Origin of the sequence: Nonomuraea sp. NPDC001636 (assembly GCF_040298265.1) — a bacterium.
Classification (GTDB): Bacteria; Actinomycetota; Actinomycetes; order Streptosporangiales; family Streptosporangiaceae; genus Nonomuraea.
On the sequence record NZ_JBEOZT010000007.1, the window covers coordinates 111981 to 329661 of the forward strand.

At 73.2% G+C, this 217681-nt stretch carries 212 protein-coding genes (1 of these 212 running past the window's edge); 114 read left to right on the plus strand and 98 right to left on the minus strand.

Translation table 11 applies throughout. From position 1 onward, the window contains the following. The 3 genes in view from ABT158_RS16270 to ABT158_RS16280 are tightly spaced (each overlapping or abutting the next) and all read left to right on the plus strand, a layout consistent with a single transcriptional unit that may run on beyond the window. A protein-coding gene (locus tag ABT158_RS16270; RefSeq protein WP_352353875.1) for an ABC transporter substrate-binding protein crosses the window boundary here: on the plus strand, positions 1-139 show its 3' portion. Its footprint begins 1724 nt before the window's first position; 139 of the gene's 1863 nt are visible here — the last part of the coding sequence; its start codon lies off the left edge, out of view; it ends in the stop codon at positions 137-139. After that, complete coding sequence (locus tag ABT158_RS16275) at positions 136-1359, plus strand: erythromycin esterase family protein (RefSeq protein ID WP_352353877.1); 1224 nt, start codon at positions 136-138, stop codon at positions 1357-1359. Before ABT158_RS16270 ends, ABT158_RS16275 begins: the two co-directional genes overlap by 4 nt. Further along, entirely contained in the window at positions 1356-3431 is a 2076-nt protein-coding gene (locus ABT158_RS16280) for a prolyl oligopeptidase family serine peptidase (RefSeq protein ID WP_352353879.1), read from the plus strand. Before ABT158_RS16275 ends, ABT158_RS16280 begins: the two co-directional genes overlap by 4 nt. Here the strand turns inward: ABT158_RS16280 and ABT158_RS16285 are convergent. The 6 genes from ABT158_RS16285 to ABT158_RS16310 all read right to left on the minus strand — a co-directional run bounded on the left by ABT158_RS16285 (position 3409) and on the right by ABT158_RS16310 (position 10522). After that, positions 3409-5070 (minus strand): helix-turn-helix domain-containing protein, encoded by a 1662-nt coding sequence (locus tag ABT158_RS16285; protein WP_352353881.1) that lies wholly within the window; start codon positions 5068-5070, stop codon positions 3409-3411. The genes ABT158_RS16280 and ABT158_RS16285 overlap by 23 nt on opposite strands. Before the next feature lie 89 nt (positions 5071-5159). Then, positions 5160-6269: an o-succinylbenzoate synthase gene (gene menC, locus ABT158_RS16290; protein ID WP_352353883.1), complete on the minus strand. Its 1110-nt coding sequence runs from the start codon at positions 6267-6269 to the stop codon at positions 5160-5162. Then, a complete protein-coding gene (locus ABT158_RS16295) occupies positions 6266-7153 on the minus strand; it encodes a GNAT family N-acetyltransferase (RefSeq protein ID WP_352353885.1) in 888 nt (295 codons plus the stop codon). Before ABT158_RS16295 ends, menC begins: the two co-directional genes overlap by 4 nt. A gap of 113 nt (positions 7154-7266) precedes the next feature. Then, on the minus strand, positions 7267-8394 hold the full coding sequence (locus tag ABT158_RS16300; protein WP_352353887.1) for a M20 family metallopeptidase: 1128 nt from the start codon (positions 8392-8394) through the stop codon (positions 7267-7269). Positions 8395-8508: 114 nt separating this feature from the next. Then, positions 8509-9171, minus strand: coding sequence for a potassium channel family protein (locus tag ABT158_RS16305; RefSeq protein ID WP_352326306.1), 663 nt, complete (start codon positions 9169-9171; stop codon positions 8509-8511). Next, a complete protein-coding gene (locus ABT158_RS16310; RefSeq protein WP_352353889.1) occupies positions 9164-10522 on the minus strand; it encodes a TrkH family potassium uptake protein in 1359 nt (452 codons plus the stop codon). The genes ABT158_RS16305 and ABT158_RS16310 overlap by 8 nt, the downstream gene beginning before the upstream one ends. Positions 10523-10759: 237 nt before the next feature. On the opposite strand from ABT158_RS16310, the gene ABT158_RS16315 reads away from it, so the two are divergent. Both ABT158_RS16315 and ABT158_RS16320 read left to right on the plus strand, forming a co-directional pair. Next, positions 10760-12355: a PP2C family protein-serine/threonine phosphatase gene (locus tag ABT158_RS16315; protein ID WP_352353891.1), complete on the plus strand. Its 1596-nt coding sequence runs from the start codon at positions 10760-10762 to the stop codon at positions 12353-12355. Further along, complete coding sequence (locus ABT158_RS16320) at positions 12352-13413, plus strand: cobalamin B12-binding domain-containing protein (RefSeq protein WP_352353893.1); 1062 nt, start codon at positions 12352-12354, stop codon at positions 13411-13413. Before ABT158_RS16315 ends, ABT158_RS16320 begins: the two co-directional genes overlap by 4 nt. Before the next feature lie 13 nt (positions 13414-13426). Here the strand turns inward: ABT158_RS16320 and ABT158_RS16325 are convergent, their stop codons facing one another. Next, a complete protein-coding gene (locus tag ABT158_RS16325) occupies positions 13427-14044 on the minus strand; it encodes a 4a-hydroxytetrahydrobiopterin dehydratase (RefSeq protein WP_352354268.1) in 618 nt (205 codons plus the stop codon). A 137-nt stretch (positions 14045-14181) separates the two neighbouring features. On the opposite strand from ABT158_RS16325, the gene ABT158_RS16330 reads away from it, so the two are divergent. Next, positions 14182-14328 (plus strand): hypothetical protein, encoded by a 147-nt coding sequence (locus tag ABT158_RS16330; protein ID WP_352353895.1) that lies wholly within the window; start codon positions 14182-14184, stop codon positions 14326-14328. Continuing rightward, positions 14325-14624, plus strand: a complete 300-nt coding sequence (locus ABT158_RS16335; protein WP_352353897.1) for a hypothetical protein — start codon at positions 14325-14327, stop codon at positions 14622-14624. Before ABT158_RS16330 ends, ABT158_RS16335 begins: the two co-directional genes overlap by 4 nt. A gap of 25 nt (positions 14625-14649) precedes the next feature. Here the strand turns inward: ABT158_RS16335 and ABT158_RS16340 are convergent, their stop codons facing one another. Both ABT158_RS16340 and ABT158_RS16345 read right to left on the minus strand, forming a co-directional pair. Further along, positions 14650-15111 carry a VOC family protein gene (locus ABT158_RS16340; RefSeq protein WP_352353899.1) on the minus strand — a complete coding sequence of 154 codons (462 nt, stop codon included), beginning with the start codon at positions 15109-15111 and terminating at the stop codon, positions 14650-14652. Positions 15112-15185: 74 nt separating this feature from the next. Further along, complete coding sequence (locus ABT158_RS16345; RefSeq protein WP_352353901.1) at positions 15186-16091, minus strand: LysR family transcriptional regulator; 906 nt, start codon at positions 16089-16091, stop codon at positions 15186-15188. A 72-nt stretch (positions 16092-16163) separates the two neighbouring features. Between ABT158_RS16345 and ABT158_RS16350 the strand changes: the two genes are divergently transcribed. The 4 genes from ABT158_RS16350 (at position 16164) to ABT158_RS16365 (ending at position 19904) form a co-directional block, all read left to right on the plus strand. Then, positions 16164-17111 (plus strand): NAD-dependent epimerase/dehydratase family protein, encoded by a 948-nt coding sequence (locus ABT158_RS16350; RefSeq protein WP_352353903.1) that lies wholly within the window; start codon positions 16164-16166, stop codon positions 17109-17111. A 6-nt stretch (positions 17112-17117) separates the two neighbouring features. Continuing rightward, the gene (locus ABT158_RS16355) at positions 17118-17990 is read left to right on the plus strand and encodes an aldo/keto reductase (protein WP_352353905.1); all 873 of its coding nucleotides are present in this window, start codon (positions 17118-17120) and stop codon (positions 17988-17990) included. Between the two features lie 60 nt (positions 17991-18050). After that, positions 18051-19094 carry a helix-turn-helix transcriptional regulator gene (locus tag ABT158_RS16360; protein ID WP_352353907.1) on the plus strand — a complete coding sequence of 348 codons (1044 nt, stop codon included), beginning with the start codon at positions 18051-18053 and terminating at the stop codon, positions 19092-19094. Positions 19095-19181: 87 nt separating this feature from the next. After that, positions 19182-19904, plus strand: coding sequence for a beta/gamma crystallin family protein (locus ABT158_RS16365; protein WP_352353909.1), 723 nt, complete (start codon positions 19182-19184; stop codon positions 19902-19904). Positions 19905-19975: 71 nt separating this feature from the next. On the opposite strand, the gene ABT158_RS16370 is transcribed toward ABT158_RS16365, so the two are convergent. Further along, positions 19976-21325 carry a S8 family peptidase gene (locus ABT158_RS16370; protein WP_352353911.1) on the minus strand — a complete coding sequence of 450 codons (1350 nt, stop codon included), beginning with the start codon at positions 21323-21325 and terminating at the stop codon, positions 19976-19978. Positions 21326-21529: 204 nt separating this feature from the next. Next, on the minus strand, positions 21530-22384 hold the full coding sequence (locus ABT158_RS16375; protein ID WP_352353913.1) for an EamA family transporter: 855 nt from the start codon (positions 22382-22384) through the stop codon (positions 21530-21532). Positions 22385-22616: 232 nt separating this feature from the next. On the opposite strand from ABT158_RS16375, the gene ABT158_RS16380 reads away from it, so the two are divergent. Together ABT158_RS16380 and lexA are read left to right on the plus strand one after the other, a co-directional pair. Next, positions 22617-23438 carry a CPBP family intramembrane glutamic endopeptidase gene (locus tag ABT158_RS16380; RefSeq protein ID WP_352353915.1) on the plus strand — a complete coding sequence of 274 codons (822 nt, stop codon included), beginning with the start codon at positions 22617-22619 and terminating at the stop codon, positions 23436-23438. Next, positions 23435-24094, plus strand: a complete 660-nt coding sequence (gene lexA / locus ABT158_RS16385; protein WP_352353917.1) for a transcriptional repressor LexA — start codon at positions 23435-23437, stop codon at positions 24092-24094. Before ABT158_RS16380 ends, lexA begins: the two co-directional genes overlap by 4 nt. Positions 24095-24133: 39 nt before the next feature. Here lexA and ABT158_RS16390 read toward each other — a convergent pair whose 3' ends face one another. Next, on the minus strand, positions 24134-24748 hold the full coding sequence (locus tag ABT158_RS16390) for a peptide deformylase (protein WP_352353919.1): 615 nt from the start codon (positions 24746-24748) through the stop codon (positions 24134-24136). Between the two features lie 164 nt (positions 24749-24912). On the opposite strand from ABT158_RS16390, the gene ABT158_RS16395 reads away from it, so the two are divergent. From ABT158_RS16395 to ABT158_RS16410, 4 genes are all read left to right on the plus strand, one after another. Further along, positions 24913-25869, plus strand: a complete 957-nt coding sequence (locus ABT158_RS16395) for a hypothetical protein (RefSeq protein ID WP_352353921.1) — start codon at positions 24913-24915, stop codon at positions 25867-25869. A gap of 155 nt (positions 25870-26024) precedes the next feature. After that, positions 26025-27071 (plus strand): methyltransferase, encoded by a 1047-nt coding sequence (locus ABT158_RS16400; protein ID WP_352353923.1) that lies wholly within the window; start codon positions 26025-26027, stop codon positions 27069-27071. Between the two features lie 68 nt (positions 27072-27139). Further along, complete coding sequence (locus tag ABT158_RS16405) at positions 27140-27979, plus strand: GNAT family N-acetyltransferase (protein ID WP_352353925.1); 840 nt, start codon at positions 27140-27142, stop codon at positions 27977-27979. A gap of 141 nt (positions 27980-28120) precedes the next feature. After that, entirely contained in the window at positions 28121-28597 is a 477-nt protein-coding gene (locus ABT158_RS16410) for a PepSY domain-containing protein (RefSeq protein WP_352353927.1), read from the plus strand. Positions 28598-28708: 111 nt separating this feature from the next. On the opposite strand, the gene ABT158_RS16415 is transcribed toward ABT158_RS16410, so the two are convergent. The 3 genes from ABT158_RS16415 to ABT158_RS16425 are packed head-to-tail and all read right to left on the minus strand — an operon-like array spanning position 28709 to position 31307. Then, positions 28709-29320 (minus strand): class I SAM-dependent methyltransferase, encoded by a 612-nt coding sequence (locus ABT158_RS16415; RefSeq protein WP_352353929.1) that lies wholly within the window; start codon positions 29318-29320, stop codon positions 28709-28711. Then, complete coding sequence (locus tag ABT158_RS16420; RefSeq protein ID WP_352353931.1) at positions 29317-29931, minus strand: TIGR04282 family arsenosugar biosynthesis glycosyltransferase; 615 nt, start codon at positions 29929-29931, stop codon at positions 29317-29319. The genes ABT158_RS16415 and ABT158_RS16420 overlap by 4 nt, the downstream gene beginning before the upstream one ends. A 41-nt stretch (positions 29932-29972) precedes the next feature. Next, positions 29973-31307, minus strand: coding sequence for a glycosyltransferase 87 family protein (locus ABT158_RS16425; RefSeq protein ID WP_352353933.1), 1335 nt, complete (start codon positions 31305-31307; stop codon positions 29973-29975). A gap of 137 nt (positions 31308-31444) precedes the next feature. Here ABT158_RS16425 and ABT158_RS16430 point away from each other — a divergent pair, with 137 nt between their 5' ends. Further along, complete coding sequence (locus ABT158_RS16430; protein ID WP_502911539.1) at positions 31445-32416, plus strand: NAD-dependent epimerase/dehydratase family protein; 972 nt, start codon at positions 31445-31447, stop codon at positions 32414-32416. Continuing rightward, positions 32413-33102 carry a glycosyltransferase family 2 protein gene (locus tag ABT158_RS16435; RefSeq protein WP_352353937.1) on the plus strand — a complete coding sequence of 230 codons (690 nt, stop codon included), beginning with the start codon at positions 32413-32415 and terminating at the stop codon, positions 33100-33102. Before ABT158_RS16430 ends, ABT158_RS16435 begins: the two co-directional genes overlap by 4 nt. Here ABT158_RS16435 and ABT158_RS16440 read toward each other — a convergent pair. Continuing rightward, complete coding sequence (locus ABT158_RS16440; protein ID WP_352353939.1) at positions 33080-33412, minus strand: YnfA family protein; 333 nt, start codon at positions 33410-33412, stop codon at positions 33080-33082. The two genes, ABT158_RS16435 and ABT158_RS16440, sit on opposite strands and share 23 nt — an antisense overlap. 5 nt (positions 33413-33417) lie before the next feature. Beyond that, positions 33418-33546: a hypothetical protein gene (locus ABT158_RS16445; RefSeq protein ID WP_352353941.1), complete on the minus strand. Its 129-nt coding sequence runs from the start codon at positions 33544-33546 to the stop codon at positions 33418-33420. A 97-nt stretch (positions 33547-33643) separates the two neighbouring features. Between ABT158_RS16445 and ABT158_RS16450 the strand changes: the two genes are divergently transcribed. Then, positions 33644-33790, plus strand: a complete 147-nt coding sequence (locus tag ABT158_RS16450) for a hypothetical protein (RefSeq protein WP_352353943.1) — start codon at positions 33644-33646, stop codon at positions 33788-33790. A gap of 104 nt (positions 33791-33894) precedes the next feature. Beyond that, entirely contained in the window at positions 33895-35112 is a 1218-nt protein-coding gene (gene nhaA, locus ABT158_RS16455; protein WP_352353945.1) for a Na+/H+ antiporter NhaA, read from the plus strand. On the opposite strand, the gene ABT158_RS16460 is transcribed toward nhaA, so the two are convergent. Continuing rightward, complete coding sequence (locus ABT158_RS16460) at positions 35109-36065, minus strand: helix-turn-helix transcriptional regulator (protein ID WP_352353947.1); 957 nt, start codon at positions 36063-36065, stop codon at positions 35109-35111. The genes nhaA and ABT158_RS16460 overlap by 4 nt on opposite strands. A gap of 72 nt (positions 36066-36137) precedes the next feature. Between ABT158_RS16460 and ABT158_RS16465 the strand changes: the two genes are divergently transcribed. The 5 genes from ABT158_RS16465 to ABT158_RS16485 all read left to right on the plus strand — a co-directional run bounded on the left by ABT158_RS16465 (position 36138) and on the right by ABT158_RS16485 (position 41093). Next, a complete protein-coding gene (locus ABT158_RS16465) occupies positions 36138-36896 on the plus strand; it encodes a DinB family protein (protein ID WP_352353949.1) in 759 nt (252 codons plus the stop codon). 1 nt (position 36897) lies between these two features. Then, positions 36898-37605: an alpha/beta fold hydrolase gene (locus ABT158_RS16470; protein WP_352353951.1), complete on the plus strand. Its 708-nt coding sequence runs from the start codon at positions 36898-36900 to the stop codon at positions 37603-37605. A 68-nt stretch (positions 37606-37673) separates the two neighbouring features. Beyond that, entirely contained in the window at positions 37674-38750 is a 1077-nt protein-coding gene (gene pstS, locus ABT158_RS16475; RefSeq protein ID WP_352353953.1) for a phosphate ABC transporter substrate-binding protein PstS, read from the plus strand. A gap of 103 nt (positions 38751-38853) precedes the next feature. Further along, positions 38854-39813 (plus strand): polyphosphate kinase 2, encoded by a 960-nt coding sequence (ppk2, locus tag ABT158_RS16480; RefSeq protein WP_352353955.1) that lies wholly within the window; start codon positions 38854-38856, stop codon positions 39811-39813. 173 nt (positions 39814-39986) lie between these two features. Further along, the gene (locus tag ABT158_RS16485) at positions 39987-41093 is read left to right on the plus strand and encodes a mandelate racemase/muconate lactonizing enzyme family protein (protein WP_352353957.1); all 1107 of its coding nucleotides are present in this window, start codon (positions 39987-39989) and stop codon (positions 41091-41093) included. Between the two features lie 50 nt (positions 41094-41143). On the opposite strand, the gene ABT158_RS16490 is transcribed toward ABT158_RS16485, so the two are convergent. The 10 genes from ABT158_RS16490 to ABT158_RS16535 all read right to left on the minus strand — a co-directional run bounded on the left by ABT158_RS16490 (position 41144) and on the right by ABT158_RS16535 (position 52936). Next, positions 41144-42151, minus strand: a complete 1008-nt coding sequence (locus tag ABT158_RS16490) for a dihydrodipicolinate synthase family protein (RefSeq protein WP_352353959.1) — start codon at positions 42149-42151, stop codon at positions 41144-41146. Between the two features lies 1 nt (position 42152). Continuing rightward, positions 42153-43178: an NAD-dependent epimerase/dehydratase family protein gene (locus ABT158_RS16495; RefSeq protein WP_352353961.1), complete on the minus strand. Its 1026-nt coding sequence runs from the start codon at positions 43176-43178 to the stop codon at positions 42153-42155. Next, positions 43165-44604 carry a beta-N-acetylhexosaminidase gene (locus ABT158_RS16500; RefSeq protein WP_352353963.1) on the minus strand — a complete coding sequence of 480 codons (1440 nt, stop codon included), beginning with the start codon at positions 44602-44604 and terminating at the stop codon, positions 43165-43167. The genes ABT158_RS16495 and ABT158_RS16500 overlap by 14 nt, the downstream gene beginning before the upstream one ends. Then, positions 44601-45371: a sugar phosphate isomerase/epimerase family protein gene (locus ABT158_RS16505; RefSeq protein ID WP_352353965.1), complete on the minus strand. Its 771-nt coding sequence runs from the start codon at positions 45369-45371 to the stop codon at positions 44601-44603. The genes ABT158_RS16500 and ABT158_RS16505 overlap by 4 nt, the downstream gene beginning before the upstream one ends. Beyond that, the gene (locus ABT158_RS16510) at positions 45368-46375 is read right to left on the minus strand and encodes a Gfo/Idh/MocA family protein (RefSeq protein ID WP_352353967.1); all 1008 of its coding nucleotides are present in this window, start codon (positions 46373-46375) and stop codon (positions 45368-45370) included. Before ABT158_RS16510 ends, ABT158_RS16505 begins: the two co-directional genes overlap by 4 nt. Positions 46376-46407: 32 nt before the next feature. Further along, on the minus strand, positions 46408-47220 hold the full coding sequence (locus tag ABT158_RS16515; protein ID WP_352353968.1) for a carbohydrate ABC transporter permease: 813 nt from the start codon (positions 47218-47220) through the stop codon (positions 46408-46410). Then, positions 47213-48145 (minus strand): carbohydrate ABC transporter permease, encoded by a 933-nt coding sequence (locus tag ABT158_RS16520; protein WP_352353970.1) that lies wholly within the window; start codon positions 48143-48145, stop codon positions 47213-47215. The genes ABT158_RS16515 and ABT158_RS16520 overlap by 8 nt, the downstream gene beginning before the upstream one ends. After that, complete coding sequence (locus ABT158_RS16525) at positions 48142-49434, minus strand: extracellular solute-binding protein (RefSeq protein ID WP_352353972.1); 1293 nt, start codon at positions 49432-49434, stop codon at positions 48142-48144. The genes ABT158_RS16520 and ABT158_RS16525 overlap by 4 nt, the downstream gene beginning before the upstream one ends. A 54-nt stretch (positions 49435-49488) precedes the next feature. Further along, a complete protein-coding gene (locus tag ABT158_RS16530) occupies positions 49489-50604 on the minus strand; it encodes a GntR family transcriptional regulator (protein ID WP_352353974.1) in 1116 nt (371 codons plus the stop codon). Positions 50605-50716: 112 nt separating this feature from the next. Continuing rightward, on the minus strand, positions 50717-52936 hold the full coding sequence (locus ABT158_RS16535; protein ID WP_352353976.1) for a hypothetical protein: 2220 nt from the start codon (positions 52934-52936) through the stop codon (positions 50717-50719). A 234-nt stretch (positions 52937-53170) separates the two neighbouring features. On the opposite strand from ABT158_RS16535, the gene ABT158_RS16540 reads away from it, so the two are divergent. Further along, positions 53171-53650 carry a hypothetical protein gene (locus ABT158_RS16540; protein WP_352353978.1) on the plus strand — a complete coding sequence of 160 codons (480 nt, stop codon included), beginning with the start codon at positions 53171-53173 and terminating at the stop codon, positions 53648-53650. Here the strand turns inward: ABT158_RS16540 and ABT158_RS16545 are convergent. The 4 genes from ABT158_RS16545 to ABT158_RS16560 all read right to left on the minus strand — a co-directional run bounded on the left by ABT158_RS16545 (position 53639) and on the right by ABT158_RS16560 (position 58489). Then, positions 53639-54262 (minus strand): cysteine hydrolase family protein, encoded by a 624-nt coding sequence (locus ABT158_RS16545; protein ID WP_352353980.1) that lies wholly within the window; start codon positions 54260-54262, stop codon positions 53639-53641. The genes ABT158_RS16540 and ABT158_RS16545 overlap by 12 nt on opposite strands. 11 nt (positions 54263-54273) lie before the next feature. Further along, positions 54274-55302: an alcohol dehydrogenase catalytic domain-containing protein gene (locus ABT158_RS16550; protein ID WP_352353982.1), complete on the minus strand. Its 1029-nt coding sequence runs from the start codon at positions 55300-55302 to the stop codon at positions 54274-54276. 147 nt (positions 55303-55449) lie between these two features. Then, complete coding sequence (locus ABT158_RS16555; RefSeq protein ID WP_352353984.1) at positions 55450-57126, minus strand: RICIN domain-containing protein; 1677 nt, start codon at positions 57124-57126, stop codon at positions 55450-55452. Between the two features lie 208 nt (positions 57127-57334). Beyond that, positions 57335-58489 (minus strand): ROK family transcriptional regulator, encoded by a 1155-nt coding sequence (locus ABT158_RS16560; protein WP_352353986.1) that lies wholly within the window; start codon positions 58487-58489, stop codon positions 57335-57337. Positions 58490-58650: 161 nt separating this feature from the next. Between ABT158_RS16560 and ABT158_RS16565 the strand changes: the two genes are divergently transcribed. Genes ABT158_RS16565 through ABT158_RS16600 form a run of 8 tightly spaced genes read left to right on the plus strand, consistent with a single transcriptional unit; the run spans position 58651 to position 68878 of the window. Beyond that, a complete protein-coding gene (locus ABT158_RS16565) occupies positions 58651-59952 on the plus strand; it encodes a glycoside hydrolase family 36 protein (protein ID WP_352353988.1) in 1302 nt (433 codons plus the stop codon). After that, positions 59949-60878 (plus strand): carbohydrate ABC transporter permease, encoded by a 930-nt coding sequence (locus ABT158_RS16570; protein ID WP_352353990.1) that lies wholly within the window; start codon positions 59949-59951, stop codon positions 60876-60878. The genes ABT158_RS16565 and ABT158_RS16570 overlap by 4 nt, the downstream gene beginning before the upstream one ends. A gap of 7 nt (positions 60879-60885) precedes the next feature. Then, positions 60886-61695, plus strand: coding sequence for a carbohydrate ABC transporter permease (locus ABT158_RS16575; RefSeq protein ID WP_352353992.1), 810 nt, complete (start codon positions 60886-60888; stop codon positions 61693-61695). A 22-nt stretch (positions 61696-61717) separates the two neighbouring features. After that, the gene (locus tag ABT158_RS16580) at positions 61718-63019 is read left to right on the plus strand and encodes an ABC transporter substrate-binding protein (RefSeq protein ID WP_352353994.1); all 1302 of its coding nucleotides are present in this window, start codon (positions 61718-61720) and stop codon (positions 63017-63019) included. Between the two features lie 8 nt (positions 63020-63027). Continuing rightward, positions 63028-64572 carry an alkaline phosphatase D family protein gene (locus ABT158_RS16585; protein ID WP_352353995.1) on the plus strand — a complete coding sequence of 515 codons (1545 nt, stop codon included), beginning with the start codon at positions 63028-63030 and terminating at the stop codon, positions 64570-64572. 10 nt (positions 64573-64582) lie between these two features. Next, complete coding sequence (locus ABT158_RS16590; protein ID WP_352353997.1) at positions 64583-66532, plus strand: NPCBM/NEW2 domain-containing protein; 1950 nt, start codon at positions 64583-64585, stop codon at positions 66530-66532. Positions 66533-66536: 4 nt separating this feature from the next. Continuing rightward, positions 66537-68159: a beta-N-acetylhexosaminidase gene (locus tag ABT158_RS16595; protein ID WP_502911536.1), complete on the plus strand. Its 1623-nt coding sequence runs from the start codon at positions 66537-66539 to the stop codon at positions 68157-68159. Next, complete coding sequence (locus ABT158_RS16600) at positions 68156-68878, plus strand: tyrosine-protein phosphatase (protein ID WP_352353999.1); 723 nt, start codon at positions 68156-68158, stop codon at positions 68876-68878. Before ABT158_RS16595 ends, ABT158_RS16600 begins: the two co-directional genes overlap by 4 nt. Positions 68879-68894: 16 nt before the next feature. Here ABT158_RS16600 and ABT158_RS16605 read toward each other — a convergent pair whose 3' ends face one another. Next, the gene (locus ABT158_RS16605) at positions 68895-69737 is read right to left on the minus strand and encodes a PHP domain-containing protein (RefSeq protein ID WP_352354001.1); all 843 of its coding nucleotides are present in this window, start codon (positions 69735-69737) and stop codon (positions 68895-68897) included. A gap of 122 nt (positions 69738-69859) precedes the next feature. On the opposite strand from ABT158_RS16605, the gene ABT158_RS16610 reads away from it, so the two are divergent. Continuing rightward, the gene (locus ABT158_RS16610; RefSeq protein ID WP_352354003.1) at positions 69860-70501 is read left to right on the plus strand and encodes a TetR/AcrR family transcriptional regulator; all 642 of its coding nucleotides are present in this window, start codon (positions 69860-69862) and stop codon (positions 70499-70501) included. Here the strand turns inward: ABT158_RS16610 and ABT158_RS16615 are convergent. From ABT158_RS16615 to paaA, 7 genes are read right to left on the minus strand one after another with little or no spacing between them, the layout of a single operon-like run. Continuing rightward, on the minus strand, positions 70489-71367 hold the full coding sequence (locus ABT158_RS16615; RefSeq protein WP_352354005.1) for a 3-hydroxyacyl-CoA dehydrogenase family protein: 879 nt from the start codon (positions 71365-71367) through the stop codon (positions 70489-70491). The two genes, ABT158_RS16610 and ABT158_RS16615, sit on opposite strands and share 13 nt — an antisense overlap. After that, positions 71364-72104 carry an enoyl-CoA hydratase/isomerase family protein gene (locus ABT158_RS16620; protein ID WP_352354007.1) on the minus strand — a complete coding sequence of 247 codons (741 nt, stop codon included), beginning with the start codon at positions 72102-72104 and terminating at the stop codon, positions 71364-71366. Before ABT158_RS16620 ends, ABT158_RS16615 begins: the two co-directional genes overlap by 4 nt. Positions 72105-72161: 57 nt before the next feature. Further along, positions 72162-73247 carry a 1,2-phenylacetyl-CoA epoxidase subunit PaaE gene (paaE, locus tag ABT158_RS16625; RefSeq protein WP_352354009.1) on the minus strand — a complete coding sequence of 362 codons (1086 nt, stop codon included), beginning with the start codon at positions 73245-73247 and terminating at the stop codon, positions 72162-72164. A 1-nt stretch (position 73248) separates the two neighbouring features. Then, positions 73249-73791, minus strand: coding sequence for a 1,2-phenylacetyl-CoA epoxidase subunit PaaD (gene paaD / locus ABT158_RS16630; RefSeq protein WP_502911540.1), 543 nt, complete (start codon positions 73789-73791; stop codon positions 73249-73251). Continuing rightward, complete coding sequence (gene paaC, locus ABT158_RS16635) at positions 73785-74705, minus strand: 1,2-phenylacetyl-CoA epoxidase subunit PaaC (protein ID WP_352354013.1); 921 nt, start codon at positions 74703-74705, stop codon at positions 73785-73787. Before paaC ends, paaD begins: the two co-directional genes overlap by 7 nt. A gap of 13 nt (positions 74706-74718) precedes the next feature. Further along, on the minus strand, positions 74719-75012 hold the full coding sequence (gene paaB / locus ABT158_RS16640) for a 1,2-phenylacetyl-CoA epoxidase subunit PaaB (protein WP_352324188.1): 294 nt from the start codon (positions 75010-75012) through the stop codon (positions 74719-74721). After that, positions 75009-75974: a 1,2-phenylacetyl-CoA epoxidase subunit PaaA gene (gene paaA / locus ABT158_RS16645; RefSeq protein WP_352354015.1), complete on the minus strand. Its 966-nt coding sequence runs from the start codon at positions 75972-75974 to the stop codon at positions 75009-75011. Before paaA ends, paaB begins: the two co-directional genes overlap by 4 nt. A gap of 91 nt (positions 75975-76065) precedes the next feature. On the opposite strand from paaA, the gene paaZ reads away from it, so the two are divergent. After that, a complete protein-coding gene (gene paaZ / locus ABT158_RS16650; RefSeq protein WP_352354017.1) occupies positions 76066-78105 on the plus strand; it encodes a phenylacetic acid degradation bifunctional protein PaaZ in 2040 nt (679 codons plus the stop codon). Between the two features lies 1 nt (position 78106). After that, entirely contained in the window at positions 78107-78898 is a 792-nt protein-coding gene (locus ABT158_RS16655) for an enoyl-CoA hydratase/isomerase family protein (protein ID WP_352354019.1), read from the plus strand. A gap of 17 nt (positions 78899-78915) precedes the next feature. Here ABT158_RS16655 and ABT158_RS16660 read toward each other — a convergent pair whose 3' ends face one another. Further along, on the minus strand, positions 78916-79425 hold the full coding sequence (locus ABT158_RS16660; protein WP_352354020.1) for an Lrp/AsnC family transcriptional regulator: 510 nt from the start codon (positions 79423-79425) through the stop codon (positions 78916-78918). 126 nt (positions 79426-79551) lie between these two features. Between ABT158_RS16660 and pdhA the strand changes: the two genes are divergently transcribed. From pdhA to ABT158_RS16680, 4 genes are all read left to right on the plus strand, one after another. Then, entirely contained in the window at positions 79552-80652 is a 1101-nt protein-coding gene (gene pdhA / locus ABT158_RS16665; RefSeq protein ID WP_352354021.1) for a pyruvate dehydrogenase (acetyl-transferring) E1 component subunit alpha, read from the plus strand. Position 80653: 1 nt separating this feature from the next. Beyond that, complete coding sequence (locus tag ABT158_RS16670; RefSeq protein ID WP_352354023.1) at positions 80654-81673, plus strand: alpha-ketoacid dehydrogenase subunit beta; 1020 nt, start codon at positions 80654-80656, stop codon at positions 81671-81673. Continuing rightward, a complete protein-coding gene (locus ABT158_RS16675) occupies positions 81670-83016 on the plus strand; it encodes a dihydrolipoamide acetyltransferase family protein (protein ID WP_352354025.1) in 1347 nt (448 codons plus the stop codon). Before ABT158_RS16670 ends, ABT158_RS16675 begins: the two co-directional genes overlap by 4 nt. 204 nt (positions 83017-83220) lie before the next feature. Next, complete coding sequence (locus ABT158_RS16680; RefSeq protein ID WP_352354027.1) at positions 83221-83562, plus strand: MazG-like family protein; 342 nt, start codon at positions 83221-83223, stop codon at positions 83560-83562. Between the two features lie 222 nt (positions 83563-83784). Here the strand turns inward: ABT158_RS16680 and ABT158_RS16685 are convergent, their stop codons facing one another. From ABT158_RS16685 to ABT158_RS16695, 3 genes are all read right to left on the minus strand, one after another. Beyond that, positions 83785-84105 (minus strand): GYD domain-containing protein, encoded by a 321-nt coding sequence (locus tag ABT158_RS16685; protein WP_352354029.1) that lies wholly within the window; start codon positions 84103-84105, stop codon positions 83785-83787. A gap of 147 nt (positions 84106-84252) precedes the next feature. Continuing rightward, positions 84253-84846, minus strand: a complete 594-nt coding sequence (locus ABT158_RS16690; protein ID WP_352354031.1) for a hypothetical protein — start codon at positions 84844-84846, stop codon at positions 84253-84255. A 145-nt stretch (positions 84847-84991) separates the two neighbouring features. Next, positions 84992-85519: a P-loop NTPase family protein gene (locus ABT158_RS16695; protein WP_352354033.1), complete on the minus strand. Its 528-nt coding sequence runs from the start codon at positions 85517-85519 to the stop codon at positions 84992-84994. A 398-nt stretch (positions 85520-85917) separates the two neighbouring features. Between ABT158_RS16695 and ABT158_RS16700 the strand changes: the two genes are divergently transcribed. Further along, positions 85918-87384, plus strand: a complete 1467-nt coding sequence (locus ABT158_RS16700; RefSeq protein WP_352354035.1) for an alpha/beta fold hydrolase — start codon at positions 85918-85920, stop codon at positions 87382-87384. Positions 87385-87543: 159 nt separating this feature from the next. On the opposite strand, the gene ABT158_RS16705 is transcribed toward ABT158_RS16700, so the two are convergent. Then, positions 87544-88110 (minus strand): histidine phosphatase family protein, encoded by a 567-nt coding sequence (locus tag ABT158_RS16705; protein ID WP_352354037.1) that lies wholly within the window; start codon positions 88108-88110, stop codon positions 87544-87546. A gap of 415 nt (positions 88111-88525) precedes the next feature. On the opposite strand from ABT158_RS16705, the gene ABT158_RS16710 reads away from it, so the two are divergent. Together ABT158_RS16710 and ABT158_RS16715 are read left to right on the plus strand one after the other, a co-directional pair. After that, a complete protein-coding gene (locus ABT158_RS16710) occupies positions 88526-89278 on the plus strand; it encodes a peptidylprolyl isomerase (RefSeq protein ID WP_352354039.1) in 753 nt (250 codons plus the stop codon). A 145-nt stretch (positions 89279-89423) separates the two neighbouring features. Then, positions 89424-90179, plus strand: a complete 756-nt coding sequence (locus ABT158_RS16715) for a fascin domain-containing protein (protein ID WP_352354041.1) — start codon at positions 89424-89426, stop codon at positions 90177-90179. 157 nt (positions 90180-90336) lie between these two features. Here ABT158_RS16715 and ABT158_RS16720 read toward each other — a convergent pair whose 3' ends face one another. Together ABT158_RS16720 and ABT158_RS16725 are read right to left on the minus strand one after the other, a co-directional pair. Continuing rightward, a complete protein-coding gene (locus ABT158_RS16720) occupies positions 90337-90699 on the minus strand; it encodes a DUF1622 domain-containing protein (protein WP_352354043.1) in 363 nt (120 codons plus the stop codon). An 838-nt stretch (positions 90700-91537) separates the two neighbouring features. Next, positions 91538-92146, minus strand: a complete 609-nt coding sequence (locus ABT158_RS16725; RefSeq protein WP_352354045.1) for a TetR/AcrR family transcriptional regulator — start codon at positions 92144-92146, stop codon at positions 91538-91540. Between the two features lie 292 nt (positions 92147-92438). Here ABT158_RS16725 and ABT158_RS16730 point away from each other — a divergent pair, with 292 nt between their 5' ends. Continuing rightward, on the plus strand, positions 92439-92801 hold the full coding sequence (locus tag ABT158_RS16730; RefSeq protein WP_352354047.1) for an STAS domain-containing protein: 363 nt from the start codon (positions 92439-92441) through the stop codon (positions 92799-92801). 516 nt (positions 92802-93317) lie between these two features. On the opposite strand, the gene ABT158_RS16735 is transcribed toward ABT158_RS16730, so the two are convergent. Beyond that, positions 93318-93698, minus strand: a complete 381-nt coding sequence (locus ABT158_RS16735) for an STAS domain-containing protein (protein ID WP_352354049.1) — start codon at positions 93696-93698, stop codon at positions 93318-93320. A 342-nt stretch (positions 93699-94040) separates the two neighbouring features. Here ABT158_RS16735 and ABT158_RS16740 point away from each other — a divergent pair, with 342 nt between their 5' ends. The 3 genes from ABT158_RS16740 (at position 94041) to ABT158_RS16750 (ending at position 97768) form a co-directional block, all read left to right on the plus strand. Beyond that, positions 94041-94487: an ATP-binding protein gene (locus ABT158_RS16740; RefSeq protein WP_352354051.1), complete on the plus strand. Its 447-nt coding sequence runs from the start codon at positions 94041-94043 to the stop codon at positions 94485-94487. A 156-nt stretch (positions 94488-94643) separates the two neighbouring features. After that, positions 94644-95498 carry an SDR family NAD(P)-dependent oxidoreductase gene (locus ABT158_RS16745; RefSeq protein ID WP_352354053.1) on the plus strand — a complete coding sequence of 285 codons (855 nt, stop codon included), beginning with the start codon at positions 94644-94646 and terminating at the stop codon, positions 95496-95498. A 77-nt stretch (positions 95499-95575) separates the two neighbouring features. Next, on the plus strand, positions 95576-97768 hold the full coding sequence (locus ABT158_RS16750; protein ID WP_352354055.1) for a SpoIIE family protein phosphatase: 2193 nt from the start codon (positions 95576-95578) through the stop codon (positions 97766-97768). Positions 97769-97784: 16 nt separating this feature from the next. Here ABT158_RS16750 and ABT158_RS16755 read toward each other — a convergent pair whose 3' ends face one another. Then, complete coding sequence (locus tag ABT158_RS16755) at positions 97785-98492, minus strand: NADPH-dependent F420 reductase (RefSeq protein WP_352354057.1); 708 nt, start codon at positions 98490-98492, stop codon at positions 97785-97787. A 320-nt stretch (positions 98493-98812) separates the two neighbouring features. Here ABT158_RS16755 and ABT158_RS16760 point away from each other — a divergent pair, with 320 nt between their 5' ends. After that, positions 98813-99328: a carboxymuconolactone decarboxylase family protein gene (locus ABT158_RS16760; RefSeq protein ID WP_352354059.1), complete on the plus strand. Its 516-nt coding sequence runs from the start codon at positions 98813-98815 to the stop codon at positions 99326-99328. A gap of 34 nt (positions 99329-99362) precedes the next feature. On the opposite strand, the gene ABT158_RS16765 is transcribed toward ABT158_RS16760, so the two are convergent. After that, on the minus strand, positions 99363-99755 hold the full coding sequence (locus ABT158_RS16765) for a nuclear transport factor 2 family protein (protein ID WP_352354061.1): 393 nt from the start codon (positions 99753-99755) through the stop codon (positions 99363-99365). A 139-nt stretch (positions 99756-99894) separates the two neighbouring features. Here ABT158_RS16765 and ABT158_RS16770 point away from each other — a divergent pair, with 139 nt between their 5' ends. Both ABT158_RS16770 and ABT158_RS16775 read left to right on the plus strand, forming a co-directional pair. Beyond that, complete coding sequence (locus ABT158_RS16770; protein WP_352354063.1) at positions 99895-100467, plus strand: carboxymuconolactone decarboxylase family protein; 573 nt, start codon at positions 99895-99897, stop codon at positions 100465-100467. After that, positions 100467-102002: an NAD(P)-binding domain-containing protein gene (locus ABT158_RS16775; protein WP_352354065.1), complete on the plus strand. Its 1536-nt coding sequence runs from the start codon at positions 100467-100469 to the stop codon at positions 102000-102002. The genes ABT158_RS16770 and ABT158_RS16775 overlap by 1 nt, the downstream gene beginning before the upstream one ends. 36 nt (positions 102003-102038) lie before the next feature. Here ABT158_RS16775 and ABT158_RS16780 read toward each other — a convergent pair whose 3' ends face one another. Then, positions 102039-103181 (minus strand): carboxylate-amine ligase, encoded by a 1143-nt coding sequence (locus tag ABT158_RS16780; protein ID WP_352354067.1) that lies wholly within the window; start codon positions 103179-103181, stop codon positions 102039-102041. A 186-nt stretch (positions 103182-103367) separates the two neighbouring features. Here ABT158_RS16780 and ABT158_RS16785 point away from each other — a divergent pair, with 186 nt between their 5' ends. Continuing rightward, positions 103368-104624: a cytochrome P450 gene (locus ABT158_RS16785; protein ID WP_352354069.1), complete on the plus strand. Its 1257-nt coding sequence runs from the start codon at positions 103368-103370 to the stop codon at positions 104622-104624. A gap of 24 nt (positions 104625-104648) precedes the next feature. Here ABT158_RS16785 and ABT158_RS16790 read toward each other — a convergent pair whose 3' ends face one another. Continuing rightward, positions 104649-105500: a DUF72 domain-containing protein gene (locus ABT158_RS16790; RefSeq protein ID WP_352354071.1), complete on the minus strand. Its 852-nt coding sequence runs from the start codon at positions 105498-105500 to the stop codon at positions 104649-104651. Between the two features lie 78 nt (positions 105501-105578). Here ABT158_RS16790 and ABT158_RS16795 point away from each other — a divergent pair, with 78 nt between their 5' ends. Continuing rightward, positions 105579-106436, plus strand: coding sequence for an NAD(+)/NADH kinase (locus ABT158_RS16795; RefSeq protein ID WP_352354073.1), 858 nt, complete (start codon positions 105579-105581; stop codon positions 106434-106436). A 6-nt stretch (positions 106437-106442) separates the two neighbouring features. Here the strand turns inward: ABT158_RS16795 and ABT158_RS16800 are convergent, their stop codons facing one another. Further along, positions 106443-107756, minus strand: coding sequence for a YibE/F family protein (locus tag ABT158_RS16800; protein WP_352354075.1), 1314 nt, complete (start codon positions 107754-107756; stop codon positions 106443-106445). 70 nt (positions 107757-107826) lie between these two features. Between ABT158_RS16800 and ABT158_RS16805 the strand changes: the two genes are divergently transcribed. Both ABT158_RS16805 and ABT158_RS16810 read left to right on the plus strand, forming a co-directional pair. Then, complete coding sequence (locus ABT158_RS16805; RefSeq protein WP_352354077.1) at positions 107827-108540, plus strand: DUF72 domain-containing protein; 714 nt, start codon at positions 107827-107829, stop codon at positions 108538-108540. Then, on the plus strand, positions 108540-109511 hold the full coding sequence (locus tag ABT158_RS16810) for a magnesium transporter CorA family protein (protein WP_352354079.1): 972 nt from the start codon (positions 108540-108542) through the stop codon (positions 109509-109511). The genes ABT158_RS16805 and ABT158_RS16810 overlap by 1 nt, the downstream gene beginning before the upstream one ends. A 16-nt stretch (positions 109512-109527) precedes the next feature. On the opposite strand, the gene thrS is transcribed toward ABT158_RS16810, so the two are convergent. Beyond that, a complete protein-coding gene (thrS, locus tag ABT158_RS16815; protein ID WP_352354081.1) occupies positions 109528-110703 on the minus strand; it encodes a threonine--tRNA ligase in 1176 nt (391 codons plus the stop codon). 196 nt (positions 110704-110899) lie between these two features. Between thrS and ABT158_RS16820 the strand changes: the two genes are divergently transcribed. Further along, a complete protein-coding gene (locus ABT158_RS16820) occupies positions 110900-111874 on the plus strand; it encodes a helix-turn-helix transcriptional regulator (RefSeq protein WP_352328875.1) in 975 nt (324 codons plus the stop codon). Here the strand turns inward: ABT158_RS16820 and ABT158_RS16825 are convergent. Continuing rightward, positions 111828-112328, minus strand: a complete 501-nt coding sequence (locus tag ABT158_RS16825; RefSeq protein ID WP_352354083.1) for an ATP-binding protein — start codon at positions 112326-112328, stop codon at positions 111828-111830. The genes ABT158_RS16820 and ABT158_RS16825 overlap by 47 nt on opposite strands. 206 nt (positions 112329-112534) lie before the next feature. Between ABT158_RS16825 and ABT158_RS16830 the strand changes: the two genes are divergently transcribed. The 3 genes from ABT158_RS16830 to ABT158_RS16840 all read left to right on the plus strand — a co-directional run bounded on the left by ABT158_RS16830 (position 112535) and on the right by ABT158_RS16840 (position 114444). Beyond that, positions 112535-113002, plus strand: coding sequence for an adenylyltransferase/cytidyltransferase family protein (locus tag ABT158_RS16830; protein WP_352354085.1), 468 nt, complete (start codon positions 112535-112537; stop codon positions 113000-113002). Between the two features lie 70 nt (positions 113003-113072). Beyond that, the gene (locus ABT158_RS16835) at positions 113073-113657 is read left to right on the plus strand and encodes a hypothetical protein (protein WP_352354087.1); all 585 of its coding nucleotides are present in this window, start codon (positions 113073-113075) and stop codon (positions 113655-113657) included. 40 nt (positions 113658-113697) lie between these two features. Next, positions 113698-114444 (plus strand): DUF427 domain-containing protein, encoded by a 747-nt coding sequence (locus tag ABT158_RS16840; protein WP_352354089.1) that lies wholly within the window; start codon positions 113698-113700, stop codon positions 114442-114444. A gap of 24 nt (positions 114445-114468) precedes the next feature. On the opposite strand, the gene ABT158_RS16845 is transcribed toward ABT158_RS16840, so the two are convergent. Both ABT158_RS16845 and ABT158_RS16850 read right to left on the minus strand, forming a co-directional pair. Then, positions 114469-115068, minus strand: coding sequence for a TIGR03086 family metal-binding protein (locus ABT158_RS16845; RefSeq protein WP_352354091.1), 600 nt, complete (start codon positions 115066-115068; stop codon positions 114469-114471). Positions 115069-115121: 53 nt separating this feature from the next. Continuing rightward, complete coding sequence (locus ABT158_RS16850; RefSeq protein WP_352354093.1) at positions 115122-115775, minus strand: TetR/AcrR family transcriptional regulator; 654 nt, start codon at positions 115773-115775, stop codon at positions 115122-115124. Between the two features lie 84 nt (positions 115776-115859). Between ABT158_RS16850 and ABT158_RS16855 the strand changes: the two genes are divergently transcribed. After that, positions 115860-117410, plus strand: coding sequence for an FAD-dependent monooxygenase (locus tag ABT158_RS16855; protein ID WP_352354095.1), 1551 nt, complete (start codon positions 115860-115862; stop codon positions 117408-117410). A gap of 22 nt (positions 117411-117432) precedes the next feature. Here the strand turns inward: ABT158_RS16855 and ABT158_RS16860 are convergent, their stop codons facing one another. From ABT158_RS16860 to ABT158_RS16880, 5 genes are all read right to left on the minus strand, one after another. Beyond that, a complete protein-coding gene (locus ABT158_RS16860) occupies positions 117433-118695 on the minus strand; it encodes a M20/M25/M40 family metallo-hydrolase (RefSeq protein ID WP_352354097.1) in 1263 nt (420 codons plus the stop codon). Next, positions 118692-120563, minus strand: coding sequence for a S9 family peptidase (locus tag ABT158_RS16865; protein ID WP_352354099.1), 1872 nt, complete (start codon positions 120561-120563; stop codon positions 118692-118694). The genes ABT158_RS16860 and ABT158_RS16865 overlap by 4 nt, the downstream gene beginning before the upstream one ends. A 6-nt stretch (positions 120564-120569) precedes the next feature. Continuing rightward, a complete protein-coding gene (locus tag ABT158_RS16870) occupies positions 120570-121604 on the minus strand; it encodes a C39 family peptidase (protein WP_352354101.1) in 1035 nt (344 codons plus the stop codon). A 120-nt stretch (positions 121605-121724) separates the two neighbouring features. Beyond that, complete coding sequence (locus ABT158_RS16875; RefSeq protein WP_352354103.1) at positions 121725-122837, minus strand: DUF5925 domain-containing protein; 1113 nt, start codon at positions 122835-122837, stop codon at positions 121725-121727. 56 nt (positions 122838-122893) lie between these two features. Then, on the minus strand, positions 122894-124378 hold the full coding sequence (locus tag ABT158_RS16880) for a serine/threonine-protein kinase (RefSeq protein WP_352354105.1): 1485 nt from the start codon (positions 124376-124378) through the stop codon (positions 122894-122896). Positions 124379-124473: 95 nt separating this feature from the next. On the opposite strand from ABT158_RS16880, the gene ABT158_RS16885 reads away from it, so the two are divergent. From ABT158_RS16885 to scpA, 5 genes are all read left to right on the plus strand, one after another. Then, a complete protein-coding gene (locus tag ABT158_RS16885; RefSeq protein WP_352354107.1) occupies positions 124474-126339 on the plus strand; it encodes a CASTOR/POLLUX-related putative ion channel in 1866 nt (621 codons plus the stop codon). A gap of 40 nt (positions 126340-126379) precedes the next feature. Continuing rightward, positions 126380-127318, plus strand: coding sequence for an S-methyl-5-thioribose-1-phosphate isomerase (gene mtnA / locus ABT158_RS16890; RefSeq protein WP_352354109.1), 939 nt, complete (start codon positions 126380-126382; stop codon positions 127316-127318). A gap of 78 nt (positions 127319-127396) precedes the next feature. Further along, positions 127397-129259: a peptidoglycan-binding protein gene (locus ABT158_RS16895; RefSeq protein WP_352354111.1), complete on the plus strand. Its 1863-nt coding sequence runs from the start codon at positions 127397-127399 to the stop codon at positions 129257-129259. Between the two features lie 45 nt (positions 129260-129304). Continuing rightward, entirely contained in the window at positions 129305-131020 is a 1716-nt protein-coding gene (locus ABT158_RS16900) for a methylmalonyl-CoA mutase family protein (protein WP_352354113.1), read from the plus strand. After that, complete coding sequence (gene scpA / locus ABT158_RS16905; RefSeq protein ID WP_352354115.1) at positions 131017-133161, plus strand: methylmalonyl-CoA mutase; 2145 nt, start codon at positions 131017-131019, stop codon at positions 133159-133161. Before ABT158_RS16900 ends, scpA begins: the two co-directional genes overlap by 4 nt. Before the next feature lie 48 nt (positions 133162-133209). Here the strand turns inward: scpA and ABT158_RS16910 are convergent, their stop codons facing one another. Beyond that, positions 133210-134814 (minus strand): serine/threonine-protein kinase, encoded by a 1605-nt coding sequence (locus tag ABT158_RS16910; protein WP_352354117.1) that lies wholly within the window; start codon positions 134812-134814, stop codon positions 133210-133212. A 101-nt stretch (positions 134815-134915) separates the two neighbouring features. On the opposite strand from ABT158_RS16910, the gene meaB reads away from it, so the two are divergent. The 5 genes from meaB to ABT158_RS16935 all read left to right on the plus strand — a co-directional run bounded on the left by meaB (position 134916) and on the right by ABT158_RS16935 (position 140920). Next, positions 134916-135884: a methylmalonyl Co-A mutase-associated GTPase MeaB gene (gene meaB / locus ABT158_RS16915; RefSeq protein WP_352354119.1), complete on the plus strand. Its 969-nt coding sequence runs from the start codon at positions 134916-134918 to the stop codon at positions 135882-135884. A 215-nt stretch (positions 135885-136099) separates the two neighbouring features. Continuing rightward, positions 136100-138184 (plus strand): CehA/McbA family metallohydrolase, encoded by a 2085-nt coding sequence (locus ABT158_RS16920; protein WP_352354121.1) that lies wholly within the window; start codon positions 136100-136102, stop codon positions 138182-138184. 64 nt (positions 138185-138248) lie between these two features. After that, entirely contained in the window at positions 138249-138869 is a 621-nt protein-coding gene (locus tag ABT158_RS16925; RefSeq protein WP_352354123.1) for a TetR/AcrR family transcriptional regulator, read from the plus strand. Beyond that, complete coding sequence (locus tag ABT158_RS16930) at positions 138866-139927, plus strand: acyltransferase family protein (RefSeq protein ID WP_352354125.1); 1062 nt, start codon at positions 138866-138868, stop codon at positions 139925-139927. The genes ABT158_RS16925 and ABT158_RS16930 overlap by 4 nt, the downstream gene beginning before the upstream one ends. 105 nt (positions 139928-140032) lie before the next feature. Continuing rightward, positions 140033-140920, plus strand: a complete 888-nt coding sequence (locus tag ABT158_RS16935; protein ID WP_352354127.1) for a glycoside hydrolase family 19 protein — start codon at positions 140033-140035, stop codon at positions 140918-140920. Between the two features lie 19 nt (positions 140921-140939). Here ABT158_RS16935 and ABT158_RS16940 read toward each other — a convergent pair whose 3' ends face one another. Beyond that, positions 140940-141341, minus strand: coding sequence for a MerR family transcriptional regulator (locus ABT158_RS16940; RefSeq protein ID WP_352354129.1), 402 nt, complete (start codon positions 141339-141341; stop codon positions 140940-140942). 86 nt (positions 141342-141427) lie between these two features. Between ABT158_RS16940 and ABT158_RS16945 the strand changes: the two genes are divergently transcribed. Next, positions 141428-142318, plus strand: coding sequence for an NAD(P)-dependent oxidoreductase (locus ABT158_RS16945; RefSeq protein WP_352354131.1), 891 nt, complete (start codon positions 141428-141430; stop codon positions 142316-142318). A gap of 74 nt (positions 142319-142392) precedes the next feature. Here the strand turns inward: ABT158_RS16945 and ABT158_RS16950 are convergent, their stop codons facing one another. After that, on the minus strand, positions 142393-144162 hold the full coding sequence (locus ABT158_RS16950; protein ID WP_352354133.1) for an AMP-dependent synthetase/ligase: 1770 nt from the start codon (positions 144160-144162) through the stop codon (positions 142393-142395). 50 nt (positions 144163-144212) lie between these two features. Further along, entirely contained in the window at positions 144213-144395 is a 183-nt protein-coding gene (locus ABT158_RS16955; RefSeq protein ID WP_352354135.1) for a hypothetical protein, read from the minus strand. Positions 144396-144420: 25 nt separating this feature from the next. Between ABT158_RS16955 and ABT158_RS16960 the strand changes: the two genes are divergently transcribed. The 3 genes from ABT158_RS16960 (at position 144421) to ABT158_RS16970 (ending at position 147842) form a co-directional block, all read left to right on the plus strand. Further along, positions 144421-144948, plus strand: a complete 528-nt coding sequence (locus ABT158_RS16960) for a CGNR zinc finger domain-containing protein (protein ID WP_352354137.1) — start codon at positions 144421-144423, stop codon at positions 144946-144948. Between the two features lie 232 nt (positions 144949-145180). Continuing rightward, positions 145181-146803: an ABC-F family ATP-binding cassette domain-containing protein gene (locus ABT158_RS16965; RefSeq protein ID WP_352354139.1), complete on the plus strand. Its 1623-nt coding sequence runs from the start codon at positions 145181-145183 to the stop codon at positions 146801-146803. A gap of 37 nt (positions 146804-146840) precedes the next feature. Then, a complete protein-coding gene (locus tag ABT158_RS16970; RefSeq protein WP_352354141.1) occupies positions 146841-147842 on the plus strand; it encodes a hypothetical protein in 1002 nt (333 codons plus the stop codon). Between the two features lie 72 nt (positions 147843-147914). On the opposite strand, the gene ABT158_RS16975 is transcribed toward ABT158_RS16970, so the two are convergent. Then, positions 147915-148172, minus strand: coding sequence for a TFIIB-type zinc ribbon-containing protein (locus tag ABT158_RS16975; RefSeq protein WP_352331027.1), 258 nt, complete (start codon positions 148170-148172; stop codon positions 147915-147917). A 59-nt stretch (positions 148173-148231) separates the two neighbouring features. Then, positions 148232-149086 carry a phosphotransferase gene (locus ABT158_RS16980; RefSeq protein ID WP_352354143.1) on the minus strand — a complete coding sequence of 285 codons (855 nt, stop codon included), beginning with the start codon at positions 149084-149086 and terminating at the stop codon, positions 148232-148234. A 40-nt stretch (positions 149087-149126) separates the two neighbouring features. Between ABT158_RS16980 and ABT158_RS16985 the strand changes: the two genes are divergently transcribed. Beyond that, positions 149127-149441, plus strand: a complete 315-nt coding sequence (locus tag ABT158_RS16985; protein WP_352354145.1) for a hypothetical protein — start codon at positions 149127-149129, stop codon at positions 149439-149441. Between the two features lie 63 nt (positions 149442-149504). On the opposite strand, the gene ABT158_RS16990 is transcribed toward ABT158_RS16985, so the two are convergent. Then, on the minus strand, positions 149505-149744 hold the full coding sequence (locus ABT158_RS16990) for a hypothetical protein (protein ID WP_352354147.1): 240 nt from the start codon (positions 149742-149744) through the stop codon (positions 149505-149507). 148 nt (positions 149745-149892) lie between these two features. On the opposite strand from ABT158_RS16990, the gene ABT158_RS16995 reads away from it, so the two are divergent. Then, on the plus strand, positions 149893-150789 hold the full coding sequence (locus ABT158_RS16995; protein WP_352354149.1) for a TIGR03619 family F420-dependent LLM class oxidoreductase: 897 nt from the start codon (positions 149893-149895) through the stop codon (positions 150787-150789). Here the strand turns inward: ABT158_RS16995 and ABT158_RS17000 are convergent. From ABT158_RS17000 to murQ, 3 genes are read right to left on the minus strand one after another with little or no spacing between them, the layout of a single operon-like run. Then, positions 150786-151163, minus strand: a complete 378-nt coding sequence (locus ABT158_RS17000; protein ID WP_352354151.1) for a VOC family protein — start codon at positions 151161-151163, stop codon at positions 150786-150788. The genes ABT158_RS16995 and ABT158_RS17000 overlap by 4 nt on opposite strands. A 4-nt stretch (positions 151164-151167) precedes the next feature. Further along, the gene (locus ABT158_RS17005) at positions 151168-152262 is read right to left on the minus strand and encodes a serine hydrolase domain-containing protein (protein WP_352354153.1); all 1095 of its coding nucleotides are present in this window, start codon (positions 152260-152262) and stop codon (positions 151168-151170) included. Positions 152263-152318: 56 nt separating this feature from the next. Beyond that, positions 152319-153218 (minus strand): N-acetylmuramic acid 6-phosphate etherase, encoded by a 900-nt coding sequence (gene murQ, locus ABT158_RS17010; protein ID WP_352354155.1) that lies wholly within the window; start codon positions 153216-153218, stop codon positions 152319-152321. A 57-nt stretch (positions 153219-153275) separates the two neighbouring features. Here murQ and ABT158_RS17015 point away from each other — a divergent pair, with 57 nt between their 5' ends. Beyond that, complete coding sequence (locus ABT158_RS17015) at positions 153276-154388, plus strand: exo-beta-N-acetylmuramidase NamZ family protein (protein WP_352354157.1); 1113 nt, start codon at positions 153276-153278, stop codon at positions 154386-154388. A 2-nt stretch (positions 154389-154390) separates the two neighbouring features. Here the strand turns inward: ABT158_RS17015 and ABT158_RS17020 are convergent, their stop codons facing one another. From ABT158_RS17020 to ABT158_RS17055, 8 genes are all read right to left on the minus strand, one after another. Beyond that, complete coding sequence (locus tag ABT158_RS17020; protein WP_352354159.1) at positions 154391-155245, minus strand: GNAT family N-acetyltransferase; 855 nt, start codon at positions 155243-155245, stop codon at positions 154391-154393. Further along, positions 155245-156255: an ABC transporter ATP-binding protein gene (locus tag ABT158_RS17025; RefSeq protein WP_352354161.1), complete on the minus strand. Its 1011-nt coding sequence runs from the start codon at positions 156253-156255 to the stop codon at positions 155245-155247. Before ABT158_RS17025 ends, ABT158_RS17020 begins: the two co-directional genes overlap by 1 nt. Further along, complete coding sequence (locus ABT158_RS17030; RefSeq protein WP_352354163.1) at positions 156252-157238, minus strand: ABC transporter ATP-binding protein; 987 nt, start codon at positions 157236-157238, stop codon at positions 156252-156254. Before ABT158_RS17030 ends, ABT158_RS17025 begins: the two co-directional genes overlap by 4 nt. A gap of 3 nt (positions 157239-157241) precedes the next feature. Then, positions 157242-158147 carry an ABC transporter permease gene (locus tag ABT158_RS17035; RefSeq protein ID WP_352354165.1) on the minus strand — a complete coding sequence of 302 codons (906 nt, stop codon included), beginning with the start codon at positions 158145-158147 and terminating at the stop codon, positions 157242-157244. Continuing rightward, positions 158144-159151, minus strand: coding sequence for an ABC transporter permease (locus ABT158_RS17040; protein WP_352354167.1), 1008 nt, complete (start codon positions 159149-159151; stop codon positions 158144-158146). Before ABT158_RS17040 ends, ABT158_RS17035 begins: the two co-directional genes overlap by 4 nt. Before the next feature lie 3 nt (positions 159152-159154). Beyond that, the gene (locus tag ABT158_RS17045; RefSeq protein WP_352354169.1) at positions 159155-160987 is read right to left on the minus strand and encodes an ABC transporter substrate-binding protein; all 1833 of its coding nucleotides are present in this window, start codon (positions 160985-160987) and stop codon (positions 159155-159157) included. Positions 160988-161157: 170 nt separating this feature from the next. Then, a complete protein-coding gene (locus ABT158_RS17050) occupies positions 161158-162123 on the minus strand; it encodes a zinc-dependent alcohol dehydrogenase family protein (RefSeq protein WP_352354171.1) in 966 nt (321 codons plus the stop codon). Next, complete coding sequence (locus ABT158_RS17055) at positions 162123-163316, minus strand: M20 metallopeptidase family protein (RefSeq protein WP_352354173.1); 1194 nt, start codon at positions 163314-163316, stop codon at positions 162123-162125. Before ABT158_RS17055 ends, ABT158_RS17050 begins: the two co-directional genes overlap by 1 nt. Positions 163317-163416: 100 nt before the next feature. On the opposite strand from ABT158_RS17055, the gene ABT158_RS17060 reads away from it, so the two are divergent. From ABT158_RS17060 to ABT158_RS17080, 5 genes are all read left to right on the plus strand, one after another. Beyond that, on the plus strand, positions 163417-164157 hold the full coding sequence (locus ABT158_RS17060) for an HAD-IIA family hydrolase (RefSeq protein WP_352354271.1): 741 nt from the start codon (positions 163417-163419) through the stop codon (positions 164155-164157). A gap of 163 nt (positions 164158-164320) precedes the next feature. Continuing rightward, positions 164321-164503 carry a hypothetical protein gene (locus ABT158_RS17065; RefSeq protein ID WP_352354175.1) on the plus strand — a complete coding sequence of 61 codons (183 nt, stop codon included), beginning with the start codon at positions 164321-164323 and terminating at the stop codon, positions 164501-164503. Positions 164504-164588: 85 nt separating this feature from the next. After that, positions 164589-165512 (plus strand): acyl-ACP desaturase, encoded by a 924-nt coding sequence (locus ABT158_RS17070; RefSeq protein WP_352354177.1) that lies wholly within the window; start codon positions 164589-164591, stop codon positions 165510-165512. A 75-nt stretch (positions 165513-165587) separates the two neighbouring features. After that, entirely contained in the window at positions 165588-167555 is a 1968-nt protein-coding gene (locus tag ABT158_RS17075) for an ABC1 kinase family protein (RefSeq protein ID WP_352354179.1), read from the plus strand. A 96-nt stretch (positions 167556-167651) separates the two neighbouring features. After that, the gene (locus tag ABT158_RS17080) at positions 167652-168185 is read left to right on the plus strand and encodes an NADPH-dependent FMN reductase (RefSeq protein WP_352327446.1); all 534 of its coding nucleotides are present in this window, start codon (positions 167652-167654) and stop codon (positions 168183-168185) included. Positions 168186-168197: 12 nt separating this feature from the next. On the opposite strand, the gene arfB is transcribed toward ABT158_RS17080, so the two are convergent. After that, entirely contained in the window at positions 168198-168608 is a 411-nt protein-coding gene (arfB, locus tag ABT158_RS17085; RefSeq protein WP_352354181.1) for an alternative ribosome rescue aminoacyl-tRNA hydrolase ArfB, read from the minus strand. 145 nt (positions 168609-168753) lie between these two features. Here arfB and ABT158_RS17090 point away from each other — a divergent pair, with 145 nt between their 5' ends. Beyond that, positions 168754-169533, plus strand: a complete 780-nt coding sequence (locus tag ABT158_RS17090) for a hypothetical protein (protein ID WP_352354183.1) — start codon at positions 168754-168756, stop codon at positions 169531-169533. A 22-nt stretch (positions 169534-169555) separates the two neighbouring features. Here ABT158_RS17090 and ABT158_RS17095 read toward each other — a convergent pair whose 3' ends face one another. Next, positions 169556-169822 (minus strand): helix-turn-helix domain-containing protein, encoded by a 267-nt coding sequence (locus ABT158_RS17095; protein ID WP_352354185.1) that lies wholly within the window; start codon positions 169820-169822, stop codon positions 169556-169558. 155 nt (positions 169823-169977) lie between these two features. On the opposite strand from ABT158_RS17095, the gene ABT158_RS17100 reads away from it, so the two are divergent. The 3 genes from ABT158_RS17100 (at position 169978) to ABT158_RS17110 (ending at position 173070) form a co-directional block, all read left to right on the plus strand. Then, the gene (locus tag ABT158_RS17100; protein ID WP_352354187.1) at positions 169978-170799 is read left to right on the plus strand and encodes a hypothetical protein; all 822 of its coding nucleotides are present in this window, start codon (positions 169978-169980) and stop codon (positions 170797-170799) included. Beyond that, positions 170796-171386, plus strand: a complete 591-nt coding sequence (locus tag ABT158_RS17105) for an HAD family hydrolase (protein WP_352354189.1) — start codon at positions 170796-170798, stop codon at positions 171384-171386. Before ABT158_RS17100 ends, ABT158_RS17105 begins: the two co-directional genes overlap by 4 nt. 139 nt (positions 171387-171525) lie before the next feature. Beyond that, positions 171526-173070, plus strand: coding sequence for an alkaline phosphatase D family protein (locus tag ABT158_RS17110; protein WP_352354191.1), 1545 nt, complete (start codon positions 171526-171528; stop codon positions 173068-173070). 69 nt (positions 173071-173139) lie between these two features. Here the strand turns inward: ABT158_RS17110 and ABT158_RS17115 are convergent, their stop codons facing one another. Next, on the minus strand, positions 173140-174885 hold the full coding sequence (locus ABT158_RS17115) for an efflux RND transporter periplasmic adaptor subunit (RefSeq protein WP_352354193.1): 1746 nt from the start codon (positions 174883-174885) through the stop codon (positions 173140-173142). 176 nt (positions 174886-175061) lie between these two features. On the opposite strand from ABT158_RS17115, the gene ABT158_RS17120 reads away from it, so the two are divergent. Genes ABT158_RS17120 through ABT158_RS17145 form a run of 6 tightly spaced genes read left to right on the plus strand, consistent with a single transcriptional unit; the run spans position 175062 to position 180872 of the window. Further along, on the plus strand, positions 175062-176156 hold the full coding sequence (locus tag ABT158_RS17120; protein ID WP_352354195.1) for an efflux RND transporter periplasmic adaptor subunit: 1095 nt from the start codon (positions 175062-175064) through the stop codon (positions 176154-176156). Continuing rightward, positions 176153-176908, plus strand: a complete 756-nt coding sequence (locus ABT158_RS17125) for an ABC transporter ATP-binding protein (RefSeq protein WP_352354197.1) — start codon at positions 176153-176155, stop codon at positions 176906-176908. Before ABT158_RS17120 ends, ABT158_RS17125 begins: the two co-directional genes overlap by 4 nt. Continuing rightward, a complete protein-coding gene (locus tag ABT158_RS17130) occupies positions 176895-178154 on the plus strand; it encodes an ABC transporter permease (RefSeq protein WP_352354199.1) in 1260 nt (419 codons plus the stop codon). The genes ABT158_RS17125 and ABT158_RS17130 overlap by 14 nt, the downstream gene beginning before the upstream one ends. Before the next feature lie 5 nt (positions 178155-178159). Next, positions 178160-178708 (plus strand): DUF5666 domain-containing protein, encoded by a 549-nt coding sequence (locus ABT158_RS17135; protein ID WP_352354201.1) that lies wholly within the window; start codon positions 178160-178162, stop codon positions 178706-178708. Then, positions 178705-179397, plus strand: a complete 693-nt coding sequence (locus ABT158_RS17140; protein ID WP_352354203.1) for a response regulator transcription factor — start codon at positions 178705-178707, stop codon at positions 179395-179397. The genes ABT158_RS17135 and ABT158_RS17140 overlap by 4 nt, the downstream gene beginning before the upstream one ends. Then, positions 179394-180872 carry a sensor histidine kinase gene (locus tag ABT158_RS17145; protein ID WP_352354205.1) on the plus strand — a complete coding sequence of 493 codons (1479 nt, stop codon included), beginning with the start codon at positions 179394-179396 and terminating at the stop codon, positions 180870-180872. Before ABT158_RS17140 ends, ABT158_RS17145 begins: the two co-directional genes overlap by 4 nt. Here the strand turns inward: ABT158_RS17145 and ABT158_RS17150 are convergent. Further along, the gene (locus ABT158_RS17150; protein WP_352354207.1) at positions 180857-182236 is read right to left on the minus strand and encodes an FG-GAP and VCBS repeat-containing protein; all 1380 of its coding nucleotides are present in this window, start codon (positions 182234-182236) and stop codon (positions 180857-180859) included. The two genes, ABT158_RS17145 and ABT158_RS17150, sit on opposite strands and share 16 nt — an antisense overlap. Positions 182237-182372: 136 nt before the next feature. Here ABT158_RS17150 and ABT158_RS17155 point away from each other — a divergent pair, with 136 nt between their 5' ends. Further along, positions 182373-183602 carry a cytochrome P450 gene (locus ABT158_RS17155; protein WP_352354209.1) on the plus strand — a complete coding sequence of 410 codons (1230 nt, stop codon included), beginning with the start codon at positions 182373-182375 and terminating at the stop codon, positions 183600-183602. Here the strand turns inward: ABT158_RS17155 and ABT158_RS17160 are convergent. The 9 genes from ABT158_RS17160 to ABT158_RS17200 form a co-directional block, all read right to left on the minus strand. After that, entirely contained in the window at positions 183592-184998 is a 1407-nt protein-coding gene (locus ABT158_RS17160; RefSeq protein ID WP_352354211.1) for an MFS transporter, read from the minus strand. The genes ABT158_RS17155 and ABT158_RS17160 overlap by 11 nt on opposite strands. 57 nt (positions 184999-185055) lie before the next feature. After that, the gene (locus ABT158_RS17165) at positions 185056-185655 is read right to left on the minus strand and encodes a TetR/AcrR family transcriptional regulator (protein WP_352330623.1); all 600 of its coding nucleotides are present in this window, start codon (positions 185653-185655) and stop codon (positions 185056-185058) included. Positions 185656-185742: 87 nt separating this feature from the next. Next, a complete protein-coding gene (locus ABT158_RS17170; RefSeq protein ID WP_352354213.1) occupies positions 185743-186684 on the minus strand; it encodes an urease accessory protein UreD in 942 nt (313 codons plus the stop codon). Next, positions 186666-187349 (minus strand): urease accessory protein UreG, encoded by a 684-nt coding sequence (gene ureG, locus ABT158_RS17175; RefSeq protein ID WP_352354215.1) that lies wholly within the window; start codon positions 187347-187349, stop codon positions 186666-186668. The genes ABT158_RS17170 and ureG overlap by 19 nt, the downstream gene beginning before the upstream one ends. A gap of 53 nt (positions 187350-187402) precedes the next feature. Beyond that, positions 187403-188074, minus strand: a complete 672-nt coding sequence (locus ABT158_RS17180; protein WP_352354217.1) for an urease accessory protein UreF — start codon at positions 188072-188074, stop codon at positions 187403-187405. Next, on the minus strand, positions 188071-189795 hold the full coding sequence (gene ureC, locus ABT158_RS17185) for an urease subunit alpha (RefSeq protein ID WP_352354219.1): 1725 nt from the start codon (positions 189793-189795) through the stop codon (positions 188071-188073). The genes ABT158_RS17180 and ureC overlap by 4 nt, the downstream gene beginning before the upstream one ends. A 4-nt stretch (positions 189796-189799) precedes the next feature. Then, entirely contained in the window at positions 189800-190354 is a 555-nt protein-coding gene (locus tag ABT158_RS51290) for an urease subunit beta (RefSeq protein WP_502911537.1), read from the minus strand. A gap of 31 nt (positions 190355-190385) precedes the next feature. Then, the gene (locus ABT158_RS17195; protein ID WP_352330244.1) at positions 190386-190691 is read right to left on the minus strand and encodes an urease subunit gamma; all 306 of its coding nucleotides are present in this window, start codon (positions 190689-190691) and stop codon (positions 190386-190388) included. Positions 190692-190700: 9 nt separating this feature from the next. Continuing rightward, complete coding sequence (locus ABT158_RS17200; protein WP_352354221.1) at positions 190701-191633, minus strand: urea transporter; 933 nt, start codon at positions 191631-191633, stop codon at positions 190701-190703. A gap of 225 nt (positions 191634-191858) precedes the next feature. Between ABT158_RS17200 and ABT158_RS17205 the strand changes: the two genes are divergently transcribed. The 4 genes from ABT158_RS17205 to ABT158_RS17220 are packed head-to-tail and all read left to right on the plus strand — an operon-like array spanning position 191859 to position 195874. After that, positions 191859-193076: an ammonium transporter gene (locus tag ABT158_RS17205; RefSeq protein WP_352354223.1), complete on the plus strand. Its 1218-nt coding sequence runs from the start codon at positions 191859-191861 to the stop codon at positions 193074-193076. Then, complete coding sequence (locus tag ABT158_RS17210) at positions 193076-193468, plus strand: fluoride efflux transporter FluC (RefSeq protein ID WP_352354225.1); 393 nt, start codon at positions 193076-193078, stop codon at positions 193466-193468. Before ABT158_RS17205 ends, ABT158_RS17210 begins: the two co-directional genes overlap by 1 nt. Then, a complete protein-coding gene (gene crcB, locus ABT158_RS17215; RefSeq protein ID WP_352354227.1) occupies positions 193465-193842 on the plus strand; it encodes a fluoride efflux transporter CrcB in 378 nt (125 codons plus the stop codon). Before ABT158_RS17210 ends, crcB begins: the two co-directional genes overlap by 4 nt. 22 nt (positions 193843-193864) lie before the next feature. Continuing rightward, positions 193865-195874 (plus strand): APC family permease, encoded by a 2010-nt coding sequence (locus ABT158_RS17220; protein WP_352354229.1) that lies wholly within the window; start codon positions 193865-193867, stop codon positions 195872-195874. Here the strand turns inward: ABT158_RS17220 and ABT158_RS17225 are convergent. Continuing rightward, positions 195858-196508: a biliverdin-producing heme oxygenase gene (locus tag ABT158_RS17225; protein ID WP_352354231.1), complete on the minus strand. Its 651-nt coding sequence runs from the start codon at positions 196506-196508 to the stop codon at positions 195858-195860. The two genes, ABT158_RS17220 and ABT158_RS17225, sit on opposite strands and share 17 nt — an antisense overlap. A gap of 255 nt (positions 196509-196763) precedes the next feature. On the opposite strand from ABT158_RS17225, the gene ABT158_RS17230 reads away from it, so the two are divergent. Genes ABT158_RS17230 through ABT158_RS17255 form a run of 6 tightly spaced genes read left to right on the plus strand, consistent with a single transcriptional unit; the run spans position 196764 to position 202597 of the window. Then, positions 196764-197600, plus strand: coding sequence for an STAS domain-containing protein (locus ABT158_RS17230; protein ID WP_352354233.1), 837 nt, complete (start codon positions 196764-196766; stop codon positions 197598-197600). Beyond that, positions 197600-197965 (plus strand): STAS domain-containing protein, encoded by a 366-nt coding sequence (locus ABT158_RS17235; RefSeq protein ID WP_221762408.1) that lies wholly within the window; start codon positions 197600-197602, stop codon positions 197963-197965. Before ABT158_RS17230 ends, ABT158_RS17235 begins: the two co-directional genes overlap by 1 nt. An 8-nt stretch (positions 197966-197973) precedes the next feature. Beyond that, a complete protein-coding gene (locus ABT158_RS17240) occupies positions 197974-198357 on the plus strand; it encodes an anti-sigma regulatory factor (RefSeq protein ID WP_352354272.1) in 384 nt (127 codons plus the stop codon). After that, positions 198345-199346, plus strand: coding sequence for an ATP-binding protein (locus ABT158_RS17245; protein ID WP_352354235.1), 1002 nt, complete (start codon positions 198345-198347; stop codon positions 199344-199346). Before ABT158_RS17240 ends, ABT158_RS17245 begins: the two co-directional genes overlap by 13 nt. Then, positions 199333-201015 (plus strand): ATP-binding response regulator, encoded by a 1683-nt coding sequence (locus ABT158_RS17250; protein WP_352354237.1) that lies wholly within the window; start codon positions 199333-199335, stop codon positions 201013-201015. The genes ABT158_RS17245 and ABT158_RS17250 overlap by 14 nt, the downstream gene beginning before the upstream one ends. Beyond that, a complete protein-coding gene (locus ABT158_RS17255) occupies positions 201008-202597 on the plus strand; it encodes a SpoIIE family protein phosphatase (RefSeq protein WP_352354239.1) in 1590 nt (529 codons plus the stop codon). Before ABT158_RS17250 ends, ABT158_RS17255 begins: the two co-directional genes overlap by 8 nt. A 17-nt stretch (positions 202598-202614) precedes the next feature. Here ABT158_RS17255 and ABT158_RS17260 read toward each other — a convergent pair whose 3' ends face one another. The 3 genes from ABT158_RS17260 to ABT158_RS17270 form a co-directional block, all read right to left on the minus strand. After that, complete coding sequence (locus ABT158_RS17260; RefSeq protein WP_352354241.1) at positions 202615-203976, minus strand: phenylacetate--CoA ligase family protein; 1362 nt, start codon at positions 203974-203976, stop codon at positions 202615-202617. 1009 nt (positions 203977-204985) lie between these two features. After that, the gene (locus tag ABT158_RS17265; RefSeq protein ID WP_352354243.1) at positions 204986-205642 is read right to left on the minus strand and encodes a response regulator; all 657 of its coding nucleotides are present in this window, start codon (positions 205640-205642) and stop codon (positions 204986-204988) included. Continuing rightward, positions 205639-207099, minus strand: a complete 1461-nt coding sequence (locus tag ABT158_RS17270) for a sensor histidine kinase (protein ID WP_352354245.1) — start codon at positions 207097-207099, stop codon at positions 205639-205641. The genes ABT158_RS17265 and ABT158_RS17270 overlap by 4 nt, the downstream gene beginning before the upstream one ends. A 176-nt stretch (positions 207100-207275) precedes the next feature. Here ABT158_RS17270 and lon point away from each other — a divergent pair, with 176 nt between their 5' ends. Continuing rightward, positions 207276-209636 (plus strand): endopeptidase La, encoded by a 2361-nt coding sequence (gene lon, locus ABT158_RS17275; RefSeq protein ID WP_352354247.1) that lies wholly within the window; start codon positions 207276-207278, stop codon positions 209634-209636. A 176-nt stretch (positions 209637-209812) separates the two neighbouring features. Here lon and ABT158_RS17280 read toward each other — a convergent pair whose 3' ends face one another. Then, the gene (locus ABT158_RS17280; protein WP_352354249.1) at positions 209813-210232 is read right to left on the minus strand and encodes a MarR family winged helix-turn-helix transcriptional regulator; all 420 of its coding nucleotides are present in this window, start codon (positions 210230-210232) and stop codon (positions 209813-209815) included. Between the two features lie 39 nt (positions 210233-210271). On the opposite strand from ABT158_RS17280, the gene ABT158_RS17285 reads away from it, so the two are divergent. The 9 genes from ABT158_RS17285 to ABT158_RS17325 all read left to right on the plus strand — a co-directional run bounded on the left by ABT158_RS17285 (position 210272) and on the right by ABT158_RS17325 (position 217328). Then, complete coding sequence (locus ABT158_RS17285; RefSeq protein WP_352354251.1) at positions 210272-211084, plus strand: SAM-dependent methyltransferase; 813 nt, start codon at positions 210272-210274, stop codon at positions 211082-211084. 297 nt (positions 211085-211381) lie between these two features. Beyond that, positions 211382-212344 (plus strand): methionine ABC transporter ATP-binding protein, encoded by a 963-nt coding sequence (locus tag ABT158_RS17290; RefSeq protein ID WP_352354253.1) that lies wholly within the window; start codon positions 211382-211384, stop codon positions 212342-212344. Next, positions 212341-212997 (plus strand): methionine ABC transporter permease, encoded by a 657-nt coding sequence (locus tag ABT158_RS17295; RefSeq protein ID WP_352329100.1) that lies wholly within the window; start codon positions 212341-212343, stop codon positions 212995-212997. The genes ABT158_RS17290 and ABT158_RS17295 overlap by 4 nt, the downstream gene beginning before the upstream one ends. 10 nt (positions 212998-213007) lie before the next feature. Next, complete coding sequence (locus tag ABT158_RS17300) at positions 213008-213835, plus strand: MetQ/NlpA family ABC transporter substrate-binding protein (RefSeq protein ID WP_352354255.1); 828 nt, start codon at positions 213008-213010, stop codon at positions 213833-213835. 101 nt (positions 213836-213936) lie between these two features. Continuing rightward, positions 213937-215472 (plus strand): AMP-binding protein, encoded by a 1536-nt coding sequence (locus tag ABT158_RS17305; RefSeq protein ID WP_352354257.1) that lies wholly within the window; start codon positions 213937-213939, stop codon positions 215470-215472. 83 nt (positions 215473-215555) lie between these two features. Continuing rightward, the gene (locus tag ABT158_RS17310) at positions 215556-216044 is read left to right on the plus strand and encodes a DUF5946 family protein (protein WP_352354259.1); all 489 of its coding nucleotides are present in this window, start codon (positions 215556-215558) and stop codon (positions 216042-216044) included. 93 nt (positions 216045-216137) lie between these two features. Then, the gene (locus ABT158_RS17315; RefSeq protein WP_352354261.1) at positions 216138-216404 is read left to right on the plus strand and encodes a hypothetical protein; all 267 of its coding nucleotides are present in this window, start codon (positions 216138-216140) and stop codon (positions 216402-216404) included. Positions 216405-216452: 48 nt separating this feature from the next. After that, on the plus strand, positions 216453-216671 hold the full coding sequence (locus ABT158_RS17320; protein ID WP_352354263.1) for a hypothetical protein: 219 nt from the start codon (positions 216453-216455) through the stop codon (positions 216669-216671). Positions 216672-217070: 399 nt separating this feature from the next. Continuing rightward, entirely contained in the window at positions 217071-217328 is a 258-nt protein-coding gene (locus ABT158_RS17325) for a hypothetical protein (protein WP_352354265.1), read from the plus strand. Positions 217329-217681 lie beyond the last annotated feature (353 nt).

The following is a 217681-nucleotide window of genomic DNA, read 5'->3' on the forward strand; positions in this document are numbered from 1 at the left end:
CCAGGAGCTGCCCGTGCTGTTCCTCCCGACCCCGCACACCCTGGTCGTGTGGAAGGACACGCTGTCCGGCCCGCAGTCGTCGTTCCGGGCCCTGCTCAGCTACCTGTACACGCCCGAGCTCTGGTACTTCCACGCATGACGCGCGACGCCTTCGCCCGGCCGCTGCGCCACCTCGACCCGGCCGCCGCCGCCGTCGCGGACGCCCGCACGCTGCGCGAACTGGTCGGCGACGCCCGCGTGGTGGCCGTCGGCGAGGGGGCGCACAACGTCACCGAGTTCTACCGGCTCAAGGACCGGCTGTTCCGCCTCCTCGTCCGCGAGCTGGGGTTCACGGCGTTCGTGATGGAGTCCGGCTTCGCCGAGGGGCTGGCCGTGGACGCCTGGGTCCACGGCGGGCCCGGCGCGGCCGCGACGGTCGCCCGCGACGGCATCACCTACCGGTTCGGCGAGTGCGAGCCGATGCGGCGGCAGCTGCGCTGGATGCGCCGCCGCAACACGGCGGGCCCGGCGCGGGTCTCCTTCTACGGCATGGACCTGCCCGGCTCGTCCACCTCGCCAGGCCCGGCGGTGCGCGCGTGCCTGGACCGCATGCCGGCCGGGCCGGGCGACGAGGAGCTGCTGATCCTGAGCGACCTGGGCGGCCGTACCGAGGCGGCGGTCCGGTACGCGGCCATGCCCGCGGCCGGCCGGGCCCGCCTGCTCGCCGGGCTGCGCGAGCTGGCCGGGCGCGCGCTCCGGTCGCAGGACCCGGTGCTGCGCCGGTGCGCGGCCTCCCTCCAGGCGTTCGCCGACGAGGCCGAGGCGGGGGAGGCCGGGCCGGCCGGCGTGCCCTACCCCCGGGACCGGTTCATGGCCGAGACCGTGGAATGGGTGCTCGAACGGGAGGAGCGGATCGTCGTCAGCGCCCACAACTCCCACGTCCGGCGCTCGCCCTTCCACGGCCGGCCGACGCTGGGCGGCCTGCTCGCCGCGTCCCTGGGAGACGGCCTGGTCGTCGTCGGCACGACCTACGGGTCAGGCCCGGAGGTGCGCTTCACGCAGCGCTCCCCGCGCCCGTTCGACTGCGACGTCTCGCTGGAGGCGCGCACCCTGCCGCCGAACTGCGTGGAGGCGCCGCTCGACCGGCTCGGCCCGCCCGTGACCGTCGTCGACCTGCGCCGCGCGCCGGGCGAGCTGTTCGACGGGATCGACGGCACGCTCGCCAGCGGCGGTCTCGACCCCGTGGACGACTTCCCGGCCGCCTACGACGCCCTGATCCACGTCCGCCGGGTCAGCCGGGTCCCCGGCGCGTTCGAACGGCTCCAGGCCGAGTTCGCCGCCGCCCGTCCTGCCCGTCCTGAATCGCCGGAGTTGTCGTGACCCTTTCCTATCCGCCCGCGCGCACCGTCGAGGTCGTCCAGGACGTCGCGGGCGTCCGCGTGCCCGATCCGTACCGGTGGCTGGAGGAGGAGACGCCCGAGGTGCGGCGGTGGCAGCGGCGGCAGGCCGAGCTGGCCGCCGCCGTCGCCTACGACGGGCAGGACCCGGCGGCCGTCCGGGACCTGGTCCTGGCCTTCGACACCGGATCCCGCCCGGCCCTGCCCAGGTACGCGGCCGGCCGCTGGTTCCGCCCGGTCACCCCGCCCGGCCGGACGGCGTCCACCGTGGTCGTCGCCGACGAGCCCTACGGCCCCGGCCGGACGGTGGCCGACCTGGCGCGGTTCGGCGGCACGCACGACGCGGTGCTGTCCTGGCTGGCGCCCTCCCCGGACGGCCGCGTCCTGGCCCTCGGCGTGTGCACCGACGGCAGCGAGCACAACACCATCCGGCTCGTCGAGGTGGACACCGGCCGCACGCTTGACGCGCCCGGCCAGGTCCTGCACAGCGCGTGGGCCGGCGGCGTCTCCTGGACGCCCGACAGCGGCGGCTTCTCCTTCCTCGCGCTCACCGGCCCGCCGGAGGAGTTCCGGCAGGCCGTGTTCAGCCACCGCCTCGGGACGCCGGGGGAGACCGTCCTGGAGCCGATCCCGGTCCCGGCGGGCTCGCGGGAGTACACGCTCGTCCAGTTCTCCCCGGACGGTCGCTGGGCGGTGGCCGCGCACCGGGTGGGCAGCCCGATCCCGTGCGCCGTCCGCGACCTGTCCGTGCCCGGGTCCGCGTGGCGGCCCTTCGTCACCAGCTGCGCCGGCACGGTCGCCGGGCACGTCGTCGGCGACCGCTACGTGGCGGTGACCGACGTCGGCGCGCCGCGCGGCCGGGTGGTCGCCATCCCGCTCGACGCCGCCGACCCGGACGACCCGTCGGGATGGGCCGAGCTGGTCCCGGAGGGCGAGACCGTGCTGCGCTCGCTCACGCCCGTCGGCGAGCACCTGTACCTCAGCGAGTTCGACCGGACGTTCGCCCGGGTGCGGATCCTCGACCGCGCGGGCGCCGTCGCCGGCGAGGTGCCGCTGCCCGGCCGGGGCGCGCTCGCCGCCCCCTTCTTCGCCCTGACCGGCCTGGCCACCGGCGTGCCCGCGGCCGACTTCGTCTTCGCCTTCTCCACGCTGACCAGCTCCTGGGGCGTCTACCGGCACCGGCCCGGCCAGGGCGCGCCGCACACCCTGTCGGCCCCGGCGGTCACGCTCGACGCCGAGGTGGAAGAGGGGCAGGCGGTGGCGGCCGACGGGGTCGCGGTGCCCTACCACGTGGTGCGCCCGGCCGGTCTCGGCCCGGACCGGCCGGCGCCGGTGCTCGTCTCGGCCTACGGGGCGGCCAACGTGCCCCTGCTTCCCCAGTACCAGCCGGACCTGGCCGCCTTCGTCGCCGCCGGGGGCGTGCTGGTGCAGGCGTACCTGCGCGGTGGCGGCGAGTTCGGCGGGGACTGGTACCGGGCCGCGCACCGGGAGCGGCGGCACGTCCGCGACTCCGACCTGGTGGCCGTCGCCGAGCACCTGATCGCCGAGGGCGTGACGGCCGCCGACCGGCTGGCGCTGACCGGCGGCTCCGACGGCGGGCTCATGTGCGGGATCGCCGTCACCACCCGGCCCGAGCTGTGGCGGGCCGTCCTGCCGCGGGCGCCGCTGCTGGACCTGATCGGCGGCATCCGCGACCCGTACCTCGACTTCGTCATCCGCAAGGCGTGGGCGGACCCGGACGACCCCGAGGAGGTCCGGCGGCTGCTCCGGATGTCGCCGTACGAGCGGGTGCGCCCCGGCGTCTTCCCCGCGGTCTACCTCCAGGCCGGGGCGACGGACCCGCGCTGCCGTCCCTGGCACGCGCGCAAGTTCGCCGCCCGCCTCCAGGCGGCCCAGCAGGGGGACGAGCCCGTCCTGCTGCACGTCTTCGACGACGCCGGGCACGGCGCGGCCACCCCCCATGACGTGGCGGTCGCCCAGGACGCCGAATGGCTGGCCTTCCTCATCGGCACGCTCGGCCTGCGCGGCCCGGTCAGTCGTCCGGCGCGGACCTGATCGACATCAGGCGCAGCTGCAGCATGGCCGACAGGCGCGCGTCCGGGGAGCCGAGGTCGATCCGGCCCACCTCGGCCGCGCGGCGCAGCCGGTAGCGGAACGTGTTGGGATGCACGAACATCGCGGCGGCGGCCACCGAGACGTCGCCGAAGGCGTCGAGCCAGGCGTCCAGCGTCTCGACCAGGCTCGTCTGGTGCTCCTTGTCGTAGGCGACGACCCGGGCGATCGGCCCGCTGGGGACGTCGCCGCGCGGCACGAGGTCGGCCAGCTCCAGCAGCAGCGCGTCCACGTGCACGTCGTCCAGGCGGGCCACCTGCCGTCCGGCGGGACCCGAGCGCAGCACGCGCAGCGCCCGGTCGGCGCCCGAACGCGAGCGGGCCAGGGCCGAGTTGTCCCCGGCCGGCCGGCCCACCCCGACCAGCGGGCGCAGCCGGGAGCCGACCCGGGCCAGGAACTCGGTGGCCACCAGGACCGCGCGCTCGTCGGCATCCTGCCGGTTCTGCGGCAGCGGCAGGATGCCGTAGGCGACGTCGCCGACCAGCGCGGCGGCGGCCCGCGGGTGCACGGCCGACAGGTGCATGGCGAAGGCGTCGGCGAGCCGCTTGCGCTCGGCGGCGAGCTGGGCGGGCAGCGGGCTCTCGCCCGGCGGGCCGACGACGGTGAGGGCGAGCACGACCGCGGGCTCGTCCTTCAGCCCCAGGCGGCGGGCGGCCTCCAGGGAGCCGGGCCCGCTCTCCAGCGCGGTGCCCAGCAGCTCGGCCCGCAGCCGCCGTTCCATGTCGGCGTCGGCGCGCTGCCACACCATGTGCATCGCGACCAGCTTGGACGCCTCGTAGAGCGCCTGGCTGCGCTCCTCGCCCAGCGGCTCGGGGACGACGACCCAGATCGTGCCGAGGATCTCGTCGCCGGCGCGCACCGCGATCGCCACCCGGGGCAGCGCGGGCGGCTGCCGGCCCTCGGGGTCGGGCAGGGGCGCCACGAAGACGGGCCGGTCGCTGCGGTAGATCGCCTGGAAGACGCCGCGTTCCTCCAGGATGCGGGTGTACTGCTCGGGGACCTGGCGGCCCAGGATCGTGCGCACGCGGGAGGTGTCGGTGTCCTCCTGGCGGCTGGAGAAGGCCAGCAGCCGCGAGTGGCGGTCCTCGATGGTGACGGGCGCGTCGAGCAGCGCGGCGATGGCGTTGGCCACGGCGAACAGGTCGCCGGACCCGATCCGGCCCGAGGCGTGGGCGTCGGGTCCGAGCCGGCCGCCGTCGGAGGTCAGCTCGCGCAGCATGCCGGCCAGGTGCGTCCAGGACGCGCCGCGGGCGAAGGCCAGCACCGCCACCCCCGCCCGGCCCGCCGCCGCGACCAGCCGTTCATCGGCGACGACGGGCGCGCGGACGACCAGCGCGGCGGCGCCGTGCCGCCCGAGCCGGGTCACGACCTGGGCGATCTCGGCCGGGTCGTGCAGGCCGACGCCGAGGACGAGCGCGTCGGCGGGCAGCTCGGGCTCGTCGAGCGGGTCGTGGATGACGACGCCGCCGATGTCGCGGGCGAGCCCGGCGTCGCCGCAGACGACCTGGAGCAGGGTGGTACCGAGTTCCTCCAGGACGCGGCCCAGGCTGGCACGCGGGAGGCCGGTCACGGGGACAAGCATGCTCCCGAAGCTAGCGCCGCCCCGGTGGCACGTCGTTCATCCTGGACGACGAAATGCCCCCGGCCGATCTGTCGGAACGGACCAACAGATCAGGACGGCAGCGGCACCCACGTCGTCGCGACGGTGACCTCCTCCAGCACCTCCGGGATCGGGGCGACGCCGATCCCCGGGCCGGTCGGCACGGCGAGGTGGCCGTCCTCCAGGCGGAACGGCGGCGTCAGGTCGGTCCGGTAGTAGCGGTCGGAGGCCGAGGTGTCGCCGGGCAGCAGGAACCCGGGCAGCGCGGCGAGCGCCACGTTGGCGGCCCGGCCCACGCCGGTCTCCAGCATGCCGCCGCACCACACCGGGACGTCGTGCGCGGCGCACACGTCGTGGATGCGCCGGGCCTCCAGATGGCCGCCGACCCGGCCCGGCTTGATGTTGACCACCTGGCAGGCCCCGAGCGCGATCGCGTCGGCGGCGGCGCGGGCCGACACGATCGACTCGTCCAGGCAGATCGGCGTCGTGATCCGCGCGGCCAGGCGGGCGTGCCCCAGCAGGTCGTCCTGCGCGAACGGCTGCTCGATCAGCAGCAGGCCGAAGGGGTCCAGCCCGGCCAGGTACCGGGCGTCGCCGCGCCCGTACGCGGTGTTGGCGTCCACCTGGAGCGGGACGTCGCCGAACCGCTCGCGCACGGCCCGGACCGGCTCGACGTCCCAGCCGGGCTCGATCTTCAGCTTGATCCGCAGGTAGCCCGCGTCCAGGTACTCGGCGACGGCGTCCAGCAGCGCCGGGATCGACCCGGTGATGCCCACCGACACCCCGCACGGCACGCTGGCGCGCACCGCCCCGAGCGCGTGGGCCAGCGGGACGCCGCGGGCGCGCAGGTCCGCGTCCAGGACGGCCGTCTCCAGCGCGGCCTTGGCCATCCGGTGCCCCTTGAACGCCGCCAGCGCCGGGGCGACCTTGTGCGCGTCCAGGTCCGCCACGCCGGCCAGCGCCGGGACCAGGAACCGGGTCAGCACGTCGGCGGCGGCGTCGGTGTACTCCGAGGAGTACAGGGGCGCCGTGCCCGCGCCGCACTCGCCCCAGCCCTCGGCCTCGCCGGTGACGACCCGCACCAGCACCGCCCGCCGTACCGTCTCGGTGCCGAACGACGTGCGGAACGGCGTCACGAGCGGCATCTCGACCGTGCGGACCTCCACACCGGTGATCTTCACTCCGTCTCCTGTCTGTCCACGATGTACCAGCCTGTCCGGTCGAAGCCGCGTACCCGGCCGCCCTGTTCGAGCAGCTCGCCCAGCACGTCCCGCAGCGCCCTGCGCCAGTCGGCGGCGCGGGCCGGGTCGCTCTCGCGCATCGCCTCGACGTCGCCCGGCACGCCGACCAGGACGGTGGCCGCGCCGGCGTACCGGACCAGCGGCCCGCCCGCCGCCGACGCCTCCAGCGCCACGGCCGCGCCCGCCGCCCTGGCCGCCGCCGCGTCCGCCACGGCCGGACGGCCCGCGCAGGCCGCCTCGACGGCGGGCGTCTCCAGCCGCCAGCGGACCAGGACGCGGTCGGTGGCGTCGGCGCGGTTGATGTCGTCGTCCATGGGGCCGTAGAAGTCCGGCAGGTACTCGGCCGGGTCGGCGCCCAGCTTGGCCAGGTTGAAGTAGGCGTTGCGGCGTACCAGCGGGTCGTAGGTCCAGCAGATCTCGCCGACGCCGCGCAGCATCGCCCAGGCCCGCTGGTGCAGCTTCATGGCGAACCCGACGTTGCGGCCCTGCATGCCGGCCAGCACGCCGGCGATGTGACTGTGCAGGGCGGCGCGCGCCGGCGGGGAGAAGAAGCCGAAGCAGGCGCCCACCATCCGGTCGCCGTCGAAGGCGCCGCTCACGTAACTGCCCGCCTTCGACAACGCGCGCAACATGTCGGCCGTCACCGGGGGGTTGTTCTCGCCGGTGCGCCAGATGTGCTCGTACAGGCGGCGGACGGCTTCCAGCTCGCCGACGCTGTCCAGCGGGCGGATGTCGACGCCCGCGCCGTCGGCGGCGGCCTGCGCCGCGGCGCACGCGGCCTCGACGGGCCGGGAGTCGCGACGGTCACGGATGAGATCGGTCACGCCGGTCATGGTCGCAGCCGCCTCCGTCCCGTAGCTGGTCGGCGAGCACCGGGCGGCGGCTTCCGGTTCGTCCGCCCGGACAACAGCGTCCGGGGGCCTCTTGTGCGGGGCGGTCATCGCGCTGTGGTCAGCAGGTCGGCGACCAGGGCCGTCAGCAGCCGGGTGCGGCCCGGCAGCTCCGCGACCAGCACGTGCTCGTCGTCGGCGTGCGCGCCGCCGCCGACCGCGCCCAGGCCGTCCAGGGTGGGGGTGCCCGTCCCGGCGGTGAAGTTGCCGTCCGAGGCCCCGCCCACGGCGACCGAGGTCAGCGGGCCGATACCGAGGGTGCCGGCGAGCCGGCACGCCCGCTCGAACAGCTCCTTCGACGCCGACGCCGGGAGCGGCGGCCGGTTCGGCCCGCCGCCGACCGTGACGCCCGCGCCGGGCAGCACCGGCCGCAGCCCGCGCATCGCCGCGTCCACCCGGTCCTGCTCGCGGGCGTCCCTGACCCGTACGTCCACCTCGAAGCGGGCCCGCGCGGGCACCGTGTTGACCGTGGTGCCCGACTCCAGGCGGGTCGGGGTGACGGTCGTGCCCAGCGCGGGATCGGCCAGCGCCGCCACGGCCGCGACCTGGTGGGTCACCTCGACCGTCGCGTTCACGCCGCGTTCCGGCTCCAGCCCGGCGTGCGCGGCCCGGCCCCGCACCAGCACCTCGTACCGGGAGACGCCCTTCCGCTCGGTCTTGAGCGCCCCGCCGGGACCGGCGGCCTCCAGGACCAGCGCCGCCGCGCAGCCGCGCGCCTCGTCCTCGACCAGCCGCCGCGAGGTGGGGGACCCGGGCTCCTCGTCGCCGGTGACCAGGACGGTCACGCCGTCCAGGTCGTCCAGCGCCGCCAGCGCGTGGAAGGCCATCACCAGCCCGGCCTTCATGTCGAAGCAGCCCGGCCCGCGCAGCACCCCGTCGCGCACCTCGAACGGGTGCCGCTCCAGCGAGCCGACCGGCCACACCGTGTCGTGGTGGCCGAGCAGCAGCACCCGGGGCTCGCCGCCGAACCGCCACCGCACGTGGGTGCGCCCGTCGATGACGACGCGCTCCGCCTCGGCCCCCAGGTGGGCGGCGCCCAGCTCGGCCACGGCCGTGCCGCTGCGGGCGACCGCGGCCAGGTCGCCGGACGGCGACTCGCAGCGTACGAGCCGCTCGATGTCGGCGATCATCGCGGCCTCGCGGGCCCGGTCGGACGGGGTACGGCGTGGTGTCATGGTGGCTGCCTCCGGTCGGACGGACCGCCCATCATCGTCAACCACGACCCGGACGGGCCTGTCGCCCCGGCCAACATCGGCCCGCCCCGTTGGGCCCCGCCGACGACCGCCGGACTACGTGAGGTCGGCGAAGCGTTCGACGTCCTCGGTGCGGCCGGAGACGATGATCACGTCGCCGTACCCCAGCTCGGTGTCGGAACCGGCGTAGGTGAACTCCTCCTCCGCGCTCTTGACCGCCACCACGGTGACGCCGTGCTTGCGGCGCAGGTTGGACCGGCCGAGCGGGACCCCGATGTACTCCTTGGGCGGCCGGGTCTTGGCCATCGCGAAGTTCTCGTCCACCTGCATGAAGTCCAGCATCCGGCCGGTCACCATGTGGGCCACCCGCTCGCCCATGTCGTGCTCGGGGAAGACGACGTGATGGGCGCCGATGCGCCCGAGGATCCGGCCGTGCTGGCGGCTGACGGCCTTGGCCCAGATGTCGTCGATCTCCAGCTCGATCAGCAGCGACGTGGTCAGGATGCTGGCCTCCAGGTCGCCGCCGATGGCCACCACCGCCCGGTAGAAGTCGGGCACGCCGAGCTGGCGCAGCGTCTCCAGGTCGGTGGAGTCGGCGGTGGCGATGTGGGTGATCTGCCCGGCCAGGCTCTGGGCGACCTTCGGCCGGTTGTCGATGGCCAGGACCTCGGTGCCGCGCCGGGTGAGCTCCAGGGCGAGCGAGGTGCCGAAGCGGCCCAGGCCGATGACCACGACGGGGTCTGTCTTCTTGTCAGCCAACGATGACACGTTCCTCGGGTAGTTCGTAGCGACGGGTGCGCTCCTTCAGGGCGAGCGCGGAACCCAGCGTGAGCGGGCCGATGCGGCCGATGAACATCAGCGCCGCCAGCAGCAGGTGCCCGGCGGGCGTGGCGTCGGCGGTGATGCCGGTGGACAGCCCGTTCGTGCCGAACGCCGAGACCACCTCGAACAGCACCTGGTCCAGGCTGTGGGGCGTGATGGCGAGCAGCAGGTAGGTGGAGACGGCGACCAGCACGACGCCGATCATGGTGATCGAGATGACCTGGCGCTGCGCGGACTCGGCCAGGCGCCGGTGTCCGATGTTCACCCGGGGCTCGCCCCGCAGCTCGGCCCAGATGATGAACGCCAGCAGCCCGAACGTGGTGACCTTGATGCCGCCCGCCGTGCCGGCGCTGCCGCCGCCGATGAACATCAGCAGGTCGGTGGCGAGCAGGCTGCTCGGGTAGAGCTGGCCGATGTCGAGGCTGTTGAACCCGCCCGAGCGCGGCATGACCCCGGTGAAGAACGCGGCCAGCAGCTTGCCGGAGTCGTCGAGCCCGCCGAGCGTCCTGGGGTTGCGCCACTCGGTCACCAGGAAGACCAGCGTCCCCACCGCGAGCAGGACGAGCGTCACCCCGACGGTGACCCGGGTGAGCACCGACCAGCGGCTGGGCCGGCGCCAGGCGCGGGCCAGCTCGAACACCACCGGGAAGCCCAGCCCGCCCACGATCACCGCGAACGCGATCGGCAGGCAGATCCACGCGTCGGTGACGAACCGCATCAGATTGTCCGGCCACAGCGCGAACCCGGCGTTGTTGAACGCCGACACCGCGTGGAACCAGCCCAGGTACATCGCCCGGCCCAGCGGCTCGCCGTAGCCCGTGACGAAGCGCGCGGTGAGGACGGCGCCGACGATCAGCTCGGAGACGAGGCTGAAGACGACCACGTTGCGCACCACGCGCCGGACGTCGGACATGCTCAGCGTCTTGGTCTCGGCCTGGGCGAACATGCGGGCGCGCAGCCCCAGCCGGCCCGCGACCAGGACGGTGAACAGCGTCGCCATCGTCATGATGCCCAGCCCGCCCACCTGGGCCAGCATGGCGATCACCACCTCCCCGGCCACCGACCAGTGGGTGGCGGTGTCCACCACGACCAGGCCGGTCACGCAGGCCGCGGACGTCGCGGTGAACAGCGCGGTCAGCCAGCCGGCCGACTCGCCCGTGGTCGTGGCCAAGGGCGAGGTCAGCAGGGCCGTGCCGGTCAGGATGAGGGCCGCGAACCCGGTCGCGATGACCTGCGCCGGATGGTGGAACCGGGACAGGAAGGCGCCCGTCAGCCGCAGGCTTCTCATGGCGCGCCCCCGCCGTGCGCGGCCGGGCGGGGGACATGGTGTGAGGCGAGCACGATCAGACGGTAGACCACCCGGCCACCGCTCGGGCACACGCGTCCGGAGACGGGGGCCGGGAGGGTGCGCCGAAGGTCACGCGGCTAAAAATGCGACAAAGACGATTCGGCGTCGGGAAAGCCGTGCAGGTCACGTCAGTAGAGTGAAAATCTCGTAGGTGTTCACGAACGGGGCGCGATCGGCATGCTGGGGGAGGACACGCCGTACCCGATGCTGGTCGCCGACGCGTCGGGCGCCGTCGAGCGGGCCAACGCCGCCGCCCGGTCCCTGCTGGGCGACGCGACGCGGATCGCGCCGGACTGGCTGGCCCGCGCCCACCATGACCTGTGCGCCCGCCTGGCCGCGTCGCCCGACGCCGGGAGCCTGCCCGAGCCCGCGCGGGGGCCGGTCGGGGAGCGGATGTTCGAGGCCCATCCCGTGCGCGCCGGGCGCGACCGCGTCACCTGGTGGCTGGTCGACGTCACCGCGCGGGAGCAGGCCATGGAGGCGCTGCGGGCCGAGCGGGACTCGGCCGCGTCCATGGTGGCGGCGGCCACCGAGCTGCTGTCCTCGCTCAACCTCGACCGCTGCCTGGAGGCGGTCGCCCGCCTGGCCGTGCGGCACCTCGCCCACGCCGCCCGGGCCGTCGTGCCGCTGGGCCCGCGCCGGTACGAGGTCGCCTACCACGAGGCCGGCGGCGAGGCCGTGCGCCGGAACCTGGACATCGACCCGCGCTCCATGCCGGGGCTGGCCGAGGCGCTGCGGGCCTTCCCGCCGGTGCCCGCCCGCTGGGTGGACCCCGGGCAGGCGCCCGACTGGGTGCTGGCCGAGGGGCGGGACGACACGCGTTCCGTGGTGGTGATCTCGCTCCCCGGCTACGGCCTGCCCGCCGGCGCGCTGATCCTGCTGCGCTCCTCGGCCGGCTTCACCGCGGCCGAGGAGGTGTTCGCCCGGCTGTTCGTGGCGCGGGCCGGCACCGCGATCTCCATCGCCCGCGTGTACGCCGAGCAGGGGGCCATCGCCGAGACGCTGATGGCCGACCTGCTGCCGCCGATGACGCCGTACCTCGACGTCGCCGACGTCGCGGCCCGCTACCGGGCGGCGGGCCACGGCGCGCTGGTCGGCGGCGACTTCTACGACGTGCACCCGGTCGCCGGATCGGGCGGCGCGGCGCTGGTGGTGCTCGGCGACGTCTCCGGCAAGGGGCTGGAGGCCGCCGTGCTGACCGGCAAGATCCGCAACACGCTGCGCGCCCTGCTGCCGCTGGCCGACGACCACCAGCGCGTGCTGGAACGGCTCAACGAGGTGCTGCTCGCCGAGTCCAGCCCGCGTTACGTCACGCTGGTGCTGGCCGGGGTCGAGCGCCGCGGCCCCCGGCTGGAGCTGCGGCTGACCAGCGCCGGCCATCCGCCGCCGATGATCGTCCGCAACGACGGCCGGGTGGAGGACGCCCGCACCCGCGGCACCCTGATCGGCCTGCTCGACCAGATCACCAGCGTCACCCAGACGGTGCTCCTGGACCCCGGCGAGACGTGCCTGCTCTACAGCGACGGCGTCATCGAGGCCAGGGGCGGCCCGCTGGGCGACGAGATGTTCGGCGACGACCGGCTGCGCGAGGAGCTGCGGCAGTGCGCCGGCATGCCGGCCGCCGCGCTGGCCGAACGCGTCCAGATGCTCGCCTCCCAGTGGGCGGGCGAGCGGGAGCGCGACGACATCGCCATCGTCGCCATCGGCGCGCCGCGCGACACCCCCGACACCCCCGACGCCCCCGACGTCCCGGACGGAGGTCTTCCGGCGTGAGCGCCTCCGGCCCGCGGGACGAGATCGAGCGCTGCGTCGAGGCGCTGCGGACGGCGGCGACGTCCGGCGACGAGTACGCCGCGATCGACGCCGCGCGGGCCGGTCTCGACGCCGGCGTGCCCCTGGAGACCATGCTCCTGGACGTCGTCGCCGTCGCGCAGGCCCGCGTGGGCCTGGACTGGGCGGCCAACCGGCTCACCGTCGCCCAGGAGCACACGGCGACCGCCGTCCACGAGCGGGTGCTGGCCGTGCTGGCCCACGAGCCAGGGGCGCGCGGCCACCGTACCGGCCCGGCCAGGGGGCGGGTGAGCGTGGCGTGCGTGGACGGCGAGTGGCACACCTTCCCGGCCCGGCTGCTGGCCGAGGTGCTCCGGCTGCGCGGCTGGCAGGTGGACTACCTGGGCGCGCACGTACCGACCGCGCACCTGGTCGTGCACGTGCACAGGACCGCCCCGGCCGCGGTCGCGCTGTCCGGGTCGATCGCCACCCGGCTGCCCGCCGCGCACGCGGCCATCAGCGCCTGCCAGGCGGCGGGCGCGCCCGTGCTCGTCGGCGGCGCCGCCTTCGGGCCCGACGGCCGCTACGCCCGTCTGCTCGGGGCCGACGCCTGGGCGCCCGACGCGCGGGCCGCCGCCGACCTGCTCGACGCCGGGCCGCCGCCGCGCCGGGCCGCGACCGGGCTGAGCCCCGGACGGCCGCCGCACCTGGCCGGCCCCGAGTACACGGCGCTCACCGACCGGGCCGCCGAGCTGGTCAGGGGCGTCATGCAGGAGCTGGACGAGCACGTGCCCGTCACCGCGGGCCAGGAGCCCACCGGCCACACCGCCGAGGACGTCGCCTACGTCGTCGACTACCTCAAGGCCGCCGCCTACGTCGACGACCCCGGCCTGTTCACGTCCTTCGTCACCTGGATGGCGTACGTGCTGGCGGCGCGCGGCGTGCCGGCCCGGGTGCTGACCGTCACGCTGGACGCCCTGGCCACCCGCCTGGCCGGCCTGCCGCGCACCCGCGAGCTGCTCGCCAGGGCACGGGCCGGCCTGCCCGACGGGCCCCGCTGACCGCCGCCGCAGCTCAGTCGCGCTCCTGCCAGGTGCACAGGCAGACGTGGTTGCCCTCGGGGTCGGCCAGCACCCAGAACCGCGGCGCCCCGTCGGTGTGCACCAGCCGCCCGCCCGCCGCGAGCGCCGCGTCGATCCGGGGCTGGACCTGCGCGGGCTCCACCCACACGTCGAGGTGCCAGCGCTGGCGGGGCTCCTCGTCGCCGGACGGCTGGAACCACACGCCGGGCAGCGCGCCGGCCGGATCCTGCAACTCGCCCCGGTCGTCGGCGGGCACCGCCAGCACCGCCGCCCAGAACGGCCGGACCGTGTCCCGCGCGGGCGTGTCGAGGCCGAGTTCGAGCACCGAGACGGACGCCGGGTCGAGGCGCACCCCGGCGTCGGCGGCGAGCGTCGTCACCGCGCGCGCCAGCCGCAGGTCGCGCCCGGTGACGCCGCCCGTGTCGTGACTGGACAGCCGGACGTCGACATGGGTGTAGCGCAGGTCGAGGTCGGGATGGTGGTCCATCTCCTCGGCCACCGCGCCGATCGCGTCGACGAGTGCGAGCCCGGCCGCGAACGTGCCGGTGTGGAGGCGGGTGTGCAGGCTGCCGAGCAGGTACGCCCACCCCGCCGGCCCCTCGTGTGCGATCTACGCTCCGGTCAGCTTGGCCATGCGGCCATTCTCGCAGCACTCACCTTCCGCCTTCCCCACGCGTGACTGAGGTGAGCGCAACCAGATCCGTCAGGCGACAGACAGCCTGCGCATGCTCGGCTACCGTCCGCAGTATGGCGTACGACGACGAGCAGGAAGAGCGTCCCGTGTGCGGTGTCTGCATGGGGGCCGGCGGGGAGTGGATCGACCAGAACGGCGACTCGAAGAAGCAGTCCACATGGATGTCGTGCAAGTCCTGCAGCGGGACCGGCCGTAAGTGACGGACCCGATCACCTGCCCCGAATGCCAGGGCCGCCGCGGCGTGCAGCTCGGCGAGCTGTTCCTTTCCTGCACGTTCTGCGGCGGCCTCGGCCAGGTGGGCGGCGAGAACGAGCCCGCCGAGCGCGGCACGGAACCGCCCACGGACGGGCCGCCGCCGGCCTGGCAGCACAACGTATGGTCTGACCCGTGGATCGCCGAGACGCTGAAATGCCGCTTCTGCCTCGGCTCGAAGAAGGTGACCCACATCGAAGCGGGCACGCTGGTCATCGTGCCGTGCAGGTGTGCCGACGACTGATTCCTCGGCCGGACGTCCTGGGTGGTCAGTCGAGGCAGAACTCGTTGCCCTCGGGGTCGGTCATCACGATGTGGCCGGCGGCGAACGGCGGCTCGGGCTCGTGTCGCCGCACCCGCGTCGCGCCCAGCCCGGCCAGCCGCTCGCACTCGGCCTCCAGCGCCGCCATGCGCTCCGCGCCGTGCAGCCCAGGAGCCGCCCGGACGTCGAGGTGCACGCGGTTCTTGGCGGCCTTGCCCTCCGGCACCCGCTGGAAGAACACCCGGGGGCCCCGGCCGTCGGGGTCCTCGATGGCCGACCGCGTGTCGCGCTCCTCCTCGGGGACGCCCATCCCGGCCAGGAAGTCGTCCCAGGCGGCCAGCGGGTCGGCGCCCTGCGGCAGCTCGACCCCGGGCGGGCCGGGGTGGACGTAGCCCAGCGCGTCACGCCAGAACGTCGACAGCGCCTTCGGGTCGTGGGCGTCGAAGGTGATCTGGACATGGCGGCTCATACGAATCACTCCGTTCGGTGCGGGAAGAGGTTCCCGGGGACACTGTGACATCACCGGCGGACAGGATCGGTCCGCTACCGTCCCAGTGCCGCGGCCTCCTCGCGCAGCCAGTCGACCAGCGTCGGCACCAGCGGGTGGTCGCGCCGCAGAGCGGTGGCGATCCCGAGGTAGCGGGCCGGGCGCGGCGGGTTCAGCGGCACGACGGCCAGGCCGGGCGTGTCGCGCGCCAGGCAGATGGACGGCACCAGGCTGACGCCCAGCCCGGCCGCCGTCAGCGCCTGCGCCAGGTGGTAGTCGGTGGTGGAGCCGCTGACCCGCAGCTCGAACCCGGCCGCGGCGGCGTACCCGCGCAGGAACGCCTCGGTCTTGGAGCAGCCGATCACCCACGGCTGCTCGGCCAGCTCGCTCAGGTCCAGCGACGCCCGGCCGGCCAGCGGATGGGCGGCCGGCAGCGCCACCGACAGCGGGTCCTCGGCCAGCGGCGTCCAGGCCAGCCCCGTGCGGTCGCCGGGCAGCACCGGCAGCGGCCCGTCGAAGTGGTAGGCGATCGCCAGGTCCGCCTCGCCGCGCCGGACCAGCGGCAGGCTGTCCTCCGGCTCCCGCTCGACCACGTTCGTCGCGACGTCGGGATGGGCGGCGACGAACCGCGCCAGCACGCCGGGCAGCAGCGCGCGGCCGCCGCTGGTGAAGGTGGCCACGGTCAGCCGCCGGCGCCCCGAGGCCAGCTCGTCGATCCGCTCCCGGGCGTGCCGCAGCTCGGCCGCGATCGTCTCGGCCGTCTCCACCAGCAGCCGGCCCGGCTCGGTGAGGACCACGCCGCGGGTGCTGCGGGTGACGACCGGGGTGCCGAGCTGCCGTTCCAGCGCGGCGATCTGCTGCGAGACGGCGGACGGCGTGAGCAGCATCGCGGCCGCCGCCCGGTTGAAGCTGCCGTGCGCGGCCACCTCCCGCAGCACCCTGAGCCGGTGGGCGTCGATCAACAGTTCTCCTTAACACGAGGCCAGCAAGTCACCACTACCACTGCTGACCTCGTCCGGGCCAGTCTTGGCCGCATGCGACACTTCTGCGTCATCGGCGGCAACCGCTACTTCGGCCGCCGCCTGATCCGCCTGCTGCTGGCCGGCGGCGACCGCGTGACCGTGGTCAACCGGGGCTCGGCCGCGCCGCCGCCCGGGGCCGAGCACGTCGTCGCCGACCGGGCGGACGCGACGGCGCTCGCCCGCGCACTGGACGGCCGGGCCTTCGACGCCGTCGTGGACCAGGTCTGCTACACGCCCGCGCACGCCGACGTCGCCCGCCGGGTCTTCGCCGGCCGCACCGCCCGCTACGTGATGACCTCCACCATGGAGGTCTACGACCCGGCCACCTCGCCGTCGCTGCTGCCCCCGGCCACGGCCCCGGTCCGCGAGGAGACGGTCGAGGCCGCGTCCTGGCCGGTGGACCGCGGGCTGCCGTGGGGATCGCCGGACGCCGTGTCCCGGCTGCTCGGCGAGGCGGCCGCGTACGCGGAGGGCAAACGCCAGGCCGAGGCCGTGTTCGCCCGGGACCCGGCCTTCCCGTTCCTCGCCGTGCGCAGCGCCCACGTGCTCGGCGGCGGGGACGCCGACTTCACCGGACGGCTGCGCCACTACGTGGACCGCGTACGCGCCGGGCTGCCGGTCGCCGTGCACCGCGACCCGGCCCCCACGTCGTTCGTCCACCACGCGGAGATCGCCGCGTTCCTGCACTGGGCGGCGACGGGCACCGACGTCACCGGCGCGCTCAACGCCGCCTCCCGCGACACGCTGACCGTCACCGGCTTGTGCGCGGCCGTCGCCGCCGCGACCGGCTCGCCGGCGCCCGTCCACCGCGTGGTGACCGGCGGCGAGCCCGCCTCGCCGTTCTCCTTCGACCGCTCCTACGCCATCGACGCGGGCCGGGCCGCCGCGCTCGGCTTCACGTTCACCGATGTCGCGGCCTGGCTGCCGCGGGCCGTCGCCGACCTCCTCCCGGAAGGCTGACCGACCATGATCACCCGTCGCATCGGAACCGCCGAGGTCGGCGCCGTCGGCCTGGGCGCCATGCCGCTGTCCGTCGAGGGCCGTCCGGACCGCGCCCGCGCGATCGCCACCGTGCACGCCGCCCTCGACGCGGGCCTCACCCTGATCGACACGGCCGACTCCTACCACTGGCACGCCGGCGAGCGCGGCCACAACGAGGAGCTCGTCGCCGAGGCCCTGGCCACCTGGTCCGGCGACGCCTCCGGCGTGCTGGTCGCCACGAAGGGCGGGCGCGGCCGTCCCGGCGACGGCTCCTGGACGGTCGACGGCCGTCCCGACCGCCTCAGGGCCGCCTGCGAGGGCTCCCTGCGCCGCCTGCGCGTCGAGGCGATCGGCCTCTACCAGCTGCACAAGCCCGACCCGGACGTCCCGTGGGCGGAGTCGGTGGGCGCGCTGCGCGACCTCCTCGACGCGGGCCTCATCCGCGCGGCCGGCGTCTCCAACGTGACCTGCGAGCAGATCCACCAGGCCAGGGCCGTCCTCGGCGACTCCCTGGTCTCGGTGCAGAACCGCTACAGCCCTCAGCACCGGGAGAGCCTGCCCGAGCTGCGGCTGTGCGACCGCCTCGGCATCGCCTTCCTGCCGTGGAGCCCGCTCGGCGGCATCGCCCGCAGCGCCCTGGACGGTCCCGGCGCCGCCCCGCCCCGCACCCCCTTCCACGAGGTGGCCGAGGAACGCGGCCGCACCCCGCAGCAGGTCTGCCTGGCCTGGCACCTGGCCCACTCCGAGCACGTCGTCCCCATCCCGGGCGCCACCCGGCCGGAGTCGGTGCGGGCGTCGGCGGAGGCGACGGCCCTGACGCTGACCGAGGACGAGCTGCGGCGGCTGAATGTGACCTGACGTAGCCGAACGACTACCCCGTGCTTGCCGAGTGGGGATGCGGCGTGCTGACCTGGCCGCGTGAGCTCATGCCAGGACCGCGTGGTCCACGAGGTGCGCACCCTGATGGACCGGGGCGTCGCGGCCGAGCACGTCGGCGCCGCCATGTCCGCCGCCATCGCCCCGCTGCTGCCGCACGACGCGCTGAGGCTGGTCGGCACCAGCCCGGCGACCGGGCTCGGGCAGGGCTCGTTCAGCTTCTGGCACCGCTACGAACGCGAACTGGCCCTCTCCCTGCTCGCCCACCGCCGCGCCCACGGCGACCCGTGCCGGCCCGCGTCACTGGCCCGGCTGCGGGTGCCGGTCGCGGTGGCCGGCGCCGAGGAGGGGGCGCGGCGGGCGTTCGCGGCCTGCGGCGCCTCCTGCGAGCTGCGGCTGCTGCTGCGTGACGGGCGCGGCGGCGTGTGGGGCCTGCTCGGGCTGGTCCGCGCCTGCGACGCCGCGCCGTTCACCGAGGACGACCGGCGCCGGGCCGCGCTGCTCGCCCCCGCCCTGATGACCGCGCTGCGCAGGTACGTCACCGCCGCCCCGCTCGCCCCCACCGTGCCCGCCCTGCCCGCCGGGGTGATCGTCGTCGGCCCCGACCGCGGCGTCCGCGCCGTGACGCCGCAGGCCCGGGCGTGGCTCGACCGGCTGCGCCGCCCCGACCGGCACGACGCGCACGCCTGGCTGGCCGACACGTTCGTCACGGCCCTGGCCGCCGACGCCGCCGAGCACGCGCGCGGCACGGACGCCGGCCGGCCGATCATCTGCGCCCCGGCGGCCCGGTACGGCCGCTGGCTCGCCGTCGAGGGCCAGACCATGGACGGGGACGGCACGGGCGAGGTGGCCGTGGTGATCCAGGCGGCGACCGGCGGCCTGCTGCTGCCCTCGTTCTGCGACTGGTACGCCCTCACCCCGCGCGAACGCGGCGTCCTGGACCTGCTGTGCGCCGGAGCCGCGCCGAAGCAGATCGCCCGGCTGCTCGACCTGTCCGGACACACCGTGCACGACCACCTCAAAGCGATCTTCCGCAAGACCGGCGCGAGCGGCCGGGACGAGCTCATGGCAGCCTTCACCGCCTGACCGCCATCCCCAACACCGGGGGGCTGCCCGCGCCGCCGCCCCACCCGACCATGAGGGAGTACGCAGCGCTACCAAGGGGAGGCACCCGTGACCCAGATCTCAACCCCCGCCCGTCGCCAGGTCGAGCGCTTCCTGGACTTCTCCGACCACGTCGGGGGCCTGGAGGAGGCCGACGTGCTGGCCCTCCTGCGCGACCACGACATCACCACGCTGGAGCAGCTCGTCGCCAAGGCGGTCAGGGCGCCGCGCTCGGCGGGGCCCGTGCCGGCGGACCCCGCCAGGGCACTGGCCCGGCCCCGGGCCGCCGCCGCGCTCGCCGCCGCGCCCCTCACCCACCCCGCGCCCGCCATGGCGGTGGTCGTGGACGGCGTCGAGCACGACCCGGCGGACCTGACCCGGTTCGACGGCCGCCCGCTGACCTACCTCTACCACCCCGAGCGCCTGACGGCGGTCACCGACGACACCGCGGTCAACGGCGCGCTGTGGGCCGCGGCGCTGCTGCGCGACCCGCGCCCGGCCACGCGGGGCGAGGTGCAGATGTTCGAGCACGTCGAGTACGCCGGCGACTGGTTCTGGTGCCCGGCCCGCCAGGCGTACAACGACCTGACCGACGTCCACCACGGCCCGCTGCACCTGCACGACTGGAACGACGTCATCAGCTCCATGGGCGGCACGAACTGCACGGTCCGCTACTACGAGCACATCAACTTCGGCGGCAGCTCACTCATCGTGCCGCCCTTCTCCGACATCCCGAACCTCGTCCCCAGCGGGTGGAACGACCGGATCTCCTCGGTCTGGAACCACGGCTGACCCTTCGTCCACCGGCCCTCCCCGGCGGACGGCGGCGCCGCGTACCCGCGGGTGCGCGGCGCCGTCGCGGTTCAGGCGGCCCGGGTGCGGTGCGAGCGGAGCGCGGCCAGGACGCCTGCGGGATTGACGATGCCGTAGCCGTAGTCGTGGTCGAAGCCGACCGTGCTGCGGTCCTCGGCGGTGCGGTTGAGCAGCGTGCGAAGCTGCGCGGGCGACAACTTGGTGGACGGGTGGCGGGTGCGCAGGGCGGCGATGACGCCGGCCACCACGGGGCAGGAGGTGGAGGTGCCGGTGTCGGGCGTGCCGGGGCCGCTGGCCTCGGAGCCGGCGTAGTGGGTGTAGGCGGCCAGGTCGGGCTTGTGGTCGCCCAGCCGGGCAGGCCCCTGCGAGGAGTAGCCGACGCGCTCGCCGCGGGTGTCGACCCCGGCCACCGTGACCACCTTCGGATGGCCGTTGCCGCCCACGATGTCGGTGAACCCGCAGCTCGCCGCCGGGCAGTCGCGCCCGCAGTTGCCCGCCGCGAACACGATGTCGGCCCCGGCGTGCTCCAGGCTGGAGATCATGACGTTGAACGGGTGCATCGGGTTGTCGGAGTAGTTGCCGGGGTGGCCGGGCGGGAAGTCCTGCTGCGGGTTGTACAGGCCCCAGCTGTTGCTGACGACCAGCGAGCGGGACTCGGCCGGCATGGCCTCCAGGAGCCCGCGCAGGTGGGTGTAGGCGGCCACGGCGTCGGACAGCATGCCCTCGACCGTGCCCTTCCTGCTCTGCAGGACGGCGATGTCGAGCAGCGTCGAGCGCGGGGCGGCGAGCTGGGTGTTGAAGGCGCACAGGCTGCCGTGCTCCACCGGGTAGCGCCCCGGCGTGGGCGTGACGCCGGGCGGGGCCCAGCTGTGCCCGGCGTCGAGGGTGACCTGGCGGCCGAGCTTGGTGCTCACGTGGTCGGCGTTGACGCCGCCGTCCACGACCGCCAGGTTGACGCCGTGCCCGTCGTAGCCGGCCGCGCGCAGGTCGGAGGCGTGCAGCAGCCGTTCGACGTCGTGCCAGTCGCCGACCGGGCCGGTGTCGGCGCAGGTCAGGTTGGGATGGATGGACGGGTCGGCGAACACGCCGACGACCTCGCGTACGGACGACGACAACAACGCCAGCCTGGCCGGCAGGTCGTCGTCGGGCAGCTCGCCGCGCACGAGCACGCTGGCGTGCTCGGCCGACAGGGAGAAGCCCAGCGGCCGGTTGAGCGACGACAGCAGGCCGCCTGATGGCGAGGCGGGCAGCGCGCGCGGCAGGGCCAGCGGGGCGAACGCCTGGTCCAGGACGATTCCCGGCAGGTCTCCTGCCACGTCGGCGACCGTGGCGGTCACGCCGGGGTCGAGGACGGCTTCGACGGTTTCACGGGCGGGGCGGAGCTGGATCAGGACACGCAAAGCTCCACCTCCTTCCTCGGGACGGGGATGGGACAGTCGTTGCTTCCCCTTGTAAATACCCGTTGTAGTGAATTAACTACTTACAGTAGTGTCAGCACTTCATTGCTCCCGAGGTCACCTCTTTGTCGCCGTCCGGCCCCGTCGTTGGGGATGGTCGTGTGCGGCGGGTCGCGGTCTGGGCGAGGAGCGCGCCGGACAGCACGATCACGCCGCCCGCGATCTGGAGCCCGCCCAGGCCCTCGCTGAGCACCCCCAGGCCGCCAGCGCCCCGCCGATGACCTCCAGCGACGCCACCGTGGCGCCCACGGCCGCCGACAACCGCCGCACCGCGTTCACCCCGAGGATGTAGGCCACCACGCTGGCGACCACCACCATCCACGCGAAGGCCACCGGAACGGGCAGCGTCAGGGCGCCGGGCGCGGGAGTGGCGGACGCCGTGAACGCCTCCCACCGCAGCGCCCACGGGCGGGCGACCGGGACCAGCGCCACGGCCGCGCCCGCCATGCCCCAGGCGACCAGCCCGAGCGGGTCGACGTCGTCCCCGAAGCTGTCGTTCATCAGGAAGTATCCGGCGGAGCAGGCCGCGGCCAGCAGGCCGAGGGCCAGGCCGAGCGCGTCCAGCCGCAGGTCGTGCCAGACCTCGGCGACGATCCCGAGGCCGGCCAGGGCGACGAGCGCCCCCGCGTAGGCCGCCCGGGGCAGCCGGACCTTCCGCACCAGCCGCACCCAGGCCGCCACCATGACCGGGGCCATGTAGACCAGCAGCAGGGCGACCCCCACGGGCAGGCGGGTGATCGCCGCGAAGTACAGCGACTGCACCCCGGCCACCGCCACGACCGCGTACAGCGCGAAGAACGGCCACCTGGCCCGCGGGATGCGCAGCGCCGCGGGCCGGACCACGGCCAGCACGCCCAGCAGCAGGAGCCCGGCCGCCGCCATCCGCGCCCACACGGCCTCGATCGGCGTCAGCCCGGCCGCGACGAGGTACTTGGCCATCGGCCCCGAGAACGCGAAACACGACGAGGACCCGAACGCGAGCGCGAGCCCCGCATACCTCATACCGCACCACCAGCGCCGTTGCAGTTGTCAGGAAAGCCATGACCCTGACACGCGCCCCGGCGCGGGCGCAACGCGATTACCGGCACTCAGCCGGTGGTCGTAGTCCCCGGGTGGCAGAGGCGGGGCGGGGATTCGGATCTTCGGCCGATGGGCGGCGGGAGCAGGCTCCTGAACACTCGGCGGGGCCCGCCGAACACTTGGCGGGGCCCGCCCCCCGGAGGAAGGTCCGTCCGTGTTCCGACAGCTCGACGACCGCGTCACGTCGATCGCCTACATCGTCCTCGTGCTCGCCGTCTCGGCGGCCACCGCGCGCGTCGCGGAGGGGCTCGTCCTGGCCCTGTCGCCGCTGCTCACCGTGCTGGTGCTGCTGTTCGTCGTCACCCGGGAGGGATACTCCAGGGACGGGCTGCGCCGCCTCGGCCTGGGCCGGGCCGGGCTGCGCGCCTGGCCGGCCGCCGTCGCCGCCACCGCCGGGGTGTGCCTGCTGGCCACGGCGGGCGCGGTCGTCCTGGGGTTCGGACGGTTCGCCGCGCCGCGGGGCGACTGGGCGCAGTCGGTGGCGGCCGTGCTCGTCACGGGGCCGATCCTGGCCTTCGCCGAGGAGATCGGCTGGCGGGGCTACCTGCAGCCCCGGCTCGCCTGGCTGGGGGAGCGCACATCCATGCTCGTCACCGGGGTGGTGTGGATCGCCTGGCATCTGCCGTACATCCTGTTCACGCCGTACTACCACGCCGAGGGGGCGCGGGCCGTCGTGCTGCCGCTGTTCGGCGGGTCGGTGATCGCGTTCTCGTTCCTCTTCGGGTACCTGCGGGTCATGTCCGGCAGCGTGTGGCCGGCCGTGCTGGCGCACTTCGCGCACAACGCGACGTTCGCCCTGCTGCTGGAGCACGCCGTCGTCACCGACCGGCCCGTGTGGGTGGCCGAGTACCTGGCCGGCGACACCGGGCTGCTCGTCCTGGCGGGCACGGCGGCCTGCGCCCTCGCGGCCGGGATCGCCCGTAACGCCGGAGGCCGCCACCGCTCCGGCCGGGCGGCCTCTAGCATTCCTCTGTGACCACCTACGACGACCATGACACGTTCGAGCACCTGAACGTCTCGGCCCTGCCGCAACGACAGCAGCGGATCCTGGCCACGATCCGCGACTGGGTGGTCAGACACGGATACCCGCCGAGCACCCGCGAGCTGGCCCAGGCGGTCGGGCTGCGCTCGTCCTCGTCGGTCTCGAAACACCTGAGGAGCCTGGAGGAGCAGGGCTTCCTCAGCCGCGGCGCGACGATGACCCGCCCGATCGACGTGCGCCTGTTCCTGCGGCCGCCGTCGGCCGAGCCGCCCGCCGAGCTGGTCAGCGTCCCCGTGGTCGGCGACATCGCCGCGGGCACGCCCATCCTCGCCGACGAGCACCTCGACGACACCCTGACCCTGCCCCGCGACCTCACCGGCCGCGGCACCGTGTTCGGCCTGCGGGTGCGCGGCGACTCCATGGTCGACGCGGCCATCTGCGACGGCGACATCGTGGTGGTGCGGCAGCAGCCCGAGGCGCACTCGGGGCAGATCGTCGCCGCCATGATCGACGGCGAGGCCACCGTGAAGGTCTACCGGCGGCGCGACGGGCACGTCCTGCTCGAACCGCGCAACAGCCGCTACGACGTCATCGACGGCGACCGGGCCGTGGTGCTCGGGATCGTGGTCTCGGTGATCCGCAGCGTGTGACCGGCAGCGTCTCACCCGGCGGCGTGTGACCCGGCGGCGTCAGGGGCGGGGGGTCAGGAGACGTTCGTGGTTGGCGGTGGTCGACAACGAGCGGAGGTCGGCGCGGTCGAGGTAGATCGTGCCGTTCAGGTGGTCGGTCTCGTGCTGGGCGATGCGGGCCGGCCAGCCGGACAGCTCCTTCTCGTACGGGCGGCCGTCCCCGTCGAGGGCCGACAGCCGTACCCGCGCGTGCCTGGGCACGACGGCGGTCAGCCCCTCCACGCTGAGACACCCCTCGTAGAAGGCCCGGAAGCCGGGGCCGAGGGGCGTCACGACGGGGTTGACCAGCTCCAGCGGCGGCTGCGGAACGCGTTCGCGCTCGGCGGCCAGGTCGGGCGGCAGCTCGGCCGGGTCCTCGATGACCGCCAGCGCCAGCGGGATGCCGACCTGCGGCGCGGCCAGGCCCACCCCCACGCCCGGCAGGTGCCGGAACATCGCGTCGAGCAGCTCGCGCAGGAGGGCGTCGGAGAGCTGGCCGTCGTACGGCTCGGCGGTCCGGCGCAGCACGGGGTCGCCGATCTGGGTGACCGACCAGGGCCTGGGGGAGGCGAGCAGGGCGTGCACCCGCTCGGTCAGCTCCTCGGCGCTCGGGCCGGTGCCGTTCAGGGGGCTCATGGGGGTCCTTCCGCTCGACGTCGCTCGCTCAGCAGACGGTAGAGCATGCGCGGTGACCCGGTTTCGGCGGGTAAAGAGGGCTAGAAACATTCATAGAGTAGTTGATCCACTGCAATGGGTAATGATCGCTGCGGATGATCACGTAACGTCGCAGGGAGACACCCATGTGCAAGAGAACGATCGCCGTCCTCGGCCTGGCCGCAACGGGGCTGCTGACGGCGGCGGGCCCGGCGGCGGGTCCGGCGGCGGCCGAGGACGGCAGCAGGGCCGCCGCTCCGTGCGCCGCCGCCCGGCTGGAGATCACCGGCGGGCCCTCGGTCACGGCGGGCGCGCTGCTCGACACCTCGGCCGTGCGGACGTTCCTGCAGGGGCTCGTCCGCCCGGCGGACCGGCCCGGGGCGCTCCCGCGTTCGGCGGACGCGTCGTTCGCCGAGGCCGCCGAGTTCCCCGGCGTGCTCGACGCCTTCCTGCTCGACGTCGAGCGGGAGATCGGGGTGAGCAGGCCGGACAGCGGCACGGAGGAGGCCCGGCTGACCGCGGCGGACGGCGACACACTGGCCCGGCGGATCCTGGAACCGCTCGTCGCCGCCGCCCTGGACTGCGCCCCGTCCACCACCTCCTCGGCCGCCGACACGCCGGACACTGACACGTCGGCCACCGGCACGTCGGACATCGGCGCGTCTTCCACCGATACGTCTTCCACCGACACGTCTTCCACCGGCACGTCGGACGTCGGTGCGTCGGACACCGGCTGGGCGGAGACCGGGCTGCCGGACGCCGGCTCGTCGGCCGAGGCGGAGCCGGCGTCCCTGCTGGACGCCGCAGGCGCCACGGCGGTGCTCGAAGCGCTGGTCAACCGGCCCGAGACGTGCGTCACCGACGGCACCTCGACCGTCCGCGCCGGCGACGACGGCATGTCGGTCACGAGCTCGTCGTCCCGGGTGTCGCTGCTCGACGCGCTCGGCGTCAGAAGGACGCTGGACATGCTGACCGGCCGGCCCTCGGCGGCCTGCCCCGCTGCCGACGCGCCCCTGTCGGCGGCGACCACCGAGCAGGACCGGCCGAGGTCGCTCCTGGGCGGCCTCGGTCTCGGAGCCCTGTTCTCCAGGCTCCTGGGCTGACGCCCCGGAGGCGCCCCCGCGCCGGGGTGCGCGCGGGACGGGCCGGGGTTTGCGCGCGGGACCTACTGGGCTTTTCGTGCGGGACCGGACGGGGCCGGGATCGCGTGGTAGGTTGCGGGCGAGCCTTGATCCTTTGGGAGAAGGGGGTTGCGTCCGTGACAGGCACCGGCGACGAGACCGTCCAACCGACGGCGTGGCAGGCGGCGTGGGAGGTGCTGGCCCCCGTCACGGACCTGGTCACCCCGATGGCCGTGCGCGTCGCGGCCACCCTGCGCCTGACCGATCTGATGGGCGGCGACGAGCTGCCCGTCGAGGAGCTGGCCCGCCGGTCGGGCGCCGACGCCGACGCCCTGGGCCGGCTGCTGCGCCACCTCTCCTGCCACGGCGTCTACGCCGAACGGGAGCCCGGCGTGTTCGCGGTCAACGAGCCCGCCGCGCTGCTGGCCTCCGGCCACCCCTCCATGATGCGCGACCGGCTCGACCTCGACGGCTTCGGCGGGCAGATGGACGTCGCGTTCACCGGCCTGCTGCACACCGTCCGCACGGGGCGGCCCGCGTGGGAGAGCATCCACGGCGCCCCGATCTGGCACCATCTCGCCGCCCATCAGCAGGTCGGCGAGTCGTTCGACGCACTGATGGCCGCCGGCGCCGACGACCTCACCGACGCGGCCGAGGGGTACGACTGGTCCGGCGTACGGCACGTGGTCGACGTCGGCGGCGGCACCGGCGCGCTGATCGCCGAGATGCTGAGCGCCCACCCGGGGCTGCGGGCCACGCTCGTCGACCTGCCGGACACGCTGGAGCGGGGCCGCCGGTACCTGACCGGGCTCGGGCTGGACGGGCGGTGCGCGTTCGCCGGCCAGAGCTTCTTCGAACCGCTGCCTCCGGGCGGCGACGTCTACGTGCTCAGACGCGTGATCCACGACTGGGACGACGCCGACGCCGAGCGCGTCCTGCGGCGCTGCGCCGACGCGGCCGGGCCGCACGGCCGGGTCGTGGTGATCGAGTCGCGGGGCGGCGCCGACGACGACCCGGCCATGTTCGCCGAGATGGACCTGCGCATGCTCGTGATCAGCGGCGGCCGCGAGCGCACCGTCGCCGACTACGCCGCGCTCGCCGACGCGTCCGGGCTCGACGTGGCCGGGGTACGTCACACGCCGCTCGGCAACGTCGTCCTCGACTGCGTCCCCCGAAGCGGCTGACCGGGCTCTCCTCCGGCGCGGCCCCGCGTGGTGACATACTCGATCACCCGCACGCGAAGGAGACCACGGTGACCGTCGAATGGGCCGCGCTGTCCGCCACGGACCTGCCGGCGATCGCCGGGCTGGCCGCCAGGTGCGCGGCGCGCGACGGCGGGCTCCCGGCCACCGCGTCGCCCTCCTTCCTGGAACGCCGGTACGTCACGGGCACCGCGGTGGGCGCGTTCACGGAGGGGCTGCTGGTGGCCTGCGGGGCCGTGCGGCCGATGGGCGAGACGTCGGCGGCGACCGGCCTGGTCGACCCCGGCCATCGCGGACGGGGGCTGGGGTCGGGCCTGCTCGACCGGCTGGCCGCCGAGCCCGGGAAGGTGCGGCTGGAGACCGAGTCGCTGACCCCGCAGGCGCACGAGCTCTTCCTGGCGCGCGGCTTCCGCCAGGCGTTCGCCGAGGACGTCTTCCGGCGCGACCTGACCCGGCCGCTGCCGGACGTCCCGCTGCCGGCGCAAGTGACGGTCGAGGAGTGGTCGCCCCTCACCGAAGGGGCCTTCCACCAGGCGTACTCCGCATCCTTCGCGGACCGTCCGGGGTTTCCCGGGTGGACGCGGGAGCAGTGGGTGGACTGGCTGGTCGATGACGAGTTCCTGCCGGGGTGCTCGCTGGTGGCGTTCGAAGGAGACGTCGCCGTCGGCTTCGTGACGTGCGCGGAGGAGTTCCTGATCCAGGTCGGGGCCGTGCCCGGGTGGCGGCGGCGCGGGCTCGCGCGGGCGCTCGCCGTCGCGGCGCTCGGCCGGATGCGCGAGAGCGGCGCCGGCCAGGTCTTCCTGGACGTCAACGTCAACAACCCGGCCTCGGCCGCGCTCTTCGGCGGTCTCGGGTTCGAGAAGATCGCCCGTCGCGCCCGTTACGAGTAGGTCCGTCGGGGTTGCAGGGGCCGTTCGGCGTCTTAACCGGACGTTAGGGTTCCCGCAGTTCGTCGCTATCGTCCCGGCGGCCACTCTGGGAGGCGTCAGGACGACGACCGAACGACGGAGTGATTCCGCATGCGCAAGCCTATGATCATTGCTGGACTGGCCACGGCCGGCGTGCTCGCCGCCGGCGTCGGCACCGCCTTCGCCACCACCTCCACCCCCACCGCTGCCGCCACGTCCGCCCCGGCTCCGGCGGTCTCGCAGGAGCAGGCCGAGAAGACGGCGCTGGAGAAGGTGCCGGGCGGCAAGGTCACCTCGGCCGAGCTGGAGAACGAGGACGCCGGCCAGGTCTGGGAGATCGACATCGACGCCGCCGACGGCACCGAGCGCGAGATCACCGTGGACGCCGCCAAGGGCACCGTCCTCGCCGACGAGACCGACGACGAGACCGACGACGAGGCGGACGACCACGGTGACGACCAGGCCGACGACCGCTCGGGCGACGGCACGGCCGCCCAGAAGCCCGACCAGAAGACCGACCAGACCGCCAAGTCCGACGACGACGCCGACGACCACGGCAAAGCCGGCAGCGACGACGACGCCGACGCCGACGACGACTGACCGACGCCGTCCGGCCAGCCCGACCGGACGCCGATCCATGCGTGCCGTGGGCGCGGCCCGGCGCGGGATGTCGTTGCTGGCGGGCCGTGGGCGGCGGCGGCTGGCTGGAGGTTAGTGCAGGTGGGCCAGCCAGCGGCCGTGTGTCGGCCGGCAGTGGGCGGTGGTGAATCCCGCGTTCGCGGCCAGGCGTTCGATGTCGGCCGCCGAGACGGTCGCCCAGCCGAACCAGTCCCCGGCGCGCGCGCCCACGCGCAGCCGTACCCGGTCGACCCGGCTGCGCGTCCAGGGCGGCGCGAGCTCGGCCAGGACGGTGCCGCCCGGCCGTACGAGCTGCCGGACCCGCCGTAGCAGCGCCGCGGGGTCGCCGCCGATGCCGATGTTGCCGTCGGCGAGCAGCGCCGTCGCCCACTGGCCGGTGCCGGGGACGTCGTCGAAGACGTCCCGCAGGAGGGCGAACCCGCCCGCCCGGCGGGTCAGGGCGACGGCGTGCGGCGTGACGTCGATGCCGAGCGAGGCGACGCCGCGCCGGGTCAGCGCCGCCGTGAGCCGGCCGGGGCCGGAGCCGATGTCCAGCGTGGGGCTGCGGCAGCGGCTCAGGATCTCCTCGTCGCCGTCGATCGGCGCCGACCAGCGCGCGGCCGCCAGCTCGGCGCGGGTGCCGTCCAGGTACTCGATCTCGGCGCGCGCACCCGCGAGCGCGGCCGCATAGATCTCCCCGATCACCGGTGCAGCGTTCTGAGGGTGGTGGCGAAGCAGGAGGTGGGGGACTGGTGGGCCACTTCGGTCGCGGCTGCGGCGGTGTCGACGTCGATCAGTTCGGGCAGGTGGTGGACGGTCAGCCCGGCGCGGACGAGCCGGTCGAGCTGGACCTTGCCCGTCTCCGGGTGCGACATGGGCACCCCGAGGAGCAGTGCCGGGTCCGGCCGCCGCAGCCCCAGCAGCCAGAAGCCGCCGTCGGCCGCCGGGCCGTACACCGCGTCGTGGTCCGCCAGCGCCTCCCCGGCCGCGCGCAGCAGCTCGGGCGTGACCTGCGGGGTGTCCATGCCGATGAGCACGACGGGCCCGGGCCGCAGCCGGTGGGCGTCGGCGAAGGCCGCCGCGAGGCGCTCGTCCAGGCCGTTGCCGCGTTGCGGGATGACCACGAAGCCGGGGGGCAGCCAGCGGCCCGGCAGGCCGTCCAGAGCGAGGACGCGCTGGGCGGCGGGGGTCGCGGCGACGGCGCGCAGGCTGTCGCGGAGCGCGGCCTCGGCCAGCGCGGCGGCCTCGGCCGGACTGTACGGGGGCGTCAGCCGGGTCTTGACGCGCCCGGCCACGGGCTCCTTGGCGATGAGCACGATCTGCGGCAGGTGCCCGAACGTGGGACGGCTCAGCTTCCTCAGTCCTTCCGTGCCGATGACAGCAGGTGATCGCCGCGGGACCGCCGTACGGCCCAGCCGGCCAGCACGGCGAGGGCGGCCACGGCGTACGCGGGGGTGCCGGGTGTGCCCGGGGCCGCCGGGCCGGCGGTGTAGGCGACCGCGCCGGCCAGGGCGACGCCCAGCCACTCCCACCGCCCGTCCAGCGCGGCCAGGGCGACGACGAGCAGCGCGTACCAGGAGTAGCCGGGGGTGAACAGCAGCAGGAGGGAGCCGCTGACCAGCAGCGCGCCACGCCAGGGCCGGTCGGCGTCGCCGTACCGCAGGACGGCCAGGACGACCAGGCCGAGCAGCGCGACCGCGGCCCAGGGCGCCCACCCGTCCGGCACGAGCAGCCGCAGGACGGCGTAACGGTTCCCGCCGCCGGGCCCGTCGTAGCGCTCCTCCTCGAGGTAACCGGGCAGGTAGCCCGCCACCGAGGCGCCCGAGACCAGCACGTACGGCAGGTAGGACAGCGCGATCACCAGCCCGGCGGGGACGACGACGCCGAGCACCCGCCGCCAGGGGACACCTCCACCCGGGCCCCCGGACAGCACCCCGGACAGCGCGCCGGGCAGCGCGGTCACGGGCAGCAGCTTGGCCGCCACGGCCGCGCCGAGCAGCGCGCCGCGCCCCCGCACGGCGGCGAAGGCCAGCACCACCAGCAGCACGCCCAGCACGTCGACGTGCGCGTTGTTCACCGCCTCCACCGGTACGGCCGGGCACCACGCCCAGTACGCCGCCCGCCGAACCCCCGCCGCCCGGCACAGGATCGCCAGCACGGCCACGGCCGCCGCGAAGCCGCCGAGCTGGAGCGCCTTGTGCCGCACCCCGTCCGGCGACAGCCAGTGGACCAGCAGGAAGTAGCCCTGCGCGACCGGCGGATAGATCGTCGGCTCGGTGGGGCGGTTGATCCGGGTGCAGCCGCCGCCGGGCAGGGGCCACAGGGCCGGGGCGTCGCAGTCGGCCGGGAAGAGCCAGTCGTCGCGCAGCCGGACGAGCGCCGGGTCGGCCGGCGGGTGGTCGTAGGGCGAGATGCCGGCGGCCTGCACCCGGCCGTCCCAGGCGTACCGGAAGGAGTCGGTGCTGCTGCTCGGCGGGGCGGCCAGGCCGGTCGCGGCGAGCGCGATCCCGCCGGCCAGGACCAGGACGGCCGTCCGCCGCTCCGGCAGCCGGGCGGCCTGCCACAGCGCGGCCGCGAACAGCGCCCAGGCCGCCAGGTACCAACCCAAATGGGGCGGGCCCGTCACCAGCCGCAGCACCACGGCCGCCAGGGCGGCGAACGTCCCGGCGGCCGCCGTCGTGTTCCGGTTCACGGCGGCAGCCTCGCATCCGGAGGCCGGTCCGGGGCCGTCGCGGCGGTGCACGTTCGCCGTTCGTAAGAACCCTTACGAACCGCGAACGCGGCTTCGGCCCGCCCGGCCCGGCGGCTACCGTCGGCGGCGTGAGAGTGATGGTCACCGGCTCGGCCGGCTTCATCGGCGGCCACGTCGCCGAGGCCCTGGAGGCGGCGGGTCACGACGTCGTCGGCCTCGACACGCGGACCGGCGCGGACGTGCGCGACGCCGCGGCCCTGGACGCGCTGCTGCCCGGCGTCGAGGCCGTCGCGCACCAGGCCGCCAAGGTGGGCCTGGGCGTGGACGTCTCCGACCTGCCCGCCTACGCCTGCGTCAACGTCTTCGGCACCGCCGTGCTGCTGGCCGCCATGGCCAGGCACGGGATCACCCGGCTGGTGCTGGCCTCCTCGATGGTCGTCTACGGCGAGGGACGTTACGCCTGCGCCGCCCACGGCGACGTCCGTCCCGGCCCGCGGACCGCGGACGACCTGGACGGCGGCCGGTTCGAGCCGCCCTGCCCGCGCTGCGGCGAACCCCTGAGCTGGGCGCCGATCGACGAGGACGCCCCGCCCGATCCGCGCAACGCCTACGCCACCAGCAAACTCGCCCAGGAACACCTGGCCGCCAACTGGGCGAGGGAGACCGGCGGGACCGTCGCGGCCCTGCGCTACCACAACGTCTACGGGCCCCGCATGCCGCGCGACACCCCGTACGCCGGGGTCGCCGCGATCTTCCGCTCGGCGCTGCGGGCCGGCCGGGCGCCTGCGGTGTTCGAGGACGGCCGCCAGCTCCGCGACTTCGTCCACGTGCGCGACGTGGCCAGGGCGAACCTCGCGGCACTGACCGCGTCCTTGCCGCCCGGCGGGCTGCGGGCCTGGAACATCGCCTCCGGCGCGCCGCGCACCGTGGGGGAGATGGCCCGCGTGCTCGCCGCCGGGTGCGGCGGCCCCGGTCCGCGGGTGACCGGCGGCTACCGGCTGGGCGACGTCCGCCACATCGTCGCCTCGCCCCGGCGGGCGGAGGCCGAGCTCGGCTTCCGCGCCGCGATCGGGTTCGAGTCCGGGATGGCGGAGTTCGCCCGGTCATGACGATCGACGTGATCCTGCCCTGCCTGAACGAGGAGGCCGCGCTCGCCTGGGTGCTCGGCCGCATGCCCGCCGGCTACCGCCCGATCGTCGTCGACAACGGCTCCACCGACGGCTCGGCGCGGGTCGCCCGCGAGCTCGGGGCGCGGGTGGTCGCCGAGCCCGCGCGCGGATTCGGGGCCGCCTGCCACGCCGGGCTGCTGGCCTCCTCCACCGACCTGGTCTGCTTCATGGACGCCGACGCCTCGCTCGATCCCGCCCAGCTGCCCCGGGTGGCCGGGCCCGTCCTCGACGGGGAGCTCGACCTCGTGCTCGGACGCCGGCGGCCGCGCGGCGCCGGCGTCTGGCCCGCGCACGCCCGGCTGGGCAACGCCGTCCTGGCCCGGGGCCTGCGCCGGCGCGCCGGGGTGACGCTGCGCGACCTGGGGCCGATGCGGGCGGCCGCCCGCGTGCCGCTGCTGTCGCTCGGGACGGCCGACCGCCGCTTCGGCTACCCGCTGGAGACGGTGCTGCGCGCCGCGGCGGCCGGTTGGCGGATCGGCGAGACGGACGTGGACTACCTGCCCCGCGCGGGCCGCTCGAAGGTGACCGGCACCCTGCGCGGGACGCTGCGGGCCGTCGCCGACATGCGCCGCGTCATGGCGGACGCACGCCCCGGGGCCGGGGTCAGGCGCGGGGGGCGTACATGATGACCAGGACGCCGACGAGGCAGATCAGGGCGCCGATGACGTCCCAGCGGTCGGGGCGGAACCCGTCGGCGACCATGCCCCACACCAGGGACCCGGCGACGAAGACGCCGCCGTAGGCGGCCAGGATGCGGCCGAAGTTGGCGTCCGGCTGGAGGGTGGCGACGAAGCCGTACAGGCCGAGGGCGACGACGCCGCCGCCGATCCACAGCAGTCCGCGCTGCTCGCGCACGCCCTGCCAGATCAGCCACGCGCCGCCGATCTCGGCGAGCGCGGCCAGGGCGAACAGCAGCAGTGAGCGGATCATCGTCATGACGGTCAGTACATCGCATCCGCGCGGGCGGCGGCGGGCAGGGGGCAGCCCGGGCCGGTGCAGCCGGTCAGGCTGGTGGGCAGCGTGCAGGCGGACGGCGTCCAGCCGGGGGAGAGTGGCAGGTCTGCGGTCATGTCCCGACGGTAACCCCGTACCCGGGTACCGGATTCAAGGGGCGGCGGGAACTTGTAGGGTAGGAGGGGGACACGATCGGACAAAAGGGGGGGCAAGTTGCGCGAGTTCCGCTCCTTCCTCCACCTCGCGCGCGAGCGGCACGCCCGCCCGCTGCGCCCGCTGGAGTTCCGTCCGGTCGGCACGAACGGCTACGTCAGCACGTGGGGCGTGATCGCGGGCATCCGCCCGCCGCAGGGCCGCTGAGCGCCCGCACCCGGACCTGATCCGGGTGCTCGGGTTGCCTTGAGCCGCGGGCCGCGCATCGGGCGGCCCGATCGTCACCCGTACCGTCCTGGAGTTCTCCCTTCATGTCTGCCTCCTCGCGGATCATCACTGCCCTGCGCTCCGACGCGGTCGGCGGCGTCCTGCTCATCGTCGCCGCCCTGACCGCGCTGGCCTGGGCCAACTCGTCCTTCGCCGGCTCCTACGAGGCCCTGCGCACGTGGTCCTTCGGCCCGGAGTGGCTGGGCCTGCGCCTGAGCGCGCAGGCGTGGGCCGCCGACGGGCTGCTGGCGGTGTTCTTCTTCATCGTCGGCAACGAGCTCAAGCAGGAGCTCGTGCACGGCGAGCTGCGCGACCCGCGCCGCGCCGCGCTGCCCGTGGTGGCCGCGCTCGGCGGCGTGGTGGTCCCGGCGCTGCTGTTCCTGGCGGTGAACGCCGCCGCGCCGGGCGAGGCGGCCCGCGGCTGGGGCGTGCCGATGGCCACCGACATCGCCTTCGCGCTCGCCGTCCTGGCCGTCGTGGGCCGCGGCCTGCCCGCCCCGCTGCGCACGTTCCTGCTGACGCTGGCGACCGTGGACGACGTGTGCGCGGTCGTCGTGATCGCCGTCGGCCACACCTCGGGGCTGAACCTCGCCGCCCTGGCCGGGGCCGCCGCCGCGCTGTGCGTGTGGGCGTACCTGCAGCACGGGCGGGGCCGCGCGGTCACCGTCGTGCGCCGCGCGCTGCCCGCGTGGCTGCTGTACGGGCCGCTCGCCGTGCTGATCTGGGCGCTGGTGCACGCCTGCGGGCTGCACGCGACCATCGCCGGCGTCGCGATGGGCCTGCTGATGCGCACCAGCCCGCGCGCCGGCGAGCAGGAGCCGCCCGCGCAGCGCGCCGAGCACGCGTTGCGGCCGTTCTGCGCCGGGGTGGTGCTCCCGGTGTTCGCGCTGCTGTCGGCCGGGATCTCCCTGTCGGGGGCGGGCGGCTTCTGGACGGGGACCGTGACCTGGGGCGTGCTGGCCGGGCTGCTGGCCGGCAAGCCGCTCGGCATCGTCGGCGCCGCCTGGCTCACCGCGCGCCTCACCAGCGCCCATCTCAACCCGCGGCTGGGCTGGAGCGACATCGCGGGAGTGGGCGTGCTGGGCGGCATCGGCTTCACCGTCTCGCTGCTGATCGCCGAGCTGTCCTACCCCGGGCCGGTCCACCTGACGCAGGCCAAGGGCGCGATCCTGCTGGCCTCGGCGGCGGCGTCCGTGCTGGCCGCCCTGATCCTCGGCGCGCGCGTCCGGCGGCACCGTACGGTCGCGCGGGCGGCGGCCTAGCCGGGCAGCGCGGCGGCCAGGCGGGCGGCCAGGCTCGCGACCGCCGCGCGCAGTTCAGGGCCGCCTTCGACGCGGAAGGCGAACGGCACGGCCGGCAGCCACTCCTGGGCGTACATGGCCGGGTTGCCCGTGCTGCCGACCAGCACGCAGCCCTCGCCGTGCGGTTCGAGCCGACCCATGGGCGGGCGCACCCAGGGCGCCACCTCGGCCAGGGGCGCGTCGAAGACCACGCGGGCCGCGTACGCCCATCCGGCGCCCAGGTTCTCCTCCAACGCCGCCACCGGGTCCAGCCCGTCGGGCGGCCGGAAACCGTGGACGGTCTCGTGCACGGCCCGGACGCGGTCGACCCGGTAGGTGCGGATCGCGCCGGCGCGGTGGGAGTGGCACAGCAGGTACCAGCGCCCGTACCGGACGACGACCGCCCAGGGGTCGACCTCGGCCTCCCACTCCGTGCCCGACCCGCTCCGGTAGGCGATGCGGACGCGCCGCCGGGCCGCGGACGCGGCGACCAGCGCGCTGGTCACGGCCACGCCGGGGCGGGCCGCGTACCGGTCGGGCGCGGCGGAGGCGTGCTCGCGCAGCGCGGCGGCCTGCCGTCCGACGCCTTCCGGCAGGGCCCGGATGACCTTGGACAGGGCGGTGCCCACCAGGTCGTCGGCGTCGGTGGCGGCCGGCTGGCCGTCGAGCACCGCCATGACCAGGGCCAGCGCCTCCGGCTCGGTGAAGGCGACCGGCGGCAGCCTGGTGCCGCGGCCGAGCCGGTAGCCGCCGTAGGGGCCTCTGGCCGACTCGACGGGGATGCCCGCCTCGCGCAGGATCCCGACGTACCGGCGGGCGGCGCGCTCGGTCACGCCCAGGGCCGCGGCCAGCTCCCCGGCCGTCACGCCGGGACGCTGCCGGAGGACCTCCATGGCGCGCAGGGCCCGCGCGGTGGGGCTGAGTTCGGTCGGCATCCGAGCAGATTAGAGCGGTCATGGCAGGATCCGGAAGTAGAACGTCCGGAATACGTCCTACCGTGTGGCGTCATGACCGACTCCCGGGAAGACCCGCACGTCGAGGACGTGAGCGTGCGGCGGGCCACGTTCACCCGGCTGCGCGTGCGCGACGTCCGCGTGCGCGCGGCCGACCTGTCCGGCGTGCGGGTGCGCGGCGCCGAGCTCGCAGACGTCGAGATCAGCGGCGAGCTGCGGAACGTCGTGGTGAACGGCGTGGACATCGCCCCCCTCGTCGAGGCCGAGCTGAACCGCCGCATGCCCGAGCGCGCCCGGATGCGCCCCGACGACCCCGAAGGCTTCCGCGAGGCATGGGCGATCCTGGACCGGCTGTGGGCGGGCACCCTCGCCCGCGCCGCGACGTTCCCCGAGGCCGCGCTGCACCGGGGCGTCGACGGCGAATGGTCCTTCGTCCAGACGCTGCGGCACCTCAACTTCGCCTCGGCCGCCTGGGTCGGCCGGATGATCGTGGGCGACCCCTCGCCGTGGCACCCGCTCGACCTGCCATGGGACGAGGCGCCCGGCTGGGACGGCGTCCCGTGGGACCGGGCGGCCCGGCCGCCGCTGGCGGAGGTGCTCGCCGTCCGCCGCGACCGCCGGGCGATGGTCGGCCGGGTCGTCGCCTCGCTCACGCCCGAGCTGCTCGCCTCACACGTCACCCGCGACGAGCCCGGCTGGCCGCGGCTGGCCGGCTTCCCCCTCAAGGAGTGCCTGCACATCGTCCTGCACGAGGAATGGGAACACCGGCTCTACGCGGAACGCGACCTGAACGCACTGGAGAAAGAAGACTGACATGGACATCCTGCTCATCGGCGGCCTCTGGCTCGACGCGTCCGCCTGGGACGAGGTGACGCCCGCGATCGAGGCGCTCGGCCACCGTCCCGTGCCGGTCGCCCTCCCCGGCCAGGGGGACGGGAACGCCACCGCCACGCTCGCCGACCAGGTGGCGGCGGTGCTCGCCGCCGTGGCCGCGGCCGACGGCAGGCCCCTGGTGGCCGGCCATTCCGCGGCCTGCACGCTGGCCTGGCTGGCCGCCGACGCGCGGCCGGACAAGGTGGGCAAGGTCGCCTTCATCGGCGGTTTCCCCGCCGCCGACGGCGCCGCCTACGCCGACTTCTTCGAGGCCGCGGACGGCGTCGTGCCGTTCCCCGGATGGGAGCCGTTCGAGGGGCCGGACGCGGCCGACCTCGACGAGGAGGCCAGGCGGAGGTTCGCCGCCGCCGCGGTCCCCGTCCCCGAGGGAGTGGCCAAGGGCGTGGTGCGGCTGACGGACGAGCGGCGCTTCGAGGTGCCGGCCGTCGTCGTGTGCCCCGAGTTCAGCCCCGCGCAGGCACGGGAGTGGATCGACGGCGGGGAGTCCCCTGAGCTGGCCCGGGTCAAGCACCTCGACCTCGTCGACCTCGACTCGGGCCACTGGCCCATGTTCACCCGGCCGGTCGAGCTGGCCCGCCTCCTGGCCGCCGCGGCCGACGGGACGCCGGACGGCTTGGCGACAAGGTAACCCTTCGTGTCCGAGGGCTTGACCCCGGGATGACGGGTCCGGACGCGTCCTGTTCATAGCCTTGTGCAATGGCAAGGCTGACATGGACGGCCAAGTCGGTCCTGGTCACCGTGCTCGTTCTGGCCGGCGGGGCCGCCGCCGCGGCCGGGGCCGTGTTCCTGAGCATGAGCAGCGAGGACGGCGCCGCTCCCGAGCCGGTGGTCGCGTGGCTGCACGGCTCGGGCTCGACCGCGCAGAAGGGGGCCATGGACGCCTGGACCGCCGAGTTCCAGCGCGTCCACCCCGAACTGCGCGTCGTCTACGAGGCCAACGGATCCGACCGCGGCATCGAGGACTTCATCGCGGGACGCAGCGCGTTCGCCGGCTCGGACGTGCCGATGACCCCGGAGGAGCAGGCGCGGGCCGACCGGCACTGCGGCGGCCGGGCCGAGCACCTGCCGATGGTGGTCGCCCCGGTCGCGGTGGCCTACAACCTGCCCTCGGTGCCCGGCCTGCGGCTCTCCCCGGCGACCCTGACCGGCATCTTCACCGGGCGCCTCACCAGGTGGAACGCCCGCGAGATCGCCGCCGACAACCCCGGCCGACGCCTTCCGGGCACCCGCATCCACGTCTTCCACCGCTCCGGCCAGTCCGGCACCACCCACAACCTCACCGAGTTCCTGCGGGCGACCGGCGGCTGGCCGCACCAGCCGTCCAGGACGTGGACCGGCGCCGGCCAGGGCGTCACCAGCTCCAGCGGCATGACCCAGGTCCTCCAGCACACCGGGGACTCCATCGGCTACGTCGAGTACGGCTTCGCCGGCAGCGCCCGCCTGAGCACCGCGGCCGTGCGCAACGCCGCCGGGGAGTTCGTCGCGCTGTCGCCGGAGACCGCCAGCAAGGCCCTGCAGGGCGCCACGGTCGAGAGCGGCGAGCGCGGGCTGGTGCTGACGTTCGACCACAGGCGGCCGGTTCCCGGCGCCTACCCGATCGTGCAGGTCACGTACGAGATCATCTGCGCGGGCCGGGCGGACCCGCTGGCGCGCGCCTTCCTCGGCTACGCCGCCGGCGACGCCGGCCAGTCCTACCTGGCCCTGTACGGCTACGCCCCCCTGCCGCACGACCTGCTCGCCCAGGTACGCGGCCGGCTGGGAGCGACGAGCTGAACGACCCGCGGGAATTCCCGGAATGGGGCCCGCCGGCACGATTAGCCGGCCGCATCCGGTGAAGAGAGGACGCCATGAACGCGAACATCCGGTCGCGGGCCGCATGACCGGTCCAGGCGACGAGCAGCCCGTGGTCCTCGCCCCCCTGGCGGCCGCGGAGCACAGCGAACTGCTCGACACCACTCCCGGGTTGTGGGTGGACGACGGCGACGACGACGATCCGGTGCTGATGCGCGCCGACGGGCAGCCGGTGGACACCTGGCGGCAGCACTACCCCTACGACGAGCGCCTGTCCAGGGAGATCTACGAGCGGGACAAGCGGCTGCTGCAGATCGAGCTGCTCAAGCTGCAGTACTGGATCAAGGCCACCGGCAGACGGCTGGTGGTGCTGTTCGAGGGGCGCGACGCGGCCGGCAAGGGCGGCACGATCAAGCGCTTCATGGAGCACCTCAACCCGCGCGGCGCCACGGTGGTCGCGCTGGAGAAGCCGAGCGAACGCGAGCGCGGCCAGTGGTACTTCCAGCGCTACATCGCCCACCTGCCGGCCAACGGGGAGATCGTGCTGTTCGACCGCTCCTGGTACAACCGGGCGGGCGTCGAGCGGGTCATGGGCTTCTGCGACGTGCACGAGTACCTGGAGTTCATGGAGCAGGTGCCCCGCCTGGAGGACCTGCTGGTGGACTCGGGGCTGCACCTGGTCAAGCTCTGGTTCTCGGTGTCGCGGGCCGAGCAGCGCACCCGGTTCATCATCCGTCAGGTGGACCCGGTGCGGCAGTGGAAGTTGTCGCCGATGGACCTGGCCTCCCTCCGCAGATGGGACGACTACACCCAGGCCAAGGAGGACATGTTCCTGCACACCGACACCGAGTCGGCGCCCTGGACCGTCATCAAGAGCAACGACAAGAAACGCGCCCGGCTGGAGGCCATGCGCCACGTGCTCAGCCTCTTCGACTACGACGACAAGGACGACGAGGTCGTCGGCGTGCCCGACCCGCGGATCGTGATCTCGGCGGGGGACATCTTCGACGAGGACCACGTCGCCTCCCAGGGCACCGACCCGTGACCGTCCGGAGCCAGGAGGCCCCGGCGAAAGGGCCGGATGAATTCCTGCCGTTGATTCTGAAATCAATTCCGGCGTGCTAGATTCGGGAGGCTTAAATGCTCGGGTAAGCATGAATTCCTGCTCATTGGAGAATGATGAAATCGCTGGTCGTCGAGCGTATTGAGATATTCGTCGTGGAATTGCCGTCCATCCGTTCGTTCAGCATTTCAGGGGGAAACGTCACCACCGAGGGGAAGCCCGCCGAGCGGGTTCTCGTCAAGGTGACGGCCGGCGGGGTGACCGGCTGGGGCGAGGCCACGCCGACGCCCGCCTGGACGTACGAGACCGTGGAGTCGATCTCGACGACGATCGCCGGCTACCTGGCCCCCGCCCTCCTCGGCCGCCCCGCCTGGGACCTGGACGGCGCCTGCGCGGCGTACGAGAAGGTGATCAACCGCGGGCTGACGATCGGGTCGCCCATCGCCAAGTCCGCGCTCGACATCGCCCTGCACGACCTGCTCGGCCGGGCCCTCGGCGTGCCCGTCGGCGTGCTGTGGGGCCAGCGCCGCCGCGACCGGATCACGCTCGGCTGGATCGTGGCCGGCCAGACGCCCGGCGAGGTACGGCAGGCGGTCGAGGAAGGACGGGCGGAGGGCTACCGCGCGTTCAAGGTCAAGGTCGGCCTGCACGACGAGGCGACGGACCTGTCCGTCGTGGCCGCCGTCAGGGAGGCGGCCCCCGACGCCCCGCTGTGGGTGGACGCCAACCAGGCCTACACCGTGGACGGCGCGCTGCGCATGGCCCGCCGGCTGGCCGACCTGGACGTCACGGCGTTCGAGCAGCCGCTGCCCGCCAACGACGTCACCGGGCTGCGCCGCCTGCGCGACCACAGCCCGCTCCCGGTCGCGCTCGACGAGAGCCTGCGCCACCCCTCCGACCTGGCCACGTTCGTCAAGCTCGACGCCGTGGACATCGCCATCGCCAAGGTGCAGCGGTCGGGCGGGCTGACGTTGTCGCGCCGGCTGTGCCAGCTGGCCGAGGACGCCGGGCTGCGCATCATGGGCTCGGGGCTGACGGACACCGACCTGGGGTTCGCCGCCTCGCTGCACCTGTTCGCGGCCTTCGGCGTGGACACCCCGGTCGACCTCAACGGCCGCCAGTTCGTGCACTCGGCGTACGTCGGCGGCCCGACGGTGGAGGTCTCGGACGGGGCGGCCCTGGTGCCCACCGGCCCCGGCCTCGGCGTCGAGGTGGACGAGAACGCCGTCCGCGCCCTGTCCACGGCCCACTGGGCCGTCTGACGAACGAAGAAGCCGGGGCCGGGACGCGCGTCCCGGCCCCGGCTCCCGGCTCAGCGCAGCCAGTCGTCCAGGTGCGCGGCGACGAAGTCGTCGTCCACCAGCCACGGGTAGGCCGCGCTCACCCGCGCGATCTCCTCGGCCTGCCCCGGTGACAGGCCCTCGTCCGGGTCCAGGCACCACGTCCCGGCCAGCAGGCCCTGGCGGCGCAGCACCTCGTGCACCCCGGCGATGCAGCCGCGGAACCCGCCCGCCACGTCGAACACCGCGCCGTTGGCGTCGGTGAGGTCGCCGGCGCGGGCCAGCAGGGAACGCAGCACCTCGTCGTCCCCCGCCCACGCCCGGCGCACCTCGTCGAACACGAGCACCGCCGCCCGCGTCCACACCGCCCACTGGCCGAGCAGCCCGCCGACGATCCGGCGGCCCGCGACGGGGGCGAGCAGGTCGGCCAGGATGTTGTCGTCGTTGCCGGTGTAGAGCGCGATGTCGTCGCCGCGCCCGGACGCCGCCACCGCCCTGACCACGTCGAGCGTGCGATACCGGTCGAAGGGCGCCATCTTGATCGCCACCACCGACTCCTGCTCGCTCAGCGACCGCCAGAACGACGGGCCGAGCCGGCGCCCGCCCACCGCCTCCTGGAGGTAGAAGCCGATCACCGGCAGCACCTCGCCCACCGCCCTGGCCCGCGCCAGCAGCTCCGGCTCGCCCGCGCCGGGCACCTGGGGCGACAGCAGCACGGCGTGGTAGCCCAGCGCGGCGGCGAGCTCGGCCTCCGCCACGGCCTGGGCGGTCTCGCCGCACGCGCCCGCGACCATGACGAACGGCCGCTCCGCCTCCTTCGCCACGACCTCGGCGGCCAGCTCCAGCACCGGCCGCAGCAGCCCGGCCCGGCGGATCTCGAACTGCGTCGTGTGCACCGCCACGGCCGCGCCGCCCGCCCCCGAGGCCAGGTAGTAGCGGGTGAGCGCGCGCTGGCGGCGCTCGTCCAGGGTGCGCCCGCCGGTCAGCGCCAATGGGTGGGCGGGGATGACCGTCCCCTCCCGCAGCAGGCCGATCGACATGTCAGAACCTCCCGTCGCGTACCGCGAACTTGGTCGGCTTGCCCGACAGGGGCAGCCCGCGCGACAGCCAGCCGGCCTGCCAGGCGATCAGGGTGTCCAGCGGCACGTCCGGGTAGCCGAACAGGCCGTGGCAGCGCGAGGCGTCGCTGAGCAGCGCGGTGCCGCTCTCGCCGCCGGTGAAGGACGCCCTCGTCCCCATCGCGGCGGCCAGCCGGGCCGCCGTGCGCCGCACCGAGGCGGTCTCCGGGCCGGTCAGGTTCAGGGTGAACGCCTCCGGGGCGCGCGCGTGGCGCAACGACCGCAGCGCCACCTCGTTCGCGTACCCCTGCCAGACGACGTTGACGTGCCCGGTGGTGAGGTCCACCGGCTGGCCCGCCGCCACGGTGGCCGCGAGGTCGGCCAGCACGCCGTAGCGCAGGTCCACCGCGTAGTTCAGGCGCAGGATCGCGACCCTGGTGCCGTAGGCCGCGGCGGCGTGCTCGAAGACGCGTTCCCGGCCCAGGCAGCTCATCGCGTACTCGCCCACCGGGTCCGGACGGTCCTCCTCGGCGCTGCCGCCGCCGGCCACGTCCACCAGCGGGTACACGTTGCCGGTGGAGAACACCGCGATCGCGGAGTCGCGGTAGCGCCTGGCCACGGCGGCCGGCAGCGCCGCGTTGACCGCCCACGCCTGGTACGGCGCCGCCGACGTGCCGAACTTGGCGCCCGCCATGAACACGACGTTGGCCGCGTCGGGCAGCCCGGCCAGGTCGCCGCCGGACATCAGGTCGGCGGCGACCACCTCGACGCCCTCGTCGGCCAGCGCCCGCGCCGCCCGGCCGTCCGACCAGCGGGACACGGCGTACACGCGGGCCGAGCCGCGGCCCGCCGCCTCCAGGGCCCGCCGGGCCAGCCGGACCAGGCTCGGCCCCATCTTGCCGCCCGCGCCGAGCACGACGAGATCGCCGTCGAGCCCGGCGACGTCGGCGGCCAGCGCGGCCGACGGGGTGGCCAGCCGGTCCTCCAGCTCCCGCTCAGAGGTGAACATGCGCGGCTCCTTCGGGTCGCCGGTAGGCCACGCCCATCCGGTCCAGCAGGGGAAGGTGATCGGCCAGCCGCCGGGTGAAGCCGCCCAGGTCGCGGCCCGCCGACCAGGCGGCCTCGGCCACGGCGCACAGGCGCGGGAAGGCGTTGTAGTCGAAGCGTTCCCTGGTGGGCAGGTACTCACCCCACAGCTGGGCCTGCAGGCCGAGCACGGAGTCGCCGGCGTCGTACCCGTAGACCGTCTCCAGGGGGAGCGGCCCGGAGATGCTGACCGGCTCGCCCGGCGCGTCGGACTCGGCGTAGTCGAGGTAGGTGTGCGTGTGCGGCGCGGCGACCACGTCGTGCCCGGCGCGCAGGGCCGCCTCGATCCGGTCCACGCCCCGCCAGGCCATGATCACCATGTCCTCGGGCGGGTCGTGGTCGAGCATGTCGTCCCAGGCCACCGCGCGGCGGCCGAGTCCGCGCAGGTGCCCGGCCAGCAGCCGGCCCCACCAGCCGAGCAGGGCCCGCGGCCCGTCGAGCCCGGCCTCGGCGACCCGCCGCGCGGCCTCGGGGTCGGCCGCCCACTCGCCGGCGCGCACCTCGTCCCCGCCGATGTGCACGTACCGGGACGGGAACACCTCGCACAGCTCGTCCAGCACGTCGCGGGCGAACCCGGCGGCCCGCTCGCCCACGTTGAGCACGTGGGAGGAGATGCCCCACGACGTCCGCACCCGGACGGGCGTCCCGGAGGGGTGGCCCAGCCACGGGCAGGCGGCGATGGCGGCCTGCGAGTGGCCGGGGAACTCGATCTCGGGGACCACGCTCACGCCGCGCGCCGCCGCGTAGGCGACCAGGTCGCGCAGCTCCCGCTGGGTGTAGAAGCCGCCGTGCGGGACGCCGTCGAACCGGCCCTCGCGGGCGTGCCCGGCCGGCGACTCGGCGCGGCGGGCCCCGGCCTCGGTCAGCCGCGGGTGCGCGCGCACCTCGAACCGCCAGCCCTGGTCGTCGGTCAGGTGCAGGTGCAGCACGTTGAACTTGTGCAACGCCAGCAGGTCGACGTACGAGCGCAGGAAGGACATCGGACGCCACCAGCGGGCGACGTCGATCATCACGCCGCGCCAGGCGTACCTGGGCACGTCGCGCACCGTCCCGCAGGGCACGCCGCCGGGGCCGTCGAGCTGGCGCAACGTCTGCACGCCCCAGCGCAGCCCGGCGACGTCCGCCGCGGCGATCACCGCCCGCTCCGGGGTGACGTCGAGGGTGTAGCCCTCCGCGCCGAGCGACGGGTCCGGCACCAGGCGCAGCTCGATCTCGCCGGGGGCGTCGCCGCCGGTGGCCGGTCCGAGCAGCTCCCTGGCCAGGGCGGCGTGCGGCCCGCGCACCGGCGCGCGCACGCCGGGCTGGAACGTTCCCTCGCCCCGACGTGCCGAGGCGGCCAGGGGGATCATCGTCCCAGCACCGTTCGGAAGGCGGCCAGGGCCTCGCCGACGGGTGCGGCGTCGGGGTACCAGGCGCGTTCCCACTCCAGCGCCAGGAAGCCGGCGTAGCCGATCCGGTCCAGCTCGGCCAGCACGCCCGGCACGCCCACCGCGCCCTTGCCCGGCAGCACCGGCGCGAGGTCGGCGGGCGAGGCCGCGTCCTTGATCTGCACGTGCCGCAGGTACGGGCCCAGTGCGTCCGCGGTGGCCGCGGCGCTCTCGCCGGCCCGCCACGGGTTGACCACGTCCCACAGCGCGCCGACGCGCGGCGAGCCGACCCCGGCCAGCACATCGGCGACCGCCTGGCCGGTCAGGAACACGTCGTGCGTCTCCAGCAGCACGTCCACGCCGTTGTCCGGCAGCCGACCGGCCACGTCCGCGAGCCTCCGAGTCGCGGCGGCGGCCGGGTCGTCCTGCCCTTCGACCCCGCCGAAGACCCGCACGTACGGCGAGCCGAGCGCTTCGGCGATCTCGACGTGGCGCAGCACCTCGGCCACCGGGTCGCCGTCCGGCCGGGCCACGCGGGTGTAGGAGCACACGGCGACGATCCCGATCCCGGCGGCGGCGAACGTCCGGGCGATCGAGCGCAGCTCGGCGTCGGGGGTGTCCGGCGCGACGATCTCACCTTCGGCGCAGCGCAGCTCGACGGCGGCGCAGCCGTACCGGGCGGCGGTGGCGACGACCTCCTCGGCCGGTGCGCCCGGCATGCCGAGCGTGCTGAACGCGAGCGGGTTCATGACTGTCCCTTCACTGTGACGGTGGAGCCCAGGCGGGCGGACTCGTAGACGGCCAGGGCGACGTCGAGGACCGACAGGGCGTACTCGGCGGTGACCTCGGGGGCGGTCCGGCTCGCGCAGGCCCGCGCGAAGTCGGCGAGCTGCGCGGCGAACGCGGTGGCCATCTCGCCGATGCCGGGCGCGGCGACCTGCGTGGCGACGCCGCCCCGGAAGGACCAGACGCCCTCGCCGCGGCTGATGCGCAGCGCGCCCTCGCCGCACACGATCTCCGCCTCGTCGGTGAACGGCAGGCCGGTGCCGGTGACCGAGATCGTCGAACGGGTGCCGTCGGCGTGCCGGGCCAGGGCGACCGCCTCGGTCTCCACCGACCCGCCGGCCGGCCCGGCGACGTGCGCGGTGACCTCCGCGATCGGCGAGCCGACCAGCATCTGGAGCTTGTCGATGCTGTGCGTGCCGACGTTGAGCACGATGCCGCCGCCGGCCATGTCGGCGTCGAGGAACCAGCGGGGGCGCGTCGGGTCGGCGTAGTCGGCGGTGCGCCGCTCGGCGGCCACCACGACCTGGCCGAGCTCGCCCGAGGCGAGGAACCCGGCCGCCGCGCGCAGCATCGGGACGAAGCGCAGCACGTGCCCGACGGCGAACACGACGCCGGCCGCCCGGCACGCCTCGATCATGCGGACGGCGTCCTCGCGGGTGGTGGCGATCGGCTTCTCCACGAGCACGTGCAGCCCGGCCGCGGCGGCGTCGAGGGTGATCGGGGCGTGCAGCGCGTGCGGCACGGTGATCACGACCGCGTCGAGGCCGCCGGCGTCGAGCATCGCCCGGTGGTCGGTGAAGACGCGGGCGCCGGCCTCGGCGGCCAGCTTCTCGGCCGCCTCGGCCCGGACGTCGCACACCGCGGCGACCTTCACCTGCCCGGCGCTCTGGCGGGCGGCGGCCACGTGGAACTCCGCGATGGTGCCCGCGCCGATGACGCCCAGGCGCAGCCCGGATGTTGTGGTCACGATTTCCTTTCCGGATCGGGAATGGGCTCTGGTCAGCCCTTGAGACCCGCGGACATGGTTCCGCGGACGAAGTAACGCTGGGCCAGCACGAACACCACCAGCATCGGCAGCAGGCTCATCATCGCCGCGGCCGTCACCAGCTGGTCGTTGCCGACGAACTGCCCCTTCAGGCTCAGCACGCCGACCGGCAGCGTGTAGTTCTCCGGCGAGGTGAGGTAGATCGTGGGCTCCAGCACGGCCTTCCACGACGTGGTGAAGGTGAAGACCGCGAGCGTGGCCAGGGCGGGCTTGGCCAGCGGCAGGTGGATGCGCCAGAACACCTGCCAGGGGTTGGCGCCGTCGAGGCCGGCCGCCTCCTCGAAGTCCTTGGGGATGCCGAGGAACGTCTGCCGCATCAGGAAGATCCCGATCGGCGTGGCCAGCCAGTACGGCACGATGAGCGGCAGCATCGAGTCCAGCCAGCCCAGCGAGCGGAACAACAGGAAGTTCGGGACGATCGTGATGACGGTCGGCAACATCATCGTGCCCAGGGCCATCGTCAGCAGCGCCTGCTTGCCCGGCAGCCGCATCCTGGCCAGCGCGTGCCCGACCATGGCGCTGGTCAGCACGTTCCCGGCCACCGCGAGCACCGCGATCACGACACTGTTGACCAGGTAGAGCCCGAACGGGGTGCGCCGCCACACCTCGGCGTAGTTGTCCCAATGGACGGGGTCGGGGATCCACTCGGGCGGGACCTGGAAGTACTGGGTGAAGCTCTTGAGCGAGTTCCCCAGCGCGGCGACGAAGGGCAGCAGCATGACCGCGGCGCCCGCGAGGACCAGGACGTATGAGACGGTCTTACGCATAGTGCACCCACCTGCGCTGGAGCCGGAACTGCACCAGGGTGAGCGCGAGCACCAGCACGAACAGCACCCACGCGATGGCCGAGGCGTAGCCCATCTGGAAGAACTCGAAACCCTGGCGGTAGAGGTAGAGCACGGTCAGCTCGCTCGCGCCGTGCGGCCCGCCCTCGGTCATCACGAAGACCTGCTCGAACGACTGCAGCGTCTCGATGGAGGTGAGCACCAGCACCAGGAACGTGGTGCCGGAGATGCCCGGCAGGGTGATGTAGCGGAACCGGTTCCAGGCCGACGCGCCGTCGATCTTGGCGGCCTCGTAGCGCTCCTCGGGGATGGCCTGCAGGCCCGCCAGGAAGAGCACCGTCATGTAGCCGACGCCCTTCCACACCGCGACCGCCGCCAGCGTGGGGATCACCAGCGCCGGATCCTGCAACCAGTTCTCGGCCGGCAGCCCGAGGAAGCCGAGCACCTGGTTGGCGATGCCGGTCTGCGGGTTGAAGACCGCGTCGGCGACGTAGGCGACGACCACCCACGAGGAGACGACCGGCACGAAGTAGGCCGCGCGGAACAGGGCCATGCCGCGCAGCCGCTGGTTGAGCGCGACCGCCAGGGCCAGCGCCAGGGCCGTCTGGGTGGGCACGAACAGCACCGCGAAGTACGCCGTGTTGCCGAGCGTGCGCCAGAACGTCGGGTCCTCGAAGAGGCGGGTGAAGTTGCCGAACCCGACGAACCTCGGCGGCGACATCAGGTCGTACTCGGTCATGCTGAAGAACAGCGAGGCCAGCAGCGGCCAGGCGGCCAGCGCGACCAGGTGCAGCAGGTAGGGCGAGGCGAACGCGAAGGCCCAGATCCGCTCCCCCGCGTGCCGCTTCCGGGCGGGCGGCCGCCGCTCGGCGGACGCCCTCTCGGTACGCCTGGTGAGCACCGTCACTGCGTCTTCCCGGCGTAGAAGCGGTCGATGACCTCCTGGGCCTCCTTCTGCCCGGCCTGCAGCGCGGTGGCGACCGGCGTGGCGCCCGACAGCGCCTCGTTCATGCGCTTGGCCAGGGCCTCGGTGTACTCCGACCAGACGGCGTTGGTGCCGAGGTCGGTGGCCGCCTCCAGTGACTCCAGGAAGACCGGGCCGCGGTCGGCGGGCAGGGCGGTGGTGGCGACCTTCTTGTTGATCGGGATCGCCTCGCCGAGCTTGGCCCACTTGCGCTGCGGGCCCTCGCCGGCGAAGAAGGTGATCCACTTCCACGCGGCGTCGGCCTGCGCGGGGGAGGCGCCCTTGCCGACCACCCACGAGTTGACGATCGCGACGTTGCCGCGGCCGGCCGGCCCCTTCGGCAGCGGCGCCACGCCGAAGTCGACGCCCGCGGTCGTGGCGGGCAGCGTGCGGGCGTAGATGCCGTACGACATGGCGACCCGGCTGGTGGCGAACAGCGTGTGCACGACGCCCTTGCCCATGGCCTCGGTGGTGACGTAGTCGGGGGCGAAGCCGTCCTTGCCCATGGCGCGCAGCATCCAGTCGAGGCCGGCCGTGGACTGCGGGCTGTCGATGACGACCTTGCGGCCCCCGTCGGTGACGACGTCGCCGCCGAACGCCTTGACGATGGGCCACCAGCTCTCGGTGAAGCCCGGCGAGTACGCGCGGAAGCCGTAGACGTCGGGCTTGCCGTCGCCGTTGGTGTCCTTGGTGAGCTTCTTGGCCGCCGCGGCCAGGTCGTCGTAGGTCCAGTCGGCGGTGGGCTCGGCGACCTTGGCCTCGGCGAACATCTTCTTGTTGTAGTAGAGCACCGGGGTCTGGGCGCCCTGCGGGAAGCCGAAGAGCTTGCCCTGGGCGTCGCGGTTCAGCTCGATGCCGGAGTAGTCGGCGGCGTTGACGGTCTTGACCCGGTCGCTCAGGTCGGCGAGCGCGCCGCGGGCGGCGAACTCCTGCACGAGCACGCCGTCCGACAGCCACACCTGGGGCGCCTGGTTGCCGGCGATCTGGGTGCGGAGCCGTTCGAAGAACTTGACGTACGGCGCGACCTCCAGCTGCACCTTGATCGACGGGTTGGCGGCCGTGAACTCCTTGACCAGCTCCCGCATGGTCGTGTCGGCCGAATCGCCCGCGGCGGCGTAGAAGCCGAGCTTCAGGGTGACCGCCCCGGAGTCGTCGGCCGGGCCGCCGCACGACGCCGTGCCGGCCACGGTGAGGACGGCCGCCGCGGCAGCGGCGAGCACGCGCACTCTCATTGGGTCCTCCAACAGGAACGAAGAGGGGGGAAGGGGGGTGGGGGGACGCCGCCGTCACGTCGGGACGCGGACCTCGACCAGGCTGCCGGAGGCGGCTCCGCAGGAGGCGCGGACGGCCAGGCGGGGCTGCAGCACGACCCGGCAGACCGGGGCGGCGGGGCCGAGTTCGATCCGGCGCAGCAGCAGTTCGGTCGCCATCCGGCCGACCTCGGCCTTGGGCGGCGAGACCGCGGTGAGCGGCACCTCCGACAGGTCGGCGACCTCGTCGTCGTAGGCGACGACGGCGATGTCGTCGGGCACGGTCAGGCCGACCCGGCGCAGGTAGGGCAGCAGGGCGGTGGCCTCGCGGTCGCCGAGGCACACCACCGCGCGCACCTTCTCGGCGACCAGCGTGTTGGCGTAGGCCAGCATGTCGGGGCCGGTCCAGACGGGCTGCCTGGCCACGGCCTCCGGGATCTCCGGAAGCCCGAGGTCGGCGACGGCCTGACGGTATCCCGCGAAGACCTGCTCGGAGCTGGCGGTGCCGATGCGGCCGAGGTAGCCGATCCGGCTCCGGCCGAGCCCGCTCAGGTGCTGCACCGCCGCGTAGCCGCCGCCGTGCACGTCGGTGCAGACGTAGGAGGTCGGGTCGGCCGGGCGGGGGGCGGCCGGGCGGCGTTCCACCAGGACGTACGGCACGGGCAGCCCGCGCAGGCGGGCCAGGTGGGCGTCGGGGTCGGCGGCGAGGTGCAGGTTGGGCACCAGCAGCAGCCCGGCCACGCCGACGTCGACGAGCTGCTGGATCTGCCCGGCCTCGACGTCGGGGTCGTAGTTGGAGCAGGCCAGCACGAGCTGCACGCCGGCGGCGGTGGCCGCCCGCTCGATGCCCTGCACGACCTGCGGGAAGTAGTAGGTGTTCGACGGGACGAGCGCGCCGATGAGACGCGGCCTGGCCCCCGGGGTGACGGAGCTGGTCACGAAGGTGCCCGACCCCTGCCGGCGCCGGACGAGCCCCTCCTCGACCAGGAGGTCGACCGCGCGGCGCACGGTGTTGACCCCGACCGAGTAGGTCTGCGCCAGCTCGGACTCGGTCGGCAGCCGGCCGCCGACCGGCCAGCGGCCCTGCACGATCTCCTGCCGCAGGCGCGCCGCGAGGGTGCGGAATCGCCTTCCCCTGGGGAGGGAATTCATTCCTTCAGGTGGCTCCATAACGGGATTCTTCTCGCCATTCCGAAGTAATGTCAACCCTAAATTCACTCCGTTATTTGCCGTATATTAGGAATGAATTCCCTCCCTTTGGAGGTCACCAGCGGGCCGTGACGTCCTTGTCGCGGTCGTAGGCGCCGGCCCAGTAGTGGCCCGCGGCGGTCAGGCGGTGACCGGCGAAGCCCACCTCGCCGGTCGGCTGCTTCAGCGCCTCCGACGTCGCGGTGGCCCAGCCGTCGGCGCCCGCGGTCACCGTCACGTAGCGGCCGGCGGAGAAGGTGAACCGCCCGCGCACCGTGGCGGCCACCGGCTGCCCGCTCTCCAGGTCCACCACGCGCAGCCGGACGCGGGCCGCGCCGCCCTCCACCGTCACCGCCATCGACTGCACGACCATGGGCCGCAGGCCGCTCGCGCCGGTCGTCACGGTGACCGGGGCGGAGGGCGGGCCGTGGTGACCGGCCACGTCCACCGGCACGACCCGGTAGTGGTAGGTGGTGGCGGGCAGCAGGCCGGTGTCGGTGTGGGTGAGGCCGCGGGCCTTGCCGGCGAGCGTGCCGGGGCCGGGGGTGAAGCCCGCCTCGGTCGAGCGGTGCACCTCGTAGTGGGCGACCTCGGTGTCGTCGCGCGCCCGCCCGTACGTCAGGTCCACCGTGGCGTGGCCGAACGCCACGGCCCGCGGCGGCGAGGCCACGCCCGTGGGCGGCCCGGAGTCGGCGGGCGGCTCGGGCCACCTGGCCGAGGGCCCCCAGACCGTGGGCAGCTCCCGGTAGGAGTCGTAGTGGTGCAGCGCGATCCCGGCGAAGGCCGGGCTGCCCGCGAACGCCTGGGAGACCTTGGCCAGCTCGGCCTCCAGCACGTCCCTGCCCTCCTCGCGGAAGGTGATGCTGGAGGGGTCGCCGCTGGTCGCGATGTCCAGCGTCTCCACGCCGACCACCACCGACAGCGGCTTGCCGATCCGCTCGGCGTAGGCCAGCTCGCCGGCCGCCTGCGCGATGATGCCGGCGCCGCCGTCCGCCTGGTCGCGGTAGTCCATGATCGCGATGTAGTCGCTGAGGTCCTGGACGTGCTCGGCCAGGGTGCGGGTGGTCCCGCCGTAGGTGATGCCGGTGCAGCAGGCGGAGGTGTCCAGCCAGCGCGGCACGGCCGGGCCGAACAGCAGCGGCTGCCCGGAGGCGTCCCGGCGGGCGATCATCGCGCGCAGCGTGTCCAGCCACTGGATCTGCACGTCGGGCTTGCCGCTGGTGAACCAGGGCAGGCTGTACGGCTCGATGTCGACGTTGATCCCGTCGAACCGCTCCGCCGGCTTGGCGGACAGGTTGTAGTCGAGCACCCGTTCCATCTCCCCGACGGCCCGCTCGCGGTAGCGGGACAGCGCCCCCAGGTACGGCGGCCGCGTCCCGCCGGCGACGGTGGCGTGCACCTTCATGCCCCGGCCGTGCGCCCAGGCCACCAGGTCACGCAGCCCGGGACGGACGTCCTCGATCATGTCGCGCCCGGCGTAGGTGTCCACGCCCAGGTAGAGCGTCGATCCGGCGGGCAGGACGGTCTCCAGCAGGCGGCGTGACCCCGGGTTGAGCACCAGGTTGTAGGACGCCTTCTCCCAGATCCACATCGCCCGGTCCTGCCGGTGCGGCACCGGGGCCTGCCCGCGCGCCGCGCCGAGCGCCACGTACGTGGTGGACGACCTGGACACGTGGCCGCGCGCGTCCACCGCCTCGGCCTCCAGGCTCGCCATCACGTCGCCGTACCTGGCGGGGTTCAGCAGCGCGACGTAGCGTCCTCGCGCGCCGGCGGCGGGCTGCCAGGGGCCGCCGTTGACGCGGACCCGCACCGTGCGCACGTCCGCGCCGGCCACGTCCACCCGGACCGGCGTGGGACGGGTGAGCCGGGCCCCGTCGGCGGGCTCGGCGATCGTCACGCGCGGGGCCCTGGCCTGCGGGTTGTCCACGTGCAGGGTCAGCGGCGGTGACCAGGCGCCGTAGCGGGTGTCGGCGGCCGTGGCCTTGGCGTAGACCTCGATCTCGCCGTCCAGGGCGCGGGTGTCGAGGTCGTAGGACCAGGTTCCGCTGTCGTCGGCGTCGGGGTCGGTGACCTCGGCGCGGTCCACGCGCTCGCCGTCCACCACGACGGACACGTCGTAGGCGGTGGTGAAACGGCCGGTCAGCCGGATGAGGCCGGGGGCGGGCTCGGCGGAGTCGATCACCACCGACGGCGGGTCCGCCGCGCTCGCCATGGCCGGTGCGGCCACGGTGAGCGGGACGGTGAGCGGGACGGTGAGCGCGAGCGCGCCCGCGATTCTCCACAGCCTTGCGGGCATGAAGCCACCTCCATAGGAATGAATTAACGCCGGAAACGGATATGTCCGGACATTGAATCCATGAGTTGGCGAAACGATAGCCCCGAATTTCCGGAAGAAGAATGGCATGAATTCCGGCCACCGAATTGCGGACCCCTCGCCGACGCAGAAGGCGGGCAGGATCCCTCTGACGGGGGAGGAGGTTCGCGCGCAGTGGGGAGGGACGGGCGCCGGGCGGTCCCTAACGTTGCGGGCATGGTCGACTCTCATCGCCCGCGGCGCTGGCCGGCGTACGGGCTGGCGGCGCTGATGCTCGGGTACGCGGCGGGCAAGGCCGCCTTCGCCGTCCAGGGCAGGCTCGGATTCCCCAGTGGGCCGCCCGTGCCTGCGGCCGAGGCCGCGGGCTACTTCCTGGACCCGTCACTCGCGCAGGGGATCGCGGCGGCCTCCGGGGTGCTGGGGGCCTGTGTCGCCGTGGCCACCGTCACCGCCGCGGGCCGCCGGGTGCCGCGGGCCGCGATGCTCGCCGTGCTGGCGGTGATGCTGGCGGCGCTCGGCGGGGGCGCGGGCATCATGATCCTCGACGGGTTCGTCGGCCTCGGCGTCGGCTGGCGCTGGTACCACGGGATCATCGGGCTCGTCGTGGCCGGCCTGGCCGCCGGGATGGCCCGGTCCTACTGGACGGCCACCCGCCCCGCCCGCCCGAGCCCCGGCCCGGCCCGGTCAGCCCCGTGAGAAGGCCGCGAGAAGTTTCTCCGTGGTCAGGATGGCGTGGGCGAAGGTGGGGCCGTTGAGCTCGTGCGCGGCGTGCAACATCTCCGGCAGGTACGCGGCGGTCGCGTCGCGCACCAGCGTCACGTGGTAGCCCAGCTCCATGGCGAACCGCCCGGTGGACTCGACGCACGTGTTGGCCAGCACGCCCACGGCCACCACGTGCGTCACGCCGCGCTGCCGCAGCTGGAGGTCCAGGTCGGTGTTGGCGAACCCGCTCTGCGCCCAGTGCTCGGCGGCGACGACGTCGCCCTCCTCCGGCTGGAGGTCGCGATGGAACTCCCCGCCCCACGAGCCGCGGGCGAAGGTGTGCCGCTCCTGGATGCCGTGCTGGGTCGGGTTCGGATGGGCCCAGCTCTCGTAGTCGCCCGGCTCCCAGCGGCGGTGCGGGACGAACACCACCCGCACGCCGGCCGCGCGGGCCGCGGCGATCACCGCCCGCAGGTTGTCCAGCAGGCCGATCGCCTGCGCCACCGGCCCGAGCCGCGGCCACACCTTGCCGCCCTCGGAGATGAAGTCGTTGTACGGATCGACCAGCAGCACCGCCGTGCGGCGCGGGTCGTAGGACTCGGTCATGGCCGCCCCCCTCAGTTGCCGGTGGTCAGGACCATGCGGAAGCGGGCCTGCCCGGACATCATCCGCTGGTACGCCGTCGCGGCCTCCTCCAGCGGCACCTCCTCCGTCCAGGCCCGCACGCCGCTCCGCGCGGCGAACCTCATGGTGTCCTGGGTGTCCACGGCGATGCCGGAGGCGTGCCCGTAGACCCGGCGGGCGCCGCCGACGAGCTGCAGCGGCGTGACGGTGAGCGGGTCGGTGTCGATGCCGACGGTGACGAGCTCGCCGCGCCGGCCCAGCCCGTCGATCGTGCCGGACATCGCCGCCGCGCTGGTCACCGTCGCCAGCACCACCTTGGCGCCGCCCAGCGCCAGCAGCGCGTCGGCGGCCCGCCTGGCGGCGCCGTCGATGTAGTGGGCCGCGCCGAGCTCGCGGGCCAGCGGCTCCTTGTCGCTCCCGCGCGCGATCGCGACCGTGTCGAACCCCATCCGCGCGGCGAACTGCACGCCCAGGTGGCCGAGGCCGCCCAGCCCGAGGATCGCGACGGTGTCGCCCGGCCGCGCCGAGCTGCGCCGCAGCGCGTTGAACACGGTCACGCCCGCGCAGGCCAGAGGCGCCGCCTGCACCGCGGTCAGCTCGTCGGGGATCGCGGCCAGGGCGACGGCCGGCGCCACGACCGAGTCGGCGAACCCGCCCGGGTAGGCGGCGCCCGGCACCTGGAGCCCGGGGCAGAGCACGCCGTCGCCCTCCCGGCAGGCGTCGCAGTGGCCGCAGCTCCCGCCGTACCAGCCGACCGCCACCCGGTCGCCCACGGACCAGCCCGCGACGCCGTCGCCGAGCGCGTCGACACGTCCGGCGATCTCGTGCCCCGGCGTGACGGGGAAGGCGGTGCCCGGGAGCGCGCCGGCGATGATCAGCGCGTCGGAGTGGCACACCCCGCACGCCTCGACGGTGATGCGCACCTGGCCGGGGCCCGGTTCGCGGGTCCGCGCCGGGGCCTGGGCCATGGCGCCGCCGGGCTCGGCGACCTGGATGGAACGGTGCAGGGCAGAAGACGGCATGGCGTCTGCTCTTTCTTCGTACGGGACGCAGCGGCCTCACCGGGAGGCCCTCACAAGGCCACCTTTTCCACTTCCGCCTCGTTTACCCCACCGGCGCGGCGAAGGCCCGGGACCCCGGCGCGGGTCCCGGGCCTCAGCGGTCGCCGGTCAGCCCGCCGGGACGACCGGGACGCCGCCGAAGGTCACCACCAGGCGGCCGTCCGCGGCGAAGGACCAGTTCAGGGCGCCGCCGTAGGCCGAGCAGCGGGAGCCGTTCGAGCCGGACCAGAACTGGTTGGACGCGTCCGCGGAGCCGACGATCTTGTCGTTGGCGCCGCTGCCGGAGCGGCACGAGGTGTTGTCGCGGAACACCGAGGTGCCGCCGTCGAAGGAGAAGTTGCGCTCGGCGTTGTCGATGGAGACGTTCCCGCTGATCGACATCGAGCCGAGGTTGCGGTTGTAGGTGAAGCCGTGCTTGCCGTTGCGGTAGGCGATGTTGCGCCGCACGACGTGGTCGACCTTGATGTCCTCGCCGCCCAGCTTGTAGCCGTTGCGGTCGCCGTTGCCGGCCTGGCTGCCGTCGCTGAGCGTGCCGTTGCCGTAGGCCAGGGAGTCCTCGACGGTGACCGGGCCGATCGGGCCGGTCTCGGTCTTGGTGTACAGGTCCCAGCCGTCGTCGATGTTGTTGCGGGACACCGCGTACCGGAAGACGTTGCCGGGGCCGACGGTCAGCTTGGCGGCGAAGCCGTCGGCGTCCTCGCCGTCGGAGTCGGCGTTGTCGTGCGAGACCGTGCTCAGGACGAGGTTGCCGGACGGCCACCGGCTCTGCGGCGTGTCGGAGGCGATCCGGGAGAGCTGCAGCCCGGTGTCGCGGTTGTACCGGGTCACCGACCGTTCGATGATGTTGCCGCTGCCGCCGACGAAGATGCCGTTGTCGCCGGCGCGCTCGACGGTGATGCCGTACAGGTGCCAGTACGAGCCGTTGACGGCGAGCCCGCGGTTGGCCGGGTCCTCGCTCTGGGCCGCGAAGTTCAGCACCGGCGTCTCGCCGGGGTAGGCCGACAACTTCTTGCGGGCCGCGGCGGTGCCGTCGTTGCCGGGGGCGATGGTGACCGTCTGGCTGAAGGCGTACGTGCCGCCGCGCAGGTAGATCGTGCCGCCCGGGGCGACGCGGGTGATGGCGGAGGTGAGCGTCGTCGGGTCGGACTGGGTGCCGGTCGCGCCGTCCCTGCCGGTCGGGGAGACGTACAGCGCGCCGGTGGGCGGCGGGACGGTTGGCGTGACAGTGGGCGTGACGGTGGGCGTCGGGGTGGGACTGGTGGTCGGTCCGCCGCCGACCGGCTTCAGGGTCCACTGCTTGGTGGCGGCCGAGTCGCAGGAGTTCTGCTGCAGCAGCGCGCCCGGCGCGGTGGAGTCGTCCTTGACGTTGAGGCACTTGCCGCCGCCCGCGTTGACGATCCGGTACGCGTCGCCGGCGGCGGTGAGCTGCCAGGTCTGGGAGGCGGCGCCCGTACAGGTCTCCTGCTGCACGGGCTTGCCCGCGCTGGTGGAGGCGTCGCGGACGCCGGCGCACTTCCCGCTGTGGGCGGCCTTGACCTGGAAGCCGCTCCCGGCGGCGGTGAGGGTGAAGACCTGCCCGGCGGCCTCGGCGCAGGCGTTCTGCGCGAGTTGCACGCCGTCGCCGGTGCTCTGCCCCGGCACGGTGGCGCACAGGCCGCTGCCGCCGTTGACCAGCGTGTAGTTCCCGCCGGCCGGGGCCGCCGACGCGGGCGTGTTCAGCACGGCGACCAGGCCGCCGGCGGTGAGCAGGCCGGTGGTCAGCACGACCGCCAGTCTCGTCGCCAAGGGTTGGTTCTTACGCACGTCCAGCTCCGTTTCGATGGAGGAGTGGAAGGGGGTGCCGCGCGAGCCTTGCCAACCGGTTGCAGTAACAGTGGCTTCGTGCCGAAGAAAGGTCAATACGTCCAGGTAAAACTGCAAACGATTCGAGCGTTGTGCCTGGTTGCGTGGTTATTTCTGCAACAACCGATTGCAGAAAACCTGCGAACAGCGGTCAGCGGGTGAGGGGCAGCGGCCCGCTCTCGGGGGTGAAGAGCTGCTCGTCGAGGTGGTCGACGGCGTAGTCGATCGCGCCCGCCACCACGCACTCGTCGCCCAGCGTGGACGCCCGCACCTCCGGCATGCGCATGCACCGCCGCTCCAGCCGTTCGCGCAGCGGCCCGAGCAGCACGTCCGCCGACCTGGAGAACCCGCCGCCCAGCACCACGACCTGCGGATCGAGGACCAGCACCATGGCGGCCGCGCCCACGGCCAGGTCGTCGAGAAAGCGCCCGACCGCCTCCAGCGCCACCGGGTCGCCGTTCCTGGCGGCGGCCAGCGTGTAGCCCGCCGCGTCCTCCGGCGGCGTGCCCCCGGGGACGGCCGCGCACGAGTTGAGGTGCTCGGGCGCGTCGAACCAGCGGGCCTCGGGCAGCATGGAGATCTCCCCGGCCGCCGCCCCGAACCCCCGGTGGACCCGGCCGCCGATGATCAGCCCGGCGCCCATGCGCCTGCCGACGTGCAGGAACACCACGTCCTTGGCGCCCTGGGCGACGCCGCGCCGGGTCTCGGCCATGGCGGCCAGGCGGCTGTCGTTCTCGATCAGCACCTGGCAGGGGAACATCTCGCGCAGCCGGCCCGCCAGGTCGAGGTCGCGCCAGGACGGGACGGCGGCCGAGTAGATGACCCGCCCCTCGATGTCGATGATGCCGATGGTGCCGACGGCGATCGTCCACAGGTCGGACACCGCGACGCGGCCGAGCGACAGGCAGCCGGAGACGGCCCGCTCGATCGCGGCCAGGCGCTCCTCCAGCGGCGCGTCCGGCAGCACCGGCTGGCGGGTCTCGGCCAGGATCTCGCCGTCGAGGTCGGACAGGGCGGCGCGGATGTTGTGGCCGCCCACGTCGACGCCGACCAGGTAGCCGCTGTCGGCGCGGAAGCGGTAGCGGCGGGCCGGCCGGCCCATCGAGCCGGGGCTCGGCGGCACCTCCTCCACCCAGCCCAGGTCCATCAGCTCGCCGGCGACCTCCTTCATGGACGGCCGCGACAACCCGGTGCGCTCGGCCAGCGCCGACAGGGTGAGCGGGCCGGCCCGGCGCAACGCCCGGATGGCGGTCAGCGAGTTGAGCTGTCGCAGCCGTGACAGGTCGCCGCCGCGTAGATCCGCCATCGCCGTCCTTAACGTAGGTCTCCTCTGTAAGCAGAGATTATGCCAGCGCCCGGCTCGACGGCGCACCACCCACGAACCCCTTCAAATTGGGCGTTGACCCTCCGAAACTGACGGTGCTACTAATGAAGCGCTCCTTCGTAAGTTGAGAGAGATGAGGTCTGATGTCATTCGTTGACGTCGGCGAGATCAGGTGCGACCAGGCCCGGACCCGGGTGTTCGAGCACGGCTGGCAGTCGTGGAGCCCCACCGGCGCCTACGGCCTCGGGGACCTTCCCCCCAGACCCGCCGACGAGACGATCCAGATCCTCTGCTACCGCCCCGGGACACCCGTCCCCGACGGCGTCTTCCAGGGGGAGGGGCTGCTGGCCGTCGAGACCGGCGACGGCGCGGTCGAGCTGTGGAGCGCGCCCGGACCGCTCCAGGTGCCCTCCGTCCGGGCCCGCCGGGAGGGCGACCGCCTGGTGATCTCCGCCGACGGCCCGGTACGCCACCACCGCGCCGAGGGCGACCTCGGCCGGGCCCTGCGCGGCTGGGCGGACGGCATGGCAGAACCCAGGGCGTTCCCCGCCGTCCCGCCCATGTGGTGCACCTGGTACGGCTACTGGGACAAGGTCACCGACGCCGACGTCCTGGAGAACCTGGCGCTGGCCGACCGGCACGGCCTGACCGCCGACATGTTCCTCGTCGACGACGGCTACGAGGCCGGCATCGGCGACTGGCTGGACCCCAGGCCCGGCTTCGGCTCCCTCGCCCGCGCCCTGGACGCCGTCACCGGCTCCGGCCGCCGCGCCGGCATCTGGACCGCCCCCTTCCTCGTCGGCCACGACAGCCGCCTGTTCCACGAGCACCCCGACTGGCTGGTGGACGGCGCGTACGCGGGCCGCATGTGGAACCAGGACCTCGCCGTCCTCGACGTCACCCATCCCGGCGCGGCCGAGCACCTGGTCCACGTGTTCGCCGCCTTCGCCGCCATGGGCGTCACCCACTTCAAGCTCGACTACCTCTACGCCGGCGCCCTGGCCGGCCGCCGCCACGAGGACCTCGACCCGATCGCGGCCTACCGGCGCGGGCTGGAGCTCGTGCGGCGCGGCGCGGGCCCCGAGGCCACCCTGCACGGCTGCGGCGCGCCCATGCTGCCCAGCATCGGGCTGGTCGACATCATGCGGGTCAGCCCCGACATCGCGCCCACCCTGCACCCCCGGTCGGGCGACATCAGCCAGCCCTCCCAGCTCGGCGCCCGGCTGACCGGCGCGGCCCGCGAGTTCCTGCACGCCCGCTGGTGGGTCAACGACCCCGACTGCCTCATCGTGCGGCCCGAGGTGGAGGCCCGGCAGGAGTGGGCGGCGCACATCGAGGGCACCGGCGGCCTGCGCGGCTCCAGCGACCCGATCGCCGCCCTCGACGACTGGGGGCTGGAGACCACCCGCCGCCTGCTGGTCCCCACCGCCACGGACCCGTCGTGATCGCCGAGACCGTCCGGGCGGCCGCCGAGCGGGCCCCGCGGCGGCCGCCGCGCAGGCGCACCCGCGACTGGCACGCCTACCTGTTCGTCGGGCCCAGCCTGTTCGGGGTGGTGGCGTTCCTGCTGCTGCCGGTTGTCATCGTCCTGGTGCTCAGCTTCTTCGACTGGGAGCTGCTGTCGGAGCCCACGTTCGCCGGGCTGGACAACTACCGCCGGCTGGCCGCCGACGGCGAGACCTGGCACGCCCTGGGCGTCACCCTCCTGTACGTCGTCCTGTGCATCCCGTTGCAGACCGTGCTGGCCCTGGTGCTGGCGCTGCTGCTGGACCGCAAGGTCAAGGGCCTGCGGCTGTACCGCTCGTTGTACCTGATCCCGTGGATGGCCACCCCGATCGTCCTCGGCCTGGTCTGGAACTGGATCTTCGACCCGCGCGACGGCGCGCTCAACAGCCTGCTCGGCCTGGCCGGCCTCACCGGCCCCGACTGGCTGTCCGACCCCGCCTGGGCGCTGCCCGCGATCGCGCTGGTCAACGTCTGGCAGCACACCGGCTACACCATGCTGTTCTTCCTGGCCGGCCTCCAGGGCATCCCCAAGGAGCTGTACGACGCCGCCGCCACCGACGGCGCCACCCCCGCCCAGCGGTTCTGGCGCATCACGCTGCCGCTGCTCAACCCCACGATGTTCTTCGTCATGGTGACCAACCTGATCGGCGCCTTCCAGGTGTTCGACACCGTCTACGTCATGACGAACGGGGGCCCCAGCCAGAGCACCGAAGTGCTCAACTTCCGCATCTACGAGACGGCGTTCAAGCAGTTCGACTTCGGCTACGCCTCGACCCTGTCGATGGTGCTGTTCGGGGTCATCCTGCTGGTGACGCTGGCGCAGGTCAGGTTCTTCGGCAAGCGCACCACCTACGACCTGAGCTGAGGCCCCCATGATCAAGCGCACCCTGCTCCACGTCGTGCTCGCGGCCGGCGCGTTCGTCTCCGTCTTCCCGTACCTGCTGGTCGTGCTGACCGCGTTCAAGACGCAGTCGCAGCTCAGCTCCACCGAGCCGTGGCTGCCCGGCCTGCCGCCGACCACCGCCAACCTGACCCGGCTGCTGAGCGGCGACTTCCCCCGGTACGTGCTCAACACCCTGCTGATGACGGTCGTGCTCACCCTCGGGCAGCTCGTCTTCACCACCTTCGCCGCCTACGCCTTCGCGCGGCTGCGCTTCCGCGGCAGGGAGGCCCTGTTCTGGCTGTACGTCGCCACCATGATGGTGCCGGGCGCGGTCACGATGATCCCCCTGTTCCTCATCATGCGCGAGCTCGGCCTGGTCAACACCTGGTACGGCCTGCTCATCCCGTACGTCCTGGGCACCCCGTACGGCATCTTCCTGATGCGCCAGTTCTTCAAGTCCCTGCCCGCCGGGCTGGAGGAGGCCGCCCGGATCGACGGGGCCGGGGCGATGACCGTCCTGCTGCGCATCCTGCTGCCGCTGTGCCGCCCGGCGCTCGGCACCCTGACGATCATCACCGTGATCTCGTCGTGGAACAGCTTCATCTGGCCGCTGATCATCACCAGCGGCGACGAGACCAGGGTGATGACGGTGGCGCTCGCCACCCTCAAGGTCGGCATCGGCGTCGACTACAACCTGATGATGGCCGGCGGGCTGATCGCGCTCGTGCCGATGGTGGCCGTCTTCGTCTTCTTCCAAAGGCACATCGTCCGGTCGGTGGTCCTCACCGGCCTCAAGTAGCACACGAACAAGAGGTCAGCGAATGTTGCAATCCCCCCCGATTCGCTGGGCCGGGGCGCTGCTCTGCGCCGCCACGCTCATCCTGTCCGGCTGCGGGTCGGGCTCCGGAGACTCCGGCAAGGTCACGCTCACCTACCGGCTCTGGGACGACCAGCAGAAGGTCGGCTACGAGAAGGTGATGGCCGCCTTCGAGAAGGCCAACCCGGGCATCGACGTCAAGATAGAACTGCTGCCCTACGACCAGTACTGGACCAAGCTCACCGCCGACGCCGTCGCCGGCACCGCGCCGGACGTCTTCTGGATGAGCCCCACCCAGTTCCCCGAGTTCGTCACCAAGGGCGTGCTGGCGCCCGTCCAGGTGGACGGCTCCAAGTACCACCAGACCGTGGTCGGCTCGTTCACCTACCAGGGCAAGCTGTACGGCGTGCCGAAGGACTGGGGGATCGTCGGCCTGCTCTACAACAAGGACCTGTTCGCCAAGGCCGGCGTGACCATGCCGGACAAGCTCACCTGGGCGGCCGACGGCTCCGGCACCCTGCTCGACACGGCCCGCAAGCTCACCGTGGACGAGGCCGGCAAGCACCCCGGCGAGCCCGGCTTCGACCCCGCCAAGGTCACCACGTACGGCTTCGCCTCCTGGAACCACTACCAGACGCAGTGGATGAACTGGGTCAGCTCCAACGGCGGCAAGCTGCTGGACAAGCCCTTCGGCACCTACACCTTCAACGACGCCGCCTCCGTCCAGGGGCTGCAGTTCGGCGTGGACCTGGTCAACAAGCACCACGTCTCGCCGCCGGCCACCCAGACCAACCCGCCCACCGGCAAGGTCACCGACATGTTCAAGGCCGGGAAGGTCGCCATGTTCCCGGCGAACAACGCGCTGCTGCCGTTCGTCGCGCCGGAGGCCAACTTCGAGATCGGCGTCGCCGCCATGCCCGAGGGCCCGCAGGGCCGTTCGGTGAACCTCAACGGCCTGTCCGAGGCCGTCTCCGCCAAGAGCGCCCACCCGGCCGAGGCGATGAAGCTGGCCACCTGGCTCGGCACCGAGGAGCCGCAGAAGATGATGGCCGACGGCGGCTACGTCTTCCCCGCGCTCAACGGCCTGTCGCAGGGCTACGTCGACTACTGGAAGTCCAAGAAGCTCGACGTCTCGCCGTTCCAGGAGGAGTCGGAGGGCCAGACCTTCCCGCTGCCGGTCACCACCGGCTTCACCGGCTTCGAGAACAAGCTCAACCAGATCCTCAACGAGATGTACCTCGGCAAGCTCACCCCCCAGCAGGCCGCCGACCAGGCCGTGGCCGCCGGCAACGCCTCCGTCGAGTAGGAGCTCCATTGATCACCCGGCGATCGTTGTTCGCCGGGGGCGCGAGCCTGGGCCTCGCCGCCGCACTGGGTGCCTCACCCGTGCGCGCGGCGGCCCGGCGTGCCCCCCTGTCCGACCCGTTCCAGCTCGGCGTCGCCTCCGGCGAGCCCACGCCGGACGGCGTCGTCCTCTGGACCCGGCTCGCCATGGACCCGGTCGCGCTCGACGGGCTCGGCGGCATGCCGGACCGCGTCGTGCCGGTGCACTGGCAGCTCGCCTTCGACGAGAACTTCCGCCACGTCGTGCGCCAGGGCGTCGAGCAGGCCCGCCGCGAGTCGGCCCACAGCGTGCACGTCGAGCTGGACGGCCTGCGCCCGGGCGCCGAGTACTTCTACCGCTTCCGCGCCGAGGGCGAGATCAGCGAGGTCGGCCGCACCCTGACCGCCCCCGCCCCCGGCACCCGCTCCCGCCCCCTGAACCTGTCCTTCACCTCCTGCGCCGACTACCAGACCGGCTGGTTCACCCCCTACCGCCGGATGGCCGAGGACCACCCCGACCTCATCGCCTTCCTCGGCGACTACATCTACGAGTACGGCGACTACAAGTACCCCGTCCGCGACCAGGCCGGCGGCGAATGCCTCGACCTGGCCGGATACCGGCTGCGGCACGCCCAGCACAAGGCCGACCCCGAGTCCCGGCTGGCCCACGCGATCGCCCCCTGGGTGGTCGTGTGGGACGACCACGACATCGAGAACGCCTGGGCCGGCGACGTGCCCGAGCAGCCTGACCCGCCCTTCCTCGCCCGCCGGGCGGCGGCCTTCCAGGCGTACTACGAGAACATGCCGCTGCGCCGCGCCCAGCGCCCCGACGGCCCCGCCCTGCGGCTCTACCGCACGATCCGCTGGGGCGCGGTCGCCAACCTGCACATGCTCGACACCCGCCAGTACCGCGACCTGTACGCCTGCACCGGCAAGAGCGGCACGGTCGGCGCCGACTGCGCCGAGCGGCTGGCCCCCAACCGCACGATGCTCGGCGCCGCGCAGGAGTCCTGGCTCGACGGGCAGCTCAAGGACTCCCAGGCCACCTGGGACCTGCTCGGCCAGCAGGTCTTCCTCATGGAGATGGACTGGACCAACGGCGAGGGCAAGGGCTACTCCAACGAGGGCTGGGACGGCTACGTCGCCTCCCGCAACCGGCTGACCGCCGCCATCGACGACCACCGGCGCAACGCGGTCGTCCTCACCGGCGACGTGCACTCCCACTGGGCCGGGGAGGTCAAGCGCGACTACCAGGACCCCGAGTCGAAGTCCGTCGCGGTCGAGCTGGTCACCACGTCGGTCACCAGCGCCGGCAACGGCCTCGACGAGTACCCCAACACCCAGACCCTGCTCGCCGAGAACCCGCACGTGAAGTTCTTCAACGGCCGCCGCGGCTACGTCCGCGCCAAGCTCACCCAGCAGGAGATGAAGGTCGACTTCCGCTCGCTGTCCCGGGTGACCGAGCCGTACGCGCCCGCCTACACCTCCGGCTCGTTCGTCGTCGAGCCGGGCGACCCGAGCCTCCACCCAGCCTGACGGGATCCCCATGCGCACGATCACGGCCGCCGCCGCGGCGGCCCTCCTCACCCTGCCCTTCGCGCCCTTACCCGGTTCCACGGCGTCCGCGGCGGCCGTCGCGGCGCCCCCGATGGGCTGGAGCAGCCGCTCCCTGGGCTGCTCGGTCTCCGAGGCGGCCGTCCGCCAGGCCGCCGGCGCCCTCGCCCCGCTCGCGCCGCTCGGCTACCGGTACGTCGTCCTCGACGACTGCTGGCTGGCCGCCCAGCGCAGCGGCGGCGCCCTGGCCCCCGACCCGGCCCGCTTCCCGGGCGGCGTCAAGGCGCTGGCCGACGAGCTGCACGCCAAGGGGCTCAAGCTCGGCCTGAGCCTGTCGGCCGGCGCCAAGGCGTGCTCCGGCGGCGGCCCCGGCTCCTACAAGCAGGAGGCCGCCGACGCCGCCCAGCTCAGGGGCTGGGGCGCCGACTACGTCAAGTACGACTGGTGCAACGTCCCCACGGCCGACTTCCCCGGCCAGAACGTGCAGCAGATCGCCCAGACCCTCTACCCGCGCATGCGCCAGGCCCTCGGCGACGACGTGGTGTTCGCCATGAACAACGAGGACGGCAGCACCGTGCCCTGGTTGTGGGGCAAGGACGCCGGCGCCGCCACCTGGCGGACGAACGTCTACAACAAGCCCATCCCCGACAGCTACCCCAGCATGGTCGACATCTGGGAGACCAACCAGCTCAGAGCCGAGTACGCCGGGCCGGGCAGCTGGGCCGACCCCGACCTGATCCAGGCCGGGCGCGGCGGGATGACCGAGACCGAGTACCGCGCCCAGTTCACGCTGTGGGCCATGGGGGCCGCGCCGCTCGTCCTGCAGGTCGATCCGGCCAAGGCGCCGGCGGCCGTCGTCGCCAACCCCAAGGTGATCGCGGTGGACCAGGACCGGCTGGGCGCGCACGGCCGGCTCGTCGCCTCCGACGGCTGGTACCACGTCCTGGCCAAGCCCCTGGACGGCGGCGACCGGGCGATCGCGCTGTTCAACGAGAGCGACCGGGCGGCGGTGATCTCCACCCGGCTCGGCGCGGGCTCCCGCCACCGGGTCGAGGAGCTGTGGTCCGGCGCGGTCAGCTCGGCGAAGGACGTGCTGTCGGCCCAGGTCCCGGCGCACGCGGCGGTGCTCTACCGGGTCTCGGAGAGCCGGGAGCAGGCGCCGCCGCTGGTGACCTTCGAGGCCGACCCGCCGCGCTTCCTCGGCGAGGACCGGCCCTCGGTGCTGGAGCCCGGCGTGCCCGGCGAGCTGGTCACCCGCGTCACCAACACCGGGGCCACCGCCCCGCTGCGGGACGTCGAGGTCAAGGCGTCCGCGCCGGACGGCTGGCGCGCCGAGGCCCGCACGCCGGCCAGGACCGCCCGGCTCGGCGCGGCCGGGACGTTCACCGTGACCTGGACGGTCACCCCGCCCGCGGACGCCGCGCCCGGCACCTACGAGGTCGCCTTCACCCAGGGCGACCGGCGCGCCGTCGCCGTCGTCATCGTGGCCAGGGCGCCCGGCACGGGCCGCACCTACCTGAGCGACCTGGCCTGGACCAGGGCCACGAACTACTTCGGCCCGGTCGAGAAGGACACCAGCAACGGCGAGCGGGCCGCCGGCGACGGCCGTCCGATCACCGTCGAGGGCGTCCGGTACGCCAAGGGCCTGGGCACGCACGCCCCCGCCGACATCGAGTTCCACACCGCCGGCCGGTGCACGACGGTCGAGTTCCAGGCCGGCATCGACGACGAGGTCGGCCAGGCCGGATCGGCCGACTTCGAGGTGTGGGCCGACGGCGGCCGGGTCGCGCACTCCGGCGTGCTGACCGGCGCCATGCCCGCCAGGAAGGTCACGGCGTCCGTCGCGGGCGCCCGGTTCGTCCGGCTGGTCGCGACCAACGGCGGCGACAACGCCACCTCCGACCACGCCGACTTCGCCGACGCCACCGTCACCTGTCAGTGAGGAGATGCACTTGAAGATCGTTCCCAGGCCCGTCAGCCACGGGACCAGGCGCGGGAGGTTCGTCCTCGACGGGCGTACGGCGCTCACCGCCGACCCGGCGCTCGCCGGGGTGGCCGCCTGGCTGCGCGCCGAGCTCAGCCAGGTCACCGGAGGTGAGCTGCTGCCCGGCACGCCGGGCCCGGGGACGATCACCCTGGGGCTGGGCGACGGCCTCGGCCCGGAGGCGTACCGGCTGAGCGTGGGCGACGACGGCGTCGCCATCGACGCGGGCGGGCCCGCCGGGGCCTTCTACGGCGCGCAGACCTTCCGCCAGCTCCTGCCCGCCGCCGCCTACCGCCGGTCGCCGGCCGCCGAGCCCCTGGTCGCGCCGGGCGTGCACATCGAGGACGAGCCGCGCTTCGGCTGGCGCGGCTGCCTCCTCGACGTCGCCCGGCATTTCATGACCAAACACGACCTGCTGCGGTTCATCGACCTGATGGCCCTGCACAAGCTCAACGTCCTGCACCTGCATCTCACCGACGACCAGGGCTGGCGCGTCGAGATCAGGCGGTACCCGCGCCTGACCGAGGTCGGCGCGTGGCGGCGGGAGAGCCAGACCGGCTGGAACGGCGCCATGGACGGCCGCCCCCACGGCGGCTACTACACCCAGGACGACATCAGGGAGATCGTCGCCTACGCCGCCGCCCGGCACGTCTCCGTCGTGCCGGAGATCGACCTGCCCGGCCACACCCAGGCCGCCATCGCCGCCCACCCCGAGCTGGGCAACCTCGGCACGCCGCTGGAGGTCCGCACGACCTGGGGCATCGGCCGGAACGTGCTCAACGCCGAGGACGCCACCATCGCCTTCTTCAAGAACGTGCTCGACGAGGTGCTGGAGCTGTTCCCCAGCCCGTACGTGTGCGTGGGCGGCGACGAGTGCCGCAAGGAGCAGTGGCGGGAGAGCCCGTCCGCCCAGCGCCGGATCAGGGAGCTGGGCCTGCGCGACGAGGAGGAGCTGCAGAGCTGGTTCATCCACCAGTTCGACGACTTCCTGGCCGCCCGGGGACGCCGCCTGGTCGGCTGGGACGAGATCCTGGAGGGCGGGCTGGCGCCCGGGGCGGTGGTGGCGTCCTGGCGTGGCGACCTCGGGGCGGTGGCCGCCGCCCGGCGCGGGCACGACGTCATCAACTGCTCCAACACCCAGGTCTACTTCGATTACCGCCAGGGGCCGGGCGAGGACGAGCCGGTGCCGTTCGGGACCGTGCTCGCCCTGGAGGACGTCTACGCCTTCGAGCCCGTGCCCGCGCAGCTGCGCGACGACCCGGCGGCGGAACGGGTGCTCGGCGCGCAGTGCCAGGTCTGGACGGAGCTGATCGACTCCAACCGGCGGGTGGACTACATGGTCTTCCCCCGGCTGGCGGCCTTCGCCGAGACCGTCTGGGGGCCGCCCGGTCGCGACCTGGCGGACTTCCGCGCGCGGCTGGCGGGCCATCTGCCGCGGCTGGCGGCGATCGGGGTGGAGTACCGGCCGGAGTCGGGGCCGCTGCCCTGGCAGACCAGGCCCGGCGTGCCCGGACGGCCGGAGGACCCGAAGGAGTGGCAGGCCACCATCGACGCCTGGACCAGCAACCTGCGAGATCTCGCGTGACGCCCGCGGAGCCGCCGTCGGGCGGCCGGGTGCTGAGCTGGCCGGGCTGCGCGAACGTGCGCGACCTCGGCGGCCTGCCGACCGAGGACGGCGGGCGCATCCGGTGGGGCGCGCTGGTGCGGGGCGACCGTCCGAGGAGCACGGCCGTCCCGGCGCTGCGGGCGCACGGGATCCGGCTCGTCGCCGACCTCCGGCTGGCCGCCGAGTGCCGGGCCGACCCCGGTCCCGACGTGCCGGGCCGCCGCCACCTGCCCGTGCTGCGGGACGAGGACACCGTCCTGGAGGCGCTGGACGACACCCTGCCCGGCATCTACCGGGTGATCCTCGACCGGGGCGCCGCCCGGTTCGCCGCCGTCCTGTCGGCCGTCGCGCACGCGCCGGACGGAGGCGTCCTGCTGCACTGCCACTCCGGCAAGGACAGAACCGGGCTGGCGGTCGCGCTGGCCCTCTCGCTGGCCGGCGTCTCCCGGCGGGAGATCGCCGCCGACTACGCCATGACGGCCGTCTGCCTGCGCCTCGACGAGCACCTGGCCGCCCTGGACGGCGACTCTGGGCGAGCCAGGGCGCTGCGCCTGTTCGCCGAGGTCACCGCGGACACCATGCTGGCCGCCCTGGCCCACCTGGACGACCGGCACGGCGGCGCGCAGGCGTACCTGCTGGCCGGCGGCCTGCCACCGGACGACCTGGCCCTGCTCCGCGCCCGCCTGGTGGACCGCTAGGAGGCCCGGGCGGCGGTCAGCCCGTACGGCCCCAGAAGTCGTACGGGTCCCGGCCCGGGCGGAAGCCGTGCGCCCGGGCCAGCTCCGCCGCCTCCCGGAACCGGCGCGCGACGACGAACGGCTCGTGGGCGTCGCTGCCGAACGTCACGGCCTGCCCGCCCTCCTCCCGCCACCACCCGAGCAGCGTCGCGTGCAGCGGCAGGACCGTGTTGATCTCCAGCGCCTGGCCCGACCCGGCGGTCGCCCGCAGCGCGTGCCGGAACTCCTCCTCGAAGCCGGCCGGGTCGAACGGCCCGGCCGCCCGCGGCCAGTAGCGCACCGGGTAGTCGACGTGAGCCAGCACGGAGAACACGTCGCTGCCCGCGACCAGCTCGGGGATCTCGGCCAGGTAGTCCCGGACCACCTGGGCGGCGGCGCCGCGGGCGTACAGGCCGGGCGGCTCGCAGAACCCGTCGCCGGCGGGCAGGCTGTGCAGGGAGCCGAGCACCCGGTCGAACCGGCCGGCGGCGAGCACGCGGGCGACCTCCCCGGCGTGCCGGTGCGGCTCGCCCAGCTCCAGGCCGCTCAGGACGCGCAGCTCCGGGAAACGCTCGCGGCACCGCTCGACCGCCTCCAGGTAGCCGGCGGCGTCGAAGGCCGGGGGAGTGAGGCGCCCGTCCGGCGTCGTCAGCGCGAGCAGGTGGTCGTGGCCGTCGAGGGCGCCGGGATCGACCGTCCAGACCGTGTGGTCGACGTGCTCGGTGAAGGCGATGGCGGGCAGGCCGAGCTCCACCGCCCGCGCGCAGGAACGCTCCATGTCGCCCTTCGGGGCGTCCCAGGACCATTCGCTGTGCACATGGCTGTCGGCGGGCAACGTCATGGGGCTCACTCCTCGGGGGGTCGGAGAAGATCGTCACGACTGTACCCCGGGAGCGCCCCGGCGTCCCAGGGGTGTGGCCGCCTCGGGGAAGAGGTCTGATCTGCCGTGAGATGCTGGCTTCCGTGACGACCGAGCCCGCCGGGCCCGCCCCGCGCCGCGGGCGCGGCCGACCCGGCTACGACCAGGCCGCGATCCTGCGCGCCGCGGTGGAGCTGTTCAACCGCAGGGGATACGACGCCACCAGCATGGGAGACCTGGCCAAGGAGCTCGGCCTGACCAAGCCGGCCATCTACCACCACGTCACGGGCAAGGAGCAACTGCTCGGCCAGGCCCTCGACGACGCCCTCGACGAGCTCACCGCCGCCGTCACCGCCGCCACCCGCGACGCCGCCGGCCGCACGGCCTACGAACGGCTGCGCGAGGTCGTGCGGCGCAGCGTCGAGGTGCTGGTCGCCCACCAGCCGAGCGTCACGCTCCTGCTGCGGGTGCGCGGCAACAGCCCGGTCGAGCTGGCCGCGCTCGAACGCCGCCGCTGGCTCGACGACCGCCTCGCCGAGCTGGTCGCCGACGCCGTCGCCGAGGGCGCGCTGCGCGACGACGTGCCGCCCGCGCTGGTCAGCCGGCTGCTGTTCGGCATGGTCAACTCGCTGGTGGAGTGGTACCGCCCCGACGGCGCCTACGACCGGGCGATGGTCGCCGACGCCGTCACCGCGATCGCCTTCGACGGCCTGGCCGGGCCCGCGCCCGGGGCTCACCAGGCGTAGAACCCCTGGCCCGTCTTGCGGCCGAGATGCCCGGCGGCCACCAGGTCGCGCAGGATCCGCGGCGGCTCGAACCGCGGGCCGAGCTCGCGGGCCAGGTGCTCGGCGATCGCGAGCCGCACGTCCAGGCCCACCACGTCGGTGGTGCGCAGCGGGCCCATGGGGTGGCGGTAGCCGAGGGTCATGGCCGTGTCGATGTCGGCCGCGCTCGCCACGCCCTCCTCCAGCATCCGCATCGCCTCCAGGGCCAGGCAGACGCCGAGCCGGCTGCTGGCGAAGCCCGGCGTGTCGGCCACCGTGACCGGCGTCCTGCCGAGCGCCCGCGTCCACTCCTGGGCCCGTTCGACCAGCTCGGGGGCCGTCCGCGGGCCGACGACGACCTCGATGAGGTCGCTGACCGGGACGGGGTTGAAGAAGTGCAGCCCGATGAAGCGCTCCGGCGCGGCCAGGCCGGCCGCGAGCCCGCCGATCGACAGGCTGCTGGTGTTCGTGGCCAGCACCGCGCCCGGCGCCTGCCGCTCGACCAGGGCGAACACCTGGGCCTTGAGCGCCGCGTCCTCCGGCACCGCCTCCACGACCAGCTCGCACGGGGCCAGCTCGGCCGGGTCGGCCGTCGTGCGCAGCCGGGACAGGACGTCCTGGAGCGGGCCGCCCAGCCTGCCCTTCTCCGCGGCCTTGGCCAGGCTGCCGGTCACCCGTTCCAGGGCCTGGGCGGCGGCCCGCGAATCGCTCTCCACGACGACGACCCGGCTGCCGGCGGCCAGGAAGGCGTGCGCGATGCCCGATCCCATCCGCCCGCCGCCGAAGACGCCGACGACGTGCGGCAGTGTCGCTGGGGACGTCGCTGGGGACGTCGACGGGGACGTCATGAGCGCCGCTCCTTCCGCCGGTCGAGGAACGCCGTCATGCGCGCGTGCTTCTCCTCGGTCTCGAACAGGACCGCCTGGGCCAGGTCGTCCACGAACGGGTGCGCGGCGCGCGGGGCGTGGAAGACGGCCTTGGTCAGCCGGGTGGCCAGCGGCGCCCGCGCCGCGATGCGGTCGGCGAGCCGGTGACCGGCGGCGAGCAGGTCCTCCGGGTCCACGACGTCGTTGAGCAGGTGCACCGCCCGCGCCTCCTCGGCCGTCAGCACCCGGCCGGCGAGCAGGATCTCCTTGGCCAGCGGCTCCCCGACCAGCTCGGCCAGCCGCCAGGCGGCCCCGGCGGCGGCCAGGATGCCGAGGTCGGTCTCCGGGTTGCCGATCCGGGTGCGCGGCGTGCCGATCCGGAAGTCGCAGGCGTAGGCCAGCTCGGCCCCACCGCCCAGGGCGTAACCGTCCACGAGGGCAATGGTCGGCATGGGCAGCCGGTGGATCCGGTCGAAGATCCTGGAGTTGATGCCCCGCAGCGCGTCGTCCCGGTCCCTGTCGCGGAGCTGGGCGATGTCCGCCCCGGCGGCGAAGGTCGTGCCCTCGCCGGTGAGCAGCACGACGCGCGGCTCGTCCTCGACGGCGGCGCACGCCTCGTGCAGCGCGGCGACCAGCTCCCGGTCGATCGCGTTGCGCACCTGCGGCCGGTTGAGCCGCCACACCACCCGGTCGGCGCCCTCCTCGACGATGAGGGTCATGGGCGCTCCGCCTGGGGAGCGCGGGCTTTCGTCACGGATAACTCCTCTGCGTCGGGGTCAGGCGTCGTAGTCCACGGTGACACGGTCGCCGGCCGGGAACGTCTGGCAGGTGAGCACGAAACCGGCGTCCACCTCGGCCGGTTCGAGCGCGTAGTTGCGGCGCATGTCCGCCGCGCCCTCGCGGACCACCGCCCGGCAGGTGCCGCAGACCCCGCCCCGGCAGGCGAACGGCAGGTCCGAGCGGGTCTGCTGGGCGCCGTCGAGCAGGGTGGACTCGCGCGAGACGGTGGCGGTCGTGCGCCTTCCGTCGAGCACCGTCGTCAGCACGGTCGTCGCGCCGGCCGGCACGCCCTCGGGCCGTCTTGGCTGAGGCGGGGGAGCGTCGACGTAGAAGAGCTCGACGTGCACCTTCGCCGCCGCGACGCCGAGCTCGGCGAGCACCCGGCGGGCGTCCTCCACCATGGCGAGCGGCCCGCACAGCCAGACGTGGTCGAACGTCTCGATCGGCACCAGCTCGGTGAACAGCCGCCGCAGCCGGTCGCCGTCCAGCCGGCCGGAGAACAGCTCGACGTCGCGCGGCTCCCGGGAGAGCACGTGGACGAGCTGGAAGCGGGGGCCGTACCGGTTCTTCAGGTCGCCGAGCTCCTCGGCGAACATCACGGTGCGGCTGCTGCGGTTGCCGTACAGCAGCGACACCCGCGCGCCGGGATGGGTGAGCACCGTCGAGGCGACCGACATCATCGGGGTGATGCCCGACCCGGCCGCCACGCACAGGTGCCGCTCGCCCGCGCCTGGGTCGGCCTGCCAGGAGCCGGTGGGGGTCTGCACCTCGATCCGCGTGCCCGGCCGCACCTCGCGGACGAGCCAGGAGGAGAAGAGCCCGTCCGGGATCTCCCGGACGCCGATGCGCGGCGCGTCCCCGGCCGGGGCGCAGATCGAGTACGACCGCCGCTCCTCCCGCCCGTCCACGAAGCGGCGCAGGGTGAGCGACTGGCCCGCGCGGAAGGCGTACGCCTCGCGCAGCTCGCCGGGCACGGCGAAGGTGATCGCGGCGGCGTCCTCGCACAGGTGGTCGACCGCCGCCACGGTCAGCTCGTGGAAGGCGGCGTGCGCCCGGGCCGGCGCGGGCGCGAGCGTGGTCATCTCATATCTCCTTGACATGCTCGAACGGTTCCAGGCAGTCGGCGCAGGCGTAGAGGGCCTTGCAGGCGGTGGCGCCGAACTCGGAGGTCAGCCGGGTGGCCCGGGAGCCGCAGCGCGGGCAGGCCGGGGCGGTCCTGGCCGGGCCGAGCGTCAGCGGCACCGGCCCGGACGTCCGGCGGGCCGGTCCGGGCGCCGACAGCCCGGCGGCCCGCAGGGCGGCCCGGCCGCGCTCGGAGATCCAGTCGCTCGACCACGGCGGGTCGAGCACGACCCGTACCTCGACCCGCGGGAAACCCGCCGCCCGCAGCCCGTGGACGAGGTCGTCGCGCATGGTCGCCATGGCCGGGCAGCCGGTGTACGTCGGGGTGATCGAGGCGACCACGACCTCGCCGTCCGGGCCGGGCCGCAGCTCGACGTCGCGCAGCACGCCGAGGTCGGCCAGGGTGAGCATCGGCATCTCCGGGTCCCGCACCCGCTCCGCGACCCGGGCGGCGCGCTCGCGGGCCTCCCCGGAGGCGGGGCCGGCGTGCTCGGCGGTCACCAGCGGCCTGCCGGGTGGGCGCGGGCGACCGACTGCATGTCGGCCAGCAGGTCGGCCAGGGCCGGGGTGTGGACGCCGTCCCGGCCGCCGCCCGGCCTGTCTTCGTCCGGCCTGTCTTCGGAGGCCGGGCGGGGGACGCCGCTCACCGTGAACACCTGGCCGAGCACGGCGTCCACGTCGGCGCGCAGCGCGGCGGCCGCCACGGCGACGCCCGAACGGGCGAGCGCGAGCTCGACGGGATGCGGGGTGACCAGCTCGGCCAGCAGCGGCCACAGCTCGCCGAGCGCGGCGTCGAGCCGGCGGCGCGACTCCTCGGTGCCCTGGGCCAGGGTGAGGAACCAGCGGCCCGCCCAGTCCCGGTGGTAGGCGACCTCCTTGACGCCCTTGGCGGCGACGGCGGCCAGCACCGTGTCCGCGCTCGCCGACAGCCGCTCCAGCAGCGCCAGCCGGGCCGTCGAGAACAGCAGCAGGCGCACGACGACGTGCGCGAAGTCGCCGTTCTCGACCTCGGCCAGCCACACGTTCCTGAACTGCCCGGCGTCGCGGAAGAACGCCAGCGCGTCCTCCGGGGGCACCGGCGAGCCCTCGGGCAGCGCGGGCACCACGCCGGGGTCGGCCGCGGCCGCCCGCGCCAGCAGCAGGCGCGCCTGCCCGAGCAGGTCGAGCGCCACGTTGGCGAGCGCGATGTCCTCCTCCAGGTCGGGGGCGCGGCTGCACCACTCCGTGAGCCGCTGCGACATGACCAGCGCGTCGTCGCCGAGCATGAGGCAGTACGCGGCCAGCTCGGCGGAGCCGACCCCGTCGGGCACGGTGGTGTCCACGCCCGCCAGCGGGTCCTCGAAGTCCGTGCCGAACGCCCACTGCGCGGAGTCCCCGCCGGTCAGGCCGTCGAAGATGCTCTCGTGGTCATCGCTCACGCTGGACCCCCTCTCACATGTGCGGGACGTCGCCCGGGATGTCGTAGAACGTCGGGTGCCGGTAGACCTTGTCGCCGCTCGGCGCGAACAGCGGGTCCTTCTCGTCCGGGCTGGAGGCCGTGATGGCGTCGGAGCGCACGACCCAGATGCTCACGCCCTCGTTGCGCCGGGTGTAGACGTCGCGGGCGTGCCGCAGGGCCATCGCGTCGTCGGGGGCGTGCAGCGACCCGACGTGCACGTGGTTGAGCCCGCGCTTGACCCGGACGAACACCTCGTACAGCGGCCATTCCCGCCGGTCGGCGCTCATCGGGCGCTCGCCCCGGCCGCCGTGCGGCTCGCGAACGCCGACGCGGCCTCGCGCACCCAGGCGCCGTCCTCGTGGGCGGCGCGGCGGTGGCGCATCCGCTGGGCGTTGCACGGCCCGTCGCCGCGGATGACCGCGGCCAGCTCCGACCAGTCCGGCTGCCCGAAGTCGTGGTGCCCGCGCTCCTCGTTCCAGCGCAGGTCGGGGTCGGGCAGCGTGACGCCGAGCGCCTTGGCCTGCGGGACCGTCATGTCGACGAACTTCTGGCGCAGCTCGTCGTTGGAGTTGCGCTTGATGCCCCAGGCCATCGAGCGTTCGCTGTTGGGGGAGCGGTCGTCGGGCGGGCCGAACATCATGAGGGAGGGCCACCAGAACCGGTTGACCGAGTCCTGGACCATCTCCCGCTGGGCCTGCGTGCCGCGCATCATCGTCATCAGCAGCTCGTAGCCCTGCCGCTGGTGGAAGGACTCCTCCTTGCAGATGCGGATCATCGCGCGCCCGTACGGGCCGTAGGAGGTGCGGCACAGCGGCACCTGGTTGCAGATCGCGGCGCCGTCCACGAGCCAGCCGATGGTGCCGACGTCGGCGTAGGACAGCGTCGGGTAGTTGAAGATCGAGGAGTATTTCTGCTTCCCGGCCAGAAGGAGTTCGGTCAGCTCGGCGCGGGAGACGCCCAACGTCTCGCACGCGGAGTACAAATAGAGGCCGTGCCCGGCTTCGTCCTGCACCTTGGCCAGCAGGATCGCCTTGCGGCGCAGCGACGGCGCACGCCCGATCCACTCGCCCTCCGGCTGCATGCCGATGATCTCGGAGTGCGCGTGCTGGGCGATCTGGCGGACGAGCGTCCTGCGGTACGCCTCCGGCATCCAGTCGCGGGGCTCGATCCGGTCGTGACCCGCGATGGTCGCGTCGAAGGCGGACTGCAGCCGCTCCTCCAGGTCCGGCTCCGCCGGCGTGGTGGTCATCGTCCCTCCGAGACATCGGTCTTATTTACTTATCGCTCGGTCAGTAATACGGTTGCATGAGTCGGGGCTTCCGCGCAAGAGAGGAGACAGCGTGAGCGCGCTGCTGGAGAGCTACGCCGCCGGACGATGGTTCCGCGCGTCGGACGACGGGGAACCCTTGCTCGACGCCGCGACGGGCGAGGAGGTCGCGCGGATCTCCAGCCGGGGGCTGGACGTCGCCGCCATGGTCAGGCACGCCAGGGACACCGGCGGCCCGGCGCTGCGCGCCCTGACCTTCCACGAGCGGGCCGCCCTGCTCAAGGCGCTGGCCAAGCACCTGATCGAGCGCAAGGACGCGCTGTACGCCCTGTCCACGCGCACCGGCGCCACCTCCCGCGACACCATGGTCGACGTCGACGGCGGCATCGGCACCCTGTTCAGCTACGCCAGCAAGGGCGTGCGCGAGCTGCCCAACGACACCGTCTTCCTCGACGGCGGCCTGGAACGCCTGGGCAAGGGCGGCACCTTCGCCGGCCAGCACCTCTACACCTCGCGGCCGGGCGTCGCCGTGCAGATCAACGCCTTCAACTTCCCCGTCTGGGGCATGCTGGAGAAGCTGGCCCCGGCCTTCCTCGCCGGGCTCCCCTCGATCGTCAAGCCCGCCGCCCAGACCGCCTACCTCACCGAGCTGGCCGTCCGGCAGATCATCGAGTCCGGCATCCTGCCGGAGGGGACGCTCCAGCTCCTGGCCGGCAGCCCCGCCGGGCTGCTCGACGAGCTGACCGTCCAGGACTCCGTCGCCTTCACCGGCTCGGCCCACACCGCCGGCATCCTGCGCCGCCACCCGAACGTGCTCGACGGCGGCGTCGTCCTCGGCGTCGAGGCCGACTCGCTCAACTGCTCGATCCTCGGCCCCGACGTGCGCCCGGACGATCCGGAGTTCGACCTGTTCGTCAAGGGCGTCGTCACCGAGATGACGGTCAAGGCGGGCCAGAAGTGCACGGCCATCCGCCGCGTGCTCGTGCCGCAGAACCTGGCCGGCCAGGTGACCGAGGCGCTGGCCGCGCGCCTGTCCTCGATCACCGTCGGCGACCCGCGCAACCCCGGCGTGCGCATGGGCCCGCTGGCCAGCCTGGGCCAGCGCGAGGAGGTGCGCAAGGCGGTCGAGGCGCTGCTGGCCGGCGCGGAGATCGTCCACGGCGACCCGCGCGGCGCGTCCCTGCTGGAGGGCGACCCCGAGCGCGGCGCGTTCATGACCCCGCTGCTGCTGCGCGCCCGCCCCGGCGCCGCCGAGCCGCACGACGTGGAGCCGTTCGGGCCGGTCGCGACCGTGCTCGCCTACGACGGCGTCGAGGAGGCGGTGGCCCTGGCCGCGCGCGGCAAGGGCAGCCTGGTCGCCTCCGTCGCCACCCACGACCCGCAGGTCGCGCGGTCCGTCGTGCTCGGGCTCGCGCCCTGGCACGGCCGGGTCCTGGTCCTCGACCGCGACGACGCCAAGGAGTCCACCGGGCACGGCTCGCCGCTGCCGGTCCTCGTCCACGGCGGCCCCGGGCGGGCCGGCGGCGGCGAGGAGCTGGGCGGCGTGCGCGGCGTCCTGCACCACATGCAGCGCACCGCCGTCCAGGGCTCGCCGGACCAGCTCACCGCGATCACCGGCCGCTGGACGACCGGCTCGGCCCGCGCCGAGTCGGGTGTCCACCCCTTCCGCAAGTCGCTGGCCGAGCTGCGGGTGGGCGACACGATCGCCTCCGCGCCGCGCACGGTCTCGCTCGCCGACATCGAGCACTTCGCCGAGTTCACCGGCGACACCTTCTACGCCCACACCGACCCCGAGGCCGCCGCCCGCAACCCGCTGTTCGGCGGCATCGTCGCGCACGGCTACCTGGTGGTGTCCCTGGCCGCCGGGCTGTTCGTGGACCCGGCGCCCGGCCCGGTGCTGGCCAACTTCGGCGTCGACGGGCTGCGCTTCCTCACCCCGGTCAAGGCCGGCGACGCCATCGCCGTCGCGCTGACCGTCAAGCAGATCACGCCGCGCAGCGGCGCCGACTACGGCGAGGTGCGCTGGGACGCCACCGTGACCAACCAGGACGGCGTCCCGGTCGCCACGTACGACGTGCTGACCCTCGTGGCCAAGACCTGGCCGGAGGGCTGACGTGGACGACACCCCGGTCCTGCTCGAACGCGACGGCGCCGTGGCCGTCGTGACGCTCAACCGTCCCGACCACCGCAACGCGCTGAACGACGGCCTCAAGCAGGCCCTGCGCCGGGCGCTGGAGCAGGTCGCCGCCGACGACTCGGTCAGGGCCGTGCTGCTGACCGGCGCGGGCCGCGCGTTCTGCGTCGGCCAGGACCTCGCCGAGCACGCCGAGGCCCTGCGCGCCGACCCCGGCCACGCCTTCGACACCGTCGAGGCGGACTACGCGCCGGTCGTCCGGCTCCTGGCCACGATGCCCAAGCCGGTCGTCGCCGCCGTCAACGGCGCCTGCGTCGGCGCCGGGCTGGCCTTCGCGCTCGCCTGCGACCTGCGCGTCCTGGCCGAGGACGCCAAGCTGGCCACGGCGTTCACGGGGATCGGGCTCACCTGCGACTCCGGCCTCTCCGCGACCCTGACGCGGGCGGTCGGCGAGGCCAGGGCCAAGGAGCTGGTGCTGCTCGGCGAGCCGTTCGGGGCCGCGCAGGCGGTCGCGTGGGGCGTGTCGGGACGGGTGGTGCCCGGGGCCGAGGTGTGCATGGCGGGACGCGAGCTGGCCGCCCGGCTGGCGGCCGGGCCGACCGCGGCCTACGCCGAGTCCAAGCGGCTCATCGCGCACGGGTGGGAGCAGGGCCTCGGGGCGGTGCTCGCCGAGGAGGCCCGCGCGCAGGCCCGCCTCGGCCTGACCGCCGACCACACGGGCGCGGTGGAGGCGTTCCTCGCCAAGCGCAGGCCGACCTTCGGAGGGCGCTGAACGAGGGCTTCGGGGGCTCAGCTCTCGTGAGCCCCCCACTCCGCGCCCCGCCCGCGGGCCTCCTCGAACACCAGCCAGGTACGGGTGGCCCGCACCCCGGGGATGTCCTGGATGCGTTCCAGCACGACGTGCCGCAGCGCGGCGTTGTCCGGCGTCCTGACCAGCACCAGGACGTCGTAGTCGCCGCCGACCATGGCGAAGTGCTCCACGTACGGCGTCTCGCGCAGCCGTGCCGTGACCTGCCGCCAGGAGTTCTGCTCGATCGTCACCGACACGTACGCGCTGGTGCCCAGGCCCGCCCGGTGCGGCGCCAGCTCGGCGGTGAAGCCGGTGATCACGCCGTCGTCCATCAGCCGGGTGAGCCGGGCGTAGACGTTGGCGCGTGAGACGTGCACGCGTTCGGCCAGGGTGCGCATCGACATCCGGCCGTCGCGCAGCAACTCGGCGATGATCGCCCGGTCCACTCCGTCCAGGTTTGCTGCCGAACGTCCCGGCCAGCCGCCCTCGACGCCCTCGTTGGCTGACAATTGGCCCTCCATTGGTCCCATATAAAGCCGTTTGTCGCTCATCATGCCCGATGTCTTGAACGGATGGCCCCGAACGCGGACGCTTTCCCTCACAAACGTCCAGAGAAAGTGAGCGTCGCCATGTCCGTGAGGAGGAGTCCCCAGACGGTCGACGGCCTGCTGCCCTCACCAGAGCCGGTGCGCTTCGTCGCCGAGGACGGCACCGCCGTCGAGCCGCCCGCCGGGTACGCCGAGCCCGCCGGGGAGCACCTGGTGGAGGCGTACCGGCGGATGGTCCTGGGCCGCCGCTTCGACCGCCAGGCGACCGCGCTGACCAAGCAGGGCCGGCTGGCCGTCTACCCCTCCAGCCGCGGCCAGGAGGCCTGCCAGATCGCCGGCGTGCTCGCGCTGCGCGAGGACGACTGGCTGTTCCCCACCTACCGCGACTCGGTCGCGCTCGTCTCCCGCGGCCTCGACCCGGTCGAGGTGCTCACGCTGCTGCGCGGCGGCTGGCACTGCGGTTACGACCCCGCCGCCACGCGCGTCGCCCCCCAGTGCACGCCGCTGGCCACCCAGACGATCCACGCCGTCGGCATGGCCGAGGCCATGCGCCGCAAGGGCGAGGACGGCGTCGTCATGGCCTTCATCGGCGACGGCGGCACCAGCGAGGGCGACTTCCACGAGGCGCTCAACTACGCCGCGGTGCTGCGCGCCCCCGTCGTGTTCCTCGTCCAGAACAACAAGTACGCCATCTCCGTGCCGCTGGCCAAGCAGAGCGCGGCCCCGGCGCTGGCCTACAAGGGCATCGGCTACGGCATCCCCTCCGAGCAGGTGGACGGCAACGACCTCGTCGCCGTGCTGTCGGTCCTGACCGCCGCCGTGACGCACGCCAGGACCGGCGGCGGCCCGTTCCTCGTCGAGGCGCACACCTACCGCATGGACCCGCACACCAACGCCGACGACCCCACCCGCTACCGCGAGAGCCAGGAGGTCGAGCAGTGGGAGTCGGCCGACCCGCTGGCCCGGCTGGAGACCTACCTGCGCGGGCGCGGCCTGCTCGGCGCCGAGGACGTCGCCGCCGCGCACAAGGCCGCCGAGGAGTACGCCGCCCGCCTGCGCGACGCGATGAACGCCGACCCCGAGGCCGACCCCTTCGAGCTGTTCGACCACGTCTTCGCCGAGCCGACGCCCCAGCTGCACGAGCAGCGGGCCCTGCTGGCGTCCGAGCTGACCGCGCGGGAGGACTGACATGACCGCGACGATGACCATGGCCCAGGCGCTGAACGCCGCCCTGCGGGACGCCCTGCGCGAGGACGAGCGCGTCCTCGTCTTCGGCGAGGACGTCGGCCCGCTCGGCGGCGTCTTCCGCGTCACCGACGGGCTCACCAAGGAGTTCGGCGAGGAGCGCTGCTTCGACACGCCGCTGGCCGAGGCGGGCATCGTGGGCCTGGCCGTGGGCCTGGCCATGGGCGGCTTCCGCCCGGTGATCGAGATGCAGTTCGACGCCTTCGCCTACCCCGCCTTCGAGCAGATCGCCTCGCACGTGGCCAAGCTGCGCAACCGCACCCGCGGGCGGCTGTCGCTGCCGATCGTGATCCGGATCCCGTACGCGGGCGGCATCGGCGGCGTCGAGCACCACTGCGACTCCAGCGAGGCGTACTACGCCCACACGCCGGGGCTCAAGGTCGTCACGCCCGCGACCGCCGACGACGCCTACTGGCTGCTGCGCGACGCCGTCGCCGACCCCGACCCGGTGATCTTCATGGAGCCCAAGCGGCTGTACTGGTCCAAGGAGGAGACCTCCGTCGCGGACCGCCACGCCGCCGGGTTCGGCCGGGCCGCCGTCCGCCGCGAGGGCCGCGACGCGACGCTCGTCGCCTACGGGCCCAGCGTGCCCGTGGCGCTCCAGGCCGCCGAGGCCGCCGCCCGCGACGGGCGCTCGCTGGAGGTGGTCGACCTGCGGACGATCGTCCCGTTCGACGACGAGACCGTGGTGGCCTCCGTGCGCAGGACCGGGCGCTGCGTGGTGATCCAGGAGGCCCAGGGGTTCGCCGGGGTGGGGGCGGAGATCGCCGCCCGCGTGCAGGAGCGGTGCTTCCACTCGCTGGCCGCGCCGGTGCTGCGCGTCACCGGGTTCGACATCCCGTACCCGCCGCCCATACTCGAACACTCCCACCTCCCGGACGTCGACCGCGTCCTCGACGCCGTGGACCGGCTCCAGTTCGACGACCAGCCCGACCTGCTGCACCTCACCCGGGAGGCGTCATGACGGCGACCGCCGCGCGGCAGGTGTTCCGGCTGCCGGACCTCGGCGAGGGCCTGACCGAGGCCGAGATCGTCGAGTGGAAGGTGGCCGTGGGGGACACGGTGGAGATCGACCAGATAGTGGTGGAGGTGGAGACCGCGAAGGCGGCGGTGGAGGTGCCCGTGCCGTACGCGGGGACCGTCCTGCGGCTGAACGCCGAGGCGGGCGCGGTCGTGGCGGTGGGCGAGCCGCTCATCGAGGTCGGGGGCGCGCAGGAGGACCCGGCGGCGGCGCGGTACCGGGAGGAGGAACGCGCCGGGTCGGGCAACGTCCTGATCGGCTACGGCACCACCGGCGCCCCCCACAGGAGCCGCCGCCGCCCCCGTCCCCCCAAGCCGACCCCCTCCACCCCGGCCCCCGCTGCGGGCGCGGGACCTGCACCGGCACCCGCTCCGGAGGCGGTTGCTCCTCCGTCCCACGGCGGGCCGGAGCGCGCGCCTCGGGTGATCTCGCCGCTGGTGCGCCGGATGGCGCGCGAGCACGGCGTGGACCTCGCCGCCGTCCTCCCAACAGGACCGCACGGCGTCATCCTCCGCCGCGACGTCGAACAGGCCATCGCCAACCCCGGCGCCGACTCCGGCGCGGTCCCGTCCGCCGACGAGGCGGCGGCCCCGGTTGCCGAGCGCATCCCCCTGCGCGGCCTGCGCCGTACGGTCGCCGACAAGCTGACCCGCAGCCGCACCGAGATCCCCGACGCCACCACCTGGGTGGACGCGGACGCCACCGACCTGCTCGCCATCCGCGACACCCTCCGGCGGACCAGCCCGGACCTGGGCATCGGCCTGCTGGCACTCCTGGCCCGAGCCTGCGTGGCCGGCCTGCTCCGCTTCCCCGAGCTGAACTCCTCGGTCGACACCGACCGGGCCGAGATCGTCCGCCACGGCCACATCAACCTGGGCTTCGCCGCCCAGACCGAACGCGGCCTCGTCGTGCCGGTGGTCCGCGACGCGCACCTCATGACCACCGCCGGCCTGGCCGCCGAACTGACCCGCCTGACCACGCTGGCCCGCTCGGGCGGCCTGCCCCCGTCCGCGCTGACGGGAGGCACGTTCACCCTCAACAACTACGGCGTCTTCGGCGTGGACGGCTCCACCCCCATCATCAACCACCCGGAGGCGGCGCTCCTGGGGGTGGGCCGCGTCATCGACCGCCCCTGGGTGCACGACGGCGCGGTGGTGCCCCGCAAGATCACTCAGCTGTCCCTCACCTTCGACCACCGCGTCTGCGACGGCGGCGCCGCGGGCGGCTTCCTGCGCTTCGTCGCCGACTGCGTGGAGAACCCCGCCGTGCTGCTGGCCCACGTCTAGCGGCACGCTCCCCACACCGGCGAACGTCACCCGGTGGGCCCGAGGGCGACGCCCCTCGGGCCCACCGGACGCCGGGCACCCGGCGAGGAGCGCGAGCTGTCGCCTGCCACGCGTCCGTCAGAGGCAACGCGGACGATGGCAACCTTGCTTGGTGTACGCGCCGGTGCCGCGCCCTCTCAGAGGCCGGCATGGAGGAGGAGCCCGATGCCTGATCCCACCTCGACAGACCTGTGGTCCACGATCGGCGAGCTGGTGGCGTGGCTGGACCGTAACAACGGCCGGGACCCGCACGAACTCACGATGCGCGTGATGAAGATCGGCGAGGAGTTCGGCGAGGCGGTCGAGGCCCGCATCGGGGAACTCGGCAAGAACCCGCGCAAACCCGCCTCCCACACCCGCCAGGATCTCGCCGACGAGTTGTGCGACGTGATCGTGACGGCGATGGTGGCCCTCACCTCCGTCGTCGACGACCCGCGGGCCGTGTTCGAGGCGAAGCTGAGGAAGATCGCCGACCGCGTCTCAGCGTTGGAGGACAAGCGCGCCTGACCTTCCGGGGTCAGCCGTGCGAGCCACCGCAATGGCGCTCGCCGCGCACCATGCAGGCGCCACCGCAATGGCGCTCGCCGCGCACCATGCAGGCGCCACCGCAATGGCGCTCGCCGCGCACCATGCAGCTGCCAACGCTCCTCACCGCTGTGTCCAACGGCTGCCTTCGCCGACATCCCGCGAGCCGAGACATGCGCCTGCGCCTGCATCTGCGCCTGGCTGTCACGCGCCCGGAGCCCGGTAAGCCACGTCCATCCGCGTGGCTTCGTCGACCTCCTCCGCCGTCAGCAGGGCGACCGTTGTCGTCCGCACCGCCCCGGACGCCGACACCGCCAACCCCAACGCCGCCGACGCCGCATTGCTCGGCAGGTCGACGACCACGAACGTGTCCGTCTCGCCGAACGCGAAGTACATCTGCTCGACCCGCCCGCCCAGGCTTTCCACCAGGCGATCCACCGCCTGTCGGCGTCCGGTGCCACCGTCCCGCAGCACCCCGCGGAGACCCTCCGTGGTGTACGTGGACTGGATCAGATATTTGGGCATGGTCGAGTTCCTCTTCTCGTGCCGCCGCCCCGGTGCGAGGTGGCTGTCGCGGGTCACGAGGTCGGAATTCTCAGCCCGGGATGTAGGTAATCCCACCGGTAGTGCTGGGTTTTCCCTGCGGCCCTCGACGCCGGCCGACGCCGCCATCTAGGCCGAGACCGTCAGCACCACGATCACCACCCCGAGCGTCAGGTCGAGTGCGGCGCATAACTCGGCCATCGACCGGGCCACCACCTTGTTCCTGCGCCAGAGGACCACGTCCAGAGCAGCATGCCCCACCAGGGCCGCGGCGACCAGGTAGCCCCCGACCGCAGGCGACAGGGACAGCGCGACCACCGACACCGCCCCGAAGGCCAGCATCGCCGGAACCTGCGCCGCGACGAGCGTCGGCCTCCTCACCAGCCCGTCCGCCAGGCCGACGACGGCGACGCACACCGCACCCCCGACCAGCCCCGGCCATGGCTCCAGCGCGAGCAGCCGCAGCACCGCCACCGCCACCACGGACGCCCCGAACAACGGCCAGGCCGCCCCCGGCCTGCCGGTCACCGCCGTGGCGAGGTAGACGAGCGCGGCGAGGAACACCACGAGGGCCGCGTCCCGCCCGTCCTCCAGCCCCAGGACGTTGAAGGCCATGAAAGCCACGCCCAGCCCCGTGGGCCAGCGACGTGCCACGGCCATGAGCACCCGGCCGGTGGGGGAGCGCTCCTGCGAGCCGCCTTGCGCGGACGACATCTCAACCATGCCCCGACTCTCCCGCGCCGCCTCCGTCCACCTTGAGGCCGAACACCCTGAACGTCCAGAATCCTGCGATCCCGGTCCGCCCACCCCACGTGTGTGCAGCAGACGGCCCCGAGGCGACGGACGCCTGTGAGGGGGCGGTCCGCCGTCAGGCCGGCGCGACCGACCGCAGCCAGACCGCCGCCGAGTACGGGCTGGTGAAGCGGAGCACGCGCAAGGGGGCGAAACGCGGATCACGGGTGCGCCGCCGGATCTCCGCCTGCCGTGCCGCGTGCTGCGACCAGGCCCACCACGCCGGATGATCACTCTGGAACCATCCGGCGACCGTCTCCCGATTGCCGTTGAAGACGGGTTCGCGCAGAACCGTCCTGCGCAGCGAACGCCGCAGGACCCGCGGCATGACGACCCGGCGCGGATAGTCCAGCCAGACGACGGTGTCGGCGCGTTCCCACAGCAGGTCGCGCACCTCCGGGTAGCCGAAGGAGTCGAAGATCCACGCCGGGGTCCCGGCGATCTCGGCGACCCGCACCGGGAACGCCTCGTCCACGGCCCAACCCGGCCCGGCGAAGTACAGGCCGTCCATCTCGTGACAGGGCACGGCAAGCCGGTTGCTCAGTGCGCGCGCGAGCGTCGACTTACCCGCCCCGCTGATGCCCGCCACCAGAATCCGCCGCATCCCGGCAGGCTAGCGCAACCGTACCCGCCGAGCCCGCGACGCTGCCGGGCCATTCGAACGCCCCACGCCCCTGCCGAGCGACCAGTCGGAAGCCCCGCCAAACAGACCCGACCCGCCCCTCACCGAGCGTCCCGACCGGACAGGCTCCTCGGCGGACAGGTGACGAGACAGCCTGCACGACCAGTAAAACGGGCTCCAGATCGTGCGGGACACCGGCTGGACTACGGATCGCGCGTGGCACCGGCCAGACCACAGAGCGCGCGTGGCACCGGCCAGACCACAGAGCATGCGTGGCGCCGGCCAGACCACGGTCTGACAACCCGTGGTAGGACTTCGCCGCTCCAAGATCAGACCCTGGTCCGACGCGCTCCCGACCCCCGCGCCGCAATCATGACCGCATGCTGAAACCCCTCGCCACGATCGTGGCCGCCCTGCTGGCGATCACCGGCCAACCCGCCATGGCCACCGCCACCTCAAGCGCCGAGACCCGACCCGGCAGCGAGAGCACAGCCCGTCCCTCCTCGGCCACCCGATCCGCCATGACCGCCGGATCACTGACCTGGCAGCCCTGTCCCAAGGACAAGATCGGTATGGAGTGCGCCGACCTCCAGGTCCCGGTCGACTGGCGCAAGCCCGACGACCGCAAGATCACACTGAAGCTGGGCAGGCTGAAAGCGACCGGCACCTCCGAAGGGTCGGTCCTGGTCGCCTACGGCGGCCCAGGAGGCCCCGGCATCGCCACCACCGCAGGCGTCCCCGACTGGTGGGCCCGGCTACGCGAGCGCATGGACATCGTCACCTGGGACACCCGCGGCTACGGCGAGCAGTTCGGCGGCCTGAGCACCGGCCTCGCGTGCGTCTGGACCCGCATCCCCATCCCGGAAGCCCCGCGTGACGACGCCGGCTTCGGCCGCCTGTCCGACACCAACCGTGGCTTCGCCGAGGCATGCCGCCACCAAGACCCCCAACTGTTCGCCAACATGAGCTCGGCCGACCAGGCCAGAGACATGGAGGCGATCAGAAAGGCCCTGGGCGGAGCGAAGCTCAACTACTACGGCGCCTCCTACGCGGGCTTCTACGGCCAGGACTACGCCCGCCTCTTCCCCGACCAGATCCGCACGATGGTCCTCGACGGCACCTGGAACCACAGCCCCGCCGACTGGTCGCGCGAACTGGAGGAGATGGCGAAGTCCAACGAGCAGTCCATGCGGCGCTTCTTCACCTGGTGCGCCACCCACGACTGCCAAGACATACCCGGCCTCTGGCACAAGCTGACCGAACGAGCCCGCCGCAAGCCCATCCCCACCACGACGGCCAACATGGCCTACGACGCCCGCGACCTGCAGTCCCTCGCCGTCTTCATGGCCCGCCAAGGAGCCCCCGGCTGGCCCGCCCTGGCCCGCGCGATCCGCAAGGCGGCCGGCCAGGGCGACGCCTCCGACTTCGTCCCAGCCCGTGGGGCCCGCTACCCCGACCAGACCACCCCCGTCACCGAATGCCTCGACTGGCCGCGCCCTACGACCCTCAAGGAACTGGCCGGCACCGACGCCCGCCTCCGCAAGATCGCCCCTCTCACCGGCACCGCCAACACGCTGGCCTCGGCGACCCTCACCTGCATCGGCTGGCCCGTCCCGGTCACCAACCCACCCGCTCCCCTCCCGAAGGGCGTGCCTCCCGTCCTGGGAGCAGGCGCCTGGGGCGAGTCGGACGCGGTCGAACGTGCCCTGGCCGACGTCCCCGGCAGCGTCACCATCCGCCACGACGGCCCGGGTCACACCCTCTACGGCTTCAACCCCTGCGCCCGCGACCTGATGAACCGCTACTTCACCGACCTGACCCTGCCGCGGCCGAACACCCAATGCTGACCACCTCGCCCCCTCCGGCAGCCAGCCATCCGGGCGAACGAGGACGTCCTCGTCCCACGCTTCAGCCGGAGCCGTTCGGCTCCCGAGCACGAGAAGCCCGAGCGCGAGAAGAAGAACCCAGTCGTGTCGGGCCGGTACGCCTGCCGCAGCCGGCGATCTTCAACTCGCCCGGATGGGGCTCTGCGGCGCCCGGTGGAACTCGATGCTCACGAACCGGCCGTCGGTGAAGCCGAGGCGCGCACCGTCGCAGTGCGCGAACGGCGTCCCCCAGGAGTCGTGTGAAGCGTCCGGAAAGCACGCCGCCAACGCCAGCTCGATCGCCCCTCCATGCCCGACCAGGAGCGCCGAGCAGCCGTCCGCGACGTCGCGGACCGTGTCCACCCAGATCGCTCGGTGGGTCTCGGCCACGGTCGCCGCCTCCCGGCCCTCCCGGATGATCTCCGCGAGCCGCCGGTAGGGCTCGGCCCAGCCCCATTGCGCGTGCCGAGCGATCTCTCCCGGCACATAACCTGACGGCATCTCCATGGTGTCGTTGACGGCGAAACCCATCGCAACAGCGGTCTCGACGGCCCGAGGAGACGAACTGGTGACCACACGCTCGTAGGGGCCGACTCCGGAGCCGACGAAGCGGGCGAGGGCTATCCCGTCAGCCGACAGGTGTGACCCACGGCCACGTGCCGCGCCCTTCTTGGTCAAGCTGTGTCGGCGCACGTCGAGCCAGCGCACTTGGCGTCCTCCTGCAACGGTGTTCCGGTGGGCAAGGGCGGAGACGCATGCGGCCACCGCGATCATCGAGCGGTGTGCTGACAGCCAAAGATCACGTGGTGGCCGCAGGCCAAAGCGTAGCCGTGCCCGACCGAGCAAACGACGGCGAAGATCCACCGGCGAAGGGCGAAGGGCGAAGGGCGAAGGGCGAAGGGCGAAGGGCGAAGGGCGAAGGGCGAAGGGCGAAGGGGAGGTGGTGAGGGGCGGCTGTCACGCTGACCTCGGCCCGGCCCGGCGTGCCGACCTGGGGTGGACTTCGGCTGCTGCGGAAGTCGCACAAGGGGGCGCCGACCTCGTGCGGCCACGGTCTTGACTGGGCGGGTCAGATCGACTAGACCACAGGAAGCCCGGCGATCATCACGCAGTGGAGGACACGATGTCCGGCAGAGCGTTGGTACGACTCGCGGCCCGCGCCGCGTTATCCGCAGTCACGACGGGCGCGCTGGTCGCGGCCGCCGCGATGCCGGCCTCCGCGACGGCCCTGGACCGGCCGCCGCGGACGACCAAGGGGCCGTGCGCGTACACCGAGACCCCCGACGACCCGGCCGTGCGCAAGGTGCCGCTACCGCCGGACCCGCGTCACACCCCCACCCGTCCGGTCTCGGCGGTGCTCAGGACCAACCACGGCGACATCGGGCTCACCCTCGACCCGGCCAAGGCGCCGTGCACCGTGCAGAGCTTCGTGCACCTGATCCGTCATCGTTTCTACGACGTCACCTCCTGCCACCGGCTCACCGCGTACGACCGGCTGAAGGTGCTGCAGTGCGGCGACCCCAGCTTCACCGGCGAGGGCGGGCCCGGCTACCGGTACAAGGACGAACTGCCCACCGACCTGCCGCCGTGGCCCGGCGACACGACGGGAGTGCGCAAGACGTACGCGCGGGGCGTGCTGGCCATGGCCAACGCCGGGCCGGACACCAACGGCAGCCAGTTCTTCCTGGTCTACGGTGATTCGGGTCTGGCGCCCAACTACACGGTCTTCGGCACGGTCGACGCCGCCGGGCTCGCCGCGCTCGACCGTATCGCCGCCGGCGGTATCCAGCCGGAGCCCGACGGGCCCACGCCGCCCGTGGACGGCAAGCCCGTCCTGCCGGTCGACATCCGGGACGCCCAGGTCTGCCGGAAGTAGGCGTCACTCCCGCTCCGGCGCCGCCCCCGTCCCCGATGCCGGTGGAAGGCTCCCGTCCCACATGCCGGTGGAACGGGGGCGGCACGGACTGGAACGCCCTCAGGGCGAGGGCTCCGACCGAGGAGCCGGGAGCAGGGAGAGACGCATGAACCTGAGACGCGCGTTCGGCACGGTGGCGGGGCTGGCGCTGGCTGCCGCGGGGATGGTGGGGCTGAGCGGGCCCGCGTGGGCGGCGCTGCCGTTCGCCACCCCGACCACCTGTACGTTCCAGACGTTCAACACCGGGAACTACCTGACCGCGGTGGGCGGCGGGGGCCGCACGACCGATGTGATCCACAGCGACGCGACCGTGCCCCGCTCGTGGGAACGCTTCACCCTCGTGGACGCCGGCGACGGCGTGCACGTCGGCATCAGGACGCTGACCGGCAACTACCTCACCGCCGTGAACGGCGGCGGCCTGCAGACCGACGTCATCCACTCCAACGCCACGCTCCTGCAGGCGTGGGAGAAGTTCGCGCTGGTCCGCCAGGGCGGCGACGGCTTCGCGATCCAGACGGTCGACGGCCACTTCCTGACCGCCGTGGGCGGCGGCAACCGCACCACCGACGTGGTGCACAGCGACGCGACCCAGGTGCGGTCGTGGGAGCTGTTCCGGGTGCAGTGCAACCTCACCACCGTGCCGAACGTGCAGGGCTTCGACGACGGCAGCGCGCGAAACTCCATCACCGGGGCGGGCCTCACGGTCGGCGGGGTCACGTTCGACAACAACTGCGTCGACGTTCGCGGGACCGTGTTGTTCAGCACCCCGGGGGCGGGGGCGACCGTGCCGCGCGGTTCGGCGGTGAACCTGAACGAGTCCAGCGGGGTGGATCGCAGCGGGCGGCCCTGCATCTTCAGATGACAGCGGTGATCCGGCCGCCCGAGGCGACCTAGCTTCCTCGGGCGGCCGGACGCCTTGGTGTGGACGGATGCGTCGCTCCGAATCGGGCGCTTCCTTCGAGGCGTGCGATTTCGGGCGAGGTGGTCCACTTGATGGGATTTGCTGCGTTCGGATGGGCTTAACTCGGGGTGTCGGTGCTGCGTCGTGGTTGCCAGGGCAGGCGGTTCTCCAGCTCGACCTCCAGCGAGAAGCTGAGGAAGGTCCGTACGAGCACGATGAGCGCGAGCACACCGACGCTCACGAACGTCGGAGCCACCGCCACCGTGCGGATGATGTCCCCGGCCACGAGGAATTCCAGCCCGAGCAGGATCGCCCGTCCGAGGCCCTGGCGGTAGGAGCGGTAGACGCCGTGCGGGGCCTCTCTTTCGCGTAGCCGCAGCACGAAGGACACGGTGGCCGTGAGCGCGCCCAGCACGATGATCGCCACGCCTGCGAGATCGACAGCCTGGCCGATCGCCTCCACGATCCGCGCGAAGTCCATGACCACCCTCTTTGCCCCGCCTTCAGCAAGGATCAGCGTCCCGCGCCCCGCGTACCGCCCCGACACGCCGCACCAGCCTCCCTCTTTGCCGGGCCACCGCACGGGGCCTCGCGTGGGGAGGGGCATGGGCTTTGGCCGGGAGCTATACGCGGCCAGATGGGGGAGCGGAGGCCGTTTCCCGGTCGGATGGCGGCGAACGTGGGGCGGGATGCCATGCGCCAGCAGAGGGAAAAGGGACGGGCTTGGGCTGCAGGTCATCCGCGGGAGGAGCGGGGGCCTTGGGTTGGGAGGCCAGGCGCAGGAGGAATGGGGGAGGGCCTTGAGTTGGGAAGGTCAGGCGCGGGAGGAGCGAGTGAGGGCCTTGGATTGGGAGGTCGAGCGCGGGAGGGATGGGGGAGGGCTGCGGGCCTCGGGCGGAGGCATGCGCGACCAAGGCGGGAGAGCGCGAGCCTGGGGCGGCAAGCCGTGCGCGATCGGAGGAGAGCGCGCGGGCTTGCGGGATCCCGTGCGCGGTCGGAGGGGGATGAGGGGCGGGCGGTTGGGGGGAGCGTGTGCGATGGGAGGGGATGAGAAGCGGGTTGGGGCGGGGAGCCGTGCGCGAGCGGCTGGGGAGGACGCGGGCTTGGGGCGGGAGGTATACGCGAGCGGACAGGGGAGGGGGCGGGCCTCGGGCGGGGGGTTGTGCGCGATCGCCGGGCAGGGGAGCAGGCCGGGGATGGGGGTCGCGGCTCGGGGCATTGTGGTGCAGCTTCCCGAGGCGCAGGGGGGCTGGGGTAGGAAGTTGGGCCGTCCAGGGGGTGGTCTGGACGGCGGGGGTCTTCGTGGAGGGAGGGGGAGGTCAGGTCGTGGGGTGAGGGGGGCTGGTGGGGAGGGAGTCGAGCCAGTGGGTCAGGCGGGCGCCCTGGCGGGTCATGATCTCGGGGTCGCGCAAGGCGTTGGCCAGCAGCGACATCCCCTGGTACGCCCCGACGAAGGTGAGCGCGAGATCGTCGGCGTCCGGCTGTCCGAGGTCGCGGAACTGGCGTTCCGACCAGTCGAGGAGCAGCCGTACGACCCGGCCCGCCTCGACGTCGAGGCCGCCCTCCGCACGTTTGTCCAGTTCGGCGGCGAGGGTGCCGGTGGGGCAGCCGTACCGGGCGGCGATGTCCCGCTGGCTCACCCAGGCGTCCACCATGGCCTTGAGGCGGGCGCGCGGGTCGGGCAGCCGGTCGAGTTCGGCGGTGAGCTCGGCCAGGTGCCCCGCGTGCTCGGACAGCGCGGCCAGGACCAGTTCGTCCTTGGTCTTGAAGTAGTAGTACACGTTTCCCACGGGCACGCCGGCGGCCTCGGCGATGTCGGCGATGGTCGTCCGCTCGACGCCCTGCTCGTGCAGGACGCGGGCGGCGGAGGCCATCAGCCTGCGCCGCTTGTCGGCCCCCCGGGCCCGTGTCCTCGTTGAGTCAGTCACCCAACTGACTATACGTCGAAGACGGCCGGGGCGAGCGCTTCCACGTACCGATCGAGTCCGTGCGGCGCGGGCGAGCTGGGTGAGGACGCGGCGAAGGTGTCGGGAAGCGCGCGCCGTGAGGCGGCATGCTGAAGGGCGGCCGCCGAAGCTGTGGCGGTTGAGTCACATCGTGCTTACCTGGGTACGCGTGGAGGAGCAAGGCAGCCGCTGAGGGGTAGGGGCGAGCGATGTCCGATGTCGCCGCCGATGTGCCGGATGCGGACAGGGGTGGCGCTGAGCTCCGGATCCCCTCATGACAGAGTTAGCGATCAACGTCCAACGTCTGCCGGGCTGCCATGTGGTGCACCTCGACGGCGAGCTCGACCGCGTGACCCGCATGCCGCTGGCCCGTACGCTCGCGGAACTCCTGGAGGCCGAGCGTCCGAAGGTCGTGATCGATGTCACCGACCTGGCCTTCTGCGACTCGTGCGGCCTCTGGGCCCTCATCGTCGGCCAGCGGCAGGCCGAGCGGCGCGGCGGCACCGTCCGGCTGGTGGGGGTGCACGGGCCGCTGGCCCGCCTGCTGGACATCACCCGTCTGTCGCGCCTGTTTCCTTCGGACGACGCTCCGGCCGAGGCCGCGAGCTGGGCCAAGCCGCGCGGCTGGCCGTCCTGACCCCGGACGGACGGCGATTTGAATCACGAATCTCTGTGCCGGCTCGCTCGGGCCGTCCTGACCCCAGAGGGACGGCGAGGGCGGCGGCCACGGCCGCTCGGCAACGACATGCGCAGGTCCGGGGCCAGTACAGGTCAGTCGGGCCAGGGGCGTGGCGAGGGCTCCAGGCCAGGAGCCCGGTGACGGCCCTTCGGAGCAGCGGGATCGCGGCGGCCGCCCAGACCGGGTGTGCCGGTGAAGGGGGCGGAGGCGGCGTCGGGCCAGCGGCCGGATCGGGAGGATCAGCAGCGCGGTCGGGAGGAATCAGCAGCATGGCCGGAAGGGGGCGGAAAGTGCCGGCAGTGGGGTCGAAATGGGCTGGTAGCGGAGCCGGGGCCTGAGGGCGCGGGCGGGGCCGGACGGGGTCGGGCAGGGCCGGGGGCCTGGGAGGCGCGGGCGGGGCCGGGCGGGGCCGGGGGCCTGCGGGCCCCGGGCGGGCGGGGACGGGCAGGGCCCCGGGCGGGCCCGGGCGTCAGGTCAGGACGGTGGGGAGGGGGCCGGGTCCGGGCCGTGGGGATGGGACGCGTTGATCACCTGGTACAGCTGATCCTCCGGCCCCAGCCGCCAGCCCAGCAGTTCCAGCAGCTCGCGCACCGTCGCCGAGGCGTTCTGGAGCACCAGCCTGCGCGGCGGCGGCAGGTCGGAGGCCGTGCTGATGATCAGCCGCAGCCCGCCGGCGTCGATGAAGGTAAGCTCGGACAGGTCCAGATGGACGTCGGTCTCGCCGATGCGTAACGCCCACGCCAGCGCTCGGGCCAGTGCGGGCCGTCCATGGTGGTCGATCTCGCCGCGTACGCGCAGGCCGAAGGGGTGCACCATGGGCAGCACATCGGCAGGGTCGCCGGTCTGGTCGGTCATTGAAATCACACCAATGCGGTCGTCTCAGGGCAGAGCCGAGCCGCGCCACGTTCCTATGGAGGGAAGGTGCGGGCGCCCCTGACAGATCGCCGAAAACAAGAGGGCCCGGCGCGCCGCGCGTCCATACAGCGTCGGCACATCGGGCAGAGGGAGAAGCAGGTGTCGGGCGATCAACCCTTTCCGCCAGGCATCGTCCAGGTCACCACGGCTTCGGCCGCCGGTGAACCGGACAGGTGCGCCCGTGGCGCGCCCGGCTCGGCTCGTTTACTCGGTCTCCTTACTCCCTGCCCTCGATCGAGCGCTTTACGCCGCCGTAACCCCCGTACACGGTAGGGGCAAGCCATGCAAGCACCCTTCCACCTGCGGTGCACCATCACCAACAATCTCGCGCTCACCCGCGATCTGGTGCGCGTCTACGCCAGCCACGCGGGGCTGTCCGGCGCGCGGCTCGACCACCTGGTGCTCGCCGTCAACGAGGCCGCCGCGAACGTCCTGGAGCACGGTGGCGGTCGCGGCACGGTGACGGCCTACACCGACGCCGCCGTCCTCACGGTCGATGTCTGCGACACGGCCGGACGCCTGCGGGCCGAGCATCTGGCCGACGCCCGGCTCACGCGTCCCTCGCCCTCGGCGCGGCGCCTCGGCCTGTGGCTGATCCATCGTCTGTGCGACGAGGTCGGCATCGATCATCCGCAAGGAGGCAGCAGGCTGCGGCTGCGTATGCGTCTGCCCCTCGCCACCCGCCTGCGTCCCTGGCAGGGCGGCGACTCCTCGCCCGCGGCCAGCTGACCACGGTGATCCGCCCGTTCGTCTCTGCTCTCTGACGGCTGGTGAGCCGCCCCGACGGGCGGTGAGTCGTCGGTGAGGACGCGGTGAGCCGGCCCCGCCACTGTTGACCTGTCTCCGCGACCGCGGAGCACAGGCCACACACGTGGGGAGCGGACAATGGGCATGCTGACCGGCAAGACGGCGCTGGTGACGGGCGGTTCCCGGGGGATCGGCCGGGCGGTGTCGCTGCGGCTGGCCGCCGAGGGCGCGCTGGTGGCCGTCCACTACGGCGGCGACGACGAGGCGGCCAAGCAGACCGTCGCGCTGATCGAGGAGCGCGGCGGCCGGGCGTTCGCCGTGCAGGCCCGCTTCGGCGCAAAGCCCCAGGAAAGCGCCAAGGACGCGGAGGACGCGCAAGGCGCGGAGGGCGTGCAAGGCGCGGAGGGCGGGCAAGAGGGCAGGGGCGTTGAGGGGGCGGTGGAGCGGTTGTTCGAGGGGCTGGCCGACGGGTTGGCCGGGCGTGGCCTGGACATCCTGGTCAACAACGCCGGCATCGCCTCGACCGTCCCGATCGCGCACCTGACCCCGGCGGAGTTCGAGCGGGTGATGACGGTCAACGTCACCACCCCGTTCTTCGTGATCCAGCGCGCGCTGCCGCTGTTGAACGACGGCGGCCGCATCATCAACATGGGCTCGACGGCCAGCCGGTTCGCCGTCACCACGCAGATCGGCTACACGATCAGCAAGGCGGCGCTGGCGGCGATGGCCCCGACGCTCGCCAACGAGCTGGGACGGCGCGGCATCACCGTGAACACGGTCGCGCCCGGCGCCGTGCGGACCGACATGACCGCGGGCTACACCTCGATCCCCGAGGTGGTGGCCGCGCTGGAGTCCATCACCGCGCTCGGCCGGCTCGGCGAGCCCGAGGACGTCGCCGACGTGGTCGGCTTCCTGGCCGGCCCGGCGGGCCGGTGGGTGACCGGCCAGACCATCGACGTCTCCGGTGGCACGTACCTCGGTCCGCTCGCCTGACGGAGCCTTGGAACACTTTGCCCATCCATTACGGACAGTGCATATTCCCGTACAGGGAGCTTGCATAGCCTGATTTCATGGGAGATATCCCCCACGCGCCGCCACCACCTCCCGGCCCGGCGGCCGACAACGGCGGCCCGGCCGACAACGGCGCCCCGGCCCACGACGAGGCGCGCGCGCCCGACGGTGACCTGGCGGGCGATGCGCACGTCGACAGGCTGCTGCTCGGCGCGGCCACCGCCACGCAGGCGCACGTGTGCGTGTTCTTCCTCCTGGCCGAGGACGGCCGCGTGCTGATGATGGAGGCCGAGTCGGGGCTTCCCGAGCCCTTCTCGCGCTCATGGGTCCTGATCAGATCCACCGACCAGTCGCCGATCGCGGAGGCGGTGCGGCAGCGGCGGCTGGTGTGGGTGCCCGACCGGGAGGCCATGGCCCGCGAGTTCCCGCTCGTGGCGCTCGCCTTCCCCTACGGGTTCGCGCTGGCCGTCGCGCCCCTGGTCGACCGCGACGGCGAGGTGAGGGGGGCCATGATGCTGCTCTGGCCGCCCGCCCCGGCCCGCCGTCCCGCCCGGCACCAGCTCGACGTCCTGACCGCCACCTGCGCCGACCTGGCGGAGATCGTCCCGAGGCGGAACCGGCCGGTGCCGCCGGGGCACCAGCCGCGCGTGCTGACCAGAGAGCTGCCCGGCGGCGAGGACCTGCTGCTGACCTGCCTCAACCGGCTGCCCGAGGGCTACTGCATGCTCGACGTCGAGGGGCGGCTCACCCTGGTCACCGCCCCCGCCGAGGAGCTGCTGCAGGCCGAGGCGGACGAGCTGACCGGCAAGCGCCCCTGGGACGCCCTGCCCTGGCTGGGCGAGCCCGCCTACGAGGACCGCTACCGCGCCGCGGTGGTCAGCCAGGAGGTCACCTACTTCACCACCCGCAACCCGGGCGGCCAGTGGCTGGCCTTCCACCTCTATCCGGGCCTGGCCGGCGTCACCATGCGGGTCACGCCGAGCACGATGGCCCGCGACCCGCGTCCGGTCATGCCCGACCAGCTCGTCGCCGCCGACCGGCCGCCGCGTCTGGTCGCGCTGCACGAGATGCTGCACCTGGCCACCACCCTGGCGCGGGCCGTCACCGCCCAGGAGGTGCTCAACCTGGTCGCCGACCACGTGATGCCCGCCTACCACGTGCAGGCCCTGGCCATCCTCACCTCCAGGGGCGGGCGCATGCAGGTGGCCGCCTCGCGCGGGTACAGCGAGAAGGCGATCGAGGAGTACGACGGCCAGCCCCTGCTGCACCTGTCGCCCGGCCACCCGCTGGCCGCCGGCGCACCGGCCTTCTTCGGCACCTGGGCCGAGCTGCGCGCGACGTACCCGGAGGCGATCAGGTCGGACGACATGTCGGCCTGGGCGTTCCTGCCGCTGACGGCCGGCGGGCGGACGGCCGGCATGTGCATCCTGGCCTACGACCGTCCGCACCGCTTCACCACCGACGAGCGGGCCAGCCTGACGGCCCTCAGCGGGCTCATCGCCCAGGCGTTCGAGCGGGCTCGCCTCTACGACGTCAAGCACCAGTTCGCGCAGTCGCTGCAGTCGAGCCTGCTGCCGCGCACCCTGCCCGGCATCCCCGGGCTGGAGGTGGTCGCCCGCTACCTGCCCGCCACGCCCGGCATGGACATCGGCGGCGACTTCTACGATCTGATCCGGCTGGAGGAGAAGGTGGCCGCCGCCGTCATCGGCGACGTCCAGGGGCACGACGTCACCGCCGCCGCGCTGATGGGCCAGGTGCGTACGGCCATCCACGCCCACGCGAGCGCGGGCGCCAACCCCGGCGAGGTGCTCGCGCACACCAACCGCCTGCTGAACGAGCTGGCCCCGGACCGGTTCACGAGCTGCCTGTTCATCAGCGTCGACCTGGGGCGGAGCACGGCGTGCGTGGCCAGCGCGGGCCACCTGCCGGCGCTGCTGCGCCGGCCCGGCGAGCCCGCCCAGGTGGTGGAGTCCGCTCCCGGGCTGCTGCTCGGCATCGAACCCGGCACCGAGTACGCCACCACCCAGCTCGCGCTGCCGCCCGGCTCGGTGCTGGCCCTCTACACCGACGGGCTCATCGAGGTGCCGGGACACGACCTCGGCGAGGCCATCGGCGGCCTGGCCGCCGGGTTCGCCCCCGCGCCGGACCAGCCGCTCACCGACGTGGCCGAGAACATGATCGCGGCCGCGGCGGCCGTCGAGCACCGCGCCGACGACATCGCCATGCTGCTCCTCCGCACCGCCCCAGCCTGATCTGTGCCGGTGGCGGTCAGGCGCGCCACTCCGGGGTGCGTTCCTGGCGGGCCTGGGCCAGGGCCTCCCTGACGCCCTCGGCGTCCTTGTCGGTGGTGTAGACGGGGCTGCCGGGCTGCTGCCGCCACGACTCGTCGAGCCCGCCGGCGTCCACGGGGTCGAAGCCGAGCGCGTCCACCAGACCCATCACGATCTTCTTGCCGCGCTCGTCGTCGGCGGCCACGGGCAGGGCGATGCGTCCGGGGGTGCCGGAGGGGCGGCCGCCGTGGGCGAGGTGGTCGGCGAAGATGTTGTTGAACGCCTTCACCACCGGATGGCCGAGCTGCTGCTCGACCCACCGGCTCTCCGGCATCCCGGCCTCGATCTCGTCGATCCGGCCGTCGCGCTGAGGGTAGTAGTTGCCGGTGTCCACGACGGTCAGGCCGCCGGTGACGTCGTCGAACAGGTCGTCGGGCAGCTCGGGCACCTTGCCCTGGGGGATGGTGACCACGACCAGGTCGGCTCCCTGGGGCGCCTCCTCGACGGTCACCGGGGTCGCGCCGGTCTCGGCGGCCAGGTCGGTGAGCGTCTGGGGGCCCCGGGAGTTGGCCACCGCCACCTCGTGCCCCAGCTCGGTCAGGCGCCGGGTGAGCGTGCCGCCGATGTTCCCCGCGCCGATGATGCCGATCTTCATGCTCCGCCCCCGGTTGTGCGCCTCAGCTACTGCTCGCCAGGATATCGTCACAATGCGTTATGGCTGGTCGGAGGCCGTGTCGGCGCGCCGGACGGCGCCCGAACCCGATTCCGGGCGGATGGTTCCAGCGGCGCCGCTGGCATCAAGTGGTCACCGGCACGCAACTTCCTGGTCGTTCCGCGGCGGAATCTGCGCACGACGAACCCGCACACTAGACCCCATAGGCAGGCAAACGGACGTTGGAGGACCGAATGGGAAATTCAGCATTACGTTCCGTCTCACGCGACGCTGAGCGGCGTGAATTCGTCAATCACGCGGGCGGGACGCTTCCGCATATCCAGCTGGTGTCCGACGAGCCGGGAATTCGGGGGTTGTTCCGTTACCGTCCGGAGGCGGCCGAACCGCTGACCCTGCTCTCCGAGGTGCTGCTGTGCGGGGACAGCCCGCTGACCCGGGGCGAGCGGGAACTGATCGCGGCGTACGTGTCCTCGCTCAACCGGTGCCGGTTCTGCTTCCACACCCACGCGGCCTTCGCCGCCGTCCGCGTGCCGGACGGCATGACGCTGGTCGACGAGACCTGCGCCGACCCGGCGGCGGCCCCTCTGTCCGGCAAGCTCAAGGCGCTGCTGGCCATCGCCGGGGCGGTGCAGCGCGGCGGCCGGGAGGTCACCGACGAGCACGTGCGCGCGGCCAGGGCCGAGGGCGCCACGGACCTGGAGATCCACGACACGGTGCTGATCGCGGCGGCCTTCTGCATGTACAACCGGTACGTGGACGGCCTGGCCACGCTGGCCACCGACGACCCCGCCCACTACGCCGACAGGGCCCGTCTGACCAGCGGATACGTGAAGGTGTGGAACGACGAGGCGCTGGACGAGGCCGGCTGAGCGGCCCCGTCCGGCGTGGTCCCGCAGGGCCTGATCAGCCGAAGAACTCGTCCACCGAATAGGGGTCGAGCGGGAAGCTCCAGCGCTCGCTGATCTTCCCGTCGGTGATCCGGAACAACTGCATGCCGCGGTCGTCGAGCGAGCGGCCGTCGCGCTCACCGCGGATGCGCAGGACGGCGGCGACCTGGTCGCCGCCGACGAGGTAGGACTCCGGCTCCAGGCGCAGCGTGCCGGTGGTGGACTGCAGCAGTTCGGCGAGGTAGCCGAGCACGGCTTCCTTGCCGGAGTAGTCGCGGGCCATCGGTCCGCGGCCGGGGACGTGGAAGATCACGTCGTCGGCGAGCAGCCGGCGAAGGTCCTCCAGGTCGCCCTTGGCAATGGCGTCGTAGGTGTTGCCGGCAACGGTGATGTGGGGATGCTCATCCATGACGACCGCCAGTCACAAACGGGGTTTAGGTGGCGTCCGTGACATTACGCGCGTCAGTTGCAGGAGACAAGAAGGAGGCGCATTTAACGAGATCTTGCGCAATTTGCCAGAGTGTGCAGACTAGGAGAAAACCGCATCGATGGGAGCTTGCGTGCCCCATATTGCCCTCGATTCCGACGAACCCGGAATCCGCGGACTTTTCCAGTTCAGCCCAGAGACGGCCGCCCCGATGAACGCGCTGGCCGAGGTCCTCCTGCGTGGCGACAGCACACTGAGCCGCGGCGAGCGGGAGCTGATCGCGGCCTACGTGTCGGGGCTCAACGAGTGCCGGTTCTGCACGGCCTCGCACGCCGCGTTCGCCGCCGCCCAGCTCCCCGAGGGCATGGCGCTGGTGGACCAGGTCCGCGCCGACCCCGGCACGGCGCCCGTCACGCCCAAGCTGCGCGCCCTGCTCGCCATCGCCGCCGCCGTGCAGCGCAGCGGCCGTGACGTCACCGACAAGCTGGTGGCCGCGGCCAGGGCGGAGGGGGCCACCGACAAGGAACTGCACCACACCGTGCTGATCGCGGCCGCGTTCTGCATGTTCAACCGGTACGTCGACGGCCTGGGCACCTTCGCCCCCGACGACCCCGCCGGGTACGACCTGGCCGCGCAGCGCATCCTGACGCACGGCTACACGACCGTCCCACCGGCGGCGGGGCAGCAGGACTGATGGACGCGGAACACCACCGGTTCGTGATCATCGGCGCCGGACCCGGCGGGCTGCAGCTCAGCTACTTCCTGCAGCGCGCCGGGGCCGACTACGTCACCCTGGAACGCGAGGACGCGCCCGGCGGCTTCTTCCGCAGCTACCCGCGCCACCGCCGGCTCATCTCGCTGAACAAGGTGCACACCGGCGAGAAGGAGCGCGAGATCCAGCTCCGCTGGGACTGGAACTCCCTGCTCAACGACGAGCCCGACCTGATGTTCCCGAACTACTCGCGCGAGTACTTCCCGCACGCCGACGACCTGGTCCGCTACCTGGCCGACTTCCAGCGCGTCCACGGGCTGCGGGTGCGGTACTCGACGGCCGTCGAGCGCGTCGAGAAGGACGGCGCGGGCTTCGTCGTCCACACCGGTGACCGGGTTCTCCGGGCCGAGTGCCTGATCGTCGCCACCGGGTGGGGCGGTCCGCACATCCCCGACATCCCGGGCATCGAGCTGGCCACCGGCTACGAGGACGTCCCCGTCAACGGCGAGGACTTCGCCGACCGGCGCGTCCTGGTCATCGGCAAGGGCAATTCGGCGTTCGAGACCGCCCAGGCGCTGCTCCCGTACGCCGCGGTCATCCACCTGGCCAGCCCCAGCCCCGTCCGCCTGGCCTGGACGAGCAAGCACCCCGGCCACGTCCGCGGCCAGTACGGCGCCTTCCTGGACAGCTACTGGTTCAAGACCCTGCACGGCGTCCTGGAGTGCACCGTCGACCGCCTCTGGCGTGAGGACGGCGGGATCAGGGCCGCGATCACCTACACGCTGGCCGACGGCGAGCAGGCGGTGCTCGACTACGACGCCGTCCTGCGCTGCACGGGTTTCACCATGGACACCGGCCTGTTCGGCGACTCCTGCCGGCCCGCGCTCACCCCCGGCGGCCGGATGCCGGCGATCCGCCCCGACTTCCAGTCGGCCGACGTCGACGGCCTCTACTTCGCCGGCACCCTCATGCAGGCCCGCGACTTCAAACGGGCCTCCTCGGCGTTCATCGACGGCTTCCGCTACAACCTGCGCTCCCTGACCGCCCTGCTGCTCGAACGCTACGAGGGCCGGCCGCTGCCGGTGCGCGAGCTGCCCGCCGACGCCGACGTGCTCACCGGGTCGATGCTCGACCGGGTCAACCACAGCTCGGCGCTGTGGACCCAGTTCGAGTACCTGTCCGACGCGTACGTGCTCGGCCCGGACGGCGTCGTGCGCCACTACGAGGACCTGCCGGAGGACTACGCCCGGGAACGCTTCGCCGCCGCCGGGCTGTGCCTCACGCTGACCCTGCGCTGGGGGCCGCGCGACCGGGCCGACGTGTTCGCCATCCAGCGCCACCCCACGCCCGAGCGGGCCGACGAGTGCGCCTTCCTGCATCCCGTCGTCCGGGCCTGGCGGCACGGCGAGCCGGTCGCCGAGCAGCACCTCCTGGAGGACCTCCAGGCCCGCTGGCGCGACCCCGTACGCCACGTCGAGCCGCTGCGCGCGTTCCTGGCCGCCCGGCTCCAGCCGTAGAAGCCGACCGGCTCCAGTCGTAGGAGCCGACCGGCTTCAGTCGTGAGAGGAGAAGCGGGCCACGAGATCGTCGACCACGTCGGCGAGCGCCCCGCGCCGGGCGTGCGCGGCCCGCTGGCGCTCGGCGCCGCCGCCGTTCCCGCGCAGCAGCCGCCACCCCTGCTCGGCCGCCTCCCGGTCGCCGGCCGCGGCCAGCGCGGGCCCGACGTGCTCCAGCAGCCGCGCCACCAGCTCGGCGACCGGCCGCGCCGCCCCCGTGAACGGATCGACGCCGGACCCGCCCAGCCCGTCCCTGGCGGCCCGCCAGTAGGCCACGCGCAGCAGCTCGGCGGGCACCTCGGGGCCAGGATCGCCGTCCAGCACCCGGTGCAGCGACGTGGTGACCAGCGCCCGCACCACCAGCGCCAGGAACACCGACTCGCGCGTGGAGGCGGGCACGTCGGCCACCCGCACCTCCACCGTGGGCAGCCGGGCCGACGGGCGCACGTCCCAGAACAGCGTCCCGGGGTCGACCAGCGCGCCGCTGTCGGTCAGCGCCGCGACCGTGCGCTCGAAGTGCTCCAGCGACCCGAAGTACGGCGGCGGCCCGGCCACCGGCCACTTGCCCCAGGCCAGCACCCGCCAGCCCGCGTAACCGGTGTCGCGGCCGGCCCAGAAGGGCGAGTTGGCCATGAGCGCGAGCAGCACCGGCAGCCACGGGCGCACGTGGTTGCACACCAGCACGGCCTGCTCCCGGTCGGGCACGTGGATGTGCACGTGACCGGCGCAGATGGCCTGCTCGTCGTGCAGGGCGCGGTAGTTGTCGATGCCGACGCCGTACCGGGGGTGCTCGGTGATCGGCGGCGGGACGACGTCGCCGATCACCGGCGTGCCGGAGGCGACCACGGCCAGCCCCTCGGCGCGTGCGGCGGCGGCCACGACCTCGCGCATCCGCCGCAGCTCCGACTCCAGCTCGGCCCGGCTCGCGCAGGGCGCCGTCTTGGCCTCCACCTGGAACTGCGTGATCTCCGTGCAGACCCGGTCGCCCAGCCCGGCCGCGGCGCGCCCGACGACGGCCGCCGCCCCGGGGGCCACGGCGCGGGTGGCCGGATCGACGATCAGGTACTCCTCCTCGACGCCCATCAGGCGGGCGGTCACGCCGCCGGAGGTCTGCCGTAACGACTCGGCGGTAGCCGTCATGTGCGCTCCACTCCACTGCTCGACTCGACTGCGGGGGACACTGCGGGGACACTGCGGGGGACGCCGCGGGGACGCCGCCATCCGATCTTGCCCTGCCGGTGGCCGCCGCAGGGCCGAATGGCGCACACGCGCCGGGGGAATGGCTCTCCTGGCCGCATCACCCCCGCATCCAGAGGAGGGCCCGCCGTGACCGCGACCATGTCCGTGGAGGAGGCCGGGCACGTGTTCGCCACGCCCGCCGCGTACGCCGACGAGACCCGGCTGCACGAGGCCCTGGCGCTGCTGCGCCGCGAGTCCCCGGTGCACCGCGTGGAGGTGCCCGGCTACAACCCCTTCTGGGCCGTCACCCGGCACGCCGACCTGCTGGAGATCGAGCGGAACAACGCCCTGTGGCTGAGCGCCCCGCGCCCGGTGCTGCGCAGCGCGGAGATCGACGCCCGGCTGGCCGAGCAGCGGGCCCGCGGCACCGGCCTGAAGACGCTCGTCCACATGGACGACCCCGAGCACCGCGTCGTGCGGGCCGTCGCCGCCGACTGGTTCCGGCCCAGGGCCATGCGCGCCCTGGAGGTCCGCGTCCGCGACCTGGCCCGCCGCTACGTCGACCGGATGACCGCCCACGGCGGCTCCTGCGACTTCGCCCGGCAGGTCGCCGTGCACTACCCGCTCTACGTCATCCTGTCGCTGCTGGGCCTGCCCGAGTCGGACTTCCCGCGCATGCTGCGGCTCACCCAGGAGCTGTTCGGCCAGGACGACAGCGACAACCGGCGCGGCGGCACCGCCCAGGACCACACCGCCGTGCTGGCCGACCTGCTGGACTACTTCCGCGAGCTGACCGCCGCGCGCCGGGCCAGGCCCACCGGCGACCTCGCCTCGGAGATCGCCAACGCCCGCGTGGACGGCCGCCCGCTGAGCGACCTGGACGCCGCCTCCTACTACGTCATCATCGCCACCGCCGGGCACGACACCACCAGCTCCACCATCGCCGGCGGCCTGGAGGCGCTCATCCGGCACCCCGGCGAGCTGCGGCGGCTGCGCCGGGACCCCGGGCTGCTGCCGCTGGCGGCCGAGGAGATGATCCGGTGGGTGAGCCCGGTGAAGGAGTTCATGCGCACCGCCGCCGCCGACACCGCCGTACGCGGCACGCCGGTCAGGCGGGGGGAGTCGGTGCTGCTGTCGTACCCGTCGGCCAACCGGGACGAGGAGGTGTTCGCCGAGCCGTTCCGCTTCGACGCCGGCCGCGACCCCAACCGGCACCTGGCCTTCGGCTCCGGCGTGCACTTCTGCCTCGGGGCAGCGCTCGCCCGCATGGAGATCCGGGCGCTGTTCGCCGAGCTGCTGCCCCGGCTGGAGAGCGTGGAGTTCGACGGCGAGCCCGCCTGGGTGGCCACCACGTTCGTGGGCGGGATCAAGCACCTGCCGATCCGTTACACGCTGCGCGCGTGAGGCCGCCCGCGCGGCCGGGGGTGGTCAGAACAGCGTGGGGGGCTCGGCGGGCATCGGCTCGGGCAGCGGGCGCAGCTCCGGCACCCGGGCGCGCACCTCGTCGTGGAAGCGGCGGGCGAGCATCGGCGCGTCGGCGTTGTCGGGCGTGTGGACGAACACGGTGGGGGAGCGGCCCTCGCGCAGCCACCCGGCGACCGTGTCCACCCACTCCCGCCAGCCCTCGACCGTGGCCTCGACGGAGTCGCGGCCCAGGTAGCGGACGATCGGGTGGCCGGTGAGCGCGCGGGTGCGGCGCGGCACGCGCGGCTTCCTGGTCCACGCGTCGCGCTCGGCGTCGCTGGTGGGCGGGGTGCGGAACAGCGTCACCGTGTCGAACGGCACCCATTCGGCGCCGGCGGCGGCCAGCACCCGTTCGAGCTGCCCGGCCTGGCGGGCGTCGTCGAAGAAGGCGCGGTGGCGGACCTCCACGGCGTAGCGGTGGGAGCGGGGCAGGCGGTGCAGGAAGGCCGCCAGCGTGCCGAGGTCGGCGGGGCCGAAGCCGGGCGGCAACTGCACCCACAGGGCGTGCGCGCGCGGCCCGAGCGGCTCGACGGCGTCGAGGAAGGCGTGCAGCTCCTGCTCGGCGCCGGTCAGCCGGTGGTGGTGGGTGATGGTCTTGGGCAGCTTGACCACGAAGCGGAAGTCGGGGTCGAGCTGCCGGGCCCACGACTCCACCGTGGCGCGGGCGGGGGTGGCGTAGAACGTGGTGTTGCCCTCGACCGCGTCGCACCAGGTGGCGTAGGCGCGCAGGCGCTCTCCCGGCGGGAGCGGATGGGGCAGGAACCGTCCGTTCCACGGTGTGTGCGTCCACATCGCGCATCCCACATGAAGCCGCATGTCTCCGACGTTAGCGGAGCCGCCGGGTGCCCGGGGCCGCCGCGGATGTCCGGGAACGCCACCGTTTAGGCTGGTCGCATGGGCATGGTCGGGACGGTCGGGCTGGTGCTGCATCCCCAGCGCGACTCCAAGAAGGCGATCGACACGATCCTGCGCTGGGCCGCGGACAAGGGGGCCACCGTCCTCGGGCTGCCCGAGGAGGTCGGGCGCATCGACTGCAGCGCGGTGCCGGTGGACGCGGCCGACCTGGTCGAGCGGGCCGACCTGCTGGTGGGGCTCGGCGGCGACGGCACGATGTTGCGGACCATGCGGCTGCTGGCCGGCCGGCCCACGCCCATCCTGGGGGTGAACCTGGGCAAGCTCGGCTTCCTGGCCGAGATCGACGTGGACGAGCTGGCCGGCACGCTGTCGGCCATCGACCGCCACGAGTACACGATCGAGCCGCGGATGGCGATCAGGAGCGTGGTCGCGGGGGTCGCGGTGACGGCGTTCAACGACATCGCGCTGGTCCGCATCCCCGGCGAGGGGCTGGCCGCGGTGTCGGTCACCCCGTCGGGCAGCCCGTTCGTGAGCCTGTCCGCGGACGCCGTGATCGTGGCCACCTCCACCGGCTCCACCGCGTACAGCTTCTCGGCCGGCGGGCCGATCGTCTCGCCCCGCGTGGAGGCCATCCTCGTGGTGCCCGCCGCCGCCCACTCCTCCTTCAACCGGGCCCTGGTGCTGCCCGCCGACGAGGAGGTGACGCTGGAGGTGCTGCCCACGAGCGGCCGGCTCGCCGTCGAGGTGGACGGACGGGTGGTCGGCCACCTGTGCCCCGGCGACACCGTCACGGTCACGGCCTGGCCGGGGGCGGCCAAGGTGGTCCGCGTCGGCACCACCTTCTACGAGCGCGCCCGCCGCAAGCTGCGGGTGGACGGCAGCGCCGAGGTCGGCTGATCCCGCTCAGCGGCGGTGCCGGGCGGGCCTGGTGAGCGGCCCGCCGGCCCGCACGGGCCTGGTGGACGGCTCGTCCTCCGGCAGCTGCGCGGGCCGCGCGCCGCGGGCGGCGACCAGGGCCGACAGCGCGGTCGTGATCGGCACGGCGGCGATCAGCCCGAGCGTGCCCACCACGCTGCGGACGATCTCCTGGGTCACGACCGGCGTGGTCAGCACATCGCCGAGCGGCTGCGCGCCGATGCTGAACAGCAGCAGCAGCGGCAGCGACGCCCCCGCGTACGCCAGGATGATCGTGTTGATCACCGAGGCGATGTGGGCCCGTCCGACGCGACCCGCGGCACGGTACAGGCGGGCGAAGCCGTAGGAGGGGTTGGCCGCGGCCAGCTCGCCCACCGTCACCGCCTGGGTGACGGTGACGTCGTCGAGCACGCCGAGCGCCCCGATGATGATGCTGGCCAGCAGCAGCCCCTCGGTGTCGATGGACAGGCTCATGCCCAGGGTCAGGGCGGTGTCGTCGGTGACGCCGTTGAGCCGGGCCAGGCCGAGCGCCCCGTACGACAGCAGCCCGGTGAGCGCGAGGCTGGCCAGCGTGCCCAGCACCGCCATCGACGTGGTCAGGGAGAAGCCGTGGGTGAGGTAGAGCACCGTCAGCATGATCGCGGCCGAGCCGACGACGGCGACCAGCATCGGCGGCTCGCCCGCCAGGACGGCCGGGATGACGAACGTCAGCAGCAGCCCGAACGTCACCGCCAGCCCCACCAGCGCCGTCACCCCGCGCCACCGCCCGAACGCGATGACCGCCAGCGCGAACGCGCCGCCCAGCAGCCACAACGTCGTGGACCGGTCGTGGTCGGAGAGCTGGTAGTCGCCGTCGGCGGCGCGCAGCAGCAGCACGTCGTCGCCCGCCGTGAACCGCTGGGCCCCCGGCCCGCCCGGCAGCCGCAGCGTGACGTCGCGGCCGGTGTCGGGCCCCGAGCCGACCCGCACGGTGGCGTTGCCGCAGGTGGCCGGGTCGGGCACCGGCATGCCCTCCTGGACGGCCGGGCAGCGCCTGAGCGTGACCGAGGCGATCGTGCCCTCGACCCGCTCGACCGCCGGCCCCTCCCGCCCGTCCTGGCCGTCCGGCGCCGCCTGCCCCGCGGGCCAGAGCCACACCAGGCAGGCCAGCGTCGCCAGGGCCAGCGGCACCAGCACGGCCAGGCTCGCCACGACCGCGCCGCGCGACGACGGCGCGGCGGCCACGCCGTGGGAGTGGCCATGACCGTGCGAATGGCCGTGCGAATGGCCGTGGGAATGGCCGTGGAAATGATCGGCGCCCATCGCGTGCAGGATCCTCCTAGGCTTCCGGGACTGCGACAGTAACGCACCCGGCCCGGGGTAGGAGCCGGGTGTGGCGACGCTGGTGGGCACCTCCGGATGGCAGTACAAGGACTGGCGCGGCGTGCTGTACCCCGAGGGGGTCCCGCAGCGGTTGTGGCTGGAGACGTACGCGGCCGAGTTCCCCACGGTCGAGAGCAACAACGCCTTCTACCGCCTGCCGTCGCCGGAGACGTTCGCCGCCTGGCGGGAGCGCACGCCCGACGGGTTCGTGATGGCGGTCAAGGCCAGCCGCTACCTCACCCACATCAAGCGGCTGACCGGGCCCGAGGAGCCGGTCGCCCGGCTGATGGCGGCCGCCGGGGCGCTCAAGGAGAAGCTGGGCCCGGTCCTGCTGCAACTGCCGCCCACGCTGCGCGCCGACCCCGCCCTGCTGGACCGCTGCCTGGGCTGCTTCCCCGGCGGCGTGCGGGTGGCGGTGGAGCCGCGGCACGACTCCTGGTGGACCGGCGAGGTGCGCGAGGTGCTGCTCGCGCGGGGGGCCGCGCTGTGCTGGGCCGACCGGCTCGGCCGGCCGCTGACGCCGCTGTGGCGCACCGCCGACTGGGGGTACGTGCGGCTGCACGAGGGCCTGGCCGCCCCCCGGCCGTCCTACGGCGCGGCGGCGCTGAAGAGCTGGGCGAGGAGGGTGGAGCAGGCCGGATGGCGGGACGTCCACGTCTACTTCAACAACGATCCGGGGGGAGCGGCCGTGCGCGATGCCCGGCGATTTGCCAGACTCGCCTGATGCGTACGCGTCTGTACAGGAACGGCGTCCTCGAAAAGGAGGGCTTCCCGGTCGAGGAGGTCTCCGACCACGTCGGCGACCCCGAGGCCGTCGTCTGGTTCGATCTCTGCTCGCCCACCCCCGAGCAGCTCAACCAGGTCGGCGAGGAGCTCGGCCTGCACGAACTGGCCGTCGAGGACGTCCTCAGCGACCACCAGCGCCCCAAGGTGGACGTCTACGACAACCACCTGTTCATCACCGTGTACGGCATCCACCTGGACGAGGGCCGCCTCGTCCCCGTCGAGGTGAACGCCTTCGTCACCCCCAACGCCCTGGTGACCGTGCGGGAGAACGCCTGCTTCGACATCGACGAGGTGGTCAGGCGCTGGGACGCGACCTCCCGCCTGGCCGGGCACGGCGTCTCCTTCCTGCTGCACGGCCTGCTCGACTACGTCGTGGACAGCCAGTTCGACCTGGTCCAGGACCTCGACGCGCGGGCCGAGGCCATGGAGGAGTCGCTGTTCGACGACGCGCCGCCCCGCGACGGCAGGCAGCTCCAGCGCGCCATGTACGTGCTGCGCAAGGACACCGCCAGGCTGCGCAAGATCTCCATGCCGATGCGGGAGGTGCTCGGCACCTTACTCCGCCGCGACCAGGAGATCGTCGCCGACCTGGTGATGGCCCCCTACTACGAGGACGTCTACGACCACGTCCAGCGGGTCGCCGAGTGGGTGGAGGCGATCCGCGACATGCTCGCCAACGTCCGCGAGACCCGGCTGGCCCAGCAGGGCTTCCGCCTCAACGAGATCATGAAGCGGGTGACGAGCTGGGCCGCCATCATCGCGGTGCCCACCGCCATCACCGGCTTCTACGGCCAGAACGTGCCCTACCCCGGCTCCGGGGACATCTCGGGCTTCTGGGTGTCGTCGGTGCTGGTGGCGGTGGCGTCCGTGGTGCTGTACGCGGTCTTCAAGAAGAAGGACTGGCTCTGAACGCCGGTGACGGACGTCACAAGCGCGGCCGGCACTCCGCGGCCAGCCGCTCGACCGGCACCGGGCCCGCCTGGCCGCCATCCCGCAGCCGGACGGACGGCACGCCGTCCGGGACCTCCCGCGGCCCCACCACGAGCTGGTACGGCACCAGCCGGTGCGCCCTGATCCTGGCCCCGAGGCTGCCCCGGTCCGCGGGCGCCAGCTCGGCCCGCAGCCCGGCGGCCACCGCCCGCCGCAGCAGGTCCTCGGCCGCCGGGAGCTCGGCGTCCGACAGCGGCAGCACGACCGCCTGCACGGGCGCCAGCCACGCCGGGAACGCGCCGCCGTGCACCTCGATCAGGTGCGCGACCAGGCGCTCGATCCCGCCGACCACGCTGCGGTGCACCATGACGGGACGCCGCCCGCCCGCGTACGACAGGTCGAAGCGCTCGGGCTGGTACAGATCCACCTGGACGGTCGACAGGGTGCTCTCGCGGCCCGCCGGGTCGGCGATCTGGATGTCGATCTTCGGGCCGTAGAAGGCGCCCTCGCCGCGTTCCTCGTCGTAGGCGCGGCCGCGTGCCTGCAGCACCTCGCGCAGCACGGCCTCCGAGCGCGCCCACATCGCGGGGTCGTCCACGAACTTGCCGCCCTCGCCACGCAGTGAGAGCCGGTAGCGGGCGGCCCGGATGCCGAGCTGGGCGTGCGCGGCCTCGATCAGGTCCAGCGCGGCCGACACCTCGGCCGCCGCCTGCTCCGGCGCGCAGAACACGTGGCCGTCGTTGAGCTGGATGGCCCGCACCCTGGTCAGGCCGCCGAGCACGCCCGACAGCTCCGAGCGGTACATGCCGCCGAGCTCGGCCACGCGCAGCGGCAGCTCCCGGTGGCTGCGCCCGCGCGAGCGGTAGATCAGCGCGTGGTGCGGGCACAGGCTGGGCCGCAGCACGAACTCCTCGCCGCCCACGTTCATGGGTGGGAACATGTCCTCGGCGTAGTGCGCCCAGTGGCCCGACCGTTCGTACAGCTCGCGTTTGCCGAGCACGGGGGAGTTGACGTGCACGTAGCCGTGGCGGCGTTCGAGCTCGTGGACGTAGTCCTCCACGGCCTTGCGCACGGCGGCCCCGGCGGGCAGCCAGTAGGGCAGGCCGGAGCCGATCAGCGGGTCGGTGCCGAAGATCTCCAGCTCGCGGCCGAGCCTGCGGTGGTCGTTCATGATCGTCCTTTGCGGTGAAAGGGCGAACGACCAGCTCCCGGGCGCCCGCCCGGGATGCGTGGAATCAGCGCGCCGGGACCGTGTCCGGCGTCGTCGTGACGAGAGCGCGCTGCATGCCTGCCACCGTAGCACCGCGGCGGCCGTGAAGAAAATCTTCAAGAGCAGGGCAAGGAATGGCAAATGATATAAAAGATCCGTGGCTGAGATCACCTTGAGCGTCCGCCAGTTGCAGGCGTTCGCCGAGGTCGGCTACCAGGTCGCGGGCGGTGGCGGCGCGCACGCGGCGATGGCGGCGCTGCGCCAGGTGGTCCCGCTCGACGCCTACGAGTTCGTCGCCTTCGACCCCGCCACCGGCCGGCACCACAGCGTCGTCTCCGACGGCCACCGCCGCATCGACCGCGACGCCGCCGAGGAGTACGCCGCGCTCGACGCCTGCCGCGAGGCCATCGCCGGGCGGCGGCCGGTGCCCATGCCGCAGCCGGGCACCGAACGCTACTTCCGCCGCCACCTGGCCCCCTACGGATGGCGGGCCGGGCTGACCGCGCCGCTGTTCCTCGCCGACGGCGGCCGCTACACCGGCCTGCTGCACCTGGCCGCCAAAGACGCCTTCCCGCTGCTGGCCGGCGCCCTGGTCGCCGCCGTGAGCCCGATGCTCGCGCACGTCACCGACCTGACCCGGTGCGTGATCGACCCCGCCGGGCTGCCGCCCGACTTCCGCGCGGTCGCCTTCGACCGGCTCGGCGAGCGCCGCGCGGTGCCCGGCCACGAGGTCTCCCGCGAGCTGTGGGACGACCCCGCCATGGCGGCCTTCGCGCGCGCGTTCATCGACTCGCGCGAGCTGAGCCGGCGCGGCCTGTGGCTCGACGGCGGCGGCCGCTGGCACGAGGTGCGGCTGCTGCGGGCCGGCGTCGGCTACCAGGGCTCGCTGCAGGGCGCGGTCGCCGCCGAACGGCCCTGCCCGCTGCCCTACGACCTGACCGGCCGCGAGGTCGACGTGCTCACCCGGGTCGCGGCCGGCGACTCCAACCCGCAGATCGCGGCCTGCCTGGTGCTGAGCGTCCGGACGGTGACCACCCACCTGGAGCACATCTTCGCCAAGCTGGGCTGCGACAGCCGGACCAGGCTCACCACGAAGGCGCTGGCCGAAGGGTTGTGCCGGCTCGACCTGTGACGCACGGCTCCTGCCCGCCGGGCCCGCGGGCCTGCGTCAGCTCGAACCAGACGGTCGTCGAGCCCCCCTCGCGGACGAACCCCCACCGGTGGCTGAGCGCCTCGATCAGCGGCAGCCCCCGGCCGCTGGTCGCCTGCGGAGCGGTCCGGCACACGCACGGCGGGCCGTCCGCGCCGCCGTCGGCCACGCACACCCGGACCGTGGTGTCCGAGCTGAGCACCGACACCGTGAACGAGCCGCCGTCCCCGGACCTGGTGTGCAGGATCGCGTTCGTGGCCAGCTCGCTGGTGAGCAGCACCACGTCGTCGTGGAAGGGATGATCGCGGCCGAGCGCGTCCGTCACGAGCCCCCTGGCCCGCGAGACCTGGGACGCGACCCCCGGAAGCCGGACCGCGAGGTCGCGGAACCCGGGCGTCTCACCCCCGCCGGCATGGTCTGAGTCCCTCGGCGCCACGGCGACCTCCCCCGAATCAGGTGACGTCATGAGACGCGCGGGCAGGGGGCGAGAGATTATCGCGAAAAGGTAGGAATGCTCTTTCCAAGGTCGCCTGCACGACCTGCCGCGGCGACCGAGTACGCTGCGATCGACGAGTCGTCTAGGCCCGTGGGGGAGCAAAGCGTGCACAGCAGCCTACTCGCCCGGCCGTCGGAGGAGGTCGCGTGAGCAGCCTGGAGGCCGTCTGGGTGGAGCCGTACGACCGGCCCGGGGCGGCCGTCGTGACCGGCGTCTTCGACATCCTGCACGTCGGCCACGTGCGCTACCTGGGCGCCGTGGCCGCCCGCGGGCTGCCCCTGGTGGTCGGCGTGGAGGACGACCCGCGCGTGCGGGCGTGGAAGGGGCCCAGCCGGCCGTTCAACCCGGCGGCGGAGCGGGCCGAGGTGCTGGCCGCGCTGCGCTGCGTGGCCGGCGTCTTCGTGGTGGCCGGGCCACCCGAGGCCCACGGCCCCGAGGACTACATCGACCTGCTCGCGCCGATGCGGCCGGGCGCGCTGGCCCACACGGCCGGCGACCCGCACGCGGGCGCCCGGGCCACGGCGGCGGCCATCCTGGGCGCCGAGTGCTGGGAGATGGCGGCCATCCCCGACCGTTCCACGACCCGCATCGTGAACGCCGCCGGCAAGGGCTGACCGGGCGGCCCGGAGCGGCCGGGGCGTCGCTGAAACGGGCAGCGGCCATGATCGCGTAATCTTTCATGCCATGATGGCCGACCTGGTGGCGAAGCGGGTGACGAACCTGCTGGCACCGCAAGTGCTGGTGATCGTCATGCCGCCCGCCGTGGGCCTGCTCGCCCAGGGATGGGCCGGCGCGGCCTGGGGGCTGGTGGCCTCGGCGTTCTGCGGCGGCGTGCCGGCGGCGGTGATCGCGCTCGGCGTGCGCTCGGGGCGGCTCGACTCCCACCACATCGTCGACCGGGCCCGCCGCACCGGCCCGCTGCTGGCCGCCGTGGCCGCCGTGCTGGCCGCGCTCGCGCTGCTGGTCGTGCTGGGCGCGCCGCGGCTGCTGGTGGCCACCGTGACCGCGATGCTGGTCGCCCTGGCGGTGACCGTGCCGATCACCACCCGCTGGAAGATCTCCTTCCACGCCGCCGTCTCGGCGGGCACGGTGGTGGTGCTGGCGCACGTGCTGCCCGCCGTGCCGGTGGCGATCGCCGGCGCGGCCGTGGTGGCGCTGGTGTGCTGGGCCAGGGTCCGGCTCGCCCATCACACGTGGGCGCAGGTCGCGGCGGGCGCGGTCACCGGCACGCTCACCACGTGGGTGACGCTGGCCCTGTTCGGGGTCTGAAGGCCGGAATAGCCCCGCCGCCACGCGGGTTGGCCGGGACATGGATGCCACGAACCGGGGCCGGGTCCGCGTCGAGCGGTCGGCCAAGCGCGTGCGGACCTACCTGGGCGGCCGGCCGATCGCCGACACGACCCGGGCCCTGCTGGTGTGGGAAGGCCCCTTCTACCCCACCTACTACTTCCCCCTCCAGGACGTCGAGCAGGCGGCGCTCAAGCCGACCGGCGCGTCCAGGCACTCCCCGAGCAGGGGCGACGCCGCCGTCCACACGGTCACCTCGGGCGCCGCGCAGGCCCCGGAGGCGGCGCTGGTCTACGGCGACGACTCGCCGCTGGAGGAGATCCGCGGGCACGTGCGCTTCGACTGGGACGCCATGGACGCCTGGTTCGAGGAGGACGAAGAGGTCTACGTGCACGTCCGCGACCCGTACACGCGGGTGGACATCCTGCCGAGCTCGCGGCACATCCGGGTGGAGGTCGACGGCGTCACCGTGGCCGACTCGCGCAACGCCCGCATCCTGTTCGAGACCGGCCTGCCGGCCCGCTACTACCTGCCGAAGACCGACGTGCGGCTCGACCTGCTGGAGCACACCGACACCGCCACCCACTGCCCGTACAAGGGCACGGCGGAGTACTGGTCGGTCAACGGGAAGAAGGACCTGGCCTGGTCCTACCGCACGCCGCTGCCGGAGAGCGAGCGCGTGGCGGGGCTGATCGCCTTCTACAACGAGAAGCTGGACATCTTCGTCGACGGCGAGCGCGAGGAGCGTCCGCAGACCAAGTTCTCCTGACCGAGGCCTCGCGCCCGGCCGGCCTCAGGTGGCCGGCGACCAGTGGGGGTCGCGGCCGAGGTAGCGCAGCAGGGCGGCGACCTCGTCGCCGGAGGCGTCGTCCGGGAGCGCCGGGGCGTAGGCGCCCCACGGGCGCAGCGGGTCGGCGATCTGCCGGGCGACCTCCAGCAGCGGCCCGGCCAGCTCCGGCGTCAGCGGCGAGGGCTGGCCGGTGGCCACGGCGATGTCCCAGGCGTGCACGGCCGCGTCGAGCGCGCACGCCGTCGAGCCCGCCCACGGCGACATCTTGTTCGGCGGCACCGGCGTGGGCACCTCGGCGGCGTCGCGGTCGACCGCGGCCCACGCCCTGGCCGAGCGGGTCAGCGCGTCCTCAAGCTCGGCCGCCGGGTCGGCGCCCGGCTCGGCGGGCGGGTCGAACGGGTTGAACGCCGGCCCGGCCTCGCCCGTGAGCGTGGCGGCGAAGCCGATCTGGTCGCCCACCGCGTGCTTGAAGACCTTGGTGACGCTCCACTCGGAGCACGGGGTCGGCAGGTGCCAGCCGCCGGCCGGGATGCCGCTGACGGCCTTGCGCAGCGCCTCGTGCGAGGCGTCCAGAACGTCCCAGCCGCTGATGATGTCGCCCATGTGGAGCTCCTTTCGAGATGACCCATAGTAGCAGAACGGAATAGTTTGTTCCACTAGTCTGCGACGGCCTGTGCGAGACCGTCGATCAGCAGGTCCAGGGCCTGGTCGAAGTCGGCGGCCGGATCGACGCCGCCGCGCGTCCAGTGGAGCAGCCTGGCGAAGTGCGGCAGGCTGCCCGGGTCGAGGGCGCGGATGTAGACGCCCACCTGCTCCTCGCCGGCGTGCCGGCCGGGGGCGCCGCCGAAGCCGCCGGTGGACAGCAGCAGGGTGCCGAACAGCAGGCCGTTCACGGCGGTCAGCGCCCGCCAGACGCCCAGGTCGTCGAAGCCCGCCGCGTACAGCGTGCCGACCAGGCCGTCGAGGGTGCGCAGGGCGTGCGGCGAGGTCGGGTTGGACCGGTCGGTCGCCAGTGCCAGCGGGACCACCGGATGACGGCTGAACGCCCGGTGCATGTTGCGCGCCGTCGCGCGCAGCTGCTCCTGCCACGGCAGCTCCGGGTCGGGCGGCTCCACCTCGCGGAACACCAGCTCCACGATGCCGTCGACCAGGTCGGCCTTGTTCGAGACGTGGTTGTAGAGCGACATCGCCTCCACGCCCAGCACCTTGGCCAGCCGGCGCATCGACAGGCCGTCGAGGCCCTCGTTGTCGGCCAGCTCCAGGGCTGCGGCCAGCACTTTGTCCCGGTTCAGCGGCTCGCGCCGTGCCATCGGCTCTCCCTTCGCGCTTGACAGAGCTTACGGTGTACGTGCTCTACTTACGACGTAAGCATACGGCGTAAGTAAGGAGTCGGCATGACCGACGTGATCATCGTGGGCGGCGGGCCGGTCGGGCTGCTGCTGGCCTGCGAGCTCCGGCTCGGCGGCGCGCGGCCGCTGGTCCTGGAGGCGGCCACCGGCGCGGAACGCGTGACCCGCAGCCTCGGCCTGCGCTCGCTCAACGCCCGCACCCTGCACTCGCTGGAGCTGCGCGGGCTGGTGCAGCCGCTGGCCGAGGCGCAGTGGCGGATGCTCGACGAGCTGGCCGCCGGCCCCGGTCCCGACCGCTCCGACCTGGTCGGCATGATGACCGAGCTGCTGCGGAAGGGCATGATGCGCGGCCACTTCGCCGGCCTGCCGCTGCTGGCCCAGGACGGGACGGCCGAGTACGTCATGCTCAAGCAGCACTGGATCGAGGCCGTGCTGGCCGCGCGCGCCGCCGAGCTCGGCGTGCCGGTCAGCCACGGCCGCGCCGTCGTGGACGTCACCGCGCACGCCGACCGCGTGGTGGCCACCCTGGCGGACGGCGAGCGCGTGGAGGCCGCCTACCTGGTGGGCTGCGACGGCGGGCGGAGCCTGGTGCGCAAGCGGTCCGGGTTCGCCTTCTCCGGCACGCCCGCCACCATGACCGGCAGGACGGCCGTGGCCACGCTGACCGGGCCCGGGGTGGTCGGCTCGTCCCTGCGCAGCCCGGGCGGGCTGGTGAACCTGTCGCTGGTGCCCGGGGAGATCGCGACCATCGAGTTCGACGGCGGCCCCGGCGACGCGTCCTCAGGGCGGGACGCGCCGGTGACCGCCGAGGAGCTGGCCGGCAGCCTGCGCCGGGTGACCGGGGAGGACGTCGGGGTCGCCCGCCTGGAGGCCGGCATCCGCTACAGCGACAACACCCGGCACGCCGACTCCTACCGCAAGGGACGCGTCCTGCTGGCGGGGGACGCCGCCCACGTGCACTCGCCGATCGGCGGCCAGGGGCTCAACCTGGGGTTGCAGGACGCCGTCAACCTGGGCTGGAAACTGGCGCTGGTCGCCCGCGGCGCGGCCCCGGAGAGCCTGCTGGACACCTACACCGGCGAGCGTCACCCGGTGGCGGCCCGCGTGCTGCGCAACACCCGCGCCCAGGTGGCGGCGATGCGCCCGGGAGCCCAGGTGGACGCGCTGCGCGAGGTGCTGGCCGAGGTGATGGCGCTGCCGGACGCCGAGCGCCACTTCACCCGCATGGTCGAGGGCACCGACGTCGACTACGCGCCCGCCGCGCCCGACCCCCGCGTGGGCCGCTTCACCCCGTCCCTGACCGCCACCCCGCCGCCGGACGCGCGAGCCGCGACGGCGGAACAGGCGGAACAGGCGGCGCGGCCGGTCGCGGAGCTGCTGCGGGACGGGCGAGGGCTGCTGCTCGACCTGTCCGGCGGCGCGGACGTGCCGGCGGACGCCCTGGCGGGACACCGCGACCGCGTGCGCCCGGCCGTCGCCGACACGCCGCAGGCCGGGGGCGGGGCGCTGCTCGTCCGCCCCGACGGTTACGTCGCCTGGGCGGGCGGGAGCGGCCTGGCGGAGGCGCTGACGGCCTGGTTCGGCCCGGCGGCCTGAGGACGTCGCCGGGCCGGGACGGTCAGGTGAGCAGGCGGGTCAGCACGCGGGTGCCGAACTCCAGGCCCTCCACCGGCACCCGCTCGTCCTTGCCGTGGAACATGCCGAAGTAGTCCAGGTCGGGCCGGAGCATGAGCGGGGCGAAGCCGTACCCCTGGATGCCGATGGTGGCGAAGGACTTGGCGTCGGTGCCGCCGCTCATCACGTACGGGACCGGCCGCGCCTGCGGATCCTCGGCCACCAGCGCCCCCGCCAGCTCGTCGAAGAACGCCGACGGGTACGGCGCGGCGGGCGCCTCCTCCAGGTTCACGAACTCGCGGGTGATCTTCGGCCCGAGCAGCTCGTCGATCGTCGCCAGGAACTCCTCCTGCAGGCCCGGCAGGTACCGGCCGTCCACGTGCGCCGAGGCCGTCGAGGGCACCACGTTCACCTTGTAACCGGCCGCCAGCATCGTCGGGTTCGCCGAGTTGCGGATCTGGCCGTGGAACAGCTCGCCGAGCGCGCCCAGCCGGTCGGCCTCGGCGTCCAGCCGGTCCAGGTCGATCGCCTGGCCGGTGATCTCCGACAGGCTCTCCAGGAGCGCGGCGACCGACGGCGTCAGGCGTACCGGCCACCGGTGCGCGGCGACCCGCGACAGGGCGTGGGCCAGCGTGGCGACGGGGTTGTCCACGGCGGGCCGCGAGCCGTGGCCCGCCACGCCGTGGGCGGTCACCTTCATCCAGGCGGTGCCGCGCTCGCCGACGGCGATCGGGTAGACGCGCCGCCCGCCGGCCTCCACGCTGAAGCCGCCCGACTCGCTGATGGCCTCGGTGACGCCGTCGAACAGGTGCCGGTGCTCGGTCACCGCGTACCGGGAGCCGTGGTCGCCGGTGGCCTCCTCGTCGGCCAGGAAGGCCAGCACCAGGTCCCGCTTGGGCCGCACGCCGCGCGCCGCCATGTCCAGCACGGCCGCGAGCGTCATCGCGCACGAGCCCTTCATGTCCACCGCGCCCCGGCCGTACACGCAGCCGTCGGTGATCTCGCCGGAGAACGGGTGCATCCGCCACTCGGCGGGGTCGGCCGGCACCACGTCCAGGTGGCCGTGGACGAGCAGCGCGTCGGCGGAGTCGCCGTCGATCCTGGCCACGACGGTCGTGCGCCGGGGCTCCGACTCGAACACCACCGGCTCCAGCCCCGCGTCGGCCAGCAGCGTGGCCACGTACTCGGCCGCCGGGCGCTCGCCCGAGCCCGGGTTGGTGGTGTCGAACCTGATCAGGTCCGAGCAGATCTCGGCGACGCTCTTCACGCTCTCCCCTTCAGCGTCAGCGGCGGCACGCCGGGCGTCTCCAGGTCGAAGATCAGCCCGTAGAAGGCCAGCTCGGCCTCCAGCACCGCCACGATGGTCTCTTCCCTGCGCCAGCCGTGCTGCTCGCCGGCGAAGGTGAGCAGAGCCCACTGTTTGCCGTGCTTGTCCAGTTCGGCGGTGAATCGCTCGGCCTGGCTCACGTCCACGATCGCGTCCTCCAGACCGTGCAACATGAGGCATGGGCCCGATGCCCGGGCCGCGTTCAGGAGCGGCGAGCGGTCGGTGTACCGCTGCCGCGTCTCGGGCAACGGGCCCACCAGCCCGTCGAGGTAGCGCGACTCGAAGTCGTGCGTCTCGGCCGCCCAGCTCTCCGGGTCGGTGATCGCGTAGTGCGCGACGCCGCCCGCGAACACGTCGCTGTGCACCAGCGCGGCCACCGTGGTCCAGCCGCCGGCGCTGCCGCCCCTGATCGCGATCCTGGCCGCGTCCGCCAGGCCGAGCTGCACCAGCCCGCGCGCCACCTTCGCGCAGTCCTGGACGTCCACCACGCCCCACTGGTGCCGCAGCCGCTCGCGGTAGGCCCGGCCGTAACCGGTCGAGCCGCCGTAGTTCACCACGGCCACGCCGATCCCTCTGCTGGTGAAGTAGGCGACCTCCAGGTCCAGCACGACCGGCGTGTTCCCGGTCGGGCCGCCGTGCACGAAGATCACGTACGGCGCCGGCCCGGCGACCCCGGCCGGCGGGTGGAGATGGGCGTGCACGCCCTCGATCGTCACCGCCTCCGGCGTCGGCAGCAGCGCCCGGTCGGGCAGCGGCTTGGGGGCCGAGACGACCTCGTGCCCGCCGGTGGCCAGATCGACCAGCGTCACCTCCAGCGGCGTGTACGGCGTCGCCCCCACCGCCACCGCCTTGCCCCCGGCCGCCGACACCGTCGAGGCCCAGTACGTGTGCCCGTCCCCGCCGATCTCGCGCAGGCCGCCCGTCGCCGGGTCGAGCACGCCCAGGCGGCGGTGGTCGGCGGTGCCGTACACCACGACCAGCTGCTCGCCCGCCGGGGCCAGGCAGGCCAGGCCCGGCTTCCAGGCCGCCGCGCCGAACTCCAGCTCCACGGGCGTGAGGTTGCGCGAGGGGGAGCCGTCGAGGTGCACGAGGTGCACGTTCCACCAGCCGGTCGGGTCGGTGACGGCGTACAGGGACTCCTCGTCGCGCCACTCGGCCTGCGTCACCGACTCCTCGTGGCCGCCCGCGACGACCCGGTGAGGGCCCGCGACGCCGTCCGGGGACAGGTCGGCCACGCACAGCTCGGTGCCGTCCCAGGGCATTTCGGGGTGGTTCCAGCCGATCCAGGCGATCCGGGTGCCGCCGGGGGACAGGCGGGGGTTCATCAGGAAATGGTGGGCGCGCGCGACGACCCTGAGCGGGCCGCCGTCCAGGGGGACCGCGACCAGGTCACGCGCGTCGTCGATCTCGCGGACCGCCCATACCTCGTCGCGGCCGGGCGGCAGGTAGAGGTCGCCGTACCGGGCCGGGCCCTCGGGCGTCAGGGCGACCGGCTCTGCGGCCGTCCCGGGGGAGGCGTCCAGGCGGTAGAGCCGCTGGTCGGCCCAATGGGTGAAGACCAGGCCGCCGCCCGGCAGCGGGCGCCAGGAACGGCCGCCGTACTCGACCAGGCGGTTGCGGGCGTTCCAGCCCTGAGGCAGCGCGTCGGCGCGCGAGCCGTCGGGCAGGCGGCGCACCACGCAGCGCCTGCCGCCCTCGTGCGGGCGCGGCTCGTCCCACCACACCTCCACGCCCTCGGGCGTGGCGACGGCCTCCACCCACTGGGGGCCGCCGTCGGTACGCGCCACATCGATCGGTCGAATACTCATGAAAGATCACCAATTGCCGTTGGTACAGGGAGGCAGCGGGTGCCCGGGCGGATGGAGGACGTACACGATGCCGCCGCTGCCCGAGCTCCTCAGCCACACGTTCTCGAACGCTGCCCGCGGGTAGATCCGCCGAACCTCGCCGTCCGCGGGCGCGGCGGGGTCGTTGACGACGACGTCGCCCCCGGCGGTGAAGCCGGTGACGACGAGGATGTGGCCGTTCGTGGAGTAGCCGGCGCCGGGCAGCTCGTGGGCCCGGAACGACAGCGAGGCGATCACCGGGATGCCCGCCAGGACGAACGCCTCCAGCTCGGCCGCCGACAGCAGCCTGGTCACGAAGCCGGTCAGCCCGTAACGCCCGGCGTAGGCCACGTTGAACGGCCAGTTCCCGGTGCCCTGGTAGCTGTCGTCGTAGGTGCCCATGGCCGCGTGGTCCACCGCCGGGGCGGGGTCGTCCGCGCCCACCCAGGCCAGCTCGCCGGGCTCGGGGCCGCGGCCCCAGAAGGCCAGCACCATCGCCACCGAGGCGGGGCTGCACCAGTTCGCGCCGCCGCCGTCCCAGCGCGGGTGGTGCCCGGCGTGCGCGTACTGGGAGTGGCCGGGCACGTCCAGCTCGACGTGCCCGGCCACCCCGGGCGTGCTCACCGTGACCGGACGCTGCGGCAGGGCCGAGGCCAGCACGCCGAGAGAGGTCATCCGCGCGCCCTCGCCGCGCGCGGTGACCCTCAGCTGGAACGCCACGACCGGCCGCCTGGCCACGAACGTGTCCACGGCCACGTCGCCGTCCTCGTCGCCCTGGCCGGGCACCGAGGTGCGCGGCCCGTGCTCGGACCACCGGCCCATGACGTACCACTTGGTCAGCGTGCCCGCCCCGGTCCTGGCCCGCAGCTCCACCTCGACGCCGCCGCCCGGCGGGGTGCGCGCGGTCCACGAGGGCACGAGCTGGGTGGCCGCGAAGCCGACCCGGTGTTCCTCGCTGGTCCACGTGCCTCCGGGCACGGTGAGACGGGTGAAGGCGACGCGCGCCAGATCGACGGTGAGCACCAGCCATATTGTGGTTTCACACCCGGTGTCGCACATCGGTTGGTTTACGTACCGGCCCGGACGTGCCCCCTCAGCGCGCGGGACGCCGGGGACGCGCGTGGCGCCCCCGGCGGAGCCGGATCAGAGGTAGAGACCGGTGGACTCGTCCGCGCCCGCCGGGGCGATCGCGCGGCCGGCGCGAAGGGCGTACAGCTCGGCCAGCGTCGCCCCCGAGGCGCCCACGCCCTGCGACGACCCCAGCCAGGCGACGGCCTCGTCCCTGGTCAGCGGGCCCACCTCGATCTGCGCCAGGCACCGGCCCGGACGGATCACGGCCGGGTGCAGACGGGTCAGGTCTTCGTTCGTGGTGATGGCCACCAGCACGTCGCGGCCCTGGCCGAGCAGGCCGTCGGTGAGGTTGAGCAGCCGCGACAGCCCCTGCCCCGCCTGGGCCTTGGCGCCCGAGCTGATCAGCTCGTCGCAGTCCTCCAGGACCAGCAGCCGCCACCGCTGCGTGTCCTCGTCGGTGTCGTAGCCGACCGCCACCTCCATCAGGTAGCCCGGGTCGTTGAACAGCCGCTCGGGGTCGAGCACGCAGTCGACCTGGCACCAGTCGTGCCACTGCTTGGCCAGCGTGCGCAGCAGCGTGGTCTTGCCGGTGCCCGGCTGGCCGTGCAGCAGGATCAGCCGGCCGTTGACGTCGGCGGGCGTGGTCGCCATCAGGCGGCCGAGCGCCGGGCGCACCTGCGCCGAGTAGTTCGTGCCGATCTCGTCCCACGGCTGGGCGGTGATCGGCTTCTCCGACCGGTTGCCGCCGTGGGAGCCGCGCCACCAGAAGCCCATCTCGACGTGGTCGGCGTCGGGCATCGGCTCCTCGGCGCCGTCGATGCTCTCCTTCAGCACCGAGGTCGCCAGCTCCTCGCTCACCGCCGTCACGCTCACCGTGGCGGTGCGGTTGCGGTGCCGCACGACCCGCAGCGTCCAGCCCTCGCCGCAGATGAGCCGCGACTCCGAACCGTCCTCCACCTGCGCGGTGCGCAGCACCCGCCCCTCGGCCGGCCGCAACCGGGCGTCCGGACGTACGCGCTCCAGATTGGCCAGCTTGGACCAGGGCTGGACGCCGGTCGCGAACGGCGACAACGCCAGGGCGTCGATGACGTCGATCGCTGAGTCGGCGTCGTCGATCCAGATGTTCATCGGCAGTTCGGACGAGGAGTCCGCGCTGGGGAACGGCACCTCCCTGATCACAGACATAGGTAAAGGATCTCCTTCGTGGGCTCGGATGTCGAAGGGTTATGCGAGCGGTTCGGTCACTTTTTGCCGAGATCGCCGGTCTGGGTGACCATGCCCAGGCCGGGCACGTCCCGCCAGGTGTAGGTGAGAGTGTCGCCTTCAAGCTCCAGCCAGACAGTACCCGGGATGCAGCCGCCCGTGGACGTCCCGAGGGAGAAAGTCAGCCGGTCCGGGCGCACCTCGGTCAAGGTGATCGTGGCGGCGCAGTCGACCTGGGAGTCCTTCTCCGTCCAGGCCGCCTGCGACCGGCCGGCCTTCAGTTCCACCGTGTTCTCGGCGCCGTCGGGGTCGAGCGGGTTGGTGGTGTCGGTGTGGCCGGACCAGGTGCCGGCGAAGGCCGCCGGGATCTTCAGATCGCCGGTGCCGCCGGTGGTCGCGGTGGCCGGCGCCGTGGCCGTCCCGGAGGTCGCGGCGGGTGTGGCGGGGCCGGTGGCCGTGGACGGCGGCGTCGAGAGGGCGGCGGCGGCCGTGGACGGCGGCGGGCCGGACAGGGTGGCGGTCGAGCCGGGCGTGCGGGTGGTCAGCAGGACCACGCCGCCGGCCACGGCCAGGGCCAGCAGGGCCGCTCCGGCGCCGACCAGGGCGCGGCGTCCCCGATTTCGGGCCGCGCGGCTCTCGCGCGTGTCGGCCGCCCCCGGATCGATCCTCAGAGCCCCCGCACCCGCTCCCGCGTCCGGTCCGGTGGCCGGGGTGGGGGAGACCAGGGTCATCAGGAGGGCGGCGGCCGTCGGGCGGTGGGCGGGGTCCTTGGCCAGGGCGCCGGCGACCGGCCCGCGCAGCCGGGGCGGCAGCGCCGACAGGTCGGGCTCGGCGTGCAGCACCCGGTGCAGCACCGCCGGCACGGTGTCCGCCCCGAACGGGCTGACCCCCGTGGCCGCGTAGACCATCGTCGCCCCCCACGCGAACACGTCGGAGGCCCCGGAGGCGGGCGAGCCGGCGATCTGCTCCGGCGACAGGTACGCGGGCGTGCCGACCAGCCCCGAGGTGTGCGTCGCCGCCCCCTCGGCCCTGGCGATGCCGAAGTCCACCACCCGCGGCCCGTCCGGCCCGAGCAGCACGTTGGACGGCTTGAAGTCACGGTGGACGACCCCGGCCGCGTGGATGGCCGCCAGCGCGGTGGCCGTGCCGACCGCCAGGCGTTCCAGCTCCCCGCCGCGCAGCGGGCCGCGCCCGGCGGCGTTCCCGGCGGCGTTCCCGGCCACCCGGTCGGCCAGCGAGGGCCCGTCCACGAACTCGCTCACCACGTACGGCCGCGAGCCCCGCGTCGAGACGCCGAGCACGCGGGCCGTGCAGAAGGAGGCGATCGACTCCAGCGCGTCGAGCTCGCGCGCCAGCCTGGCCCGGGTCTCCTGGTCACCGGCGTTGAGCAGCTTGACCGCGACCGGCTCACCGGAGGCGGAGCGGGCCAGGTAGACCACGCCCTGCCCGCCCTCGCCCAGACGCCCGGCCAGGCGGAAATCGCCCAGGAACGCCGGATCGTCCGGTGTGAGGGGGATCACCATGGCGGCTACGTTACCGCTCGCCATGCGCAAGCCAAGATCGCCCGGTACCTTGTGACGTCGGTTTAAATCACTCCTTACACGGAGGTATCGGGGAAGTGTCGAGGATCACGGTCCGCGAACGGGCGCGGTACTGGTTCGACAACACCATGTCCAGGGGAACGGCCTCGCTCATCGGCTGGCTCGCGGTGGTGTCGGTCGCGCTCATCCTCGTGGTGGCCGCGCTCACGCTCTGGCTCGCGCCCGACGAGCCCGACGGCGTCAGCGGCCCTGGGCAGGTGTTGTGGGTCGCCCTCATGCACGCCCTCACCCCCAGCAAGGTCGCCAGCGACAAGGGCTCGTTCGGCTACATGACCGTCATGTTCGCCGGGTCGCTGGGCGGCATCTTCATCGTCAGCATGCTCGTCGGCCTGCTGTCCAACGGCCTCAAGCAGAAGGTGGACCGCCTGCGCAGAGGCCGCTCGCGCATCGTCGAGTCCGGCCACACCGTGGTGCTCGGCTGGTCCGACCAGATCTTCACGATCGTCACCGAGCTCGTCAAGGCGCACGCCAGCCAGAAGAACTCGGTCATCGCCGTCCTGGCCGACCGCGACAAGCTCGCCATGGAGGAGGACATCCGCGAGCACGTCGGCGACCTCGGCAGGACCCGCCTGGTCTGCCGCACCGGACGTCCCACCGAGCCGCGCGACCTCGGCCTGATGAACCTCACCACCGCCAGGTCCGTCGTCGTGCTCTCACCCGAGGGCGAGGACCCCGACGCGCACGTCATCAAGATCCTGCTCGCCCTGGCCAAACGGGACGGCTCCCACCCGCCCGTGGTCGCCGCCCTGGCCTCCGCCCGCAACCTCGCCGCCGCCCGGCTGGCCGGCGGCGCGGACGTGCACCTCGTCGACTCCGACGACACCGCCTCCCGCCTGATCGTGCAGTCCTCCCGCCAGTCCGGCATGTCCGTCGTCTGCATGGACCTGCTCAACTTCGACGGCGGCGAGATCTACCTGCGCGCCGACGAGGAACTGGTCGGCGCCACCTACAGCAAGGCCCTGCACGCCTACGAGACCGCCGCCGTCATCGGCTTACGCGGCCCGGCCGGCGTCGTGCTCAACCCGCCCATGGACACGGTCATCACGGCCAAGGACCAGGTCGTCGTCATCGCCCACGACGACTCCCGCATCACCCTCGCCACCGGCGAGCCGCCGATCGACGAACAGGCCGTCACCACCGCCGCCGCCCCGCAGCCCGAGCCCGAACGCACCCTCCTGCTCAACTGGAACGGCCGCGCCGAGCAGATCGTGCGCTACCTGGACGGCTACGTCTCCACGGGCTCGGTCCTGGACATCGCCGCCGACCACCCCAAGGCCGGCACCGGCCTGACCGGGCTGCGCACCCTCACCGTCAACGTCAAGGACTGCGACACCACCGACCGGTACGCCCTGGAATCCCTCGGCGTCGGCCTCTACCAGCACGTCATCGTCCTGTCCGACGACCGCTTCGACCCCCACCACGCCGACACCCGCACGCTCATGACCCTGCTCCAGCTCCGCGACATGCAGAGCACGCTCGGCGAGCACTACTCGATCGTCAGCGAGATGCACGACGAGGGCAACCGCGCGCTGGCCGAGGTCACCGAGGCCGACGACATCGTCATCAGCGACACCGTCATCGGCCTGCTGCTGGCCCAGCTCGCCGAGAACCGGCACCTCGCCGACGTGTTCGGCTACCTGTTCGACTCGCACGGCTCGGAGATCTACCCCCGGCCCGCCGGCTCCTACGTCAGGACCGGCACCGAGGTCACCTTCGCCACCATCGTCGAGGCGGCCCGGCGCAGGGGCGAGACCGCGATCGGCTACCGCGACAACGTCTCCAGGAACGTCCCGCCGCACTACGGAATCGTGCTGAACCCCGCCAAGAGCGACACCGTCGTCCTCGGACGGGGGGACTCGGTGATCGTCCTGGCCGAACGCTGACCCCGGCCCGGCCCGGGAGCCGTCGGCTACCGTGTGCGGCGTGAGGACCATCGACTGGGCCGGCGACGCCGTCGAGCTCGTGGACCAGACCCTGCTGCCCGGCCGGTGCGTGCGGCTGCGCGTCGAGACCGTCGCCGAGCTCGTCGCGGCCATCAGGCGGCTGGCCGTGCGCGGCGCCCCCGCGCTCGGCGTGGCCGGCGCGCTCGGCGTCGTCCTCGCCGACGGCGACCTCGGCCAGATCGCCGCACTGCGCGCGGCCCGCCCGACCGCCGCCAACCTGGCCTGGGGCGTCGACCAGGCCGCCGCCCACCTGGCCAAGGGCAGGGAGGCGGTCCTGGCGGCCGCACTGCGGATCCGCGACGACGACATCGCCGCCTGCCTGGCCATGGGCGAGCGCGGCGCCGCCCTGCTGGAGGGCGACCGGCTGCGGATCATGACCGTGTGCAACACCGGCGGCCTGGCCGCCGTCGAACGCGGCACCGCCCTCGGCGTCGTCCAGACCCTGCACGAACGCGGCCGCCTGGCCGAGGTGCTCGCCCTGGAGACCCGCCCGCTGCTCCAGGGCGCCCGGCTCACCACCTGGGAACTGGCCAGGATGGGCGCGCCGCACCGGCTGGTCGCCGACTCGGCGGGGCCGTACCTGCTGGCCAAGGGCGAGGTGGACGCGGTGCTCATCGGCGCCGACCGCATCGCCGCCAACGGCGACACCGCCAACAAGATCGGCTCGTACGCGCTCGCGCTCGGCGCCGAACGGGCCGGAGTGCCGTTCATCGTGGTCGCGCCCGAGTCCACCATCGACCCCGCCACCCCCACCGGCGACCACATCGAGATCGAGGACCGCGACCCCGAGGAGATCCTCACCGTCGGAGGTGTACGCCTGGCCCCCGAGGGCACACAGGCGCTGAACCCCGCGTTCGACGTGACGCCGCACGATCTGATCACCGCGATCGTGACCGAACGGCGGGTGATCAGACCATGAAATGGCGCGATCCCCTGACCTGCTCACCTCGCTGGCGTTACGCTCGGTCGTCCCGATATCTACTCTCGGAGAGCACTCGTGGACATCGATCTGGTGTTACGCCGCGACTGGCAGGCCCGCGCGCCCCGCGGCTCCTACACCCAGCTTGACTCGACCAAGGGCGTCAAGGTCCACTACACCGGCGGCCGGGTCGAACCCGCCATCGTGTCCGACCACGCCGGCTGCGTCGAGCTGGTGAGATCCATCCAGGGCTATCACATGGACGGCAACGGCTGGATCGACATCGGCTACTGCGTCGACGAGGAGACGGAGATCCTGACGCGGCAGGGCTGGAAGCGGTATCGCGAGCTGGAGCCGGGGGAGAGCGTGCTCACCCTCAACCACGAGACGGGCGCGTCCGAATGGCAGGGGCTGCTCGACGTGTACGTCTTTCCGGCCGGTGCCAGGGAGATGGTGCGCATGGAAGGCGCGTCCCACTCCTCCCTGACCACGCCGCAGCACCGCTGGCCCGTCGAGCGCCGTAGACGGCGTACCGGAACCGACGGGCGCAAGGGCCGTGACGGTGGGCCGCCCGCCGGCCGAACGCCCCGGGCGGTAACCGAGCACGAGCGGCTGTGGGTGACCACGGAGACCATGGGGTACTGGGACAGAGTGCCGTTGGCGGCGCCCTGTGCCGATCTGCCCACCGAGGCGAAATGGTCGGACGCCCTCGTGGAGCTCGTTGCCTGGTTCTGGACAGAAGGGCATGTCAAGCCGCTCCGGGGCCGCGCGACCACGAGTGTGGCCATTCACCAGTCGCAGAAGAACCCGGTGTACGTGGCCAGGATCCGCGAGGCGCTCACGTCGGTCTTCGGCCCTCCCGTCCCGGGTTTCCCGCGCACCGGCCGGAGCACCGACGGGGTGCCTCGATGGCGGGAGACCCTCAACCGGCACCTCACCGAGTTCCACCTGTCCTCCGACGCTGGGCGGCGGCTGCTGGAGATGGCACCGGACAGAGTGCCGACCTTCGAGTTCCTGCTTTCCCTCACCCGGGCACAGCTGTCCCTGTTCATCGAGACCTCGCTCGCCGCCGACAACAACGGAAAGGACAAGCTGGCGCAGAAGAATCGCGCGGCGGCGGAGGCGTTCATGTTCGCCGTGCTGCTGACGGGCAGTGCCGCGTCCTTGCGCCGCAGGTCGCCGACGGCGACGTGTGCGAGCGACATGTGGGCGGTCACCATCCGGCGGCAGCAGTACTTCGCGCCGCGGGCGGCCCGGAAGAGCGCCAGCTTCAGGATCAGCCGGGAGATCTACCATGGTGAGATCTGGTGTCCCAGGACCGCGAACCAGACCTGGCTGGCCAGGCGCGACGGCACCGTCTACTTCACGGGGAACTCCTTCGTCGCCTGTCCGCACCGGAAGGTGTTCGAGGGGCGGGGGCTGCACCATCTGCCGGCGGCCAACGGTCCCGGGCTCAACAGCGGTCACTACGCCGTGCTCGGGCTGGTCGGCAACGCCGGGCTCGTGCAGCCGCCCGACGCGATGCTCGACGCCGTCCTCGACGCCGTCCAGTACGTGCGCGACCTGGGCGGCGCCGGCAAGGAGATCAAGGGCCACCGCGACGGCTACTCGACCGACTGCCCCGGCGACCCCCTGTACGCCTGGATCAGGCGCGGCGCGCCCCGCCCCGGCGGCGGCACCACCCCGCCGCCGCCCAAGGGCGCGCCGCCCTTCCCCGGCCGGTTGCTGAAGTACCCGCCGGTCATGGAGGGCGAGGACGTGCGCACCTGGCAGCGGCAGATGACCAAGCGCGGCTACGACCTGACCGCCGACGGCGCGTACGGCGCCCGCTCCCGCGACGTGTGCCGCCAGTTCCAGCGTGAGCAGGGCGTCGAGGACGACGGGATCGTGGGCCCGCTCACGTGGAGGCTGGCCTGGGAGGCGCCGGCGACGGACGGGTAACCCCCGGATTACTGCGGCGGCCGGGCAGCGCCTACTATCCGTTTCATGGAACTGGCAGCGGGCTTTCCTCCCACCACTCGCGACGACTGGCGGAGGCTGGCGGTCGAGGTCCTGCGCAAGTCGGGGGTCGAGGCGGGCTCGCCCGAGGAGGCGCTGTCCAGCCCGACCTACGACGGCGTGCCGGTCGCGCCGCTCTACGACGCGGACGACCTGCCGGGCGATCCCGGGCTGCCGGGCGCGCCGCCGTTCACGCGGGGGGCGCGGGCGCGGCCCGGCTGGGACGTCCGGCAGCGGCACGCCGTGGCCGACCCCGAGGCGGTGCTGGCCGATCTGGAGAACGGCGTCACCTCGCTCTGGCTGGTCGTCAGCGACGGCGCGATCCCGGTGGGCGCGCTGCCGGCCGTGCTGAAGGACGTCTACCTCGACCTGGCCCCGATCGTGCTGGAGGCGGGGGAGCACACGCGGGAGGCCGCCGAGGCGCTGTTCGGCCTGGCCGCCGCGCGGGGCGTCACGCCCAGCGGCAACCTGGGCGCGAGCGGCGGCGAGGGGGCGGAGCTGGCCGGGCGGTGCGTCGCGGTCCCGGGGCTGCGCGCGGTCATGGTCGACGCCACGCCGCACCACGACGCGGGCGCCGCCGACGCCGAGGAGCTGGGCTGCTCGATCGCGCGCGGCGTGGCCGAGTTGCGCACGCTCACCGGCGCCGGCCTCACGGTTGAGCAAGCGCTAGGCCAGATCGACTTCCGGTACGCCGCCACCGCCGACCAGTTCGCCACCATCGCCAAGCTGCGCGCGGCGCGCCGGTTGTGGGCCAGGGTGGCCGAGGTGTGCGGCGCCGCCGAGCACGGCGGCCAGCGCCAGCACGCCGTCACCAGCGCGGCCATGATGACCGCCCGCGACCCCTGGGTGAACATGCTGCGCACCACGCTGGCCTGCTTCGCGGCGGGCGTCGGCGGGGCGGAGGCGGTCACCGTGCAGCCGTTCGACGCCGCGCTCGGCCTGCCCGACGCCTTCTCCCGGCGCATCGCCCGCAACACGCAGTCGCTGCTGCTGGAGGAGTCGGGGATCGGGCGGGTGGCCGACCCCGCCGGCGGCTCCTGGTACGTCGAGCGCCGCACCGCCGACCTGGCCGAGCGTGCCTGGGCGTGGTTCCAGGAGATCGAGGCCGCCGGAGGCGTGGCGGCCGCCGGGGAGCTGATCGAGCGGCGCGTCGCGGCCACCCGGGCCCGCCGCGACGACGACATCGCCCACCGCCGCTTCCCGATCACCGGCGTCAGCGAGTTCCCCGACCCCGGCGAGAAGCCGCTGCGCCGGCCGCCCGCCCCCGCCGGGCGGCCGGTGGCCCGCTACGCCCAGGAGTTCGAGGCGCTGCGGGACGTGGCCGACGCCCTGCCCGAGCGTCCGAAGGTGTTCCTGGCCACCATCGGGCCGGTCGCCGCGCACACCGCGCGGGCCTCGTTCGCCGCCAACCTGTTCCACGCCGGCGGCCTGGCCACCGAGACCGCCGGGCCGGGCGCCGACCCCGAGCAGATCGCCACCGCCTTCGCCGTGAGCGGCGCCGCCGTCGCCTGCCTGTGCTCCACCGACAAGCTGTACGCCCAGCACGCCCGCGCCGTGGCCGCCGCCCTGCGGCACGCGGGGGCGAGACGCGTCTGGCTGGCGGGGAAGGGAGACTACGAGGGCGTGGACGCCTGCCTCTACGCGGGGTGCGACGCGCTCGCCGTGCTCCGTCAGACGTTCGAGGACCTGGAGGTGCTGCGATGATCCCCGACTTCTCGGGCGTCCCACTCGGGCCGGGGGCCGGCTCCGGCGCGGCGGCCGTCCCCGGGGGCGAGGTGTGGGAGACGCCGGAGGGCATCGGGGTCAAGCCGCTCTACACGGCCGCCGACCTCGACGGGCTCGACTTCCTGCGCACCTATCCCGGCGCGGCCCCGTACCTGCGCGGGCCCTACCCCACCATGTACGTCAACCAGCCCTGGACGATCCGCCAGTACGCGGGCTTCTCCACGGCCGAGGACTCCAACGCCTTCTACCGGCGCAACCTGGCGGCCGGGCAGAAGGGCCTGTCGGTCGCCTTCGACCTGGCCACGCACCGGGGCTACGACTCCGACCATCCGCGCGTGGCCGGCGACGTGGGCATGGCCGGGGTGGCGATCGACTCGATCTACGACATGCGGCAGCTCTTCGACGGCATCCCGCTCGACCGCATGTCGGTGTCGATGACCATGAACGGCGCGGTGCTGCCGGTGCTCGCGATGTACATCGTGGCGGCCGAGGAGCAGGGCGTCGCGCCGGAGGAGCTGGCCGGGACCATCCAGAACGACATCCTCAAGGAGTTCATGGTCCGCAACACCTACATCTATCCGCCGGCCCCTTCGATGCGCATAATCTCGGATATTTTCGCTTATACGAGCGAAAAGATGCCGAAGTTCAACTCGATCAGCATTTCTGGGTATCACATCCAGGAAGCCGGGGCGACCTGCGACCTCGAACTCGCCTACACCCTGGCCGACGGCGTCGAGTACCTGCGCGCCGGGATCGCCGCCGGGATGGACGTCGACCGGTTCGCCCCCCGGCTGTCGTTCTTCTGGTGCATCGGCATGAACTTCTTCATGGAGGTCGCCAAGCTGCGCGCGGCCCGGCTGCTGTGGGCCAAGCTGGTGTCGCGGTTCGGGGCGGCCAACCCCAAGTCGCTGAGCCTGCGCACGCACAGCCAGACCTCCGGCTGGTCGCTCACCGCCCAGGACGTCTTCAACAACGTCGCCCGCACCTGCGTCGAGGCCATGGCCGCCACCCAGGGCCACACCCAGTCGCTGCACACCAACGCCCTCGACGAGGCGCTCGCGCTGCCCACCGACTTCTCGGCCCGCATCGCCCGCAACACCCAGCTCCTCCTGCAGCAGGAGTCGGGCACCACCCAGGTCATCGACCCCTGGGGCGGCTCCTACTACGTCGAGCGGCTCACCCACGACCTCGCCGAGCGCGCCTGGGCCCACATCGAGGAGGTCGAGGCGGCCGGCGGCATGGCCAGGGCCATCGAGGCGGGCCTGCCCAAGCTGCGCATCGAGGAGGCCGCGGCCCGTACCCAGGCGCGCATCGACTCCGGCCGCCAGCCGGTCATCGGGGTCAACAAGTACCGCGCCGCCGACGACGAGCCCATCGAGGTGCTCAAGGTCGACAACAGCGCCGTACGCGCCCAGCAGCTCGACAAGCTGGCCCGCCTCAGGGCCGAACGCGACGGCGAGGCCGTGCAGCGCGCGCTCGACGCGCTCACCAAGGCCGCCGAGAACCCCGCGCCGGGCCTCGACGCCAACCTGCTCAAGCTGGCCGTGGACGCCGCCCGCGCCAAGGCCACCGTCGGCGAGATCTCCGACGCCCTGGAACGGGTGTTCGGCCGGCACGCCGAGCAGGTGCGTACCATCTCCGGTGTGTACCGCGACGAGTCAGGCAACGCCGAGGCCATCGAGCGCGTCCGCCGGGCCTGCGCCGACTTCGAGCGGGACGAGGGCCGCCGCCCGCGCATCCTGGTCGCCAAGATGGGCCAGGACGGCCACGACCGGGGCCAGAAGGTGATCGCCACCGCCTTCGCCGACCTGGGCTTCGACGTCGACGTCGGCCCGCTGTTCCAGACGCCGGAAGAGGTGGCCAGGCAGGCGGTCGAGGCCGACGTGCACATCGTGGGCGTCTCGTCGCTGGCGGCCGGGCACCTCACGCTGGTGCCCGCGCTGCGGCGCGCCCTGGCCGACCTCGACGCCGCGGACATCATGATCGTGGTGGGCGGCGTCATCCCGCCGGGCGACCACGACGAGCTGCGCGCCGCCGGCGCCGCCGCCATCTTCCCGCCCGGCACGGTGATCGCCGACGCCGCCCTCGACCTGCTCCGGACGCTCACCGGCCGCCCGTAGCGCTGCGGGTCACCGGCCGCCCGTGGCTCTGCGGGCGGCTCGCCTGGGTCAGGGGGCGTCGTCGCAGACGGTGACGGCGACGGTGCGCTGACGGGTGACCGGCGCGGTGATCCGCAGCGTGACGCTGTGGGGGCCGGCGGTCGTCAGCGCGGTCGGCGAGGTCAGGTGGCGGGGGGCGTCCTCGGTGACCGTGGCCGAGGAGCGGGCGATGATCGTGCCGTCCACGATCCAGGTGTACCGGAGGGTGACCGGGGCGCCGGTCCTGGTCACCGCCGCCTGGAGCCGTACCGTGCCGGCCCAGCAGTCGCCGTTCCTGGTGCCGCCGGACGGGCGCAGGGAGGCCAGGGTGAGGCGGTCGGGGGCCGGGGTCGTGCCGGAGGTGCTCTCGTCCTGCGGCCCGGGGACCGGCGTGCGGGTGTGCCGCGGGCGTCGGGTGGGGGAGGTCGCGGCGCCGGGGGTGGGCGCGGGGGTGGGGGCGGTGGTCACGTCGGCCACGTGGGTGGCCTTGGGCGTGGGCGTCGAGGGAGTGAGCCACACGATCGCGCCCGACAACACCAGCACGGACACCCCGGAGACCCCGGCCACCACCGCCGTCTTCACCCGCCGCCGCACCCTGACCTTGGGCGCGGTTCCCGGCTTGGCGGTCTGCGGGGCGGGGGTTGTCGGGCCCGGTGATCCCCCGTGGGGGAGGGGCGGCGTGCCCGCGACCAGGCGCAGCCCGGTGGTCCCCGAAGCGGCCCCCGGCCCCGCGGCGGGCGCGGGGCGGGCGGGCGCCCCGGAGGGTGCCGGGCGGGTGGGCGTTCCGGAGGCTGCCGGGTGGGGCGCGGGGCCGGTGGGTGCCGGGGCGGGTGAGGGGCCGGAGGCGGGGGCGGGGATGGTGAGCAGGTGGCGGAGGACGTCGGCCATGGGCGGGCGGCGGGCGGGGTCCTTGGCCAGGCAGGCGCGGACCACGCCGAGCAGCGGTTGCGGCAGGTCGCCGGTGCGGGGTTCGTCGTGCAGGATGCGGTTGATCACCGCCGGCAGCGAGTCCTCGCCGAACGGCGGCATCCCCGTCGCCGCGAAGACGATCACCGACGCCCACGCGAACACGTCCGCGGGCGCGCCCGCCTCCCGTCCCGAGAGCTGCTCGGGCGCCATGTACGCGGGCGTGCCCGTGATGGCGCCGGTCGCGCTCACCCCCGTCCCGAACGCCGCCGAGACGCCGAGGTCGGTCACCCGCGGACCGTCCGGCCCGAGCAGCACGTTGGACGGCTTGAAGTCGCGGTGCGCGACGCCCGCCCGGTGCGCCTCGGCCAGCGCCGTCGCGGTCGTCACCGCCAGCCGCCGCAGCTCGTCCGCGCCGCGCAGGGCGCCGGTGTCCTGGAGCGAGGGCCCGTCCACGTACTCGGTCACGACGTACGGCCGGCCCCTGACCGAGGCGTCCAGCACCCGCGCGACGCAGGACGGTTCCACGGCACGCGCGGCGGCGATCTCCCTGGCGAACGGCTCACCGGCGGTGACGCCCTCGGCGAGCACCTTGACGGCCACCGGACCGCCGTCGCGCCCGCGTGCGAGGTAGACGACACCGTGGCCGCCCGCGCCGAGCCGCCCGGCCAGCCGGTAGGGTCCCACCGCCGCCGGGTCGCCCTCGCGGAGGGGTTCGACGTTGGGCATGAGGGGAGTGACTCCTGTGACGGCTGTGATCAGAACTCCAGCACCTTACTGGCAAATAACCGGACTTGTCAGAAGTTAGGCTGATCAATGAGAAGAAAGGGGTGAACCGCGTGCGCTCGCTGGAGGACTACGCCCAAGGCGTACGGGCAGGCTCCCGTACGTGGATCGCGCGCGCGATCACCCTGGTCGAGTCGACCAGACCGGACCACATGGCGCTGGCCCAGCGGCTGCTCGTCGAGCTCACCCCGCTGTCCGGCCGGGCCCGCCGGGTCGGCGTCTCGGGCGTGCCCGGCGTGGGCAAGTCCACGTTCATCGACGCGCTCGGCACGTACCTCACCGGCCAGGGGCACCGGGTGGCCGTGCTGGCCGTCGACCCCTCCTCGACGAGGACGGGCGGCAGCATCCTCGGCGACAAGACCCGGATGGCCCGGTTGTCGGTCGATCCGGCCGCGTTCATCCGCCCGTCGCCGACCTCCGGCACGCTCGGCGGGGTCACGAAGGCGACCAGGGAGGCCATGGTCGTGGTGGAGGCCGCCGGGTTCGACGTGGTGCTGGTCGAGACCGTCGGGGTCGGGCAGTCGGAGACCGCCGTGGCCGACATGGTGGACACGTTCCTGCTGCTGACCCTGGCCCGTACCGGCGACCAGCTCCAGGGGATCAAGAAGGGCGTGCTGGAGCTGGCCGACGTGATCGCGGTCAACAAGGCCGACGGCGAGTACGAGCTCGCGGCCAGGAAGGCGGCCAGGGAGCTGGCCGGAGCGCTGCGCATGCTCCGCTCGGACGCCGGGCCGCCGCCCGTCCTGACCTGCAGCGGGCTGACCGGCGACGGCCTGGAGGAGTTGTGGCGGCGGATCCTGGCCCATCAGGACTCGCTGGACCTGGCCGCCAAGCGCCGCCGTCAGCAGGTCCAGTGGACCTGGACGCTGGTCCGCGACCGCCTGCTCGCCGAACTGCGTCACGACCCCGAGGTGGCGGCGATCACGGCGGAGGTCGAGCGGGAGGTGCTGGCGGGGGAGCTGACCCCGGCGCTCGCCGCCGACCGCCTGCTGTCGGTGTTCAAGCGCCCCTGACGCGCGGCTGTCGGTGTTCGAGCGGCCCTGACGTCCGGCTGTGGGTGTTCGAGCGGCCCTGACGTCCGGTGGCGGGTGCCGGGGGCTCTCCACTCCCCGGAGGAACAGACTTGCGCCCGGGGGAGAAATATCCGCATCCGCAGCCTCATCTCCGATCCGACGGCTTGAGCGGGACATGTCACGATGTCGCGCAACCGACGTGGGGAGAAGCGCAGATGTGTGCGGAACCGATGCTGCCCGAAGCGGTCGCGGAGGCCCTGGAGGAGTACGGTCGCCTGCTGGCCGAGCACGGCATCACCTGGGGCGAGCCGGAGATCCACTACGTGAAGTTCTTCGCCCGGCGCAGGGTGCTGCCGCCCTCGCTGTTCGGCACGTTCTGGCGCCTGGCCTTCGAGGAGGCCGCGCGGCTGCACCCCGGACAGCCGATCGACCGGCTGGCCGCCCACCTCGCCGAGCCCGACTACGACCGGGTGCTGCGCGACGCCCTCGCCGGCCGGCTGCCGCCGCACCTGACCGCGCTGCGCGTCGGCCCCGACCGGATCGAGCTGCGCGGAGCGCCGATCACCGTCCTGGCCCCGGGAGAGCCGCACCCGGGCCCAGCGGAGAGGATCTCCCTGCTCGTCGACTCCTCCCGCGACACCCCCTGCCCGGTCAGCGTGGACGACGCCCGCCGCGAGCTGGCCCCCCACGGGGCCTGGCTGGTCGAGGCCGACGCCGGCAGCGTGATCGTGGCCGACGGGCAGCGCGTCCGGCTCGATCCCCTGCTGCGCCCGGTCCCCGCCGCCCGGCTCACGCTGGTGGCGGGGGAGCCGTGCCGGTGGAGCGTCGCCTCCCGGGACGGCCGCGGCTGGTACCCGCCCGGCGTCCCGGCCCGGCACGACTACCACGGCAGGCCCTACTTCCATGGTGACGGCCGCACCCTCGACGTCCCGGCCGAACCGCTGACGATCACCGTCACCCGCGGCATGGAGTACGCCGAGTCCGCCCTGGACGTCATCCTGGCCCCGGGCGAGGAACGTGAGGTCCGGCTCACCCCGGAACGCCTCTACGACGCCGCCGCCCGCGGCTGGTACGGCGGCGACCTGCACGTCCACCTCAACTGGGCCGGCGACCTGGTGGGCCTGCCCGCCGACGCGGCCGCCGCCCAGCTCGGCGAGGACCTGCACGTGCTCAACCTGCTCGCCGGGAACGTCTCGGGGCCGCGCGTCTACGACCGGGAGGCCCTCGACCACTGGGCGGGGGAGGACCTGCCCTGGTCCGACGCCACCCACCTGGCCCGCATGGGCGTCGAGTACCGCAACGACCTGCTCGGCCACGTCTACGCCTTCGCCCCGGAGCGCGCGCCGGGCCGGTTCCACACCGGGTTCGCCGGCGACGCCGACTGGCCGCCGAACGCCGAAGGGCTGCGCGAGCTGCGCGGCCTCGGCGCGGTCCTCGGCTACAGCCACCCCTTCGCCACGCCGCTCGCCGACGGCGACCCGCCCAGGGCCGTCGTCTCTCCGGCGCCGCGCAACTGCGCCGCCCGCGAGCTGGTCGCCGACGCCGCGCTCGGCCTGGTGGACAGCCTCGACGTGCTCACCCACGCCTCGATCCCGTCCACGGCGGCCGTCTACCGGCGGCTCATCGGCGCCGGCAACCGGCTCGCCGTCACCGCCGGGACCGACTCGATGATCTCCTTCACGCGTTCGGACAACCAGTCCAACCCGCCCGGCTGGGCCCGCGTCTACGCCCGGGTGGAGGGCGAGCTGACCGCCCGCGCGTTCGCCGACGCCGTACGGGCGGGCCGCACGTTCGCCACCACCGGCCCCTGGCTGGAGCTGACGGTGGACGGGCACGGCCCCGGCCACGTCATCGACGCCCGCCCCGGCGACCACGTCCGGGTCACCGCCACGGCGATCGGCCCGGAGGTGGCCGCCGTGCGCGTCCGCACGGCCGGGGGCGTGCGCGCGGGCGCGGAACGGCTCCCGGACGGCGAGCGGCGCCCGGACGGCGAGGAACGCCTGACCGTGACGGCCGACCTGCGCGTGGACGAGCCGACGTACGTGCTGGCCGAGGTCGTGTGCGACCCGCACCCGCGCACCATGACCGGCACCGGCTACGCCCTGACCAGCCCGGTCTACGTGGACATGGCCGGCCGCCGGGTGGCCAGGCGGGACGACGTGCGCTGGTGCCTGGAGTGGCTGGACCTGCTGGAGGAGCTGATCAGGTCGCACGCCCGCCTGACCGCCCCCGGCCAGCTCGCCGACCACGTCGCCCTGCTGGACCAGGCCAGAGACGTCTACCGCGCCCGCCTGTCCTGACCCTCCCGCAGTCCCTGACGCCTGACGCGCCCGCGTTTCTGGCCGCTTGTGCTAGATTTTGGCCATGCGGTCAGAAAATCAGTCGGGCGGCCAGAAGGCGCGCTCGTTCATCGAGGAGGCCAGGCGGGCGCAGATCATCGCCTCGGCCGTGGAGGTGATCGCGGAGGTCGGGTTCGGTCAGGCGTCGCTGGCGCGCATCGCCAAGCACGCGGGCATCAGCAAGGGCGTCATCTCCTACCACTTCGCCGGCAAGGAGGAGCTGATGGAGGAGGTGGTCAACAGCGTCTACGGCGAGATCGCCACGCACGTCATGGCACGGATCGAGGGCGTCGAGGGCCCCACCGCGATGTTGCGTACGCACATCCTCGCGGTCGCCGAGCACATGCGCGAGCACCGCACCCGGCTCAAGGCCCTCGGCGAGATCTTCTACAACCTGCGCACCGCCGACGGCCAGCCGCGCTACGGCGTGAAGGCCAACGAGGAGCTCTACCAGGCGATGGAGCAGATCTACGCCTACGGCCAGACCACCGGCGAGTTCCGCGACTTCGACCGGCGCGTCATGGCCATCACCCACTCCTCCGCCATCGACAACATGTTCGCCTACTGGGTGGCGAACCCCGACCACGACCTCGACGCGCACGCCGCGGAGCTGGCCGACCTGTTCGAGAGGGCATGCAGGCGATGAAGACCGAGACCGCCACGAGACTCCTCGCGATCGACAATCTGCGCGTGCTGCTGACCGCGCTTGTCGTCGCCCATCACGTCGCCGTCACGTACGGCAACATCCCGATCTGGTACTACACCGAGCCGGCCGCCGACCCCTCCGGGGTGGCGCTCGACCTCCTGGTGGTCTTCAACCAGGCGTTCTTCATGGGGTTCTTCTTCCTCATCTCCGGCTTCTTCACCCCCGGCTCCCACGACCGCAAGGGCGGGCGGGCGTTCGTCCGCGACCGGCTGGTCAGGCTCGGGGTGCCGCTGCTGGGCTTCGTCCTGCTGCTGCGGCCGCTGCTCACGATCGGCGAGCACGGCATGCCGTTCTGGAAGTGGTACATCGTCTCGTGGGACCCGGGGCCGATGTGGTTCGTCGAGGTGCTGATCGTCTTCGCCCTCATCTACGCGTGGTGGCGGCGTGCGGGCAGGTCCGGCGGGCAGGCGGCCGGGGCGCCGAGCCTGAAGGGCGTCGTGCTGTTCACCCTGGGGCTGGCGGCGGTCACCGTCCTGTGGCGGATCCCGGTGCCGCAGGGCACGTACGTGCCGGTGCTGGGCTTGCCCACGCCCTACTTCCTGCCGCAGTACGCGGCGATGTTCGCGGCGGGCGTGGTCGCCTTCCGGCGCGGCTGGTTCGAGGCGCTGCCCAGGCGGGCGGCCCGCGCCGGGTTCGCCGCCACGGGCGTGGCGAGCCTGGTGCTGCTGCCGGTGTCGAGCCTGACCACGGGTCTGGTGGCGTCGGCGGCCATGGCCCTGTGGGAGTCCGTGGTCGCCGTCGGCATGATCGTCGGGCTGACGGTGCTGTTCAGGGAGCGGTTCGCCGGGCAGGGGGTGCGCGGCCGATTCCTGTCCGAGCACGCCTACGCGGTCTACGTCATCCATCCGCTGGTGCTGGTCGCCGTGGCCTGGGCGGTGCGGGGGCTGCACGCGGCGGCGGTGGTCAAGTTCGCCCTCGTGCTGGCGGTGTCGCTGCCGTTGTGCTGGGCGCTGGCGTACGCGGTCCGGTCGTTGCCGGGGGCCAGGCGCATTCTCTGACCGCGGGCTTGACTTTGGGCCTTGCCGGGCCCTCGGCGGCGTGCCACCATCGCGCTAACTCTTAGGAAACTTTCTTAAGAGATTGCGTGAAGGGAAGTGATCGGGGTGCGCCGGATCCTGACGCTGTTCGCCGCCGCGCTGCTGGTGGCGGGCGTCCTGTCGGCCGTCGTGCCGGCCCCGCCGGCCGGGGCGGCCACGTGCGCGACGCCGTGGAACGCCTCGACGGCCTACAACGGCGGCGCGGTGGTGTCCCGTGGCGGGCACAACTGGTCGGCCAAGTGGTGGACGCAGAACGAGCCCCCCGGCACCGCCGCGGTCTGGACCGACCAGGGCGCCTGCGGCGGCGGCACGCCCACCGACCCGCCGGACCCGGGAGGCTTCGTGGTGAGTCAGGCGCAGTTCGACCAGATGTTCCCCGGCCGCAACTCCTTCTACAGCTACAGCGGCCTGACCACGGCGATCGCCGCCTTCCCCGCCTTCGCCGGGACCGGCTCGGCCACCGTCAGGAAGCAGGAGGCCGCCGCGTTCCTGGCCAACGTCAGCCACGAGACCGGCGGGCTGGTCTACATCGTCGAGCAGAACACTGCGAACTACCCGCACTACTGCGACGCGACCCAGCCCTACGGCTGCCCGGCCGGGCAGGCCGCCTACTACGGCCGCGGGCCCATCCAGCTGAGCTGGAACTTCAACTACAAGGCCGCCGGCGACGCCCTCGGCATCAACCTGCTGAACGACCCCTGGCAGGTGGAGCGGAACGCGTCCGTGGCCTGGAAGACCGCGCTGTGGTACTGGATGACCCAGAACGGCCCCGGCACCATGACCCCGCACGCCGCCATGGTCAACAGCCGCGGCTTCGGCGAGACCATCCGCAGCATCAACGGCAGCCTGGAGTGCAACGGCGGCAACCCGGGCCAGGTGCAGAGCCGGGTCAACGCCTACCAGCGCTTCACCCAGATCCTCGGCGTCGCCCCCGGCGGCAACCTGTCCTGCTGACCGCCTCCCCGGCGCCCGATCAGGCCGGTCGTGCTCCCGCGGGGGCTCGGCCGGCCTCGTCGGCCGGCGCGCGCCGTTCGGTGGTCTCCAGGTAGCCGCGCAGGGCGCGCCGGGAGCGGCTGAGCGTGTCGATCTGCTCGTCCAGGCCGCGCAGCCGGGCGCGCAGTGTGTCCAGCAGCTCGGGGCAGGGCACCAGATCGGGGTCGGGGCCCGTGACGCAGGGCAGCAGGTACGCGATCTCGTCGGTCGACAGCCCGGCGTCGAGCAGCTTCCTGATCTGGGCCACGGTCAGCACGGCCCCGTCGTCGTACTCGCGGTAGCCGCTGGCGCGGCGGCTGGGCTCCAGCAGGCCCTGGGCCTCGTAGTAGCGCAGCTGGTGCGGGCGGACCCCGGTCCGCCGGCTCAGGTCACCGATCAGCACGGCCGTCCCCCTTGACCTTCATACCGGTCTGAACGTTGACGATTCTCCCATAGCTGCTGAACCACCTCTTTGGGAGAGCGACTGTGATGACGAAGGAAAGCCGTACCCCCGTGACCGTCCTCGGCCTGGGGCTGATGGGGGAGGCGCTGGCCGGGGCGTTCCTGCGCGACGGCCGGCCGACGACCGTCTGGAACCGTACGGCGGTCAAGGCCGAGCGGCTGGCCGGGCAGGGCGCCGTACCGGCCGGGTCGGCGCCGGAGGCCGTGGCCGCCGCCCCGCTCGTGGTCGTCTGCCTGACCGGGTACGACGCCGTGCGCGAGGTGCTCGACCCGCTGGGCGACGCCCTGGACGGCCGGGTGCTGGTCAACCTCACCTCCGGCACCTCCGCCGAGGCCCGCGACACCGCCGCGCGGGTGGCCCGGCACGGCGGCGCCTACCTCGACGGCGCGATCATGACCACCCCCGCCGCCATCGGCACCCCGGCGGCCGCCCTGCTCTACAGCGGCCCGCGCTCGGCCTTCGACCGGCACGAACCGGCCCTGCGCAGCCTCGGCGGCGCGACGACGTACCTCGGCGCGGACCACGGCCTGTCGGCGCTCTACGACGTCGGGGTGCTGAGCCTGATGTGGAACATCCTCAACGGCTTCCTCCAGGGCGCCGCGCTGCTCGGGGCCGCCGGGGTGGAGGCGGCGGCGTTCGCCCCGGTCGCGCGGAACGGCGTCGAGACCGTGGCCGGCTGGCTGGCCGACTACGCGCGGCAGATCGACGAGGGCGCGCACCCGGCCACCGACTCGACCCTCGACACGCACGTCGCGGCCATGGACCACCTCGTGCACGAGAGCGAGTCGCACGGCGTGGACGCCACGCTGCCGCGTTTCGTCAGGGAGCTGGCCGGCCGGGCCGTCGCGGCGGGCCACGGCGGCGAGGGCTACACGGCGCTGATCGAGCAGTTCCGCAAGCCCTCCGGCCGGGAGTGAGACGGCGGCCCCTGCACCAGGCCCGCCGGACGGCGGCGGCGGGCCCTCGGGCCCGCCGCCATCGGTCGGCGTCGTCAGTCGGCGTAGAAGCCGTCGAGGACGTCGGCGTGGCGTTCCTCGACGGCCTTGCGCCTGATCTTCAGGCTGGGCGTCAGCTCGCCGGTCTCCACGGTGAAGTCGCCGGCCAGGATCGCGAACTTCTTGACCGTGGCGTAACTGGCCTGGTCGGCGTTGACCTGCCGGATCGCCTTGTCGACCTCCTCGCGCATGCGCGGGTGCCCGCACAGCGCCTCGGGGTCGGCCGGCAGCGACTCGGCCTCGGCCCACGGGCGCACGACGTCCATGTCGAGGGTGACCAGCGCCGTCACGTAGTTGCGGCGGTCGCCGTGCACGAACACGTGCGAGGCGAACGGGCAGGCGGCCTTGATCCGGCCCTCCAGGTAGGTGGGGGCGACGTACTTGCCGCCCGAGGTCTTGATCAGCTCCTTCTTGCGGTCGGTGATCAGCAGCCGGCCGGCCTGGTCGAGCTCGCCGATGTCGCCGGTGTGCAACCAGCCGTCCGCCAGCGCCTCGGCCGTCTCCTGGGGCAGGCCGTGGTAGCCGCGCATCACGCCGCGCCCGCCGATGAGGATCTCGCCGTCGTCGGCGATGCGGACCTCGGTGCCGGGCAGCGGCGGGCCGACCGTGCCGAACCGCACGGACTCCGGACGGTTGAGGAAGCTGCCCGCCGACGACTCGGTCAGGCCGTACCCCTCCAGGATCGTCAGGCCGGCGCCGTCGAAGAACTCGGCCACGTCCCGCGACAGCGGCGCGGCCCCGGAGATGAAGAAGCGGATCCGGCCGCCGAAGCGCGCCCGCAGCTTGGCGAAGACCAGCCGGTCGGCCAGCGCGTGCTCGACCCGGGTGGTGACCGGGACGGCCGCCTCGCGCTGCCGCGCCCTGCTGACCCGCAGGCCGGTCTCCCGCGCCCACTCGAAAATGCGCAGCTTGACCCCGCCCTCGCGGCGCACGGTGGCGACGACCGTGTTGTGGATCTTCTCGAAGATGCGCGGCGCGGCGGCCATCACGGTCGGGCGCAGCGCCCCCAGGTTGTCGGCGATGCGGTCGAGGCGGCCGTCGATCGCGGTCGGCACGCCGATGTCGATCATCACGACCTCCAGCAGCTTGCCGAACGAGTGGGACAGCGGCAGCCACAGGAAGTGCAGGTCGCCGGGGGACAGGAGGCCGATCTCGCGGACCGAGCCGGCCGCGAACAGCCAGTTGTCGTGGGTGAGCTCGACGCCCTTGGGACGTCCGGTGGTGCCGGAGGTGTAGATGAGCGTGGCCAGGTCGTCCTGGGCGATGGCGTCCACCAGGGCGTCGTAGTCGTCCGGCGTGGCGCCCTCGCCGTGGCCGACCGAGTCGAGGGTGACCACCCAGCCGTCGTCGCTCGCCGAGCCGTCGACGACCACCACGCGTGTGACGTCGGGCAGCTCCTTCTGCACGGACCTGAGCTTGGCCACCTGCTCGTCGTCCTCGGCGATGACGATCGTGCTGCCGGAGTCGGTGATGACGAAGGCGCACTCGGCGGCCGTGTTCGACGGGTAGATGGTGGTGGTGGCCGCGCCCGTGGAGAGCACGGCCAGGTCGGCGAGGATCCATTCGAGCCTGGTCGAGCAGAGGATCGACACGCGTCTGCCGGGCCCCGCGCCGAGCCTGGACAGCCCCAGCGCCAGTGCGCGGACGCGCTCGCCGACCTCGCTCCACGACAGGGAGGTCCACGCCTCGCCCGACGGCACCCGGTACGCCTCGGCGTCGGGGGTGGCCGCGATCCGGTCGCGCAGCAGGGAGGGAATGCTGGACATGCCTGACCTCCTGAGGGGTGTGCCGCCGACTCTAGGACGAGTGCGCCGGATCAGTCGATGGCCGTGATCGACCTGCCGCCGGCCGGGGGCGGGCCGGCGCTGGCGACCGTCCGCGACGTGCGCACCTCCCACGCGCCGCAGGCGCAGCGCAGGTAGGAGACCAGGCCCTCGGAGGTGCGGTGGGAGGAGACGAGGGTCAGGGCGAAGGGGTCGTGCGGCTCTCCGGGATGCATGACTCCAACCTGATGTAATGACCTTGTGCATTTCAACACTTACGGCGGCAACGGCGCCGAACTCGCCGCGGCCCTCGTCAACGCGAGCGACTTCAGCCCGGCCGCGGTGCGGGAGACGCTCACGGCCAACGCCATGTGGCGCACGGACGTCACCCCGGCCCAGGCGGCGGAGCTGGCGGCCTGGGCGCGCCGGCTGGCACCCGTCTTCGGGGAGCCCGACCTCGGCATCCAGGTGCGGCTGATCAACGAGCTGCTGGAGATCACCGCGTCCCGGCCGCACATCAGCACCCACGACGGCCTCGAACCGCACCTGCACTTCTTCTCCGCCGAGGCCGACATCGTCTCCAGGGCCAAGGACACCACCGCGGGCGGGCTGGCCATGGCCGTGTGCTTCTCCGACGGACGCCGGCTCGGGCGGTGCGACCGGACGGGGTGCGAGACCGTCTATGTGGACACCTCGCGTAACGGGCGGCGCCGGTTCTGCTCGCTGACCTGCGCGAACCGGGTCAACGTGGCCGCCCATCGAGCCCGGGGCGTTGCCCGGCGGTCGTGATGCGGGTAATATGTCCGGGTCGTATCGCCGACCCCTGGGGGCAGCTGACGTGAGGATCTGAGGCCGCGGGCACCGCGCCTACCGCCCGGTCACGGGCTCTGTCGCGTGCGCACCTCGACCTCGGCGACCTCTTCGCCCCGGTTCTTCCCAGCTCAGGCTGTCTGGTTGTCGCGCGCGCAGCGGTGTTCCCGCCAAGTCACGAAATTTCGTTTTTTGTGATGGGAGCCGCCTGATGTCTTTTTCCATTGTCGTCGATCACGTGTCCTTCGGCTGGCCCGACGGGACCATGGTGCTCGACGGTCTCGACGCCGCCTTCCCCGCCGGACGTACCGGGCTCATCGGGGCGAACGGGTCGGGCAAGTCCACTCTGCTCAAGATCATCGCCGGAGAGCTGACCCCGGGGTCGGGCTCGGTCTCGGTCACCGGCGAGGTGGGGTACCTGCCGCAGAACGTGCCGCTGGAGGGCAGCCGCACGGTGTCCGACCTGCTGGAGATCAGCGGGAAGCGGGCCGCGCTGCACGCCGTCGAGAGCGGCGACGTCGCCGAGGAGCACTTCACCGCCATCGGGGACGACTGGGACGTCGAGGAACGCGCGCGGGCCGAGCTCGACCGGCTCGGGCTCGGCCACGTCGGGCTCGACCGCACGGTCGCGACGCTGTCGGGCGGCGAGGCCGTCATGGTCGCGCTGGCCGCGCAGATCCTCAAGCGCCCCGCCGTGCTGCTGCTCGACGAGCCCACCAACAACCTCGACCTGGACGCCCGGCGGCGGCTGCACGCCGCGGTCTCGGCGTACCCGGGGGTGCTGGTCGTGGTCAGCCACGACCGGGCGCTGCTCGACCTCGTGGACCAGGTCGCCGAGCTCCGCGACGCCGCCGTGCGCCTGTACGGCGGCAACCTGAGCGCCTACGAGGAGCAGGTCGCCGCCGAGCAGGAGGCGGCCGAGCGCACGGTCAGGACCGCCGAGGGCGAGGTGCGGCGGCAGCAGCGCGAGCTGATCGAGGCCAGGACCAAGCTCGACCGGCGCAGCCGCACCGCGCGGAAGGCGTTCGAGAACAAGAAGGTGCCCAAGATCGTCGCCGGCGGGCTGACGATGAAGGCCCAGGTGTCGGCGGGCAAGCACCGCGCGCTGCACCAGGAGCGGCTGGCCGCGGCCAGGGACAGGCTGACCGAGGCGGAGCTGGCCGTGCGCGACGACGTCGAGATCCGCGTCGAGCTGCCCGGCACCGCCGTCCCGGCCGGCCGGACGCTGCTGACGCTGCCGCTCGACCGCCCCGACGGCGGCCCCGGCGGCCCCGGCGGTCCCGGCGGCACGCCCGGCAGGGACGGGCTCAAGTCGCTCGACCGGCTGGTCGTCCGGGGCCCGGAACGCATCGCGCTGCTCGGGCCCAACGGGTCGGGCAAGACGACCCTGCTGCGCAGGATCGTCGAGCACGGCGCGCACGTCCCGGTGGGGTACCTGCCGCAGCGGCTCGACGTGCTCGACGACGCGCTGAGCGTCGTGGACAACGTCCGGGCCGTGGCGCCGGCCGCCTCGGTCAACGAGGTGCGGGCGCGGCTGGCCCGCTTCCTGTTCCGCGGCGCGCGGGCCGACCAGCCCGTGGGCACGCTGTCGGGCGGCGAGCGGTTCCGCGCCGCCCTGGCCGCGCTGCTGTCGGCCGATCCGCCGCCGCAGCTGCTCCTGCTGGACGAGCCGACGAACAACCTGGACCTGTCCAGCGTGCGCCAGCTCTCCCAGGCGCTGGCGGCCTACCGGGGCGCGCTCGTCGTGGCCAGCCACGACGTCCCGTTCCTGGAGACGCTGGGGATCACCCGGTGGCTGCGACAGGATCGGGACGAGGGACTGGCCGAATCGTAATTGACGTCTGGGGATCAACCGGGCAATAGTGGGGCAGGTGGCTTCACCCCGGTTGATCTCCTGCGTTCTCGCCCTGGCGACGGTGACGCTCGCCGCCTGCTCCGCTCCGCCACCGCTGACCGGCGGTGAGCCGAAGGTCAGCGGCGTGGCGGACGGCAAGGGCGGAGCCTTCAGCGGCGATCCCAGCAGCGATCCCGGTGGCGACCCCTCGTCGGGATCCAGCCCCGCCGTCAGCGCCCTGACGCCGGAGGCGTACAAGGGCGAGCTCGACAGCAGGCACAAGGCGATGACCGGCGCGATCAGCGGGCTGGCCGGCGCGCGCGGGGTCCAGGCGCTCAACCAGCGCGTGGACAAGGCCGAGCAGGCGCTGAGCGGCGCCGCCGACGCCCTGTCCGCGATCGCCCCGCCCGCCGAGATCCGCGCCCAGCACGACGCGTACGTCACCAGCCTGCGCGACTTCGCCACCGAGCTCGGCTCCACGGCGGGCAAGGTCGGCAGCCGCGAGCTGTGCACCCCCTCGGCCGTGCTGAGCGACCTGAACACCAAGCTCACCGCCCTGAACAAGGCGGGCGAGGCGCTGCAGAGCGCCGGCGACTACCCGGCCGACGTCGTCACCGTCAAGGCCGGCGGCAAGCAGAACAGGCGGCTGAAGAACGGCGCGTTCATCCGCCGGACCTCCCTCGGCGGACGCAGCTCCCTGGAGGTCGACAACGGCGGCACCCGCGACGCCGTCGTCACGGCGGTCAGGGGCGGCGGCAAGACGTTCAGCGTGTACGTGCGCAAGAAGGCCAAGTTCAAGGTCAGGGGCGTGCCCGACGGCACGTACAAGATCTACTTCACCCACGGCGTGGACTGGGACGCCAAGAGCCGGTCCTTCAGCCGCCAGTGCAGCTTCGAGCGGTTCCAGAAGTCGGTGAAGTTCAAGACCACGGTCACCGCCACCCAGATCCTCTGGCACGACTGGCGGGTCACCCTGCACGCCATCTCCGGCGGCAACGCCCGTACCGCGCCCGTCAACCCCGACGACTTCCCGAGCTGACCATCCGGAGCCGGGCCCGCACACGCGAAAGGGCCGCGCGAACGCGCGGCCCTGTTCCGGCTGCCGGGACGATCAGGTCGAGAACAGCATGCCCACCCAGCTGCGCTGGCGGTGGTGGCCGTAGTGGTGACCGCCGTGGTGGGGAGCGCCCCAGGCCGGCCCGGGGGCGGGGGGCGGCGGCGGAGCGGCGTGGTACTGCGACTCCATGCGGGTCAGGGTCTCCAGCTCGCCATAGTCGAGGAAGATCCCACGGCAGTTGTCGCACTGCTCGATGTGGACGCCATTGCGCTCATATGTCCGCATGTTGCCGCGGCACTTCGGGCACTGCATCTAAGTCGCTCTCCTTGGATCCGGGGTCTCAGGCTGAAACCTACCGCGTGCGGCCCCCGTCACGCTCGGACGATTCTGCTGCACGATTCGATTAACGCGTTCTCCACCTCGTCGAGTTCCCGGTTCTCACGCTCGGCGTTGAGCACGGCCACCGCGGCCAGTTGCACGGTGAGCGCCCGGGCCGGCAGGTCGAGCCGCTGCCAGGGGTCGTCGCCCTGGCCGAGCGCGGGGCCGCCCGAGGCCAGGTAGGCGCCGAGGAACCGCTCCCAGACGGCCGGCTCCAGCAGGCCCGCCGCGTACCAGGCGGCCGGTCGCGCCAGGTCCCAGGCCGGGTCGCCGACGCCCAGGTCGTCGACGTCGATGAGCAGCCAGCGGTCGCGGCAGACGAGCTGGCCCAGGTGCCAGTCGCCATGGGTGAGCAGGCCCGGCACCGGGGCGGGCTCGGGCAGCTCCTTGAACGCGTGCCTGACGAGCTGCTCGACCGGGCCGTCGCCGCTCATCCTGGACACCGCGCGGGCGGCCCGCGCCGGGCCTCCGGCGGGCGGCATCGGCGGCACCACCGTCAGGGGGACGGCGTGCAGCCGGGCCAGCAGCCGCGCGCCCTCCTCCCAGGGGGCGGACCCGGGATCGTCGTGGGGGACCGGGCGGCCGGCCGGCCAGACGCTGACCGCGCGGCCCGCCGCCGTCAGCACCTCGGCCTCCAGCGGGGCCAGCAGCACGCCGTTGACGGCGGCCGCGGCGGCGGCCCTGAGGCGGGCGCGCAGTGGCTCCACCTCGTCGCGGGCGGAGTGCGCCTTGACCACCACCTCGCCCATCCGTAACACGACCACGTCGGTGCGTGTCTGGTGCCGCACGGGTTCGCCCGTGCCGCCGTACGCCGCGGCGATGCCCGCCAGCTCCTCCTCTAGACCCACTCGTACAGAGTATTGGGCAGTGTTGGGGGTAAATGCCGTCGTGATGGCGGAAGCGAGGGAGTGGGCGGCGCTGGCGCGCGAGTGGCTGAGGGCGAGCTCGCCGCGGGCCGCCCAGGCGCTGCGCGAGCATGATCAGGAGGCCGCCCGGCGCCGCCGGGAGCGGCGTCCGGCGGCGCGCCGGGGGAGGCCCGTGGACCAGGAGGCCGCCCGGGAGCCGGCGCGGTGGTCGGTCGAGCCCGAGGCGGCGGACGGTCCGGGCCAGGAGGAGATCGAGCGGGCGCGGGCGGCGCTGGCGCGGGCGGCCTCGCTGGAGCGGGCGCGGGCCAGGGCGCGGCGGGAGCGGGGACACGGGTGACGGATGGAGCCACCCGAGCCCTCGCGAAGGGCCGCCGTCAGGCGCTCCCGAGCCTGACCGCGGCTACTTCCTGAGCCAGAGCATGTAGTACGGGCTGTCCCAGCGGCAGTCGTACTCCTTGTACCCCTTCGTGACGAGCAGGGTGGTGCCCGCCGACACGCAGTTCTGCAGCGTGCGGTACGCCTGGTACGGGGTCCAGCTCGTGGCCGAAGCGCCGGCCGGAGCGGCGACGGAGAGGGTGCCGACGGCGAGGGCCCCGGCCATGGCCAGTGCCACGCCGAGCCGTGCGGACTTCTGTCGCATGCAACGTCCTTCCTCGTGGGCGGCGCGGGCGCGCCGTGTCGATCATCCCCACGCTAGCGCTTCTTGATCAAAAAAGATGCCCCTTTTGTCGATCTTGTACCTTTCGTGTGGTGGGAGATCACGTATCCGGGTCGGTCAGACTGGGAACATGAGAATCGGTTTCGCCGTACCCCAGTCAGGGCCCTGGGCCACCCCGGAGAACATGCGCCGCATCGCCGCGCGGGCCGAGGAGCTGGGCTACCACGAGCTCTGGACGTTCCAGCGGCTGCTGTACCCCGTCGGGCATCCCATGGGGCCGACCTACCGCAGTGTCCACGACCCCCTCGTCACGCTGGCGCACCTGTCCGGCGTCACCGGGACGATCCGGCTGGGCGTGGCCGTGATCAACGCGTACGTGCAGCCGGTCGTGCTGGCCAAGCAGCTCGCCACCCTGCAGACCCTCTCCGGCGGCCGGATCAGCGCCGGCATCGGGCTCGGCTGGGTGCCGGAGGAGTTCGAGGCCGCGGGCGTCGGCATGGAGCGCCGCGGACGCCGGGGCGAGGAGTTCGTCGAGCTGCTGCGCAAGGCGTGGACGGACGACGTCGTCGAGCACGACGGCGAGTTCTACCGGGTGCCGGCCGCCCACATGGACCCCAAGCCGGCGCCGGGGCCGCCGCAGATCCTGCTGGGCGGCACCGCCGAGGTCGCGCTGCGCCGGGCCGGCCGGCTGGCCGACGGCTGGATCAGCTCCAGCAGGGAGGACCTGTCAGCGGTCGCGGGCCGGATCGTACTGATCAAGGAGGCGATCACCGGCGCCGGACGCGACGCGGCCTCCTTCCGCTACGTGTGCCGCGGCGTCACGCAGGTGCGGCCCGCCGGCGCCGAGGACGCCCGCCGCCCGCTGACCGGCACGTACGAGCAGATCAGGCAGGACGTCGCCGCCCTGGCCGCCGAGGGCGTCACGGACGTCTTCCACGACCTCAACTTCGACAAGGAGATCGTCACCGCCGACGCCGGGGAGGCGATGCGCCGGGCCGAGGAGGCCCTGGAGGCGCTGGCGCCCTAACCGCCGTAGGGGACCGTGATGATCTCCAGGTTGTGCCCGTCGGGGCCCGTCCAGTAGAGCCCGCGGCCGCCGTCATGGGTGTTGATCACGCCGGGCCTGGTGTGCCCCGGATCGGCCCAGAACGGCAGGCCGCGGCTCCTGATCCGCTCCCAGATCCGGTCGAACTCCTCCTCGCCGACGAGGAAGGCGTAGTGCTGCGGGGTCACCTCGCCGTCGGCCTGCATCACGTCGAGCGAGACGTCGTTGGCCAGCGTCACGACCCGGAACGGGCCGTAGACCGGCGCGGGCTCCAGGCCGAGGACGTCGACCAGGAAGGCGGCCGTGGCGTCCCGGTCGGTGGCGGCGACGATGGTGTGGTTCAGCTGCACGGGCATGCGTTCACGCTACGTGCCGCAGCGCCTCGGCGGCCACCGCGCACCGCAGCTCGCGCATCCCCGGCCGCCCGCGCACCGGATGGACGGCGTTGGTCAGCAGCACCACGGTCAGCCCGCGCGCCGGATCGACCACCAGCGACGTCCCGGTGAACCCGGAGTGGCCGTAGGCGCCGCTCAGCGGGCCCACGATGCCGGGGTCGCCGATCCGCACGCCGAGCCCGTGCCGGAACGCGGCCCCCTCCGCCCCCTGGTCGCGGGTCATCTCCGCCACGCTCGACGGGCTCAGCATCGCGCCCCCGCCCAGCCGCAGCGCCTCCCCGAAGGCCAGCAGGTCGTCCGCCGGGGCGAACAGGCCCGCGTGCCCGGCCACCCCGCCCAGGGCGTGGGCCGTCTCGTCGTGCACCTCGCCGCGCACGCAGCCGGGGCCGGGGCGTTCGGGCTTGAACTCGGTCGCGGCGACGCGCTCGGCCGGCCCGCCGCCGCCGACCGGGCGGTAGCCGGTGCAGGAAAGGCCGAGCACGTCCGTGATCCGGGCCCGGACCAGGACGTCGAGCGGGGCGGACGCGGCCAGCTCGGCGATCCGGCCGGCCATCACCATGCCGACGTCGCTGTAGAGGTAGGGGCCGCCGACCGGTCCGGTGACCGGCGTGGTGAGCATCGCGGCCATGCGCTCGTCCGGCCCGGCCTGCGGAAGCTCCAGGTCGATCCGGCGGGTCGGCGTCAGGCCCGCCGTGTGGGTGAGCAGGCGGCGCAGCGTGATCCGCGGGTCGGTCCCGGGGATCCACGACCGGACCGGCTCGTCCAGGTCCAGCAGGCCCTCCTCGGTGAGCGAGAGCACCACCGCGGTGGTGCACAGCTTGCTGACCGAGGCCAGGTCGAACACCGAGTCCCGGCGCGCGGGGGGCCGATCGGCGGCGAGCGTCCCGGGGGCCCCCGGGACGGCGTCCGATCCGGTGGTCGGCTCGGCGTCGGCGTACCTGACCAGCTCGCCCACCGCCGCGGCGGCGGTCACCGTGCCGTGCGCGGCGATCAGCGCGACCGCCGCCGGGCACACCTCGGGCACCGCGGCGGCCAGCAGGCGCTCCAGCCGGTCCGTCATCCCCGTTCCCCCCTCGTCGGTCCCCGATGGTGCCCCGGTGCGTCCCGCCCGGTGCGTCAGCCGCTGAGCGCGTCGCTGAGCCGCTCTCCGTGCGACTCCAGCAGCGCGCGGGCCGCGTCGGCGTCCAGGCCGTGCTGGATCATCACCACGGCCGTCTTCGCCTGGCCGCCGGCCGCCTCCAGCGCCGCGCCCGCCGTCGCGGCGTCGGCCCCGGTGATCTCGCGCACCATGCGCAGCGCGCGGGAGGCGAGCTTGCTGTTCATGGCCGACATCTCGATCATCTTGTTCCCGTAGGTCCGGCCCAGCCGGACCATGGAGATCGTCGAGATCATGTTGAGCACGAGCTTCTGCGCCGTGCCCGCCTTCAGCCTGGTCGAGCCCGCCACCACCTCGGGCCCCACCACGACCTCGATCCCGTGCTCGGCGGCGGCCGACAGCGGCGCGCCCGTGTTGCACGACAGCGCCGCGGTCAGCGCCCCCCGGCCGGCGGCCTCGGCCAGCGCGCCCAGCACGAACGGGGCCCGCCCGCTGGCCGACACGCCCACCACCGAGTCGAGCGCGCCCACCTCCAGGTCCTTCATGGCCGCCGCGCCCGCCTCGGCGTCGTCCTCCGCGCCCTCGATGGACCGGGTCAGCGCCTCCGGCCCGCCCGCGATGACGCCCTGCACCAGCGAGGGGTCGGTGCCGAACGTCGGAGGGCACTCGCTGGCGTCGAGCACGGCCAGCCGTCCCGAGGTGCCGGCGCCGACGTACAGCAGCCTGCCTCCCTCGGCCATCCGGGCGGCGATCGCGTCGATGGCCGCCGAGATCGCCGGGACGGCCGCGGCCACGGCCACGGGCACCTCGGCGTCGGCCTGGTTCATCAGTCGGGCGATCTGCTCCGTCGGCAGCCGGTCGATCTGGCTGTAGCGGGGATCGCTCTGCTCGGTGGACAGCTCGGGCAGCGGATCAATCATGACGCTAATTTCCACCCTTTACTTCTCAGTTGTAAATATCTTTCAGAGAATGGATCCATGTCACACGTACGCACCGGAGCCGAACGGCTGGCCGCGGACCCCGCGCTGGCCGGCGGCGCCCGTCTCGGCCTGATCACCAATCCCACCGGCGTCCTGCCCGACCTGACCCCCACGACCGACGCCCTGCTGGCCGCCGGGCTGCCCCTGACCGCGCTGTTCGGCCCCGAGCACGGCCTGCGCGGCACGGCCCAGGCGGGATCGAGCGAGCACGACGCGGTGGACCCCGCGACGGGACTGCCGGTCCACGACACCCACGAGCTGTCGGGCGACGACCTTGACCGCGTGGTCGCCGCCTCCGGCGTGGACACGCTGGTCTTCGACATCGCCGACGTGGGCGCCCGTTTCTACACCTTCGTATGGACCATGTACGACCTGCTGGCCTCGGCCGCGCGGCTGGGCCTGCGGTTCGTGGTGCTGGACCGGCCCAACCCCCTGGGCGGGACCGTCGAGGAGGGCCCCCTGCTGGACCCGGCGTTCGCCAGCTTCGTGGGCCGCTTCCCGCTGCCCGTGCGCCACGGCAGGACCGCGGGGGAGCTGGCGGCGCTGTTCGGCTTCGACGCCGACCTGCGGGTGGTCACGATGGAGGGCTGGCGGCGGGACATGAGCTGGGCGGAGACCGGCCTGCCCTGGGTGATGCCCTCGGTCAACATGCCGACCCCCGACACCGCGCTGGTCTACCCGGGCACCGGGCTGTTCGAGGGCACCAACTTCTCCGAGGGGCGCGGCACCACCCGGCCGTTCGAGCTGGTCGGGGCGCCGTACGCGGACGAGCGCTACGCGGCCGCCCTGAACGGGCTGGAGCTGCCGGGGGTGCGGTTCAGGGACACCTGGTTCACGCCGACGTTCCACAAGCACGCGGGCGTCCCCGTCCGCGGGGTGCAGCTGCACGTGCACGACCCGCGGGCCTTCCGGCCGGTGCTGACCGGGTTGTCGATGCTGCACACGGCCCGCGTCCTCTACCCGGACGACCTGGTCTGGAAGGGCGAGGACCTGTTCCTCGACCTGCTCTGGGGCTCCGACGCGCTCACGCGCTGCCTGGAGGCCGGGGACGACCCGCGCGAGCTGTGCCCGCCGCCCGGCCGTCCCGAAGGACATCTGCTCTACAGCTGACATCAGGCCAGATCGCGCCGGTAGAGCCAGAAGACGCGTTCGGCTCGCGCGCCCACGGCGCGCGAGTAGAACCGCAACGGCCCCACCCATCCGATCTCGGCCCTCTCCTGACCGGCGGCCCGCTGCTCGGCCAGGCAGCGGCGCAGCAGCACCCCGCCGAGGCCGAGCCCGCGGGCGTCCGCAGCGGTGCCCATCGGGCCGAACCAGGCCGGCCGCGCCCCCCAGGCGGCGAAGGCCAGGACGCGCCCGTCGCGCTCGGCGTAGTGCAGGCCGGTCGCGTTGGCCGCCTCCCAGGCCCACCGCTCGTTCCAGTGCTCCTCGACGAACGCGGCCACGGCCGACCGGTCGGCGCCCGCCGCCCGCACCGTGACCCCCGCCCGCTCCAGCCGCGCCAGGTCGTCCTCGACGGACAGGTCGGCCCGCAGGTCGGCGGTCATGTTCCAGGCGACGTGGTAGCGCTCGTAGCCCAGGCTCTCGGCCAGGCAGGCGGCGGCGGTGTACCGCACGTCGATGCCGGGCCAGGCGTAGCAGGGCGGGTTCCCGGCGAAGCGCGCCTGCCGCACGCCGTGCCCCCGCAGCCACTCCTCGGCCGCCCCCACCAGCGCCCGCCCGTGCCCGCGGCCCTGGACCGAGGGGTGCACGGCCAGCAGGTCCAGGTGCCCGACCTCGGGGTCCTTCGACGAGACCGACGTCATCACCACCCCGCCGTCGGTCGCCAGGGCCGTCCAGCGGCGCTCGGCGGGCGGCTCGGCCAGGCGCCGGACCAGGTCGGGGGCCTCGGGCGCGTCCAGCGTCAGCGCGGCGGCGGCCACCCGGGCGGCCTCGGCCAGGTCCGCGGCGCGGACGGTGGGCGACATCACACCTCGCTCATCGGGCGCGCGATCACGTCGCGCCGCTCGGGGTAGAAGCACGCGTGCTGCTGCGGCACGCCCTCGGTGATCTGCAGCAGCGGCCGCTCGCCCGCGCACCGCTCGCCCTGGAAGGGGCAGCGGCGGGCGAACAGGCAGCCCTCGTCGGCCTTGCTCTCGTCCAGCGACTCCAGGGGCGTCACCGGCTGCGCGCCGGGCTCCTCCAGGCCGTGCAGCACGGGGATGGCCGACAGCAGCGACTGCGTGTACGGGTGCACCGGATCGGCGATGACCGTGTCCACCGGCCCGCGCTCGACGACCTGGCCGCGGTAGATGACGTAGAGCTCGCCGTCGTCGCCGATGTAGCGGGCGGTGGCCACGTCGTGGGTGATGAACAGCACGCTCACGCCCAGCCGCTCGCGCAGGTCCTTCAGCAGCGCGAGGATGCCCAGCCGGAGCGAGACGTCGATCATCGAGACGGCCTCGTCGGCGACCAGCATCTCCGGGTCGACGGTCAGCGCGCGGGCGATGACCACCCGCTGCCGCATGCCGCCCGAGAGCTGGTGGGGGTAGCGCCCCAGCACCGAGCCCGGGTCGAGGCCCACCATCGACAGCACCTCGGCGGCCCGCTCCTCGATCCACTCCTTCGACCGGCCGGTCTGCCCGGCCCGCAGGCTGAGCGGCGCGTACAGCGTCTGGTGGATGGTCCGGGTCGGGTTGAGCGCCGAGTACGGGTCCTGGTGGATCATCTGGATCTTGCGGAAGTACGGCTGGCGCCTCTTCTGCTTGAGCCCCGACATGGACACGTCGCCGATGACGATCTCGCCCTCGTCGTAGGTCTCCAGCCCGGCGATGATCCGGCCCAGCGTGGTCTTGCCGCAGCCGGACTCGCCGATGAAGGAGGCCGCGCCGCCCTTGGGGATGGAGAAGTCCACCCCGCGCAGCGCCCGCACCTCCCGCCCGGCCAGCACGTTGCCGCGCTGCTTGTACGTCTTGACGATGCCGGTCCCGGTGATCACGCGTGCTCCTTCACGGTCACGGCGTGGCAGGCCACGATCCTCGATCCATGCGCCACGGCCAGCGGGTCTACGGTGTCGCAGACGTCCATGCGCAGCGCGCAGCGCTCCCTGAACACGCAGCCCTCCTTCGGCACCGTGGCCAGCGTCGGCGGCCGGCCGGGCAGCGCCTGGGCCTCGGCGATGTCGCCCACGAGCCGGGGGATGGCTTTGATCAGGCCCCGGGTGTAGGGGTGGCTGGGGGAGCCGAGCACGTCGCGGGTGGGGCCCTGCTCGACCAGGCGGCCGCCGTACATGACGACCAGGCGGTCGGCGACCTCGGCCACGACGCCGATGTCGTGCGTGATGACCAGCGTGGTCAGGCCGCGCTCGGCGTGCACCTCGCGGACGATCTTCAGGATGTTCGCCTGAGTGATCATGTCCAGGGCGGTCGTCGGCTCGTCGAGCACCACCAGGTGGGCGTTGAGCACCAGCGCCAGCATGATGCCGACCCGCTGGCGCATGCCGCCGGACAGCTCGTGCTGGTGCGAGTCGAGCACGCGCGCGCCGTCCAGGCCCATCCGGCCGAGCAGCTCCTTGGCCTCGCGGACCAGGCCGCGCAGGTCCTCCACGCCGTGCGAGCGGCCCAGGTCGAGGAGCTGCTTGCCGACCGTCTTGAGCGGGTTGAGCGAGTTCTGGGCGGCCTGGAAGACGTACCCGATGTGCCGGCCGCGGGCCTTGCGCAGCTCTTCGCCGGCGAAACCGGTCACGTCGCCGAGACCGTCGATCTCGACGCTGCCGGCGGCGATCCTGCCCGGCGGCTGCACCGCGTTGAGCAGCGACAGCGCCAGCGTGGACTTGCCCGAGCCGGACTCGCCGACGATGCCGGTGATCGTGCCGGGCTCCAGCGTCAGCGTGACGTCCCGGACGGCGGGCAGTTCGCCCGCGGGGGTCTTGTAGACGACCGTCAGGCCGTCGATGCGCACTCCCGGCGCTTGTTCGGCCACTTGCTACTCCTCGCGCAGCCGGGGGTTGAAGATCTCGTCCATGGCGTCCACCACGAGCACGATGCCGAGCGTGAGCAGCAGGATCGCCAGCAGCGGCGCCAGCAGGTAGCCCAGCGCGTTCGGCGTGATCATCGCGCCCGCCTGGAACACGGCGAGGTTGAGCATCACACCCCAGTTGTCCGACTCGTACGGCAGCACGCCCAGGAAGAACAGGCCCACCTGCGAGTAGACCGCGCCGGTGACCGCGATGAGCATGTTCATCGCGATGTAGGGCGCCATGCTCGGCAGCAGCTCCCTGCCGATGATGTGCGTGGTGGACAGCCCGAGCCCGCGGGCGGCCTCGATGAACCCGCGCTCGCGCAGCGACAGCGTCTGCGCGCGCACCGCCCGCGCCACGCCGCCCCAGCCGAGCAGGCCGAGCACCAGGCCCATCTGGATGGGGTTGCCGAACTTCCACACGGTCGCCAGCACCAGCAGCAGCGGCAGGCCGGGGATGGTGAGCTTCATGTCGGTCAGCCGCATGAGCACGGTGTCCCAGCGGCCCCGCCTGAAGCCGGAGAACAGGCCGATCGCGGTGCCGGCGACGACCGTGATGATCGCGGTGACCAGGGCGGTGAGCAGGACGTAACGCGAGCCCTTGATGACCAGCGCGATCACGTCCCGGCCCTGCGGGTCGGTGCCGAACCAGTGGTCCCAGCTCGGCGGCTGGGTGATCGCGCTCGCGTTGGTCGGCAGGTGCTCGGGCAGCAGCATCGGCCCGATCACCGCCATGACGATGAAACCGGCGATGATGACGACCCCGGCCATGCGGCTGGGCTTGCGCTTCATCACCCGCCAGACGCCGTGCCAGAAGTTGCGGCGCATGGCCGAGGCGGCCGGCGCGGCCTCCGGGATGAGCGTGGCGCTCACGAGCCCTCCTCTCCGCTGCGCACCCGCGGGTCGATGACCGTGTAGAACAGGTCCGCGACGATGTTGGCGATGATCGTGCCGACCGTGATCAGCAGGAACGCCCCGCCCATCAGGCCGTAGTCGCGGTCCTGGACGCCGCTGATCAGCAGCCAGCCGAGCCCCGGGTAGTTGAAGATCTTCTCGATGAAGACCGCGCCGCCCAGCAGCAGGCCCAGCGACAGGGCGAGCATGGTGAACAGCGGCAGGATCGCGTTGCGCGCGATGTAGCGGAACACGATCGAGCGCTTCATGCCGCGCAGCTCGGCGGCCAGGATGAAGTCGTCGCCCAGCACGGTGACCACGCTCGACTTCATCGCCAGGATCCAGCCGCCGTAGGCCGACAGCGCGTACGTGGCCACCGGCAGCACCGCGTGCTCGACCAGCGAGCCGATGTAGCCGGCGTTGAAGCCGGGCTCGAACAGGATGTCCACCGAGCCGTCGGCCGGCAGGATCGGGAGCAGCGTCGCGAAGATCACCACGAGCAGCATCGCCAGCACGTACTGCGGGATGCCGTGCAGCAGCGAGCCGGAGATGGCCAGGGCGTCGCCCAGCTTGCCGGTGCGCTTGATGGCGGCGTACACGCCGAGCAGGATCCCGACGAAGAAGCTCAGCAGCGTGCCGGCAAGCACCGGTAGAACGGTCCACTTGGCCGCGTCGGTGAGCACGTCGACCACGGAGGTGCCGGGCCGGCTGACCGACATGCCGAGGTCGAGGTGGAGCAGTCCGGTCATGTAGTCGGTGTACTGCTGCCACAGCGTGCCGTCGGGCAGGAAGCCGTACAGGACCTTGACGGCCTGCGCGGCGGCCTCGGGCGACATGCCCTGCTCGACCAGCTTCTCGTAGCGGGCGGCCATCGGGTCGCCGGGGATGTTGTTGATGATGAAGAAGCTGATCGTCGCGACTACGAGGATCATGACGAACCCGCGGGCCAGGTGGCCCGCGAGTCGTCGTGCGATGAGCGCCATGAACTACGACTTCGCCTTGATCATGCCGAGCTGGATCCAGACGCCCGAGGGCAGGACGCCGGCGCCCATGCGCAGGATCTCGTCGTCGTGCGGCCAGCCGGTGAAGCGGCTGTTGTTGACGAACTGGGTGTTGACGTAGTCCCAGAGCTGGATGACCGGGAGGTCCTGGTTGGCGGCCTTGGCGAGCTGGGCCATGATCGGCTTGGCCTGCTCCTCGGTGGCCGAGTTCAGCTTGCCGGTCAGCTCACCGGGGTTGATCTTGGCGCCGTCGACCTCGATCTCCTCGGGGCCGCCCATCCAGTTGCCGGCCTTGCCGGGCTCGGAGTGCTTGACCTTGCCCGCGACGTTCGTCCAGCCGTTGGAGGCGCCGTACAGGCGCTGGTAGATGTCGTACGGCGCGGGGCCGAGCGCCATCAGCCAGAAGCCCACGTCGTACTTGCCGGCCGCCAGCTCCTCCAGGTAGAGGGGGTAGTCGTTGGCCGTGACGACCTCGGCGTCGACGCCGGCCTTGACGAGCTGGCTCTTGATGTTCTCCTGGGCCGACAGCCAGTCGGAGAAGCCGGCGGGCGCGTGCATGGAGACCTTCCACGCCGAGCCGTCGGCCAGCGTCCACTTGCCGTCCTTCTTGGTGAGGCCGGCCTCCTTGAACTCGGCCTCGGCCTTGGCCACGTCGGGCGCGTACGGCTCCAGCTTGGGCAGCTCGTCGGGGATCCACGCCTGCGCGGCCTTCTGGTGGATGCCGCTGGTGGTGACCGCCGCCGTGCCGCCCTCGGGCGAGGCGACCTTGGTGACCTCCTCGCGGTTGATCAGGTAGGCCAGGCCGCGCCGCACGTGCACGTTGTCGTACGGCTTCTTGGACTGGTTGAAGGCCATGCTCACCGCGACCGGCGAGTAGCCCTTGATGACCTCGTTGCCGGCGGCCGCCTTGATCCGGTTCATCACGTCGGACGGGGCGGCGGTGAAGCCGGCGTGGTCGAGCTTGCCCGCGGTGAGGTAGTTCCAGATCTGCTCGTTGCCGGTGTAGTTGAGGAACTTCACCTGCGCCGGCGCCACGTTCGCGGCGTTGTAGAAGTACTTGTTCTTGACCAGCAGCGCCTCGGACGGGTTCACCCGCTCCAGCACGAACGGGCCGGCCGAGGTGTCCTTCGGCGGGGCGAAGGTGAGCACCTTCTCGCCCAGGCCGGTGATGGTCTCGCGGGCCTTGTCGGCCTCGGCGCCCTCGCCCCTGGAGGCCTTGAGCTGGTCCCAGAAGTCCGCGGGGAGCACGCTGCTCCACACGTGGGAGGGCAGGACGAACGTGTCGAGCACGCCGCGGGCGAACTTGGGGCTCGGGTTCGCCATGTCCTGGGTGATCTTGAGGGTGTGGTCGTCGACCACGGTCACGTCCGCCGCCGCGCCCGCGGCGCCCGGCGTGATGGAGAACGCCGTGCTGCCCTGGGTGTAGGCGATGCCGATGGACATCTTGACGTCCTCGGCGGTGACCGGCTTGCCGTCGGACCACTTGGCGTTCGGCTGGAGCTTGAGGGTGATCGCCGAGTTGTCCGGCGCGATCTCCCAGCTCGCCGCGATGCCGGGGAGGGCCTGGTTGGGGTCGGTCAGGTGGTTCTTGACCCAGCCCAGCTTCATCGCCGTGTAGCCGGGGAAGGAGTTGCCCTTCGGGTTGTACGGGTTGGCCGGGGCCGTGGCCTCCAGGCCGGGCCTGTTCACGTCGATCGTGGTGAAGAGCCCGCCACCACCACCGCTCGAGCCGCCGGACTTGTTGTTAGTACCACCGCTGCACGCCGCTGTGGCGGTGGCGAGGCCCAGCAACGCCACTACCGCTGCCAGTCGCTTCATCTGCCGCTCCGGGGGATGTCGGACCTGTTGAGGATCTGTAGGGAATTGACCGGACCCTACGGTCGCCAGCAGGCAGCGTCAATAATCTCCAGATGTTGTGAGTGTAATGTAACTTTCCTTCATAGAGGTCCGCCGTGGCGCCAATCTCCATCGTGCGACGGAGCGGGGCTTCAGTCCACGACCAGCACGGCGGCGCCGCTGACGCGGTCGGCGGCCAGATCCGCCAGCGCCCGGCCGGCCTCCGCCAGCGGGTAGAGCGTGGTCGCCACCCGCGGCGGATGGGCCAGCGCCAGCTCCAGATAGGCCCGGCCGTCGGCCCTGGTGTTGGCGGTCACGCTGCGCAGCGTGCGCTCCTGGAACAGGTGCCGCTCGTAGTTCAGCGCGGGCACGTCGGTCAGGTGGATGCCGGCGATCGCCAGCGTCCCGCCGCGGTCGAGCGCCTCCAGCGCGGGCGGCACCAGGTCGCCGACCGGCGCGAACAGGATCGCCGCGTCCAGCGGCTCGGGCGGCCGGTCGCCCGCCGAGGCCGCGCCCAGCTCCAGCGCCAGCTCCCTGGAGGCGTCCGACCTGGTCACGGCGTGCACCGTGGCGCCCTGCGCGATGGCCGCCTGCGCGGTGAGATGGGCCGAGGAGCCGAAGCCGTAGATGCCGAGCCTGCCGCCCGGCGGCAGGTCGCAGCGGGCCAGCGCCCGGTAGCCGATGATGCCCGCGCACAGCAGCGGCGCCAGCCGCTCGGCCGGCACGTCGTCCGGCAGGGGATAGACGTAGCCGGCGGGGGCCACGACGTACTCGGCGTAGCCGCCGTCGGCGTCCCAGCCGGTGTAGGCCGAGTCCGGGCAGAGGTTCTCCGTGCCGCGCCGGCAGTAGCGGCACCGGCCGCACGTCGAGCGCAGCCAGGCCACCCCCACCCGCTCGCCGGAGCCCTCGACCCGGCCCACCACCTGGTGCCCGGGGGTGGTCCGCGGCCGCCGCGGCGCGAGGTCGCCCTCGGCCAGGTGCAGGTCGGTCCGGCACACGCCGCACGCCTCGACCCGGACCAGCACCTCGCCGGGGCCGGGCTCGGGGACGTCCCGCTCGGCCCGCACGAGCGGGCCGGTCGCCATCGGCCCCGGCCGGTCCACCACCCAGGCGCGCATCACGACCTCGACAGGCGCTCGTAGGCCAGCGAGGCGTACAGCGCGGCGCCGTCGGACAGCACGGAGTCGTCGAAGACGGCGTCCGGCGAGTGGTTGTAGGGCGCCGTGGCCGGGTCGCGGTCGGGCGGGCAGGCCCCCAGGAAGACGAACGCGCCCGGCACCTCCTCCAGCACGTACGAGAAGTCCTCCGAACCCATGACCGGCTGCGGCGCCACGAAGTAGCGGCCCGGCCCGAACAGCTCGTCGGCGGTCGCCGAGACGAACCCGGCCTCGCCCTGGTCGTTGACCGTCACCGGGTACCCCATGCCGAACGACGCCTCGACCGTGAGCCCGTGCGCGGCCGCGATGCCCTCGACCACCTCCACCAGGCGCCGCTTGACCAGCCTCCGGTGCTCCTTGCTGAACGTGCGCACGGTCGCCTCGAAGCGCGCCTCGTCGGGGATCACGTTGTCGGCCGAGCCGCCGTGGAAGGTGCCCACGGTGATCACCACGGGGTCGAACACGTCGAACGTGCGGGTCACCATCGTCTGCAACGCCGTCACCATCTCGCAGCCGGCCGCGATCGGGTCCTTGGCGCGGTGGGGGCTCGACCCGTGCCCGCCGGTGCCCTTCACGGTCACGCAGAACACGTCGGCCGCGGCCATCATCGGGCCGCCCCGCGAGGCGAACAGCCCCGGCGGCAGCATGGCCGACACCACGTGCATCCCGTACGCCGCCACCGGCCGGGCGCCGGCCGCGTCGAGCACGCCCTCGCCGATCATGTGCTTGGCGCCGTCGTGCCCCTCCTCGCCCGGCTGGAACATGAAGATCACGTCGCCGGCGACGTCCGCGCGCCGCGCGCTGAGCAGCCGGGCCGCGCCGACCAGCATGGCGGTGTGCAGGTCGTGGCCGCAGGCGTGCATCTGGCCGGCGTTCTGCGAGATGTAGGGCAGGTCGTTGCGCTCGGTCACCGGCAGGGCGTCCATGTCGCCGCGCAGCAGCACCGCGGGGCCAGGCCGGCCGCCGCGCAGCACCGCGGTGACCGAGCTGAGCGTCTTGCCGGTGGTGATCTCCAGGGGGAGCCCGTCGAGCGCGGCCAGCACCTTCTCCTGCGTCCTCGGCAGTTGCAGGCCGAGCTCGGGGGTGGTGTGCAGGGAGCGGCGGAGCTGGACGAGCTCGTCCCGCATGTCCAGGGCGGATTCAGTGAACGACATGATGAACATTGTTCACGTGTGCGGCGAGAAGTCGACAAGGCACGCTCGATACCATGAACGGGTGACTCAGCGTAAGCGGATCGACTCCTGGTTGTCCGACATGGACGGCGTCCTCGTCCACGAGGGGCGGCCGATCCCCGGTGCGGACGAATTCATCAAACGGCTCAAGGAGTCCGACAAGAAGTTCCGGGTCCTGACCAACAACTCCATCTACACCCAGCGCGACCTGTCCGTGCGCCTGGCCGGCGCCGGCCTCGACGTGCCCGCAGAGTCCATCTGGACCTCCGCCCTGGCCACCGCCCAGTTCCTCGACGACCAGCGCCCCGGCGGCTCGGCGTACGTGATCGGCGAGGCTGGCCTGACCACGGCCCTGCACGAGGTCGGCTACATCCTGACCGACCTCGACCCCGACTACGTCGTGCTCGGCGAGACCCGCACCTACAGCTTCACCCAGATCACCCGCGCGATCCGGCTCATCGAGGCCGGCGCCCGCTTCATCGCCACCAACCCCGACCCGATCGGCCCCTCCACCGAGGGCTCGCTGCCGGCCTGCGGCGCGGTGGCCGCGATGATCACCAAGGCCACCGGCGTCGAGCCGTACTTCGTGGGCAAGCCCAACCCCCGCATGATGCGCAGCGCGCTCAACGCCATCGAGGGCCACAGCGAGACCACCGCCATGATCGGCGACCGCATGGACACCGACATCGTCTCCGGCATGGAGGCGGGCCTGTTCACGATCCTGGTGCTGACCGGCGTCACCCAGCGCGACCAGATCGACCGCTTCCCCTACCGTCCCTCGCTGGTCGTCGACTCGGTCGCCGACCTCGTCGACCTGATCTGAGCGCGGCGGCCCGCCCGGGATGACAAGTCTTCTTCCGGGGCGCGAAGGATCGTGGCCCGGGAGAAGAAAACCACTCCCGGCGGCCGTCGTCCGGCGGCGCGGCGCGCGTCCGGCTGCGATCCTTGGTGGCGGAAGGTGACTTACCGAATGCGAGGAGGCGTCCGTGTGGCGTGAGGAGCCGGGGGAGCAGGGCCCGGAGGCGGAGCTGGCGACGCTGCGCGTCGAGGTGACCGAGGAGCTGCGGTTCGTCAGGACGGCGATGGCCGAGGAGTTCAACTCGCTGCGCTCGGAGATCCTCGACCTCAACATCAAACTGGACCGGCTGCTGCAACACGTCGGCATTTAGGACAACGAGGTCGACACCGCATCACATGGCCTTCGGGTAGCCTAACCTACGGTCCCGTAACCTGAAGGAGAAGATCTTTATGGCGATGTCTCAGACGGAACTGCTGCACGAGCTCGAACCCGTCGTGGGCGTGGAGCTCGATCGCCACAACGCGACGGCCAAGGAGTGGTTCCCGCACGAGTACATCCCGTGGAGCGAAGGGCGTGACTTCGACGGCATCTACGGCGGCCAGGCGTGGCAGGAGGGCGACTCGAAGATCCCCGAGGCCGCCCGCATCTCGCTGATCGTCAACCTGCTCACCGAGGACAACCTGCCCAGCTACCACCACGAGATCGCCACCACGTTCGGCCGTGACGGCGCGTGGGGCACGTGGGTCCACCGCTGGACCGCCGAGGAGGACCGCCACGGCACCGCCCTGCGCGACTACCTCACCGTCACCCGCGCGGTCGACCCGGTCGCGCTGGAGCGGGCCCGCATGCACCACATGGAGCAGGGCTTCGTCAGCGAGTACAACACCATGCTCCAGCAGCTCGCCTACGTCTCCTTCCAGGAGCTGGCCACCCGCATCTCCCACCGCAACACCGGCAGGGCCTCCGGCGACGAGGGCTGCGAGCGCCTGCTCGCCCGCATCGCCGCCGACGAGAACCTGCACATGCTCTTCTACCGCAACCTGCTCAAGGCGGCCTTCGAGCTCGACCCCAACCAGACCATGCGCGCGGTGACCGACGTCGTCACCACCTTCCAGATGCCCGGCACGGGCATGGAGGGCTTCGCCCGCAAGGCCATGATCATCGCCCACGAGGGCATCTACGACCTGCGCCTGCACCTCGACGACGTGCTCATGCCGGTGCTGCGCCAGTGGGCGGTCTTCGACAAGACCGGGCTCGACGCCGAGGGCGAGCAGGCCCGCGAGGAGCTGTCGGCGTTCCTGGCCAAGACCGAGGTCACGGCCGCCCGGTTCGTCGAGCGCCGCGACGAGCGCCGCGCCCGCGCCGCCGCCAGGGGCTGACGCCGGGCTGCCGCAGGGCCGCCGCAGGGCCGCCGTCGGGTCGCCGCCCGCGCGGCCGTGGCATGATCCCTCCTCATGGAGCTCCTGGGCACGCTGTTCGTCTCGCTCGCCATCCTGGTGATGATCCTGCTGCTGGCGACGGCGGCCCAACGCCTGCTCGGGGTCAGGTTCGGCGCGTTACGCACCTTCCTGGCCGCGATGGTCGCCTGGGGCCTGGCCCAGCCGATGCTGACGCCGGTGATCGCCTCCTTCGGGCCGGTCGACCCGGAGACCACGCCCGACGCGGGCGCGCTCGGGCTGCTGCTCCTGATCGCCATGTGCATGGTGCTCATCCCCATGGTGATCCTGGTGCTCGCCGAGGCGCTACTCCCGCCGGGCTCGGTGCCGGGGCCGCTGGAGGTGCTGCGCTCGCTGCGCGGCCGGATCCGCCGGGCCCGGCGCTACTCGCAGATCACCAGGATCGCGTTCCGGCACGGCCTCGGCCCCTACCTGCGGGGCCGCGGCGAGAGCCTGGAGGACAGGTCGGGCAAGGTGCGCCTGGCCAGGTCGCTGCGCCAGGCGCTCGACGACGGCGGCGTCACCTTCGTCAAGCTCGGCCAGGTGCTGTCCACCCGGCGCGACCTGCTGCCGGCCGAGTTCATCGACGAGCTGGGCCGCCTGCAGGACCACGTCGCCCCCGCGCCGTGGGAGCGCATCGAGCCGGTGCTCGCCGCCGAGCTGGGCGGGCCGGTCGAGAAGGTGTTCGCCGCCTTCGACCGGACGCCGCTGGCCGCCGCCTCCATCGGCCAGGCCCACACCGCCCGCCTGCACACCGGCGAGGACGTCGTGGTCAAGGTGCGCAGGCCGGGCATCGAGGACGTGGTGGCCCAGGACCTCGACATCGTCCGCCGGCTGGCCGCCACGCTGGAGTCCAGGACCCGGTGGGGGCGTTCGCTGGGGCTGCGCGACCTGGCCGAGGGGTTCGCCGTCGCCATCCGCGAGGAGCTGGACTTCCGCGTCGAGGCCGCCAACATGGCCGCCGTGGCCGCCTCCGGCAGCGGCGGCGTCACCTACCCTGAGCCGTTCCCCGCCCTGTGCACCGAGCAGGTGCTGGTCATGCGGCGCCTGTCGGGCGGGCCGGTCACCGCGGCCGCCCCCGGCCAGGGGCCCGCCCTGGCCCGCGACCTGCTCGACTGCCTGCTCAGGCAGATCCTCGTCGAGGGCGTCTTCCACGCCGACCCCCACCCGGGCAACCTCATGCTGCTCGACGACGGCACGCTCGGCCTGCTCGACTTCGGCTCGGTCGGCCGCCTGGACGGCTCCGTCCGCTCGGCCCTGCAGCGTTTCCTGCTCGCGATGAACCGGCAGGACCCGCTCGGCGTCACCGACGCGCTGCTGGAGGTCGTCCCGCGGCCGGAGGAGATCGACGAGGCGGCGCTGGAGCGGGCGCTCGGCCAGTTCATGGCCAGGCACCTCGGGCCCGGCATGGACAGCGTGCAGATGTTCACCGACCTGTTCAAGATCGTCTCGGCGTACGGGCTGTCCATCCCGCCCGAGGTGGCCGCCGTCTTCCGGGCCCTGGCCACGCTGGAGGGCACGCTCGTGCGCCTGTCGCCGGGCTTCAACCTGATCGGCGAGGCCCGCGCGTTCGCCGGGCGTTATCTGGCCGAGCGGGCCGGGCCGGAGTCCGTCAAGGAGGCCGTGGGCCAGGAGCTGGCCGCGTTGCTGCCGATGCTGCGCCGCCTGCCGCGCCGGGTCGAGCGCATCGCCAGCGCCGCCGAGCACGGCAGGTTCAGCCTGAACGTCCGGCTGCTGGCCGACGACCGCGACCGCCGCTACGTCACCGGGCTGGTCCACCAGGTGCTGCTCACCGTGCTCGGCGCCACGGCCGGGCTCATGGCGGTGCTGCTGCTCGGCATCGAGGGCGGGCCCGTCGTGGTCGGCACCACGAGCCTGTACCAGCTCCTCGGCTACAACCTGCTGGTGATCGCCTCGATCATGGTGCTGCGGGTGCTCGCGCTGATCTTCCGACGCCCGCCTGACCAGGAGCGTCACCGGCGCTGAGGCGAAGACTGAGCTGTTTTTGACCTCGGGCTGGTCTTGGACATCCGAGGCATCGGGAAGTTTCCAGGTGACACCGGAACGCCTGGGGAGCAGTAGGTGAAAATCATCGGGATCGCCGCCAGTCTCCACGCGGGGTCTTTCATCAACAGATTGCTGGACGCAGCGGGCGGCGAACTGCCGGAAGGCGTACGGTTCGAGATCTGGACGGGGATGGGCGACGTCCCGCCGTACCAGCCGGGCAAGGTGCCGGTGGCGGCCAGGGAACTGCTCGGGCTGGTCGCCGGGGCGGACGCGGTGCTGCTGACGGCTCCCGAGCACAGCCTGCTGCCGCCGGAGCTGACGTACACGCTGGAATGGCTCTCGGCCGGCGACGTGCTGTCCGGCAAGCACGTGGCGGTGATGAGCGCCAGCGCGCGGGCGTGCGGCGCGATGTGGGCGCAGGCGGAGCTCTACAAGCAGCTCCAGGGCGCGGACGCGGTCGTGATGGGCGCCGAGCTGGTCATCTCGCCGGCCTGCCCGCACTTCGACGACGACGGCCACCTCACCGACCCCGTGCTGCGCGGCCAGGTGCGCGCGGTGATCGGGCAGCTCTGTCCGGCGGGGGTCAGGGAGCCGGCGTTCTCGCTGTGATCCTGTGCCCGCTCAGTGGGGGTCGCGGCGCAGGCGCTTGACGTCGGAACGGTGCTTCTTGCCCGCGATGCGGCGCTCGACGGCGCCCCGGCTGGGCTTGGTCGGACGGCGGCGCTTGGGCGGCGGCGCGACGGCCTCCCGGACGCGCTGGGCCAGCCGGTGACCGGCGGCCTCCCTGTTGCGCAGCTGGGACCGGTACTCCGAGGCCACGACGGTGATCGTGGTGGCGCCCAGGCGGTCGAGCGCGCGGGCCTTGAGCGCGGGCGGGATCGCGGTGCTCGCGGCCACGTCGAAGATCAGCTCCACCCGGCTGTCGGTGGTGTTGACGCCCTGGCCGCCCGGACCTGAGGAACGGGAGAAACGCCAGACGAGCTCGGCGTCGGGGATGACGATCGAGTCGTTGACGACCAGCGGGCCGGGCATGGTGGTGGCTCCTGTTCCGGAGGAATGCGCCTTGTTCAGATGAGTGTCACCGTATATGAGCGACATATGCCGTCCGCAACGGCATTTTCAATCACTGCTCTCGCTGCGAATATGGAGAGAACATTTCGCGGGAAGGGCTCATTCCATGGACCCGAAGTGGGTCGCGCAGGCGGCGTTGACCGTTGGGCTCGCCGTGGTCTCCGCCGTCGTCTTCCTGCTGCTGAGGTGCCAGGGGAAAGGCCGGCCCTTCGGACCCGCCGGGCGGCGGCTCGCGGTCGCCGTCAGCCTGCTCACCGGCGGTCTGTCCGCCGGCGTCGCGCTGGCCGGGCACGCGCTGCTGAGCGACTCGCTGGCCACCGTCCTGGGCGCGGCCGCGCCGAGCGGCCTGTGGCTCGGCCAGATGCGGGCCAGGCAGGACGAGCGGCGCTCGCTGGCCCGGGAGGCGGCCACGTTCTGGCTGGTGTCGCTGCTGGCCCGGCTCGACCAGGCGATGGCCGAGGACGAGCGCGTGTGGTGCGAGAAGCGGGTGGACCCGTCCTGGGACGTCTACGAGCTGAGCCTGGCCGCGGCCCGCTACCACGAGCGCATCCGCGACCGCCTGTCGGCCGACGACCGGCGGCGCGAACGGGTGCACGCCCGCCTGGACGCCGTCGAACGCAGGCTGGACGTGGCCGCCCTGATCGAGGACGGCGCCGCCCGCTCGAAGGTGGCCACCGCGCTCACCCTCTCCCGCCACACCAGGACCCCCAGGTACGAGCGCTACCTCGGCAACCTCAACCGGCTGCACGGCGTGCTGCGGCACGACGCGGAGAACGACGTGCTGCGCCTGCTGGCCGCGGCCTACCGGGCCGGCTACCGCTCCCTGCCGGGGTACGTGCCGCCGTCACGGGCCCGCGGCGGCGAGCACGTCGCCCGCGCCCGCTGACCGGGAGCGACGGCCGGCGCGCTCAGGCCAGGGCGGCGGGGGAGTTCTCGGCGTCGCCGAGCGTGAGCTCCAGGCGGGCGCCGAGCGCGTCGACGACCGCGCCGAGCGTGCGCAGCGTCAGGTTCTCGTCGCCGGAGAGTATCTGGCTCACCCGGCCGGGCGAGACGCCCAGCGACGTGGCCAGATCGGCGCGGGTGATCTTGTGTTCCCGCATGTACCACGTGATCTCGTCGACGACCTCTTGGGCGAGACCGCCCACCTCGTCACGGGGGTTCCGGCGAAAGGCCATGTCGGTCTCGCTCTCGACGCTGTCCGTCCTCGTGACTCCACTTTAGCTCTACCTAAACCTTTAGGCAAGGCTAAACTCGGGCGGCTCTTGACGGGCGGGGACGGGCGGCGTATGCCAATATCCGCGGAAAGATCGAGCGGTCAGGGGGAGACGCTGTGACGGCCATCGTGGGCGTGCACGGGATCGGCAAGTACAACTACTACCTGGAGGCCGGCGGGTCGGCCACCGGGGCCGCCGCGGCCATGCGGCTCAAGTGGGACCGCTACCTGCACGCGGCGCTCGGCGGTGAGACGGCCGCCTACTTCAGCGAGGTCGCCTACTTCTCCCACCTGCTGCGCGACCCCAAGCCCGGGGAGAGCTCCCCGCAGGCGGCGGCGCGCGTCGAGGCCGCCACCCAGCAGGTGCTCGTCGAATGGGCCAAGGACCTCGGGCTCGGCGAGCACGTCACCGGCGCGCTCAAGTCGTTCACCGGATGGCTGCTCGGCAAGCTCGACAGCAGGTCGGCGGCGTTCGCCAAGCTGTTCGCGCCCGAGGTCGCGGTCTACCTCACCGACCAGGAGCGGCGCGAGAGATGCCGGCAGGCCGTGGCCGACGCCATCCGCAGGAACCGGCCGCGGGTGGTGATCGCCCACTCGCTCGGCAGCGTCGTGGCCTACGAGGCCCTGTGGGCCAACCCCGACCTGCCCGTCGACCTGCTCCTGACGCTCGGCAGCCCGCTCGGCATGCGCAACGTCGTCTTCGAACGCCTCCTGCCCGCCCCCGTCAACGGCCGCGGCGAACGCCCCAAGAACGTCGCCCGCTGGGTGAACATCGCCGACAAGGACGACATCGCCGCCATCCCGCCCGCCCTGCGCGCCAGCTTCACCGGCGTGGACGTCGAGGAACTGGTCAACCTCGACTGGATCGACTTCCACACGGCCGAGAAATACCTGGGCTGCCCGGCGCTCGACCCGCATCTGCGACCATTCCTTGCATGACGTGGATTGTGTTCGACTACGGCAACGTCCTGTCCCTGCCGCAGCCCGCGGCCGACGCCGAGGCCATGGCGCTGGCCGTCGGCGCGGAGCCCGAGGCGTTCCTGCGCCGCTACTGGGAGCACCGCCTGGAGTTCGACCGGGCGAGCCTGAGCCCCGTCGCCTACTGGTCGGCCGTGCTGGGCCGGGCCGCCACCCCGTCCGAGGTCGCCCGCCTGGTGGCCATGGACGTCGCGAGCTGGGCCTACCCCGACGAGGGCACGGTCGCCGTCCTCGGTGAGATCCTCGACGCGGGCGACGGCGTGGCGCTGCTGTCCAACGCGCCCGTCTGCATCGCCGACGGCCTCGACGAGCTGCCCTGGATCGCCGCCATCGGCCACCGCTTCTACAGCGGCAGGATGGGCCTGGTCAAACCCGACCGGGAGATCTTCGACGAGGTCGCCCGCGAGCTGGGCGCCGACCCGTCCGAGATCGTCTTCATCGACGACCGGGCCGAGAACGTCGAGGGCGCCGAGCGCGCGGGCATGACCGGCGTGCTGTTCACCAGCGCAGCCGCGCTCCGCAAGTCCCTGCGCGAGCTGCCCCGCTGACCTCCCGCCGGCTCTCCGCCGGCTCTGCGCCGGCTCTGCGCCGACCTCGCGCCGGGCGACCGGCGCTGTTCACCCACGCTTGACTCCGCTGTCATGACGGGGCCACGACGGGGTCAGCGCGGGCGGACATACCTGGAGCGTGGACCGCAGAACGTTCCTGACAGCGGCGGCAGCCGGCCTCGTCGCGCCCCGCGCCGTCACCTCGCCCGCCTCCGCCACGACACTCAGATCCGATCCGTTCACCCTCGGCGTGGCCTCCGGCGACCCCTCCGCCGACGGCTTCGTCCTGTGGACCCGGCTCGCCGTCGACCCGCTCGGCGGCGACGGCCGCGGCGGCATGCCCGCCCGCGACGTCGAGGTCGACTGGCAGGTCGCCACCGACGAGCGGTTCTCCTCGGTCGTGCGGTCGGGCACCGCGACCGCCCAGCCGCGCGACGCCCACAGCGTGCACGTCGAGCTGGACGGGCTGGACCCCGGCCGCGACTACTTCTACCGGTTCAGGAGCCAGGGCAGGCTCTCGCCCGCCGCCCGCACCCGGACGACGCCCGCCGGGGAGAGCCCGCTCACCTTCGCCGTGGCCGCCTGCGCGCACTACGAGCACGGCTACTACACCGCCTACCGCCGCCTGGCCGAGCAGGAGCCCGACCTGGTCGTCTTCCTCGGCGACTACATGTACGAGTACGGCCCCAGCGGCTATACCGCCCTGGCCGGACGGGTGCGCACGCACACGCCGGGCAAGTGCGCCACCCTCGCCGACTACCGGCTGCGGCACGCCCAGTACAAGAGCGACCACGACCTGCAGGCCGCGCACGCGGTCGCGCCCTGGCTGGTGGCCTTCGACGACCACGAGGTGGAGAACAACTGGGCCGGCCCCGTCTCCAGCACCGGCGCGCCCGGCTTCGCCCGCCGCCGCGCCGACGCCTTCCGCGCGTACTACGAGAACATGCCGCTGCGCCGCGCCAGCCTCCAGGGGGCGGTGCTGCGCATCAACCGGCGCGTCTCCTGGGGGACGCTGGCCCGCTTCCACCTGCTGGACACCCGCCAGTTCCGCGACGACCAGGCATGCCTGGACGGGGTGCGGGCCGGCTGCGACGAACGGCTGTCCGACGGGCGCACGCTGCTCGGGTCCGCCCAGTGGCGGTGGCTGGAGGAGGGGCTGAGCGGGTCCGGAGCCCGGTGGAACCTGCTGGGCCAGCAGATCCTGATGGCCCAGCGCGACTACAAGATCGGGCCGGGCCGCGAGGTGAACCTCGACTCCTGGGACGGCTACGCCGCCGAGCGCACCCGTCTGCTCGGGTCGCTGTCGGGCGCCTCGAACCCCGTCGTCCTGACCGGGGACGCGCACATGCACCACCTGGCCGACCTCAAGACCGACTTCGACGACCCGGACTCGCCGGTGGTGGCCAGGGAACTGGTGACGTCGTCGATCGCCAGCGACGGCGACGGCTACCGGGACCGCACGTGGATCGCCGAGGCCCTGCAGGAGAACCCGCACATCTCCTACATCGACCAGCGGCGCGGCTACCTCATGGCCCGGCTGACCCGGGACGAGCTGGCGGTGGACTTCCGCACGCTCGACTACATCTCCCGCCGCGGCGCGCGGGCCCGCACCGCCCACCGGCTCACGATCCCGGCCGAACCACCCCGCTCAGCCGCCGGCCGCGCCGCACCCCGCCACGGCTGAGGAACCGCGGCGTTCGCTGAGGGTTCGCTGTGAGTGGGCTGAGGGGCGGCTGGGAGCCGGGGCGGGTGGTCAGGCGCCCGGCCAGGTCGGGTCGGGGAACTCGCCGGTGGTGGTGCCGGACATGACGACCTGGTCCCGTTCGTCCAGACCTGAGGTGATCTGGACGTACTGGTCGCCGCGGACGCCGGTGCCGACCACCTTCGCGGCGTCGTGCCCGCCCGAGCGCACGGTGACCACCTGGGCGCCGTCGGACCGGCTGCGGACGGCGGCGGCCGGGACGTAGATCGCGTCCTTGGCCTCGGCGGTGGTCACCGACACCGTGGCGGTCTGGCCGAGCATGAGCCCGGCGGGCGGCTCGTCGAAGGCGAGGGTGACGGAGTAGCGGACGAGCCGGTCCTCGACGGTGGCGGTCGGGGCGATCGCGGTGACCGTGCCGCCGTGGCGCTCGCCGGGACGGGTGGCGAGGGTGATGGCGGCCTGCTGGCCGAGCCTGAGCCGGTTGACGTCGGACTCGGTGACCATGGCCTGGACCTGGAGCTCGTTCAGGTTGCCGAGGCTGATGAAGGTGCCGGTGCCGGCCGTGTCGCCGACCCGGCCCGCCACCGACAGGACGGTCCCCGAGGTGGGGGCCACGATGCGGGTGCCGCGCACGGCGTCGGCGGCCTCCTCGAGGGCGGCTTCGGCGCGGTCCACGTTCGCGGCGGCCTGGTCCTCGGTGAGCCCGCCCCTGGCGGCGCCGTCCTTGGGGGTGGTGGTGGCGGTCCTGGTCGTGCCCCGGGAGGTCGTGCCGGGGGAGCAGGAGCCGGTGGGACGGGCGGAGGCCGTCGCGTGCGGCTTCGCGGTGGGCTTCGCGGTGGGCTTGGCGGTGGGCTTGGCGGTCGCGGACGGGGGTGCGGTGGTCGAGGGCCTGGCCGTGGCGGGCGGCTCGGGGGTCGATGGGCCGCCCGGTGTGGACGGTTCGCCGGGGGCGGACGGCGTGCCGGGGGTGTGGCTACTGCCGGGGGTGCCGTCTCCAGGGGTGCCGCCGCCGGGCGGGGTCGCCGTCACGGTCACCGTCGCCGTCACCGTGGCGGTCGCGGTGACCGTCACCGTGGGCTGGGGCTCGGAGGGCTCGTGAGTGGGGGTGGGCGTCCTGGTGGGCGGGGTGGTCGGGGACGGAGTGGTCGTGGGCGGGGCGGTCGTGGGCGGGGTGGTCGGGCCGAAGACGCCCTCGCCCGCCGGACCTCCGCCGATGTCCACGCCAGGACCGCCCGTCGCGCCCGGGACGGCGGCGCCGGTGCCCGGGGTCGGGGAGGTGATGGGGCCGGTGCCACCAGTGGTCGGGGTGGGCTTCGCAGTGACCGGCGCTGTCGGCTTCGAGGAGGCCGACGGGGTGGGGCAGTCGGCGGCGTTCGGCGACCCGGCGGAGAACGGCGAACCCGTGGTCCCTGTGGCCCCGGTGGTTCCGGTGGAGCTGGTGGTGGTGGCGGTGGTGAGGGATTCCTGGGCGGCGGAGAGGTCGGCCTTGGCGGCCGCGTACGCCTCGCGGGCCCCTCGCCCGTCGATCCTGGCCAGCACCTGGCCCTTGGTCACCTTGGTCCCGACCTTGACGTACACCTTGGTCACCGGGCCGGACGAGCCGAACGCCAGGTCCCGGCGGGCACCGTCCACGGTGTTGCCGGCGGCGCTGACCAGGGCCGTGACCGGGCCCCGCTGGGCGGCGGCGAGCCGTACCCGGACGGCGGGCGGGTCGTCGTCGCGGAGTGCCAGCGCCAGGCCCGACCCGGCGACGAGCACGGCCAGGGCGAGCCCGCCCAGCGCGAAAGTCGGTCTCATGGCCGCCCATCCTGGCCGACCAGCTTCACGGCAGCCTGCGAGCAGCCTGAGAGTTCGCTGTGTGACCCCGCCCAGGCCCGGGTTGTCAGCGAACGTTCAGCTCCGTCACGGCTGTGACGCAGGCTGGTGTGCAAGGGTCACCGGCTGTGAAGGTGTCGACAAGGCGCAGAGCGCTGATGACCAACGGAGCGCTGGGCGTGCTCCTGCTGGGCGGGGCCACGCTCGCCTACGTCCAGCTCGGCACGGACCGCGCGGCCGGCGAGACGGCCGTGCGCACGGTGACCGCGAGCCGCGGCTCGGTGTCCGCGTCGGTGTCCGCGTCGGGCGCGGTGGCCAGCTCCAGGACCAGGTCCCTGTCGTTCGGGACGGGCGGCACGGTCGAGCGGATCTACGTCAAGGCGGGGGACAAGGTCGACAAGGGCGACATCCTGGCCAGGCTGGACGACTCCGCCGCGCAGGAGAGCCTGTCGGCGGCCAAGGCCACGTACCAGAGCGCGATCGACGAGGGCACCGGCACGGCCGCGCTCTACGCCTCCTACGTCAAGGCGCGCAACGCCTACCGCGAGGCCGAGCGCACGGTCGCGGCCACCGTCCTGCGGGCCCCGTTCAAGGGCACGGTCACGGCGGTGAACGGATCCGTCGGCGGCACCGCCTCCGGCTCGGGCGGAAGCCAGAGCCAGTCACAGGGGCAGGGCCAGTCGCAGAGCAGCGGCAGCGGCAACAGCACAGGGACGGGCGGGTTCGTCGACCTGGCCGACACCGGACGGCTCCAGCTCGTGGGCACCTTCACCGAGTCCGACGTCGGCAAGCTCGAACAGGGCCAGAAAGCCACCGTCACCTTCGACGCCCTGCCGGGGGTGACCGCCGACGGCAAGGTCACGCAGATCCAGCCGGTGGCCTCCACCAGCAACAACGTCGTCCAGTACCCGGTCACGGTCACCTTCACCAAGGTCCCCGCGAAGGTCAGGCTGGGCCAGACCGCCACCGTCGAGGTCGTCGTCGGCAGGGCGGAGAACGTCGTCACCGTTCCCTCCACCGCGGTCTCCACCAGCGGCGGCCAGACCACGGTCACCCTGCTCAGGGACGGCCGCCAGGTCAGGACCCCGGTCGAGGTCGGCGTCCGGGGCGCGGCGCTCACCGAGATCAGGTCGGGGGTGTCCGAGGGCGACCAGCTCGTGCCGCCCGCGACCGGCACGCAGAGCACCGGCCAGCGCGGCGGGTTCGGCGGCGGGTTCCCGGGCGGCGGCGGCATGCCGGGAGGCGGGCGATGACGGCCACCGCCACCGCGACGGCGGCCCCGGTCCTGCGGGTGAAGGACCTGGTCAAGGAGTACGGCGAGGGCGACGCCAAGGTCCACGCCCTGCGCGGGGTGAGCCTGGACGTCGAGCGCGGCGACTACGTCGCCATCATGGGCGCCTCCGGCTCCGGCAAGTCCACCCTGATGAACATCCTCGGCTGCCTCGACGTGCCCACCTCCGGCACGTACCAGATCGACGGCGCGGACGTGGGACGGCTGGCCGAGCACCAGCTCGCGATCCTGCGCAACCGCAGGGTGGGGTTCGTCTTCCAGTCCTTCAACCTGATCCCGCGCATGAGCGCGCTGGCCAACGTCGAGCTGCCGCTGGTGTACGGCGGCGTCGGCCCGGCCGAGCGGCGCTCGCGCGCCCTGGCCGCGCTGGAGCAGGTCGGGCTGACCGACCGCGTGCGGCACGAGCCGAACCAGCTCTCCGGCGGCCAGCAGCAGCGCGTGGCCGTGGCCAGGGCGCTGGTCACCGCGCCCGCGCTGCTGCTGGCCGACGAGCCCACCGGCAACCTGGACACCGCCTCCACCCGCGACGTGCTGCAGATCCTCGACCGGCTCAGCGCGTCCGGACGCACGATCGTGCTCATCACCCACGAGGACGACGTGGCCGCGCACGCCAAACGGGTGATCCGGCTGGTGGACGGCGAGATCGTGGAGGACCGCCGCCAGGCGCCGGTCGACGGACCACCCCCGAGGACGGCGGCCAGTGAACCAGCTTGAGATCCTCCGCTTCGCGCTGCGCGGCCTGCTGGCCAACAAGATGCGCAGCGCCCTGACCACGCTCGGCATCCTCATCGGCGTCGCCGCGGTCATCCTGCTGGTGGCGGTCGGCGAGGGCTCCTCGCAGAGCATCCAGAAGAACATCCAGCGCCTCGGCGCGAACACGCTGACGATCTCCCCGTCCTTCTCGGGCGGGGGCGGGGGCGGAGGCGGCTTCGGCGGGCGCGGGGCGGGCGGCGGCGGCAACACCGGGCCGCGCACGCAGGCCAGGCAGCTCAGCCTGGCCGACGCCAGGTCGCTCACCGACCGGACGCTCGCGCCGTCGGTCAGGTCCGTCTCGCCGGTGGTCGCGGCCAACTCCGCCACCGCCGCGTACGGCGCCGCCAGCCACACGATCGCGCAGTTCGTCGGCACCTACCCCAGCTACTTCGAGGCCATGAACAAGCCGGTGGCCAAGGGCACGTACTTCTTCAACGACGACGTGCTGGCCGCCAGGAAGGTCGTGGTGCTCGGCCGGACGGTGGTGGAAGAGCTGTTCGGCGCGGTGGACCCGATCGGCCGGCAGGTCAGCGTGTCCGGGGTGCCGTTCACGGTGGTGGGGGTGCTCAAGGAGAGCGGCTCCACCGGCATGCAGGACGCCGACGACGTGGCCGTGGCGCCGCTGCCCGCCGTGCAGCAGAGCCTGAGCGGGTTCGGCTCGCTGGACTCGATCGTCGTGCAGGCCACCGGGGCCGAGGCCACCACGGCGGCGCAGTCGGAGGTGACCGCCGTCCTCAACCAGCGGCACGGCATCACCGACGGCAACCCCGACTACCGGATACTCAACCAGGCCACCCTGCAGGAGACGGTGAGCGAGGCCACCGGCACGTTCACCGTGCTGCTCGGGGCGGTGGCGGCGATCTCGCTGCTGGTGGGCGGGATCGGCATCACCAACATCATGCTGGTCACCGTGACCGAGCGGACCCGGGAGATCGGCATCCGCAAGGCGATCGGCGCGCCGCGCAGCGCGATCCTGGGCCAGTTCCTGCTGGAGGCCACCCTGCTCAGCCTGGTCGGCGGGCTGCTCGGGGTGCTGGTGGCCTTCGTCGGCACCCGGTTCACCGTGGCCGGCATCGAGCCGGTCCTCGTGCCGTCGTCCGTCGCGCTGGCGCTGGGCGTGTCGGTGGGGATCGGGCTGTTCTTCGGCAGTTATCCCGCCAACAGGGCGGCCAAGCTCCGGCCGATCCAGGCCCTGCGGCACGAGTAGGCGGCATGAGTAAGGAGAAAGACATGGACCGGCTCGACTCCTCGCCCTTCCCCGACGACCTGGGGGAGGAGCTCGCCGTCCGGCCGCGCGGCGGCGTCTCGAAGTTGACGCTCGGGCTGGCCGCCGGGGTGGTGCTGGTGGCCGGCGTGCTCATCGGCATCCAGGCGGGCAAGTTGTTCGGCACGTCCGACGCCGCGCCGGCCGCCGCGCAGCTCGGGCGTACGAACGGCCAGTTCCCCGGCGGCGGCTTCGGCCAGCGCGGCAACGGCGCCCAGAACGGCACTCAGAACGGCGGGTTCGGGCAGCGCATGGGCGGCGGCACGGCCGGCACCGTCGAGAAGGTCGACGGCGACAAGATCTACGTCAGGACCATGGACGGCGCCACGGTGACGGTCACCACCAGCGACCAGACCACGGTCCAGATCTCCAAACCGGGCAAGGTCGCCGACCTGGCTGCCGGCACCACGGTCGTGGTGCGCGGGCAGCAGTCCGGGGACGGCTCGGTCACCGCGACCGCGATCACCCAGGGCACGCCGGGAGGGGGCCCGCGATGAACCAGCCCGAGGCCAGGCTGCTGGTGGTCGACGACGAGCCCAACATCAGGGAGCTGTTCTCGGCCAGCCTGCGCATGGCCGGGTTCGAGGTGCTGACCGCCGCCGACGGGCGGGAGGCGCTGCGGGTGGCCGAGGAGAGCACGCCCGACCTGGTGATGCTCGACGTGATGCTGCCCGACATCGACGGCCTGGCGGTCGCGGGAAGGCTGCGGTCCCGCGGCCGCCGGGTCCCGGTGCTGTTCGTGACCGCCAAGGACACGCCGGAGGACCGGATCGCCGGTCTCGGCCTCGGCGAGGACTACGTGACCAAGCCGTTCAGCCTGGAGGAGGTCATCGCCCGGATCCGGGCGGTGCTGCGCAGGACCCGCAGGGGCGCGCCGCCGCCCCACCGGCTGAGCGTCGCCGACCTGGAGCTGGACGAGGAGAGCCACGAGGTCTGGCGCGACGGCGTCCCGGTGCGGCTGTCGCCGACGGAGTTCCGGCTGCTGCGCTACTTCATGCTGAACGTGGGCCGGGTGCTGTCCAAGACGCAGATCCTCGACCACGTCTGGAACGGCGACTGGCGCACCGACGTGGGCCTGGTCGAGTCGTACGTGTCGTACCTGCGGCGCAAGATCGACACCGGCGACCGGAAGTACCTGCACACGCTGCGCGGGGTCGGCTACATCCTGCGCCCGCCGCGCATATGAGGAAGCACCTCGCCCGCGCCCCGCTCTGGCTGCGCCTGGTCTCGGCCACGCTGCTGCTGGTCACCCTCGCCATCACGGTGACCGGCCTGTTCGCCGTGCGGCTGCTGCGCGGATACCTGGTCGAGCGGGTGGACCGGCAACTGGTGGCGGCCGCCGCGCCGCGCGACCTGCCGCCGCCGCCCGAGGCGTGGCCGGCCGGGCGGCAGCCGCAGCGCTTCTTCGGGCTGTTCCACTCGGTGCTGGTGGACGCGGGCGGCGCCACCGTACGGGTGATGAGCGAGTCCACCGAGGAGCACACGCCCAAGCTGCCCCGGCTGACCGGCGCGGACGTCGCCGCGCGCGGCGGGCGGCCGTTCACCGTCGAGTCCCGCGCGCCCGGCGGGCCGGACTGGCGGGTGGTCGCCGTCCCGGCCCGCGACGGCGTCAGCCGGGTGATCGCCATCAGCCTCGGCGACGTCGAGGGCACGGTGGCCAGGCTCGCCCTCATCGTGGCCTTCGCCGGCGGCGGCACGCTGGCCGTGCTGGGCGTCGCCTGCTACTGGCTGGTACGGCGGAGCCTGCGCCCGCTGCGCGAGATCGGCCGCACCGCCAAGGACATCGCGGGCGGCGACCTGTCGCGCCGGGTGCCGATGTGGGCGAGCACCACCGAGGTCGGCAAGCTGGGCCGCTCGCTCAACGGCATGCTCGCCCAGATCGAGTCGGCGGTCCGCGAACGGGAGGCGGCGGCGGAGTCGGCGCGCGAGTCGGCGACGGCGGCGCGGCGTTCGGAGGAGGTCATGCGGCGATTCATGGCCGACGCCTCGCACGAGCTGCGCACGCCGCTCACCTCGATCAGGGGGTTCGCCGAGCTGTTCCGGCTGGGGGAGGAGAAGGACCTGGCCGAGGCCGTGCGGCTGCTGAGCCGGATCGAGGGGCAGGCCGCGCGCATGGGCGTGCTGGTGGAGGACATGCTGCTGCTGGCCAGGCTGGACCAGCGGCGGGAGCTGGCACGACGGCCGGTGGACCTGCTCAGCCTGGCCGCGACCGCGGTGATCGACGCCCAGACGCTCGCCCCCGACCGGCGGATCGAGCTGGTCCGCCTGGACGGCGGCGAGGGCGAGGTGCTGGTGACCGGCGACGAGTCGCGGCTCGGCCAGGTGGTCGGGAACCTGGTGAGCAACGCGCTGCAGCACACGCCCCCCGGGACGCCGTTCGAGGTGCGCGTCGGGGTGGACGGCGAGCGGGCCGTGGTGGAGGTGGCCGACGAGGGGCCGGGGTTCCCGCCGGAGGTGGCCGAGCGGGTGTTCGAGCGGTTCTACCGGGCCGATCCGGCGCGCGGGGCGGGCGGGGCCGGGCTGGGGCTGTCGATCGCGGCGACGCTGGTCGAGGCGCACGGCGGCGTCGTCATGGCCGAGGGGGAGCCGGGCAAGGGCGCCCTGTTCCGCGTGCTCCTGCCGCCCGCGCGGAGCCCGGGGGGTGTTCAGCCGAAGGTGTAGCCGTACAGGCCGGTGCCCTGGGAGACCTGGCGGAGGCGGCCCAGGCGCAGGCCCGGCTCGCGGACGCCGGGGGCGTACATGACCAGGCCCTGGTCGGGGGCGGCGACCAGGAGCCCGTCCAGGGGGCGGCCGGCGGTCAGCGCGCGGTAGCGGCCGCCTCCGCCGGGCAGCGCGGCCAGCGCGGCGCCGAAGTCGCGTCCCTCGCCCTTGATCAGCAGGTTGCCCTTCCGGGTCAGGCCGCCCGACGCGCGCCCCTGGAGCACCTGGACGGCGTGCTCGCCGGGCACGCCGATGGCCAGCTCGTCCCTGCCGTCGCCGGTGAAGTCACCGGCGGCCAGCGCCGCGCCGAACCGGTCGTAGTAGCGCGGCTCGCCCTTCAGCGAACGTTGCGACCACGCCTCGCTGCCGTGGGTGCGCAGGCCGGCGCGTGAGCCGTACAGGACGTCCACGGTGCCGTCGCCGTAGTCCATGGCGCGCTGGTTCTCGCTGAGGCCCTCGCCGGGGACGCCGATCGCCAGGTCGTCGCGGCCGTCGCCGTTGAAGTCGCCGGTGGCCAGGGCCGCGCCGAAGGCGTCCCACTTCTCCGCCGCGCCGGCGATCCCCGGCGAGCTCTGCGTGAGCAGCCGGGCCCGGCGGGCGCGCGGGTCGAGCACGGTCACCGAGCCCTGGCCGTCCAGGCGCACGCTGTCGGCGGGCGCGCCGACGGCCAGCTCGTCCCGGCCGTCGCCGTCGAAGTCGCCGGCCGCCAGCGCCGCGCCCCACTGGTCGGTGACGTTCGCCGACTGCCGCACCCACGACGTCTTCTGGGTGATTTGGTACGCCTTGCGGCCCTTCATCCCGTAGACGGTGACCGCGCCGCCCGAGGCGTGGCTCGGGGAGCCCACGGCCAGCTCGTCGCGGCCGTCGCCGTCGAAGTCGCCGGCCGCCAGCGCCGCGCCGAACCGGTCGCTGCCCCGCCGGGCCGGGGCCAGCTCCTCGCCGGCGACCAGCCCTGTGGGGGAGCCGTCGAAGATCTGCACGACGCCGTTGCCGTCCGCGCCGGGCACCCGCTTCCCGGCGAACTCCTCCGACACCCCGACCGCCAGGTCGGCGCAGCGGTCGCCGTCGAAGTCGCCGACGGCCAGCGCCGAGCCGAAGGCGTCCCCGGGTTCGGCGCCGGGCTGGGTGAGCTTGACGGTCCGGCCCGAGCCGTACATGACGGTCACCGAACCGGCCCTGGAGTCGTCGTAGGGGGCGGCGACGGCGATGTCGGCGCGGCCGTCGCCGTCGAAGTCGAGGGGGTGCCCGCCGCATCCGGATGCGGCGGCGGGTACGGCACCGGACACGAGGGGAGCGACCAGGCAGACGGCGAGCAACGCGTTCATACCGACAGTCATCTCCGTCCAGGTCGAACCCGGACTTAACGCCACGAGAACGGGCCAGGAGGGCACGATGCACATCCGCTTCGGAAGGGACTTTCGGCCCGTCCGCCGGGGCGTGGGAGCGTGCCAGGATAGACGGGTGGACATCGACCTCGCTGATCTGGACTTCTGGCGCAAACCGCTCAAAGAGCGGAATGAGGCCTTCGCCCGGCTCCGGCAACTGGAGCACCCGGTGTTCTTCCCGGAGAAGAAGGTGCCCTTCCTCCGCTCCGGCAAGGGCTTCTACGCCCTCGTCCGGCACGCGGACGTGGTCGAGGCCAGCCGCAACGCCAAGATCTTCTCCAGCGAGCCCGCCGTGACCAACCCCGAGCCGCCGGGCTGGGTCAAGCAGGTGTTCGGCGAGTCCATGGTGAACATGGACGACCCCCGCCACGCCCGCCTGCGCCGCATCGTGACGCGCTCGTTCAGCCCCAAGATGCTGGCGGGGCTCCAGGCCGACATCGAGGCCGCCTGCGCCCGCATCGTCGACGACGTCGTCAAGGAGGGCCCGCGCGACTTCGTCACGCAGGTGGCCGCCAAGCTTCCCATCCACGTCATCTGCGACATGCTCGACATCCCGCAGGAGCTGCGCGCGAAGGTCCACCAGCACGTCGACATCTCCACCGCCTACACCGGCGTGCGTCCCAGCCTGGCCCGCAGCGTCCAGATGGCCGGCCAGAACATGCTGGCCCTGCTGGCCCTGCAGCGCATGGTCATCAAGCTCGGCCACGAGCGCGTCGCCGAGCCCAAGGGCGACCTGGTCTCGCTCCTGGTCAACGCCAACCCCGACGGTGAGAAGCTGACCGACAAGGAGCTGGGCTCGTTCTTCTCGCTGCTGCTGGTGGCGGGCAACGAGACCGCCCGCAACACCATGGCCCACGGCATCCGGCTGCTCACCGAGAACCCGGCCCAGCGCGAGCTGCTGACCTCCGACTTCGACGCCCACATCAACGGCGCGATCGAGGAGATGGTCCGCTACGTCTCGCCCATCATGCAGTTCCGCCGCACGGTCACCGAGGACTGCACGCTGCGCGGGCTGGAGCTGAAGCAGGGCGACAAGGTCGTGCTGTTCTACGGCTCGGCCAACCGCGACGAGTCGGTCTTCCCCGACCCCGACACCTTCGACATCACCCGCGACACCAAGCCCCACGTCGGGTTCGGCGGCCCAGGCCCGCACTTCTGCCTCGGCGCCAACCTGGCCAGGCAGGAGATGCGCACGATGTTCCGGGAGCTGCTGACCCGGCTGCCCGGCGTGCGCTCGGTCGGCGAGCCCGAGCTGCTGCTGTCCAACTTCGACAACAGCGTGCGCAGTCAGGCGTTCACGTACTAGCCGTCTCCGGCTCCCCGGCCAGCACGTTCGTCCTGATGGTGAAGAACGTGACGGCCGCGGCGACCGCCATCATGGCGGCGCTGATCAGCATGGCCGCCCGGAACCCGGCGTTGAACACCGGCGGGTTCTCGAACGCGTCGCCCACCAGGCCGACCAGCGGCGGCACGGCGGCCACCGCCAGCAGGCTCCCGGTGCGGGCCACGGCGTTGTTGACGCCGCTGGCCGTGCCGGCGTAACGCTCGTCGGCCGTGGCCAGCACCGTCGCGGTCAGCGGCGCGACGGCCGCCGACAGGCCGAGCCCGAAGACCGTCACCGCGGGCAGCACCAGCAGCGGGTAGGAGGCGTGCGGGCCGATCATGCTCATCAGCACGAACCCGGCCCCCGCCAGCAGGATCCCGATCGTCATCGGCCAGCGCGGCCCGAGCCGCCGGGCCGTCTCCCCGGCCCGCGACGACAGCAGCATCATCAGGATCGTGGTCGGCAACATCGACAGCCCGGCCGCGATCGGCGAGAACCCGGACACCACCTGGAGCTGGATCACCAGCAGGAAGAACACCACGCCCATGGCGGCGTACATGATGAGCGTGACGACGTTGACCGCCGTGAAGACGTGGTTCCTGAAGATGGCCACCGGCACCAGCGCCTGCGGCGACCTGCGCCGCTCGGTCACCACGAACGCCGCCCCGAGCAGCGCCCCCACGATCAGCGGCACCGGCGCGCCCTTCTCGATCAGCCCGTACGTGATCCCGGCCAGCGCCAGCGCGGCCAGCAGCGAGCCCAGGACGTCGAACCGCCCGGCCGCCTCCTCGTCGCGGCTCTCCGGCACGTGCCGCAGCGTCACCAGCACCACGACCAGCGCGAACGGCAGGTTGATCAGGAACGCCCACCGCCAGCCCGCCGTCTGCACCAGCCAGCCGCCCAGCAGCGGCCCGATCGCGCTGGCCACGCCGCCCAGCCCGGACCAGACGCCGACGGCCCGCGGCCGGTCCTGCCTGACGAACGACGCCTGGATGATGGCCAGCGACCCCGGGGTGAGCAGCGCGCCGCCGACGCCCTGCAACGCGCGCGCCCCCACCAGGAACTCGATGTTCGGCGACAGGCCGCACAGCGCCGAGGCCACGGCGAACCACACCGTGCCGATCAGGAAGATCTTGCGCCGCCCGTAGCGGTCGCCGAGCGATCCGCCCAGCAGGATCAGGCCCGCCAGGGTGAGGGTGTAGGCGTTGACGGTCCATTGCAGGCCGTCCATGGCCGCGTGCAGCTCCTTGCCGAGGAACGGCAGCGCGACGTTGACCACGGTGCTGTCGAGCAGGGCCAGCCCGGAGCCGAGCACGGTCGCGCCGAGAATCCACCGCCCGCGCGCCGACTTCACCTGGATGTGACCGTTCTGTCCCATCCGGCAATCTTGTCACCGTCCCCGGGGGGCTCCGGCGGCCACCCCGGCGTTCGGCCCCTACGGGCGGGCGCCGAGAGCCCGCAGCACGAAACCGGACACGGCCTGCTCGGCCGTCTCGACCGTGACCTCGCCGCTGATCAGCGGCACCCGCTCGGCCCCGATGACGGCCAGCACCATCCGCGCCGTCGCGCCCACCTCGGGCACCTGGAAGTCGCCCGCCCGCACGCCGTCGTCGAGGATCTCCACCAGCACCCGCTGCATGGGCGCGACGTGCTCGGCGAGCTGCTGGTAGGCGTCGGGCCCGAGCGCCGCGCCGAGGTCGGCCGCGCCCGGGTGGGGGTGGGCGAGCAGCCCCGCGAGCTGCAGCCGGACGAAGGCCCGCAACCGGTCGGCGGGCGAGGCGTGCTCGGGCAGCTCCCGCTCGTAGCTCTCGATGAAGTAGCTGGTGACGCGCTCGGTGAAGGCCAGCAGCAGCGCGGCCTTGTCGGGGAAGTAGTTGTACAGGACCGTGCGGGTGATGCCGGCCTCGTGGGCCACGTCCGTCAGGGAGATGGCGTCGATGCCCTGGGCCCTGGACAGCCGCGAGACGGCCTGCAGGATGCGGTCGCGCGTCTGGGCGCGATGCTCGCCGATCGTGGCGGCCGAGATGCGGGGCATAGGCCCATGGTAGGCCGGATCGCCGCCGGCGCACCCGTGACCGCCGCCGGGAGCCCCGCAACCGGCGCGCGCCGGCGCGCGCCGGGCTCAGGGTTTGCGCCGGTCCGGGGCCGGGTGGCCGGTGACGGCGCGCCGGGCGAGGTCCCACAGGCGTTCCAGGGCGGCCAGGACGGGCGGCGACTCCGGCCCGAGCAGCCTGGCCCAGGCGCCCGCCCCGTTCGGCAGCGTACTGGCCCCGCCGGGCAGCCCGCTGCCCGCCGCCACCTCGTGCAGCGCCCCGGCCAGCTCGGCGGCGGGCACGGCGGAGGTGATCACGTACAGGGTGGACAGCACGCCGTGCTCGCCGAACATCGCCGGGCCGGTGACCGGGGCGCGCTCGGGCACGAGCCTGAGCGGGTCGGCGAACAGCAGCCCGCCGCCGGCGTCGCGGACGTCCAGGTCGTTGCAGTACGCGGTGTAGGCGTGCCGCTCGCCGCGGGCCAGCCGCCCGGCCAGCACGGTCTCCCCGAGGATCACCGTGGCCCCGGGCCCGGCGCTCACCAGGGTGCGCTGGTAGAACCGGGACCCGGCGAAGGGGATCACCGGGTCCGGCAGGTACTCCAGGTAGCCGTCCGGCCCGGCGGTGAGCGTGACGAGCTGGGTGGCGTAGTCCTGTTCCATCCGGTAGAGCTTGCTGGCCGCCTGCGTGGTGACGTGCACGGACGCGCCCGCGCCGCAGGTGACGTCGAGCCGGTGGCGGTCGCCCTGGAGCACGCCGCCGCCGGTGGACATCACCATCACGTACGGCAGGTCGGGCCGGGCCGGGTCGTAGTAGTGCGGCCGCATGATCTGCAGCGGCGCCTTCTGGAAGTGGCCGGTCAGCTCGGTGCGCCCGCCCCGCCGCTCGAACGCCAGCTCCAGCACGCCGACCTTGCCGGGGCTGCCGACCGGCAGGGTGTCGGGCACGCCGGCGTGCCGGGCCACGTCCGCCGGGACCGAGTCGATCGTGTAGTGGCCGGCGGCCAGCCGGTCTACCGGGCCGGCGAGCACGCCGGCGCCCCGCTGAGGACGAAGTCGGCCACCTCGGCCACGCCGGTGCCCCGCAGGGCGTCGGTGAGGACGACCGGCCGCCCGTCGCGGACCCGGTCGGCGTCGCGCGCCATGACCTCCAGGTCGGCCCGCACGTACGGCGCGATGTCGATCTTGTTGATGACCAGCAGGTCCGAGTCGGTGATGCCGGGGCCCCGCTTGCGCGGCATCTTGTCCCCCTCGCCGGTGTCCAGGACGAAGACGTAGACGTCGGCCAGGACGGGGCTGAAGGTGAGGGTCAGGTTGTCGCCGCCGCTCTCGAACAGCAGCGTGTCGATGTCGGGGAAGCGCTCCAGCAGCTCGGCCCCGGCGGCCAGGTTCATCGTCGGGTCGTCGCGCACGGCGGTGTGCGGGCAGGAGCCGGTCTCGACGCCCACGACCCGCTCGGGGTCCAGCACGCCGTCCAGGGTGCGCCGGACGTGCTGAGCGTCCTCCTGGGTGTAGATGTCGTTGGTGACGACGGCCACGCTGCGTCCCCGGTCGAGCAGCACGGGCACCAGCGCCTCGATGAGGGCCGTCTTGCCGGAGCCGACCGGGCCGCCGACGCCGATCTTGAAGACGCGGTCCATGGCGGTGCCCGCGGGCACGTTCACGGCGGGGTGCGGGTGCGGGTGGTGGTGATGCATCGGGACGCTTCCCTTCTCAGGTGGTGGACAGCCGGGCCTCGGCCGTTCCCTTCTCAGGTGGTGAACAGCCGGGCCTCGGCCCGTTCGTGGGCGGCGCTCATCGTGTCCGCGAGCGGCGTGGCGGCGTGCAGGTCCAGCGGGCCGCGGGCGGCCAGGGCGTGCCCGGCGGCCCGCCCGATCGCGCCGGCCGCGCCGTGCAGGGTGGCCTGGGCCTGGCGGAAGTCCAGCAGGCGCAGCCGTACGGCGGCGCTCACCCAGCTCGCGGCGAACGCGTACAGGTCGCCGGTCACCGCGTCGGCCTCCCGGACGCCGAGCCCGGCGTAGGCCGTGCCCAGCACGACGGCGTGGTTGCCCGGCGTGACCCTGGCCTCGACCAGCTCCGACAGGCGGGCCAGCGCCGGCGTCGCGAAGACCAGGGCGGCCGTGCGCAGGACCTGGTTGCCGGTCCTGGTGGCGGCGGCCCGGATCTCCCGGCCGAGCTTGACGGCGTGCAGCCGCCGGTCCACCTCGGTCACCGCGTCCCAGTCGCCGGCCGTCACCGCCCGGTGGGTCAGGACCAGGGCGGTGGCGTCGCCCGGCCCCGCCGCGTGCAGCAGCAGGTCCTCCAGCAGCGCGGCGACGTCCACCGGGCCGGCCTGCGCGTACGCCTCCAGCCCGTGCGAGAGCGTGTAGAGGCCGCCAGGGAACGCCGAGTCGGTGAGCTGGAGCTGGGCGAGCAGGCTCATGCCAGGAAGAACAGGTGGTTCAGCGGCAGCTCCCTGGCCGGCGCGATGGTCGCGTGCTCGCCGTCCACCGTGACCTTGTACGTCTCGGGGTCCACGGTGATCCTGGGCAGCGCGTTGTTGCGGATCATGTGCCGCTTGTCCACCGTCCTGGTGTGGCGCACCTTGGCGATCAGCCGTTGCAGGCCGAGCCGCTCCGGCACCCCGGCGGCGATGGCGGCGTCCGGCAGGAACGTCAGGTTGCTCTTGCGCTGCGCCATCCCCATGGCGCCGAACATCGGCCGGTAGTAGACCGGCTGCGGCGTGGGCAGCGAGGCGTTCGGGTCGCCCATCTGCGACCAGTTGATCAGGCCGCCCTTGACCACCAGCGCCGGCTTGGCCGCGAACGACGTGAACGGCCACAGCACGACGTCGGCCAGCTTGCCGTCCTCCAGCGAGCCGACGTGCTCGGCGATGCCGGTCGTCCGGGCCGGGTTGATGGTCAGCTTGGCCAGGTAGCGCAGCACCCGCGCGTTGTCGTTGCGCTCGGAGTCCTCCGGCAGCCGGCCGCGCTGGTCCTTGCAGTGGTGGGCGGTCTGGAAGGCGCGGGTGAAGGTCTCCCCGATCCGGCCCATCGCCTGGGAGTCGGAGGAGAACATGCTGATCACGCCCATGTCCTGCAGCACGGTCTCGGCCGCGATGGTCTCCACCCGCACCCGGCTGTCGGCGAAGGAGACGTCCTCGGGGATGTCGTGGTTGAGGTGGTGGCAGACCATCACCATGTCCAGCAGCTCGTCGGCCGAGTTGATGGTGTACGGCAGCGTCGGGTTCGTCGAGGACGGCAGCGCGTTCGGCTCGCCGGCGATGCGGATCATGTCCGGCGCGTGACCGCCGCCCGCGCCCTCGGTGTGGAAGGTGTGGATCGCCCGGCCGTCGATGGCGCTGATCGTGTCCTCCAGGTAGCCGGCCTCGTTGAGGCTGTCGGCGTGCAGCGCCACCTGGACGTCGTACTCGTCGGCGATGCGCAGCGCGCAGTCCACCACCGCCGGGGTGGAGCCCCAGTCCTCGTGCACCTTCAGCGCGCACGCCCCGGCCTCGATCTGCTCGGCCAGCGCGGCCGGCAGGCTGGCGTTGCCCTTGGCCATGATGCCGATGTTCACCGGCAGCGCCTCGACGGCCTGCAACATGCGGCCGATGTTCCACGGGCCGGGCGTGCAGGTGGTGCCGCGGGTGCCGTCGGTGGGGCCGGTGCCGCCGCCGATCAGCGTCGTGATGCCGTTGGTGAGCGCGGCCTCGGCCTGCTGCGGCGCGATCAGGTGCACGTGCGGGTCGATCGCCCCCGGCGTGGCGATCATGTTCTCGCCGGCCAGCACCTCCGTCCCGGCGCCGATCACCAGCCGGCGGTCCACGCCGTTCTGGGTGTGCGGGTTGCCCGCCTTGCCGATCCCGACGATCCGCCCGTCCTTGATGCCGATGTCGCCCTTGACGACGCCGAGCACCGGGTCCAGCACGACCGCGTTGGTGATCACCAGGTCGAGCGCGATCGTGGCGTTCTGGGAGCCGGGGTCGGCCGCCATGCCGTCGCGGGCGGTCTTGCCGCCGCCGTAGACGGCCTCGTCGCCGTAGAAGCCGGCCGTGTGGTCCTTCTCGATCTCGATCACCAGGTTGGTGTCGGCCAGCCGGACCCGGTCGCCCACGGTCGGGCCGAACATGGCGACGTACTGCTTGCGGTTCATGGTGCTCATCGGCTCAGGCCTTCTTCTTCCTGGCGGCCGGCTTCTTGGCGGCCGGTTCCTTGGGGGCGGCCTTCTTGGCGGCGGGTTCCTTGGGGGCGGCCTTCTTGGCGGCGGGTTCCTTGGGGGTGGCCTTCCTGGCGGGCGCCTTGCGCGCCGGCGGCTCCTCGTCCGGCGCGCGGACCGTGGCCCCCGGCTCCGGCTGGTCGGCGTACCCCAGCTCGGCCAGGCGGCGCAGGGCGCGGGTGCGGCTGTCCCTGGCCCGCAGGCCGCCGTCCACCAGGCCGGCGAAGCCGACGACGCGCATGCCGCCGGCGAACTCGACCAGGGTGACCTGGTGGGTGTCGCCCGGCTCGATGCGTACGGCGGTGCCGGCCGGGATGTCGAGATGCATGCCGTACGCCTTCTCGCGGTCGAAGCTGAGCGCCCGGTTCGCCTCGAAGAAGTGGAAGTGCGAGCCGACCTGGATGGCCCGGTCGCCGGTGTTGCGCACGGTCAGGGTGACCGTGGCGCGACCGGCGTTGATCTCGATCGGCTCGTCCCCGTACATGATCCGGTCCGTGTCCGTCATGGCGAACCGCTCCTTTCTGGTCGCGGCGGTGTCAGCCGCCGATGGGGTCGTGGCAGGAAACGAGCTTGGAGCCGTCCTTGAACGACGCCTCGACCTGCATCAGCTTGAGCATTTCGCGCACCCCGGGCATGACGTCCCCGGCGCCGAGCACCTGCTTGCCGAGCTCCATGCACTCGGCCACCGTCCTGCCGTCCCGGGCGGCCTCCAGGACCGCGACGCTGATCAGCGCCACCGCCTCGCTGTAGTTCAGCTTCACGCCGCGCTCGCGGCGCTTGGCGGCCAGGTCGGCGACGACGTAGATCAGCAGCTTGTCGATCTCGCGCGGTGCGAGGTTCATGAGCTCTCCTTAGGTGGAAGCGCGCCGGACGCCGGAGAACGCCGGGACCGCCGCCAGGAAGATCCAGGTGACCAGGACGAACGGCCAGGTCAGGGTGTGCCCGCCGACCGGCGCGAACAGGTGGCCGACGAACGCCGTCAGCACGGTTGCCGACACCACGCCGGCCAGGGCGTACAGCAGGCCGAGGACGGTCGGCACGACGAACGTGCAGCACAGGGCGATGCCGGTGAGCACCGCGTTGTAGCCGTACAGGCCGGCGCCGATGTCGGCCGCGGGCGCGCCGAGCAGCACGGCCACCAGGATCCCGACGGCGCTGGCGGCCAGCGCGGCCCCCGCCACCCGCCACCCGGCGAACGCCAGGCCGATCAGGAAGATCAGGCCGACGTACCACTTGCCCTGGAAGAACACCTGGCCGACGCCGTTCAGCAGCCCCTGCCACAGGTCGGCGAACGTCACCGCGGTCCCCGGGGACGTCGCCGACGGCGGCGCCGCCAGGACGTGCCGGCGCCAGACCCGCTCGTAGGCCGGGCCGCCGACCACCATGATCGTGGCCACCACGCAGAACGGCGCCGTGAGCCCCGGCAGGTCGTGCGGCCCGAGCAGCGTCTTGAGCGCCGACGTCAGGACGCTGCCCATGATCGCGCCGACGACGACCAGCAGCAGCGTGATCCACCGGGCCTGGAAGTACAGCACCAGCGCGACGCCGATCAGCGTGCCGTTGAACCCTTCGAGCCCCGCGACCACGCTCTCCCTGGCCGCGCCGAGGAACCAGGCGGTGAGCGTGCCCACGGCCGCGCCGACCAGGCCGAACAGCGCGAAGCGCCATCCGGCGGCGAGCAGCGCGACGACGAAGCAGATCGCGGTCCCCAGGTTGTTCTGCAGGTCCACCTGGCTGACGCCGCGGAGCGTGGCGAGCGGCAGGTCGGGCATCTCGGCGCGCATGTCCGCCTGCCTCTCTCGCCGGAACCGGGGTTGACGAGCGGCAACATTCCCCCGCGGGCGACGGGCCACGCGGCGGCGGCAGTTGGATGGACATTCTTTGCGAAAGCCGTCGAGGACTAAGAGCGCCTCAACAATGCACATGCCCGGCAAAGGCCCTTCACCAGGGAGTTTTGCCTCCGGTTCGCCCGATCATCTCTGTCTGGGGACAGGAAGGGAGGTCGGGCGATGCCGCCAGGGCTCAACACCGGCGATTCGGCCTGGGTGCTCGTGAGCGCCGCCATGGTGCTGCTCATGACGCCCGGACTGGCCTTCTTCTACGGCGGCATGGTCCGCGCCCAGAACGTGCTCAGCATGCTCTTCATGAGCTTCGTCTCGATCGCCCTGGTCACGATCCTGTGGTTCGGCTACGGCTACGGGCTGGTCTTCGGCCCCGACGTGGGCGGCGCCGGCGTGATCGGCTTCGGCGACCTGCGCTTCGCCGACATCACGCCCACGATGCTGCACGGCCGCGTCCCCACCTACGCCTTCGCGCTGTTCCAGCTCACCTTCGCCATCATCACGGTGGCCCTGATCAGCGGCTCGGTCGCCGGCCGGACCCGGCTCGGGCCGTGGATCGTGTTCTCCGTCGTCTGGGTGACGCTGGTGTACTTCCCGATCGCGCACTGGGTGTTCGACCGGCAGGGCTGGATCAGCCGGTGGGGCGTGCTCGACTTCGCCGGCGGCCTGGTCGTCGAGCTGAACTCCGGCATGGCCGGCCTGGCCCTGGCCCTCGCGCTCGGCCCCGGCGTGCGCTTCCGCAGGAAGGAGCCGCCGCGGCCGAGCAACGTCCCGTTCGTCATGCTCGGCCTGGGCCTGCTGTGGTTCGGCTGGTTCGGCTTCAACGCGGGCTCGGCCATGGCCGACGGCGGCATCGCGGTCAACGCCTTCCTGACCACCATGATCGCCGGGGCCGCCGGGATGCTGACCTGGCTCGTCCTGGAGTGGCTGCGGTACCGGCACTTCACCCGGCTCGGCTCGGCCACCGGCGCGCTGGCCGGGCTGGTGGCCATCACGCCCGCCTGCGCCTTCGTCAACGCCGAGGGCGCCCTGGTCATCGGCATCGTGGCCGCCGTCGTGGTGTCGTACGCGGTCACCTGGAAGCTCGTCCTCGGCTACGACGACACCCTCGACGTCGTCGGAGTGCACGGCGCGGGCGGCATCGTCGGCACGGCGCTCATCGGCCTGCTCGCGACCGGCGTCAGCGCCACCAGGACCAAGGGCCTGCTGTACGGCGGCTCGATCGAGGTGCTGCTCAAGCAGCTCGCCGCGATCGTCGTCGTCGGCCTCTACTCCTTCGTGGTCACCTACCTCATCGGCCGCGTCGTGGACCGGCTGTGCCGGATGCGCGAGACCGAGGCCGAACAGCTCGCCGGCACCGACGCGCAGCTCGGGACGGAGGACTGATGGCCGCCACCCGCCATCCGGCCCGCGCGCTCGTCCTGGTCGGGGTGGGCGGCGGCGTCGGCGCGGTCGCCCGTCACCTGCTCACCCAGACGCTGATGGGCGCCGACCACCCGCTGCCGTGGCCCACGCTGGTGGTCAACGTCCTCGGCTGCCTGCTGATGGGCCTGCTCACCGGTGAGCTGACCCGCCACCCGCTGCACCGCATGCCGGTCAAGGCGCTGCTCGGCACCGGCTTCCTGGGCGGCTTCACCACCTTCTCGCACCTGGTGGACGGCGTTCGCGAGCTCACCGTCGGCGGCGCGGCCGGCTGGGCGCTGCTCTACCTGGTGCTCAGCGTCGTCCTGGGCCTGCTGGCCGTCTGGGCGGGCCTGCGGCTGGGCGGCCGCGGATGATCCTCGTGCTGGTCGTCTTCGTCGGCGGCCTGATCGGCGCGCCGGCCCGCTACCTCGTGGACGCCGGGGTCACCAGGGCGGCCGGCAAGGCGATGCCCTGGGGCACGCTGGCCGTCAACGTCATCGGCTCGGCCGTGCTCGGCGTCCTGATGGGCGTCGCCTCCCACGGCGCCCTGCCGCCGGCGGTGTTGTCGCTGGTCGGCACCGGGTTCTGCGGCGCGCTCACCACGTTCAGCACCTTCAGCGCCGACACCTGGAAGTTGCTGGCCGCCGGGTCCACCGGCCGGGCGCTGGCCAACATCGCCATGAACCTGGTGCTCGGCCTGGCCGTCGTCAGCCTCGGCTACCTGCTCGGCAGGGCGATCGCCGGCTGACCGGAAGGAGGCGGGAACGCCCATGACCACCGCCTCCCCCTGGGAGCGGGCCAAGCGGGCCCTGGTCGGCCGGCCGCTGCGCACCAAGCACCTGGAACGCCAGCTCCTGCCCAAGCGGCTGGCGCTGCCGGTCTTCTGCAGCGACCCGATCTCGTCGGTGGCGTACGCGACCGAGCAGATCATCATGGCCCTCACCCTGGGCGGCCTCGCCCTGCTGCACGTGACCGGCTGGATCGCCCTGGCCATCGTGGCCATGCTGATCATCATCATCGTGTCCTACCGGCAGACCTGCTACGCCTACCCCGGCGGCGGCGGCGCGTACGTCGTCAGCCGGGAGAACCTGGGCGTCAACGCCAGCCTGGTCGCCGCCAGCGCGCTGCTGGTCGACTATGTCCTGACCGTCGCCGTCTCCGTCGCCGCCGGGGTGGACGCCATCACCTCCTACGCGCCCGGCCTCAACCGCTGGTCGGCGCCGCTGAGCGTGGCCTGCGTCGCGCTGCTCACCCTGGTCAACCTGCGCGGCACCCGCGAGTCCGGCCGCGGGTTCGCGGTGCCCACCTACGCCTTCATCGCCGCGGTCTACCTGATGTTCCTGGTCGCCGCCTGGCGGCTGCTGACCGGCGAACGTCCCCGGGCGGTCAGCGCCGGCTTCACCATCGAGCCGCTCTACCAGCCCGTCGGCTTCATCGCCGTCTTCCTGGTGCTGCGCGCGTTCGCCTCCGGCTGCACGGCGCTGACCGGGGTGGAGGCGGTCAGCAACGGCGTGCCCGCCTTCCGCCGGCCCAAGAGCAGGAACGCGGCGAACACCCTGGCGATCATGGGCGTGCTGTCGGTCACCATGTTCTCCGGCATCACCGTGCTGGCCCTGCTCACCCACGTCCGGATGACCGACCCCGACCACCCGGGCCGGCTCGCCGGGATGCCCGCCGGGTACGTCGAGCCCACCGCCCTGGCCCAGATCGGCGACGCCGTACTCGGCCGCGGCGTCCTGTACGCCTTCCTCCAGGCCAGCACCGCGGCGATCCTGATCATGGCGGCCAACACCGCCTACAACGGCTTCCCCATGCTGGCCTCGATCCTGTCCGCCGACTCCTACCTGTCCAGCCAGCTGCACAAGCGCGGCGACCGGCTGGTCTTCAGCAACGGCATCCTGCTGCTCGCGACGGCCGCGGCGGTGCTGCTCGTCGTCTTCGACGCCAACAGCTCCCGGCTCATCCAGCTCTACATCATCGGCGTGTTCATCTCCTTCACGCTGAGCCAGGCCGGCATGGTGCGGCACTGGCAGCGGACCGGCCCGCGCACGCCCGGCGTGCGGCGGCGGCAGGCCGTCAACGCGACCGGCGCGACGGTGACCGCCGCCGTCCTGGTGATCGTGCTGGTGACCAAGTTCGCGAACGGCGCCTGGCTGGTCTGCCTGGCCATCCCGGGGCTGTTCGCGCTCATGAAGGGCATCAAGCGGCACTACGACCAGGTACGGGCGGCCACCACGCCGGACACGCCCGTCGAGCTGCCGGGCGGCGCCCACGCCATGGTGCTGGTCTCCCGGCTGGGCACCCCCGCGCTCCAGGCGGTCGCCTACGCCGCGGCCACCCGCCCGGCCGGCCTGGAGGCCGTGCACGTGTGCACCGACGAGGAGGCCACCCGCGAGCTGCGCGAGGGTTGGGAGCACTACGCGCCCTCCTCCGTGCCGCTGAGGATGATCGAGGCGCCCTACCGGACCGCCGTGGGCCCGATCCTGCGGCACGTACGCGACTGGCTGGCCCTGCACCCCGACCAGATCGTGACCGTCTACATCGTCGACTACGTCACCAGCCGCTGGTGGGAGCCGGCCCTGCACAACCGGCTGACCGCCCGGCTGCGGGACCGGCTGCTGCTGCTCCCCAGGGTGATGGTCACCCTGGTGCCCTACCGGCTGGCCCCGGGCGAGGGACGCGCCGAGCGTCCGCCGCGGCTGCCCACGCGCCTGGCCGTCCTGGCCCAGGCGCCGGACGGCGGCGACGACCCGGCGGAGCCGGCTACGCCGCGGCCCTGACGACGTGCATGAGCTCGGCCAGGACCTCGGTGTTGAGCTGGTAGGCCAGCCGCACCTCGCCGATGATGCGCTGCCGCTCGCGCTCGTCGAGCTCCGCGCCGAGGGCGTCGAGCCGGGCCCGGTACTCGGTCTTGAACCGCGGCAGGCTGCCGACCTCGTCGAAGATGTAGAAGTCGACGCCGCCGCCGGCCCGGTAGCCGAAGATCTTCTGCAGTTCCATACGGATGAACTGGCCGCCCGACAGGTCGCCGAGGTAACGCGTGTAGTGGTGGGCGACGTAGCCGCCGGGCCAGTCGGTCATCTGGTGGATGCGGGCCTGGAGGGTCCGGGTGGCCTTGGAGGGGGCGACGCGCTCGCGCCAGGCGGGGCCGTAGATGGTCGCCAGGTCGCGTTCCAGGGCGGGCTCGCGGTACAGCTCGGGGAAGACGAAGCGGCCGGCGACCGGGTGGGCGGCCAGCTCCTTGGAGACGCCGTCGAGCGCCAGGTAGGCGAAGTAGTGCTGGGCGACCATCTCGCCGTACTCGTGCTCGGTCAACCGGCCGCTCATCAGCTCGGCCAGGTAGCCCTCGGACTCGGCCGACTCGTGGTCGCCCCAGGTGGCGGCCCTCAAGGTCTCGGAGAACGACGTCGTCACAGCACTTCCCCAACTCGCGCGAATGTTTCTGACACAGTGTCACAACCCTCGGAGGCTCCGTCAAGGTGATGGCGACAGCATGTCAGCAAAACTCGCCTCCGCCGTTCACCTACCCAGGAAGGCGAGGCTCAAGGGGTCGGGCCCGGCGGAGCCGCCCGTCGCGCACAGTGGCGGGCGTCAAACGGTCCGCTACCTGGAAAAATCGCTCTAACATACGTTGACACCGTCACTCGCTAGCCAACCCAGGAGTGATCCTTGACCGTCCAAGCCGACGTCGCCCGGCGACGCATCGAAGAGCTGCTCCGTGAGCACGAGGAGCAGATCCTCACCCGTTGGGTGCAGCTCGCCAAGGCCCCGTCGGACGAGCTTCTCGACATCTACCGCGCCCTGCGGGCCTCGCTCGACCAGGGCAAGGGAGACCTCGTCGACGTCCGCGGGCTGCTCGCGGAGCTCTCCCGCACCCGCGCCCGCGCGGGCCACGCGCCGTCCGACACCGCCCGCGCCGTCTTCGGGCTCAAGGAGGCCCTGTACGAAGTCGTCGAGGCCGACGGCGAGCCCGAGGCCCTGCGCGGCTTCATCTGGTTCTCCCGGCTCATCGACGACCTCGGCCTGCTCACCTTCGAGACCTACGCCGACGCCCGCGAGAAGATCATCCTGGACCAGGCCGAGCAGCTGCTCGAACTGTCCACCCCGGTGGTCAAGCTCTGGGAGGGCATCGTCGCCGTGCCGCTGATCGGCACCCTCGACTCCGCCAGGACCCAGGTCGTGATGGAGAAGCTGCTGCAGACCCTGGTCGACACCGGCGCCGAGCACGCTGTGATCGACATCACCGGCGTGCCCGCCGTGGACACCCAGGTGGCCCAGCACCTCCTCAAGACCGTGGTGGCCGCCAGGCTGATGGGCGCCGAATGCGTCATCTCCGGCATCCGCCCGCAGATCGCGCACACCATCGTCACGCTCGGCATCGAGTTCGGCGACATCGTCACCAAGGCGTCGCTGGCCGACGCCCTCGCCCACGCCTTCAAGCGCAGCGGCGTGCAGGTGACCCAGTCGAATCACGCCCGCATCGCCGTCCGGGCGGAGGGCGCCTGATGGACCGGGTGCCCGTACTCAAGCTCGGCGACATCCTGATCGTCTCCATCCAGATCGACCTGGAGGACCAGAGCGTGCTGGCCCTCCAGGAGGACCTGGCCGAGCGGGTCGTCGCCACCGGGGCCAGAGGCGTGATCATCGACATCACCGCGGTCGAGATCGTCGACTCCTTCATCGGCCGCATGCTGGCCACCATCGCCACCATGTGCCGCATGCTGGACGCCCAGACCGTGGTCGTCGGCATGCGTCCCGCGGTGGCGATCACCCTGGTCGAGCTGGGCCTGTCGCTGGGCGGCGTGCGCACGGCACTGAACCTGGAGAAGGGAGTGGCGCTCCTCGACCACGTCAGGGGCGCCGCCACGTGACCGAGACGATGACGATCGCGGGCAGCGCGGACGTCGTGATGGTCCGGCAGATCGTGCGGACCCTCGCGATCGAGGCCGGGCTCTCCCTCGTGGACCAGACCAAGATCGTCACGGCGGCCAGCGAGCTGGCCCGCAACGCGCTCGTCTACGCCGGCGGCGGTGACGTGCGCATCGACCTCGTCGAGAACGGCAGGAAACGGGGCCTGAAGCTGGTCTTCAGCGACGACGGCCCCGGCATCCCCGACCTGGACAAGGCGCTCACCGACGGTTTCACCACCGGTGGCGGCATGGGCCTCGGCCTCGGCGGCTCCCGCCGGCTGGTCGACGAGTTCGACCTGATCTCCGCCCCCGGGAAGGGTACGACCGTGACGGTGACCAAGTGGGCGAGGTGAACCCGGCCTGGGTGCGCGCCGAGGACCCGAGTGCCGTCGGCGCCGTCCGGCGGCGGGCGGTCGAGCTGGCCGAGGCGGCCGGCTTCGACACCACCCGCACCGGGCAGACGGCCGTGGCCGTCAGCGAGGCCGTCTCCAACCTGGTCAAGCACGCCGTGGAGGGCGTCGTCCTGGTGCGGCCGCACCCCGAGGCCCCGGCCAGCGTGGAGCTCGTCGCGGTGGACAAGGGCCCCGGCATGGCCGACGTGGCCCGCGCCCTGCGCGACGGCTACTCCACCTCCGGCACGCTCGGCATCGGGATGGGGGCCATCGCCCGCATCGCCACCGGATACGACGTTCACTCGGTGCCCGGCATGGGCACTGTGCTCGTCATGCATTTCACCGCCGAGGGCACGCCCGGCCCTGCGCTGCGCGCCAGCGGCCTGACCCGGCCGATCGGCGACGAGATCAGCTGCGGTGACGGCTACGCCATCGCCGAGACCGGCGAGAGCACCACGGTGCTGCTGTGCGACGGCCTCGGCCACGGCCACATCGCCGCCATCGCCGCGCAGACCGCCGTCGAGCTGTTCGCGCAGGTCCAGGACCAGGAGCCGCTGTCGATCCTGGAACACCTGCACCGCGGGCTGAGCGGGACCCGCGGCGGCGCCGTCGCGGTCGCCCGGGTCGGCCGGGACACCGTCACCTACGCCGGGCTGGGCAACGTCTCCGGCTGGGTCGCCGACGCCGGCGGCCGGCAGGGCATGATCTCGCTGCCCGGCATCGCCGGCCACCAGGGACGCACGCTCCGCCAGTACGAGTACAAGATCCCCCCGTACGCCACCGTCGTGATGCACTCCGACGGCCTCACCGACCGATGGGACCCCGGGAACGTGCCGGGGCTGTTCGCGCGCACCCCCGCGGTCATCGCCGCGGGCCTGCTGCGCGAGGCGGGCAGCAGGCGTGACGACGCCTGCGTGGTGACGGTGAGGCCCGGCAATGGCGGCGACTGAGCTCATCAGGGTCAGGCTCGAAACCGACCAGGACGTCTTCGTCCTGCGCCGCCTCGGCCGGGCCGCGGCCGAGCTGGTCGGGCTGGAGTCGCAGGACCAGATCAGGGTCGCCACCGCCCTCAGCGAGGTGGGCAGGGAGGCCTTCGGCAAGGGCGCCGCCGCCGTGCTCACCCTCGGCCGCGACCTGCTCGCGATCACCATCCGCCACACCAGGCCGTCCGGTTTGGACCGCTCCGAAGGCGTGACGCTGGCCGGCCGGCTCGTCGACGACATCGCCCTCGGCGACGGCCACGTCACGATCACCAAGCGGCTGCGGCCGGGCGCGACCGCCGTCCCGCTGGCGGCCATCCGCGCCGACCTCGCCAAGCTGGCCCCGGTCAGCGCGCTGGAGGAGCTGCGCGAGCAGAACAGGGAGCTGGCCGAGACCCTGGAGGACGTGCTGCGGCTCAACTCCGAGCTGCAGGAGACCAACACCGGCGTGCTGGCCATGTACAACCAGCTGTCGGCCGAGCTGGAGGAGACCAACAGGGGAGTCGTCGCCCTGTACGCCGAGCTGGACGAGAAGTCCGCCCAGCTCCGCGAGACCATCGACGCGCGCAACCGGTTCTGGGCCACCGTCAGCCACGAGCTGCGCACCCCGCTGAACTCCGTCATCGGCCTGGTCCGGCTGCTGACCGGCCAGGGCGGCGAGCCGCTGACCGAGGAGCAGGCCCACCAGATCGGGCTGATCGGCGACTCGGCGCAGACGCTGCTCGAACTCGTCAGCGAGCTGCTCGACATGGCCAAGGCCGAGTCCGGCCGCCTCGACCCGCAGCCCACGCTGGTCAACCTGGCGCGGATGGCCGGGCAGCTGCACGTCACGATGCGGCCGACCAGCGAGCGCGCCGGCGTGACGCTGAGCCACGAGATCACGCCGGAGGCCACCGAGCTGTACGCCGACGAGAGCATGCTGCTCAGAATTCTGCGCAACTTGCTCTCGAACGCGCTCAAATTCACTCAAAGCGGGCAGGTAGTGCTGGCCGCGCATGCCGACGAAGCCAAGGGCGAGATCGTCATCACGGTCACGGACACCGGCATCGGCATCTCGGAGGAACACTTGACGCGCGTGTTCGAGGACTTCTACCAGGTTCCCGGCTCGCTCCAGGTCAGGGCCAAGGGCACCGGCCTCGGCCTGCCGTACGCGCGCAGGCTCACCGAGGCCCTGGGCGGCACGCTGGATCTCACCAGCACGCCGGGCGAGGGCACCACCGCCACCCTGCGGCTGCCGCACCAGAGCGGCACGCCCGAGGTCCAGCGCGTGCTGATCGCCGACGACGACGAGGTCTTCCGCGCCACCGCCCGCCGCATGCTCTACGGCTTCACCGTGCACGTGGACGAGGCCGCCGACGGCGCCGCCGCGCTCGACGTCATGGTCGCCTCCCCACCCGACGTCATTCTGGTCGACCTGCTCATGCCCCGCGTGGACGGCCACGTGCTGCTGCACCAGATGGCCGAGGACGAGCGGCTGAGCGACATCCCGGTCGTCATCGTGACCATCGCCCCGCAACACGCCCCCGGCAACCGGCCGGTACTGTCCAAGCACGGGCTGCGCAGGGAACAACTCCTGCAGGCCATCCGCAGCGCCCGCCAGGGCGAGAACGGCGGTGCTGGAGAGGACCAGGATGTCTGAGTCCGCACGCGTGCTGGTGGTGGACGACACCCCCACCAAGCGCTACATCCTGTCGAGCTGGCTACGACGGTCGGGCCACCAGGTGCTGGAGGCCAGAGGCGGCGAGGAGGCCCTCGGCCTGCTCGCCGCCAACCAGGTCGACCTGGTCGTCCTCGACGTCCGCCTGCCCGACATCAACGGCTACGAGGTCTGCGAGCTGATCAAGGCCAACCCGGCCACCGCCTCCATCCCCGTCATCCAGGTGTCGGCCAACGCGATCACCCCCGCCGACCGCACCGAGGGGCTGGAACGCGGCGCCGACGCCTACCTGAGCGAGCCCATCGAGCCCACCGAGTTCGCCGCGACCGTCGAGGCCATGCTGCGCTACTACCGGGCGCGCTGGCGGGCCGAACTGATGGCCGAGCGCCTGGCCAAGCTCGCCGAGGTGACGTTGCGGATGAACGAGGCCGAGACGTTCGACGAGCTGCTGACCGTGGCCGTCGAGGGCACCGCCGAGGTGCTCGGCCGCTACAGCGGCACGCTCGCCATGCTGCCCGACGGGCGGGTCCGGCGCTTCCGCGCCCGTCCCGGCGAGCCGGCCAGCGTCCAGCCCGCCGCCCCCGACGTGCTGGAACGCCTGTCCGAGCGGACGCTGAAGGACGCCACCAGGGCCCGGGTGTTCACCCTGGCCACCAGCGAATGGGAGAGCCTGCTGCCCGACGTGCGCGCCGAGGACTCCACCACCGGCGTGCTCTGCCGCACCAAGAACTCCCCGTCGCCGGTCTACCTCGGCGTCGAGGCCGTCTCGCCGCTCGACGCCGACGAGGTGAACCTGCTGCGCCAGCTCGGCCAGGAGCTGGCCCTGGCGCTGGGCGCGCTGCGCGCCTACACCGAGGAGCACGACATCGCGCTGACCCTGCAGCGCAGCCTGCTGCCCAGCCGCATCCCCGAGGTGCCGGGCCTGCAGGTCGCGCTGCGCTACCAGCCCGCCGTGGACAACGTCGAGGTCGGCGGCGACTTCTACGAGGTGCTGCAGGTCGACGGACGCGTGCTGGTCGCCGTCGGCGACGTGGAGGGCCACTCCCTGCACGCCGCGACCGTCATGGCCGAGGTGCGCCACGCCCTGCGCGCCTCGCTCATCGCCCAGGTCGACCTGAGCGCCTCCCTCGACCTGCTCAACCAGATGATGCGGCGCTACCACCGGGGCCTGACCGCCACCGTGTGCCTGATGCTCATCGACCCGGCCACCGGCGAGATCGAGCTGGCCAACGCCGGGCACATGCCGCCGCTGTTCGCCGGGCCCGGCAGCTCGTACCACACGCTGGGCAACCTGCTGCTCGGCGCGGTGCCCGAGCAGTACCAGGTGGACCGGCTCAAGCTGCCGCCCGGCGGCACGATGATGCTGTTCACCGACGGCCTGCTGGAGGACCGGCACATCCTGCTCGACGACAGCATGGAGAAGGCCAGGCAGCTCGCCGAGACCGTCGAGGACGACCTGGAGGAGTTCGCCGAGCGCATGCTGGCGGCGTTCGGGGCGCGCGAGGACGACGTGGCGCTCGTCGTCGTCCGCCGCACCCTCGACGCGGACTCCGCCGGCGCCTGACCGGGCGTACTCGGGCCTCAGCGGGTGTACCGGTGCTTGGCTCCGGGCGGGAAGTACTCGGGGTCCCCGGCCTCGCGCAACCGGATGAGCGGCAGCTGCTGCGCCACCGGCACATAGTTCGCGAACTCGCTGTTCAGCCGCAGGAGCTGGGTCAGGATCGAGGCGCCCACCGCCTGGGCGACCTCGTCGGCGGGCTTCTCGCCGGGCATCAGCTCCACCGTGACCGTCAGGTGCCGGTCGTGGTCGGCGTCCTCGGCCGCCTCCATCACGAACTTGCCCGTCACCCACCCGCTGACCTGCGGCTGCTCCAGCCCCACCGCGATGTTCTCCGGGTAGACGTTCGCGCCGTAGTACGACAGCGTGAAATGGCTGCGGCCGAACACGTAGACGAACGGATGCCGCGGACCGGCGACGTCCGGCCGGAAACCGTGCCGCTCGGCGAACTCCAGCATGCGCTCGTACGGGATCACCCCGCCCTCGTCGGCGATGTGGTACCGGATCAGCGGCACGCCGTTGTCGCCGGAGAACAGCAGCGTGCCCTCGTGCTCCTCGAAGAAGCGCACCCGCGGGTCGTACTGCACCAGCGTCGGCAGCCGGGACTCCCCGAACAGCTCCCTGGCCGTGTCCGGGCGGCCGGACAGGAACCGGCGCAGCTCGACCGAGAGCGGCGTCTCGTTGCCGAGCACCCCGGCGTCCGCGGTGCCGTACAGGGAGGCGATGCCGCGCACCGGGTCGGCGATCCCGGCCCGCTCGGCCACCAGCGTGCGCCACTCCTCGCTGAACACCTCGCCCGCCGTGACCAGCTTGACGTTCCAGTCGGCCCAGGGGAGCGGCTCGGTGTCGATGACGTTCTTCAGGAACGGCGGATAGCCCAGCAGGACCACCTGGTCGAAGTGCGGCGCCAGCTCCGGCAGCACCCGCGCGATCTCCCTGCGATCGGTGCCCGGCGCGACGACGGTGATCGGGTAGCCGCGTTCGGCCAGGTGACGACAGCACTCGATGGTGAACAGACCGCCCACCCAGGTGCCCAGGGCGAAACAGACCACGGCCAGCGTACGGCGTTCGCGGGCCCCGAAGGAGTCCCGGAAGACCTCCTCGAAGCGGGCGGCGATCACCCGCTCGTCCGCCACCGTACGCGGCCAGAACGACGGCGTCCCCGTCGAGCCCGAGGACACGGCGATCATGTCCCCGATCACGCCGTCCCGGCAGAGGTGGGGGAGCGGGTGCCGGCGGATGTAGGTGTCCTTGGACGTCATCGGCAACCGGCTGAAGCGCTCCATGCTGGTGACACTCGCCGGCTCGACACCGTGCTCGGCCAGGAACGAACGGTAGGCGGGCACGGTGGCCGCCACCTGATGGAAGAGCTCAAGGGGATCCATGGGGCACGCGCGGCCGACCGCCCGGAACCCTGCGCCCCGGACCAGCCCCCACGCCTCCTCCCTCCAAGATTCGACCGTCTCCAACCCCCATGGTGACACCACTCCCACCCCCGCCACCCCTCCCCGCGCATCCCCCCTCCCCGCGCGCCGCCTTCCCGCGCGCCGCCTTCACACGCCGCGCCATCCCTCCCCGCCTTCACGCGCCGCGCCACTCCTCCCCGCTTCCACGCGCCCCGCTCCACGCGCCCCACCTGCACGCGCCCCGCCCCCTCGTGCCCCACCTGCAAGCGCCCCACCTGCACGCACCCCATCGACGCTCAATGAAACGCCCGACTCATAGCGCACCAAAGGCCCCCTCCCCACCGCGACCTACCCGCGCCACCGCTGCTGCTCCTGTCCTGCTGCCGCTCCTGTCCCAGTCCCGCTGGTGTCCCGTGGACTGCCTGGCGTCCCGTGTGGACTGCCTGGTGTCTCGTGCGGAACCCCTGGCGCCCCGTAGACCTGCCCCACCCGCTGGCGTCCCCGACCCCGCTGGCGTCCCCGACCCCGCTGTGCCACTGGCCCGCAGCGTCTCTAACGCCTGCCGCCGCACCGCCTGCCGCCGCACTGCCTGCCGCCGCACTGCCTGCCGCCGCACTGCCTGCCGCCCCAACGTCTGTGGTCACCAGCGCCTGCCGTCTCCAGCGTCTGCGGTCCCCAGCGCCGGCCGTTTCCGTGCGCGCTTCCCGTGCCTGCCGACCTGGTCTCCGCCGTACTTCCCCTCTGGGGGAGCGTGGCGTGCCAGGTGCTTGCGGGCTCGCTGTGCCCTTCCGCTGGTATCACGATGCCGTCTCCGGGTCCGCCCCCGTCCTGCTATCCGCTCGCGCCCGCCTGGTCGCCTCTGTATCGCCGTACGGGTACGGGCATGCTGTGGCGCTCGGTGTCGCCCCGGTCTCGTGTCCGTCCGTGTTCCAGCGCTGGGTGTCCGCCGTACCCGGTGCCCGGGGGGGTTGAGTGAGCGGGGGACGGGTTACTCGCCGGGGCGGACGAGGCCGGTTTCGTAGGCGAAGACGATGGCCTGGGCGCGGTCGCGCAGCCCCAGTTTGGTCAGCACGCGGCCCACATGTGTCTTGACCGTCTGCTCGGCCACGAACAGCTTCTGGGCGATCTCCTGGTTGGACATGGCCTGGGCGACCAGGATGAGCACCTCCGTCTCGCGTTCGGTCAGCTCCTCCGGACGCCTCCCCGACGGCGGACGCGGCCCGCCCAGCCGGGCGAACTCGTGGATCAGCCGCTTGGTGATGGCCGGCGCGATGAGCGCGTCGCCGGCGGCGACCACGCGGACGGCCTCGGCGAGCTGGGCCGCCGAGGCGTCCTTGAGCAGGAACCCGCTGGCTCCCGCCCGCAGCGCCTCGTAGACGTAGTCGTCGAGGTCGAACGTGGTCAGGATGAGCACCTTCGATGCCGGGCACGCCGCCAGCACCTCCCTGGTCGCCTCCAGTCCGTTCATGACCGGCATGCGCACGTCCATCAGCACCACGTCGGGGGTCAGCGCGACGGCCCGGGTCACCGCCTCACGGCCGTCGGCCGCCTCGCCCACGACCTCGATGTCCGGCTGGCCGCTCAGGAACACGGTGAACCCCGTGCGGACCATCCCCTGGTCGTCGGCGATCAGCACGCGGATCACGTGGCGCCCTCCCTCTCCTCGATCGGCAGCCCTGCGGCCGGCCCGCTTGACGACTCGACCGGTGGTTCCGTCGGCAACGCGGCGTTCACCTGGTATCCGCCGCCGCGCGTGGGGCCGGTGTCGAGTGTGCCGCCGAGCAGCGCCGCGCGTTCCCGCATGCCCACCAGCCCCTGACCCGCGCCGGGCGCCGCCGCGGGGGAGCGGCCGGGGCCGTTGGCGACGCGCAGGCGCAGCGTGCCGGCGTCGGCGGTGATCTCGACGGTGACGCTCGACCCCGGCGCGTGCCGCATCGCGTTGCTGAGCGACTCCTGCACGATCCGGTACGCCGACAACCCCACCGCGGGCGACAGCCGCCCGATCGGCCCCCGCCGGTCGACCGCCACGGTCAGCCCCGCGTTGCGGGCGTTGGCCACCAGCTCCTCCAGCCGGTCGAGGCCGGGCTGCGGCGCGGTGTCGGTGCGGCCCTCGGGGTCGCGCAGCACGCCGAGGACCTGGCGCAGCTCGTTGATGGCCTCCAGGGACAACGCGCGGATCTCGGCCAGCCCGGCCTCCAGCTGGGACGCGTCGCCCGCGGCCCTGAGCGGCACGGCCTCGGCCTGGATGGCGATCACCGACATGTGGTGGGCCACCACGTCGTGCAGCTCACGGGCGATGCGGGCGCGTTCCTCCAGCACCGCCTGCGCGCCCTCGGCCTGCCGGGTGCGCCGCTCCTCCTCGATGAGCAAGGCCGTGGCGTTGCGCCGGGCGCGCACGTTGTAGCCGAACAGCAGGACGACCACGGCCACGCCGGCCACCACCGGCGTCGAGTCGGCGTCGACGGCCAGGCACAACAGGACGGTGATGATCCCGGCCCCCACCGTGATCCGCCGCTCGCAGCGCACGCCCACGGAATAGAGCGCCAGCAGGTACGCCACCCCCACCGCGACCGGGTAGGGCGCGTAGCCCTCGTCCTGGCCGATCGTGAGGCTGGCGCAGACGGCGACGGGGGCCAGCACGGCGGCCGCCCGCCAGGCCGCCAGCGGCCACCGGTTGCGCAGCACCACGGGCAGGCCGGCGGCCAGGGCCGCGAGGACGACGGCGCCGCCCCAGAGCGGCGCGGGATCGCCGGGCGTGGTGGACGCCTGCTCGTTCCACTCCTGGGTCGTGGACAGCGTCACGCCGAACAGCTCCACGCCCAGCAGGAGCTCGGCGATCTGCAACAGGCTGTACGTCTTCACCGGGACCAGCGGCGCCAGCCATCGGGGCACCGGCATCCGCAGCCACCGGGAACGCGGCCGGGCCGGGGGATCGGCGCTGCCCGTCAGCAACGCGAGCGTGAAGGGCCGCAGCACGGCCAGCAAGGCCCGCCACAGCGCCACGGCGAACCGCCCGGCCGCTCCTTCGGGCGACTCCGGAGGGCCGGTGCGCGCGTCGCCCTGGAAGGCGAGGGGCGCGGAGCGCCGGGCACGGTGAATCACCTGGTCAAGAATACGGAAGGGCGGGCGGCCGGGCGTCAGACCAAGGTCTGATCCTGACGTCACCCTCAGGTATCACTTACAACATTACGATCGCCGTGAGCGAACATCGGCAAGGTTGGGAACAACAGCGCGCTCCAATGAATTGAGTCGGTATAACTCAACCCTTTGGAGTTCGCATGAGTGAGAGCTTGATCCTCCCGGTCCTGCCGCTCGACGACGAGGTCGTCCTGCCGGGCATGGTGGTTCCGCTGGACCTGTCCGACTCCGAGGTGCGTGCTGCGATCGACGCGGCCCGCGCGTCCGGTGGTAACAAGCCGCGGGTCCTCCTCGTTCCCCGGATCGACGGCCGTTACGGCGCCGTCGGCGTCCAGGCCGTGATCGAGCAGGTCGGGAGGTTGCCCGGCGGTGAGCCCGCCGCCGTGGTCCGCGGCGTCAACCGCGTGCGCGTGGGCACCGGCACCACCGGCCCCGGCGCCGCACTGTGGGTCGAGGCCGACACGATCGACACGGTTCCGGCCGGCGAGCGCGCCCAGGAGCTGGCCAAGGAGTACAAGGCCCTGGCCACCACCATCCTGCAGAAGCGCGGCGCCTGGCAGGTCGTCGACCAGGTCAACCAGATCGACGACCCCTCGGTGCTGGCCGACAGCTCCGGCTACACCCCGTGGCTGACCACCGCCCAGAAGGTCGAGCTGCTGGAGGCCGCCGACCCGGCCGACCGCCTGGCCAGGCTCATCGAGTGGTCCCGCGAGCACCTCGCCGAGCTCGACGTCGCCGAGACGATCCGCAAGGACGTCCAGGAGGGCATGGAGAAGCAGCAGCGTGAGTTCCTGCTGCGCCAGCAGCTCGCCGCGGTCCGCAAGGAGCTGAAGGAGCTCAACGGCGACACCGCCGAGAGCGAGGAGGAGGACTACCGGGCCCGCGTCGAGGCCGCCGACCTGCCGGAGAAGGTGCGCGAGGCCGCGCTCAAGGAGGTCGACAAGCTGGAGCGCACCTCCGACCAGTCCCCGGAGGGCGGCTGGATCCGCACCTGGCTCGACACGGTGCTCGACATCCCGTGGAACGAGCGTACCGAGGACAACTACGACATCGCGGGCGCGCGGGCCGTGCTCGACGCCGACCACACGGGCCTCGACGACGTCAAGGACCGCATCATCGAGCACCTGGCCGTGCGCAAGCGCCGCCAGGACAAGGGCCTCGGCGTCGTGGGCGGCCGGCGCAGCGGCGCCGTCCTGGCCCTCGCCGGTCCTCCCGGGGTCGGCAAGACCTCCCTGGGCGAGTCGGTGGCGCGCGCGATGGGCCGCAAGTTCGTCCGGGTCGCGCTCGGCGGCGTACGCGACGAGGCCGAGATCCGCGGACACCGGCGCACCTACGTCGGCGCCCTGCCGGGACGCGTCGTCCGGGCCATCCGCGAGGCCGGCTCGATGAACCCGGTCGTCCTGCTCGACGAGGTCGACAAGGTCGGCGCCGACTACCGCGGCGACCCCACGGCGGCGCTGCTGGAGGTCCTCGACCCGGCCCAGAACCACACCTTCCGCGACCACTACCTCGAGGTTGAGCTCGACCTGTCCGACGTGCTGTTCCTGGCCACGGCCAACGTGCTGGAGGCCATCCCCGGCCCGCTGCTCGACCGCATGGAGGTCGTCACCCTCGACGGCTACACCGAGGACGAGAAGGTCGCCATCGCCCGCGACCACCTGCTGCCCAGGCAGCTGGAGCTCGCCGGGCTGACCTCCGAGGAGGTCAAGGTCGACGACGGCGCGCTGCGGCGGCTGGCCGGCGAGTACACCCGCGAGGCCGGCGTGCGCTCGCTGGAGCGGGCGGTCGCCAGGATCCTGCGCAAGGTGGCGGCCAAGGACGAGCTGCCCGTCACGGTCGGCCCGGACGACCTGGTCGGCTACATCGGCAGGCCGCGGTTCGTGCCGGAGTCGTCGCTGCCCGAGTCCACCCAGCGCACCTCCGTGCCGGGCGTGGCCACGGGCCTGGCGGTGACCGGGGCCGGCGGCGACGTCCTTTACGTGGAGGCGTCGCTGGCCGACCCGGAGACCGGCGAGACCGGCCTGACCCTGACCGGCCAGCTCGGCGACGTGATGAAGGAGTCGGCCCGGATCGCGCTGTCCTACCTGCGCTCGCACGGCGCGGAGCTGGAGCTGCCGGTCACCGCGCTGAAGGACCGCTCGGTCCACGTGCACTTCCCCGCGGGCGCCGTCCCCAAGGACGGTCCCTCGGCGGGCGTGACGCTGACGACCGCGCTGGCCTCGCTCCTGTCGGGCCGCCAGGTCCGCGCCGACGTCGCCATGACCGGTGAGATCTCGCTGACCGGGCGGGTCCTGCCGATCGGCGGCGTCAAGCAGAAGCTGCTGGCCGCCCACCGGGCGGGCATCACCACGGTGCTCATCCCGGCCCGCAACGAGCCCGACCTGGACGACGTGCCCGAGGAGGTGCGCAACGAGCTGACCATCCACGCGGTCAGCGACGTGCGCGAGGTCCTCGACATCGCGCTGACCCCGGCCGAGGTCGCCGCCACGGTCGCGGCCTGACGCCGCGCCCCGGGGCCGCCCCGGCACCGCCCCGCCGCACCCGGCTTCCCGGATGCGGCGGGGCGGCCTCATGTACGGGGGCTGAGCAAAACCGGCGTGCCATGGGCCGGGAACGAACCGGCGTGCGGGCCGGAACGAACCGGTGTGCGGGGCCGGAACGAACCGGCGAGCCGGGATCAGTCGGTGAGCAGCAGGGACTCCAGTTCCTCCAGCAGTGCCACGACGCGGGCCGCGCGCTCGGGATCGTCGCCCACCACCGCGCGCACCGCCTCCTCCACCGGTCTGGCCGCCCGGCGGTGGACCGCGGCCAGCGCCGGTTCCGTCGGCGTGACCAGGGTGCGCCGCCCGTCGCCGGGGTCGGGCTCGGTCCGGACGAGGCCGCGCTCGCGCATCCGGGCCACCGAGGCCGACACGTGGCTCTGGACGAAGCCCGTCCTGGCCTGGATCTCGCCGACGGTGCCGCCCGGGTGGCGCAGCACGTCCTCGAAGACGGCCTCCTCGCCGGGGGTGAGGGGCGGGCCCTTGGTCTCGCCGGCCGCCGTCTTCGACAGCTCCACCAGCCGTCGTCCGAGCCTTCGCAGTCGTGCCACGTTCATGGTGGCCGATTGTATCGCTGAAGATGTATCGTCAGCGATATGAATGGGGTGGCGAGGACGGCGGTGGGCGCGGCCCGGTTACGCGCGCGCGAGAGCGAGCGGCCCGACCGGCTGTTCGAGGACCCGTACGCGGGCGCCTTCGTGGCGGCGGCGGACGCCGGGTCACCGGACGCGGGGCGGGGGAGCGGGGCGGGTGATCTCTTCAGCGCCCACCTGGTGTTCAGGACCAGGTTCTTCGACGACCACCTGAGCGGTTCCGGCTGCGACCAGGTCGTCCTGCTGGCCGCCGGGCTCGACGCCCGCGCCTTCCGGCTCGACTGGCCGCCGGGCGTGCGGCTGTTCGAGCTCGACCTGCCCGAGCTGCTGGCGTTCAAGGACGGCGTGCTGCGCGGGCTGGCCGCGACGGCGCGGTGCGAACGCGTCCCGGTGCCGGTGGACCTGCGCGAGGACTGGCCGGGCAGCCTGCGCGCGGCCGGGTTCGACCCGGCGTGGCCGACGGCCTGGCTGATCGAGGGCCTGCTGATCTACCTGAGCCCGGCCGAGGCCGGGCGGCTCCTCGACGGCGTCTGCGCGCTGTCGGCGGCGGGCAGCAGGCTCGCCTTCGAGCACGCCCCGGCCGCGGCCGCCGAGCTCGCCGAGCGGGTGCGCAACATGCCCGAGCTGCGGCGGATCGCCACGCTGTGGAAGGGCGGCCCGGGGGAGGACGCCGTCGCCCGGCTGACGGCGCGCGGCTGGCGGGCGCGTACGGTCGAAGCCGCCGCCCTCACCGCCCGGTACGGCCGCCCCGCCCCGCGCGGCGGTTTCCTCACCGCGGTGCTGAGTGACGCAGATCACCGCAATTCCCCGGAATAGGAGTATGTAAAGGCGGCGTTAGCACCGGCGTGAACGAGGCATACGCGAACGACCACCGCGCCCACCGGGACGCCATGTGTTGTCGCATGCGTATGGGGCGAATGCCGGCCCGCTAGAGACCAGATCCCGCCCGTTCTCCTCGAAGGTCACCATGATCCACACTTTCTGCTTCGTGCTGCGCAGGCTGAGCCATCTGCCGTTCCCTCCGGGCAGCCACTAGATCCCACCGCTCCGACGGTGATGTTCGTGTAAGGAAGCGGCCCGCCACCCGGCCGCTCTCACTCGTGGGGAAATTTCGTGATCCAGGCTTCCGGCCTGCGCAAGCAGTACGGCCAGACCGTCGCGCTCGACGGCGTCGACCTGCATGTGCGCGAGGGCGAGATCTACGGCGTGCTCGGCCAGAGCGGCGCCGGCAAGAGCACGCTGCTGCGCTGCGTCAACCTGCTCGAACGCCCCACCGCGGGCACGGTCACCGTCGCCGGGCAGGACCTGACCGCCCTGCCCGGCCGCGAGCTCAACCGCGCCAGGCAGCGCATCGGCATGATCCACCAGCACTTCGCGCTGCTGTCCTCGCGCACGGTGGCCGGCAACGTCGCCTTCCCGCTGGAGGTCATGGGCGTGCCCAGGGCCGAACGGCAGCGGCGCGTGGCCGAGCTGCTCGACCTCGTCGGCCTCCAGGGACGCGGCGGCGACCGCCCCCACCAGCTCTCCGGCGGCCAGAAGCAGCGCGTCGGCATCGCCAGGGCGCTGGCGGGCAACCCGTCGGTGCTGCTGTCGGACGAGGCCACCTCCGCGCTGGACCCGGCCACCACCCAGTCGATCCTCGCCCTGCTCAAGCGGCTCAACGCTGAGCTGGGCCTGACGATCCTGCTCATCACCCACGAGATGAACGTCGTCAAGAGCGTCTGCGACTCGGTCGCGATCATGGCCGGGGGCCGCGTCGAGGAGTCGGGGGCGATCACCGACCTCATCAGGACCCCCGGATCCCGCCTGACCAGGGAGATCTTCCCGCTGCCCGAGCCCGCTCCGGCCGGTTCCGTCACGCTCACCTTCACCGGTGACCCGGGTCGTCCGCTGGTCTCGGAGATGGCGCGCACGTTCGACGTGGACGTCAACATCCTCGGCGGCTCGATCGAGGAGCTGGCCGGCGGCTCGGTCGGCCGCCTGCGCGTGGCGCTGACCGGCGCGGAGTCGTCCTCGGCGCTGTCGTTCCTGCGGGAGTCGGGGCTGCTCGTCGAAGTCGCGGGGGAGGCCGCATGACCTGGGAAGAGATCGCGCCGCTGCTGTGGCCGGCCACGTGGGAGACCGCCCAGATGGTGGGCTGGGCCACGCTGTTCACCGTGCTGTTCGGGCTGCCGCTCGGCGTGGCGCTGGTGGCCTTCGACCGGGACGGGCTGCGCCCGCTGCCGGCGTTGAAGTCCGTGCTGGGGATCGTCGTCAACATCGGGCGGTCGTTGCCGTTCATCGTGCTGATGATCGCGATCATCCCGTTCACCCGGCTCGTCATCGGGACCACGATCGGCACCGCGGCCGTGGTGGTGCCGCTGACCGTGGGGGCCGTGCCGTTCTTCGCCCGGCTGGTCGAGACGGCGCTGCGCGAGGTCGGCACCGACGTCGTCCAGGCCGCGCAGGCCATGGGGGCGAGCCGGACCGCCATCGTGCGCAAGGTCCTGCTGCCCGAGGCGCTGCCGGGCCTGGTGTCGGGGCTGACCGTCACGATCGTCGCGCTCATCGGCTACTCGGCCATGGCGGGCACCGTCGGCGGCGGCGGGCTCGGCGACCTGGCCGTGCGCTACGGCTACCAGCGGTTCGAGACGCTCGTGATGATCGTGACCGTCGTCCTGCTCATCGTCATCGTGCAAATTCTGCAGAGTCTGGGCGACTGGGTCGCTCGGCGTATTTCACATAAGTAAGGGAAAAATCATGAAGATTCGCTCGATATTGGGTGCTGCTGCGCTGTCCCTGTTGCTCGCCGCATGCGGTACGTCGCAGTCCGCGACCAGCACCCCCGCCGCCGAGTCGGCCGACACGGTGCTGAAGGTGGGCGCGAGCGCCGTCCCGCACGGCGAGATCCTGAAGTTCGTCAAGGACAACCTGGCCCCGGCCGCCGGGCTGAAGCTGGAGATCGTCGAGTTCAGCGACTACGTCCAGCCGAACGTGCAGCTCGACGAGGGCCAGCTGAACGCCAACTTCTTCCAGCACAAGCCCTACCTGGACGACTTCAACGCCTCCAAGGGCACCAAGCTGAGCTTCGTCACCCCGGTGCACCTGGAGCCGCTCGGCCTGTACTCCAAGAAGATCACCTCGCTGTCGGCGCTGGCGGACGGGGCCACCGTGGCCGTCCCCAACGACGCCACGAACCTCGGCCGCTCGCTCAAGCTGCTCGCCGACAACGGCCTGGTCAAGCTCAAGGACGGCGCGGGCACCGCGGCCACCGAGCGCGACGTCACGGACAACCCCAAGAAGCTGCAGTTCAAGCCCCTTGAGGCGGCCCAGCTCCCGCGCTCGCTCGAGGACGTGGACGCCGCCGTGATCAACGGCAACTACGCCATCGAGGCCGGGCTCAAGCCCGCGAGCCAGGCGCTGGTGCTGGAGAAGACCGAGGGCAACCCGTACGTCAACGGGCTCGTCGTCCAGGCCGGCCACGAGAAGGACGCCAGCATCGTCACCCTCGGCAAGCTGCTCCAGGACCCGAAGGTCAAGGACTTCATCAAGCAGAAGTACGAGGGCTCGGTGATCCCCGCCGAGTGATCCGGGGGGCGACCGACGCCGAAGCCGCGGCTTCCCCATCCGGGAGCCGCGGCTTCGGCGCGCCCTAGCGCCGCCGCCGACGGACCGAATACTGTTCTAATATGTACCCGGGAGCCGTCGCAGCCGTCACCCCCGACAAGCCCGCTGTGATCATGGCGGGCTCCGGGCAGGTCCTCACCTACCGCGAGCTCGAAGAGGAGTCCAACCGCCTGGCCCACGCCTTCCGCGCGGCCGGGCTCAAGCCCGGCGACCACGTCGCCTTCATGCTCGCCAACCACCCGCTCTTCCTGGCCGTCGCCTGGGCCGCGCACCGCGCGGGCCTGTACTACACGCCGATCAGCTCCCGCCTGCAGACCGACGAACTCGCCTACATCGTGGACAACTGCGGCGCCCGGGTCTTCATCTCCAGCGCGAACCTGGCGGAGGTGGCCACCTCGATCACCGACGCCACGCCGCGCGTGGAGCTGCGGCTCATGCTCGACGGCCGCGCCGAGGGCTTCGCCTCCTACGAGGAGACGGTGGCCGGCTGCCCGGTCACCCCGATCGCCGACGAGTGCCAGGGCGCCGACATGCTCTACTCCTCCGGCACGACCGGGCGGCCGAAGGGCGTCAAGGTGGCCGCCTCGCTGGCCCCGCTGACGGAGTCGACCACGCTGGTCCGGCTCATCCAGGCGCTGTTCGCGCCGTCGTCCGACAGCGTCTACCTCTCGCCCGCGCCGCTGTACCACGCCGCGCCGCTGCGCTACTGCCTGTCCTTCCAGCGGCTCGGCGCCACGGTGGTGGTGATGGAACGCTTCGACCCCGAGGAGTACCTGCGGCTGGTCGAGCGGTACGGGGTGACGCACACGCAGCTCGTCCCGACGATGTTCATCAAGATGCTGAAGCTGCCGGAGGAGACCCGGACGAAGTACGACCTGTCGTCGCTGGTCTGCGCCATCCACGCGGCCGCGCCGTGTCCCGTGCCGGTCAAGGAGCAGATGATCTCCTGGTGGGGGCCGGTGATCCACGAGTACTACGCGGGCACCGAGGGCAACGGCTTCCTCTACGTCGGCTCCCAGGACTGGCTGGAGCACAAGGGCACGGTCGGCCGCTCGCTGCTCGGCGTCGTGCACATCTGCGACGAGGAGGGCGAGGACCTGCCGCCGGGCGAGCACGGCACGGTCTACTTCGAGAACGGCGCCCGCTTCGAGTACCACGGCGACCCTGACAAGACCCGCTCGGCGCAGGACCCGAAGGGCCGCGGCTGGACCACCCTCGGCGACATCGGCTACCTGGACGCCGACGGTTTCCTGTACCTCACGGACCGCCGCTCGTACATGATTATCTCGGGTGGGGTGAACATCTACCCGCAGGAGGCCGAGAACGTGCTGGCCGTCCATCCCAAGGTGGCCGACGTGGCCGTGTTCGGCGTACCGGACGAGGAGATGGGGGAGCAGGTCAAGGCCGTGGTCCAGGCGATGACGGCGGCGGAGGCCGGGCCGGAGCTGGAGGCGGAGCTGATCGCGTACTGCCGGGAGCACCTGGCCCACTACAAGTGCCCGAAGTCGATCGACTTCCGCGACGAGCTTCCGCGCCACCCGACCGGCAAACTCTACAAACGCCTCCTGAGGGACGAATACTGGCCCGCCCGCACCTGACCGTCCCGGCCTGAGCGTCCCGGCCGCCCGGGTCGTGGTCGGCGCCTCGACAGCGCCGTTCCCGGCCGCCTAGGGTGCGGGCCATGACGGACCGTCCGATCGTGGCCCGGTGCGAGTGCGGCGCGGCCGCCGGGCCGCTGGGCACCTGCGTGGACTACTACCACGCCGTCCTTGCCGAAGAGCAGGGCGATCCCGGCATGTACCGGTGGCACGCGGTGGTGGTCTGCGCGTACTTCCTGCAGCATCCGTCCGGGGCGCACCCGAAGTACCTCGACGGCCAGTTCCGCCAGTTGCAGCTCTGCCTGGACCGGGGCCTGGACGCGCTGCTGCGCGTGGGAGCCCGCCAGGTGGCCAGGAACAGGCACGGGACACGGCCGGTCCACGACCCGGAGCCGTTGTCGGCGTACGCGCCGCTCCCGCCGGGCGGGCCGCCCCGGCACTTCCGCGCCACCTTCAGCGACCTCCCGGTCCGCGACGGCAGCTTCGTGTCCGACGGTCATCCGGCCTACGGCCGGCGCATCGAGACGATCGCCGAAGCCACGGTGGAGTCCTGGCGCTCCCTCCAAGCCTGACCCCGTCCGAGGCGGAGGCCGTGGCTCCTCGTCACCGGATCGTGGATCCGGCAGCCATCGAATCTTGATCTCGGGATGGCAGCCTCTCGACCCGTGACCTCTTCAGCAGGCGAGCCCGCCGACGACCAAGTCCCCGTCCAGGTCCCCGTCCTCGTGGCGTCCCCCGGAGGGGACGGCGACCCCGCCACGGCGGTGCGCGTGGTCGGCAGTGTGGCCATCTTCCTGGGCTTGGCGCTGTCGGTGCTCACCATCGTGACGCCGTGGCAGGACGAGCCCACCGCGTGGCTGCTCGTCTATCTGGTGATCGCCCTGGGCGGCTTCGCCCTGCGCATCGAAGCAGCCGTCCGCGCCCGCCGCTGACCGCACCTGCCGGTGTACGAACAGCGCATCCCGCCGCAGAATGGGGTCATGCGCCAGGAGATCGACCGGAGCAGACTCAAGGTCGCCAGCAGGAAGCAGATCGCCGAGTTACGGGCTCGGCAGGCTCACGAGCGGGAGTGGCGTGAGGTGCGCAGGATGGCGCACCTGTACCGGAAGATCCGTCTCATCGGGCTGATGATGATCATCCCTGTCGCCATCGTGGTAGGAGTACTGCGGGCACTCGGCGTCATCCCACCGCTGCACTAGTCACTGCCCACGTTCCGAGCCGCCCGTCCAGGCAGGAGTCGTTCATGCATTTCGGACCCACCGTGATCCTCGCGATGCTCGTCGTCATGGCGCTGGTCGTGGGAGGGATCGTGGTCGCAGCGGTGCGGCTGGCGAACCGCGACCGCCGCCGGTGAATCCGCCACCCGGTGCCGGACGCAGGCCCGGCCCGCAGCGCCGCCACGTGGACCCCGCTGGCGGTGCCCTTTCGGTTTCGGCTCAGCCGCTCGATGACCAGTGCGGTGACCACGTGCCCGTGTCGCCGTACGGGTGGGGCGCCTTGTACAGCGGGCCCTGCACCAGACCTCAGACGATGAGCAACGTGCCTGCCGTGACCAACAACTCTGTGGTGAGGGGTCACCTACTGCGAAGATTTCGCACATGACCCTCCCGAAGCCGACACGCCACCGAGCCCGCGCCGTGGTGGACTGGTACGGCGAACGCGTCCATGCTCATCCTGTGATCACGCTGACGATCAGCGGTGCGATCTGGGGAGCCGTCCTGTTCCTGTCCGGTGTCTCGATCTCCGTGGCACTGGACGAAGACCCCATTCCATGGGCCTGGTATGTCCGCGTAGCGATGATCCAGACGCTGGTCTGGCTTGTGGCAGCGTTGGCGATACGCAGGCGCGCCTCTTAGGCAGGATGCGCCGCACCCCGTACGGAAGTGGTTTGTAGATTCTTTTCTGGTTTTGTGTGCATAAGTCCGGCCGGTGAGCAGCGCAGATAAGGTGTGAGTGAGTCGTCTCGCAGAGTTCCGATCACCGCCTTAACCAGGTCTTACGCCCCTCTTGGCACTCTTGAGTCAGAGGACTTGAGGGAGATGACAGATGAACGCGAACGAGCCTCGCGAGCAGGGCACCGGCGGGTGGAGCCAGTTCGGCGCCACCCCGCCGGGGGGCGGGGGGGTGCCCCCCCGCGGCCCCCATGGGAGGGTGGGGCCCCCCCCCCCCCACCCCCCCACCCCCCCCCCACCCCGCCCCGAACCCCCGC

What these genes read in the sequence shown, in the direction of transcription:
- ABT158_RS16495 (WP_352353961.1), bottom strand. Translation starts at nt 43,178, where the DNA reads ATGTTCACCTCTGAGCGGGAGCTGGAGGACCGGCTGGCCACCCCGTCG.
- ABT158_RS17075 (WP_352354179.1), top strand. Translation starts at nt 165,588, where the DNA reads ATGGAGCTCCTGGGCACGCTGTTCGTCTCGCTCGCCATCCTGGTGATG.
- ABT158_RS16770 (WP_352354063.1), top strand. Translation starts at nt 99,895, where the DNA reads ATGGGAGCTTGCGTGCCCCATATTGCCCTCGATTCCGACGAACCCGGA.
- ABT158_RS16565 (WP_352353988.1), top strand. Translation starts at nt 58,651, where the DNA reads ATGTCATTCGTTGACGTCGGCGAGATCAGGTGCGACCAGGCCCGGACC.
- ABT158_RS16460 (WP_352353947.1), bottom strand. Translation starts at nt 36,065, where the DNA reads ATGCCGACCGAACTCAGCCCCACCGCGCGGGCCCTGCGCGCCATGGAG.
- ABT158_RS16685 (WP_352354029.1), bottom strand. Translation starts at nt 84,105, where the DNA reads ATGCCCAAATATCTGATCCAGTCCACGTACACCACGGAGGGTCTCCGC.
- ABT158_RS16900 (WP_352354113.1), top strand. Translation starts at nt 129,305, where the DNA reads ATGGAACTGGCAGCGGGCTTTCCTCCCACCACTCGCGACGACTGGCGG.
- ABT158_RS16310 (WP_352353889.1), bottom strand. Translation starts at nt 10,522, where the DNA reads ATGAGAAGCCTGCGGCTGACGGGCGCCTTCCTGTCCCGGTTCCACCAT.
- ABT158_RS16845 (WP_352354091.1), bottom strand. Translation starts at nt 115,068, where the DNA reads ATGGGCGACATCATCAGCGGCTGGGACGTTCTGGACGCCTCGCACGAG.
- ABT158_RS16945 (WP_352354131.1), top strand. Translation starts at nt 141,428, where the DNA reads ATGACGAAGGAAAGCCGTACCCCCGTGACCGTCCTCGGCCTGGGGCTG.
- ABT158_RS17280 (WP_352354249.1), bottom strand. Translation starts at nt 210,232, where the DNA reads ATGAACGTGGCACGACTGCGAAGGCTCGGACGACGGCTGGTGGAGCTG.
- ABT158_RS16690 (WP_352354031.1), bottom strand. Translation starts at nt 84,846, where the DNA reads ATGGTTGAGATGTCGTCCGCGCAAGGCGGCTCGCAGGAGCGCTCCCCC.
- ABT158_RS16855 (WP_352354095.1), top strand. Translation starts at nt 115,860, where the DNA reads ATGACCGACGTGATCATCGTGGGCGGCGGGCCGGTCGGGCTGCTGCTG.
- ABT158_RS17000 (WP_352354151.1), bottom strand. Translation starts at nt 151,163, where the DNA reads ATGCCCGTGCAGCTGAACCACACCATCGTCGCCGCCACCGACCGGGAC.
- crcB (WP_352354227.1), top strand. Translation starts at nt 193,465, where the DNA reads ATGATCCTCGTGCTGGTCGTCTTCGTCGGCGGCCTGATCGGCGCGCCG.
- ABT158_RS16975 (WP_352331027.1), bottom strand. Translation starts at nt 148,172, where the DNA reads ATGCAGTGCCCGAAGTGCCGCGGCAACATGCGGACATATGAGCGCAAT.
- ABT158_RS16540 (WP_352353978.1), top strand. Translation starts at nt 53,171, where the DNA reads ATGGTCGACTCTCATCGCCCGCGGCGCTGGCCGGCGTACGGGCTGGCG.
- ABT158_RS16375 (WP_352353913.1), bottom strand. Translation starts at nt 22,384, where the DNA reads ATGAGGTATGCGGGGCTCGCGCTCGCGTTCGGGTCCTCGTCGTGTTTC.
- ABT158_RS16300 (WP_352353887.1), bottom strand. Translation starts at nt 8,394, where the DNA reads ATGACACCACGCCGTACCCCGTCCGACCGGGCCCGCGAGGCCGCGATG.
- ABT158_RS16810 (WP_352354079.1), top strand. Translation starts at nt 108,540, where the DNA reads ATGCGTACGCGTCTGTACAGGAACGGCGTCCTCGAAAAGGAGGGCTTC.
- ABT158_RS16535 (WP_352353976.1), bottom strand. Translation starts at nt 52,936, where the DNA reads ATGCCCGCAAGGCTGTGGAGAATCGCGGGCGCGCTCGCGCTCACCGTC.
- ABT158_RS17090 (WP_352354183.1), top strand. Translation starts at nt 168,754, where the DNA reads ATGGACCCGAAGTGGGTCGCGCAGGCGGCGTTGACCGTTGGGCTCGCC.
- ABT158_RS16340 (WP_352353899.1), bottom strand. Translation starts at nt 15,111, where the DNA reads ATGAGCCGCCATGTCCAGATCACCTTCGACGCCCACGACCCGAAGGCG.
- ABT158_RS17325 (WP_352354265.1), top strand. Translation starts at nt 217,071, where the DNA reads ATGACCCTCCCGAAGCCGACACGCCACCGAGCCCGCGCCGTGGTGGAC.
- ABT158_RS17145 (WP_352354205.1), top strand. Translation starts at nt 179,394, where the DNA reads ATGAGGAAGCACCTCGCCCGCGCCCCGCTCTGGCTGCGCCTGGTCTCG.
- ABT158_RS16835 (WP_352354087.1), top strand. Translation starts at nt 113,073, where the DNA reads ATGATGGCCGACCTGGTGGCGAAGCGGGTGACGAACCTGCTGGCACCG.
- ABT158_RS16590 (WP_352353997.1), top strand. Translation starts at nt 64,583, where the DNA reads ATGCGCACGATCACGGCCGCCGCCGCGGCGGCCCTCCTCACCCTGCCC.
- ABT158_RS16765 (WP_352354061.1), bottom strand. Translation starts at nt 99,755, where the DNA reads ATGGATGAGCATCCCCACATCACCGTTGCCGGCAACACCTACGACGCC.
- ABT158_RS16750 (WP_352354055.1), top strand. Translation starts at nt 95,576, where the DNA reads ATGGGAGATATCCCCCACGCGCCGCCACCACCTCCCGGCCCGGCGGCC.
- ABT158_RS17205 (WP_352354223.1), top strand. Translation starts at nt 191,859, where the DNA reads ATGCCGCCAGGGCTCAACACCGGCGATTCGGCCTGGGTGCTCGTGAGC.
- ABT158_RS17300 (WP_352354255.1), top strand. Translation starts at nt 213,008, where the DNA reads ATGAAGATTCGCTCGATATTGGGTGCTGCTGCGCTGTCCCTGTTGCTC.
- ABT158_RS16395 (WP_352353921.1), top strand. Translation starts at nt 24,913, where the DNA reads ATGTGCAAGAGAACGATCGCCGTCCTCGGCCTGGCCGCAACGGGGCTG.
- ABT158_RS16865 (WP_352354099.1), bottom strand. Translation starts at nt 120,563, where the DNA reads ATGAGTATTCGACCGATCGATGTGGCGCGTACCGACGGCGGCCCCCAG.
- ABT158_RS17160 (WP_352354211.1), bottom strand. Translation starts at nt 184,998, where the DNA reads ATGGGACAGAACGGTCACATCCAGGTGAAGTCGGCGCGCGGGCGGTGG.
- ABT158_RS16955 (WP_352354135.1), bottom strand. Translation starts at nt 144,395, where the DNA reads ATGCATCCCGGAGAGCCGCACGACCCCTTCGCCCTGACCCTCGTCTCC.
- ABT158_RS17140 (WP_352354203.1), top strand. Translation starts at nt 178,705, where the DNA reads ATGAACCAGCCCGAGGCCAGGCTGCTGGTGGTCGACGACGAGCCCAAC.
- ABT158_RS17285 (WP_352354251.1), top strand. Translation starts at nt 210,272, where the DNA reads ATGAATGGGGTGGCGAGGACGGCGGTGGGCGCGGCCCGGTTACGCGCG.
- ABT158_RS16350 (WP_352353903.1), top strand. Translation starts at nt 16,164, where the DNA reads ATGCGACACTTCTGCGTCATCGGCGGCAACCGCTACTTCGGCCGCCGC.
- ABT158_RS17255 (WP_352354239.1), top strand. Translation starts at nt 201,008, where the DNA reads ATGTCTGAGTCCGCACGCGTGCTGGTGGTGGACGACACCCCCACCAAG.
- ABT158_RS17020 (WP_352354159.1), bottom strand. Translation starts at nt 155,245, where the DNA reads ATGTCGCCCACCGTCCGCGCCGCGGACCTGGCCGAGGCCGCCCGGGTG.
- ABT158_RS16965 (WP_352354139.1), top strand. Translation starts at nt 145,181, where the DNA reads ATGTCTTTTTCCATTGTCGTCGATCACGTGTCCTTCGGCTGGCCCGAC.
- ABT158_RS17320 (WP_352354263.1), top strand. Translation starts at nt 216,453, where the DNA reads ATGCGCCAGGAGATCGACCGGAGCAGACTCAAGGTCGCCAGCAGGAAG.
- ABT158_RS16930 (WP_352354125.1), top strand. Translation starts at nt 138,866, where the DNA reads ATGAAGACCGAGACCGCCACGAGACTCCTCGCGATCGACAATCTGCGC.
- ABT158_RS17095 (WP_352354185.1), bottom strand. Translation starts at nt 169,822, where the DNA reads ATGGCCTTTCGCCGGAACCCCCGTGACGAGGTGGGCGGTCTCGCCCAA.
- ABT158_RS51290 (WP_502911537.1), bottom strand. Translation starts at nt 190,354, where the DNA reads ATGACGGACACGGACCGGATCATGTACGGGGACGAGCCGATCGAGATC.
- ABT158_RS17260 (WP_352354241.1), bottom strand. Translation starts at nt 203,976, where the DNA reads ATGGATCCCCTTGAGCTCTTCCATCAGGTGGCGGCCACCGTGCCCGCC.
- ABT158_RS16730 (WP_352354047.1), top strand. Translation starts at nt 92,439, where the DNA reads ATGACAGAGTTAGCGATCAACGTCCAACGTCTGCCGGGCTGCCATGTG.
- ABT158_RS16500 (WP_352353963.1), bottom strand. Translation starts at nt 44,604, where the DNA reads ATGATCCCCCTGGCCGCCTCGGCACGTCGGGGCGAGGGAACGTTCCAG.
- ABT158_RS17105 (WP_352354189.1), top strand. Translation starts at nt 170,796, where the DNA reads ATGACGTGGATTGTGTTCGACTACGGCAACGTCCTGTCCCTGCCGCAG.
- ABT158_RS16430 (WP_502911539.1), top strand. Translation starts at nt 31,445, where the DNA reads ATGGTCACCGGCTCGGCCGGCTTCATCGGCGGCCACGTCGCCGAGGCC.
- ABT158_RS16695 (WP_352354033.1), bottom strand. Translation starts at nt 85,519, where the DNA reads ATGCGGCGGATTCTGGTGGCGGGCATCAGCGGGGCGGGTAAGTCGACG.
- ABT158_RS17165 (WP_352330623.1), bottom strand. Translation starts at nt 185,655, where the DNA reads ATGCCCCGCATCTCGGCCGCCACGATCGGCGAGCATCGCGCCCAGACG.
- ABT158_RS16715 (WP_352354041.1), top strand. Translation starts at nt 89,424, where the DNA reads ATGAACCTGAGACGCGCGTTCGGCACGGTGGCGGGGCTGGCGCTGGCT.
- ABT158_RS16990 (WP_352354147.1), bottom strand. Translation starts at nt 149,744, where the DNA reads ATGCGACAGAAGTCCGCACGGCTCGGCGTGGCACTGGCCATGGCCGGG.
- ABT158_RS17240 (WP_352354272.1), top strand. Translation starts at nt 197,974, where the DNA reads ATGACGATCGCGGGCAGCGCGGACGTCGTGATGGTCCGGCAGATCGTG.
- ABT158_RS16545 (WP_352353980.1), bottom strand. Translation starts at nt 54,262, where the DNA reads ATGACCGAGTCCTACGACCCGCGCCGCACGGCGGTGCTGCTGGTCGAT.
- pstS (WP_352353953.1), top strand. Translation starts at nt 37,674, where the DNA reads ATGGCAAGGCTGACATGGACGGCCAAGTCGGTCCTGGTCACCGTGCTC.
- ABT158_RS16800 (WP_352354075.1), bottom strand. Translation starts at nt 107,756, where the DNA reads ATGGGCGCCGATCATTTCCACGGCCATTCCCACGGCCATTCGCACGGC.
- ABT158_RS16315 (WP_352353891.1), top strand. Translation starts at nt 10,760, where the DNA reads ATGCTGGGGGAGGACACGCCGTACCCGATGCTGGTCGCCGACGCGTCG.
- ABT158_RS16440 (WP_352353939.1), bottom strand. Translation starts at nt 33,412, where the DNA reads ATGACGATGATCCGCTCACTGCTGCTGTTCGCCCTGGCCGCGCTCGCC.
- ABT158_RS17005 (WP_352354153.1), bottom strand. Translation starts at nt 152,262, where the DNA reads ATGACGGACCGGCTGGAGCGCCTGCTGGCCGCCGCGGTGCCCGAGGTG.
- paaA (WP_352354015.1), bottom strand. Translation starts at nt 75,974, where the DNA reads ATGACCACCACGCCGGCGGAGCCGGACCTGGAGGAGCGGCTGCAGTCC.
- ABT158_RS16525 (WP_352353972.1), bottom strand. Translation starts at nt 49,434, where the DNA reads ATGAGAGTGCGCGTGCTCGCCGCTGCCGCGGCGGCCGTCCTCACCGTG.
- ABT158_RS16355 (WP_352353905.1), top strand. Translation starts at nt 17,118, where the DNA reads ATGATCACCCGTCGCATCGGAACCGCCGAGGTCGGCGCCGTCGGCCTG.
- ABT158_RS16595 (WP_502911536.1), top strand. Translation starts at nt 66,537, where the DNA reads ATGCACTTGAAGATCGTTCCCAGGCCCGTCAGCCACGGGACCAGGCGC.
- ABT158_RS16720 (WP_352354043.1), bottom strand. Translation starts at nt 90,699, where the DNA reads ATGGACTTCGCGCGGATCGTGGAGGCGATCGGCCAGGCTGTCGATCTC.
- ABT158_RS16780 (WP_352354067.1), bottom strand. Translation starts at nt 103,181, where the DNA reads ATGACGGCTACCGCCGAGTCGTTACGGCAGACCTCCGGCGGCGTGACC.
- ABT158_RS16950 (WP_352354133.1), bottom strand. Translation starts at nt 144,162, where the DNA reads ATGTCCAGCATTCCCTCCCTGCTGCGCGACCGGATCGCGGCCACCCCC.
- ABT158_RS16790 (WP_352354071.1), bottom strand. Translation starts at nt 105,500, where the DNA reads ATGCGGCTTCATGTGGGATGCGCGATGTGGACGCACACACCGTGGAAC.
- ABT158_RS17120 (WP_352354195.1), top strand. Translation starts at nt 175,062, where the DNA reads ATGACCAACGGAGCGCTGGGCGTGCTCCTGCTGGGCGGGGCCACGCTC.
- ABT158_RS17210 (WP_352354225.1), top strand. Translation starts at nt 193,076, where the DNA reads ATGGCCGCCACCCGCCATCCGGCCCGCGCGCTCGTCCTGGTCGGGGTG.
- ABT158_RS16850 (WP_352354093.1), bottom strand. Translation starts at nt 115,775, where the DNA reads ATGGCACGGCGCGAGCCGCTGAACCGGGACAAAGTGCTGGCCGCAGCC.
- scpA (WP_352354115.1), top strand. Translation starts at nt 131,017, where the DNA reads ATGATCCCCGACTTCTCGGGCGTCCCACTCGGGCCGGGGGCCGGCTCC.
- ABT158_RS17305 (WP_352354257.1), top strand. Translation starts at nt 213,937, where the DNA reads ATGTACCCGGGAGCCGTCGCAGCCGTCACCCCCGACAAGCCCGCTGTG.
- ABT158_RS16620 (WP_352354007.1), bottom strand. Translation starts at nt 72,104, where the DNA reads ATGACCCTCATCGTCGAGGAGGGCGCCGACCGGGTGGTGTGGCGGCTC.
- ABT158_RS17150 (WP_352354207.1), bottom strand. Translation starts at nt 182,236, where the DNA reads ATGAACGCGTTGCTCGCCGTCTGCCTGGTCGCTCCCCTCGTGTCCGGT.
- ABT158_RS17060 (WP_352354271.1), top strand. Translation starts at nt 163,417, where the DNA reads ATGGACGGCGTCCTCGTCCACGAGGGGCGGCCGATCCCCGGTGCGGAC.
- ABT158_RS16580 (WP_352353994.1), top strand. Translation starts at nt 61,718, where the DNA reads ATGTTGCAATCCCCCCCGATTCGCTGGGCCGGGGCGCTGCTCTGCGCC.
- ABT158_RS17070 (WP_352354177.1), top strand. Translation starts at nt 164,589, where the DNA reads ATGTCTCAGACGGAACTGCTGCACGAGCTCGAACCCGTCGTGGGCGTG.
- ABT158_RS16575 (WP_352353992.1), top strand. Translation starts at nt 60,886, where the DNA reads ATGATCAAGCGCACCCTGCTCCACGTCGTGCTCGCGGCCGGCGCGTTC.
- ABT158_RS16560 (WP_352353986.1), bottom strand. Translation starts at nt 58,489, where the DNA reads ATGGCGGATCTACGCGGCGGCGACCTGTCACGGCTGCGACAGCTCAAC.
- ABT158_RS16390 (WP_352353919.1), bottom strand. Translation starts at nt 24,748, where the DNA reads ATGAGCCCCCTGAACGGCACCGGCCCGAGCGCCGAGGAGCTGACCGAG.
- ABT158_RS16920 (WP_352354121.1), top strand. Translation starts at nt 136,100, where the DNA reads ATGTGTGCGGAACCGATGCTGCCCGAAGCGGTCGCGGAGGCCCTGGAG.
- ppk2 (WP_352353955.1), top strand. Translation starts at nt 38,854, where the DNA reads ATGACCGGTCCAGGCGACGAGCAGCCCGTGGTCCTCGCCCCCCTGGCG.
- ABT158_RS16550 (WP_352353982.1), bottom strand. Translation starts at nt 55,302, where the DNA reads ATGCCGTCTTCTGCCCTGCACCGTTCCATCCAGGTCGCCGAGCCCGGC.
- ABT158_RS16410 (WP_352353927.1), top strand. Translation starts at nt 28,121, where the DNA reads ATGATCATTGCTGGACTGGCCACGGCCGGCGTGCTCGCCGCCGGCGTC.
- ABT158_RS17045 (WP_352354169.1), bottom strand. Translation starts at nt 160,987, where the DNA reads ATGAAGCGACTGGCAGCGGTAGTGGCGTTGCTGGGCCTCGCCACCGCC.
- murQ (WP_352354155.1), bottom strand. Translation starts at nt 153,218, where the DNA reads ATGATTGATCCGCTGCCCGAGCTGTCCACCGAGCAGAGCGATCCCCGC.
- ABT158_RS17115 (WP_352354193.1), bottom strand. Translation starts at nt 174,885, where the DNA reads ATGAGACCGACTTTCGCGCTGGGCGGGCTCGCCCTGGCCGTGCTCGTC.
- ABT158_RS16925 (WP_352354123.1), top strand. Translation starts at nt 138,249, where the DNA reads ATGCGGTCAGAAAATCAGTCGGGCGGCCAGAAGGCGCGCTCGTTCATC.
- paaB (WP_352324188.1), bottom strand. Translation starts at nt 75,012, where the DNA reads ATGAGCGCCGACCGGCGGGAATGGCCGCTGTACGAGGTGTTCGTCCGG.
- ABT158_RS16700 (WP_352354035.1), top strand. Translation starts at nt 85,918, where the DNA reads ATGCTGAAACCCCTCGCCACGATCGTGGCCGCCCTGCTGGCGATCACC.
- ABT158_RS16435 (WP_352353937.1), top strand. Translation starts at nt 32,413, where the DNA reads ATGACGATCGACGTGATCCTGCCCTGCCTGAACGAGGAGGCCGCGCTC.
- ABT158_RS16670 (WP_352354023.1), top strand. Translation starts at nt 80,654, where the DNA reads ATGACCGCGACGATGACCATGGCCCAGGCGCTGAACGCCGCCCTGCGG.
- ABT158_RS16710 (WP_352354039.1), top strand. Translation starts at nt 88,526, where the DNA reads ATGTCCGGCAGAGCGTTGGTACGACTCGCGGCCCGCGCCGCGTTATCC.
- ABT158_RS16470 (WP_352353951.1), top strand. Translation starts at nt 36,898, where the DNA reads ATGGACATCCTGCTCATCGGCGGCCTCTGGCTCGACGCGTCCGCCTGG.
- ABT158_RS16490 (WP_352353959.1), bottom strand. Translation starts at nt 42,151, where the DNA reads ATGTCGATCGGCCTGCTGCGGGAGGGGACGGTCATCCCCGCCCACCCA.
- ABT158_RS17220 (WP_352354229.1), top strand. Translation starts at nt 193,865, where the DNA reads ATGACCACCGCCTCCCCCTGGGAGCGGGCCAAGCGGGCCCTGGTCGGC.
- ABT158_RS16840 (WP_352354089.1), top strand. Translation starts at nt 113,698, where the DNA reads ATGGATGCCACGAACCGGGGCCGGGTCCGCGTCGAGCGGTCGGCCAAG.
- paaE (WP_352354009.1), bottom strand. Translation starts at nt 73,247, where the DNA reads ATGACCACGCTCGCGCCCGCGCCGGCCCGGGCGCACGCCGCCTTCCAC.
- ABT158_RS17055 (WP_352354173.1), bottom strand. Translation starts at nt 163,316, where the DNA reads ATGTCGTTCACTGAATCCGCCCTGGACATGCGGGACGAGCTCGTCCAG.
- ABT158_RS16875 (WP_352354103.1), bottom strand. Translation starts at nt 122,837, where the DNA reads ATGTCTGTGATCAGGGAGGTGCCGTTCCCCAGCGCGGACTCCTCGTCC.
- ABT158_RS17250 (WP_352354237.1), top strand. Translation starts at nt 199,333, where the DNA reads ATGGCGGCGACTGAGCTCATCAGGGTCAGGCTCGAAACCGACCAGGAC.
- ABT158_RS17295 (WP_352329100.1), top strand. Translation starts at nt 212,341, where the DNA reads ATGACCTGGGAAGAGATCGCGCCGCTGCTGTGGCCGGCCACGTGGGAG.
- thrS (WP_352354081.1), bottom strand. Translation starts at nt 110,703, where the DNA reads ATGAACGACCACCGCAGGCTCGGCCGCGAGCTGGAGATCTTCGGCACC.
- ABT158_RS17135 (WP_352354201.1), top strand. Translation starts at nt 178,160, where the DNA reads ATGAGTAAGGAGAAAGACATGGACCGGCTCGACTCCTCGCCCTTCCCC.
- ABT158_RS16515 (WP_352353968.1), bottom strand. Translation starts at nt 47,220, where the DNA reads ATGCGTAAGACCGTCTCATACGTCCTGGTCCTCGCGGGCGCCGCGGTC.
- ABT158_RS16505 (WP_352353965.1), bottom strand. Translation starts at nt 45,371, where the DNA reads ATGAACCCGCTCGCGTTCAGCACGCTCGGCATGCCGGGCGCACCGGCC.
- ABT158_RS17310 (WP_352354259.1), top strand. Translation starts at nt 215,556, where the DNA reads ATGACGGACCGTCCGATCGTGGCCCGGTGCGAGTGCGGCGCGGCCGCC.
- arfB (WP_352354181.1), bottom strand. Translation starts at nt 168,608, where the DNA reads ATGCCCGGCCCGCTGGTCGTCAACGACTCGATCGTCATCCCCGACGCC.
- ABT158_RS17235 (WP_221762408.1), top strand. Translation starts at nt 197,600, where the DNA reads ATGGACCGGGTGCCCGTACTCAAGCTCGGCGACATCCTGATCGTCTCC.
- ABT158_RS16775 (WP_352354065.1), top strand. Translation starts at nt 100,467, where the DNA reads ATGGACGCGGAACACCACCGGTTCGTGATCATCGGCGCCGGACCCGGC.
- ABT158_RS16995 (WP_352354149.1), top strand. Translation starts at nt 149,893, where the DNA reads ATGAGAATCGGTTTCGCCGTACCCCAGTCAGGGCCCTGGGCCACCCCG.
- ABT158_RS16795 (WP_352354073.1), top strand. Translation starts at nt 105,579, where the DNA reads ATGGGCATGGTCGGGACGGTCGGGCTGGTGCTGCATCCCCAGCGCGAC.
- ABT158_RS17125 (WP_352354197.1), top strand. Translation starts at nt 176,153, where the DNA reads ATGACGGCCACCGCCACCGCGACGGCGGCCCCGGTCCTGCGGGTGAAG.
- ABT158_RS17195 (WP_352330244.1), bottom strand. Translation starts at nt 190,691, where the DNA reads ATGAACCTCGCACCGCGCGAGATCGACAAGCTGCTGATCTACGTCGTC.
- ABT158_RS16740 (WP_352354051.1), top strand. Translation starts at nt 94,041, where the DNA reads ATGCAAGCACCCTTCCACCTGCGGTGCACCATCACCAACAATCTCGCG.
- ABT158_RS16680 (WP_352354027.1), top strand. Translation starts at nt 83,221, where the DNA reads ATGCCTGATCCCACCTCGACAGACCTGTGGTCCACGATCGGCGAGCTG.
- ABT158_RS16745 (WP_352354053.1), top strand. Translation starts at nt 94,644, where the DNA reads ATGGGCATGCTGACCGGCAAGACGGCGCTGGTGACGGGCGGTTCCCGG.
- ABT158_RS16465 (WP_352353949.1), top strand. Translation starts at nt 36,138, where the DNA reads ATGACCGACTCCCGGGAAGACCCGCACGTCGAGGACGTGAGCGTGCGG.
- ABT158_RS17040 (WP_352354167.1), bottom strand. Translation starts at nt 159,151, where the DNA reads ATGGCGCTCATCGCACGACGACTCGCGGGCCACCTGGCCCGCGGGTTC.
- ABT158_RS16880 (WP_352354105.1), bottom strand. Translation starts at nt 124,378, where the DNA reads ATGGTGATCCCCCTCACACCGGACGATCCGGCGTTCCTGGGCGATTTC.
- lon (WP_352354247.1), top strand. Translation starts at nt 207,276, where the DNA reads ATGAGTGAGAGCTTGATCCTCCCGGTCCTGCCGCTCGACGACGAGGTC.
- ABT158_RS16675 (WP_352354025.1), top strand. Translation starts at nt 81,670, where the DNA reads ATGACGGCGACCGCCGCGCGGCAGGTGTTCCGGCTGCCGGACCTCGGC.
- ABT158_RS16910 (WP_352354117.1), bottom strand. Translation starts at nt 134,814, where the DNA reads ATGCCCAACGTCGAACCCCTCCGCGAGGGCGACCCGGCGGCGGTGGGA.
- ABT158_RS16285 (WP_352353881.1), bottom strand. Translation starts at nt 5,070, where the DNA reads ATGCTTGTCCCCGTGACCGGCCTCCCGCGTGCCAGCCTGGGCCGCGTC.
- nhaA (WP_352353945.1), top strand. Translation starts at nt 33,895, where the DNA reads ATGTCTGCCTCCTCGCGGATCATCACTGCCCTGCGCTCCGACGCGGTC.
- ureC (WP_352354219.1), bottom strand. Translation starts at nt 189,795, where the DNA reads ATGAGCACCATGAACCGCAAGCAGTACGTCGCCATGTTCGGCCCGACC.
- ABT158_RS17200 (WP_352354221.1), bottom strand. Translation starts at nt 191,633, where the DNA reads ATGCGCGCCGAGATGCCCGACCTGCCGCTCGCCACGCTCCGCGGCGTC.
- ABT158_RS17180 (WP_352354217.1), bottom strand. Translation starts at nt 188,074, where the DNA reads ATGAGCCTGCTCGCCCAGCTCCAGCTCACCGACTCGGCGTTCCCTGGC.
- ABT158_RS17015 (WP_352354157.1), top strand. Translation starts at nt 153,276, where the DNA reads ATGTCACACGTACGCACCGGAGCCGAACGGCTGGCCGCGGACCCCGCG.
- ABT158_RS16615 (WP_352354005.1), bottom strand. Translation starts at nt 71,367, where the DNA reads ATGACGTCCCCGTCGACGTCCCCAGCGACGTCCCCAGCGACACTGCCG.
- ABT158_RS16605 (WP_352354001.1), bottom strand. Translation starts at nt 69,737, where the DNA reads ATGACGTTGCCCGCCGACAGCCATGTGCACAGCGAATGGTCCTGGGAC.
- ABT158_RS17050 (WP_352354171.1), bottom strand. Translation starts at nt 162,123, where the DNA reads ATGCGCGCCTGGGTGGTGGACCGGCCGGGGCCGATGGCGACCGGCCCG.
- ABT158_RS16735 (WP_352354049.1), bottom strand. Translation starts at nt 93,698, where the DNA reads ATGACCGACCAGACCGGCGACCCTGCCGATGTGCTGCCCATGGTGCAC.
- ABT158_RS16275 (WP_352353877.1), top strand. Translation starts at nt 136, where the DNA reads ATGACGCGCGACGCCTTCGCCCGGCCGCTGCGCCACCTCGACCCGGCC.
- ureG (WP_352354215.1), bottom strand. Translation starts at nt 187,349, where the DNA reads ATGCATCACCACCACCCGCACCCGCACCCCGCCGTGAACGTGCCCGCG.
- ABT158_RS16445 (WP_352353941.1), bottom strand. Translation starts at nt 33,546, where the DNA reads ATGACCGCAGACCTGCCACTCTCCCCCGGCTGGACGCCGTCCGCCTGC.
- ABT158_RS16530 (WP_352353974.1), bottom strand. Translation starts at nt 50,604, where the DNA reads ATGAATTCCCTCCCCAGGGGAAGGCGATTCCGCACCCTCGCGGCGCGC.
- ABT158_RS16330 (WP_352353895.1), top strand. Translation starts at nt 14,182, where the DNA reads ATGGCGTACGACGACGAGCAGGAAGAGCGTCCCGTGTGCGGTGTCTGC.